This is a genomic window from Streptomyces sp. NPDC008150 (assembly GCF_042956945.1).
Classification (GTDB): domain Bacteria; phylum Actinomycetota; class Actinomycetes; order Streptomycetales; family Streptomycetaceae; genus Streptomyces.
Genome location: NZ_JBIBHJ010000017.1, coordinates 1 through 172316 on the forward strand (window position 1 = coordinate 1; position 172316 = coordinate 172316).

General features: G+C 71.8%; 144 protein-coding genes and 1 pseudogene. 67 read left to right on the forward strand and 78 right to left on the reverse strand.

All coding sequences use genetic code 11. From position 1 onward, the window contains the following. The 11 genes from ACFZA0_RS32155 to ACFZA0_RS32205 all read left to right on the forward strand — a co-directional run. On the forward strand, positions 1-335 hold a 335-nt coding region (locus ACFZA0_RS32155; protein ID WP_391023513.1), incomplete at its 5' end, for an amidohydrolase family protein. After that, positions 332-1987: a thiamine pyrophosphate-binding protein gene (locus ACFZA0_RS32160; RefSeq protein WP_391023514.1), complete on the forward strand. Its 1656-nt coding sequence runs from the start codon at positions 332-334 to the stop codon at positions 1985-1987. The genes ACFZA0_RS32155 and ACFZA0_RS32160, both read left to right, overlap by 4 nt. Positions 1988-2010: 23 nt before the next feature. Beyond that, on the forward strand, positions 2011-2904 hold the full coding sequence (locus ACFZA0_RS32165; RefSeq protein ID WP_391023515.1) for an ABC transporter substrate-binding protein: 894 nt from the start codon (positions 2011-2013) through the stop codon (positions 2902-2904). Positions 2905-2973: 69 nt separating this feature from the next. Then, entirely contained in the window at positions 2974-4134 is a 1161-nt protein-coding gene (locus ACFZA0_RS32170; RefSeq protein ID WP_391023516.1) for a DUF3500 domain-containing protein, read from the forward strand. 47 nt (positions 4135-4181) lie between these two features. Further along, positions 4182-5063, forward strand: coding sequence for a hypothetical protein (locus tag ACFZA0_RS32175; protein WP_391023518.1), 882 nt, complete (start codon positions 4182-4184; stop codon positions 5061-5063). A gap of 54 nt (positions 5064-5117) precedes the next feature. Next, complete coding sequence (locus tag ACFZA0_RS32180) at positions 5118-6101, forward strand: 4,5-dihydroxyphthalate decarboxylase (RefSeq protein ID WP_391023519.1); 984 nt, start codon at positions 5118-5120, stop codon at positions 6099-6101. 40 nt (positions 6102-6141) lie between these two features. Further along, positions 6142-6996, forward strand: coding sequence for an amidohydrolase family protein (locus tag ACFZA0_RS32185; RefSeq protein WP_391023520.1), 855 nt, complete (start codon positions 6142-6144; stop codon positions 6994-6996). 92 nt (positions 6997-7088) lie between these two features. Next, complete coding sequence (locus ACFZA0_RS32190; RefSeq protein ID WP_391023521.1) at positions 7089-7790, forward strand: FCD domain-containing protein; 702 nt, start codon at positions 7089-7091, stop codon at positions 7788-7790. Positions 7791-7851: 61 nt separating this feature from the next. After that, the gene (locus tag ACFZA0_RS32195; protein ID WP_391023522.1) at positions 7852-9444 is read left to right on the forward strand and encodes a carboxylesterase family protein; all 1593 of its coding nucleotides are present in this window, start codon (positions 7852-7854) and stop codon (positions 9442-9444) included. Between the two features lie 12 nt (positions 9445-9456). Further along, entirely contained in the window at positions 9457-10548 is a 1092-nt protein-coding gene (locus ACFZA0_RS32200) for an ABC transporter substrate-binding protein (protein WP_391023524.1), read from the forward strand. 41 nt (positions 10549-10589) lie between these two features. Then, on the forward strand, positions 10590-11453 hold the full coding sequence (locus tag ACFZA0_RS32205) for an ABC transporter permease subunit (RefSeq protein ID WP_391023526.1): 864 nt from the start codon (positions 10590-10592) through the stop codon (positions 11451-11453). Positions 11454-11657: 204 nt separating this feature from the next. Here the strand turns inward: ACFZA0_RS32205 and ACFZA0_RS32210 are convergent, their stop codons facing one another. The 6 genes from ACFZA0_RS32210 to ACFZA0_RS32235 all read right to left on the reverse strand — a co-directional run bounded on the left by ACFZA0_RS32210 (position 11658) and on the right by ACFZA0_RS32235 (position 18860). Further along, entirely contained in the window at positions 11658-12743 is a 1086-nt protein-coding gene (locus ACFZA0_RS32210; RefSeq protein ID WP_391023528.1) for a galactose-1-epimerase, read from the reverse strand. Between the two features lie 129 nt (positions 12744-12872). Further along, positions 12873-13898: a substrate-binding domain-containing protein gene (locus ACFZA0_RS32215; protein WP_391023530.1), complete on the reverse strand. Its 1026-nt coding sequence runs from the start codon at positions 13896-13898 to the stop codon at positions 12873-12875. Between the two features lie 72 nt (positions 13899-13970). Next, complete coding sequence (locus ACFZA0_RS32220) at positions 13971-14972, reverse strand: ABC transporter permease (protein ID WP_391023532.1); 1002 nt, start codon at positions 14970-14972, stop codon at positions 13971-13973. Continuing rightward, positions 14969-15934 (reverse strand): ABC transporter permease, encoded by a 966-nt coding sequence (locus ACFZA0_RS32225; RefSeq protein ID WP_391023534.1) that lies wholly within the window; start codon positions 15932-15934, stop codon positions 14969-14971. Before ACFZA0_RS32225 ends, ACFZA0_RS32220 begins: the two co-directional genes overlap by 4 nt. Beyond that, positions 15931-17619 carry an ATP-binding cassette domain-containing protein gene (locus tag ACFZA0_RS32230; RefSeq protein ID WP_391023536.1) on the reverse strand — a complete coding sequence of 563 codons (1689 nt, stop codon included), beginning with the start codon at positions 17617-17619 and terminating at the stop codon, positions 15931-15933. Before ACFZA0_RS32230 ends, ACFZA0_RS32225 begins: the two co-directional genes overlap by 4 nt. Before the next feature lie 128 nt (positions 17620-17747). Next, the gene (locus tag ACFZA0_RS32235) at positions 17748-18860 is read right to left on the reverse strand and encodes a substrate-binding domain-containing protein (protein ID WP_391023537.1); all 1113 of its coding nucleotides are present in this window, start codon (positions 18858-18860) and stop codon (positions 17748-17750) included. A 573-nt stretch (positions 18861-19433) separates the two neighbouring features. On the opposite strand from ACFZA0_RS32235, the gene ACFZA0_RS32240 reads away from it, so the two are divergent. Beyond that, positions 19434-21680, forward strand: a complete 2247-nt coding sequence (locus ACFZA0_RS32240) for a glutaminase domain-containing protein (RefSeq protein WP_391023539.1) — start codon at positions 19434-19436, stop codon at positions 21678-21680. Between the two features lie 89 nt (positions 21681-21769). Here the strand turns inward: ACFZA0_RS32240 and ACFZA0_RS32245 are convergent, their stop codons facing one another. From ACFZA0_RS32245 to ACFZA0_RS32265, 5 genes are all read right to left on the reverse strand, one after another. After that, positions 21770-22492, reverse strand: coding sequence for a hypothetical protein (locus ACFZA0_RS32245; protein WP_391023541.1), 723 nt, complete (start codon positions 22490-22492; stop codon positions 21770-21772). Positions 22493-22657: 165 nt separating this feature from the next. After that, complete coding sequence (locus tag ACFZA0_RS32250) at positions 22658-23503, reverse strand: PIG-L family deacetylase (protein WP_391023543.1); 846 nt, start codon at positions 23501-23503, stop codon at positions 22658-22660. A gap of 210 nt (positions 23504-23713) precedes the next feature. Next, complete coding sequence (locus tag ACFZA0_RS32255) at positions 23714-25528, reverse strand: adenylyl cyclase (RefSeq protein ID WP_391023545.1); 1815 nt, start codon at positions 25526-25528, stop codon at positions 23714-23716. Between the two features lie 219 nt (positions 25529-25747). Next, positions 25748-27406, reverse strand: a complete 1659-nt coding sequence (locus tag ACFZA0_RS32260) for a beta-1,3-glucanase family protein (RefSeq protein ID WP_391023547.1) — start codon at positions 27404-27406, stop codon at positions 25748-25750. A gap of 301 nt (positions 27407-27707) precedes the next feature. Beyond that, on the reverse strand, positions 27708-28616 hold the full coding sequence (locus ACFZA0_RS32265; RefSeq protein ID WP_391023549.1) for a hypothetical protein: 909 nt from the start codon (positions 28614-28616) through the stop codon (positions 27708-27710). A 438-nt stretch (positions 28617-29054) separates the two neighbouring features. Here ACFZA0_RS32265 and ACFZA0_RS32270 point away from each other — a divergent pair, with 438 nt between their 5' ends. Next, complete coding sequence (locus ACFZA0_RS32270; protein ID WP_391023550.1) at positions 29055-30752, forward strand: stealth conserved region 3 domain-containing protein; 1698 nt, start codon at positions 29055-29057, stop codon at positions 30750-30752. A 14-nt stretch (positions 30753-30766) separates the two neighbouring features. After that, complete coding sequence (locus tag ACFZA0_RS32275) at positions 30767-32548, forward strand: stealth conserved region 3 domain-containing protein (RefSeq protein WP_391023552.1); 1782 nt, start codon at positions 30767-30769, stop codon at positions 32546-32548. 99 nt (positions 32549-32647) lie between these two features. Here the strand turns inward: ACFZA0_RS32275 and ACFZA0_RS32280 are convergent, their stop codons facing one another. From ACFZA0_RS32280 to ACFZA0_RS32290, 3 genes are all read right to left on the reverse strand, one after another. Next, entirely contained in the window at positions 32648-33859 is a 1212-nt protein-coding gene (locus ACFZA0_RS32280; protein ID WP_391023554.1) for an FAD-dependent oxidoreductase, read from the reverse strand. A 134-nt stretch (positions 33860-33993) separates the two neighbouring features. Continuing rightward, positions 33994-34992, reverse strand: a complete 999-nt coding sequence (locus tag ACFZA0_RS32285; protein WP_391023556.1) for a sigma-70 family RNA polymerase sigma factor — start codon at positions 34990-34992, stop codon at positions 33994-33996. Positions 34993-35308: 316 nt separating this feature from the next. Further along, complete coding sequence (locus ACFZA0_RS32290; RefSeq protein WP_391023558.1) at positions 35309-37051, reverse strand: RICIN domain-containing protein; 1743 nt, start codon at positions 37049-37051, stop codon at positions 35309-35311. A 575-nt stretch (positions 37052-37626) separates the two neighbouring features. Here ACFZA0_RS32290 and ACFZA0_RS32295 point away from each other — a divergent pair. The 9 genes from ACFZA0_RS32295 to ACFZA0_RS32335 all read left to right on the forward strand — a co-directional run bounded on the left by ACFZA0_RS32295 (position 37627) and on the right by ACFZA0_RS32335 (position 46330). Beyond that, entirely contained in the window at positions 37627-38385 is a 759-nt protein-coding gene (locus tag ACFZA0_RS32295; RefSeq protein WP_391023560.1) for a UTRA domain-containing protein, read from the forward strand. A 162-nt stretch (positions 38386-38547) separates the two neighbouring features. Beyond that, complete coding sequence (locus ACFZA0_RS32300) at positions 38548-39672, forward strand: TIGR03364 family FAD-dependent oxidoreductase (protein WP_391023562.1); 1125 nt, start codon at positions 38548-38550, stop codon at positions 39670-39672. Continuing rightward, entirely contained in the window at positions 39666-40385 is a 720-nt protein-coding gene (locus ACFZA0_RS32305) for a phosphonatase-like hydrolase (RefSeq protein WP_391023564.1), read from the forward strand. Before ACFZA0_RS32300 ends, ACFZA0_RS32305 begins: the two co-directional genes overlap by 7 nt. After that, complete coding sequence (locus ACFZA0_RS32310) at positions 40382-41497, forward strand: ATP-binding cassette domain-containing protein (RefSeq protein WP_391023566.1); 1116 nt, start codon at positions 40382-40384, stop codon at positions 41495-41497. Before ACFZA0_RS32305 ends, ACFZA0_RS32310 begins: the two co-directional genes overlap by 4 nt. After that, a complete protein-coding gene (locus ACFZA0_RS32315) occupies positions 41490-42362 on the forward strand; it encodes a 2-aminoethylphosphonate ABC transporter permease subunit (protein WP_391023568.1) in 873 nt (290 codons plus the stop codon). Before ACFZA0_RS32310 ends, ACFZA0_RS32315 begins: the two co-directional genes overlap by 8 nt. Continuing rightward, positions 42349-43146 carry an ABC transporter permease subunit gene (locus ACFZA0_RS32320; RefSeq protein WP_391023570.1) on the forward strand — a complete coding sequence of 266 codons (798 nt, stop codon included), beginning with the start codon at positions 42349-42351 and terminating at the stop codon, positions 43144-43146. Before ACFZA0_RS32315 ends, ACFZA0_RS32320 begins: the two co-directional genes overlap by 14 nt. Before the next feature lie 57 nt (positions 43147-43203). Further along, a complete protein-coding gene (locus ACFZA0_RS32325) occupies positions 43204-44295 on the forward strand; it encodes a 2-aminoethylphosphonate ABC transporter substrate-binding protein (RefSeq protein WP_391023571.1) in 1092 nt (363 codons plus the stop codon). A gap of 174 nt (positions 44296-44469) precedes the next feature. Further along, on the forward strand, positions 44470-45951 hold the full coding sequence (locus ACFZA0_RS32330; RefSeq protein WP_391023763.1) for an alkaline phosphatase family protein: 1482 nt from the start codon (positions 44470-44472) through the stop codon (positions 45949-45951). 160 nt (positions 45952-46111) lie between these two features. Then, a complete protein-coding gene (locus ACFZA0_RS32335; RefSeq protein WP_391023573.1) occupies positions 46112-46330 on the forward strand; it encodes a hypothetical protein in 219 nt (72 codons plus the stop codon). 113 nt (positions 46331-46443) lie between these two features. Here the strand turns inward: ACFZA0_RS32335 and ACFZA0_RS32340 are convergent, their stop codons facing one another. Next, a complete protein-coding gene (locus ACFZA0_RS32340; RefSeq protein ID WP_391023575.1) occupies positions 46444-48339 on the reverse strand; it encodes a KUP/HAK/KT family potassium transporter in 1896 nt (631 codons plus the stop codon). A 522-nt stretch (positions 48340-48861) separates the two neighbouring features. Here ACFZA0_RS32340 and ACFZA0_RS32345 point away from each other — a divergent pair. Further along, entirely contained in the window at positions 48862-49536 is a 675-nt protein-coding gene (locus tag ACFZA0_RS32345) for a Type 1 glutamine amidotransferase-like domain-containing protein (protein WP_391023577.1), read from the forward strand. A 134-nt stretch (positions 49537-49670) separates the two neighbouring features. Further along, complete coding sequence (locus ACFZA0_RS32350) at positions 49671-50060, forward strand: hypothetical protein (RefSeq protein WP_391023578.1); 390 nt, start codon at positions 49671-49673, stop codon at positions 50058-50060. Between the two features lie 68 nt (positions 50061-50128). On the opposite strand, the gene ACFZA0_RS32355 is transcribed toward ACFZA0_RS32350, so the two are convergent. The 3 genes and pseudogenes from ACFZA0_RS32355 to ACFZA0_RS32365 form a co-directional block, all read right to left on the reverse strand. Further along, positions 50129-50395: a hypothetical protein gene (locus tag ACFZA0_RS32355; protein WP_391023580.1), complete on the reverse strand. Its 267-nt coding sequence runs from the start codon at positions 50393-50395 to the stop codon at positions 50129-50131. A 232-nt stretch (positions 50396-50627) separates the two neighbouring features. Further along, a pseudogene (locus tag ACFZA0_RS32360) lies at positions 50628-50834 on the reverse strand (FAD-dependent oxidoreductase); the annotation flags it as partial. Between the two features lie 71 nt (positions 50835-50905). Further along, positions 50906-51610, reverse strand: coding sequence for a Clp protease N-terminal domain-containing protein (locus ACFZA0_RS32365; RefSeq protein WP_391023582.1), 705 nt, complete (start codon positions 51608-51610; stop codon positions 50906-50908). A gap of 160 nt (positions 51611-51770) precedes the next feature. On the opposite strand from ACFZA0_RS32365, the gene ACFZA0_RS32370 reads away from it, so the two are divergent. Beyond that, positions 51771-52460 carry an ElyC/SanA/YdcF family protein gene (locus ACFZA0_RS32370; protein ID WP_391023584.1) on the forward strand — a complete coding sequence of 230 codons (690 nt, stop codon included), beginning with the start codon at positions 51771-51773 and terminating at the stop codon, positions 52458-52460. A 125-nt stretch (positions 52461-52585) separates the two neighbouring features. Here ACFZA0_RS32370 and ACFZA0_RS32375 read toward each other — a convergent pair whose 3' ends face one another. After that, the gene (locus ACFZA0_RS32375) at positions 52586-53230 is read right to left on the reverse strand and encodes a dihydrofolate reductase family protein (RefSeq protein WP_391023586.1); all 645 of its coding nucleotides are present in this window, start codon (positions 53228-53230) and stop codon (positions 52586-52588) included. Positions 53231-53439: 209 nt separating this feature from the next. Further along, a complete protein-coding gene (locus ACFZA0_RS32380; RefSeq protein ID WP_391023588.1) occupies positions 53440-54372 on the reverse strand; it encodes a LysR family transcriptional regulator in 933 nt (310 codons plus the stop codon). 134 nt (positions 54373-54506) lie between these two features. Between ACFZA0_RS32380 and ACFZA0_RS32385 the strand changes: the two genes are divergently transcribed. Continuing rightward, positions 54507-55826, forward strand: a complete 1320-nt coding sequence (locus ACFZA0_RS32385; RefSeq protein ID WP_391023590.1) for an MFS transporter — start codon at positions 54507-54509, stop codon at positions 55824-55826. 174 nt (positions 55827-56000) lie between these two features. Here ACFZA0_RS32385 and ACFZA0_RS32390 read toward each other — a convergent pair whose 3' ends face one another. Then, positions 56001-56678: a helix-turn-helix domain-containing protein gene (locus ACFZA0_RS32390; RefSeq protein WP_391023592.1), complete on the reverse strand. Its 678-nt coding sequence runs from the start codon at positions 56676-56678 to the stop codon at positions 56001-56003. A gap of 144 nt (positions 56679-56822) precedes the next feature. On the opposite strand from ACFZA0_RS32390, the gene ACFZA0_RS32395 reads away from it, so the two are divergent. After that, a complete protein-coding gene (locus ACFZA0_RS32395; RefSeq protein WP_391023594.1) occupies positions 56823-57815 on the forward strand; it encodes an alpha/beta fold hydrolase in 993 nt (330 codons plus the stop codon). Positions 57816-57963: 148 nt separating this feature from the next. Here the strand turns inward: ACFZA0_RS32395 and ACFZA0_RS32400 are convergent, their stop codons facing one another. Then, positions 57964-59013, reverse strand: coding sequence for a sodium:calcium antiporter (locus ACFZA0_RS32400; RefSeq protein WP_391023596.1), 1050 nt, complete (start codon positions 59011-59013; stop codon positions 57964-57966). A gap of 654 nt (positions 59014-59667) precedes the next feature. On the opposite strand from ACFZA0_RS32400, the gene ACFZA0_RS32405 reads away from it, so the two are divergent. Together ACFZA0_RS32405 and ACFZA0_RS32410 are read left to right on the forward strand one after the other, a co-directional pair. Next, a complete protein-coding gene (locus tag ACFZA0_RS32405) occupies positions 59668-60162 on the forward strand; it encodes a peptidylprolyl isomerase (RefSeq protein WP_391023598.1) in 495 nt (164 codons plus the stop codon). Positions 60163-61125: 963 nt separating this feature from the next. Further along, the gene (locus tag ACFZA0_RS32410) at positions 61126-62871 is read left to right on the forward strand and encodes an ATP-binding cassette domain-containing protein (protein WP_391023600.1); all 1746 of its coding nucleotides are present in this window, start codon (positions 61126-61128) and stop codon (positions 62869-62871) included. A gap of 81 nt (positions 62872-62952) precedes the next feature. Here ACFZA0_RS32410 and ACFZA0_RS32415 read toward each other — a convergent pair whose 3' ends face one another. Further along, positions 62953-64137 carry a macrolide family glycosyltransferase gene (locus ACFZA0_RS32415; RefSeq protein ID WP_391023601.1) on the reverse strand — a complete coding sequence of 395 codons (1185 nt, stop codon included), beginning with the start codon at positions 64135-64137 and terminating at the stop codon, positions 62953-62955. Between the two features lie 399 nt (positions 64138-64536). On the opposite strand from ACFZA0_RS32415, the gene ACFZA0_RS32420 reads away from it, so the two are divergent. Further along, the gene (locus ACFZA0_RS32420) at positions 64537-65478 is read left to right on the forward strand and encodes an alpha/beta fold hydrolase (protein WP_391023604.1); all 942 of its coding nucleotides are present in this window, start codon (positions 64537-64539) and stop codon (positions 65476-65478) included. A gap of 163 nt (positions 65479-65641) precedes the next feature. On the opposite strand, the gene ACFZA0_RS32425 is transcribed toward ACFZA0_RS32420, so the two are convergent. The 7 genes from ACFZA0_RS32425 to ACFZA0_RS32455 form a co-directional block, all read right to left on the reverse strand. Then, positions 65642-66211 carry an FHA domain-containing protein gene (locus ACFZA0_RS32425; protein WP_391023605.1) on the reverse strand — a complete coding sequence of 190 codons (570 nt, stop codon included), beginning with the start codon at positions 66209-66211 and terminating at the stop codon, positions 65642-65644. Between the two features lie 83 nt (positions 66212-66294). After that, positions 66295-66963 carry a 4Fe-4S cluster-binding domain-containing protein gene (locus ACFZA0_RS32430; RefSeq protein WP_391023607.1) on the reverse strand — a complete coding sequence of 223 codons (669 nt, stop codon included), beginning with the start codon at positions 66961-66963 and terminating at the stop codon, positions 66295-66297. Then, complete coding sequence (locus ACFZA0_RS32435) at positions 66960-68267, reverse strand: hypothetical protein (RefSeq protein ID WP_391023609.1); 1308 nt, start codon at positions 68265-68267, stop codon at positions 66960-66962. The genes ACFZA0_RS32430 and ACFZA0_RS32435 overlap by 4 nt, the downstream gene beginning before the upstream one ends. Then, positions 68264-70612: a protein kinase gene (locus ACFZA0_RS32440; protein WP_391023610.1), complete on the reverse strand. Its 2349-nt coding sequence runs from the start codon at positions 70610-70612 to the stop codon at positions 68264-68266. The genes ACFZA0_RS32435 and ACFZA0_RS32440 overlap by 4 nt, the downstream gene beginning before the upstream one ends. After that, positions 70609-72480 (reverse strand): AAA family ATPase, encoded by a 1872-nt coding sequence (locus ACFZA0_RS32445; protein WP_391023612.1) that lies wholly within the window; start codon positions 72478-72480, stop codon positions 70609-70611. Before ACFZA0_RS32445 ends, ACFZA0_RS32440 begins: the two co-directional genes overlap by 4 nt. Positions 72481-72719: 239 nt before the next feature. Beyond that, positions 72720-73376: a DUF6338 family protein gene (locus ACFZA0_RS32450; protein WP_391023614.1), complete on the reverse strand. Its 657-nt coding sequence runs from the start codon at positions 73374-73376 to the stop codon at positions 72720-72722. A gap of 10 nt (positions 73377-73386) precedes the next feature. After that, a complete protein-coding gene (locus ACFZA0_RS32455) occupies positions 73387-76614 on the reverse strand; it encodes a CHAT domain-containing protein (protein ID WP_391023616.1) in 3228 nt (1075 codons plus the stop codon). Between the two features lie 889 nt (positions 76615-77503). Between ACFZA0_RS32455 and ACFZA0_RS32460 the strand changes: the two genes are divergently transcribed. Beyond that, the gene (locus tag ACFZA0_RS32460) at positions 77504-78769 is read left to right on the forward strand and encodes an amidohydrolase (protein WP_391023618.1); all 1266 of its coding nucleotides are present in this window, start codon (positions 77504-77506) and stop codon (positions 78767-78769) included. Positions 78770-78930: 161 nt separating this feature from the next. Here the strand turns inward: ACFZA0_RS32460 and ACFZA0_RS32465 are convergent, their stop codons facing one another. After that, positions 78931-79557, reverse strand: coding sequence for a DUF1707 domain-containing protein (locus ACFZA0_RS32465; RefSeq protein WP_391023619.1), 627 nt, complete (start codon positions 79555-79557; stop codon positions 78931-78933). A 98-nt stretch (positions 79558-79655) separates the two neighbouring features. On the opposite strand from ACFZA0_RS32465, the gene ACFZA0_RS32470 reads away from it, so the two are divergent. After that, on the forward strand, positions 79656-80288 hold the full coding sequence (locus ACFZA0_RS32470) for a TetR family transcriptional regulator (RefSeq protein WP_391023621.1): 633 nt from the start codon (positions 79656-79658) through the stop codon (positions 80286-80288). A gap of 89 nt (positions 80289-80377) precedes the next feature. Further along, complete coding sequence (locus tag ACFZA0_RS32475; RefSeq protein WP_391023622.1) at positions 80378-81529, forward strand: alpha/beta fold hydrolase; 1152 nt, start codon at positions 80378-80380, stop codon at positions 81527-81529. Between the two features lie 111 nt (positions 81530-81640). Here the strand turns inward: ACFZA0_RS32475 and ACFZA0_RS32480 are convergent, their stop codons facing one another. Together ACFZA0_RS32480 and ACFZA0_RS32485 are read right to left on the reverse strand one after the other, a co-directional pair. Beyond that, positions 81641-82177, reverse strand: a complete 537-nt coding sequence (locus tag ACFZA0_RS32480; RefSeq protein ID WP_391023624.1) for a hypothetical protein — start codon at positions 82175-82177, stop codon at positions 81641-81643. 203 nt (positions 82178-82380) lie between these two features. After that, the gene (locus tag ACFZA0_RS32485) at positions 82381-83043 is read right to left on the reverse strand and encodes an HAD-IA family hydrolase (protein WP_391023626.1); all 663 of its coding nucleotides are present in this window, start codon (positions 83041-83043) and stop codon (positions 82381-82383) included. Positions 83044-83144: 101 nt separating this feature from the next. On the opposite strand from ACFZA0_RS32485, the gene ACFZA0_RS32490 reads away from it, so the two are divergent. After that, positions 83145-83924 carry a methyltransferase domain-containing protein gene (locus ACFZA0_RS32490; RefSeq protein ID WP_391023628.1) on the forward strand — a complete coding sequence of 260 codons (780 nt, stop codon included), beginning with the start codon at positions 83145-83147 and terminating at the stop codon, positions 83922-83924. Between the two features lie 67 nt (positions 83925-83991). Here ACFZA0_RS32490 and ACFZA0_RS32495 read toward each other — a convergent pair whose 3' ends face one another. From ACFZA0_RS32495 to ACFZA0_RS32505, 3 genes are all read right to left on the reverse strand, one after another. Then, complete coding sequence (locus ACFZA0_RS32495) at positions 83992-85641, reverse strand: bifunctional aspartate transaminase/aspartate 4-decarboxylase (protein ID WP_391023630.1); 1650 nt, start codon at positions 85639-85641, stop codon at positions 83992-83994. A 160-nt stretch (positions 85642-85801) separates the two neighbouring features. Then, positions 85802-87478: an aspartate-alanine antiporter gene (gene aspT / locus ACFZA0_RS32500; protein WP_391023631.1), complete on the reverse strand. Its 1677-nt coding sequence runs from the start codon at positions 87476-87478 to the stop codon at positions 85802-85804. Between the two features lie 213 nt (positions 87479-87691). Further along, complete coding sequence (locus ACFZA0_RS32505) at positions 87692-88912, reverse strand: cation:proton antiporter (RefSeq protein WP_391023632.1); 1221 nt, start codon at positions 88910-88912, stop codon at positions 87692-87694. Between the two features lie 399 nt (positions 88913-89311). Here ACFZA0_RS32505 and ACFZA0_RS32510 point away from each other — a divergent pair, with 399 nt between their 5' ends. Both ACFZA0_RS32510 and ACFZA0_RS32515 read left to right on the forward strand, forming a co-directional pair. Beyond that, positions 89312-90661, forward strand: a complete 1350-nt coding sequence (locus tag ACFZA0_RS32510; protein ID WP_391023634.1) for a DUF2254 family protein — start codon at positions 89312-89314, stop codon at positions 90659-90661. Between the two features lie 148 nt (positions 90662-90809). After that, positions 90810-91412 carry a hypothetical protein gene (locus ACFZA0_RS32515; protein ID WP_391023635.1) on the forward strand — a complete coding sequence of 201 codons (603 nt, stop codon included), beginning with the start codon at positions 90810-90812 and terminating at the stop codon, positions 91410-91412. Between the two features lie 73 nt (positions 91413-91485). Here the strand turns inward: ACFZA0_RS32515 and ACFZA0_RS32520 are convergent, their stop codons facing one another. Beyond that, positions 91486-95046, reverse strand: a complete 3561-nt coding sequence (locus tag ACFZA0_RS32520) for a hypothetical protein (protein WP_391023637.1) — start codon at positions 95044-95046, stop codon at positions 91486-91488. 350 nt (positions 95047-95396) lie between these two features. Here ACFZA0_RS32520 and ACFZA0_RS32525 point away from each other — a divergent pair, with 350 nt between their 5' ends. Next, positions 95397-95702 (forward strand): STAS domain-containing protein, encoded by a 306-nt coding sequence (locus ACFZA0_RS32525; protein WP_391023639.1) that lies wholly within the window; start codon positions 95397-95399, stop codon positions 95700-95702. Between the two features lie 74 nt (positions 95703-95776). On the opposite strand, the gene ACFZA0_RS32530 is transcribed toward ACFZA0_RS32525, so the two are convergent. Next, entirely contained in the window at positions 95777-97321 is a 1545-nt protein-coding gene (locus tag ACFZA0_RS32530) for a class I tRNA ligase family protein (RefSeq protein WP_391023641.1), read from the reverse strand. A gap of 363 nt (positions 97322-97684) precedes the next feature. Between ACFZA0_RS32530 and ACFZA0_RS32535 the strand changes: the two genes are divergently transcribed. After that, positions 97685-98425: a DUF4232 domain-containing protein gene (locus tag ACFZA0_RS32535; protein WP_391023643.1), complete on the forward strand. Its 741-nt coding sequence runs from the start codon at positions 97685-97687 to the stop codon at positions 98423-98425. 178 nt (positions 98426-98603) lie between these two features. Here ACFZA0_RS32535 and ACFZA0_RS32540 read toward each other — a convergent pair whose 3' ends face one another. Next, entirely contained in the window at positions 98604-99161 is a 558-nt protein-coding gene (locus ACFZA0_RS32540) for a DUF4232 domain-containing protein (RefSeq protein WP_391023645.1), read from the reverse strand. 243 nt (positions 99162-99404) lie between these two features. On the opposite strand from ACFZA0_RS32540, the gene ACFZA0_RS32545 reads away from it, so the two are divergent. From ACFZA0_RS32545 to ACFZA0_RS32565, 5 genes are all read left to right on the forward strand, one after another. Further along, positions 99405-100100, forward strand: a complete 696-nt coding sequence (locus tag ACFZA0_RS32545) for a HEAT repeat domain-containing protein (protein ID WP_391023646.1) — start codon at positions 99405-99407, stop codon at positions 100098-100100. Beyond that, entirely contained in the window at positions 100087-101097 is a 1011-nt protein-coding gene (locus ACFZA0_RS32550; RefSeq protein ID WP_391023648.1) for a MerR family transcriptional regulator, read from the forward strand. The genes ACFZA0_RS32545 and ACFZA0_RS32550 overlap by 14 nt, the downstream gene beginning before the upstream one ends. Positions 101098-101369: 272 nt before the next feature. Next, positions 101370-102617 carry an MFS transporter gene (locus ACFZA0_RS32555; RefSeq protein WP_391023650.1) on the forward strand — a complete coding sequence of 416 codons (1248 nt, stop codon included), beginning with the start codon at positions 101370-101372 and terminating at the stop codon, positions 102615-102617. Between the two features lie 162 nt (positions 102618-102779). After that, positions 102780-103697 (forward strand): phosphotransferase, encoded by a 918-nt coding sequence (locus ACFZA0_RS32560; protein WP_391023651.1) that lies wholly within the window; start codon positions 102780-102782, stop codon positions 103695-103697. A gap of 53 nt (positions 103698-103750) precedes the next feature. Continuing rightward, positions 103751-104476 (forward strand): methyltransferase domain-containing protein, encoded by a 726-nt coding sequence (locus tag ACFZA0_RS32565; RefSeq protein ID WP_391023652.1) that lies wholly within the window; start codon positions 103751-103753, stop codon positions 104474-104476. Positions 104477-104573: 97 nt separating this feature from the next. Here the strand turns inward: ACFZA0_RS32565 and ACFZA0_RS32570 are convergent, their stop codons facing one another. From ACFZA0_RS32570 to ACFZA0_RS32585, 4 genes are all read right to left on the reverse strand, one after another. Next, positions 104574-105590, reverse strand: a complete 1017-nt coding sequence (locus tag ACFZA0_RS32570) for a Ppx/GppA family phosphatase (protein ID WP_391023765.1) — start codon at positions 105588-105590, stop codon at positions 104574-104576. Between the two features lie 113 nt (positions 105591-105703). Then, entirely contained in the window at positions 105704-106147 is a 444-nt protein-coding gene (locus ACFZA0_RS32575; RefSeq protein ID WP_391023654.1) for a hypothetical protein, read from the reverse strand. A gap of 183 nt (positions 106148-106330) precedes the next feature. Next, on the reverse strand, positions 106331-107161 hold the full coding sequence (locus ACFZA0_RS32580; RefSeq protein ID WP_391023655.1) for a DUF899 family protein: 831 nt from the start codon (positions 107159-107161) through the stop codon (positions 106331-106333). Positions 107162-107376: 215 nt separating this feature from the next. Continuing rightward, on the reverse strand, positions 107377-109359 hold the full coding sequence (locus tag ACFZA0_RS32585) for a DUF4832 domain-containing protein (RefSeq protein WP_391023657.1): 1983 nt from the start codon (positions 109357-109359) through the stop codon (positions 107377-107379). A 307-nt stretch (positions 109360-109666) separates the two neighbouring features. Here ACFZA0_RS32585 and ACFZA0_RS32590 point away from each other — a divergent pair, with 307 nt between their 5' ends. The 5 genes from ACFZA0_RS32590 to ACFZA0_RS32610 all read left to right on the forward strand — a co-directional run bounded on the left by ACFZA0_RS32590 (position 109667) and on the right by ACFZA0_RS32610 (position 116026). After that, entirely contained in the window at positions 109667-110623 is a 957-nt protein-coding gene (locus tag ACFZA0_RS32590; RefSeq protein WP_391023658.1) for an ABC transporter permease subunit, read from the forward strand. A gap of 30 nt (positions 110624-110653) precedes the next feature. Continuing rightward, positions 110654-111625, forward strand: coding sequence for an ABC transporter permease subunit (locus ACFZA0_RS32595; protein WP_391023660.1), 972 nt, complete (start codon positions 110654-110656; stop codon positions 111623-111625). 90 nt (positions 111626-111715) lie between these two features. Next, positions 111716-113065 carry an extracellular solute-binding protein gene (locus ACFZA0_RS32600; protein WP_391023662.1) on the forward strand — a complete coding sequence of 450 codons (1350 nt, stop codon included), beginning with the start codon at positions 111716-111718 and terminating at the stop codon, positions 113063-113065. A 99-nt stretch (positions 113066-113164) separates the two neighbouring features. Beyond that, complete coding sequence (locus tag ACFZA0_RS32605) at positions 113165-114664, forward strand: alpha-galactosidase (RefSeq protein ID WP_391023664.1); 1500 nt, start codon at positions 113165-113167, stop codon at positions 114662-114664. A gap of 204 nt (positions 114665-114868) precedes the next feature. Further along, positions 114869-116026 (forward strand): ROK family protein, encoded by a 1158-nt coding sequence (locus ACFZA0_RS32610; protein WP_391023666.1) that lies wholly within the window; start codon positions 114869-114871, stop codon positions 116024-116026. Positions 116027-116054: 28 nt separating this feature from the next. On the opposite strand, the gene ACFZA0_RS32615 is transcribed toward ACFZA0_RS32610, so the two are convergent. From ACFZA0_RS32615 to ACFZA0_RS32625, 3 genes are all read right to left on the reverse strand, one after another. Beyond that, a complete protein-coding gene (locus ACFZA0_RS32615; RefSeq protein WP_391023668.1) occupies positions 116055-117320 on the reverse strand; it encodes a Gfo/Idh/MocA family oxidoreductase in 1266 nt (421 codons plus the stop codon). A 136-nt stretch (positions 117321-117456) separates the two neighbouring features. Continuing rightward, complete coding sequence (locus ACFZA0_RS32620) at positions 117457-118653, reverse strand: low temperature requirement protein A (protein WP_391023670.1); 1197 nt, start codon at positions 118651-118653, stop codon at positions 117457-117459. 190 nt (positions 118654-118843) lie between these two features. Then, entirely contained in the window at positions 118844-119290 is a 447-nt protein-coding gene (locus ACFZA0_RS32625) for an ATP-binding protein (RefSeq protein ID WP_391023672.1), read from the reverse strand. 203 nt (positions 119291-119493) lie between these two features. On the opposite strand from ACFZA0_RS32625, the gene ACFZA0_RS32630 reads away from it, so the two are divergent. Next, on the forward strand, positions 119494-119859 hold the full coding sequence (locus tag ACFZA0_RS32630) for an anti-sigma factor antagonist (protein ID WP_391023674.1): 366 nt from the start codon (positions 119494-119496) through the stop codon (positions 119857-119859). Between the two features lie 138 nt (positions 119860-119997). On the opposite strand, the gene ACFZA0_RS32635 is transcribed toward ACFZA0_RS32630, so the two are convergent. From ACFZA0_RS32635 to ACFZA0_RS32680, 10 genes are all read right to left on the reverse strand, one after another. After that, the gene (locus ACFZA0_RS32635) at positions 119998-123660 is read right to left on the reverse strand and encodes a phosphodiester glycosidase family protein (RefSeq protein WP_391023676.1); all 3663 of its coding nucleotides are present in this window, start codon (positions 123658-123660) and stop codon (positions 119998-120000) included. A gap of 327 nt (positions 123661-123987) precedes the next feature. Further along, positions 123988-125220, reverse strand: coding sequence for a cytochrome P450 (locus ACFZA0_RS32640; protein WP_391023678.1), 1233 nt, complete (start codon positions 125218-125220; stop codon positions 123988-123990). A gap of 78 nt (positions 125221-125298) precedes the next feature. After that, entirely contained in the window at positions 125299-125496 is a 198-nt protein-coding gene (locus ACFZA0_RS32645) for a 4Fe-4S domain-containing protein (protein ID WP_391023680.1), read from the reverse strand. Between the two features lie 455 nt (positions 125497-125951). Beyond that, positions 125952-126485: a hypothetical protein gene (locus ACFZA0_RS32650; protein ID WP_391023682.1), complete on the reverse strand. Its 534-nt coding sequence runs from the start codon at positions 126483-126485 to the stop codon at positions 125952-125954. A 41-nt stretch (positions 126486-126526) separates the two neighbouring features. Continuing rightward, entirely contained in the window at positions 126527-127483 is a 957-nt protein-coding gene (locus tag ACFZA0_RS32655) for a M48 family metalloprotease (protein WP_391023683.1), read from the reverse strand. Continuing rightward, entirely contained in the window at positions 127480-127941 is a 462-nt protein-coding gene (locus ACFZA0_RS32660; protein WP_391023685.1) for a BlaI/MecI/CopY family transcriptional regulator, read from the reverse strand. The genes ACFZA0_RS32655 and ACFZA0_RS32660 overlap by 4 nt, the downstream gene beginning before the upstream one ends. 147 nt (positions 127942-128088) lie before the next feature. Further along, on the reverse strand, positions 128089-129510 hold the full coding sequence (gene efeB / locus ACFZA0_RS32665) for an iron uptake transporter deferrochelatase/peroxidase subunit (protein ID WP_391023687.1): 1422 nt from the start codon (positions 129508-129510) through the stop codon (positions 128089-128091). A gap of 128 nt (positions 129511-129638) precedes the next feature. Next, positions 129639-130856 (reverse strand): iron uptake system protein EfeO, encoded by a 1218-nt coding sequence (gene efeO / locus ACFZA0_RS32670; RefSeq protein WP_391023689.1) that lies wholly within the window; start codon positions 130854-130856, stop codon positions 129639-129641. Between the two features lie 118 nt (positions 130857-130974). After that, positions 130975-132588 (reverse strand): iron uptake transporter permease EfeU, encoded by a 1614-nt coding sequence (gene efeU / locus ACFZA0_RS32675; protein ID WP_391023691.1) that lies wholly within the window; start codon positions 132586-132588, stop codon positions 130975-130977. Positions 132589-132913: 325 nt separating this feature from the next. Next, a complete protein-coding gene (locus tag ACFZA0_RS32680) occupies positions 132914-133369 on the reverse strand; it encodes a MarR family transcriptional regulator (RefSeq protein WP_391023693.1) in 456 nt (151 codons plus the stop codon). A 125-nt stretch (positions 133370-133494) separates the two neighbouring features. Between ACFZA0_RS32680 and ACFZA0_RS32685 the strand changes: the two genes are divergently transcribed. Genes ACFZA0_RS32685 through ACFZA0_RS32695 form a run of 3 tightly spaced genes read left to right on the forward strand, consistent with a single transcriptional unit; the run spans position 133495 to position 136337 of the window. Then, positions 133495-134370 (forward strand): NAD(P)H-binding protein, encoded by an 876-nt coding sequence (locus ACFZA0_RS32685; RefSeq protein WP_391023695.1) that lies wholly within the window; start codon positions 133495-133497, stop codon positions 134368-134370. 45 nt (positions 134371-134415) lie between these two features. Next, positions 134416-135024 carry a helix-turn-helix domain-containing protein gene (locus ACFZA0_RS32690; RefSeq protein ID WP_391023697.1) on the forward strand — a complete coding sequence of 203 codons (609 nt, stop codon included), beginning with the start codon at positions 134416-134418 and terminating at the stop codon, positions 135022-135024. Next, positions 135021-136337, forward strand: a complete 1317-nt coding sequence (locus ACFZA0_RS32695) for an MFS transporter (RefSeq protein WP_391023699.1) — start codon at positions 135021-135023, stop codon at positions 136335-136337. The genes ACFZA0_RS32690 and ACFZA0_RS32695 overlap by 4 nt, the downstream gene beginning before the upstream one ends. Positions 136338-136403: 66 nt before the next feature. Here the strand turns inward: ACFZA0_RS32695 and ACFZA0_RS32700 are convergent, their stop codons facing one another. From ACFZA0_RS32700 to ACFZA0_RS32710, 3 genes are all read right to left on the reverse strand, one after another. After that, on the reverse strand, positions 136404-136946 hold the full coding sequence (locus ACFZA0_RS32700; protein ID WP_391023701.1) for a GNAT family N-acetyltransferase: 543 nt from the start codon (positions 136944-136946) through the stop codon (positions 136404-136406). Between the two features lie 92 nt (positions 136947-137038). Beyond that, on the reverse strand, positions 137039-137755 hold the full coding sequence (locus ACFZA0_RS32705) for an NUDIX domain-containing protein (protein ID WP_391023703.1): 717 nt from the start codon (positions 137753-137755) through the stop codon (positions 137039-137041). After that, positions 137752-138147, reverse strand: a complete 396-nt coding sequence (locus ACFZA0_RS32710) for a DUF4406 domain-containing protein (RefSeq protein ID WP_391023705.1) — start codon at positions 138145-138147, stop codon at positions 137752-137754. The genes ACFZA0_RS32705 and ACFZA0_RS32710 overlap by 4 nt, the downstream gene beginning before the upstream one ends. A gap of 49 nt (positions 138148-138196) precedes the next feature. Here ACFZA0_RS32710 and ACFZA0_RS32715 point away from each other — a divergent pair, with 49 nt between their 5' ends. The 4 genes from ACFZA0_RS32715 to ACFZA0_RS32730 all read left to right on the forward strand — a co-directional run bounded on the left by ACFZA0_RS32715 (position 138197) and on the right by ACFZA0_RS32730 (position 141207). Beyond that, positions 138197-138955 (forward strand): DeoR family transcriptional regulator, encoded by a 759-nt coding sequence (locus ACFZA0_RS32715; RefSeq protein WP_391023707.1) that lies wholly within the window; start codon positions 138197-138199, stop codon positions 138953-138955. 209 nt (positions 138956-139164) lie between these two features. Then, positions 139165-139569, forward strand: a complete 405-nt coding sequence (locus tag ACFZA0_RS32720; RefSeq protein ID WP_391023709.1) for an ATP-binding protein — start codon at positions 139165-139167, stop codon at positions 139567-139569. A 160-nt stretch (positions 139570-139729) separates the two neighbouring features. After that, the gene (locus ACFZA0_RS32725; RefSeq protein WP_391023711.1) at positions 139730-140455 is read left to right on the forward strand and encodes an ANTAR domain-containing protein; all 726 of its coding nucleotides are present in this window, start codon (positions 139730-139732) and stop codon (positions 140453-140455) included. 5 nt (positions 140456-140460) lie between these two features. Next, a complete protein-coding gene (locus ACFZA0_RS32730) occupies positions 140461-141207 on the forward strand; it encodes an ANTAR domain-containing protein (RefSeq protein WP_391023713.1) in 747 nt (248 codons plus the stop codon). A 99-nt stretch (positions 141208-141306) separates the two neighbouring features. On the opposite strand, the gene ACFZA0_RS32735 is transcribed toward ACFZA0_RS32730, so the two are convergent. Beyond that, positions 141307-141927, reverse strand: a complete 621-nt coding sequence (locus ACFZA0_RS32735; RefSeq protein ID WP_391023715.1) for a class F sortase — start codon at positions 141925-141927, stop codon at positions 141307-141309. A 58-nt stretch (positions 141928-141985) separates the two neighbouring features. Continuing rightward, entirely contained in the window at positions 141986-142636 is a 651-nt protein-coding gene (locus ACFZA0_RS32740; protein ID WP_391023717.1) for a hypothetical protein, read from the reverse strand. Between the two features lie 686 nt (positions 142637-143322). Between ACFZA0_RS32740 and ACFZA0_RS32745 the strand changes: the two genes are divergently transcribed. Further along, positions 143323-144264, forward strand: a complete 942-nt coding sequence (locus tag ACFZA0_RS32745) for a Ku protein (protein ID WP_391023719.1) — start codon at positions 143323-143325, stop codon at positions 144262-144264. A 92-nt stretch (positions 144265-144356) separates the two neighbouring features. On the opposite strand, the gene ACFZA0_RS32750 is transcribed toward ACFZA0_RS32745, so the two are convergent. Continuing rightward, complete coding sequence (locus ACFZA0_RS32750) at positions 144357-145013, reverse strand: TetR family transcriptional regulator (protein WP_391023721.1); 657 nt, start codon at positions 145011-145013, stop codon at positions 144357-144359. 181 nt (positions 145014-145194) lie between these two features. On the opposite strand from ACFZA0_RS32750, the gene ACFZA0_RS32755 reads away from it, so the two are divergent. From ACFZA0_RS32755 to ACFZA0_RS32765, 3 genes are all read left to right on the forward strand, one after another. Next, a complete protein-coding gene (locus tag ACFZA0_RS32755; protein ID WP_391023722.1) occupies positions 145195-146349 on the forward strand; it encodes an FAD-dependent monooxygenase in 1155 nt (384 codons plus the stop codon). A gap of 163 nt (positions 146350-146512) precedes the next feature. Next, positions 146513-147010, forward strand: coding sequence for an N-acetyltransferase (locus ACFZA0_RS32760; protein WP_391023724.1), 498 nt, complete (start codon positions 146513-146515; stop codon positions 147008-147010). A 150-nt stretch (positions 147011-147160) separates the two neighbouring features. Then, a complete protein-coding gene (locus tag ACFZA0_RS32765) occupies positions 147161-147781 on the forward strand; it encodes a TetR/AcrR family transcriptional regulator C-terminal domain-containing protein (protein ID WP_391023767.1) in 621 nt (206 codons plus the stop codon). Between the two features lie 7 nt (positions 147782-147788). Here the strand turns inward: ACFZA0_RS32765 and ACFZA0_RS32770 are convergent, their stop codons facing one another. From ACFZA0_RS32770 to ACFZA0_RS32805, 8 genes are all read right to left on the reverse strand, one after another. Continuing rightward, positions 147789-148934: a chorismate-binding protein gene (locus tag ACFZA0_RS32770; RefSeq protein ID WP_391023728.1), complete on the reverse strand. Its 1146-nt coding sequence runs from the start codon at positions 148932-148934 to the stop codon at positions 147789-147791. A 37-nt stretch (positions 148935-148971) separates the two neighbouring features. Beyond that, positions 148972-149859: a tetrahydrofolate dehydrogenase/cyclohydrolase catalytic domain-containing protein gene (locus ACFZA0_RS32775; protein ID WP_391023730.1), complete on the reverse strand. Its 888-nt coding sequence runs from the start codon at positions 149857-149859 to the stop codon at positions 148972-148974. A gap of 301 nt (positions 149860-150160) precedes the next feature. After that, on the reverse strand, positions 150161-151087 hold the full coding sequence (gene purU / locus ACFZA0_RS32780; RefSeq protein WP_391023732.1) for a formyltetrahydrofolate deformylase: 927 nt from the start codon (positions 151085-151087) through the stop codon (positions 150161-150163). Beyond that, a complete protein-coding gene (locus ACFZA0_RS32785) occupies positions 151084-151956 on the reverse strand; it encodes a methylenetetrahydrofolate reductase (RefSeq protein WP_391023734.1) in 873 nt (290 codons plus the stop codon). The genes purU and ACFZA0_RS32785 overlap by 4 nt, the downstream gene beginning before the upstream one ends. A 143-nt stretch (positions 151957-152099) precedes the next feature. Further along, positions 152100-153443, reverse strand: coding sequence for an aminomethyl transferase family protein (locus ACFZA0_RS32790; protein WP_391023736.1), 1344 nt, complete (start codon positions 153441-153443; stop codon positions 152100-152102). Positions 153444-153573: 130 nt separating this feature from the next. Then, complete coding sequence (gene folP / locus ACFZA0_RS32795; RefSeq protein WP_391023769.1) at positions 153574-154464, reverse strand: dihydropteroate synthase; 891 nt, start codon at positions 154462-154464, stop codon at positions 153574-153576. Between the two features lie 493 nt (positions 154465-154957). Then, entirely contained in the window at positions 154958-155926 is a 969-nt protein-coding gene (locus ACFZA0_RS32800) for an AsnC family transcriptional regulator (RefSeq protein WP_391023738.1), read from the reverse strand. Positions 155927-156155: 229 nt separating this feature from the next. Then, positions 156156-157709 carry an MFS transporter gene (locus tag ACFZA0_RS32805; RefSeq protein ID WP_391023770.1) on the reverse strand — a complete coding sequence of 518 codons (1554 nt, stop codon included), beginning with the start codon at positions 157707-157709 and terminating at the stop codon, positions 156156-156158. A 453-nt stretch (positions 157710-158162) separates the two neighbouring features. Between ACFZA0_RS32805 and ACFZA0_RS32810 the strand changes: the two genes are divergently transcribed. Continuing rightward, the gene (locus ACFZA0_RS32810; protein ID WP_391023740.1) at positions 158163-159512 is read left to right on the forward strand and encodes an aminomethyl transferase family protein; all 1350 of its coding nucleotides are present in this window, start codon (positions 158163-158165) and stop codon (positions 159510-159512) included. 18 nt (positions 159513-159530) lie between these two features. On the opposite strand, the gene ACFZA0_RS32815 is transcribed toward ACFZA0_RS32810, so the two are convergent. Both ACFZA0_RS32815 and ACFZA0_RS32820 read right to left on the reverse strand, forming a co-directional pair. After that, positions 159531-160397, reverse strand: coding sequence for an oxygenase MpaB family protein (locus ACFZA0_RS32815; RefSeq protein ID WP_391023742.1), 867 nt, complete (start codon positions 160395-160397; stop codon positions 159531-159533). Between the two features lie 99 nt (positions 160398-160496). Continuing rightward, positions 160497-161453, reverse strand: coding sequence for an NAD-dependent epimerase/dehydratase family protein (locus tag ACFZA0_RS32820; RefSeq protein WP_391023744.1), 957 nt, complete (start codon positions 161451-161453; stop codon positions 160497-160499). A 206-nt stretch (positions 161454-161659) separates the two neighbouring features. Here ACFZA0_RS32820 and ACFZA0_RS32825 point away from each other — a divergent pair, with 206 nt between their 5' ends. After that, on the forward strand, positions 161660-162445 hold the full coding sequence (locus tag ACFZA0_RS32825) for a hypothetical protein (protein ID WP_391023745.1): 786 nt from the start codon (positions 161660-161662) through the stop codon (positions 162443-162445). A gap of 84 nt (positions 162446-162529) precedes the next feature. On the opposite strand, the gene ACFZA0_RS32830 is transcribed toward ACFZA0_RS32825, so the two are convergent. From ACFZA0_RS32830 to ACFZA0_RS32840, 3 genes are all read right to left on the reverse strand, one after another. After that, a complete protein-coding gene (locus ACFZA0_RS32830) occupies positions 162530-163885 on the reverse strand; it encodes a beta-1,3-glucanase family protein (protein ID WP_391023746.1) in 1356 nt (451 codons plus the stop codon). A gap of 281 nt (positions 163886-164166) precedes the next feature. Continuing rightward, complete coding sequence (locus ACFZA0_RS32835) at positions 164167-165483, reverse strand: MFS transporter (RefSeq protein ID WP_391023747.1); 1317 nt, start codon at positions 165481-165483, stop codon at positions 164167-164169. Positions 165484-165488: 5 nt separating this feature from the next. Then, on the reverse strand, positions 165489-165713 hold the full coding sequence (locus ACFZA0_RS32840) for a hypothetical protein (RefSeq protein ID WP_391023749.1): 225 nt from the start codon (positions 165711-165713) through the stop codon (positions 165489-165491). On the opposite strand from ACFZA0_RS32840, the gene ACFZA0_RS32845 reads away from it, so the two are divergent. From ACFZA0_RS32845 to ACFZA0_RS32855, 3 genes are all read left to right on the forward strand, one after another. Next, complete coding sequence (locus ACFZA0_RS32845; protein ID WP_391023751.1) at positions 165712-166767, forward strand: alcohol dehydrogenase catalytic domain-containing protein; 1056 nt, start codon at positions 165712-165714, stop codon at positions 166765-166767. The genes ACFZA0_RS32840 and ACFZA0_RS32845 overlap by 2 nt on opposite strands. A gap of 67 nt (positions 166768-166834) precedes the next feature. Beyond that, complete coding sequence (locus tag ACFZA0_RS32850) at positions 166835-167413, forward strand: TetR family transcriptional regulator (protein ID WP_391023753.1); 579 nt, start codon at positions 166835-166837, stop codon at positions 167411-167413. Positions 167414-167653: 240 nt separating this feature from the next. Beyond that, the gene (locus tag ACFZA0_RS32855; protein ID WP_391023755.1) at positions 167654-168571 is read left to right on the forward strand and encodes a calcium-binding protein; all 918 of its coding nucleotides are present in this window, start codon (positions 167654-167656) and stop codon (positions 168569-168571) included. Between the two features lie 68 nt (positions 168572-168639). Here the strand turns inward: ACFZA0_RS32855 and ACFZA0_RS32860 are convergent, their stop codons facing one another. The 3 genes from ACFZA0_RS32860 to ACFZA0_RS32870 all read right to left on the reverse strand — a co-directional run bounded on the left by ACFZA0_RS32860 (position 168640) and on the right by ACFZA0_RS32870 (position 170988). Beyond that, complete coding sequence (locus ACFZA0_RS32860; protein ID WP_391023757.1) at positions 168640-168864, reverse strand: hypothetical protein; 225 nt, start codon at positions 168862-168864, stop codon at positions 168640-168642. 142 nt (positions 168865-169006) lie between these two features. Continuing rightward, positions 169007-169960, reverse strand: a complete 954-nt coding sequence (locus ACFZA0_RS32865) for a 2Fe-2S iron-sulfur cluster-binding protein (protein ID WP_391023758.1) — start codon at positions 169958-169960, stop codon at positions 169007-169009. A gap of 185 nt (positions 169961-170145) precedes the next feature. Then, a complete protein-coding gene (locus ACFZA0_RS32870) occupies positions 170146-170988 on the reverse strand; it encodes a helix-turn-helix domain-containing protein (RefSeq protein WP_391023759.1) in 843 nt (280 codons plus the stop codon). 125 nt (positions 170989-171113) lie between these two features. Here ACFZA0_RS32870 and ACFZA0_RS32875 point away from each other — a divergent pair, with 125 nt between their 5' ends. Next, on the forward strand, positions 171114-172040 hold the full coding sequence (locus ACFZA0_RS32875; protein ID WP_391023761.1) for an SDR family NAD(P)-dependent oxidoreductase: 927 nt from the start codon (positions 171114-171116) through the stop codon (positions 172038-172040). Positions 172041-172316: the final 276 nt, after the last annotated feature.

Here is a 172316-nt window from a genome sequence, read left to right on the forward strand (position 1 = left end):
CGCCGCTGGAGGAGTCGATCCTGCCGAACGTGTCCTTCGACACCTGCGTCTACCACCGGCGCGGCATGGAACTCCTCCTGGACGTCCTGCCCGCCGCGAACGTGCTCTTCGCCTCCGAGATGATCGGCGCCGTCCGCAGCATCGACCCGGAGACCGGACGGCGCTTCGACGACACCAAATACACCCTCGACTCCATCGACACCATCAGCGACGAGGACCGCCGGGCGATCTACGGCGGCAACGCACTGCGGGTCTTCCCCCGCATCACCGATGTCCTGGAGGCGGGCGGGACGGCCGCAGCGGCGACCGTGACGGACAAGGAGTTGCAGAAGTGAAGGTTTATGAGGCTCTGGCCGAGGCGTTCGTGCGTGAGGGCACCACGGATGTGTTCGGCATGATGGGTGACGCGAACATGCACTGGATGGCGGCTCTCGCCGACCGGGGTGTGCGCTTGTACGAGGTGCGTCACGAGGGGTCCGGTCTGGGGATGGCGGACGGCTGGGCCCGCGGGTCGGGGCAGCCGGGTGTGGTGACCACGACGAGCGGGCCGGGGGTTTCGCAGCTGGCGACGTCGATGCTGTGCGCGAGCCGGGCCCGTACCCCGCTGGTCGCGTTCTGCGGCGAGACCCCGCTCGGTGACGAGGGCGCCACCCAGTACCTGGACCAGCGGCGCTTCGCCGCCGCGATCGAGTGCGAGTTCCTCCAGGTCACCCGCCCCGAGAACGCCAACGAGACGGTGCGCCAGGCGTTCTACCTCGCCCGCACCACCTCCCGCCCCGTCATGATCAGCGCCCCCTTCGACGTCCAGGTCGCGGAGCTGGACGACGACGAGGAGGAGTACGTTCCCTCCACCGCCCTGATCCGCACCCAGCGGCTGCTGCCCGACCCCGCCGCCGTCCAGGACGCCGCCGCCCTCGTCGCGGACGCCAAGCGTGTCGTGGTCATCGCGGGGCGCGGTGCCCGCAGGGCCGGCGCCGGCGAAGAGATCCTGGCGTTGCAGCAGCAGACGGGCGCGCTGCTGGCGACGACGTTGCAGGCGAAGAACTGGCTGTGCGACCGCACCGACTTCCACGTGGGCCTGTCGGGGCTGTTCGGGGACAAGGCGTCGATGGAGCTGCTCCAGGAGGCGGACTGCGTGATCGCGGTAGGCGCGAGCCTGAACCACTACACCATCGAGAGCGGCTACCTCTACCCCGAGGCCAAGTACATCCAGATCGACACCGCCCCGCACCTCGTGATGGGCAACGGCAGGATCGCCGACTGCTACCTCCAGGCCGACGCGGTGACCGGCCTGGGCGAACTCACCCGCACCCTCGCGGACCGGTCCGTGCGCCTGGAGGGCTACCACACCGACACCGTGCGCCGGCACCTGACCGCACGGCTCGCCGAACCCGAGGAATACGTCAACGAGCCCGGACGCCTGGACCCCCGCGAAGCCATCCGGATCCTCGACGACGAACTCCCCGGCGAGATGGGCCTGGTGCTCGGCAGCGGTCACCAGACCGACTTCGGGACCATGCTCTTCCAGCGCTCACGCGACGTGCTCTCCAACTACGGCATGTTCGGCGCGATCGGCCAGGCCCCCCTCATCGCCCTGGGCCAGCTCATCGCGCACGGCAGCAAACCCGGCTTCGTCGTCGAGGGCGACGCCAGCTTCCTCATGCACCTGCCCGAGTTCGAGACAGCCGTCCGCTACCAGGTCCCCCTCCTCGTCGTCGTCATGAACGACCAGGGCCTGGGCGCCGAATACCACAAGGCCCGCGCCAAGGGGCTGGACCCCGAACTCGCCACCATCCCCACACCCGAACTCGGCACCGTCGCACAAGCCCTGGGCGGCGCCGGAGCAACCGTCCGCACCCCGCAACAACTGCGCGACGCACTCGCCGAGTACGTCCACACCCCACGCCCCACCGTCATCGACGTCCGCATCACCCGCGAAGTCCTCAGCACCCCCTACCGACGCATCCAGTACGGCGAAGACGTATGAGCCGAACGAGCAAGGAGCACCCCATGTCACCGCTGACCATCATGCTGGGCAACCACGCGCACACCCGGCTCCTGAAGGACGGGACCGTCCCCGTGGACGGAGTGGACTGCCGCTACCTGGAGTCCTCCCCGATGCCCCCGGCGTTCGCCCGCATGGTTCGCGAACTGGCCTACGACATCTGCGAGATGCCGATGGCCACCTATCTCCAGGCCCGCGACGCGGGCATACCGCTGACGCTGCTGCCGGCGGTACTGGTGGGGAGCACCCACCACCGTTCCCTCACCCGGCTGCCGGAGGACCCGGCCATCGCGCCCGGGGACCTCGTCGGCAAACGTGTGGGGGTCCGCGCGTACGGCCAGACCACGGGGCTGTGGGTACGTGGCTGGCTGCGGGAGGAGTACGGGGTCGAGTCGTCCGACGTCACCTGGGTGACCACCGAGGACGTCCACGTCGCCCAGTACGTCAACCCTCCCTACGTGGAACGGTCGACGGCCGAGCGGGTCGCCGACCTGCTGCGCTCCCACGACGTGTCCGCGGCCGTGCTCGGTCCGAAGGCGATCGGCGGGCAGGGCGCGGGACTTGTCCCGCTGGTCGCGGACGCGGAGGCGGCCGGACTGGCGTGGACGGAGCGGCACGGGACGATCCCGGCGAACCACCTGCTGGTGGTGCGCGACGACGTCCTGCGGGAGCGGCCCGAGGCGGTTCTCGCCTTCCACCGGGCCCTGAAGCGGGCGATCGCGGAGACGGCGGACCAGCGCGACGACTCGCCGGCGGGGCGCGCGGTCACGGCCGGGTGGAGCGCGTCGCTGACCGCCTGCCTGGAGATCGCCGCCCAGTACGCCCTGGAACAGGACCTCATCACGAAGCCGGTGGACGTCGCGGCGATCGAGAAGAAGGTGGCCTTCCTCGACGCCTGAGAAGGCGGCCCACGAGGGGTGTGCCGACTGCGGCACGCATGTGAGGAAGCATCGCGAAAGGAGGAGCTGGTGCGAGAGCCTGTGGGGCTGCGCAAGCGGGGCAACCCGCCCACGCGCGAGCCGGAGACATGGACACGCGACCTGCTCGACAAGGTCGGCTGGCGAGTAAAGGCGGCTCACGAGCCTTTCCGGGGCGTGGCCACGTCGGACGGCGTCCGGCAGGACCTGTTCCCGTTGCGCGCCACGGGCGCGGACGTCCGTGGGGTGTACCGGGCGGCGGAGGAGTACCTGGCAGGTCTGACGGACAAGCAGCTCGCTGCCGGCCGGTTCCCGATGGACGACGAGAGCTGGCGCCACTGGAACAACGGGGCCCGGTACTTCCTGCGGCACGGCATGCTGCTGGAGGACTTCGACGACGCGCAGCGCGAACGGGCCCTGGCCGTGGTCCGCGAGAGCCTCAGCGCGGACGGGTACCGCCAGGTGGTCGACCTGATGCGTCTCAACCTGACCATCGGTGAGCTGAGCGGCAACACGTACGGCCTCAACGAGTGGCTCTACTGGTTCTCCCTCTACGGCGAGCCCGAGAACGGCGGCCCCTGGGGCTGGCAGCTCGACGGGCACCACGTCAACATCAACTGCGTGTTCGTCGGGGACCAGATGGTCCTCACCCCCAGCTTCCTCGGCGCCGAGCCGGTGATCGCCGGATCGGGGAAGTACGCCGGGACCGTGGCCTTCCGCGGCGAGGAGGCGCTGGGGCACGAGCTGTTCACCCGGCTCGACGGTGGGCAGCGCGAACGTGCCGTCCTGTCGGACACGATGCCGGAGGAACTGTTCGTCGGAGCCTTCCGGGACAACTTCGACTTGGACTACCAGGGGCTGCGGCTGAGCGACATGACGCCGGGCCAGCGCGACACCGCGCTGCGGCTGCTCGGGCTCTACGTGAACCGGGCCGGCGACGACCACGCCCGGGTGCGCATGGAGGAGGTGCGCGCCCACGAGGGCGACACGCACTTCGCCTGGATCGGCGACCCGGACGGCACGTTCTACTACCGCTTCCACAGCCCGGTGATCCTCGTCGAGTTCGAGCACATGCCCGGCGTGCTGTTCGACAACGACTACCCCTCGCGGCGGCACATCCACACGGTCGTCCGTACCCCGAACGGCAACGACTTCGGTGTCGACCTGCTGCGTCAGCACCACGAGCGGCATCACGGCGCTCCGCGCGGGTGACACCGGGGCCGCGACGACCGCCGCAACCTATGCAGGAGGAGACAGACATGAAGTTGGTGCTGGGCCGGGACGATCTCGCGGGGGCTGCTGCGGCGGCGGTCCGGGAAGCGGGCGGGCAGCCGGAGCGGGTCGGTATCTCGCCGGTCCACAAGGCCTCGCGGGGTTTCGTGAACGCGTCGGACGTGGATCTGTGCGAGCTGGCGATCGTGACCGTGTTGCAGGCGGTGGCGTACGGCAAGCCGTTGCTGCTGCTGCCGCTGACCACGTTGGGGCGTCATCAGCACCAGACGCTGGTGACCATGGGCGGTCTGTCGGTGGCCGACGTGGAGGGCCACCGCGTCGGGGTGCGGGCCTGGAGCCAGACCACCGGGGTGTGGGTGCGCGGGTTCCTCACCGAGCAGTACGGCGTCGACCTGCGCAAGGCCCACTGGACCACGTACGAGGGACATCACGTCGAGGGTGCGGTCGATCCGTCCTGGGTGCGACGGGCGCCGAAGGGCACGAAGCTGCCGGCGGACTTCCTCGCGGGCAGCGTCGACTTCGGGATCATGGGCAACGAACTCCCCGCCGACGACCGGATCCGTACCGCGATCGACGACGCGCACACGGTCGCCCAACAGTGGTCGAAGGACCAGGGGTTCGTCCCCGTCAACCACGTCGTCGGCGTGTCCGAGGCGGCCGCCGCACGGTACGCCCCCGCGATCCTCGCCGCGTACGACGCGATGCGCACCGTCTTGGCCGACCAGGAGGAGGGGAGCGGCCCGTTCCCGCTGCACCCGGTCGGCTTCGAAGCCCTGCGCGGCGCGTTCACCAAGGCCGCCGCCTACGCGCTGGAACAGGACGTGATCCCCCGGGCCGTCGACTACGACGAACTCGTCCAGCACACCTGCGCCGCCCTCGACGTATCCCCCTCCCGACTCGGCGGCTGACACCCCCCGGCACGGACGGCCGGACCTGACGACACACGAGCAAGGAAAGAGCACATGGACAAGCTCACGGTGGTTCTCGGAGACTATCCGCACGCGCAGCCGCTGTTGGACGGTGACGTCGAGATCAACGGCTACACGGTCGAGCCGGTGGAGGTCAGGCCGGTGATCGGCGCCTACCGGCGGATGATCCGCGACCTGGAGTTCGACGTCTGCGAACTCGCCCCGGTGTCCTACCTGATGGCCCGCCAGGAGGGCGTCGCGCTCACAGCCGTCCCCGTCTTCCTCAACCGGCGCTTCCACCACGGCGACGTCCAGTGCGCCGCCCACTCCGGGATACGTGTGCCACGCGACCTGGAAGGACGCCGGGTAGGTGTGCGGGCCTACTCGGTGAGCACGGGAGTGTGGGTACGGGGTGTGCTGCACGACGAGTACGGCGTCGACACCGACAGCATCACCTGGGTCGTCGACGACGACGACCACGTCGAGGGCCACGTCCCCCCCAACGTCGAACGCGTCACCGACGGACGCTCACTGGGCGACCTGCTGCGCGCCGGAGAGATCGACGCCGCGCTGACCGGCAACGCCGGCACCGGCCGCGCCGGCGCCCCCCGCGCCGGCTGGACGGCCACCACCGAACCCGAGCCCGGCACCGACGACAGCCCCTACCCGCTCTTCCCCGAGGCCGCCACCCTCGCCGCCGACCATTACCTGCGCACCGGCATCTACCCCCTGCACTCCCTGGTCGCGATCCGCTCCGAACTCCTCCAGCAGGACCCGGACCTGGGCACGAACCTCTACGCGGCGTTCGCCGAGGCCAAGCGCCGCCACCTCGCCGCGCACCCCGACTGGTCCGCGACACCCCGCCTGGCCCGCCAGGCCCGGCAGACCGGCAGCGACCCCGTCCCCTACGGCATCACCTCAAACGAGCGCAGCCTGACGGCGATGATCCGCTTCGCCAAGGACCAGCACCTCATCGACACGGCACACCCGGACGACCTCACCGCCCTGTTCGCCACGGGCGAGTACCCCGACGCCTGAACCGGACCGGACCGCACACCCAAGACAAGGGAGCAACCACGTGGACATCGTCGACGCGCACTGCCACATCATCTCCGCGGACCCGGCCCGCTACCCCCAGGCACCCATCGGCGGCAAGCAGTCGCAGTGGGCCGCCACCCGTCCCGTCACCGCCGAGAGCATGATCGCCCGCATGGACGAGACCGGCATCGACCAGGCCGTCCTCGTCCAGGCCACCACCAACTACGGCTACGACAACTCCTACGTCCTGGACACCGCCCGCGACCACCCCCACCGCTTCGTCGCCGTCGGCACCGTCGACCCCCTGCGCCCCGACGCCGCCGCCTCCCTCAAAGCCGCCGCCGGCGACGGCGGACTCGCCGGGGTCCGCCTCTTCACCAGCGGCAGCACCGTCCCCACCCAGGGCGAATGGTTCGTCGCACCCGAGACCTTCCCCTTCTGGGAACAGGCAGCCGCACTCGACCTCCCCGTCTGCCTCCAGATGCGCCTGGGACCCGCCACCGGACAACTCGTCGAACTCCTCGAACGCTTCCCCCACGTCAAGATCCTCCTCGACCACATCGGCTACCCCGACATCGCCAACTCCCCCGCGAAAGCGGGCCAGGACGTCGCCGCGCTCGGCGTCCACCCCGGCCTCCACCTCAAACTCACCCACCGCAACCTCGAACGACTCCACGACGCCGGCCAGAACGCAACCGACTTCCTCACCCCCGTCCTCGACGCCTTCGGCGCCGGACGCATCGCCTGGGGATCCAACCTCCCCGCAGCCGAACAGTCTCTCCCCGAACTCCGCACCCTCGCCGAGGAAATCCTCACCGACCTGCCCGAAACAGACCAACAGGAAATCTTCGCCGGTACCGCACGACGCCTCTACCCCCGACTCACCCAAGCCTGAACTACCGCCTGCGGCACGTTACTTGGCGTCGGGTCCGGCTCTTCTTCCCGGCGGCACATGTCCTCTCCGAGCAGAACTACAGGGTGGTCACGGTGGATTCCAACGGTTTCGACGACGACGCGGGCCGTGCTCTGCTGACCCGGCAGAGCCAGGCCTACGAGGGGCTGCGTTCGCTGCTGCTCTCGGGCAGCGTCGAGCCGGGCACCCGGCTCACCGAGGCCGATCTGACCCGCATGTTCAGTGTCTCGCGCAGCACCATGCGGGCGGTCCTGGTCCGGCTGACCCAGGAGGGCTACGTCACCAGCGAGGTCAACCGGGGTGTGCGCACCCGCAGTTTCTCCGTCGAGGAGGCGGCGGACATCCTGGAGGCGCGCGAGACCCTGGAGTCCGCCCTGGCGGGCAAGGCCGCGGAGCGGGCCACCGAGGAGGAGATCCGCGGGCTGCGCAGGACGCTGGAGGTCATGGAGGACTGCAAGTCCCGTGGTGACGCGACGGGTTACTCCCGCGGCAACCGGAGCTTCCACCAGCAGATGAAGGAGGCCGCGCACCAGCAGACCCTGTCGCGGGCCTACGACACCCTGCTGTACCCCCTGGTGATGCGCCAGTACCGCAACCTCTCCGCACCCCACCCGCGCACCGGGTCGCTGGAGGAGCACCAGGCGATTCTGCTGGCCGTGGTCACACACAATCCCCCGGCGGCAGTCGCCGCGATGCTCCACCACGTGGCTTCGGCGCGCCGGGCGCTGCTGCTCCAGGCGCACCAGGAACGGGCGGCAGCGGCGGTGGACGGCTGAGGCGGCGCGGCGCCCGCCGGCGCGGATCCCAACGGCCGTCCCCCACCGAACAGGAGAGACCATGCAGCAGCCAGTGCAGACGGAAGCGGGACTGGTCCGCGGCCTGCCGGGGCGGGACCGGTCGGTCACCGTCTTCCGCGGCATCCCTTACGCGGCGCCTCCCGTCGGAGAGCTTCGCTGGCGGCCGCCCCGGCCGCCGGTGCCGTGGGCCGGGGTGTACGAGGCCGTCAGGTTCGGCCCCATGTGCCCGCAGGTCCCGGGGTCCGGGCGCGACGGCAACGATCTGCCGATGAGCGAGGACTGCCTGCGCCTCAACGTCTGGACGGCCGCGTCCACTTCGGACGAGCCGCCGCGTCCGGTGCTCGTCTGGATCCACGGCGGCGGCTTCCGCGTCGGCACGGGGGGCAACGCACGGTACGACGGTGAGGCTCTGGCGCGCAGGCAGGTGGTGGTCGTCACCTTCAACTACCGGCTGGGGGCCTTCGGTTTCCTCGCGACGCCGGGGCTCAGCGCGGAGTCCCCCCACCACGCGTCCGGCAACTACGGCATGCTCGACCAGATCGCCGTGCTGACGTGGGTGCGCCGCAACATCGCGCGATTCGGTGGCGATCCCGAACGGGTCACCCTCGCCGGACAGGCGGCGGGCGCCGGATCGGTGAAGTTCCTGAGCATGTCGCCGCTGGCCAAGGGCCTTTTCCACCGGGCGGTCGCGCAGAGCCACGCCCGTCACTCCCGTGACCCCGACCTGCGGTACCTGTGCACCTCGTACCGGACCCTGGCCGAGGCCGAACAGTCCGGCGCCCGCTACGCCACCGGACGCGGGGCACGGACGCTGGGCAGGCTGAGGTCGCTGCCCTGGCCGAGGCTGGTGGAGGGGGACGCCTCCGCGGTGGACGGGGCGGTCGAGACGGGTGGCCCGGCCAAGCCGCCGCTGTTCCGGCCGGTCGTGGACGGCTGGGTGCTTCCCGCCGGCTACGACGAGACGTATGCGAAGGGGACGCAGAACGACGTCGGGTTCCTGGCCGGGAGCAATCTCGACGAGGGCGGCGCGGTGCCGGCGGATGCCTTCGCGGAGTACCGGGCGCTGGGCCGGAGGTCGTGGCGGCCCGGTGCGCCGCCGGTCCATCTGACGCACCAGGACTTCACGGCCGCGTCCCGGCTCAAGTTCGGGGCGCTGGCGGACGAGTTCCTGCGGCTCTATCCGGCGGCGACGGACGACGAGGCGGCGCACGCCCACTGCGCCGCGGTGCGGGACAACGCCAGGATCTCGACCTGGCTGTGGGCGAGGGACTGGACCGCTCACGCGGACCGCCCGGTCTACACGTACTTCTGGACCTACGCCGCCCCGGCGGGCGCGGGCATCCGTCGTGCCTCGCACGGCTCCGAGATCGACTTCGTGTGGGGCAACCTCCCCGACAGCACGGGCGAGTTGGTCCCCGAGGACCACCGGGTCGCGGACATCATGACCGGCTACTGGGCGAACTTCGCGGCCACCGGCGACCCCAACGGGCCGGGGCTGCCGCACTGGCCGGCGTGGTCGTCCGGCGCCGAGACCGTCATGGAACTCGGCGCGGGTTTCGGCCCCGTGCCGCTGGCGGAACCGCCACGGCTCGACTTCTGGAAACGCTTCTTCCTTACTCAGCAGCCTTGGTGACAGGAGACGTTCATGGATCATCACCGGACGGCACCCGCGTCCCGCAGGGGGTCCCGGCCGCGGCCCGGCAGCGGACGCCGGCTGCTCGCGCTCGGATCGGCCGCGGCACTCGCCCCGGCGCTGCTCACCGCCTGCGGCGGCGGCTCCGGCACGACCACGACCTCGGACGGGCTGGTCCAGGTCACGGTCGGCGGTGGCGGCAGCATCTTCGACACACCGCTTCAAGTGGCCGATGCGAACGGCTACTTCAAGAAGCAGGGGCTGAAGATGAAGTTCGTGACGCTGACCGCGGCCACCGGTCCCTCCGCGCTCCAATCGGGCTCGGTGCAGTTCTTCGACAGCAGCCCCACCGGGTTCGTTTCCGCCCTCGCCAAGGGGCTTCCGCAGATCGCGGTCTCCTGCGACGGTCTGGGCAATCCGCTGGGCCTGGTCGTCAGCAAGAAGTTCGCGGCCTCCCACCAGTTGACCGCGAAGTCCTCCGCGGCGACGGTGGCCGAAGCGCTGTCGGGTTCGACCGGCGGTTCCAGCTCCGCGAACACCAAGGCCGAGGCGGGCATCTTCCTCGACAAGTACGGCGTCGACCCCGACAAGAGGGTCAAGTGGGTGTCGCTGCCGAGCCCGGCCGCGGACAAGGCGGCCATCAACAGCGGGCAGATCGACTGGTTCGTCACCTCGGAGCCGATCCCGTTGCAGATCCAGGACGCCGGTGACGGTGTCGTGGTCGCCGACCCGTTCAAGGTCCCGGAGTGGGCCGCCGGGCAGGCCGGCTACGGGCAGCTCGTCGTCGCCCAGCGGAGTTACGCCACCGCGCATCCCGACGTCGTGAAGAAGTTCGCCACGGCGGTCCAGCAGGCGACGGCGTACATGGACACCCATCTCAAGGACAGCGACGACCGGACGGTGCTGAAGGCGGCGCGGAAGTCGCTGGCGGGCGTCCCGGACGGCGTCGTGCAGGCCGGCCTCCAGCAGGTCGACTGGCCCACGAGCGGCTCGATGGACGCCGCCGGCTGGAAGAAGACCATGGCGTTCCTCGACAGCCTGGGAACCGTTCCCACGGGCGCCGAGGTCACCGCCGACAACTGGACGAACAAGTACCTCCCTTAAGACGACCGGGCGCCACAGCGACGACCCGAAAGGAGCAGACAATGGCGACTGCCACCAGCAGCGCGGAGAGCAAGACCGGGGTGAGGGCGGCCCGGAAGAAGGGCGCCACGAGCAGCGCCTGGCGAGGGACCGCGCTGGTGGCGGGCCTGCGCCTCGCGGTGATCGCGGTGACCCTCGTCCTGTGGCAGGTGATGAGCGGGCCGGTGCTGCCGGAGTACGCGGTCAGCAAGCCGACGGACGTGTCGCACGCCCTGTGGAAGTTGCTGGGCTCGTCGACCGGCTGGACCGACATCAAGACGACGGCCTTCGAAATCGTCGCCGGATTCGGGATCGGCGTGGCCATAGGCACCGTGCTGGGCCTGGTGCTGGGGTCGGTGCCGCTCGCGGGCCGGGTGTTCGAGCCGTTGATCGCGGCCGTCAACGGCATCCCCAAGATCGCTCTCGCGCCGCTCTTCCTGTTGTTCTTCGGCATCGGCCCGATGTCGAAGATAACCATCGCGGCGGCGGGCGTGGCCTTCGTGGTCTTCTACAACGTCTATCTGGGACTGCGGCTGCGGGAGCGTGAACTCGTCGAGATCGTCCAGGTGATGGGCGGGCGCCGGCACCACGTGCTGAGCTACGTGACGCTTCCGACGCTGGCCGCGCCGTTCTTCGCGGCGCTCAAGACGGGCGGCCCGCTGGCGATCCTCGGTGTCATCGGCGGTGAGTTCATCGCCTCCACCGACGGCATCGGCCACGAACTGTTCACGGCGGCCACGAACCTCGACGCGCCGACCGAGTTCGCGGGGCTGATCATCCTGGTGGCGATGACGCTCATCCTGAACGGGGTCCTCACCGGCCTGGACACCCTGGCGCTCAAGCGCCTCGGCCTGGGCGACCGCCGGTCGCGGGGCGGGAAGGGCTGAGCGGGCGGCAGACCTGTACGGCCGACGACGGGCCGGGCGGCCTCCTGGTTCCTCCGCCCGGCCCGTCATCGGCCGTCGCCCCGGGCCAATACGCCCACCCTGTCCGGCAGATGCTCGCGCGCACACCACCTGCGGCCCGTGGGCGCGCGCGACCGTCGCACGACGCACCTGCACGGGCCGGAGTTCTCCGCCCGGTCGGCCGTGTCACACGTGCGGGAAGCGGAACTCGGTACGGCTGCGGTACTCCTCCCCCGGGCGCAGCACCGTGCTCGGGTACTCCGGCCGGTTCGGCGAGTCGGGGAAGTGCTGGGTCTCCAGGCAGACGGCGCCGTGGCGTTCGTAGGGCTTGCCGTCGGGGCCCGCGAGCGAGCCGTCGAGGGTGTTGCCGGTGTAGACCTGGATGCCCGGTTCGGTGGTCCACACCTCCATCCGCCGGCCGCTGCCCGGGTCGGCGAGCCGGGCGGCCCGGCGCAACTCGCCCCGGTGCGCGGGCGGGTGGAGGACCCAGCAGTGGTCGTAGCCGCCCGCGTCCGTCAACTGGGGATGCCCGGCGGCGATGCGGTCGCCGATCGGGTGGGCGGACCGGAAGTCGAAGGGGGTGCCCGCGACGGGTTCCTGCGGGCCGAGGGGGATCGCCTCCGGCGTCACCGGCAGATACGTGTCGGCGGCCAACTCCAGTGTGTGCGCGAGGACATCGCCGCTGCCGGCTCCCGCGAGGTTGAAGTAGGAGTGGTTGGTGAGGTTGACGACGGTGGCACGGTCGGTGCGCGCCCGGTAGTCGACGGCGAGGGTGCCGGCGGGGTCGAGGGTGTAGGTGACTACCACGTCGAGACCGCCGGGAAAGCCCATCTCCTCGTCCTCGCTGTGCAGTTGGAGAGTCAGTGCGGCAAGTCCCGTGCCGTTGGCGGCGGCGGGGGCGGCCGTCCAGAGCTGTCGGTGGAACCCGTCCGGGCCGCCGTGCAGGGCGTGGCCCCGGTCGGTCACGGGCACGTGGTGGGTGCGGCCGTCGAGGGTGAACTCGCCCTGGGCGATGCGGTTTCCGTAGCGGCCGACGAGCGCACCGAGGTAGGGGTTGGGGGCGGCGTACTGGGCCGCCCCGGACAGGCGGAGGACGACGTCGTCGGCGTTCCCCGCGCGGTCGGGCACCCGCAGGCCGGACACGATGCCCCCGAGGGTGAGCACGTCGGCACCGACTCCCCTGCCCGAGTCCAGCCGCCAGCGGTGCACGGGTCTGCCGTCGGGCAAGGTGCCGAAGGGTGAGCCGGTCAGGGTGCAGTGGGGTGTCGACATCCTCGTCCTCGGTTGTCGGGTGCCCGCGGGGGGCGTCAGGGTTGCGACCAGGAGCAGGGCCGGGAGTCCGGCCGGCGGGAGGGGCGGCCGGCGGCGGGTGCGCGGAGGCGGTGGGAGCGTGGCGTCCCGTCAGACCCTGCGGATCGCGGTGGACTCGCGCACGATCAGCCGGTGGCCCGGCTGGATGCGGCGGGGTTCGGGCGGCGTGTCCAGGCCGCGGGCGGCGATCCGCTCCACCAGGCAGTCCACGGCGAGTTGGGCGAGACCGGACTTGTCGGGGGCCACCGTACTCAGCGAGACCGCTCCGTAGCGGCCCTCCTCGATGTCGTCGAAGCCCACGACCGCGATGTCCTGCGGCACCCGCAGGCCGCGTTCGGCCAGCGTGCGCATGGCGCCCAGCGCGATCAGGTCGTTGTAGGCGAAGACCGCGTCGGGTCGCCTGTCCCGGTCGAGCAGGGCGGACATCGCGGCGGCGCCGTCGGCCCGGTCGTAGCCCTCGGTGGCCACGACCAGGGACTCGTCGGGGACCAGGCCGGCTCCGGTGATCGCCTCGCGCCAGCCGCGCAGCCGCAGGTGGGCGGGTTGCCGGACGCTCTCGCGGCGGGCTCCGAGGAAGGCGACCCGGCGGCGGCCCAGGTCGAGGAGATGGCGTACCGCGACCCGGGCCGCACCGACGTTGTCGATCATGATGTGGTCGTACGGACCTTCATACTCGCGTTCGCCGAGGAGCACCATGGGCGGTCCGTCGGGCCGGTCCAGCAGGTCCTGTCCCTCCAGTCCGATCGGGCTGAGGATCAAACCGTCGATGACGTGCGAGCGGAAGCCCTGCGAGACCAGCAGTTCCTTCTCGCGCAGGCCCGCGGTGTGGTCGAGAAGCACCGTCAGGTCGTGTCCGGCGGCGGCGTCGATCACGGCTCCGGCGACCTCCGCGAAGTAGGGGTTGCCCAGTTCGGGGATGGCGAGGGTGATCAGGCCGGTGCGGCCCTTGCGCAGGTGACGTGCCGTCAGGTTGGGCCGGTAGCCCAGTTCGTCGATGACCCGCTGGACGCGCTCCCTGGTCTGCGGGGTGACGTGCGGGTAGTCGTTGACGACGTTCGAGACGGTCTTCACCGACACACCGGCGCGCAGCGCGACATCCTTCAGGCTGACGCCCACGGCGATCCTTTCTCGGGGCGGGGAGGTGGTCCTGCGGCCGGCCGGGCGGACGGGCCGCCCCGGACCGCGCTGTCATTCGAGCCGCTGGGTACGGCTCAACAGCGCCTGCATCAGCACCACCAGGGCCAGGAAGGCGCCGTTCACCGTGTCGGTGAAGGCGGAGCCGTACTGGGAGAAGTAGTGGTCGATGAGGTTGTGGATGACCGCGAGCAGCAGTACGCCGCTGACGGTACCGCCGATGGAGCCGCTGCCGCCGGTCAGCAGGGTGCCGCCGATGACGACCGAGGCGATGGCGGTGAGTTCGTAGCCCACGCCGATGGTGGTGACGCCGGAGCCGAGGCGGGCGCTGCCGAGGGCGCCGGCCGCGGCGGCGAGGGTGCCCGAGAGCAGGTAGACGAGAACCTTGGTGCGGGCGACCGGCAGGCCGAGCAGCAGTGCCGCGTTCTCGTTGCCGCCGATGGCGGTGAGGGTGGCGCCGAAGCGGGTGCGGGTCAGCAGCAGCGCGCCCAGGGCGAACAGCACGGCGACGACGAGGACCGGGGTCCAGGTACCGGCGCCGAGGGAGCGGAACGCGGAGTGCCGCGGCACGAGGTAGGTGGTGGCGCCCTCGTCGGTGATGGCCTGCATCAGTCCGCGCAGCCCGAGCAGTCCGACGAGGCTGACGATGAACGGCGCCATGCGGGCCCGCGCGACGAGCAGTCCCTGCACGGTGCCCCAGAGGGCGCCCGCGGCCAGCGGGAGCAGGATGGCGAGCCAGGTGCCGTGAGTGGAACCGTACGCGGCGAGCACTCCCCCGAGGGCGTACATCGAGCCGACGGACAGGTCGATGCCGCCGGTCATGATGACGAAGCTCATGCCGAGCGCCAGCAGCCAGACGAACGCGTTGTTGCCGAGGATGCTGCTGATGTTGGACCAGGTCGGGAAGGTGGACGAGGTCACCGACGCGATGGCCGCCACCAGCACCACCACGACCAGCGCGCCGCGCCGCTGGATCTGCGGGGCGATCCGCTCGCCGAGGGTCGCACGCGGGGTCTCCGCCCCGGTCCGCGCGGTCGTCAGGACGCTGGAGGTCATCGGGTACCACGCTCCTGGGAGGCGTACACGGCGAAGCAGATGATGGCCGCCTCGACGATCTGGGTGTACGAGGTGTGCACGTTGTGCTGGGTGAGCACGGCGGTGATCAGCTGCATGAACAGCGCTCCGGCGGCGGTGCCGAGCACCCGCACCCGGCCTCCGGACAGCGGGGTGCCGCCGACGACGACCGCGGTGATGGCGTCGAGTTCCATGTTGAGGCCCTGGTTGGCGGGGTCGGCCTCCGCGCCGTGCCCGACGATGAGGAGACCGGCCAGTGCGGCGAGCACCCCCGAGATCACGTACACGGTGATCAGCACGCGCCGTACGGGCAGTCCGGCGAGCCAGCTCGCCTGCCGGTTGTCGCCCACGGCCACCAGTTGCCGGCCGAAGGTCGTGCGGCGCACGAGCAGGCCGGTGAGCACGGCGCAGACCGCGGCGATCCACGCCATCTCGGGCAGCCCCGCGATGTTGCGCGAGCCGAGGTCGAGGACGCTGCTCTGGGTGACGGCCTTGGCGGAGTTGCCGTTGACGATCTCGGCGAGACCCCGGACGCCGATCATCAGCGACAGGGTGGCGACGATGGGCTGGATGCGGGCGAACGCGACCATCGCGCCGCCGATCGCGCCCGACACCGCGCCAATGAGGAGGGCGGCGACCAGGACCCCGCCGAGTCCGTACCCGGCGTAGAGCGGTACGACGGAGGCGGCCAGCGCGATGACGGCGCCGACCGACAGGTCGATGCCCTCGGTGCCGATGACGAGGGCCATGCCGAGCGCGACGAGCAGGGTGGGCGCCAACTGGAAGAGCTGGACGCGGATGTTGCTCATCTCGACGAACGAGGGGTCCAGGCCGACGGCCACGACGAACAGCACGGCCAGGGCGGCGTAGACGCCGTACTCCTGGAGCAGGCGCAGCATGCGTGCCCGGTCGGCCACGGGGCCGTTCCAGGTGAGCGAGGTCATCGCTGGTTCTCCTTGACCGTTGCCGGTGCGGACGGCGGGGGCGGCGTGGCCGGGTCCGTCTCGGCCGTCTCCCCGGGGGCGGGTGGTTCGGTGGGCGGGCCCGCGGGGTCCCCGGCGTGACCGGCGACGGGCTCCTGGGCCGCCGCCTCGGGTGCGGCGGCGAGGGTGTCGAGCAGCGCGTCCTCGGTGACCTCGTCGCCGTCGAGGTGTCCCACGACGTGGCCGTCCTTGAGGACGACGACGCGGTCCGAGCCCTCGATCAGTTCCTCCAGGTCGGAGGAGATCAGGAGCACGCCGAGGCCGTCGCCGGCGAGTTCGTCGATGAGTGCCTGCACCTCGGTCTTGGCGCCGACGTCGATGCCCCGGGTCGGCTCGTCGAGCAGCAGCACCTTGGGGTTGAGGCACAGCCAGCGGGCGAGCAGCACCTTCTGCTGGTTGCCGCCGGAGAGGTCGCTGACCTTCTGGTCGGGGCTGGACGCCTTGATGCGCAGCCGCTTCATGAAGAGGGAGACGATCTCGTCCTGCTTGGCCTGCGAGACGATTCCCGCGCGCGAGAGGCGGGGCAGTGCGGCGAGCGAGATGTTCTCCCGCACCGACAGGTTGGGGATGATGCCCTCGGCCTTGCGGTCCTCGGGCAGCATCACGATGCCGTTGCGGATCGCGGCGGCGGGGCTGCGGTGCGGGAGCCGGCGTCCTTCGATCTCGACGGAGCCGTCCTCGGTGGCCAGGGCACCGACGATCGCCTTGGCGGTCTCGCTGCGGCCGGCCCCCAACAGGCCGCCCAGGCCGACGACTTCACCGGGGTGGATGTCGAGCGAGACACCGTGCAGACGGTGACGAGACGTCAGTTGCTCTGCGCGCAAAGCGGGTTGGCCGTCCTGCCGGTCGTGCCGGTCGGTGTCGAAGGCCGTGCTGCCCTTCTCGCGGACGGCGGCCATCTCCCTGCCGAGCATCAGGGAGACCAGCCTGAGCCTTTCGAGTTCGGCCATGGCGCCGGTGTGCACGACCGCGCCGTCGCGCATCACCGTGACCCGGTCGCAGATCTCGTAGAGCTCGTCGAGGCGGTGACTGACGTAGACGACCGCGATGCCGTCCCGCTGGAGACCCCGGATCACGGAGAAGAGGGTCTCCACCTCGCGCGGTTCCAGCGACGAGGTGGGCTCGTCCATGATGACCACGCGCGCGTCGACCTGCACGGCGCGGGCCAGCGCCACCATCTGCTGGGCACCCAGGCCCAGGCTGCGCAGCGGGCGCGTGACGTCGACGTGCACGCCGTACCGGCCGAGCACCTCGACGGCCTCGCGGTTCATCCGGGAGACGTCCACCAGACCGAAGCGGCGGGGCTCGCGGCCGAGGAACAGGTTGCGGGCGACCGACATCAGGGGGACGAGGTTGACCTCCTGGTAGATGGTGGAGATCCCGGCGGCCTGGGCCTCCAGCGGGTTGCGGAAGGCGCGCTCGTCGCCGTCCAGCCGCACCGCGCCCGAGTCGGGCCGGTACACGCCGGTCATCACCTTGATCAGCGTGGACTTGCCCGCGCCGTTCTCGCCGATGAGGGCGTGCACCTCGGCCGGGCGCAGGCCGAAGTCCACGTCGCGCAGCGCGTGCACGCCGGCGAAGCTCTTGTTCAGTCCGGCGACCTCCAGGACGAGGTCGCCGCGGGGCTCGGGTTCCTGGGGGACCACGTCTGCCTCCTCGTACGGGACTGCCGAGTGCGGGGCACGGGCGGCAGCGGGTGCGGAGGGCCCGGTGGCCGCGGAGCCCGTGCTCCCGCGGCCACCGGACCCGGGTCCGGTCGGGGCCTGCGGCCGGATCAGTACACGAGGCCCTGCTCGAGGGCCTGCTTGGCGTTGTCGGACGTGAAGTGGCCGTCCTTGATGATCACCTTGTCCTGCACGCCGGCGGTGCCGTAGAAGTCCTGGAGTGCCTGGAAGGCGAGCGGGCCGAACCGCGGGTTGGTCTCGATGTCGGCGGCGGCCGTGCCGGAGGCGACGTTCTGGACCATCTGCTCGATGCCGTCGATCGAGACGATCTTGATGTCCTTGCCCGGGGTCTTGCCGGCGGACTTGATCGCCTGGATGGCGCCGAGGGCCATCTCGTCGTTCTCCGCGTAGACGGCGTTGATGTCGGAGTGCGCCTGGAGGAGCTGCTCCATCACCTTCTGGCCGTCCGTCTGGGCGAAGTTGCCCGTCTGCGAGGCCACGATCTTCATCTTGGGGTACTTGGCCTTGACCTGGTCCTGGAAGCCCTTGGTGCGGTCGGTGGTGACGTTGTTGCCGGGGCTGCCGGTGAGGATCGCCACGTGCCCGCTGCTGCCGGTCGCCGCGGCGAGGTCGTCGGCGGCCACCTGGGCCTGGCCGTAGAAGTTCGAGCCGATGAAGGCGACGTAGTCCGTGCAGGCGGTGCCGGTGACGGTGCGGTCGATGGTGAGCACCGGGATCTTCTTCGCCTTCGCCTTGGCCAGCGCGGGGCCGAGGCCGTCGGAGTTCTCGGGTGCCACGATCAGCACCTTCGCACCCTGCGCGATCATGTCCTCGATCTGCGAGTTCTGGGTGTTGACGTCCGCGTTGGCGTTCCGCTCGATCAGCTTGACGCCCAGCTTCTTGGCCTCGGCCTCGATGCTCTTGGTCTCGGTGGCCCGGAAGGGGTTGCTGGTCGACTCCGACTGGGAGAAGCCGACGACGGTCTTGCCGTCGGTGATGTCGAGCTTCGGCGCACCGCCTCCATAGCTCTGGTAGGTGCAACCGGGGCCACTGGCGGAGGCGCTGGGCGAGGCGACCTGCTGGGCGGCCGCGGAGTTGTCGCCGGACGCGGCGCCGGATCCGGACGAGTCGTCGCCGGAGTTCGTGCAGGCGGTCGCGGTCAGGCACAGGCTGACGGTCAGCACCGCGGCGGAGCCGGCCTTGGCCCAGAGGTGGGTGTACATGCGCCGATCACATCCTCGTCGAAACGGTCGGGGCGTGCGGGATTCGGGCGGAACACTGCAGGGGGAACCGTCCGGGACGGGACGCGTGGAGCTTGCGGAGCGACCCGGCGCGGTGGCGGTACAACGTTGTAGAGGCACAGTGGAGGACGACTCCGAACAGTGTCAAGAAGTCAGTTTCCGTTTATTGCACGGGAGTTGGGAAACGGGCCCGCGAGAGGGCGCGGAACCTGCCGGTCCGATCACAACCGAACCGTTACCGGGTTCGAAGCAGGCACAACTCCCCTGTTCAGCAAGGTTTCTGACGTCGCGTCGGTGAGCCGGTTAACCTCCGGGAAATACGTCGACTCCCGAGGGTGGACATGACATCAGCCCTGTGCTGTCATCGTCCTGCTCGCTTTTCCATCGTTGTAGGACCGGCTCCCAGCGACCCGCGCCGACGCCACGGCGCCGCGTGGTCGATGCCGGCGTCTCCGCGTGTCCCCCTGGCTCCGTCCGGCAGCCCGGCGCGCCCACCGTCCGCGCGCCCTGCCCGCCCTTCACCGTTTTCCCGAGCGGCACCCCCAGGAGAACCGAATGACCGCAAGGAACGACAACTCCGGCCTGCCCGCGCACACTTCGAGCTCCCCCGCCTCCCCTGCCCCGTCGTCCGAAGGACTCAGCCGTCGCGGACTGATCCGCTGGACCGGGGCCGCCGGACTCGGCGCGGCGGGCGCCGGCCTGCTGCCCGGCCTCGTCCCGGCCGCCGCCGCACAGCCGCTGACGGACTCCGCCGCGGTCGCCGCGTCCTCCCACGACTCCTCCGGCGTGGTCTCCCCCGCGTTCGACCCGATCCGGCCCCCGTCCGTCCCGCTCGCCGTGCGCTCCCCCTACCTGAGCACCTGGCTGAACGCGGACCTGCCGGCCGGGCACTGGCCCAGCTTCTGGACCGGCCACACGACCGCCATGACCGGCGTCATCCGGGTGGACGGCACCAACTACCTCTTCCTGGGCGCCCCGAACGTCGCCGACCACCCGCTCACCCGGGCCGTGGTGCAGCGCTCCCTGACCGTCACGGCGACCCGCTCCGAGTTCGTCCTGGAGGCCGGCGGCGCCCGGCTCACCCTGACCTTCCTGTCCCCCGTCGAACCGGGCGACCTGCGGCGCCAGTCGATGCCCCTGTCGTACGTCGTCGCGGACGTGCGCAGCGTCGACGGTGACAAGCACGACGTCTCGCTCTACTTCGACATCTCCGGCGAGTGGGCCTCGAACGACTCCGGGACGAAGATCGGCTGGGCCCAGCAGCAGCTCTCCGGCTCCGGCGGCACCACGGCGACCTCCCTGTCCTTCGCCGCGGACAGCCCCGGGGTGCTGAAGGAGAACGGCGACATGGCGGCGTGGGGCACCGTCGTGTGGAGTGCCACCAACCGCTCCGGGCTGAGCTGGCAGATCGGCTCGGACACCACCGTCCGGGCCGCCGCGCTGTCCGGCGAGGCGCTGGCCAACTCCGTCGACGGCCGGCAGCCGCGCGCCATCAGCGACGGGTGGCCCGTGTTCGCCTTCCGGTTCGACCTCGGCACCGTGCGCGACTCGACCGGCGCCGTGCTCTCGGTCGGCCACGTGCGCGAGCCCGCCGTCAGCTACCTCGGCGAGCAGCTGCCGCCGCTGTGGAAGTCGTACTGGCCGGGGTGGCAGGAGATGGTGGCCTCCTTCCACTCCGACGCGAACGCGGCCCAGCGGCGCACCGCCGCGCTGGACCTCAGGATCCGCACCGAGGCGATCGCCGAGGGCGGCGCGAAGTACGCGGCGCTCTGCGCGCTGGCCCTGCGACAGGCCTACGCGGGAACGGAGTTGGTCAGCCGCGACGGCAAACCGTGGGCGTTCCTGAAGGAGATCTCCTCGGACGGCAACGTCTCGACGATCGACGTCACGTACCCCGCGATCCCGGTCTTCCTCTACCTGGACCCGGCCTATCTGGGCCTGATCCTCGAACCGCTCTTCGACTACGCGGAGAAGGGCGGCTGGCCGAAGGCGTTCGCGGAGCACGACCTCGGCTCCAGCTACCCGAACGCGACGGGGCACAACGACGGCAACGAGGAGGACATGCCCGTCGAGGAGTCCGCCAACATCGTGCTGATGAGCGCCGCGTACCTGGCCCGCAGCAGTTCCGCCACGGCCACCGCGTTCGCCTCGGCGCACTACACGATCCTCAAGCAGTGGGCCGACTACCTGGTGGACAACGCCCTCGACCCGGACAACCAGAACCAGACCGACGACTTCACCGGTTTCATCGCCCACAGCGCCAACCTCGCGCTGAAGGGCATCCTCGCCATCGGCGCCATGGCCCGGATAGCGAAGGTGGCCGGCCGGACCGCCGACCGCACCCACTACGACGGCGTCGCCCGTGACTACATCGCGCAGTGGGTCGACAAGGCCGAGGACACCGGCAAGGACCACCTCAAACTCGCCTACGACCAGCCGGGCACCTGGAGCCTGAAGTACAACGGCTACCCGGACGCCCTGCTGGGCCTGAACCTCGTGCCGAAGTCGGTGGCCGAGAAGGAGGGCGACTGGTACCTGTCGCAGGCCAACCAGTTCGGCGTCCCGCTGGACCTGCGGCACAGCTACACCAAGGGCGACTGGGAGATGTGGACCGCGGCGTGGCTGCGGGACCACCCGGTCAGCCAGGTGCTGGTGGACTCCCTCTACCTGTTCGCCAACACCTCGCCCACACGAGTGCCGTTCACCGACTGGTACGACACGACGACCAAGACGCAGAGCGGCGGCTTCCAGGCCCGCCCCGTGGTCGGCGGCGTGTTCGCACTGCTGAGCCTGCGGAAGTAGGCGGAACGGACCGGCGCCCCGTCACGGAGACGGGGCGCCGGTCGGCAGGCCGGGCGGCTGCGCACAACTCGGCGCCGCCTGGCGGGTGTTCAGCGGGTCGGCGCGGCCGGCACGGTCTCCGCCGCGGTGCGCGGGGCGGGGTGGAAGTCGGGGTTCGTGACGCACCCGAGGTTCTTGTAGATGTTCACGTTGGTGTCCGGGTCCTGTCCGGCCCAGTGGTACTGGCAGGCGCCCTCGATGTACCGGCCCTTCACCCCGCCGAGGAAGTCGATCTCCTTGTTCCAGAGGTACTGCGACTGGATGCCCGTCATCCGCGCGGTGGCGTTGACGTCGATCCCGCCCGGCGCCTGGATCGCGTACACCCAGCCGTCCTTGCCGCCGCCGGTGGCGAAGCCCTGGGCCACCCAGCGGTCGCAGGTCGTGCTCACGTGGGCGGAGTTCTGACCGCCGCCTCCGACGATCCACTTCGCCAGCGGCGTGACGTCCGTCCCCAGCGGCGTGAAGCCGCTGCGGAAGATCGCCCGCGGGTCGGGCCGGGTGTCGCCGCGCCACAGCGTGTTGACGTCGTGGCGCCAGTACCAGCCCTCGCGCACCGCGGTCAGGTCGACCTGCGACTCCAGGGAGCGGTTCGTGGTCGTCTGCGCCCACTCCTCCGACCGGTAGCCGCCCGTGGGGCCGCAGGGGCCGGTGTCCCGGATCTGCTCCGGGGTGCCGGGGAACGGGTCCGTCGTGGCGCTCGCCGACGGGGCTACGGACAGGGACGCGACGGCGAAGGCGGCAGCGGAGGCGATCCGCAGCGCGGTCTTGAACATGATCGGGTCAGCCCTCTTTCAGTCGGCTATCAGGCCTCCGTTCCCTAACCCCGACTCGTCCCGGCCGCACACGGCGGCCGCCCCGGTCACCCCTCGGCCGCACCCGGTCCACCCGACCGGCTCAGCCCCGCGCCCGCCGCGGCGGCCCTCGGCGCGGGCCGGCCCTCAGCGCAGGCCGGCGAAGAGGTCGTTCTCGGGCAGCGCGGCGCCCGTGGTGTCCCGGACACGCAGGAAGGTCTCCACGCCCATCAGCTCGGTGAACTTCTCCAGGCCCATCCTGAGGAAGAAGATGTTCTCCCCCTGGCTGGCGTGCGCGGCCAGCGCGTCGAACTTCCGCCGGCCGAACGCGGTCGTGTCCACCCAGGTGGTGACCTGGTCGTCGGGCACGCCGATCTCGGGCAGGGCGGCGTCCTCGGCCGGCTCCTGCTCCGACTCCGGTCCGGCCGCGCCGAACTCCTGCATGGCCTCCCCGAACCGCCGCATCATCGAGTGGGGCGCCGTCGTCCAGTAGACCTTGGGTGTCCGCGTCCCCGACTCCGCCTCCAGCGCGGCCATCGTGACGCGGTGGGCCTGGATGTGGTCGGGGTGCCCGTAGAAGCCGTTCTCGTCGTAGGTGACCACGACGTCGGGCTCGTAGCGCCGCAGGAGTTCCGCGATGCGGGCGGCCCCCTGCTCCACGGGGGTCTGCCAGAAGGAGCCGGGAGCGTCGTTGGTGGGCCAGCCCATCATCCCGGAGTCGGCGTAGTCCAGCGTCTCCAGGTGGCTGATCCCCAGCACCTCGCAGCTCGCCTTGAGCTCCTGGCGCCGCATCGCCGCGACGGCCGCGGGGTCGTGTCCGGGATCGCCCGGCTTGACGCCTCCCGGTCCGTCGCCGCAACCACCGTCCGTACAGGTGACGAGGACCGTGCGGATGCCCTCCGCGGCGTACTTGGCGAGGACCCCTCCCGTTCCGGTGGCCTCGTCGTCGGGGTGGGCGTGTACCGCCATGAGCGTCAACGGCCGCTCGTTCATAGGGACATTCCTCCTGGTGCGCGACTGCCTCGGAAGGGCTCGCGCGCCCACCGGGCGCGCGAGCCGCAGCCCCCAGTATCCGACGCGGACCACGGGCCGCTCCGCCGACCCGCTCGGGCCCGGCGACCCCGCGGCGCCTTCCGTGACAACGCGCCGGGGCGGCACGGCCGTTGACTGCCCGGCCGCACCGCCCCGGTCCCTCGTGGTTCGTCAGACCACGGCCGTTCCGTTGGAGTACGACTTCATGAAGTACGTGGCGAAGCCGTTCTGCACCGGGTCGCCGCTGTTGTCGACGCAGTGCAGGATGCCGCCGCCGCCCGCGCCGTTGAGGCAGACCGTCATCACGTCGGTGAGGACGACCCCGGGGGTGTCCGGGACCTCGTAGGCGCGGTCGGTGTAGATGTCCGCGTTCAGGTTGAAGAAGCAGTAGCTGCCCAGGCCCCACGCACGGTGGCTGCGCACGCCGTCGGCGACCTTGTAGGCCGCGTAGCCGAGGGTGGAGCCGTGCCGCCAGGCCGACTGGGTCGGCACGTCGTAGGGGTGCTCGTTCTGGAAGAAGTACGTGCTGCCGTGCTCGCCCTTCCACAGCACCTCGTACTCCTGGTAGTGCTCGACGGCGAGCGCGTACGCGGTGACGTGGTCGCCGTTGACGAGGACGCCGGTGCCCGCCGGGTTGACCGACCAGCCGACGGTGCCGTCGAGGCCGTGGTCGGCGCGCCAGAGCCAGATGTTGTCGAGGATCACGTCGTCGCTGTCGATCCGGACACTGACCTCGGCACCGCCGGCCAGCGCGCCGCCGATGCGGGCGTAGACGTCGAACAGCGCGGTCGGGTCGGTGCTGTGCCGCCGTCCGCCATGGCTGTCGCCGACGCGCAGCAGGACGGGGGTGTTCTTCGAGGCGGCCTCGAAGAGCACGCCGGCGACGGTGACGCCGGCGACGTCCGCCACGTCCAGCACGGTGTTGCCGCGCGTGGAGCGCAGGGTGGCCAGGCCGAGCCCCAGGACGACCGTGCCGGCGCGGTTCACGCGCAGCGGCGCCGCGATGTCGTAGATGCCCGGGGTGAACAGGAGGTGCTTGCCCTGGGCGAGCGCCCGGTTGAGGACGGTGGCGGAGTCGCCGGGCCGGGCCACGTGGAATCGGGACAGCGGGACGTTGCGGCCGCGGGCGGGGCCGTGGGCCCACGTCGTGCCGGTGCTGTTGGTGCGCAGCGCGGGCACGAACACCTGGTAGGAGCCGTGCCGGTCCACGGTGAGGAACGGCTTCTCCCGGATCACGGGGGTGCGTTCCACGGTGGTGTACGGCGGGGTCGGGAAGGACTGCGCGGGCGCGCCCTCGACGCCGACGAAGACCATGTTCCAGTTGGAGCCCGTCCAGCTGCCGAAGGTGTCGTTGCGGGACAGCCACTGCTGCTGGGAGCCCGACTCGACCTGGCCGTCGACCACGCTGTCGGCGAGGAAGCCGCCGCTGGACCACTGGTTGCCGGGCGGGCTCGGCCACAGGGTCATGTCGCCCTTGATGTGCACGCGGCGCATCGGTCCTGCCTGGGCGACCGCCCAGCGCTGCAGGCCGTCGGGCGGGACGATGGTCAGGTTCTCGGCGGAGCGCCAGAAGTTCTGCGTGCCGTTGCCGTCGAGCCACTGCGCGTCGACGGTGACGTGTCCGTTGATCACCACGTCCGACGGGCTCGCGCCGAGGCCGAGGACGTGCGTGTAGAAGCCGACGTTGATGTCGACGTGGTAGGTGCCCGGCAGGAAGGCCAGGGCGTAGCGCTCGTCGCCGAACTGGTTGGACTGCTGGGTGGCGAAGACGGCGTCGACCTTGGCCTGGATCGCGGCGTCGCCCATGGACGGGTCGAAGACCAGGACGTTCGGGCCGAGACCGGCGGTGGTGCCGCCGCCCTTGCCGTGTGTGCCGGGGGCGGGGGCCGACGCGAACGCCGGGCCTGCGCCGAGGCCGCCGATCAGCGGCACCGCGGCGACGGCCGCCCCGCGCAGCACACCGCGACGAGAGGGAATGGTGGACACGGCTCTCCCTGCAAAGTGATGGATGGAACGGAACCGCTGGCCGGCCCCTGTCGCTGAGAGCGCTCTCAGCCACGAAGTGAATCACCGCCGATGTGCAGCGTCAATGAGCCTGCACGAAGCGGAAGTTGGGCCTGCCGGCGGAACCGGTGTACCGGTGCGGAGCCCGTACGGAAGCACGTTCCTCGCGGAAATCCGCGCCGAAGTGCCGCCCGCCGGGCGCTACTTGGTGAAGGTGAACCAGTTGATGTTGGCGAAGTCGGAGGTGCTGCCGGAGAAGACCAGGTACACGTCGTGGACCCCGGTGGCGGAGGCGGTGATGTTGGCGGGCACGCTCTGCCAGTTCTGCCAGCCGCCGTTGTTGCCGAAGTCGATCTCCGCGATCTTCGTCCCCGAGGTGCTGTCGAGCCGCACCTGGATCGCACCGCTGACGCCGGCGGCCGCACCCGAGGCGAGGCGGGCGACGAACTGCGCCGGGGAGGCCGAACCGAAGTCCAGCGACGCGTACTTGAGCCAGTCGCCGTTCGCGATGTACCCGACGTCGCTGCCGCCGCCGGTGTCGGAGCAGCTCTCGGTGGTGGTGCCGCTCTGCGCCGCGTAGGACTCGGCCTGGACGGTGGCGTAGGCGCTGGTGGACCCCGTGCCCGTGCCCGTCCCCGTGCCGGAACCCGCCCCCGCGCCCAGGGAGATGGTCCACGAGGTGGGGGCGCCGTCCTGGATGTGGCCGTCGACGGGCGCGGACCCGGTGGGGCCGACGTCGTCGTACGGGAAGGCGTACCCGATGCTGGCGTACTTGTGGACCAGCCGGGCGTAGTGGTTGGTGATCGCGTCCTGGTAGTAGCCGGACGGCGCGACGCCGTCGGGCTGGTTGTTGCCGCCCGCGACCAGCAAGGAGCTGCGGTTGAGGGCGGCGGCGAGACGTGCCGCGATCGCGCCGCGGGCGTCGCCGCCCGAGTTGTAGAGCGGGCCGGAGGCGCAGCCGAAGATGTCGACGGCGCTGGGCTTGGTGAACGCCACCCCGTTGGTGTTGAGGCCGGAGAAGACGATGGCGTTTCCGGAGACGGTCCCGGTGTAGGAGCCGATGCTGCCCTGGCCGTTGATCGTCAGCGGGGTGGAGGCGTAGTGGCTCCAGACCCGGTTCAGGTAGTCGTTCCAGTACCCGCCGAAGTCGACGGGCGCGTGCGAGGGCGACAGGACGCGCAGGATCCCGCCGGAGGAGTCGGAGATCACCAGCTTGTCCCAGGGCGCGCCGTCCGCGGCGTGCTGGGTCTGCAGTCCGGAGGCGATCGAGGCGAGGGCACCGGAGGGCAGGGGGCTGACCGTCTGGTTGCCCGAACTGCCGGTGCTGGACATGGAGACCGGCAGGCCCACCATGTCGACGTAGGAGATGTTGGCGTACAGATTGGCGCTGTTGAACGTGAACTCGCAGAACGTCCAGTTGGTGGCCCAGTTGGGGTCGGAGCTGACGAGCGCCGGCTGGACCACGCCGGGCACGGTGCCCGGGTTGACGAAGAACTGGAGCTTCTTGCCGATCGAGAACCAGACGCGGCCGCCGATGACGTAACCGGCCATGTTGACCTTGGTGGGCGCCGAGCCGGAGGCGCCCAGCGGGATGGCGTAGTCGGCGATCGGCGTGACGGCCGAGGACGGGTTCGGCAGCCGGTTCAGCGCGCCGTTCGCTGAGACGAAGACGGGCCAACCGGTGCTGTCCGTACCGGAGATGTACGCGTAGACGGTGTTGGAACCGGAGTTGTTGGCGAGTGACACCGGCAGCGTGGCGCTCGCGGCGCTCGCGGTTCCGGCGAACGGGGACAGGGGGGAAAGGGCAGCGGCGGCGGTGGTGACGCCGGCCGCGGCGAGGAAGGAGCGTCGGGAAACCACAGGCCCTCCCAGAGGGGGTGATGTTCCGTCAACGAGTCGACGGCATGGGGGTGTTGTGCGCTGTGGGGATCTGAGCGGTCGTGACGCTATTGGACTGGACCAATCCGGTCAAGGGCTGCGGAACGACTACTTCCCGTGCGCGCGCGGGGCGGATCCGCACACGGTGACACTGCCTGTGAGCTGCCCATGAGCGGGGCGCCCGCGTCGGCGCCGGGTCGCGCGCGGTGTGCGGCCCACGGCGGACCGGCACGCACGGGTCGGCCGGGAGGGCGGCACGGACCGCCGGAGGTGCCTCAGCCGTTCACTGGCCGTCGGACCGGCGGGGCAGCCGGGTGAAGCGCTTGAGTCCCCGCCGCGTCGGCTTGAGGGGCTTGTCCTCGGGGGCGACGGGCTGTTCGGGTCCGGCGGTCACGGCGGGAACCTCCGGCGGGGCCACGGGCCGGCTGCCCCGGTCGAGCCGGGTGCGCACCGACTGGGCGAGGACCTGGTGGTACGGCTCCGCGACCAGGCCCTCGGCCGCCAGCCGCTCCCACATGTGCAGCAACTCCCCGCCTCGGATGGCCACTTGCGGTCCCTCCGGAAGCCGCTGCCACGCAGCGGTGGCGCGGGCCACCTCGGGCGCCGCCCGGTTCAGGTCGTTGCGGCAGCGAATGCGCGCGACGGTCAGCGCCAGGACGGTGGCGATCATGTAGTCGCCGCGCAGGTACGCGAGGTACGCCTCGATCGCCCGCGCCTCCAGGGAGAGTTCGTCCTCGGTGCCGCGGCGCAGGGTGAGGTGTTCGCGCAGGGCGCTGGCGAGGACGAACGCGGCGTGCAGTTCCTCGCGTTGTGCGTGCTCCATGATGCGCTCGACGCGGGCGAGCGGCGGGAACGCCTGCTCCTCCTCGGCGATGCGCCGGCGCCCGGGAGGCAGGTCCTCGTCGTCGGCGATGGTCCGGCTGGAGCCGTCGGGGTAGACGCGGACGCGCGCGATCTGCTGCGCGGTGCGGTCGATGACGGTCGCCGCCACCGGGGCCCCCAGCGTGCGGGCGAACATGGCGACCGCGTCCAGGACCGCCTCGTTCGGCGGCCGCGTGCCTCCCATTTGCAGCAGATGACCGTTGAGCACCGTCGACCCGTCCTCGGCCACGTAGGCGTCCAGACGTACGAGCGGCGCGACGCTGAGCGCGGGCAGGTGCCCCTCGTTGCGGGGGGTCAGCGAGTGGGTCATCTGCTCAGACTCCAGGCCGGACGACGCCGAGAACGGGCGTGGAGGCGACGGGCGTGGTCACGGTCACGTCTCCGGATGGCGGGGTGTGATGCATCTGTCCTGTTCCAGTCCGTCCATGTCGGTCTGTCCGTTCCGGACGCGCGTCCCCGCGTGCGTGACATCAGGATAGTGGATCTCCCGACCGCCGTTACGGGCAGGGGCCGAGCGGGGCGACACATCGTCACAAAACGCGGGGACAGCGGGACTTGGAGCCCTACCTCGCGGTAGCCGCGCGGCCACCCTGCGGCGCGAAGGTCACGCGCGGCCCCTCCCCTCATTAAAAACGGGTTAATTCTCGTACAACCTTTGCCCACGGCCGTCGGTCTACTCGGCGTCGGGTTGGTTGGGGATCCTCACGAAGGAGTACAGCGCGTGACCGTGCGTTCTTTTGCCCGCCGGATGGGACCGAGGGTAGAGCGAAAGGCCGTCGAGCGGGTCTGGCAGTTGCGCACCATGCGCCGCCGACGCCGGGCAGCGGTCACGGATCCGGTGCTCCGCCCGGTCAAGGTGCGCGGCCAGGGACTCTACGGGCGGGTCGTGGACAGGTTCACCGCCGCCGAGGCGGCAGCCGCCAACCTCGACCTGGTCGTCGCGGCGCTGGAACGGGAGAGCATCCCGTACTTCCTCGTCGGCTCCCGCACGCGTCACGTCCTCGGGGTGAACGTCGTCGACCGGGAGCGCTTCCTCGACGCCCTGGAGGAACAGAACGCGGGGAAGGCGGTGTTCATCGGCAGGCCACTGCCCGGCGGGAAACTCAAGCACCCCGCGATGTTCCTCGACGGTGCGCTGCCGGCCCCCCTGCGGACCGCCCCCGTACTGCGCGTGGGCGAGAACCACCTCGGCCCCGCGGGCCAGCTCCTGGCCGGTCCGGAACTCGCCTGTGACGTGGAGTTCTGGCAGGACGGGGCGCAGCTCCTGCAGTCCCCCGACGGCCCCCGGCGCCTGGCCGAGATACAGCCGCAGGCCTCGGCCGACGTCTTCGCCGAGTCCCTGATCGCGCCGCGCAACAACGGCGTCACCGACGTGCTGCCCGCGGCCGAGCAGCAGCCCGTGACCGTGCGGATCGGCGAGCGGGAGCTGCCGGGCTTCGCCGCCCTGGTCCTGCCGACGGTGAACGAGGTGACGTTCCCCGTCGACGTCGTCTACACCTGGGTGGACGGCGAGGAGCCCGCGATGCGCGCGAAGCGCGCCCGCCACCAGGAACGCGGCACGGCCGAGATCCTGGACAAGGAGACCAACGCCTCCCGCTACACCAGCCACGACGAACTGAAGTACTCCCTGCGGTCGTTGGCCATGTACGCCGACTTCGTCCGGCACATCTACATCGTGACGGACGGTCAGAAACCGCACTGGCTCGACGAGTCGGCCCCCGGCATCACGGTCGTCGACCACCGTGACATCTTCCCGGCGGACGTGCTGCCGGTGTTCAACTCGCACGCGATCGAGACCCGGCTGCACCACATTCCCGGCCTCTCCGACCAGTACCTCTACTTCAACGACGACGTCTTCGTCGGGCGCCGGATCACCCCGGAGCTCTTCTTCCACGGCAGCGGCCTGATGAAGATCCCGGTGTCCCCGCTGAAGATCGGCGTCGGCAAGCCGCACGCCGAGGAGACGGCCACCAACTCCGCCAGCAAGAACGTGCGGCAGCTGCTCCTGGAAAAGTTCGGGCGGATGACGACGAACAACTTCATGCACACCCCGCTCCCCCAGCAGCGCGAAACGCTGCGGACGCTGGAGGAGTTGTTCGCCGACGACGTCCGGCGCACCACCGCCTCGCGGTTCCGCTCCCCGTCGGACATCGCCATGACGGCCCCGCTGCTGTACCAGTACGCGCTGATGACCGGCAGCGGCGTGCCGGGCAGGTTCAGCTTCCGGTACGTGAACATCAGCCGCCCGGACGCCGAGCGGCGTCTGGCGGACCTGCGCAACAACCGGCGTTTCGACTTCTTCTGCCTCAACGACGTCGACGTACCCGCCGAGGAGCGGGAGCAGGTCCACCTGCGCATGAACGAGTTCCTGGAGAACTACTTCCCGTTCCCCAGCCCCTACGAGAACACCGCGCCGTTCACGCGCCCCGGCGAGGACAGGGGCTGACGGGGGTGCCCGCCATGGATATCCGCCACCGCCTCGCGCGGAACCCGGGCGCGCGGGCCCTGCGCCGCCCGACCGCGCGCCTGCGCCTGTGGCTGTCGGCCCTGCTCTGGGCCCTGTGCGCCGCCCCCGCCCGGCGGCGTCTGCGCAGCGACGTCCCCGGGCTGCGCAGGATCACCGCCGGACACCTGCGGCTGTACGGCCGCACGGTCGCCGGTTTCACCGCGGCCGACGCCCTCGCGGCGGACCTCGGCTCGGTGTGCGCCCTGCTGGAGACGGCCGGGGTGCCGTACTTCCTGGTGCCGACCGAGCCGGGCGCCGGGACGGCACGGAAGGTGGTCGGTGTCGAGGAGACGTACCGCGAGGTGGTGCTCGTCCGGGCCGCTCAGCGGTTCGCCCGCACCGCGGGGTACGTCGGCGCGGTGGGCCCGGACGGCACCGTGACCCGCGCCGCGCTGTGGGCCGACGGCCGGCTGCCGCGCGCGCTGCGGCGGGCGGCGGTGCTGCGTACCGGGGTGGTGCGCCTCGGCCCCTCCACACAGGTGCTCAACGGGCTGGAGTCGGGCTGCGACATCGAGTTCTGGCGGCAGGGCCGCGACCTCGGCGCCTCCGCCGCCGATCCGTCCTGGCTCACCGTGCCGGGTGCCCGGTTGCCGGACGTCTTCGGCACCGCACTCGTCGCCCCGCGCCGCAACGGGGTGTCGGAGGTACTGCCGGTGTCGGCGCGCCGACCGGTGACGACGGCCTGCGCCGGGCGGAAGGTGCCGACCTTCGAGCCGTTCGCCGAACCCGGCATCGACGACGTGCTGTTCCCCGTGGACGCCGTGTACACGTGGGTCGACGGCGACGACCCGGAACTGGCCGCGAAGCGCCGTGCCCACCAGGCGCTCTCGAACAGCACCATCGCGCCTCGCGAGACGGGCGCCTCCCGCTACACGAGCCATGACGAACTGCGTTACGCGCTAAGGTCGTTGGAGACGTACGCCGGGTTCGTGCGCAACGTCTACCTGGTGACCGACTCGCAGATCCCCTCCTGGCTGGACCCGGAGGCGGAGGGCCTGACCGTGGTGGACCACCGGGACATCCTTCCGGCCGACGCGCTGCCCGTGTTCAACTCGCACGCCATAGAGAGCCGGTTGCACCACATCCCCGGGCTGTCCGAGCACTACCTCTACTTCAACGACGACGTGTTCATCAACCGGCCGGTGCGGGCGGAGCACTTCTTCCACGGCAACGGCATCGCGCGGATACCGCTGTCGCCGCTGAAGCTCGGCGCGGGTGACCCGCACCCGCTGGAACCGGCACCGAACTCCGCGGGCAAGAACAGCCGCGAGGTGATCCGGCGGTACCACGGCCGTCAGACCAGCCACAAGTCGCTCCACACCCCGCACCCCCAACTCCTGTCGGTGATGCGGGAGATGGAGACACTGAGCATCGAGGAGCTGGAACGGACGTCGTACTCGCGCTTCCGCTCCACCTCCGACGTCGCCCCCGCCTCCACGCTCCACCACCACTGGGCGATCGCGACGGGCCGGGCCGTGCCCGCCGACTACCTCTTCCGGTACGTGCAGTTGGGCACCCCCGACATGGCACGGCGGCTGGCACGCCTCGCGGCCGGTGAGGACGTCGACTTCTTCTGCCTGAACGACGTCGACACCGACCCGGCGGACCGGGCCGCGGCGCAGTCCGCCATCAGGGCGTTCCTGGAGCGCAAGTACCCCTTCCCCAGCCGCTTCGAGCGGGTACCCGGGGGCATGTCGTCCCGGGTGTCCGCCCACGCGGTCCAGCACGCCGACTGACACCGGCCCGCCCCGGGGCGCGGAGCCGCGGCGCCCTCCGGGCAGTCCGGCGACCGCCCGGCCCGCACGGCCTGCGTGAGCCGGGCGCTCCCGGCTTTCTCAAGCCGTGGCGCGGGCGGGCGTCTCCGTCGCGTTCCGGTCGGGTGTCGCCCGGCGCCGGCGGACCGGAACGGCCAGGGTGGGGTTGGCGACGCCCCAGGCCGCACCCTTGCAGACCAGCTCCTTGTAGCGGGCCGCGAGGCGGCCGGTGAGGGCGTGGTCCACCGACCGGTCGTCGGCGGTGACGAACTGGATCAGGCCGTCCTTGCGGCCGAGCGAGACGCACTGGTTGTAGTAGCGGAGGGAAGGGTCCGGCAGCTCGCCCCCGGTCAGGCGGGCCGCGATGGCGTCGGCGGCCTGCCAGGCCATGGGAACCCCCGAGGCGCAGGACATGCGCAGCGGCTTGTCACCCGCGCCCAGGGCGTGGCCCGCGTCGCCGATGGCGTACACGTCCGGGTGGGAGACCGAGCGCATCGTCGCGTCGACCGCGATCCGGCCCGTGTCCGCGAGTTCGAGGCCGGTGGACTCCGCCAGCGGGTGCACCGCGAAGCCCGTGGTCCAGACGGTGACGGCGGCCGCGACGCTCCGGCCGTCCGCGGTCGTGATGCGGTCCTCCTCGACCGCCGTCACGGCCGCGTTCTCGTGCACCGTGATGCCGAGCCTGCCGACGACCTTGCGCAGGTGCGCACGGCCCTTGGCGGACAGCCAGTCGCCCAGTTCGCCGCGCGTGACGATCGCGACGCCGAGCTCCGGGCGGGCCTCGGCCACCTCCGTGGCGAACTCCACGCCGGTCAGGCCGCCGCCCACCACGGTCACCGTCGCACCCGCGGCGAGCTGCGCCAGGCGCTCCCGCAGCCGGAGCGCGCCGGGGCGGCTCGCGATCTGGTGGGCGTGCTCGGCGAAACCGGTGACCCCGTTGTCGCTCTGGCTGCTGCCGAGGGCGTAGACGAGGGTGTCGTACTCCAGTTCCGCCGAGCCGTCCCCGCTCTCGACGGCGACCGTCCTGCGGTCCACGTCGAGCGCCGTCACGCGGGCGAGCCTCAGCTCGACCCCCGTCCCCGCGAACATCTCGCGCAGGGGGCGCGGCTTCAGCTCCTGGCCCACGGCCAGTTGGTGCATCCGGACCCGCTCGACGAAATCGGGTTCGGCGTTGACCAGGGTGATGGCGACGTCGTCGCGGTGCAGTCGCCTGGCGAGCCGGCCCGCGGCGATCGCTCCGGAGTAGCCGGCGCCGAGGACGACGATGCGGTGCTGCGTGTTCCGGTGCTGCATGATCCTGCTCCTGTCTGCGCGGTCCGGCGCCCCGTGGCCCGGTCACGTCCCTTGAACCGGACGGCCCGCTGATTCCTGACAGACAGGAGTGTGACCTGCGTCACATGATGGACGGCGTCGCCCGCACCCGGCGTTCAGAGCGCCTGGGCCACCACCGGAGAGCCGAAGTCGCCCGCCGTCCAGTGCCTCGTCGCGCGCTCCAGCTTGTCCGGGTTGACCTGGCTGCGCACCGCCGCGACCCCGTCGCCCGTCCACTCCAGGCAGATGACGCCGATGACGCGCCCGTCGACCACCGCGACGACCGCGGGACCGCCGTTCGCGGTGGTGGCGTAGAGGTCGGGCGAGCCGCCGAGCAGGTCGCGCTTGGCCGGCGCCGGCTTGAACAGGCCGCGAATGAACTTCGCGACCGCGACGGCGCCCTCGAACGCGCTGCTGCGGGCCGGAACCTTGCCGCCGCCGTCGCCGACCGCGATCGCGTCCGAGGTGAGCAGCCTGATCAACGGCTGGGTCTCACCGCTGGTCGCCGCCGCGAGGAACTCCTCGACGATCCGGCGCGCGGCCGCCCTGCCGGTCTCCTGCGTGTCGCCGGAAAGGACCTCGCCGCCACCGGCACCTTCGCCGAACGCCGCCTCCGCCCTGCCCAGGGCGACGTGCTTCTTCGCGCGGTGGAAGATCTGCTGGCTGGACGCCTCGCTGATGTTAAGGATCTCGGCGATCTCGCGATGCGAGTGGGCGAACGCCTCGCGCAGCACGTACACCGCGCGCTCGTTGGGCGAGAGCCGCTCCAGGAGGATCAGCACCGCGTACGACACGGACTCGCGCTGCTCGGCCGTTTCGGCCGGGCCCAGCATGGGGTCCCCTTCGAGCAGCGGCTCGGGCAGCCACTGGCCGACGTAGGTCTCGCGGCGGGCACGGGCGGAGGTGAGCTGGTTGAGGCAGAGGTTGGTGAGCACCTTGGTCAGCCACGCCTCGGGCACCTCGATGTGCCCGGTGTCGGCGGCCTGCCAGCGGAGGTACGTCTCCTGCACGGCGTCCTCGGCCTCGCTCGCCGAGCCCAGCATGCGGTAGGCGACGGCCTGGAGACGGGGCCTGGCAGTCTCGAACCGGTCCACGTCGCTCAGGGTCGGAGGCATGCCGGGATCCTAATACGGACCGGGAACCGGCTCCCCGTCCGCCCCGGCCGCGTGTCGCCGACGACGAGACGCACCCCGGCAGCCGATCCGGGCCTCACAACTCTCGGCCCGGACAGCACAGTTGTCGGGTCCGGCATCGGTCGACACGCTCGGGACGCGGGGTCGGGCCATGGGGCACGGCGGAGACCGTCGCGAACGTCCGCGGCGGACGGGGGCGGTGCGGCCCGTCCCCGTCCGCCGCGGACATCGAGGCGGTGCGGAGGAGTTCCTTCGTGCCACGGGCCGCCGGATGCGGCCCCGGAACTCCCCTGCCGCGTCAGGGAGTGACGCGGATGCCGCCGAAGGTCACCGCGAGGGTGCCGTCCGAGGCGAAGGACCAGCCGAGGGCGCCCGAGTAGGACGAGCACCGGGAGCCGTTGGTGCCGGTCCAGAACTGGTTCGAGCTGTCGACGTCACCGACGGTCTTGTCGTTGGAGCCGTCGACCGCGAAGCGGCAGGAGGTGTTGGTGCGGAACACCGAAGTCCCCTCGTCGAACGAGAAGTTGCGCTCGGCGTTGTCGATGCTCGCGTTGTTGGAGATCGTCATCGACCCGGGATTGCTGTTGTAGGTGAAGCCGTGGTGGCCGTTCTTGTAGGCGATGTCGTGCCGGACCACGTGGTTGACCGCGATGTCCTCGCCGCCGAGCTTGTAGCCGTTGCGGTCGCCCGAGTCGTTCACGGTGCCGTCGCTGAGGGTGCCGTTGTTGTAGGACAGGGAGTACTCGACGGTCACCGGGCCGATGGCACCCGTGTCGGTCTTGGTGTACAGGTCCCAGCCGTCGTCGATGTTGTTGTGGGAGACGTCGTAGCGGAAGACGTTCCCGGTGCCGGTGGTCAGCTTCGCGGCGAAGCCGTCGGCGTCCTCACCGTCGGAGTCGGCGTTGTCGTGCGACTCGGAGCTGACGATCAGGTTGTTGGCCGGCCACTGGGACGACGCGGTGGTGGAGGCGATCCGGCCGAGCTGGAGTCCGGTGTCGTGGTTGTAGGCGGTGACGACCCGCTCGACGACGTTGTTGCTGCCGCCGACGTAGATGCCGTTGTCACCGGCGTGCTGGACGGTCAGGCCGTACAGGCGCCAGTAGTTGGCGAAGAGTTGGATGCCGCGGTTCGCCGGGTCCTCGCTCTGGCCGGTGAAGTTCAGCACCGGCGTCTCGCCCGGGTAGGCGGAGAGCGTGGTGCGCGCGGCGGAGGTGCCGTCCCGGCCCGCCGGGATGGTGACCGTCGAGGAGTAGGTGTACGCGCCGCCGCGCATGTAGATGGTGCCACCGGCGGCGACCCGGCCGAGCGCCGAGGCGAGCGTCGTCGGGGCGGCCTGGGTGCCCGCGGCACTGTCCGTACCGGTCGGCGCCACGTAGATGGCCCCGGAGGCGGGCGGGGTGGTCGTCGTGGGCGTCGGGGTCGGCGTGGGTGTCGGAGTCGGGGTCGGGGTGGTGCCCGTCCCGCTCGCGGCGGTGAGCTTCCACAGCTTGGTGGTGACGCTGTCGCAGGAGTTGGTCTGGACGAGGGCGCCCGCCGCCGTCGAATTGTCCTTGGTGTTGGCGCACTTGCCCCCGTTGGCGTTGACCAACTGGTAGGCGCTGCCCGAGGCGGTCACCGCCCAGGTCTGGCTGGACGCGCCGGTGCAGGCCTGTTGCTGGATGGGCGCGCCCGCGTTGGTGCGGGCGTCGGCGACGCCCACGCACAGCCCGCTGGACAGCGACGTGATCGTGTAGCCGCCGCTGACCGCGGTCAGGGTCCACTTCTGGTTGTCGCCGCCCGCGCAGCCGCTCTGGTCGAGCTGCGTGCCGGTGCTCTTGCTGGAGCCGGGCACGTCCAGGCAGAGCGAACTGCCCGCGTTGGCGAGGGTGTACGTCCCGTTGCTGACGGCGGCCGCGGCGCTGGCCGGCCCGGCGGGCGCGAAGGCCAGCCAGGCGGCGGCCGCGGTTGCCACCGCGGTGCCGGCGGCCGCGACGGCCGTGCGATTGCGGGTTCTGGCGTACGTGGGCGCGTCGCCCGTCTGCCGAGGGTCTGCTGCGCTCATGGTGCGACTCCGTTTCGTCGGTGCGGCTCGGACCCCCTGTGGGGTGCGGACCCGTTGGCGCGCTGCTGCGGCGTTGCGGGCGTGCGTGCGGCGGGACCCGGAGGTGAGACCGCTCGGCTGCGGCGCGCAGAGCGGCTGTGCCACCGCGGGCACAGGGGTCGTTCGGCTCAACTGGCCTCCGGCGTCGGACAGTTGAAGTAAGCGCTTTCTGTCGAGGAGGGTAGAGGGGCACTTCGGGCGCGGCAAGAGTTTGGCGCCCCATGGAATGGCAACGTCCGTTCATGGACATGACTCGGTCGAGCGTCGACGCACCTCCCGGAGGGTGGCGCTTCGCGGACCTCGCCCCTACGGTCTAGGGCAGTAGAGCCCAGGAGGCCAGGGACGACATGGCAGGGTGACGCCCCATCGGGTCGACTGTCCGGCGTTCACAGCAGGACATGTTGTTCAGGTAAGAGAACGTCAGGGCGACGAAACGGGCCGGCGCGCCTCGACGCACGCGGGAACCGGACGCGAGCCGGGCCGCGCGCCCGAACCTGATTTCCGGCGCCGTCACCCCGTCTGGGACGATCGCTCCCGTGGACCACTCGAACGACCTGGACCCTGGCGCCCCCGTCCGCTCCGGCATCCCGGAGCACGGCCGCATCCCGAAGTACTACGCGGTGAAGGCGCACATCGCCCGGCTCGTCGACGAGTTGGGCGAGGGCGGGCTCCTGCCCACCGAACGGGATCTGTCGGAGAGGTACGAGGTCGCCCGCGAGACGGTGCGGCAGGCGCTCCGCGAGCTGCTGCTCGAAGGGAGGCTCCGGCGGCAGGGGCGCGGCACGGTCGTCGCGGGCCCCAAGCTGGAACAGCCGCTCTCGCTGGCGAGCTACACCGAGGGCGTCCGGCGCCAGGGGCGCACCCCCGGCCGGTCCCTCATCTCCCTGGAACGGTTCCCCTGCCCGGAGGCGCTGGCCGCCGAGGCGGGACTGGAACGGGGCGAGCCGGTCTGGCACCTGGAGCGGGTGCTCCTCGCGGACGACGAGCGGATGGGGCTGGAGAGTACCTACGTGGCGGTGGGCCGGGTCCCGGACCTCGACCGGGACTTCGATCCCGACTCCTCGTTCTACGCGTACCTCCGCGAGCGGCTCGGCATCCCGTTCGGCGACGCGGACGAGCGGATCGAGACCGTACTGGCCACCCCGCGCGAGGCCCTGCTGATCGGGACGCCGCCCGCGCTGCCGATGCTGCTGATCCACCGGATCTCCCGGGACACCTCGGGACGCCCGCTGGAACGGGTCCGGACGCTGTACCGGGGGGACCGGTTCTCGTTCACCGCCCACCTCGGCAGCTGAGCCGCCCGGCGGCCGGGCGGCCCCACGGGCCGGCGAACCGGTGGCAGAACCCCGCTTTGATCACGGAAAGATAACGAGTCTAGCCCAAACGTGATGGCTGGTTCACCATCTGGTTGTTGTTCGGACCCTTGCGATTTCCCCGCCCCGAGGAGTGTTGCCGTCGTGAGAGTGATAGTTGTCGGAGCCGGCGTGGTGGGAACCCTGCACGCCTGGCATGCGTTGGAGCGCGGCCACCAGGTCGTGCAGATCGAGCGTGAGGCGGAGGCGCGGGGCGCCTCCCTGCGCAACTTCGGCCAGATCTGGGTCAGTGGCCGAGCCGGTGGAGAGGAGCTCGAAACCGCCCTGCGGGCGCGGGAGTTGTGGGAGGTGATCGGTTCCCGTGTCCCCGGTGTCGGCTTCCGCGGCTGCGGGTCCCTGACCCCGGTGCGCACCGCGCGTGAACTCGCCGTCGCCGAGGCGGCGTTGAGCCGCGACGACGCGGCGGCCCGCGGGTACAAGCTGCTCGCCCCGGAGGAGACCCGTGCCCTGAACCCGGCCCTGCGCGGGGACTTCGAGGCCGCCCTGTTCTGCGAGCGGGACGCGGCCGTGGAACCGCGGGTCGCCCAGGTGGCGCTGCGCGCGGAGATGTCGAAGTCCCCCGACTACACCTTCCTGCCGGGCCGCGAGGTCCGCGACGTGGTCGGTGAGAACGCGGTACGGGACGACCACGGGGACGTCCACACCGGTGACGTCGTGGTGCTGTGCACGGGTGCCTGGCTCGGTGGCCTGGTCAGGGAGTTGGCGGGACCGGACATGCCCGTACGGCGCGTCCGGCTGCAGATGATGCAGACCGACCCGCTGGGTGAGCCGCTCACCACCTCCGTCGCCGACGCGGACAGCTTCCGCTACTACCCGGCCTACGGGGGCGAGGCACTCGACGTCCTCAACTCCGGGCAGCCGCAGGCGCCGACCGCCGCCGAGCATCGGATGCAACTGCTCATGGTGCAGCGCGCCGACGGCGGACTGACCATCGGCGACACCCACGAGTACGAACACCCCTTCGCCTTCGACACCCTCGAAGACCCCTACGACCACCTCGCCGAGGTCGTCGAATCCTTCCTGGGCCGCCCGCTGCCGAAGATCCGACGCCGCTGGGCCGGGGTGTACGCGCAGTGCACCGACCCGGGCCGGGTCGTGCACCGCCAGCGTGTACGGGACGGGGTGTGGCTGGTCACCGGGCCCGGCGGGCGCGGCATGACCTGCTCCCCCGCGATAGCGGAGACGACCGCCAACGAGCTGGGATGGTGAACGAGTTGAACGGCATACGACTGGTGGTGCTCGACATGGCCGGCACCACGGTGGCCGACGGCGGCCTGGTGGAGCAGGCCTTCGCGGTCGCCGCCGCGGAACTGGGCGTGGAGCCCGGGTCCTCGGACCACGTGCGGAAGACGGACTACGTTCGCGCCACGATGGGCGAGTCGAAGATCTCCGTCTTCCGGCACCTTTTCGGCGAGGAGTCCCTCGCCCGGCGCGCCAACTCCGCCTTCGAGAGGGCGTACGGGGAACTCGTCGACGACGGCCGGATCGCACCGGTCACCGGGGCCCGCGAGACGATCGAGGAACTCCGGGCCGACGGCCGTACCGTCGTCCTGACCACGGGTTTCGCCCGGGTCACCCAGGACGCCATTCTCGCCGCCCTCGGCTGGCAGGACCTCGTGCCGCTCACCCTGTGCCCCGGGGACGTCGGCGGACGGGGCCGCCCGTACCCCGACATGGTGCTGGAGGCGTTCCTGCGGACCAGGGCCGCCGACGACGTGCGGCAGACGGCCGTCGTGGGCGACACCTCGTACGACGTGCTGAGCGGCGTCCGCGCCGGGGCCGGCCTCGTCGCCGGGGTGCTCACCGGCGCGCACGACGAGGAGGCGCTGCGCACGGCCGGTGCCGGGCACGTGCTCGGCTCGGTGGTCCAACTTCCCTCGCTGCTGGCCGAGTTGCCCAGCCCGGCGGGAGCCGGGCGATGAGCGGCGGGATCCGTTTCGACGGGGTGTCCGTCGCCTACGGCACCACCACCGTCCTCGACTCCCTCGACCTGACCGTCGAGCCCGGCGAGGTGATGGCGCTGCTCGGGCCGTCCGGCTCGGGCAAGACCACGGCACTTCGGGCCGTCGCCGGATTCGTGCGGCCTGCCGCGGGGCGCGTGTTCATCGGCGACCGTGACGTGACCGGCCTGCCGCCCTACCGGCGCGGCGTCGGCATGGTCGTCCAGCAGTACGCGCTGTTCCCGCACATGCGGGTCGAGGACAACGTCGCCTTCGGACTCAGGGCGCGGAAGACGCCCCGGGGCGAGATCCGCGGGCGGGTGGCCGAGGCACTGGAGCTGACCGGGATGGCGGCGTACGCGCGGCGGTATCCGCGCGAACTCTCCGGCGGGCAGCAGCAGCGCGTCGCCATCGCGCGGGCGCTTGCCGTCCGGCCCGGCGTCCTGCTGCTCGACGAACCGCTGTCCGCACTGGACGCACAGCTCCGGTCGGGGATGCTCGCCGAACTCGCGCGACTGCACCGGGAGTTGCCGGACATGTCGATCCTCTACGTCACCCACGACCAGATCGAGGCACTGACCCTGGCCGACCGGATCGCCGTCATGGACAAGGCGCGGCTGCAAGACGTCGGCACACCGCAGGAGTTGTACCGGACACCGCGCACCGAGTTCACCGCCGCCTTCGTGGGCAACGCCAACCTCCTGCCGGTGACGGTGCGTTCGGGCGGAGTCGCCTTCGCCGGGGCCGAGCTGAAGGTGTCCGCGGGCGACGCGGCCGAGGGCGCCACGGCCACCCTGTGCGTACGGCCGCACCTGCTCGGACTCGGACCCGGGCCCAACACCCTGACCGGGGCCGTCACCGAGGTGCAGTGGCGGGGATCCACCCATCGGCTGTACATCGACCTCGGCGGCCACCGGGTCAAGGCGGATCTGCGGGAGCTGCGGCAGCCGCCGGGCGTCGGGGACCGGGTCACCGTGCACTTCGCCCCCGAGGACGCGGTGCTGCTCCCCGCCGAGGTCACCGGGGGCCGGCCGGCGCCCGCCGCCGCCGGGACACCCGCGGCAGTGGCCGAGGGGGTGACCCGGGGTGGCTAGCGCCGCTGTCGCCGTCACCGCGAAGGCGGCCTCCGGGAAGAGGGCGGGAGTACCGTCCTGGGTCTGGGCCCTGCCCCCGGTCGCCGTCCTGGGGCTCGTGTTCCTCTACCCTCTCGCCCTCGTCGTCCAGCAGTCGTTCCGGCCCGACACCGGGGGCATCTCGGCGCAGGCGTACGGGGACGTGTTCGCCTCCGCCGCGTTCCGGCAGGCTCTCGGCACCACCGTGTGGCTGGCGCTGGGGTCCACCGTCGGGTGCCTGGTGCTGGGCTTCTTCCTCGCCCTGGTCATCGCGTTCGTTCCGTTCCCCGGAGCGAAGGCCGTCGCCCGGTTCGTCGACGTCTTCCTGTCCTTCCCGTCGTTCCTGATCACGCTCGCGCTGCTGTTCGTCTACGGCACCGTGGGCATGGCGAACGGGCTGTGGACCGGCGCGACCGGAGCGGCCGAGGGGCCCTTCCAGTTCCTCACCACCCCCTGGGGGGTGCTCCTCGCCGAGATCACGTACTTCACGCCGTTCGTGATGCGCCCGGTGCTCGCCGCCTTCTCGGGCATCGACTCCGGCCAGTTGGAGGTGGCGTCCTCGCTGGGTGCGCGGCCCGCGCGGATCGTGCGGCAGATCGTCCTGCCCGAGGCACTGCCCGCGCTCGCCGCCGGCGGCAGCCTGGTCCTGGTGCTGTGCCTCAACGAGTTCGGCATCGTGCTCTTCACCGGCGCCAAGGGGGTCACCACCCTGCCGATGCTCGTGTACAGCAAGGCGATCCTGGAGTCGGACTATCCGGGAGCGTGCGTCGTCGCCGTCGTCAACGTCCTTCTCTCCGTGGGGCTTTACGGCCTCTACCGGGTGGTGAGCCGCCGTGCTGGTGCATAGCCGCAAGAGCAGGTGGGCCGTCTGGGCCGTGTTCTTCGCCCTCTTCCTGCCCCTGTTCGCCCTGCCGCTGCTCGTCGTCCTGGCGGCCTCGTTCGCCACGAACTGGTCGAGCGCGCTCCCGTCCGGCTTCACCACCGGGCACTACACCGCCGCCACCCGCGGCGAGTCCCTCCAGGCGCTCACCACCAGTCTGGTCACCGCCCTGACCGCGAGCGTGCTGGCCCTGGTCGTGGGCACCTGGGCGGCGCTCGCCGGGCACGCCCTGGGCAAACGCGGCAAGCGGCTGCTGGACGCGCTGTTCATGCTGCCGGTCGCGGTGCCCTCCGTGGTCACCGGGCTCGCGATCCTGGTCGCCTTCTCCCGGCCCCCGGTCCTGCTCAACGGCACCCGGTGGATCGTGATCCTCGCGCACGCCGTCCTGGTCACGGCGTTCGCCCATCAGTCGGTGTCGGCGGCGGTCGTGCGTCTCGACCCCGCCTACGAGCAGGCCGCCGCGTCCCTCGGCGCCCGCCCCCTGTACGTGCTGTGGCGGGTACGGCTGCCGCTGCTGCTGCCCTCGCTCACAGCCGCCGCGGGACTCTGCTTCGCCCTGTCCATGGGCGAGTTGAGCGCCACGGTGATGCTCTACCCGCCGGACTGGACTCCGTTGCCCGTCCAGATCTACGCGGCCACCGACCGCGGCGCCCTGTTCGCCGGCTCCGCGCTCGCCGTGGTCCTCATGACGGCGACGGTGCTGGTCCTGTTCGCCGTCTCCCGGATGCGCACCAGGGCCTCCTACCGCTGATCCGTCCCTCCTCACCTCCTCTCAACACCACTTCCCACGCAAGGAGTTCATCTCGCCATGTCCAGAAACTCCCGCTCGCTCCGCCTCGCCCCGATCGCCGCCGTGACCGGCGGCCTCGTCCTCGCCGGCTCCCTCACCGCCTGCGGCGGCGACTCGGCCGCCGCGGACGCCAAGGTCGTGACCGTGTACAGCGCGGACGGCCTCAAGGGCGAGAACGGCGACGGCTGGTACGACCAGGTCTTCAAGGACTTCGAGAAGCAGACCGGCATCAAGGTCAAGTACGTCGAGGGCGGTTCGGGCGAGATGGTCCAGCGCGCCGTCCGCGAGAAGACCAACCCGCAGGCCGACGTCCTCGTCACCCTCCCGCCCTTCATCCAGCAGGCCGACGGCAAGAGACTGCTCCAGAAGTACGCACCCGAGGGCTCCGACCAGGTCGCCGGCGCCGACAAGGCGGCCGACGGCACGTGGACCTCCGTCGTGAACAACTACTTCGGCTTCGTCTACAACAAGAAGGAGCTGAAGCAGGCGCCCACCACCTGGGACGAACTGCTCGACGGTACGTACAAGAACAAGCTCCAGTACTCCACCCCCGGTGTCGCCGGTGACGGAACCGCCGTGCTGGTCAAGGCAATGCACGACTTCGGCGGCAAGGACGCGGCCCTCGACTACCTGAAGAAGCTGCAAGCCAACAACGTCGGCCCGTCCTCCTCCACCGGCAAGCTCGCGCCCAAGGTCGACAAGGGCGAACTGCTGGTCGCCAACGGCGACGTGCAGATGAACTACGCGCAGTCCAAGGACATGCCGAACCTCGGCCTCTGGTTCCCCGAGGCCACCGCGAAGGCCACCGACGCCGCCGGAAGGCCGACCACCTTCGCGCTCCCGTACGCCGCGGGTCTCGTCACCAGGGCGCCGCACACCGCGAACGGCGAGAAGCTCCTCGACTTCATGCTGTCGGCCAAGGCACAGCGCCAGGTCAGCGAGATCGGCGGCGGTTTCTCCGCGCGCTCGGACGTCAAGGCCACCGACGCGAACGCCGTCGCGCTCGCCCGTCTCATGGACGGGGTCGAGGTCTTCCAGCCCGACTGGGCGGACATCGACAAGAACCTCACCACCTACGTGGACGACTGGAAGTCCGCCACCGGCAGCTGAGCCACACCCGCGCCCGCGCCCCGGGCGGTCGAACCCGCCCGGCCCTCGACGCCCCGCCCGCGACGCCCCGCCGCCACCGGGCGTCGCCCCTCGGGGATCACGCCACCTCTCGCAGTCGCGCTCCATCCGTGTCCCGCACCATCGTCCCTCCCGGAGGATCACGTGTCGTCACGCATGTCCCGCCGCTCCCTGCTCGCCTCCGCGGCCGGCCTCACCCTCGCCGCGGGCCCGCTCGCGTCCGTCGCCCGCGCCGCCGCCAAGACCCCCAAGGTCCTCGTCATCGGCCTCGACGGCACCCTGCTCAGCCGCGTCAAGGACGCCGACGCCCCCCACCTCGACGCCCTGATGGCAGCGGGTCTCACCGCGCCCAGCAGCATCTACGCCAACCCGTTCGCGCCCACCCTCTCCGGCCCCGGCTGGTCCACGATCATCACCGGTGTCTGGCCCGACAAGCACAACGTCATGGACAACAATTTCACCGGCCGGCGGTTCGCCCAGTACCCGGACTTCCTCACCCGGATCGAGACCGCGAAGCCGTCCCTGTCGACGTACGCCGTCTCCTCCTGGGCACCGCTCACGGACACCGTGTTCTCCTCCAAGGTGGACACCCGCGTCTCCACCCCGAGCGCCGAGTACGACACCGGTACCACCTCACGCGCCGTCGCCCGGCTCCGGGACGCCAACCCCGACGCCGTGTTCGTACAGCTCGACAACGTCGACCACGCGGGCCACAGCTACGGCGCCGCCAGCCAGCAGTACCTGGACGCGGTGCACGGCGCCGACGCCCAGGTCGGGCAGATGGTCGCCGCGGTCACAGCACGCGCCACGTACGCCGCCGAGAGCTGGCTCATCATGATCACCGCCGATCACGGGCACACCGACGCGGGCGGCCACGGCGGCTCCAGTTGGCCCGAGCGCCAGACCTTCATGATCGCGACAGGGCCGACGCTGGCAGCGGGCTCGGTGCGCCACGACGTCAAGATGCCCGACGTCGCCGCCTCCGCCCTCGCCCACCTCGGCGTCGCCATCGACCCGGCCTGGGGACTCGACGGCCGGCCCGTGCAGCAGCCCGCCCCCGACGACTTCGACACGCTGCGTCCGCAGCTCTCCACCCGCGTCGACGAGACCGGCATCGGCGCGACGGTGGTGGGCTTCACGCACACACCGCCGAGCGGCTGGTCGGTCGACAACTCCGCGATGGGCACGGGCGGCGTCACCGAGTGGCGCGGCTGGACCTTCACCACGGACGAGTTCTGGACCAAGGCCCAGGTCGACCAGAACCGCGAGAGCAACGTCCGCGCCCGTGACGTCTTCGCGGTCGCGGACGGCGACGAGTGGGAGGACAGGACCTTCTCCGGCACCTTCGACTCCACCCTGGTCAGCCCGGCCTACCCGGTCACCGGGGGCGCCGCGGCCACCCTGACGTACACGACGTACTACCGCCAGGAGTCCCCGCAGAAGGGCGAGGTGCTTGTCTCCTACGACGGTGCCGCCCCCGTCAGCGTGCGGACGTACACCGCCGACACCTCCTCCCGGGTGGAGACCGTGACCCTCCAGGTTCCGGCCGGCGCGAAGACGGCGCGCGTCCGGTTTCGCTACACCGGCGGGAACAACTGGTACTGGGTGATCGACGGCGTGTCGGTCAAGCCGGTCTGACGGTCGCCGTCCCCGGATCCTCGCGTCTGCCGTCCTGCCCCCGGTGCGGGGACCGGGACAGGGCGGCATGCGCCGGCCGCGAGCACGTCCCGGCCGGCGGCCGATGCGGTCCGGAGGGCCGCGCACGTATCCGATGGCCTGCCGTGGGAACTCGGACGCCATGACGAACTCAGACGACCAGACGCACACGTCCCACACCCCCGGATCGCAGCCGAGCGTCCACCCGGGCTCCGACGAGCCGCAGACGATCACCGCGCCGACGCCCCCGGTGGCGTGGAGCAGCGGCCCTCCGGACGAGGACGACATCGCCCACGAGGACGCCGGTCCGGAGCAGCCGCACGCCCACCGGGACGCGAACGCGGCGGATCAGGACGACTGAGCGCGCTCGAGCGGCCGTGCCCCCCGTCCCAGGGACTGGGGCGGGGGGCACGGCCGACGTATGACCGAGGCGGGTCGACGAGCGGCTTCGGGGCTTCGAGGTAGCCGCCCGCCCTACACCTCGATGTGCGAGCCCATGACGACCGTCCGGTCGCGAGGCAGGCCGAAGTGCTCGGCCGCGTCGGCGGTGATGTAGGACGTGGCGATGAACAGCCGCTTGCGCCACGGGGCCATGGTCGGTGCCGTCCCCCGCCGGAGTTCGATCTTCGACAGGAAATAGGACGCCTGGTCGAGCTGGAGGCGCCCCTCGGTGTCCGCAGGGTCGAGCGCCGCGAGCGTGGAGGGCACGTCCGGCACCTCCATGTACCCGAAGCGCGCGGTGACGTGGACGATCCCGTCGTCCGCGTAGCCGAGGGAGTCCACGGTCAGCCGTTGTTCCGCCGGGATCCTGGGCACGGTCTCGGTCTTGAGGGAGAGGATCACGACGTGCTCGTGCCGGACGTGGTTCCGTTCCACGTTGGCGCGCATGGCCAGCGGTGTCGTCTCCTTGCCGCGGTTGAGGAAGACGGCGGTGCCGGGCACCTGGAGGGTCGCCGCCTCGCCGGTACGCAACTGGTCGATGAACTCGGGCAGCGAGCCCTCGTGCCGCTCCCGTTCCGCGGTGACGATCCTCCGGCCGCGCTGCCAGGTGGTCATCACCGTGAAGACGGTGAGGCCGATCAGGAGCGGCAGCCAGGCGCCGTGGACGAGCTTGGTCAGGTTGGCCGCGACGAAGAGCAGGTCGATGAGCAGCAGCACGCCCGCGGCGGGCCCGAGCAGCCACAGCGGCGTGCCCCACCTCGAACGGGCGACGTAGAAGAACAGCAGGGTGGTGATCGTGATGGTCCCGGTCACGGCCATGCCGAAGGCGAAGGCCAGCGCGGCGGAGGAACGGAACGCGAAGACCAGGGTCAGGACCGAGACCATCAGCAGCCAGTTGACCCACGGCACGTACACCTGGCCCACGGAGGACTCCGACGTGTGCGCGATCCGCAGGCGCGGGAGGTAGCCGAGTTGCGCCGCCTGCGAGGCCACCGAGTACGCCCCGGTGATCACGGCCTGTGAGGCGATCACCGTCGCGGCCGTCGCCAGCAGGATCAGCGGCCACTGCCCCCAGTCGGGCACGAGCAGGAAGAAGGGACTGCGGATGTTGGCCGGGTCGTCGAGGATCAGCGCGCCCTGGCCCAGGTAGCTGAGCATCAGGGCGGGGAACACGAGCATCAGCCACCCGCGGGTGATCGGCCGGCGCCCGAAGTGCCCCATGTCGGCGTACAGGGCCTCGGCGCCGGTGACCGACAGCACGACGGCGGCCAGCGCGAAGAACGCGATGCCGAAGTGCCCGGTCAGGAACCCCAGCGCGTACGTGGGCGACAGCGCCCTGATGATGGCCGGGTGGCCGACGATGCCGTGCACACCGCAGGCTCCGATGACGACGAACCACGCGATCATCACCGGCCCGAACATCTTGCCGACGACTGCGGTCCCCCGCCGCTGCACCAGGAACAGCACCACGATGATCACCACCGTGATGGGGATGACGAGGTCGCTCATGGACGGCTCGACGACCTTGAGACCCTCGACCGCCGAGAGGACCGAGATCGCGGGGGTGATCATGCTGTCCCCGAAGAACAGCGAGGCGCCGAAGATGCCCAGCGCGGCGAGGACGACGGCGGCCCGCCCTCCCTTGCCGGCTCCGCCCCGCCGCAACAGGGTGATCAGGGCCATGATGCCGCCCTCGCCGTCGTTGTCGGCGCGCATCGCCAGCAGGACGTAGGTGACCATCACGATGATCACCACCGACCAGAACACGAGGGACACGACGCCGTACACGTTCCCCGTGCTGACCGGCACGGGATGGGGGTCGTCCGGATCGAACAGGGTCTGGAGGGTGTAGATCGGGCTGGTCCCGATGTCGCCGAACACCACCCCGAGGGCACCGATCACCGTCGCGAGCCGCACGGTGTCCCGCACGCCCTGCTTCCCGGGCGACGGACCCTGCGGCTTCCCTGACGGCGGGCCCTGCGGATTCCCGGGCGGCGGGCCCTGCGGTTTCCCTGGCGGCGGGCCCTGCGGCTTCCCGGGCGGCGGCTTCGCGGACCCGTCGCCCGGCGGGGGCGTGTCCTGACGATGGGGCACGGGAGCCTCCTCGGCGCGGGGACGGTGCGCCGAGGGGGAAGGGCTCGGCGCAACGCGTGGGACGTTCCGGTCGGTCCCGCCCGATCCCATCACGCGATGACCGGAAGATCCACTCTCACGGAACGCGTCGGGCCGCGACAGGACGGGCCGGGACCGCCGTCGGAGGGCGCGGCCTGGGGCGTCGCACACCGAAGCGGCCCGCAAGGCGGTCGCCCCGCGAACGGCCGGACGGTGGAACGGCGGGCCCCGACAGTGGGACGGTAGGACCCGCAGGCTGCCCCGGCCACCGGGTGGCCCGGCAGGCGCTGTCCTTCTCACCCCGCTCGATCACCGGCCCGCGATCAGCACGGAGGCTCGATGAAACTCCTCCTCACCGACTCAGGCGTCACGAACGCGAGTATCCGCACGGCGCTCGTCGAACTCCTGGGAAAGCCGATTTCCGAGGCCGACGCCCTCTGCATTCCCACTGCCGGGTACGGCGGGAAGCACGCTGACCCGGCAGGGCCTTGGCGATTCGTCAGCGGCCGGTCCCCCCACCCCATGACCGGGCTGGGCTGGAAATCGGTGGGCGTCCTGGAACTCACCGCACTGCCCAGCATCGACCGGGAACTCTGGCACTCCTGGGTCCACGGGGCGGACGCCCTCCTGGTGAACGGCGGCGACTCGCTGTACCTCTGCCACTGGCTGCGGGAATCCGGACTGGCCGACCTCTTCCCTTCCCTCCACGACACGGTCTACGTGGGTCTCAGCGCCGGAAGCATGGTGCTGACCCCGGACATCGGTGCGCACTTCGTCGGCTGGACGCCGCCTTCGGGCGATCTCAGCACACTGGGGGTGGTCGACTTCTCCCTCTTCCCCCACCTCGACCACCCGGCCTGTCCCGACAACACCCTGGCCGAGGCGGAACGGTGGGCCACCGGAATACCGGGGCCCGCCTACGCCATCGACGCCCAGACCGCCGTCAAGGTCGCCGACGGCAGGGTCGAGGTCGTTTCCGAAGGGCACTGGAAGCTGCTCAAGCCGGCATCGTGAGGTGGCGACCGGGAGGCTCTGGTCGTGCGGAGCGGCGAGCAGGAGGCCGGTCCGGCTGCGGGGCCGAGCACACCTCGAAGCTGTCGTCGTCATACGCTCCGTTGCACGCTCCGTCGTCGTCCCGGGAGGAACCCGTGTCCGTTCCGCGGCCGTTCACCGCGGAGGAGAGGCTCGCCGAAGCGAAGAAGTTGTTGAGCCTCCCTCGTATCGTCGTGATCTGTGGCTCCACCCGCTTCATGACCGAGATGAACGAGGCGGACCTGCGGGAGACCAGAGCCGGAAGGATCGTGGTCAAGCCGGGCTGCGACGAGAAGGCACCGCACCAACCCTGGTCCGACCCTGCCGAGGCCCAGGCGCTGAAGGCTCGACTCGACGACCTGCACCGGGCGAAGATCCGGCTCGCCGACGAGGTGCTCGTCGTCGGTGACTACATCGGAGACAGCACCCGCGCCGAAATCACCTACGCCCGGTCGCTGGGCAGGCCCGTGCGGTTCACGCACCCCGAAGTCGACCCCGACGCCTGACCGTCGCGTGGCCGGCTGCCCAACCGCCTTGAACCGTAAGGCCGCTCGGATCCCGCTCCGGCGGACCGCTATCCGAGCCAGACGATGTCGACCACGTAGAGCCGCCCGGCAGGCCGGTTGATCCAGTAGACGACGCCGAGTTGGCCGACCGAGGCGGAGCGGACGTCCTCGCCCTCCGGGTCGCGGGCGTCGAAGGGCGGGAAGGCCCACGGGTCGTGTCCGGCGAGGTGCAGGACGTCCCGCAGCATCTCGCGGGCGTGGCCGGGCAACTCCCCAGCGGTGTTTGCCGCTTGAGGTGACAGCCGTGCGGCCCAGGCCGGTCCTCGGTCACTCACGCACAGGCTCCGGAAGCCGGTGCGGGGTCGACGGCTGGGGAGCCGCCGCAGCGCTCGGAGGCGTGGGTACGGCCGGTCGACTCCGGTGAGGTGGGGACGTTCTCGAACCGCATGCCCGGCAACTCCTCGAAACAGCGCCTGGTCCCACCGTAGCGCGGCGCCGGTCAGCGGGGACGGACATGGGGCGATCCGCCGGGACAACGACCCGCGCCGGTCCGGACGGAACGGGCGCTCAACCGGGGATGAGCGCGTCCCACTGGTCCCGGGTCGGGCCGTCGTGCGTCGGCACGAACTGGGGGTGGGCCGTCAGCCAGGCCGTGACGTGCCGCTCGACCTCCTCGGTGCCGTACGCCTCGTCGGCCAGTCGCAGGGTGTGGCGCACCTGCGCGCGGGCCCGCATGACGACGGGGTCCTCGAACGCGCACACCGCCAGGGCGGCGGGTCCGGCTCGCCCACTCCCGCCCACGCACTCCGAGTTGGCCGCGAGCCCTTCTCTCGCGGTGGTCCTCCTTACTGCTCGTGGCGCGTGGCACCCCGTTCGGCAGTCTCGCTCCTGACCTTCTCCCGCAGTTCGGCCTCCGTGAAGCCGAGGTTGCGCAGGACACGTGCGGCCGGGCTCTCCTCGCCCCGGAGCAGGCCGAGCAGCGAGTGTTCCGTGCCGACCCAGTCGTGGCCGAGGTCGGCCGACGCGCGCAGCGCCTGCTCGATGGCGTCCTTGCCGTCCTGCCGGAACGCGATGTGCCCCCGCTGCGCCTTCTTCCCGGCCGGCGGCATCGCCTCCTCGATCGCGTCACGGACGCGTGCTTCCGACTCGGTCTTCGCCAACAGCAGTTCGTACGCCAGGCCTCGCGTCTCGTCGAGCAGGCCGAGCAGGATGTGCTCGCTGCCGATGAAGTCGTGCTTGTAGGTACGGGCAGCTTCCTGCGCCCGCACGATGCTGTGGCGGTTGAGGTTGGTGAACCGTTCGAACGGGGCGGGGGTGTGGCGTTGCTGGGCGGCCTGCTTGGAGACGCCGATGGCGTCGCCGATCTCGGTCCACGAGGCGCCGTTCTGCTTGGCCTTGCCGACGTAGTGGTCCATGAGCTGATCACCGAGGTCGGACAGGGTCTGGGCGCGCAGGTGCGCCTCGCTGATGCGGGCGAGTGGGTCGGCTTCGGGAAGTTCCTCGTCGAGACGGGCGATCAGGTCGGCGAGGCTGATGTTGAGTGGGCTCATGCGTCAACGGTAGATTGACGATGACTGTTCGTCAATCTCTGATTGACGCTTCCTTTCGGCTCGCGTCAGGCCGCCTGCAGAGCGGGATCATCGGCCCGCGGCGATCCCCGACAGGACGTGGCCCGGCGGGAGTTGGCCGGAGGTGCCCTACAGTCGCCGCATGCGACGTAGGACAAAAGCGGCGGTCGTCGGGACGTTGGGCGCCCTCGCCTGGGGCGAGTGGGTGAACTGGCGCTGGTCCCGGGCCCTTTCGGGCACGGGAGACGGTGCCGTCGAGGCCGTCGTCGTCCTGGGATTCCGAAACCCCCAGGCAACGGCGAACATCGTCAACCGCTGGCGGGTTCGCGCCGGAATCCGCTCCGTCTCCACCGGCGGCGGCACGGACCGCACTCGGGTCGTCTTCAGCGGTGGGGCGACCAGCGGTGGTGCCACCGAGGCGCAACTGATGCTCGACTACGCGAAGTTGGTGCTCGGGTTCGACGGTGAGGTGATCCTGGAGGAAGAGAGCGGTACGACGTGGGAGAACATCACCAACGTGATCCCGATCGTCGAGGACGCCGACCGCATCAAGATCGTCTCTCAACCCGCCCACGCGCTCAAGGCCCGCGCGTATCTGTGGCGGAGGCGCCCGGATCTCGCCGGGCGGCTCGTGCGGGCGGAGGACTACCGTCTCGGCGAGTGGCTGCTCGCCAAACCGCTGCTCGCCCTGTACGGGTGGTGGAAACTTCGGGGTCTCACGGGCGACGAGCGGAGGATCTCGCCGTGGCCGTGGCCGTGGCCGAGCGCCGTCGCGCCGACGGCCGTTCCGCCGGCGTCCGGGACGGCCCCAGGTCCGCGCCCGGTGTCATAGGCGGCACCGACGCAGGCAACGTGCGGGCCAACAGCACCTGATACGCGAGGAGTTGACCCCGCCGGATCGCCGACCCGGCGGGGTCGAAGCGGGCCGACGGTACCCGGTGGCGTTCCCCTCGGAGGTCAGTCCTCGCTCTCCAGCCCGCGGTTGGGTGCGCTCATGTCTCCTGTCGCGGGGGTGCCCTCGGCGAGGCCGTAGCGCAGGAACACGGTTCCGCGCGGGCCGGCGGCCGGCGGTTCGAGGAGCGTGACGTTGGTGGGCACCGCGCCCCCGTCGAACACCTTCTTCCCGACGCCGAGGACGATCGGGTGCACCCAGAGGTCGAGCCGGTCGAACAGCTTCTCGCGCAGCAGCGTCTGCACCAGGTTGAGGCTCCCGACGACCTTCACGCGCTCGTGCCGTTCACGGATCTCGCGGACGGCGCTCGCCAGGTCCGGGCCGAGCTGGGTGGAACCCTCCCACGAGAGGTCGGGCCTGCCGCGCGAGGCCACGTATTTCGGGACGGCGTTGAAGAGGCTCGCGATGTCACCGTCCTCACCGCCCTTCTGGTGCGGCCAGTACGCGGCGAAGATCTCGTAGGTGCGCCGTCCCAGCAGAAGCGCGTCCGTGCCCTCGTACACGCCCCCCACCTGCGCCCCGAAGACCTCGTCCACCAAGGGCGCCTGCCAACCGCCGAACGGGAACCCCACGGGGTCCTCGTCGGGACCGCCGGGCGACTGCCCGACCATGTCGAGGGTCGCGAACATCTCGATCTCAATGAGGCCCATGCCGTGCTCCCGGTGCTCCGATGCTGGGGTTTTCCCGTGCGAGAGGTAGACCACCCGGCGCCGCGAAAATCATCGCCGCGCCCCGGCCCGCTCCGCACTCCCCCACCATCTGCCCGGCCCCCGCACCGCGCGGCGCACCGGCCGTCGGAGTGCCCCCGTTCGGCGGCGCCCCGTTGGCCCCGCCCCAGGTGCGCCTGCCCCAGGTGCGCCTACTTCGGGTTCGCCCAGTCCGGTGTCCAGGTCCCCGGCGCCCCGTGGGACGCCACCGTGGCGAGGTAGGTCCGGAGGGTGGCCAGGGCGGGGTGGGGGTTGTCCCGGTGCCAGAGGAGGGAGTGGGGGTAGACCGGGGTCGGGCCGGTGATCGGGATGCGGCGCAGGCCGTGGCCCGCGGGCCAGACCAGCCGGGTCTGGCCTCCCATGAAGGTGGCCAGGGCGGGGGTGTCGGCGATGGTGTCGAGGAGCGCGTCGGAGCCGAAATTGGGACCCGTGGCCTCGATGGTGAGGCCGAACTCGGCGACCAGGTCGTCGTAGTAGGCGGCCCATTCGGTGCCGGGGACGATGCCCGGCATCCAGATCCGGTGCCCGGTGAGCTGCGCGAGGGTCACCGAGCGGGCGCCCGCCAGGGCGTGGGCCGGGCCGGTGAGGAGTTCGAGCGGTTCGTCGTTGACCCGTACGGAGGCGATGTCCTCGGGCAGAGGCCGGCCGGGGACCGTGACCGCGCGGAAGGACGCGTCGATCGAACCGGACCGGATGGCGGTGATGGTCGACTCGATGTCGAACAGCATCAGCACGTCGAGTTCGACCTCGGGATGCGCGCCGTGGAAGTCCCGCATCAGGCCGGACGCGGCACCGCGCGAGGCGATGATGTCGACGCGCAGGGCCCGGCGGCCGGTGCGCACGGACGCGACGGCGCGTTCGGCGACACGCAGCAGTTCGCGTGCGTGGGGCAGGAAGGCCTGGCCGTCGATGGTGAGTGCCGCACCGCGCGGGGTGCGGGTGAACAGCCTTACGCCGAGGGTGCGTTCCAGCGCGGCGATGCGTTTGGAGACGGCCTGCTGGGTGATCGCCAGCTCCGCGGCAGCCTCCTGGAACTGGCCCGCATCGGCGGCGGCGACGAAGGTGCGGACGGTGTCGAGGTCCATGGCGACGCATCCTAGGACCACAACCGTCGGTTGTGCGCGACTGCCCTCCGGTTGTTTGCCACCAGGGCTCGGCGCTCGCTTTGATGCTTCCGATCGCGGATCGGTTGTGCGGGTGAACAGAAGAGGAGGCCGACGTGAGGAGCGGGAACCGGTTGTCCGGACGGCGGCTCGGGCGGCCGTTCGGGTGGCTGTGGGGAGCCTACGGGACCAGTGCGCTCGGCACGTGGCTCGCCTTCGGGGCGTTCCCGCTGATCGCCGTCAGGGTGCTGCACGCCGGGCCCGCCGAGGTGGCCGCGCTGTCGTCGGCCGGGGCCGCGGTGGGTGCGGCCGTCGCGGTGCCGCTGGGGCCGTGGGTGGAGTTCCGCCGCAAGCGGCCCGTGCTGATCGCCACGGACCTGGCGCGGTGCGTGGCGCTGCTGACGATCCCCGTCGCGTTCGCCCTCGGCGCGCTCACCTTCGTCCAGCTCCTCCTGGTCTCGGTGGTCGTCGCGGCGGGAGACATCACCTTCCGCGCCGCGTCCGGCGCCTACCTGAAGACACTGCTGCCGGCCGAGGACCTGCTGGTCGCCAACTCCCGCTTCGAATCGACCTCCTGGACGACGACGATCGTCGGGCCGCCCCTGGGCGGCGCCGCGATCGGGCTTCTCGGCCCGGTGGCCACGGTGGTCGCCGACGCCGTGAGTTACCTGCTCTCCGCCCTGGGCATCCGCGCGACGGGCGGACAGGAACCGCGCCCCGAGCGGAAGCCCGCTGCCCGCATGCGGCTCCGGGACCTGCTGGACGGCTGGCGGTACATCCTGACCGACACGGCGCTGCGCCCGCTGTTCTTCAACACCGCCCTGTTCAACGGGCTGGTGATGGCGGTCGACCCGCTGCTGGCCGTCCTGATGCTCGGGCGGCTCGGGTTCGCGCCGTGGCAGTACGGTCTCGCCTTCGCCGCGCCCTCGATCGGCGGACTGCTCGGTTCGCGGCTCGCCCGGCCGCTCGCCGCCCGGTTCGGGCAGCGCCGTGTCCTGGTCGCCTCGGGCACACTGCGCGCGTTCTGGCTCGTCGGCCTGGCGTTCGTGGGACCGGGCACCCCGGGGCTGGTGCTGGTCATGGCCGTGGAACTCGGCATCATCTTCTGCTGCGGCGTCTTCAACCCGGTCTACGCGACCTACCGGCTCGAACGCACGGCCACCGGCCGCGTCACTCGCACGCTGTCCGCCTGGACGGTGACGACCAAGGCGTCGGCCGCGATCCTCACGGCCGTCTGGGGCGTACTGGGCACCCTCCTCGGCCCGCGCACCGCCATCGCCCTGGCGGGCCTGCTCCTGCTCACCACTCCGCTGCTCCTCCCCCGCCGCGCGGCGGCACCGATCGACGAGGGCGAAGGAGAACCGGCCCCGGCCCAGACGCAGGCCCCGACACAGGCACAGGCACAGACACAGGCACAGACACCGAGCGGTGCCTGAAAGGACATGCGGCCGGCGGCGCCGTCCGAGCCGCCGCGCCCAACTTCCTTTGCCCGGCTGCCACTCGGCGCTCGACGGGTGAGGGCCGGGCAGCCACTGCCGCCTCCCCTCCCCCCGTCCGGCGAGCGCCCCGGTGGTCGCAGCTTCGCTCCCCCGTCGCGCCCGTTCCGGTGCCTACGGCCGCGCGGCAGCACCGTGGTCCGGGGAGTGGTCCGGCTCGCGGTGCCCGCGCCCTGCGGCCGACGGCGTGCGCAGCCGTGGGCGCTCGCCCTGGGGCCCGAACATGACCAGGTATTCGACCGGTCCGCCGGAGCCGGCGTTCGACACCCCGTGCGGGGTGCGGGTGTCGAACTCGGCGACGTCACCCGCGGTCAGGACCAGGATCCGGTCGCCGAGGGCGAGCCGCAGCCGCCCGTACAGGACGCACAGCCACTCGTACCCCTCGTGGGAGACCTGCCGGGGCCGCGCGGGCGGTTCCCCGGCGGCGGGCAGGACGTGCTTGTGGGCGTGCAGGCCGCCCACGTAGCGGGTGAGCGGCAGGACCGCCTTGTCGTCGCCGGAGCCCAGCGACCTCGGGACGCGGGGCTCGGCGGCGGGCTCGGCGGCGGGCTCGGCGACGGCCGGCCCGACCGTGCCGGCCAGCTCGTCCAGGGAGACGCCGTACTCCTTCGCCAGTCGCAGCACCACTTCCAAGGTGGGACCGCGCCGCCCGGTCTCGATCCGTGACAGTGTGCTCGGCGAGATGCCGGTCGCGCCGCTGACGCCGGTGAGGGTGGCGCCGCGCCGCTCACGGGCGGCCCGCAGCCGGGGCCCCATGGCCGCCAGCGTGACGTGCACATCATCGACCGCCACCGTTCCCGCTCCTCCCGGTCGTACCGCTCCACAGGCCGTACTGCGAGTTTGCCAGCCTGGCAACGCCTGTCGCGCCGTGCGGGTGCCGCGCCGCATGATCGACGGGCAGCCGCGTCACCACGACCCCGAACCGAGGAGAAGCCCGTGCAGCCCGAGCCGACCGCCGCACCGCGCCACCGCACCGTCGCCGCCCCGGCCGGGCGCCTGCACCTGGTCGAGCAGGGCAGCGGCCCACTCGTCCTGCTCGTGCACGGCTTCCCCGAGTCCTGGTACTCCTGGCGCCACCAGCTCCGGGCCCTCGCCGCGGCCGGCTACCGGGCGGTCGCGATCGACGTACGCGGCTACGGCCGCTCCTCCAGGCCCGCCCGGACCGACGCCTACCGGATGGTCGAACTGGTGGAGGACAACGTCGCCGTCGTTCGTGCCCTGGGCGAGGACAACGCGGTGGTCGTCGGCCACGACTGGGGCTCCGGCATCGCGGCGACCTCGGCCCTGCTCCACCCCGAGGTCTTCCGCGCGGTCGGCCTGCTGAGCGTTCCCTACGCGCCGCCCGGCGGTCCCCGCCCCACCGAGCTCTTCGGCCGGATCGGCGGCCCCGAGCAGGAGTTCTACATCTCGTACTTCCAGGAGCCCGGCCGCGCCGAGGCGGAGATCGAGCCCGACGTACGGGGCTGGCTCGCCGGCGTCTACGCCGCCCTGTCCGCCGACACCATGCCCGGCGAGGGCGAACCGGACCCGCACTTCGTGACGCGCGGCGACGGCGGCCGGATGCGGGACCGCTTCCCCACGGGCACGCTCCCCGCGTGGCTGACCGGGGACGATCTCGACGTCTACGCCGGGGAGTTCGAGCGCACCGGGATGACCGGCGCCCTCAACCGCTACCGCAACGTGGACCGTGACTGGGAAGACCTCGCCGCGTACCGCGGAGCCCCGATCAAGCAGCCGTCCCTGTTCATCGGAGGCGCCCTGGACGCCTCCACCACCTGGATGTCCGGCGCCATCGACGCCTACCCGACGACTCTCCCGGGCCTGCACGCCTCCCACCTCCTGGAGGACTCCGGCCACTGGATCCAGCAGGAACGGCCCGAGGAGGTCAGCCGTCTGCTGACCGACTGGCTCGCCACCCTCGACGGCTGAACGGGGCGGAGGGTCCGGGCGGCTCAGCGGCTCAGCGGCCCGGCGGTCCGGCGGTGCGGCGGTGCGGCGGTCCGGCGGTCTTCAGGGCGTCCGCGGCGACGGGGCGTGCGCGGCGGCGAGGCGCGGCCGGACCGCTCCGCTCGGCGGCTCAGTCCAGGATCGGGACGAGGCCGAGGCCGAAGACGACGTAGAAGCCGGCGGCGACCGTCAGGCGGGCCGGGGTCAGCTTGTGGGCCCGCATGGTCAGCAGGAGGTAGACGATCGCCGCCACGGTGACCAGGCCGGACCACAGCAGGGCGCCGTCGAAGTGCCACTTGGTGAACAGCAGGCCGATGCCGCTGGGCACCGTGGCCTGGATCATCATGGCGCCGGAGATGTTCGCCAGCGCGAGCTTGGTCTTGCCTTGACGTACCCAGATCACCGCGTTCATGACCTCGGGAAGCTCGGTGGCGATCGGGGACAGCAGCAGAGCGGTGACGGTCGCGGACAGACCGAGCATGGGACCGATGGCGTCGAGCTGCTTCACGAAGTAGTGGGCCGCGAAGAAGATCACGACGAGGGTCGCCAGCGTCTGGACGGCCACGGCCCAGGTGTCGGGCACCCCCTTCTTCGGCTGGAGCTTCAACGGCTCCAGTTCCTCCTCGTCGTCTTCCTCGGCACGGCTGCTGCGGATCTCGCGCCAGAAGTACACGGCGTACGCGGCGAAGAAGAAGACGCCGAGGACCGGCTTGAACGCGAAGGCGACGAGGCCGAGCGCGACCTTCACGACGAAGATGGGCAGGAACCACGACTGGTCCTTCGCCAGGCGCCTCATGTCCCGCTCGCTGCCCAGGGCCTCGTCGTCGTCGCGGGCGCCGGACGTCATGCCGGTCGTGGCGAGGGCGACCCGGTCCTGCTTGCGGCGCCTGAGCAGGAGCATGGCCCCGGTGACGCCGTACGCGACGGTCGACAGGGCGAGGGGGCCGCCCATCGCGGCGCCGACCCCGATGTTCTTCGCCTCCTCGGTGGCGCCGGTCGTCACCGCGACGAGAGTGACCACGGACTCCGGGAGGGCGGTGCCGAAGGCGGCGAGGATCGTACCGACGGCCGTCCGGCCGATGTTGAGGCGTTCGCCCAGCCACTCCACCGCGTTGACGAACCACTCGCACGAGAGGTAGATCGCCACCGCGCAGACGATGAGCAGCACGAAATGGATCACGGGTTCGTCCAGCCTTTCCGCACCGGCGGAGGCTCACGGGACGACCACGCGCGAGGAACGGCGGCTGCCCCGGCCCCGCCGACGCGCACAGAATGTCGTCGTCGGCCAAGGGCCAGAGATCTCGCCCGGCCTCAATATCAGCAGACGAGGGGGCGGTCGGCGGGACCTCGACGGGCTCAGAGTGTCGGCCGCGGGCGCCGCGGGCACGGACCGGCCGGGGCTACGGCGCCTGGGGTCCCGTCGGTCGCGGACGCCGGGGGTCGCGCGAGGTTCCGGGAGCCTGTCCAGTGGCCCCCTCGGGGCGCGGCTGAACGGACGCCGCAGCCGTGTTACGCCTCACACGCCAGCTCTTGAGTATCGACATGTCCTGCTGGCACGCGGGACACCGGTCTTCGAGCCGCGCGTCGAGAAACGCGGGCCGGGGGATCAGCCGGAGACAGTTGGCTCCCCGGTGCTTCGGGCCGTGCCGCTCGTCCGTCGTCATGGCCGCGGTGTGCCCGCGACAGCCTCTGATCACTCCCCCGCACTCCGCGCGGACAGTGAACGGACCACGACCGCCGCGGAACCTTCTCAAATCGCCTGAATCCTTCCGAAACAGCTGTTCAGCAGCGGCCGATTCATCCACCCGAGACCTGAAGTGACAGGATGGCCGCCATGAGCAACGTCTACTTCGACATCACCATCGACGGCCAGGCGGCCGGTCGCATCGTCTTCAACCTGTTCGACGAGGTCGTCCCGAACACGGCCAAGAACTTCCGCGAGCTCGCCACCGGCCAGCACGGCTTCGGTTACGCGGGTTCGCCGTTCCACCGCGTCATTCCGCAGTTCATGCTGCAGGGCGGCGACTTCACCAACCAGAACGGCACCGGCGGCAAGAGCATCTACGGTGAGAAGTTCGCCGACGAGAACTTCAAGCTGAAGCACGACCGCCCGTTCCTGCTGTCGATGGCGAACGCCGGCCGCAACACCAACGGCTCGCAGTTCTTCATCACCACCGTCGTCACCCCGTGGCTCGACGGCAAGCACGTCGTGTTCGGCGAGGTCGTCGAGGGCCAGGAGCTCGTCCAGAAGATCGAGTCCCTGGGCAGCCAGTCGGGCGCCACCCGTTCCAAGATCGAGATCGCCGCCTCCGGCGTCGTCGAGAACTAGCACCCGCGCGTCACCCACCACCGCGGCGCCACGTCCCACCCGGCGCCGCGGAGCAGCACGGAGCAGGTTGCAGGGTGGCCCCGGCCGGACGACGTCCGAGCCCGGGGCCACCCTTCGCGTTTCCCCGCGAGCCCTGCCGAACCGCACCCACCCGGCACCCGGCGGGTACGGTTCGGCGGCGCGGGCCGTGCGTCCGCCGACGGTCGCGGATACCGGGTGCGCTGTCCCGGCGCGGTCGGCGGCTGCCCGACGGGGCCGCCCCGAGCGGCACCGGGATACGACCGGGAGCACCGCCGCGCAGGGCTCGGGCTGCCCCGCCTGCGGGTGCGCGGACATTCACCGGCGGGCGCGGGCGCCGCGACTCCCCTCGTGAGGCCCGAGGCACCCCTCGTGCGCGGACCCGGGCCGGGCGACAGCCACGGAACCAGGCGCGCTCCCGGGCGCCGCGCGCCCTGCGACCCCGCCGTGGGGGCCCCGCCGTGGGGCCCACCCCTGGCGCACTTCTCCGCCTCAGCGGCCCCGCCCGCCCCACCTGTCGGGAAACCCCACCACTCCCACCAGCCTCCGCCTCGGCGATTCGGCCACCCCGGGCCCGCCGTGCGCCCAGGTCGGGCAGGGCACCTGGTCGTGCCCGCCGCCCGGACGCGCGGAACTCCCTTCGTCTCAAAGACGCGCGTTCGACGCGGTGCCGCTCGTCGTTGTTCCGGCGTCGCACTCGACAGACCGACCGGCGGAACACCCGGCGAAGTACCCCGACTACCGTTCCAGGGAGTGCAGTTGACATCCACGGCAGACGGCAGGACCCCGCAGTCCGAGACCGAGCGAACCCGGACGCGGCCACCTGCTCCGCCATCACCGGCGGAGATCAGGTACACAGGCGAACACTCCGTCAATCCGCTCGGCGACGTCTCCTTCCGGCATCTCTGTACCCGGCTCCCCTCCGTACTGCGCCGCATCTGGACCATGGCCTGGACGCTCGACCGCTCCTCGGTCCTCCTGCTGGCCGCCTGCCAGGCGGTCACCGGGGCCGCGGCCGCCCTCAGCCTGGCGTTCGTCGCCCACGCGATGCGGCCGCTCCTCGGCTCCGGGGACGTAACAGACCGACTGCGGGCGGCACTTCCGGCGCTGATCGTCGTCACCGCCGCGGCGGCCGTCGGCCGGGCCGCCGCGGCACTGGCCCAGTACGCCGACCGCAGGCTCACTCCGCTGCTCACGACCCAGGCCGACTCCGCGCTCGTCGAGGCCGTGTGCCTGGTCGAGTCCTCGGCGTACGCGGAGGACGGCTTCGCCGACCGCCAGAAGGCCGCCGAGGTCGGCGTGATCCGCACCATCGTGATGGTCAGCGACGCGCAGCGCTTCATGTCCGCCCTGATCCGCATGATCGCCGCGTGCGGCGTCCTGTCGGTCCTGCACTGGGCGATGCTCCCGCTGCTCCTGCTCGCGGTGCTCCCGGCCGGTGTCGGCGCAGTCCTGTCCGCCCGGGTCGACTACGAGATGCACTACGCGAATGTCTCCGACCGCAACGTGCGCCACATGATGCGCTGGTGGGCGACCACGCCCAAGCACGGCGACGAGGTACGGGCCAACGGCATGACCGGCTACCTGCTGTTCTGGTACCGGTCGCTGTCGGAGCGCATCGACCGGCGGCTGCTCGCGGTCGCGCCGAAGACGCTCCGCATCGCGGTCCTGTCGTCCCTCGCCGGCGGCTTCTTCCTCGTCCTGACATGGGCGGCGCTCGCCTGGCTGGCCTCCACCGGACGGATCGCCCTCGCGGTCGCGGCGACCGCCGTCGTCGCCGTCCAGACCACCCTCGGCGCGCTCGGACAGGTGGTCATCAACGGAGCGGCCCTCTTCCACACGAGCCTCTACCTCGCCGACATGCAGACCTTCCTCGACGACGCAGCCCAACGCGCGCCGCAGCGGGGCCGGTTGCCCGTGCCGTCGCCCGTGGAGGAGATCCGCCTGGCCAACGTCGGCTACCAGTACCCGGGCAAGGAACGACCCGCCGTGGACGACGTCTCGCTCACGCTGCGCCGGGGCGAGATCGTGGCCGTCGTCGGAGAGAACGGCAGCGGCAAGTCCACCCTGCTGCGGCTGATCACCGGCATCTACCTCGCCGACAAGGGCCGCGTCCTGTGGAACGGCGCCGACCTCTGCCGCGTCGACCAGGACACCGTGTGGGCGTGCACCGGGCTCGTCCCGCAGCTCTTCGCGCAGTGGCCGCTGCGGGTGCGCGAGAACGTGACGCTCGGGCAGCCCCGCACCCACGACGACGCCCCCGTCTGGGAGGCCGTCGACGCCGTCGGGATGCGCACGGCCATCGACGAACTCCCGCACGGCATCGACACGTTGCTGGCCCGGGAGGTCTTCGGCGGTGCCGAGCTGTCCGGCGGCCAGTGGCAGCGCCTCGCCTGCTCCCGGGCGCTCTACCGCCGGCCCCAGCTCCTGATCCTGGACGAGCCCACCTCGCAGATGGACGCCCGGGGCGAGCATCAGATCTTCGAGCAGATCAAGCGGGTGGCCCGGGACCGCATCACCATCTTCGTCACTCATCAACTGGAGAACACCAAGATCGCCGACCGGGTCGTCGTGATGGAAGAGGGCCGCCTCACCGAAGAGGGTACGTACGACGAACTCGCCGACGGAGGCGGCCTGTTCACGGAGCTGTTGTCGCTCGCCAGGGACCGACGGCCCAACGGGGACGGGTAGTTCGACCGACCCGGTCGCGACCGTACCTGCCGTTCTCCCGGTGCCTGCCCGGCACCGGGAGAACGGCATGGCCGAATCGGCTCAGCTCACTGTCGTCAGCATCTCCTCGACAAGGTCCGCGGCGCGGGAGGTACCTCCCTCGGCCCGTGCCCCGGCGCGCAGTTGGGCCGAGCGTCGGGACACCTCCGCGTCGGCGACCAGGTCGTTCAGGGCGCCGCGCAGAGCGGCGGCGGTGGCGTCGGCGGTGTCGATGCGCCGGGCGACGCCCAGTTCCACGAGCCGGTCGGCGTTCATGAACTGGTCGGCGGCCTGCGGCACGGCGATCATGGGCACGCCCGCCTGAAGTCCCTCACCGCAGCCGCCCATTCCGGCGTGGGTGACGAAGGCGTCCGCCTGCTCCAGGACCGCCCGTTGGGGGACCCAGGAATGCACTTCGACGTTGGGCGGGACGGGTCCGAGTTCGCGCGGGTCGGTGTGCTTGCCGATCTGGAGGACGACGTGCCAGCCGGGCAGATCGCCGTAGGCGGCCAAGCACTCGCGGTAGAAGCCCGGTTGACGTGTGAACGCCGAGCCCAGGGAGATCAGCAGGACGCGGCGCGCGTGGGCGGGCCGGGTCCAGCCGCCGGAGCCCGGCGTCGCGTCGTAGCAGGGGCCGACGAAGGTCACCGCGCCGGCGTCGACCTTGTCGGCGTGCGGCTGCATGGCCCTGGGGATGAGCGCCAGGGCCCGGTCGGGGTGGCCGGAGAAGGCGTCCACGTCGGTGGTGGACGCCCCGCAATCGGCGAGCCATCGCGCGAACTTCTCCCGGTAGGCGTCGGCCCCCGGCAGTTGACGCAGATGCACCGCCACGTCCTGCTCGTAGCCGTCCCATCCGACGAATGCCGGGGAAAGCTGCATGAGGGGCCGCCCCTGCGACTCGGCCAGGGCACGCGCCGCGAAGGCGCCGATGTCGTACAGGTACAGGTCGGCCGGGTCGTGGTCGTACGCGGCGCGCAGCACGGGGAGGGCGCGGATCCCGTCGTCGAGGAAGAGGGTCATCGCCTCGACGGGGTCCTCCGGCCAGTTGTTGTCGGCGACCGGCAGCCCGGATGGGCACCGGACGAACTCGGCGCCCGTCTCGGCGATCAGGTCCGCCACCGGCAGGTCGTTGGCGTAGGTGACCCTGTGGCCGCGGGCGACCAGCTCACGGATGACGGCGAGGCTGGGCAGTACGTGGCTGACGACGGGGATGCCGACCATGGCGATGTGGGCACGGCGACGTGACATGGATACTCACTCATTCAGATCGAGGCGGTGGAGCGGAGCAGGGCGAGCGGGCGCGCCCGACCGTCCGGGACGACCCGGGCGTGGGCAGCGCGCACGAACTCGCGACGAGGAGAACGAGGACCGGTCCGGGGAGTCGCCCCCACGGATCGTCCCGGTTCGCTTGCGTCCCGCTCGGTCAGCCGTACATCTGAAGGAAGTGCATGCCGGCGACCCTAGCCGCGTTCGCCGATCCGGGCATCGCCTTTTCGCGGGGCAGGGGGGACAACCCCACCTCGCCCACTGACACCAGCCGCACTCCGGAGACACATGCCAGCCGGATCCCGTATTCGCGCAGGTCACCGAAGGATGGGACGCGCACAGAAGCACAGAACAGCACCATCGGCCGCCGAAGGATCATTCATGCCCCGCTCTTCCCGCCCGCGCAAGTCCACGTACCGCGTCCTGGCGGCGCTCGCCCTGCTGACCCTGACCGCCGGCGCCGTCACGGCCTGCGGCGGCAACGACAACGGCGACGCCTCCGACCACGCCTCCTCGGCCTCGTCCGCGTCGTCCGCGTCGACGGGAGCGGGGCGGTCGGACGCGGCGAAACTGCACATGATCACCAACGACGGTCACCGTCTGGCGTTCTACGTGATCAAGGGCAGCGAGCGGACGATCGTTCTGGACTCGGGCGGCGGCGAGGACGCCTCACAGTGGAAGCACATCGCTCCCGAACTCCACGCCGACACCGGCGCCACCGTCATCACCTACGACCGGGCGGGACTCGGCAAGAGCGACGTGGTGCCCGGCCCGTGGAAGGTGAAGAGCGCGGTCAGCGACCTCAGGTCGGGGCTCGAACAGCTTGGCGTGACCAGGAACGTGACCCTGGTGGCCCACTCCCAGGCCGGGGAGATCGCGAACAACCTCGCCCAGGACAACCCGAAGATGCTCTCCGGCGCCGTCCTGGTCGACGCGAACCTTCCCGGGTTCTTCACGGACCAGGAAATCCCCCGCCTCGTGGCCGGAACGCAGCCGGAGGTCGACGCGGCGAAGAAGAACCCCGACGAGCCGGCGAACCGCCAGCTCATCTCCACCGCCGAGGGCTTCGCCTCGGCGCACAAGGTCTTCCACACGGTGGTCTGGCCCGACTCGGTTCCGGCGAGGGTCCTGGTCTCGGAGAAGACCCCGTTCGAAGGATCGCCCGTGGACGCCCAACGCTGGCGCGACGCCGCAGCCGCGTTCGCCAAGGCCGCGCCCAACCGGACCCTCGTCACCGTCAAGGGCAGCTCGCACGAGATACCGACGGACCGCCCGGCCCTGGTGGTCAAGGAGGTCGAGGGGATGGTCTCCGCAGAGCAATGACCGCTGCCACGGGGGGCGTTGGACGGTCGACCGACACCGGGACCGGGACCGAAGTCGATGCGACCGTCCAGCTATTCCTCGGTGCCACACCGTTGACCTCGGCCGCGTCGACGTCCGTCCTCTGCGCGACGCGTTGCGACGTACAGGCGGGTATCTGTCGCGGTCAGCCGCCCTGGGTCCGCCGCAGGCGCACCTGCGCGGTGACGTTGGACGCGAGGCGGACCTTGCTGCCGTCGCGGAGGGGGCGGGTCTGTCCGGCCGGTACCGGAACCTCGTCGGCCCAGGTTCCGTTGGCCGAATTCTCGTCACGCAGCCAGGCAGCGCCGTCCGCCGTCAGACCCACCGTCGCGTGCGTACGCGAGACGTTGTCGAAGCAGGCCAGCCGCGGGGCCGTCGCCGTGTGGCTCGGGTCGCGGCCCAGGACGACCTGCTGTCCCGGCTCGACCACGATCTCCCCACTGGTGAAGCTCAGCCGGAGCGTGGTCGCCTCACGTTCGAGTGTGGTGCGCAGGGCCTCCGGGGGATGCCCTCGGCGGCCGTCAGCGGGCAACTCGTGCAGACAGGCGACGCACACCAGGTCGGCGAGCGCGACGGGAGCCCGACAGAACGGGCACTCGGCATCCGCCCGCCCCACTTGTGCGGGCTGAGGAGCGCCCGGCGGTACGGGCGGGTCGGAGACCGTCGAGAGGCCGACCACGGGCGCGGTGGTCACGGCGATCGGTGCGACGCGCACTGCGTCCTCCGTAGTGAGCACGGCCCGGCACCCGGGGCAGACCACCTCGTCAACGCCCACCTCCGTGTCGCACACAGCGCAGATCAGGCGCTCCATGTCGTCCCCTCCCATGTCACTCCTCCGGCCTCGGCCGCATCCCGCAACCGGGCGAGGTCCGCCCGGTGCGGGATGCCGATGAGACGCAGGTCCGTACCGTCCGACGTCAGTTGCAGACGGCGTTCCCCGTACCCGGCCAGGGCCAGGGGTCCGTAGCGCTCGCGGCCCAGCGGCGTCAGCGGGACGATCCGCTGATTGTCGGAGCCTCGCAGGGGGCTGCCAGTGTTCCGGCGGGCCACGTAGGGGCCGGCGACGATCGCGTCGCAGCTGGCGAGTGCCGCGCTGTGTCCGGCGCCGTCGCGCAGCCGGGGCCAGGCGAGTCCCGAGAAGACCAGGATGTCCGCGTCGTTGTCCTGTCCGGAGGTTCCATCGTCCAGCAACTCCCTGATTCCGTGCAGGAGTTCTGCCAGGGCCTCCGGCTGCTCGAAGGGCTCTCCGCCAGAGACCGTCACCCCGTCGAGTGGACCGGGCAGCCCGCGTATCCAGTCCAGGACGGCCGAGACGTCCGCCTCCGTCTCCGGCCGTGCCTCCCAGGTGTCTCGCGACATGCACCCCGGGCAGGCCAGGGAGCAGCCCTGGACCCAGACACCGGCCCGCACTCCGTGTCCGAGCACGGTGACGGGGTGATGCAGCCTGCTGACCGCGAGTCGCGTCACGACGCTGCCCCCGTCCCCCGCTGTTCCGCCCCGCCCGCGGCGCGCCGCTCCTCGCGGCCGTCGTTCCCGAGGGCACCGGTCATCGGCGTCGGACGCGAGCCCGGGGCGGTCAAGGAGCGGACGTCGACCTGCACGCCCTCGTCGGCGAGTTGGGCCCGCAGATCGTCCAGGGCACCGCACCACTGTTCCTCGCGTTCCAGGTCGGCCCGGCTCCCGCTCATTCCCCGGGCCCCGCCGGTACGCACGACCACAGCCCTCAGTTCCTGCCGGTCCGCGTCGAGGATCATGCGCACCTCGTGTTCGCGCCACGAGGTGTGGGAGACGGCGAATGCACCCTGGTCGACGGTTGCGGTGGAGAAGTCCCCGCAGATCTCGTAACCCATCTGCTCCAGTGAGGCCAGGAGCACCTGGCGAACGTGGTGCCGTTCGGCCGCGTCGCGCACCGACTCCGCCCAGAGCAGGGCCTCTTGGCGGGTGCCGGGTTCGAGGGGGCGTTGCGCACGGACGATGGCGAGCAAGGTCTCTCGCAGCGGCACGGCCGCCTCGTCCTCGACATGGCCCAGTACCTGGAGGAATGCGGCGGCGGCGCGGGCGTCCACCATGCGCCGGTCGGCGTCGGTGCGGGCGGTGTCGACGCGGGTGCGCAGGTCGTCGAGCCGATTGCGTGCCTCGGTCGCGGTGGACGCCGCGCCGACCCGAGCAGCCGCAGCCGTGATGCGCAGGCGCTCGTCGTACGGCACAGCCGCCGGCAGCCGCCCCAACGCCCTTGTGGCGGCGGCACGTTCAGGACCGACGGCGTCCTGCGCGGAGGTCCGGGCTTTCGCGCCTTGTCCGCGAGCGGGTCCCGCCGCCGGGCCCGGGGTGGCGCGGGTCGGGCGATCGCCGATCGGCAGGCCCGTCGTCAGCCAGGCTGCCGCCCGTGCGGCGTCCTCTTCCACCAGCAGGCTCTCCGCGGTGGCCAGAGCCCGGTCAGCGGCTTCGCACCAGGTGCGGAGTTCGACGGTCTGCTGCCGGAACAGGGCAAGCGGGTCCGGCAGTCGGGCATCGCGGCGGCCGTACGCCGCGAGCGCGGTCCTCGTCACCTCGATACGGGCGTTGCGGGCGAGCACCTCGGCCACCGCGTCCTCCCACACGGCTTCGGCACACCGTTCTCGTTCCCAGTGCGCCTGCCGGCGTTCGAGGGCCGAGCCGACGGCGGTCAAGCCGGAGCTGAGGGCCACGGACACGGCCGCACCAGCGGCGTAGCCGAGAACGGCACCGACCGCGAGCGGCGCCACCAGCCCCATCGCGGAGCCTCCGCTCATCGCGGGTTCACCGTCCTCTCGTAGGCCGCGGCCCACTGGTTGTTCCACAGGGTGCGTCTGCGGGACACCGACCGCAGATGAACGACCAGGAGGATCACGTAGAGGAGTGCGGGGAAGACCAGGGTCAGCCCGCACAGGATGACGGCAAGGCAGCCGAATCCAGCGCCCCTTGGGCGCCCGGCCCCGAGGAAGGCGCCACCCGCGTGACTGAAGAGGGTGTAGCCGCGTCTGTACTGGGCGCCGACGCGGTGGGCCAGGACGATTTCCGCCGGGACGTGGACGAGCAGCAGTGTCAGGCCGATCACCAGGCTGGCGGTGGCCGCGTCCTTGCCGAACAGCATCTCGCCGATCTGGTCGACCAGAACCATTGCCGCCGCGTAGCCGGCGAACGGCGCGACGGCCCGCGCGGTGGCGCCCGGCAACGCGGCGGGCGACGTCCGTTCCGCCTCCATGTGCTGCCAGCGGGCCACTTGTTGGCGGTGGGCGGCCTGGGCCTCCGCAGTCCTTCTGGCGGTCTGCTCGGCCTCCGCGAGGGCGGCGGGAACCAGTCTGCGCAGCGCGGTGAGCGCCGCCGGGCCGTCCCCGACCTGTTGGCGTGCCTGCCAGAACCAGGGAACGGCGGCGGCGCGTGCGGACACCTGCTCGATCTGCTGCCACAGGCGGGGCCCGTCCTCCCGGCTGCCGAGAACGGCGCAGAGCAGCGGCGCGACGACCGTACGGACGTCCGGCGGCGCGGAGAGGGCGCGTTGCGCGGTCGGCGGAAGCAGGGGCCAGAGTCGGGCGAACGCGGCGTCACTGTCGGCCTGCGCCGAACGCCAGGCGCTGTCGATCCTGCGCAACCCTGACGATGTCGGGTACTCGGCCAGTTCGGGCAGCAGGTTCTGACTCCACAGTGCCTCGACGAGACGTACGTGCTCCTCGTCGGCAGAGTGCGCGGCCAGGGCGTGCCGGGCGATCGCGAGCAGGTTGTCACGGTCGACGAGCAGGCCGCGGCACATGGGCCGGCTCTCCGGGGCGAGGGTGAGAACCAATCGGACGAGTCGGGCGTCGGGCCCCAGCGCGGGGTCCGTGAGGCGGTGGTCGATCAGGTCCTGGAGCGCCTCCACGTCGTACTCGTCGGGCTCGTCGAACTGCCTCAGCCACTTGCGCAGTGCCCGCCACCCCTCGGACGGTTGATGGGCGGGCCCCATGTCGGTGAAGTAGCTGCGGGCAGCGGCCTCCCACACCTCGGACTCGGCGAGCGCGGCGACGAGGTCCCCCGGTGCCGTGTAGCGGACCGACCGCAGGACCAGGGGTGTCGCCGCCCGGATGCGCCGCGGTGCGGCCACGGGCACGGTGTACCGCACTTCCGGGCTTCCCCCGTCGAGCCAGCCGGCCACCTCCTTCGCACCCCAGCGGTCGTCGGGGTCCCGGGTGAGCAGACCCGCGCACAGCATCCGCAGCCGCGGGTCGGTGACACCGTCGAGGTCGATGCCGCGCAGCATCACCGCGGCATCGATGGCGGGCTTCACCATGGACTCGAAAGGCCGCTCTCCCAGGACGAGTTCGCGTGCCATCATGCCCAGCGCCCACCAGTCACGGGCACGTGAGGTCTGGCCGCCGCTGCTCAGCAGCAGTTCGGGGGCAAGGTAAGCGAGGGTGCCCGCGGCGTTGGCGGCCGCGCGGGTCTGGTCGAGCACGCGGCTGACGCCGAAGTCGGTCAGCGCCAGGTCGAGCGGATGGCGTGAACGGACCAGGACGTTCTCGGGTTTGAGGTCCTGATGGATGATGCCGACCTCGTGCAGCGCGACGAGGGCGTCGGCAATCTGCCGCACCGTTTCGGTGACCATGGCGAAGGGGCCGTCGGTGGGCCGGCTCTCGACGAATTCGGCGAGGTTGCCACCGCGCACGAACTCCATGATCTCGTAGTCGCGCTGTCCCGCCTCACCCGTCTCCACGAATCTCACGACGCGCGAGGTGCGCAACTGCGGGATCTTGGCCCACACCTCGCGGGACGCCTGGGGCCCGGAGCGACGGTAGATCTTCACGACGAGCTGCTCACCCTGTTCACTCTCGACGAGCAGCAGGTTGGCCTCCGCGCCCATCGTGGGAAGCTCGTTCAACACCCGGAAGCGTGTGGCGAGTTGTCTGGGCAGAACGGTCAGCAATTCGTCCGGGTCCGCGAGCGCGGGATCGTGGGCGGCCGGCTCGGGGCTCACCGGTTCCGCGGCGGCGTGGTCCCGGCCGACGGGCGCGGTGACCGGTTCGATCCGGGTCCTGAGCGCTTCTCCGGGCTGTCCCGGGACGGTGTGCGCGTCCCGCTCCAACCGGGTTCGCAGGGGGTCGACGGGCTCGTGTGACGTCATCGCAGGGTCACCCGCCAGCCTGTCGCACCGTGGCTGACGTCGGTGATGCGCTGGTCGGGCGCCAGGTTCCCGCCCTGCGCGAACAGCGCGCGGGCCAACGGGTTGATCAGTGCCGTTTCGAGGACGGAACCGATTCCCCGGCCGCCGAACGTGATGTCGTGCGTCGCGGCCGTCAGTAGGGTCTCGCGCGCCTCGGGCGCGACGGTGAGACGCACGTGGCGTTCCTTCTCCACGAGCCCGAGGATGCGGCGCAGCAACAGGTCGAAGATCTCCCGCGCGGCCTCCTTGGCGATGAAGTTGAACACGACGATGTTGTCGCCGAGCCGGTTCAGCAGCTCGGGCCGGTCCAACTCCTCGGCGATGTGCTGCCGGACGGCTGCGGTGATGAGCCCGACCAGTTCGTCACGGCTGTTGTCGGGACTGACGTTGGAGACCTGCACACCGCGCTCGTCGAGGACCGACATGCCCAGGTTGGACGTGAAGACGAGCACAGCCTCGGAGAAGTAGACGGTGGAACCGGTGCTGTCGGTGAGGCGGCCGTCGTCGAGGATCTGGAGGAACTTGTCGAGGATGCGTGGGTGCGCCTTCTCGATCTCGTCGAAGAGGATGAGGCTGAAAGGCCGTTCACGCACGGAGTTGGTCAGCTCGCCACCCGCGTCGTGCCCGATGTACCCGGGAGGCGCCCCGATCAGGCGGGCCGCGGAGTGTTCGGCCGAGAATTCGGTCATGTCGAAGCGGATGTAGGCCCGTTCGTCTCCGAAGATGAGCTCGGTCAGCGACTTCGCCAGCTCGGTCTTGCCCACCCCGGTGGGTCCGGCGAAGAAGAGCACCCCCCTCGGCCGCGACGCGTTCGAGGCGGCCTGGGCGCCCGACAGGCCCATGACGGAACGGACGATGATGTCGACGGACTGCTCGATGGCCTCGTCCTGACCCCGCACGCGCTCACGGATCCGCTCGGCCGCGGTCGTCAGCCGCTCCCGCAGGAACGGCTTGCTCCAGGGATTGTCGGAAATGCCGACGCGATAGCAGCGGGCTGCGTCCTCGATGGAACCGGCCGCGTCCTCGCCGGTGCGTGCCAGCCGGATGATCTCCATCATGCTGCGTACGGTGAGGGACTCGGTCTGCTCGGCAAACCGGTAGGCGACGTCCTCACCCTCGTTCGCGGGCAGTTGAGCAGCGATCCCCCTCGTCAGCAGTTCAGCCGCCGCCTTGCGGTCGCCGAGGTCCGGCAGCGGAATGGCGATGCGGCGCACGGCCATGGAGTCGGCGGTGAACCAGGCGGGGATGTCACGGTCGTTGTTGGCCACCCACAGAACGGGGTTGTAGCGCGGGGCCGACCCAGCGCCGCGCACCGGATTCGATGTGTGGGACAGCTTCTCGCAGGCGGAGAAGAAGTAGTGCTCCTCGGGAGACAGTTGGCGCACGTCGCGCACCAGGCGGGACGCGTAGTCGACCATCACGCCGGCCGGGGTGTCACGGCTGCCGGCCACCGCGCGGACCACCCCGAGAAGTGCGTCGAGACTGAGCGGCCGGCCGTTCCCGACGGGTACCTGGGTGAGCTCGGCGACCGCCTTGCGGGTCTCCTCCTCGTTGCCGGACAGGACGTGCAGCCCGTCGACGGGGTCGACGACGAGCAGGAACCGATAGCCCAGCGGTTCCATCAGCCACCACATGGCCTGCCGGACATCGAGCAATTGCCATGAACTCTGGTGCGGAACCAGATAGTTGTCGCGGATATTGCCGTACAGCACCAACTGTGGGTTGGTCAGGAAGCAGGTGCGGGCCTCTCGCAGCCACGCGGGGACGTGCCGGCCGGCGAACGCGTCTGCGGTGACCGACTCCGGCGCCACGGACAACCCTTTGGCCATGCCTGGAAGTTCAGCACCGACGGTCATTCGGCGGCCTCCTCGTCGGTGGCAGCCTCTCGGGGCTCCGGCTCCGGTGGGTCGGGCTGCTCGGAAATGGTCATCGAGGGCGGCAGCGGCCCCAGCGCGGTGGCCACCTGCCCCCTTGGGCTGTAGCCGCCCCGCCGCCGCACCGTCCGCCGTCGCCGGACAGGCGGCTCCTCAGGACGTGATGTCGATTCGTTTCCGTCGTCGCTCATCCTCTACTCCCCCTCTACGCACATGACTTCGGCGTACGCGACTTCCTCCCAGCGCATCAGCACGCCGACCCCGCGGAACTTCGGGCGCCCCTCCAACAGCCGGATGAGACCCGACTCCGGATCGACCTCGACGGTCTCCGCCAGGAACAGGTCCTGGTCGTGCGGGAACCCGGACGCGTACGAGTCCGGCCCCCGAGTGGCCGGTGCGAAGGCTCCGGCGAGCCAGCCGTTGGCCCCACCACCGGGGTCCTTCAACCGGATACGGAGCCAGACGCTGCTCTCGTACGAGAACACCTGGTCCCAGGCGCGCGGGGCGGGCGCGGGACCGGTCAGCCAGCGGGCCCAGGGGCGCCTGCGCCGGGTCGCCACTCCGACGGCGTGCCCGAGGGCAGCCGGCAGCAGCGCGTAGACGGCGAGGACCGGCCACAGCAGCCAGGGGGATGCCTCGGTGCGGAAGGGGCCGTGCCGGTCCTGCTGCACGAGCCACCATGTCAGCGGAGCGAGCAGTAGGTGGAACAACACCGAGACACCCAGGAAGCGCAGGACACGGTCCGACATCGTGACGCCCCAGGCACCGGCCTGCTTCTCCGACTCCCAGGTATAGAGAGCTCCGGGCACCACACCCAGCAGCGTGGCGAGCAATGCCTCGAACGATCCCATTGGACGCTCCTCAGATCCCCATGCAGCTGAAAGCGGCCCAGACGAGCGGACTGCTGTGGTCCCTGCCGCCCCGCCACCGGGGGTCGTCCACTGCGGCGAGGTCCTCGGCGGCGAACAGGTCGAGCTCGGGAAAGGCCGCGAGCTTCTGCTCGTTGGTGCTGTCGCGAAGCCACTTCATGGCGTCGGCAACCGCCTCCGGCAGAGGCTTCCCCTCACCCAGCCAGTACCGGTACGTCAGCGCCATCTGCGCGGCTGCCGGAGCGTCCTCGACGGGCCACAGGGAAGCGATCACGGCGCCGAAACCAGCCTGGAAGAAGCCGGTTGCCAGCCCCACCGCCTCTTCGGGAAGACCCTCGTCGGAGCGTGCGCTGTCGCAGGCGGACAGGACTGCCAGCCGTGCGGTGATCGCCGGCATGGCGAACATGTCGCGCACGGAGAGCCGTTCACCGTGAGCAAGTCCGAGCCCGCCGTCAAGGGGGCTCTGGACGCTGAAGTGGGCGTGGCAGGCGAAGTGGCAGATGTCCGCTTCAGCCAGGGCCTGTTGGACCTCTCGCCGGTTGGCTCGTCTGCCGTGGAGTTCCTCGACGCGCACGTGCGGAGGCAGAGCGAGGCGGATCCGCTCGATCTCGACTGCCGCACCGGGCAGGGGCGGTTCGGTGCTCGGTGCCGGATCGCGCACCGCGAGCACCCGCCGCACAGACGCCGCAGAGGTGCGGCCGACCGCTACATCGAGGGTCCTGGCGCTCGGCGCGGTGGTGATCGGCAGGTCGTCGACGGCGAAGCGGCGTCCGGTGGGTGCGTGGGGGTCGGGGCGGGACGCCGCGTGCAGCGGGAGCGCGCCGAGAGGCCCGTCGGGAACGAGGACAGCCGGTGTGCCGGTGCCCAGTTCGGCGACCACCGGCGCCATGACGGCCTCCCAGAGCAGCCCGCTCAGTTCGTCGACCGCAAGCTCGGCCTCGTCCAGGTCGGCAGGGTCGTCCGAACCACTTCCGACCACGGCGTCGCCGAGGATCGCCAGAGCCCGCCTCTCGAATTTGACCGTGAGCCGAGGCAGAGGGACGATCCGGACGCGTCCGTCACCTGATGCGGCGCCGGACGGGCCCGGCGGTACGAGGAGCGCGACGCCGCCCTTGTCCGTGGCCGCCAGATAGACCAGGGCGCTTCGGCAGGCGTCCGCCGTGCGGACCACGTCCGCGGCTGCGGGCGGGTTCAGGAAGGTACCGAATCCTGGCAGCGCGCGGATGTCGTGTACGACGTCGCGGAGTTCACGCAGCCGCGCACGGTACGCCTCACGAGTACCGTCGACGACGGGCAGGTTCTGGGCGTCGGTGAGCAACAGCCGCTCCTGCGCCGACAGTTGCTCTGCCGCTCGACGGAATCGTGACGACAGGTTCCGGTACTCGCCCGACAGCAGCCGCAAAAGGTCCGGGTGCTCACGCTGCATGGTTTCGGCGAGCATGACCGCCCGGCCTGCCTCCAGGACCACGGCGGCCTCGCCCGCACGCCCCGCGGACGCGAGCGCGAACGCGGTGCGGGCGGCGAGCCCGTCGGCCTGACGCAGTGCAACAGCCTTGCCCTCCCGTCCCAGTTGCAGGGATGCGATGTCATGCAGCAACGGCACGGCGACCTGGCCCGCCTCCGCCACCTCAGCCATCGCGCCTCGCCTCCAGGCCGACTCGGACCATCCCCTCGCTGCGAGGTAGACGGCCGCCCGGTCGGAGTCCGCGTAGTCGTGGCACAGGCTGCGGAGCAGTTCTCCGGCTTCCTGCTGGTGTGTGGGCAGCCGGGTCGTCTCGGCGCGCGCCAGCAGCATGTCCGCGAGACAGCCAAGCGCTCCTGCCCGCAGCGGCGACCCCTCCGCGATCCCTTCCGCGGCGCGGCGCGCGAGCCCGACCGCGCTTTCCAAGGACTCGGCGTCGCCGGTGGTTCGGGCGACGGCAAGGCGGCAGTAGGCAAGTCGCGACATCACCCCGATCCTCGAACGGTGGTCGAGGCCGGGCATCTCGAGGGCACGGCTCAGATACTCGCCGGCCGCGGCCAGATCGGCAGCGTGCCGCACCGGGTCGGTCATATGACGGTCCAGCAGCAGCATGCCGCTGAGCGCCGTCGCGCCGGCGCGGTGCTGCACAGGTACGTCCTCGGCCAGGTTGCCCTGCAGGAGTTCCACGGCGCGCGTCAGGTCCGCGAGGGCTTCGACGGGCGGGGCACCCCCGTCCGTCCGGTGGAGGCCACGGCGGGCATGGTGACGGACGGCGAGGCTGACCGCGAGATTGACCACCAGCGGACTGCGCCGGACGACGTCCTCGCCGCAGCGGTCGAGTGCTTTCTGCTGATCGAGAATTGCCTGATCGAGGTCCGCCTGTCGCGCGTCGGTCATGTATTCAAATAGCGCGACCGTTGCCTGGATGTCAGAACCGATTGCCTGTCCCGCCCCCATTCGGGAGCCGGGCGCGACGAAATCCCCGGTAAAGGTGTCAGCGGTTTTTCTGAGGCTGGAGGCGCGGGTGATGTCCTCCGGGTCCCCGCGGTCCGTGTAGCGCAGCATCAGCGCCTGGGCGAGATGGGTGGCGGCCCATTCCTGCCGCTCGGCGTCCGTGCCGCCCGTGGACCTCTGCCGCCCGAGGAATTCCTCCAGGGCGGTGATCGCCTCGTCGAGTCCGTCCGGGTCGGGTGCGATCACCTGGTGGCGCGTGAGGAGCATGACCGCGCGGTTGGCCCGCAGGTGGTCGCCGACGCCGCCGACCGGGAGCACGCGCACCGCGCTACCCATGAGGGCCAGCGCCTCCTCCAGGAGATTCGCCTCGGCATTCAGCGTGAACAACTCGAAGAGTCCCTGGGCGAGTTGCCCCGCCGAGGTCGCCCAATCGGGGCTTCCGTGACGCTTGGGGGCCAGACCGGCCCGCCACAGGGCGATCGCGTCGTCAAGGTCTTCGGGCGTGTGACGGGCCGCGAGCATCATCGCCAGGTTTCCCTGTGCGGTGTTCCGCTCGGGGTGCCCCGCGGGCAGCAGTCGCAGCACACTGCGCATGTGCCCGATCGCCGCGTCGAGGTCCGGCTGCCCTCCTTGGCATCGATGACGTGAGTACAGGGAGATGGCGAGGTTGCCAAGTGCGATGCAGCGGGACTGCAGGTCGCTGCCCGCAACACGCAGTGCGCGAACATCGGCGGCCACCGCGCGCTCCACTTCACGACAAGGCACGAAGTCCTCGCGTGGAGGGATTCCGCCGTAAGCGCTCATGCGATCCCCGCCCCCGTGTTTCGCACGACCGGGATTCGCCGTGCGACATTTAATCTACTTCGAATCCAAGATCACGGAACCGTACGATCATTTTCGACCAATTTTGTCGCTGCTTTTTCGATGCGAGGGGTGCGGAATTGACCGGACTCGACAAACGGGAGGGGTCTTGCGGCGTGAGTGGCATCGGGTGACACCCAGTGACGTCGCGTCCCGGACGCCCTCCGTCCGGGACGAGGGAACGCCAGCACGCACCAAGCGCGAGGGGCCCGTCCGCCCGGAAACCGCGCGGCTTCGACACGCCGCGCGGTGCGCCATTCGGGCGGACACGGTCGACGGTCGAACGGGACGACGGTACGTCCCGCGGAACGCGGAGCAGGGTGGAGCCCGTTCGCGTCCGCACGCACCCCCGTCCTGCTTCCGCCCCGCCCAGCGGTCACCGGCCACGGTAGGGAGCGAGCACGGACCGGGCCGGACCAAACAGAGCGACCGTTCCGATGACGACGAGGCAGGTGTGGCGTGGCATCGTGGCCCTCCCCCACCGATCCCGGCGTCGTCACCCGCCGCCTCGGTCTCGCGGACATGGCGAGCCGCGCCCGCCCGGACGGTGCGGTGGCCCGCGCCGAAGGGCTCGCCCCGTTCGGAGACCCGGGCGTCGGCACCGGCTCCGGACTCGCCGGCGGTGGCCTCATCCGCGCCACCCCGCGTCGGCGCCCCCCCCGTTGCCCGGACCGACGGCACCCCCGTCCACATCGCCACCGCGCCCAGGACGTGGCCCTGCTTGAACTCGCCTTGCCGGGGACCGAGTTGTGCACCCCGGCAGCACAGGTCCGCCGAAAGAACGCGCCCTCCCGTACGTCTTCCCCCGGAGGGCCGGACAAGGAGTCATCGCATGACCAACGCAGTTGACGCCGTGCTGAGCGGTCTGGCGGACATCCGCGACCAGGTCGAGGAGTTCTACCGGGACCTGCACGCGCATCCGGAGCTGGGCCTCGCCGAGACGAGGACGTCCGCGCGGGTCGCCGGGCGGCTGCGCGACTGGGGCTACGACATCACCGACGGCCTCGGCGGAACCGGCGTCGTGGGCGTCCTCTCGCGCGGCACCGGCCCCACCGTGCTGCTGCGCGCGGACATGGACGCCCTGCCCGTCAGGGAGGCCACCGGGCTGCCGTACGCCTCGACCGTGACCACCACCGACCGCCACGGGGACGAGGTCCCGGTGATGCACGCCTGCGGTCACGACGTCCACGTCTCGTGCATGCTCGGCTTCGCGCGTCTGATGGCGGTCGCCGAGGATGCCTGGCGCGGAACCGTGGTGGTCCTCTTCCAGCCCTCGGAGGAGAACGGCGACGGCGCGAACGCCATGCTCGACGACGGCCTGACCGACCGGGTCCCGCGCCCCGACGTGGCGTTCGCCCAGCATGTGCTGCCGTATCCCGCCGGGTACGTCGGGGTGCGACCGGGTGCCTTCCTCAGTGCCGCCGACAGCCTGCGGATCACGCTGTACGGGCGCGGTGCGCACGGATCCATGCCACAGTCGTCGGTCGACCCGATCGTGCTCGCCGCCATGTGCGTGCTGCGTCTGCAAACGGTCGTCTCCCGCGAACTGGCCCCAACGAGTTCCGCCGTGCTGACCATTGGCAGCATCCGGGCCGGGTCCAGCCCGAACGTCATCCCCGACACCGCGACCCTCGAACTCAACGTCCGCAGCTACGACGACACCACCCGGGCGCAGATCCTCGACGCGATCCGTCGCTGCGTGCGCGCCGAGGCGCAGGCGTCCGCCGCTCCCAGGGAACCGGAGTTCGAGACCCTGACGACCTTCCCGCCCACCAGCAACGACGCCGACACCGCCGCCCGCCTCGACCGTGTCTTTCGCGCCCACTTCGGCGACGCGGCCACGACCATCGACCTGCAGACCGCGAGCGAGGACTTCAGCGAGATCCCGGACGCGTTCGGAACACCCTTCTGCTACTGGGGAATCGGCGGCACCGACCCGGACCGGTACGCGGAGGCCCAGCGCAAGGGCACCGTCAACCAGGACCTCCCCGTCAACCACTCGGCCGCCTTCGCACCGGTCGTTCAGCCGACGCTGGACACGGGAATCACCGCACTGGTCGTCGCGTCCATGGACTGGCTTGCGAGTGAGGGGAGTTGAGAGACAGGCCCGACGCGTGGCAGCCAGCCGCGTCCACGGCCTTCGCGACCGTCCCGCCCCGGCACCGGCACCCGCTACCGATGGCCGACCGTCCGCACCGGATTCCGCCGCCCGGTCGGCCGGTCGGGGCGGTCAAGGGCGGCCGGGCCTGGTGACACCGCCTACTTCGTGTTGGACACGTCCACCCGCACACTCCCGCCGTGCGTCTCCCCCGTCACCGTGAGCACGTGCGTGGCCGTCCCGGGTACCGCGTGCCGTGAGGCGTTGTCGCGGATCCGTCCGCCGTACGTGTCGACTCCCGTCAGGTCGGCGGCGATCCACGGCGGCAGCGTCAGCCGCACGCTTCCGCCCATCGTCGAGAGCCGGAGTTCGCTGCGCCCGCCCGGGGGCAGTTGCGCGACGGTGTAGTCCAGCCGGACCGAGGCGCCGTACGACTCCAGTTCCGCGATGAGGGGGACTCTCCAGGCGCCTTCGCGGCGGAAGCGCTGGCCCATCCCGCGCCACCGCTCCGCCTCCCCCTCCGCACGGGCCGCCGGCGCGGACGCGCGCACGGCCGGCGGGGCAGGGGCGGGTACGGGCAGATCCTCCGCGAGTGGCTCCAGATCCGCGAACGTCCGCGCGGTGAGGGCGAGTTCGACCCGTTCCTCAAGCTCGTCGATGTCCAGCCGGCCCTCCGCCGCCGCGTCCCGAAGGATCTCCACCATCCGGTCGCGGTCGTCGTGCGAAACCCGCATCAGGCGCGGATCCCGCTCGGCAGCGCCGCGGTCGCTCGGCTCGTCAGAGGTCATGACCACGCAGCCTACGGCCCCTGCCGCGCTCCGGGCGAGCCTCCTCCCTCACCCCTCCCCTAAGAACAACTGTTCTCAGCCAGTGTACGTTTGTTCTTATGGAGAGGACGAACGGAGCAGGGCACAGCGAGCACGCCCCCGCCCCCGAGGACGAGGGTCGCCGGGCGCGACGGCACGACCCAGGGCGCAGGACCCGCATTTTGGACGCCGCGCTCGACGTGCTCGTCGCGGACGGCGTCGCCGGCCTCACCCACCGGAAGGTGGCCTCTCGTGCGGACGTGCCGCTCGGCTCGGTCACCTACCACTTCGCGAGTCTCGCCGTGCTCCAGGCTCAGGCGTTCAGCCGGTACGTCGAGCAGCGCACCGAGGAGTACGAGGCCCTGTTCGCCGCGGCGCGAAGTCACGAGGAGCTGGTCCGGGTCCTCGTGGGACTCGTGCAGCAGGGGCCGTCCCGGCGTCGCAGCGCGGTCCTCGGATTCGAGCTGCACCTGGCGGCCCTGCGCGACCCCGAGCTGCGCGTGCTGACCCAACACTGGACCGAGGCCGCCAGGGCTGTCCTGGCCCGCTTCACGGGAGCGGAGATCGCCGCTCGCCTGGACGCCCTCCTGGAGGGGATGATCATGCACGCCCTTCTGACGACGGACGGGCAGTCCCCGGCGGAGACCCGGGCGGCCGTGGAGCACGCCCTCACACCCGCCGCACCGGGCCCTGAAGACGGTTCCCGGACATGAATCCCCGCGACGCCCGGCCGACCAGGGCACCCGACCCGGCCGCCCGGCACGCACGTCGGAGAAGCCGCACGGACCGCAAGGAGAGCCCCATGCCGATCAGCACGCCCACGATCTCGGTCAGTGATGCCGACCTGTGCGATCTGCGCGCCCGGCTGCGAGCCACCCGGTGGGCCGAGCCGTGGCCGGTCGGCGGATGGGCCGCCGGAACCGACGGCGCGGAGCTTCGCCGCCTCGTCGCCCACTGGGCCGACGGCTACGACTGGCGGGTCCACGAGGCCGCGATCAACGCCCTGCCCTCGCACCTCGCCGATCTCGACGGCACCCCTGTGCACTACCTGCGGTTCGACGGCGAACGTCCCGGCGCGCTGCCGATCGTCCTCACGCACGGGTGGCCCAGTTCCGTTCTCGAACTCACCACCCTGGCCGAGCGACTGGCCGTACCGTCACGCCATGGCGGCAGTCCGGACGACGCCTTCACCGTCATCGTTCCCTCACTGCCAGGGTTCGCCTTCTCGCCCCAACGGCCCACACTGACGGGCGCCGAGCAGACCCACGAGCTCTGGCACCGCCTCATGCACGACGAACTGGGCTTCGCCGACTACGCGGCGCACGGCGGCGATCTGGGCGCGGGCGTCACCTCCAGGCTCGCGGAGGCGCACCCCGAGGCGGTGGTCGGCATCCATCTGCTGGCGGTCGCGGCTCCGGCGGCCTTCGAGCCGGCCAGCCTCACCAAGGAGGAGCAGGCCCACCTCAGCGCGGCCGCGGCCTGGCAGCAGAGCGAGGGCGGCTACATGCACCAGCAGAACACCCGTCCGCTCACGCTGGGTTCGGCACTGAGCGACTCGCCCGCCGGACTGCTCTCGTGGATCGTCGAGAAGTACCGGGCGTGGAGCGACTGCGACGGCGACCTGGCCTCGCGGTTCAGTGACGACTTCCTGCTCACCCAGGCAAGCGTCTACTGGTTCACCAACTCGATCTCGACCTCCTTCCGGCCCTACTACGAGTACGCCAACGGACTGACCACGCGGGTGAGGCGGGTGGACGTCCCCACGGCGGTCGCCCTGTTTCCCGCCGACCTGAGCCTGCCGCCGCGGAGTTGGGCGGAGCGCACCTACAACATCGCGCGCTACACCCACATGGCGCGGGGCGGTCACTTCGCCGCCCACGAGGAGCCCGGCCTGCTCGCCGACGACATCACCGCCTTCTTCCGCGACCTCCGGCCGGCTCCGCGCGACGCGTAGGAGGGCTTGGCGCTCCGCGCACGGCACCGCGCCGTCCGCCGTCCGTCCTGCCGCCTGCCGGCCGCACTCGGGGACCCGCCGTCGCGGGCGGCGGCAACTCCCCTGTGCGCGTCAGGCGTTGTCCGCCTTGGAGAGGGCCTCGGTGACCATGCGCGTCGCGAAGTCCGGGTCCTCCGTGATGCGGTTGATGTGGTCGGCGAGCAGGAAGGCGGTGGCCTCCAGGGGAGTCATCTCCTTCTCGGTCCACTCCCCGTACTGCTCCCGCCAGAGGTTGGGGCTCAGTCCGATGCCCGCCGCGACGACCAGTCCCGCCATGGTGGGGATGGCCTCCGGACTGATGCTCCTGGGCATCCTGCGCATCGTGGCCACGAGGGTCGGCACGACGTACTCGATGGTGTCCTTGCCGTGGTCGTCGTGCGCCTTCTTCAGCCAGGTCATGAACATGTAGATGAGGGTGCAGGCCCCGTCCAGTACGTCACGGGCGCCCTCGGGATCGAGCGACGCCGCGAACTGCTCGGTGAGCGCCCGGTGTTCGGGATCCGCCGCGGTGGACCCGCCGCGGATGCTCCTGAGCCGGGAGTCGATGAGCATGAGCGCTGTGCCCACGTCGCCGACGTGGGCATGCTCGGGGCCGTAGGACGATGACACCGTAGGTCCTCCTCGGTTCGCCGCGGTGGGCAGCTCGGTGCCGAACGGTAGACGGGCCGGAGCGCGGGAGCGGAGGATTGGCGCTCTTTCCAGTCCTCCGGGCGAAGTACGGGCAAAGTGGTCGGCCTGCGGCTGTGGACGTGCTCTTCCGGCGCGGGGCCGGCAGGCGCGAGGAGGGCGCCGTCCCGACCGTGTGCCGGCGTCTACCGCGATCCCGCGAGGACGACGTGGTGGATCGCGGCGGCGACGTCGTCCGTGACGTGCGTGGGGCGGCACGAACTCCCCTGCCAGACACGTCCGTTCGCCACCCACACGCTTCGCAGTCCGAGCGCGTGGGCGCCCGCGATGTCCGCGGCCGGCGAATCGCCGACGACCCACGCCCCCGACAGGGTGGTGCCCACGGCACGCGCCGCCGCACGGAAGATCTCCGGCTCCGGCTTCTTGTGACCGACGCTCTCGGAGACCACCCAGCCGTCCAGGAGGAGGTCGAGCCCCGTGCGCCGGATCTTGGTCTCCTGCTGGACCGTGCGGCCGTTGGTGACGACGACGCAGGTCCAGCCGCACGCCCGCGCGTCGGCCAGGGCCGCACGGGAGGACGGCGCCAGGACGACCCGGTCGGCGGCCCCGGTGTCGAGCAGGGTCCGGACGGCGCCGGGCGGCACCGCGTCGCCGTACCGCCCGGCCAGGGCGGCCGCGACGTCCTGGCGCGCCGCGTAGCCGCCGGCGTCGACGGCCGTCGCCCAGGCGAGGTCGGCGGCGGGCAGGTCGTGCCGGGCGAGGAAGTCGGCCACGGCAGCGCGGAAGGCGGCGTCGCGGTCGACGAGGGTGTTGTCGAGGTCGATCAGCAGCAGCGGCACATCGGACACTGGACCACGAAGGGGCGAGGTCCGCCACGTCTCGCCGCCGCACGCCCCCGAAACGACGCGAGGGGGTGGCCGCCCCTCGGCCCCGCCGGTACGGTGACCGCGTGAATCAGGACGAACGACCGCTGCACGCCTCGTCGTTCGGCTCGGCGGCCGCCGGGTACGCCGAGCACCGACCGGACTACGCGCCGGCCGCCGTGGACTGGGCACTTGAGCCCGCGGCCGGTGTGCGGGTGCTCGATCTCGGCGCCGGAACGGGGAAGTTGACCGCGTCGCTGGTCGCGCTGGGCGCCGACGTCGTCGCGGTGGAGCCCGACCCGGCGATGCTGGCCGAGCTGCATCGCGCGCTGCCGGGGGTCCGGGCGGTACGGGGAAGCGCCGAGGCGATCCCGCTGCCGGACTCGTCGGTCGACGCCGTGCTGGCGGGCAACGCGCTGCACTGGTTCGACATGGCTGTCGCGGGCCCCGAGATCGCCCGGGTGCTAGCACCCGGCGGAGTGCTGGCCGGACTGTGGAATCTCCTGGACGACCGGGTCGAGTGGGTCGCCGGCCTCGCGGGGGCCGCGGGCGGCGCGGTGGTCGGTCCGCGGGACACTCCGGCGAGCTGGCGCGCCGAGACGGCCGCGGCGCATCTGCCGAGGAGCGGCGGTGCGGGGCGCTTCGGCTGGCCGGAGCAGGCCGAGTTCCCCCACGGACAGCTCCGCACCGCCGACTCCCTGGTGGCGACCCTCGCCACACGCGCGGGCATGCTGGTCATGCCGGAGCAGCGACGAGCGGCGGCGCTGAACCGGATCCGCGCCTACCTCACGAGCAACCCGGCTACAGCGCAAGGTGAGTTCACCCTCCCGATGCTGACGGGCGTACTGCGTGTCCGACGCCGGTGAGGCGACCCCACCGGGCCCCGTCGTGCCTCGCCGGGCCTTGCAGGGCCGGGCCGCCCGACCCTTCCCCTCAGCCCTGTGAGTCCTTCCACTCCTGCGCGTAGTCGTTGAAGATCACGCGCAGGTGGTGGCCGATCTTCAGGTAGTCCAGGTCGTCGAGGTTGGCCAGGGAGACGCGGACCGACCACTGGGGGCCCTCGAAGCCGCCGCCGTTGAGGAGGACGACTCCCGTCTGCTGCGCCAGGCGGAACAGGGCGTCCACGGGTTCGTAGTTCGCTTGCAGGAAGTCCGCGAACGGCTTTCCGTGCACGCGTTCCGCCTCGGCGATCAGGTCGAGTTCGACGTAGTAGCCGGCCCGGTACGGATCCTCGTTGATCTTCATCTGGGCGCCTTCGAGGAGGAGTTCGAGACGCTGCCGGACGATCGCCCGGATCCGGTGCTTGTACTCCTGGCCCTCCTCCAGCATGTTGAAGAGCGAGAAGACCGTCATCATCACCTGCTGCGGCAGGGAGAGTCCCGCCGTGTGGTTCAGCGCGACCTGGCGGGAGTCGGCCACCAGCCGGTCGATGAAGCGGATCTTCGCCGGTTCCAGGCTCAGGGAGCCGTAGCGCTCGGCGAGGCGGTCCTTCTGCTCCTGCGGCAGTGCGGCGATCCGCTCGTCGATGACGTTGTCGTCGTGCAGGCCGATCACGCCGAGCCGCCAGCCCGTGCACCCGTAGTGCTTGGAGTACGAGTAGACGAGCAGGGTGTTGCGCGGCAGGTCGGCGGCGATGGAGCGGAAGCCCTCGACGAACGTGCCGTACACGTCGTCCGTGACGATCAGCAGGTTCGGGTTCTTCGACGCGACGATCTCGCGGATCTGGCCGGCGACCCGTGAACTGAGGGCCAGCGAGGGCGGGTTGGAGGGATTGACCAGGCAGACCAGCTTGATCTCCGGGTCCTCCAGCTTGGCCACCTCCTCCTCCGGGTAGCGCCATTCCCGTACCCCGGTCTCGGCGAACTTGTCGGCCGAGATGTACGTGACGTCGAAGCCGTAGGTGTCGAGTTCGGCGATCTCGATGTAGGGCGTGAAGACGGGGACCATCAGCGCGATCCTGTCGCCCCTGTTCAACAGGCCGTTCTTCATGAGGGAGTCGAAGATGTAGCACATCGCGGCCGTACCGCCCTCGGTGGCGAACAGCGACAGATTGCCCGGCGGGGGCTTCTTGTCGAACATCTCGTCGGCGAGGTAGCCGCGCACGACCTGCTCGCCGTGCGTCAGCATGCGGTCGGGCACGGGGTAGTTGTCACCGACGATGCCGTCCGCCAGTTCGTGGACCCAGTCGTCCTTGTCGAACTTGAACCGCTGGATTCCGAGTTGGATGCACTGCGTGAGCAACTCGATGCCCGGCATGTCCGGGTGGCGCCGGACGAACGTGTCGAAGCGCTCGTAGGCGCCCCGCTTCTCCGGCATGCCGCCGAGGTTGTCGGCGGTCCACACGCGGCGCGACTCCTCCAGCGCGAAGTGGCCGAGCGCGAAGAACGCCTCGCGCGGTCCGGTGGCGATCCAGTTCGGGTTGCCCCGGCCCGCGTTGAGCATCTGAACGGACGACTTCTCCTTCTGCCCCGGCTCGTCCGCCTGTGCCTGCTGGGCCAGTTCGATGAAGATGTTCTTCAGCTCGAACGGGGAGAGCTGTGCGTAGCGCCGGATCTGCTCGCGGGTCAGGGTGGTCTTGGTCATCGCGCTGCCGTTTCTCTTCGGGTCGTCGTCGGACCGGTGGTTCTCTCGTGCCGGTTCTCTCGTGCCGGCGCCGCGGGATCGGTGCGGTGCCGTCGGCTGGGTGGTGCCGGTCAGCGCTGGACAGGACGATCACGGCGCCTCGGCGGACCGGATCACGCGCTCAGTGGCCGAGGATGCCGACGAGCACGGGGCCGGTCAGCGGGAGCAGGAAGTTGGAGAGTGCGTAGGTGATCGTGTAGCCCAGCATCGGCACCGACGACTGCGCCACCTGGGTGACGGCGGTGATCGCGGGCGTCGAGCACTGCTGGCCCGCGATGGCGCCGACGAGCAGCGGCTTCTCGATCCTGAGCAGTCTGCGGCCGACGACGAGGGAGAGCGTCGCGGGGACGAGCACCATGGCGATCCCGGCGAACGGCAGCAGCGCCCCGTACTGCTTCAGCAGCGGCCACGCCTGGGGGCCCGAGACCAGCCCGGTGCAGGCGATGAAGACCGCAAGGCCCATGTCCTTGATGGTCGAGGCGGCCTGCGGCGGGAACGCGCCGAAGGTCTGGCTGCGGGAGCGGAACCAGCCGAAGAGCAGCCCCGAGATCAGACACCCGCCGCCCGTGCCGAGCGACAGCGGGACGTCGCCGAACTTGACGACGACCTGCCCGAGGAGCGAACCCGCCGCGATGCCGAGTCCGAGGTAGATGAAGTCGGTGGCGTCGTTCTTGACGACGGAGCCGATCCGCGCGACGAGCTTGTTCAGGCCCGAGCGTGCGCCCACCAGGGTGAGGACGTCGCCACGGTGCAGAACGGTGTCGCCGTTGGCGGGCAGGTCCTGGTCGCCCCGCGTGACGTCGCTGACGTAGACGCCGTCGCGGTAGAACTCCGGGTTGGCCTGCTGGAGCTGGTCCACGGTCCGGCCCTCGGTGGCCTTCTCGGTGACCGACACCTGCCGGGCGGCCAGCGGCGAGTCGAGGCCGGGCACGCCCGGTGTCTCCGGGCCGATGCGCCGGCCCGCCTCGATGACCTTGGCGCGGCGGCCGACGAGGAGGACGAGGTCGGAGAGCGTCAGTTCCAGCTCGGGCGTGACGTCGAGGATCCTGCTGCCGCGCTTGACCGACTCGACGGTGATCCGGTCGTCGCGGTCGTCCTGGAGTTCGCCGACGGTGAGGCCGTCCGCCAGGGTGACCAGGTACGTCCGGCCCACCAGGCCGGGCAGCGCGGGACGCTCGTCGGCCTCCAGGCTGCCGCTGCTGCGCGTGCGCTCCCACAGTTCCCGGGCCGCGTCCCGCAGGTTGATCCGCATCATCATCGGCATGATCTGGCTCGTGTAGAGCACGACGGTGATCAGGCCGAACAGGTAGCAGACCGTGTAGGCGGTGGCCACGTTGCCCTGGTATTCGGAGATCTGCGAGGGGGTCAGGTCGGACAGCTTGCCGATGGACTCGGTGGCCGTACCGACGACCGCCGACTCGGTGGCCGCGCCGGCCAGGATGCCGGAGGCGGTGCCGACGTCGAGGTCGAACCATTTGGCGAGCCCGAAGGCGATGCCGAGGACGCAGACCAGTTCGATGCCGCACAGCGCGAAGAACCGCAGGCTCTTCCTGTTGAGGTTGCGGAAGAACTGCGGTCCGGCCATGTAGCCGAGGGCGAAGATGAACAGCGCGAAGAACACGGTCTTCACGTCGTCGGAGACGTGGGCCTTGGTCCAGGCGCCGAGCAGCAGCGAGACGATCAGCGTCCCGCAGATGCCGCCCAGGGTCAGGGGCCCGACGCGCAGCTTCCCCACGAGGTAGCCGAGCGCCAGGCTCAGGAACAGGACGAGTTCGGGGTGGTCCGTGAGTACGCCCACGGCGACTCAGCGGATCTCGACGGCTGACACGTGTTTCACAGGACGCATATCCGCAAAATATGGGCATTCCCGCGCGTCTGCCACGCGAGTTCGGGGTCACCCCGGCCGTCGAATCCGCCTCTCGCACATCGCGCGGTCACGAGCGTCCCGGGCACCGCACGACACCGGTCGACACCGGACGACACCGGTCTGCGCCGACGGGCCCGGAAGCCTTCACCACGCCTCGGACTCCGTCGAGGACAGTGTCGTCGGCCCGTCCCCTCCCTCGCCCCTCCCCCCGCGCACTCTCATCGCGAGCAGCGGCAGGACGAGCACCGAGACCATGGCGGCGCCGATCAGGGCGGCGGCCTCGTCCGTGCCCAGCACCTTCTGGTCCACCCCGATGGTCGTGATGGCGACGACCAGCGGCAGGCACGTCGACGCGAAGAGGGTGAGCGCCCGCCGGTCCGCGCGGGCGAGTTCACGGGGTGCCAGGGCGTGCACGGGACCGCCGCGCACGACGAGGAACAGGAGCAGGAACACCGGGACGAGGACGAGCGCGTGCCAGTCGGTCAGCAGCGCGTGCAGGTCGAACTCGATTCCCGTGACCACGTAGAACAGCGGTACGAGGAAGCCGAATCCCATGGCCTCCACCTTTCCGAACACCTCGGCGCTGTGTTCGGGTGACGCGCTGTGCAGCACGATCCTGGTGAGGACACCGGCGGCGAAGGCGCCCAGCAGGATGTCGAGGCCGAACACCTCGGCGAGGGCGAGCATGCCGGTCAGCAGCAGCATCACGAAGCGGACGGCGAACTGCCCGCTGCTGTGGAGGGTCGTGTCGACCAGCCGGGAGAACCAGCGCGGGCGAGGCCGCACGGCCCAGAAGACGGCCGCCGCGGTGATGACCGCGAAGGCGATCAGCAGGACGGTCGACTCGCCGGCCTTGCGCCCGCTGAGCAGGAGCGCCATCGCCACGATCGGCCCGAACTCCCCCACGGCGCCGAACGCCGACGTGACCGCACCGAAACGCCCGCGGAGGTCGCCGTTGTCCCGCAGGATCGGCAGCACCGTGCCGAGGGCCGTGCTGGTCAGCGCAGTGCCGACGACCAGCGCCTTGTACGTGTCGCCGCCGCCGATCCAGAAGGCGAGACCGATGCCGAGCGCGAGCGAGATCACCCAGGCCCCGGCCGCGCGCCGCAGGATCGCGCCGCGCACCGCCGCGAAGTCGATCTCGTACCCGGCGAGGAAGATCAGCATGGCCAGGCCCAGGTCGGAGAGCGTGTCGACGACCTGGCCGGTGTGCGCCCACCCCAGGACGTCGGGCCCGACGATCACCCCGAGCGCGATCTCGAAGATCACCAGCGGCACGCGGACCCGCCGTGCCGTCACCTCTGCCAGCAGGGGGGCGAGGACGGCGGCCGCCATGATGAGGACGAGCGTGCCGGGATGGGACATGGCCCTCTTCTCCAGCTCTCGACAGCTCTCGGCAGTCCTCGACGTGACAAGGCCGGGCCGCCGTGCGCGCGGACGGTACCGGTGCGACCGGAACGCACCGATCCCACCCTGGTCCGCGTCCGGCGGGTTCACGAGCGGATGGGGGCCGTACGGGGTCAGGCGGCGGCCGGCAGAGTGCGCGGCGGGACCGTGCGGCGGGAAGAACGGCTGCGTCCGCACCGACGGCCCTTCTTGATTCGCACACTCCCGCACGACGGCCGAGACTCGAAGTCCCCCTGCGGCTCAGCGGAAACCGAGGAGAGACATGAGGGCGCACGACCTCGCGCACCGGGCGGAGAGTCCGGCACTCCCCTCCGGTGCCGCCAGCACGCGACGTCCGGGGCAGCTTCCGGTACGCCGGTGACCCGGCCACCACCGGCGGCGCAGTCGCCGTCACCGCCGTCGCCCGACCGTACCCGCCTCCCGCACGGCAACGGCCGCAGTCAGCGGGCCAGGCGGGCTCGCGGCAACGGCATCGCGCTGCTCCTGGTCGTCGCGGGCGCGCTGCTGGGCTGGGCCCTGCCCGCCGCGGAGCGCCATCTGCCCGCGCCGGCCCTGGACTTCGACGCGGCGACGGCGCAGGCGACCCTGGCCGCCATCGCGGGCGGCATGATCACCCTCGCGGGCTTCGTCGTCACGGCGATCACCCTGGTCGTACAGACCGTGCAGACCATGTCGCCCCGGCTGGTCGCCGCCCTCGGCCACTTCAGCCGGCATCTGGTGCTGTTCGGGCTGCTGATCGGCACGGCCCTGTACGCGCTGGTGACGCTGAGCCAGGTGCGGGGTGAGCATGTTCCCCGGTTCACCGTGACGATCGCGGTCGGCCTCGTCCTGGTCGACGCCGTGACCGTCCTGTACCTGCTCGCCTCCCTCCGGCACGCCGTGACGGGCGGCGGGCTGGCGCGGGCCGTCGGGATCCGGCTGCGACAGGTCGTCGACGGGACCTGCCCCGCCGAGGCCGAGCACCCGCCCGCACCGGGCCCCGCCGTCCGGACCGGCACGAGTGTGCCGGTCGTGCGTCGCGGACCGCCCGCCGTCGTCCTCGCCGTCGACGAGCCACGCCTCACGAAGCTCGCAGCACGCCACGACCTGCACGTCCAACTTCTCTATGCCGTAGGGGAGTTCACGGGCGACGGGGCACCCGTGGCCCGTGTGGACGTCAAGGGGGAGCTCGACCCGCGGACCGTCCGGCAGGTCGCGGCGTGCGTGCGGTACGGACCGGGCCGGACCATGGAACAGGACAGCTCGTACGGCCTGCGGCTCCTCGCCGACATCGCGATCCGGGCGCTCTCCCCGGCGGTCAACGACCCGGCCACCGCGGTCCAGGCCCTCGACCACGTGGAGGAAGGACTCGTACAGCTCGCCGGCCGCCCCCTCGGACCGGTTCGGCTGCTCGACGACCGCGGTGTCCCCCGCGTCTCCTGCCCGGCACCGGAGTGGGCGGACTTCGTGTCGCTCGCCCTCGACGAGACACTTCTGTACGGCTCGTCGAATCCGCAGGTCGTCCGTCGGCTGCGCGCTCTGCTCGACCGGGTGGCCGCCGCCGCTCCGGAGCACCGCAGGCAGCCGCTCACCGAGCGCCGCGACGCCCTCGACCGCCTGTCGGACGGCGCCCTGCCCGACCCGCTGCTGCGCCGGGTGGCCGCCCGGCCGGATCCGCAGGGCCTCGGCGGCCGGTCGCCGTCTCCCTCCCCGGCGGCCGACGGCTGACACCGCGCGCCCGGGCGTCGACCCGGCGGGGCCCCGATGAACGCGCTCTCGCTCGACGCCCGGTCGCCGTGCGGGGCGGTCGCGCGGTCGCGGTCACACCGGACAACCGGGGTGACGGCCGCACCGCACGCATGCCACAGTGCTCGTCATGGACGCCCTCGATCCCGATGCCCCGGGGCCCTCCCGCCACCTCGACCAGGGGTATCCGCTCGCCCGCTTCGCGGCCCGGATGCTCGTGGTCTGCCCCCGCTGCGGCGGCCGCGCCGAGACCGTCCCCCTGCCGGGACTGCCGGCCGTCAAGTACCACATGGAGCACGTGTTCCGGCCCCGGCGTCTGGCGTGCGGGGCGTGCGGCCACACGGCCGACTGGACACCCCGGGTACGGGACGGCGGGCTGGTGGGCGTGGCACTGGGCGGAACCGAGGATCCCTTCTTCCGGCGCCCGTTGTGGTTGCAGACGCGTTGTGCCGGCCGGATCCTCTGGGCCTTCGACGCGGAGCACGTGGACGAACTGTCGGCCTACGTCGGCGCACGGCTGCGCGAGAGCGGACCGCTGAGCCCGACAAGGGCGATGATCCCGCGGTTGCCGGCCTGGCTGAAGCGGGCGGACAACCGCCAGGAGGTGCTCGCCGGCCTGCGCAGGCTGCGGGAACTGGCCCGGCGGTCGGCACCCGCCGACCGTTCGGACGCGGCGTACGAACGCGGTGACCGCCCCCGCCCGCACAGGAGCACGTACTTCACATCCCGCTGACGCGTGCCGGGGCCGAGGGCCGTGACGACCCCGCCCAGGGCTTCTCGGCCGCCCCCCTCGCCGTTCTCTCGGTTCAACTCTCGCTCAGCACACAGCCGTACGCCGCCTCCCGCACCTCTCGTTCCGGGTGGCGGCGCAGGGTGACGACGGCCGTGCGGCACTCCTCGGGCCAGTCCCGCCGCTTTCCGACCGCCGTGGCGAGACCGACCGCGAGGAGTCCCTCCACGAGGCCGCCGTCCCCGCCCAGGGCGTCGACGGCAGCGAGGACCGTGTCGAGGTCGACCGGCTCACCGCCGTACCGGTGCGTCTCCTCCAGCCTCTCCGCGACCCGGGTCGCGAGAACGGGACGGCCGTCCACCGCGGCGGTCAACTCGCGCAGGGCGCCGAGCAGTTCGGGAAGACCGGCGGTCAGGTCGACGGCCCGTACGAGCAGGGTGGTACGGAGGCCGTCGAGCGACGGTTCCGTGGCCAGCCGACGGGCCAGGGCCGCGCACATCCGGTGGTCCTGGACCGCGTACGAGCCGATCAGGGACTCCAGGCGCCTGCGGGCCGGCAGGTCCTCACCGGCACCGCCCCCTTGCGATTCACCGGCCGCGACGAGCAGCAGCAGCCGGTCCACGGCGTCGCGCAGCAGACTGCCCGGCCGCACCCCACCGACGGGATGGGGCTGTGCGGACCCGGCGAGCGCCGTCAGCCCGGAGTCCGCGCGCCAGACAAGGGTGCGCGGCAGACTCGGGTCGGAGCACACGCGCACCAGGGCGGTACCGGCCGCCGGGGTGTACCGCGCCCAGTCGCCCAGGGCGGACAGGGCGTCCTGCGCCGTCTGTTCGTCGGCCACGAAGGGCAGGCCGGCGACGAGTTGCCCGTAGCGCGGCCGGTGCTCCGGGGCCAGGTCGGCCGGGCTCGGGCCCAGGAGCGCGCGGCGCGCCGCGTCGGGGCCGGCCGCGACGGCGGACTCCAGCAGGGCCCACATGTCCTCGTGCGGCAGCAGCGTCGCCGCGAGGCCGACGACGGTGGCGTGCACGTCGGGATGGACGTCCGGGGCACGGCCGACGCGGGCCAGCAGCGCGGTCGCGGTGGCCGGGGGCAGACGGCGTGCGGCGAGCCGGGCAGCAGCCTTCCGGACGGTGACCTTCACCCCGCTCTCACGGGTCAGTACGTCACTGAGCAACTCCGCCAGCCGGCTCGGCCGGGCGTGGTCGGCCGCGCGGCCGGCGGCGGACCACGCGGCGGCCGCCCGGTCGTCGCCGGCGTGGTCGAGCAGGGTGGCGAGGGCTGCGGCCGGGTCGTCCGTGCGGGCGAGCGCGTCCAGGGCCGCAGCCGTCAGGGCGGCCTCGGCGGGAGCGGTCGCGGGCTCGGCCGTGTCGGCGGGCCCGGCGGCCGGACGTGCGGAGAGGGCGGAGGGCGTGCCGGCGGCGGGGGCGTATCTCCGGAGCAGCGCCTTGCCGTACACGGGTACCGGTGCCGCCGCGCGCAGCAGGGCGGCCCGTTCGTCCAGGCCGCGGCCGGGATCGGCGACGACGGCCGCGGCCAGTCGGACCGCGGCCTCCTGCTGGCGCGGAAGCCACCGGTCGGCGTACCGGAAGGGGGGCAACGGCCTGGGTGTGCCCGGTACGGGGAACCTGCCGGCCGGGCGGGGGTTCTCGGACAGGGCGGCGTCCAGCAGGTCGGTGCGCTCGCCGGCGAGTACGGCGAGTACCTGGGGCAGGTGGGCGGCGCTCGGCTCGCGCTCCAGCAGCACGGCGGCCCGGACACCGCGGCTCGCTGGATCCGCCAGCCAGGCTTCGGCGATCTCGCCGAAGACCGCGTCCGGGCAGGCGTGCAGGGCCTGTTCGAGCCGGCTCTGGAGTTCCGGCATCCGGCGCGCGCGGGGTCCGCAGGACCTGACGAAGGAGAGGAGCGGCGTGAAGTCGCCCTGACTGGCCGCCCGTTCGAACCACGGGCCGAGCGCGTCGAGGACGACGCGCAGGCCGCTTTCACGCAACGCCGTGCCGAGGCAGCCGAGTTCGACGGTTCCGGTGCGGATGGTCAGCGCTTCCGTGAGGCGTGCGGCCGTTCGCAGTGCGACGGCGGGTCCCTCGGTGCCCTTCGCGTCCGCCGCACCTGTCGTGGCTGCCGCGGCTTCCGGTGCCCGCCTCGTCTCCCGCGCTTCCCCGGTCGCGAGCAGGAGTGCGGTCAGGCGCCGGATCGTGTCCGTGGTCGTGGCGGAGCGGTCCCGCGCGTCCAGGGCGGCCAGGCAGAGCCGCTCCAGGTGCGTGGCGCCGGTACCGCCGGCCGTGGCGGGCTCGGCCGCGAGGGCTGCGGCGAGCAGGGGGCCGGGCAGGGCGGCGAGGGCGGACAGGGCGTCGTCGCGTACGGGGTCGCGGTCGTTGGCCAGTCGGTCGGCGGCCAGTGCGAGCACGTCGGCGACACGCTGCGGCTCACCGCTGTGGCCGGCGTTGGCCACCAGGCTGTCCCAGGCCGAGCCGCGCTCCTCGGCGTCGCCGGTTCTGAGCGCCGCCATCAGCCGCGGCCGGGCCTCGGTGGGCGGCAGCAGCGCGAGCAGGCCCCGGACGGTCCAGTCCGAACCGTGTTCGCCGCGGAGCGCCTCGATCTCGGCGCGGGCCCGTGAGTGCCGCTCGGGTGCCGGCAGGAGTGCGAGCGCGCTCGTGCGGGCGTGGACGTTCCCGCGCGGGCCGGCCTCGGCGACGACGGCGTCCAGGAAGGCGGACCGCCGCGCGGGTGGCATCACCCGCAGCAGACGGCCGAATGCCTCCCGGTGGAGCCACCGGGCTCCGAGCCGGGGCAGGGACGGCGGATCCGCCGCGACCAGGCGCCGCACGGCCGCGCGGCCGGGGGTGCGTTCCCAGCGGCCGGCTCTCCGGCCGGGATCGGCGAGCCAGCCGGCGACACGTTCCGCGTCTGCCGCGACCAGGTCACCGAGCATGTCGTGCACCGGGCCGGGCAGTTCGCCGGGGCCGTACCGTTCCAGGAGGTCGAGCACACGGGCCGGGCATGCGGGCAGGGCCGCCGCGACGCCGACGGCGTGCCGCGTCCACCATTCGGTGACCAACTGCTCGGGCAGATCGTCGAGTTCACGCTCCGCCTGGTCGAGGACCGCGAGCGGATGGCGCACCGCCACGGTGCTCCAGTCCTCGTAGGCGAGGGCCCCGGCGAGTTCGGGCAGGAGCCGTGCGGTGAACTCGGCCGAGCAGCCCGCCAGCAGACGGGCCGCGTCGTGGTCGCCGTACTCGTCCCGCACGCGGAGGACCAGCCGTTCGGCGAGCGCGGACCGCCTCCCGTCCCGCAGCAGCCGCGCGAGGTCGGCGCGGACGACGGGCGGCGCGTCGGCGTGGGCCGCTTCGACGGCGGAGTCCGGTACGGGCAGCCGCCGGGCACCGCGCAGGGCGTACCGCCGGACCACCGGGTCCGGGTCCCCGAGCCGGCTCCCGATGTACTCCACGTCCCCCGCCGTCAGGGCGGCCAGTGCGGCGAGACGGCGTTCGTACGGGCCGCGTGTGTCCAACTCGGCGAGCAGTGGCCGCAGTTCATCGCGGGCGGCGAGCCGGCGGGCGGTGACGGCGGTGTACCGGAGCCTGGCGGAGTGGGGCAGGGGTTCGAGGGCGGTGAGCAGTTCACCGGCGGAGAAGGTCATCGCGGGCAGTGTGCCTGATGAGCGGCCCGCACCTCCATCCATATAAGTGCCCGGAGTCAACCACCGCCCGCTGCCCGCACTTTCACCGCGCGCCCTCACGCGGATTCCGCCGGGCGCGGACGACGCACGGCACGGGGCATTGTGACCGGGCGCGCTGTGCGGCAGCCGCGCACACGGTTGCCGCGTACCGGTGTTCACCACCGGTACGCGCCCCGCCCGCCGGCTCACCGACCGCGCGTGCGGGCGCAGCATGGGCCAAGGGTTCACCGGGCATGCTGCACGGCATGAGCCACACTGAGGGTTGGCGAGCTCGCGCGACTCCCTTGGCCGAAGCGGCTACCGGGGGTGCGGTGGCGCTGTACGACATCGAGGGCGCCCGGGTCGTCGTGGTCCACGGCGATCAGGACGCGAGCACCGTCACCCCCCTGGCCACCGCGCTGTCCGGCGCGGTCGAGGACGGCGTGCGGGTGATCGTGGAGGCGTCCAAGCTCGGCTTCGTCGACTCCTCGTTCCTCAACGTGCTGCTGTGGTGCAACCGGCACGCGGACCTGCGCGTGGTGGCTCCGACACCCGGTCTGCGCAGGCTGTTCGAGATCACCGGCGCCACCGACATGGTGACGGTCGTCGCGAGCGTCGAGGCCGCTCTCGCACCGTAGGGCGCGAGAGCGGCGCCGACGTCCGACGGCCAGCCGGGAGGTCGTCGTCGCGCGTCGTGTGTCGCGTCGGACCGTCACACGGGACGCCGCGCGGTCCCCTCCCCCTCGCGAAGCCGGGGGAACAGCGGCTTCGCGGCCGGAAGGGTGCCCTCGACCGGCGTCAGCGCCGCGGCGATCCGCTGTGCCGCGTCGGGGACGAACGGGCTCAGTTCGTCGGCGAGCACGCGGCAGGCGCCGACCAGCGCGGCGAGGATCTCGTCGAGCCGGGCGCGTGCTGCGACGTCGCCCTGCCGCTCCCGGCCGGCGGGTTCCCACGGCCGCGTGGCGTCGATGTACCGGTTGGCCTCTTCCACGATGCGCCACACGGTCCGCGTCGCGCGACGGAAGTCGAAGTCCGCGAGGGCGGCGTCGACGAGTCCGGGCACGTTGCGGCACACGTCCGCCAGTTCGGACCCGCCGGGGAGCGCGGCGGCGGAGGGGGTGGGAGCCGCCCCGTCCCGGAAGCGGTGGACCATCGTCACGACACGGTGAACGAGGTTTCCCAGTCCACCGGCGAAGTCCGCGTCGGCGCGGGCGGCCAAGCGGTCGGAGGTGAAGTCGGCGTCGCCGGTGCGGGGTACGTCGCGCAGCAGCCACCAGCGCACCGCGTCGGCGCCGTGCGTCTCGGCGAGTGCGGCCGGGTCGACGGTGGTTGCGGCGGACTTGCTGATCTTGCGGCCGTCGACGGTGAGGTAGTCGTGGACCAGGATGTCGGTGGGCAGCGGCAGTCCCGCGGACAGCAGGATGGCCGGCCAGTACACGGCGTGGAAGCGCACAACTCCCTTGCCCACGAGGTGAACCCGGCGCCCCTCCGATGCCCACCACCGGTCGTAGGCACTGTCACCCGTGCCGTATCCGAGGCTCGTGACGTAGTTGCCGAGGGCGTCCCACCAGACGTAGACGACCTGGCTCGGGTCGTCCGGCACCGGGATGCCCCATCCCCGGGCGCGGTGGTGGGAGCGGGAGACGGACAGGTCGCGCAGACCGCCTTCGAGAAGGGCGAGCACCTCGTTGCGCCGGCCCGCGGGTTGGATGCGCAGAGCACCGCTCGTGATCAGCTCGCGGATGCGGTCGCCGTAGCGGGACAGCCGGAAGAACCAGTTCTCCTCCGCGACGAGTTGAGGCTCCGTGCCGTGCTCGGCGCACCGCCCGTCGACCAGTTCGCCGGGCGTGTAGAACTGCTCGCAGCCCACGCAGTACAGCCCCTCGTACTCCTTGCGGTAGAGGTCGCCCGCCTCGGCGCACCGGCGCCAGAGCCGCTCGACGCCGACGCGGTGGCGGGGGTCGCTGCTCGTGCGGATGAAGTCGTCGTAGGAGAGCCCCAGTTGGCCTCGCAGAGCGGCGAAGGCGTCGGCATTGCGGTCGACGAACGACCGCACGTCGGCTCCGGCCGCCTCGGCGGCGAGCACGTTCTTCAGGGAGTTCTCGTCCGTGCCGCTCAACAGGCGTACGCGGTCGCCCCGGTGGCGGTGGTGCCGGGCGAGCGCGTCCGCCTGGACGAGTTCCAGGGCGAAGCCCAGATGGGGACGGGCGTTGACGTACGGAATGGTCGTGGTGATGTAGTGGCGCGGTGTGCTCATCGGCCCTCCTGCCGGGTGGCGGGGCCCGGTCGCACAACCGACGAAGCCCCGGTCCCGGGGCTCGGTGTCGGTACGCGTCCGTCCTCAGCAGCCCCGTAGGCGGGGCATCGTCCGGTGCTGGGGCGAAGGCGTGATCATGCGCTCCAGGTTAACGACGGCTCCCGTCCGGGCACCTCCCTTTTTTCGCCGCCCACCCGCAACGCACTTGCCCGTTTCCGCTCCCTTTGACGGAATCACCCCTTCCACGTACTTGGTCGGTAACAGACACTCCCGGCGGGGGTGCGGCAGACATTACCGACGCAGACTCTCCTTGCGGTCGGAAGTCGACGGCAGCCAAGCAGGCACCTGTCACGGGGGAACACCATGAACATCTTCACCGGCAACGACCGTAGAGAAGCGGCGCGTTGGAGGTCCTACGCGGCCGGGGCAGCCGTCATCACCGCGCTGCTCGCGGCCACGGCGTGCGACTCGGACCCGGCCGACGCCGCGGACGACGCGACCTCGGCGGCGCCCGGCGCGACGAGTTCGGCGTCTCCGGGCGGTGCCGGTTCGACCGCCCCCGGCGCCACGGGGTCCCCGAGCGGGACGGCCGCGACGACGCCCGACGACAGCGCAGGCGGCGGTGCGGGAAGCGCGGACAACGCCGCCGGCAAGGGTATCCCCACCTGCACGCAGGAGGACCTCGGGGTCTCCGCCGTGAAGGAGCCGGCGGACAGCAAGGAGTCCAGGCACCTCGTCATCACCGTCCAGAACGCCGGTGACAGGAAGTGCAACCTCTACCGCTACCCGTTCGTGCAGCTCGGCGCCGACGCCCAGACGACGGTCCCCGTGATCAAGGACAGCGACCCGGACCGCGGCAGGCCCGTCACCGTCGAACCGGGCAGGGAGGCCTACGCCGCGCTGCTCGTGGCGGGCGGCCAGCGGGACGAGTACAAGGCGACCAGCATCACCATCAGCCTCCAGGGCCCCCGGTCCGGCAGCACCCCGAGCGACCCGATCGACGTGCCCCTGCCCGTCAAGGCGCTGTACGCGGACGACGGCCAGCTCGTCACGTACTGGACGACGGCGTCGGGGTACGCGCTGGACTTCATCATGTCGAAGTAAGGACGCGACGGGGCGGCGGAGCCGGGGCGGACACCCGGCTCCCCCGCGCGCTCGCACCGCCCGTCGGCCACCGGCCGCAGGGCACGCGGCTCTACCTCTCGTTGTCTTCGGGGCGGGTGGCCTGACGGGTCGGGGCCGGCGCGCGCCGCCGGGCTCGTGCGCCGGCCCCGGCCGAACGTCAGCCCACCCCGACGGCGTTGACGAAGGTGCCCGGGTGGGTGGCGCCGGACTGGTCCAGGAGGGCGCCTCCGTAGGGCCAGGTGAGGGTGACGTGCGTCCTCTCGCCGGGGAGGGCGAGCAGGACCTTGCGCGGCACGAAGGCGCCCGCCGCCTTCTTGGCGACCGGCAGGACGTTCATGGTGATCACCGCCGTGTCGTCGCCGGGTCGCAGGGTGATGGTGCTCGGCCTGTCGTTGGAGTGGCGCAGGTCCCAGGCCTCGCCCGACCTGCTGACCAGGCGGACGTCCGGGAAGCCGCGCAGAGCGCAGGTGTGCCTGCCGGTGTTCTCGAGCCGGACCACCGCGATCTGCTGGTAGCGGACGTTCATGTCCGGGTGGCCGCCGTGCCTGGTGTCCCAGCCGACGCGCAGATCGGCGGCGCGGCAACGGCCGACCGCCGCCGCGGCGGGTGCGGACGCCCGCACCTCCGTCCGCGCGTCGGTCGCGGAGGCCGACGCGTGCGCCGCGCCCGCTCCCGCCTCGGCGACAACCGCCAGTGCTGCCACGGCAGTTGCCACAGCCGCCTTCCGGATCGTGCGCTTGACGAACATTCCGCTCCTCTCAGAGAGGCACAGCCTTCCGCTGTCCACCAGGAACCCTTTAACCGATTTGTCCGTCGCCGAATCGATCGGATCGCCGCGAACGAATGTTCCCGGCCCCCCGGCCGACCCTCATCACGCCTCACACCTCGCCGCGCCCGCACCGCCGTTTGACCTTGACACGGTGGCAGCCCCTTCACTGAGGCCGAGGAGGTGATCCCGATGAGCGGGCCACACGAGGACACCGGCACCACCCGAACCGTCCAGACCCTTCGGGCACTGGAGCACGACAGCGCGTCGGTGCGCCTGCGGGCCGCACTCGCGGCCGGCACGATCCCCGACCCACGGTTCGTCGGCGCGCTCGTCGAGCGCAGTGCCGTCGAACCGGAGTTCTACGTCCGCGACATGCTGACCTGGGCGCTGACCCGTCACGCACCCTCGGCGACCGTGCCGAGGCTCGTGGCCGAACTGCGGTCCGACCGCGCGCAGGCACGCGGCCAGGCGCTGCACACGCTGTCCAAGATCGGGGACCGCGCGGCATGGCCGGCGATCACCCGGGCCCTGCTGACCGACGCCGACGACGAGGTGGCGCGCACCGCCTGGCGCACCGCGGTCGTGCTCGTCCCCTGCGGCGAGGAGCCCACGCTGGCCGGCGTGCTCGCGACCCAGATCGGACGCGGTCGGCACGAGACCCTGCTGAGTCTGAGCCGGGCCCTGGTCGCCCTCGGTGACGCCGCCGTACCCGCTCTGCGGACGGCGACGGGGCACGCCGACCCCTCCGTGCGCCGGCACGCGATCGCCACGGAAGCATTGTCGCGCGACCCGGACGCCGGGTTCGACTTCGCGATCGAGGAGGCGAAGCGCATCGTGGCACTTCAGGACAGACCCGGAGGGTGGACGGACAGTGTTGATCGGTGAAGTGTCGCGGCGGTCCGGAGTCAGTGCCCGCATGCTCAGGCACTACGAGTCGTTGGGTCTGGTGCGGCCGACGGGCCGTACCGGGTCCGGCTATCGCGAGTACTCCGGTGAGGACATCCGCCGCGTCTTCCACATCGAGAGCCTGCGGTCGCTCGGGCTGTCGCTGCGAGAGGTCGGGCACGCGCTGGACGACCCCGGTTTCGAGCCCTCGGGACTCGTCGACGACCTCGTCCGCCGGACCCGCGAACGTATCGCTGACGAGACCGCGCTGCTCACGCGGCTGCACCGGATCGGCGCCGCGGAACCCGGCGACTGGGAGGACGTCCTTCGGACCGTCGCGCTCCTCCAGGGACTCGGGGCGGAGAGCACGGGCAGGCGCCAGAGCGCGGCGCTGTCCGCCGCCGAAGCCGCTTCGGTGCCGGTGGAGGCTCTGGTCGAGGCGGTGCTGAGCGAGGCGGACCCGAACGTCGCCGGCGCCCTGCGCTGGACGCTGGCACGCTCGGGGGACGACGGGGCGGCCCTGCTGGCCGAGGGCCTCGACTCGCCCGTGCCCGAGGTCCGCGTGCGCGCCGTCCGGGCGATCGCGGAACTTCCGGACGACGGGCCGGCCGCCGCGCTGCTGCGGGAGGCGCTCACGAGTGCCGACAGCGCCGTCCGCAGACAGACGGCACCGGTTCTCGCGGCACGCGGAGTGGCCGACGCGGTACCGACCCTCGTCGAGATGGTCGTCGAGGGCGTGAACGACGTCGACGCCGCGGACGCACTCGCCGGGCTGGCAACCGATCCCGCGCTCGCGGACCCCATCGCCGACCGCCTCCTCGACGCCCTCGCCGGGGCGGGTGCCGAGCCCTCCGCGCGACTGCGGCTGACACAGTCGCTCGCGAACATCCCGGGAACCAGGACGGCACGCGCGCTCGCGGAACTGTCGCGCGACGAGGACCGCGCCGTCGCGCTCACCGCGGTGTACGTCCTCGGGCTGCGCGACGACGAGCCGTGACGGGCGATCGCCGGTGGCCCCCCGTCCGCCCTCGCCGGCGCGCGGTCCGTCGTCCCGTTGGACACGTGACGACCCGAGGGGTGAGAATCAGCGTGCTTCACAACCACCCACAGCACAACGAGAGTTCTGCCCGGTGATGGAGTCGGCGCGGGGGCGTGCCCCCTCCCCGTGCCACCACTGGACGGTTCCAGGCGGCGCGACCGCGGGTCAGTACGTCCGGGCACCGGCGACCCCCCGTACGCCGTCCCGCCGGGCAGCGAAATGGACTCGCCGTGCCTTCGGCGAACTACCGTTCCCTGCTGCGCACCCCGGGTGCCGCGGCCTTCTTCCTCCCGGCCTCGCTCGGCCGGGCCGGCATCGCGATGACCGGCCTCAGCCTCGTCTGGCTCGTGCACGGCCACACCGGCGGCTTCTCCGCGGCCGGCCTGGTGGGCGGCGCCTTCGCGGCGACCGACGCACTCGTTGCGCCCCAACTGGCCCGGCTTGCCGACCGGTTCGGGCAGACCCGGGTCCTTCCGCCCACGCTGCTCGCCCACGCGGTGGCGGTGACCGCCCTCGTGTCGCTCGTCACCGCCGACGCACTCGGCGCGCTGCTGGCCGTGGGAGGCGCACTCGTCGGCGCCACCGTCCCCCAGCTCGGTGCGATGTCCGCCGCCCGCTGGGCGGTGCTGCTCCGCACCGACGGCAGGGGGGCCGAACTGCCCACGGCCTTCGCGCTGGAGTCCGTCAGCAACGCCGTGGCCTATCTCGCGGGCCCGATGGTGGTGAGCGCGCTCGCCGCGTCCGGCCGCCCGTCGGCCGGGACACTGCTGGCCGCCTCCCTGACAGTGGCCGGCGGACTCGCTCTGGCCGCCCGGCGCGACAGTGCACCCCCGGCCACCGTCGGGAGGGACGAACGCACGCACACGGAAAGGGCGTTGCCGCGCGCCCCGTTCCTTCTCCTGATGGGCCTCAACCTCGCCATCGGCGTCTACTTCGGTGCCATGCAGGTGTCGGTGACCGCCTTCACGGTGGAACACGGCGCCGCCGGCACCGCGGCGCCGGTGTTCGCCGTCTCCGGCGTGAGCGGCCTGCTCGCGGGCTGGCTGTACGGGCTGCGCCGGTGGCGCACCGCTCCGGCCTCTCAACTGCTGCCCGTCACTGCGTTGTTGACCCTGGGCACCCTGCTGCTGCTCGCGGTCCGCTCGCCGTTGCAGCTCGGCCTGGTCGTGGTGCTGACCGGCGCGGCCATTCCCCCGCTCCTCGTGCTCTTTCCCGTGCTCACGGAGTCGACCGTCCACCGGACGGTTCTGACGCAGGCGTTCTCCTGGCTCGGCTCCGCAAGCGCGGCGGGTTCGGCCGCGGCGGCCGCGGCCTCCGGCTCGGCGGTCGACTCCCTCGGATCGCGCGGCGGCTTCGCGATCACCGCCGCCGCGGCCGGCGCGATGACACTCCAAAGCCTGTTCGGCGTACGGGCGTTGCGCACCACCGGGCAGCCGTCGCCGCGCAGGGCGTCGGCATCGGTGTCACCGCGGGACTGAGACAGCACCCGGGGCGGGAGCAGCGGGGGCGCAGTGCGACACCGGACACTTCCGGCGCACCCGAACCGGGGCCGTCGGCCAGGTGCGATCGCCCTGCCCCGCGCCGAAGCACCTCGCGGTCAGCCGGTGCCGCTCCCGCCCGGCACAGTACCGTCTGTCCGCATGACTCTTGCCGAGAGCGGGATCACCGCGGAAGTCGTCCGGGACCTGCTGCGCGAGGAGTACCCCGAGCTGGCGGAACGGCACGTGCGGCTCGGCGCGCGCGGCTGGGACAACCAGGTGTGGCGGCTCGGTGACGACCTCGCCGTGAGGCTCCCCTGGGCGACGTCGTCCGCGGACGACCTGTTGCGCAAGGAGTACACCTGGTTGCCCGGCCTCGCCCCGCTGCTGCCCCTCCCGGTCCCCGTGCCGCAGCGACTCGCCGAACCCTCCGCGCGGTTCCCGCGTCCGTGGATCGTCACCACGTGGGTGCCGGGCACACCCGCGGACCGGGTCCCCGTCACGCGCGGCGCGGCGGCGTCCGACGCCCTTGCCGCGTTCCTCGGCGCCCTGCACCGGCCGGCCCCCGACGGGGCGCCCGCCGGACGCGGTCGTGGCGGGCCGTTGGCCGACCACGCCGAGGAGTTCGAGCGGCAGCTCGCCTCCGCCGCCGAACTGGGGCTCGTCCCCGACCCGGACGCCGTCCGCGCGGCCTGGGAGGACGCCGTCTCCGCGCCCGGGTGGACGGGCCCGGCCATGTGGATCCACGGCGATCTGCACCCGGCCAACGTGCTCACGGCGGACGGCACGATCTGCGGCGTGATCGACTTCGGCGACCTGTGCGCGGGCGACCCCGCCTACGATCTGGCCGCCGCCTGGATCCTGCTGCCGGACGACGCCGTCGGCCGTTTCCACGACACCTACGAGCCGGCCGCGGACGCCGCGACCCTGCGCCGGGCGCGCGGCTGCGCGGTGCTGCGGGCCCTCGCCGGCATCCACATCGGGGAGGCCGGTGTCCGGGGCCGTCCCGGCGGCAAACGGAGCTGGGGCCCGCCCGCGCAGGCGTCGCTCCGCCGGCTCGTCGCGACGCGCGGGCTCTGAACAGGCGCAAAACCGAGTGCCGCGCGCGACGGGTTCTGGTTGGGTTCCGACACATGGCTGACGAATGCTTCGGGCACCCGCGCCTGGCCGCGATCCACGACGTCCTCGACCCCGACCGGAGCGATCTCGACGCCTACCTGCGGCTCGCGGAGGAGTTCGGCGCGCGCCGAGTGCTCGACATCGGGTCGGGCACCGGCGTGTTCGCACTGCTCCTGGCCGCGCGCGGCATCGAGGTCGTCGGCGTCGAGCCCGCCCTGGCGTCCGTCGACGTCGCCCGCGCCAAACCCGGTGGCCACCGGGTCCGTTGGATCCACGGGGACGCCACGGGCCTCCCGCCGCTGCGAAGCGACCTGGCGACCATGACGGCGAACGTCGCGCAGGAGATCTCCGGTCCGCGAGCGTGGCGGGAGACGCTGCGAGGTGCGTACGAGGCGCTGCGGCCCGGCGGCCGTCTGGTCTTCGAGACGCGCGACCCGGCCGCGCGCGCCTGGGAGGAATGGAACCGCGACGCCTCCGTCCGCGTCACGGGACTTCCCGGCGGCGGTTCCGTCGAGAGCTGGGTCCACGTGACCGAGGTGGACGGCCCCTTGGTGACGTTCCGCTGGACCTATGTCTTCGCGGCGGCCGGGGAGACGCTGACCTCGGACTCCACACTGCGTTTCCGGGAACGGGAAGAGGTCGAACGAGATCTCGCCGCGACCGGCTACGTGGTGGAGTCCGTCCGCGACGCGCCCGACCGGCCGGGCAGGGAGTTCGTGTTCGTCGCGCGACGTCCCTGAACTCCCGGGCTCATCACCGGCGTTCGGCTCTCACACCCCCTGGCCGCCCGCCCGCGCGGGTCCGAGCCGCCCCCAACTGCCGTGTGTGTCAGGGGTGTCAGCCAACGGTCGCGGCAACCCGCAGCGGTCGTGAGGTCGCCGGGTTCGGGGTGACGGCGTCGGGTTCGTCGTGGACGACGTCGGCCCACCATTCGGGGCCGTCCTCGACGTGCCGCAGCAGCACGCCCTCGCGGATGCCCCAGGGGCAGATCGAGGCCGTCTCGCAACCGGTCAGCTTCATCACGGTGTGGCCGACGACGGCACCCGCCAGGCTCTGCGCGGCGCGCGGCGCCGAGATGCCCGGCAGGTCCGCCCTGTCGGCCGCGGACAGGGCCGCCAGTCGGTCCCGTGCGGTGCGCAGGTCCGACAGGTGCAGGGCACGTTCGACGAAGGGGCCGCCCCGTCCGGGCGCGGCCCCGCACAGGCGGCCCAGTTGCTGGAACGTACGCGAGGTGACGACGGCGGTGTGCGGTCCCTCCCAGCGCACCCGGGCCGCCGCGTCCCGCAGTTGGTGCCGTACCTCGCGTCTCAGCGCCTTGAGTTCCGCGGCCGCGGGTGCCGCGTCCCCGGGCAGGAACTGCTGGGTGAGCCGGTTGGCGCCGAGGGGCAGGGAGGCCACGAAGTCGGGCAGCCGCCCGCGGCCGAAGGCGACCTCCAGCGAACCGCCCCCGATGTCGAACACGGCGAGCGATCCGCTGCGCCAGCCCATCCACCGCCGTGCCGCGAGGAACGTCAGCTCCCCCTCGACCTCGCCGGGGAGGGTGCACAGCGCCACGCCGGTGCGGGCACGCACCGCCCGCAGGACCTCGGCACGGTTCGGAGCGGCGCGCACGATGGCCGTGGCGAAGGCCAGCGGCTCCGCGGCACCGTACTGGCGCGCCAGCGCGGCGGCGGCCCGTACGGCCTCCACCAACTGCGACACGCACTGCTTGGGCACCGGGCCGCCCGGGTCCAGGTGGTCCGCCAGTCGCAGCTTCCACTTGGCCGTGTGCACCGGCAACGGCACTCCCCCGACCACGTCAGCGATCACCAGCCGGACCGTACGCGACCCCACGTCCATCACACTCATCCGCATATCGGCCACATACCCCGCGACAGCTCTCATGAGCAGGCACGTTATCAATCTGGCAGCCGTGTGGATCTGTACGCGGGGCTGGCAGGGCGCCTCGCGGCGGCCGACCCGCATGGTCAACCGGCTTTTTTCTTCGCCCGGTTGAAAGAGCCGGCGGTCCGCCACCGGTCGAGGAGCACGGGCAGGACGAAGATCAGCAACCCGGCCAGCAGGAGGGCGACGCCGCCGACCACGAAGGGAATCGGGCTGTACTCGTCGACACAGTCCCCGCCGCCGGAACGGACGTGGCAGACGGTTCCCGGTCCGCCCCGGTTGAGGTAGCCGATGTACAGGACCAGGACGGCGAGGCCGACCGGCAGTCCGGCGACCGCCCTGCCCGGCCCCTTGCGGACGAGGAGTCCGGCCGCCGCGGCTGCCAGCAGCACCAGGACGAGCCCCGCGGTCACGACGAGGGCGAGCCCGAACGCCGCGCACGCGCCCACCGCCACCCACCCGGCGAACCAGGCCCATTCGAGCCGACGACCGTCCCGGACACCCGCCACCGTCCCGCTGTTCGCCATGCCGTGCTCCCCCGTGAAGCCGTGAGAACCGCGTCGGAGACGGTGCTCCGGTGCGGCGGCTTCGCCGCGAACGCCGGTCCCGTTCCCACCGTTCAGGATCGCAGTTCACGGCTCGCTACGGGCGGGAATGCCTCGCAGATCACAGTGGGCGGATGTCTCCCTCCTTCGGAACGGTCCCGCACGTCAGTGGTGCTCGCCCTGCCGACCGAGGGTCTGCACCGGCCCCGCGCCGGGCCGTGTCCACTGCGGCACCGGGCGGCCGGTCGGGCCCCAGGTGGCGACGCCGTCGGCGTCCGTGCGCCAGTACCAGCAGACCGGCGTGCCGTGGCCGCCCACCGGCGCGTCGGCCTCGGCCGGGGCGGGCCAGCCCTCGGGGTCGTCCTGCCAACCCTCGCGGCGGCCGTAGGGCGTCATGTCGAGCAGTGCGAGGGAGGGGTTGACGGGTTCGTTCCCGCGGCCCGTCGTGGAGTAGGTGAGGAACACGCGGTCGCCGTCGCGCAGGAAACAGGTCAGGTACCCCATGCTGCCGCCGACCGGACCGTCCACGCCGCGCACCGAGTACCAGGGCTGGGTGTAGCCCATGAAGTCGACGAACGCGGCCACCTCCTCCCAGCGGCCCGGGGTCAGCACGGCGAAGGAGACACCGCGGGCGTTGAGGTAGACGGCGTCCTTCAGGTGCCAGGCCGCGGTGGTGCAGCCCTCGCACTGTCCCTGGTGGGGGGCGCCGTCGTGCCACATGTGCTTGTAGACGACGAGTTCGTCGCGGCCCTGGAACAGGTCCAGGAACGGGACAGGGCCGTCGGGTCCGACGACCTCGACCGTCCCGTCGAACTCCACCATCGGCAGCCGTCGCCGGGCCGCCGCGATCGCGTCGCCCTCGCGGGTGTGGGCCTTCTCGCGGACCAGCAACTCGTCGCGGGCGGCCTGCCAGGTGGCCTGGTCGACGACGGGAGGCCGGCCGGACGGGGCGGTGGCCGGGTCGCCGTGTGCGGGGTCGCTCGGTGTGATCGGCATGGATCCTCCGTGGTGTTCTCGTGCGCTGCGGTGGGGGCCGCGCGGACGGCACGGCACCCCACCGCACCGCGGCGTCACGGGAACAGACTCGCGCCCCGCCCGGAACTCATCGCGGACGGGGCGACCCGTCCGCGCGTCGTACGGCTCCCGCCCGGCCCGCGGGGAAGCACGGGCCGGGCGGGAGGACGCACTTCAGGCGATCGGGACCGGGACGGTCAGGGAGTGGTCAGCCTGTCGATGTCAGGTGCCCAGTCGGACGGATTGGCGATCGTGATGGTGTTGTTGGACCCTGAACCGAGGTTGACGGTCAGGGACTTGGTGCCCGGTGTGGTCCAGTCGGTGGTCGCCGGGAAGCTGACCGTCTGGGCCGTTCCGCCGTTGACCTGGACGGTCGCCGACCGTGCCACCGCCGAGGCGTAGGCGATGGTGATCTGCTGGGAGCCACCGCTGCCGCCGTTGACACCGTTGAAGGTGAGTTTGCCGCCGTTGCCGACGTAACCGACCTTGGACCCGCCGGAGCAACCCGCGCAGGACGCGACGACGGCGCCACCGGAGAGCGTGTTGCCGGAGGCCTCCGCCTCGTAGCTCGCGTTGGTGCCGCCGCCGGTGCCGGTGCTGGAGCCGACGGCCATGGCGCCGAGTCCGAGCCAGCCGTCCGCGTTCTGTGTGGCGTTGGCGAAGCGGAGCTGCTTGGCGTTGGAACTGATCGCCGAGAGCGGGTTCTTGACCTTCATGACGAGCTGGTAGTTGCCCGTGGCGACCCCGGCGAGGTTGACGCTGGTGTCGAAGTACTGGGCGTAGCCGTAGTCGAGGTAGGTGGGATCACTGCCGACTCCCCAGTCGGGGAAGGCGCGGATCTTCGTCGGCATGACCTTGCGCAGGTCCCAGGAGGTGTCCCAGGTCTTCACGACGTTGCCCGAGGAGTCCTTGAGGCCCAGGCTGACGGTCCAGTTGTAGTAGAACGGCGCCACACCGTCGTTGTTGATGCGCACGCCGACCTTGGTCGTCCCCGAGGCGGTGTTCTGGAAGTAGGCGTGGTCGACGTTGAGGTCGTAGCCCATCTCCCGTACCGCGGCACCCACGTTGGCGTCCGTGGCCGAGTAGTTGGCGCTGCCCTCGTCGATCTTCCAGGTGGTGTGCTCCAGTTCGAGGCATGCCTTCATGTTGTCGACCGAACCGGAGCCCGCCGGCCAGTAGTTGAAGGCCGTCGACTGGATCTCGGGTCTCACCTCGCCGCCCATGGAGGCGGTGGTCCACTTGTTCTCGACACCCTGGTCGAGGGCGAGTTGGAGCTGTGAGTACGAGGCGCCCCCGAGGGACTCCGGCAGGGTCACGCCGGCCAGCGGGCTTCCTTCCCGGTAGCAGAACGAGTCGTCGTGGTAGCCGACGGCGGGCAGGGTGTCGGCCGCGCCGCCCGCCGCGTTCGGGTAGCGCACTTCGAGCTTGGTGTGTGTGAAGGCGCTGTTGAACGCCTGGATGATCTCCGCGCCGTGTGCGTCCGTCGGCATGTAGTTCGGGTACGAGTCGCCGGAGGTGTCGGTGTCGTAGGGCCAGGTGTGCCACTCGCCCCACAGACCGACGAGGCCCATGTGGATGAAGCCGATGCGCGGGTCGTTGTCGTAGCGGGCACCGAACGCGGCGATGAAGTTCTTGACCGCGCTGAGCAGGTAGGCGCTGTCGTAGTCGGGGCTGGTGGTGCCCCAGTAGGCGTCGTCGCGGTAGGTGACGTGTCCGTCGAAGCAGTGCGGGATGGCGTTGGCGGGGTGGGTGCCGGTGCCTCCCGGGTACTCCATGTAGAAGCGGACCGCGGCCTGGTTGCCGTAGGTCGCGATCTCGTTGAGCGCGTTGTCCAGGACGGTCCAGTCGTAGTGACCGCAGTCCGTCGCGCTGTTCATGACTTCGGAGAGGCCCACGTAGGTCCACGTGAGCGAGTGCGGGTAGCCGGTGTTCTCGTTCACGCCCGGCTGGTAGAAGCGGGCGAAGCCCTTCAGCGGGTTGTCCAGCGGGGCGTCGGCCCGGGTGAGCGTGTGAGCCGTGAGCGTGGGGTCCGGCGTGGCGCTCGCCGGCGGGCGGGCGGGGGCACCCGCCGCGGTGGCGGCGGCCACCGTGCCGGCGGTGTTGTCGGGCGCCGCCTGCGAGGTCGCGGGCAGCAGCCCGAGCGTCAGGGCGACGGCTCCTGAGCAGAGTGCTCTCAGCACGTTTCTGCCACGTCGTCGTGCGAAAGTGTGCATGTCGTCAATCTCCGTAAGCCAGTTGTGGGCTGTCGTGGAGTCAGGTGCCGGGCTGGGGAGCCGGCTCAGCCACCGATGGTCTGACGTGCGCAAACGCGTTCTGTGCGAGCACAGTTGCGGCTGCCTCCCCTCGTTCGCGGGTCCTCTTCCACGAGGACGGATAGCCCCTTCTTTACGCGAAAGCGTTGACAAACTTTCGCTGTTGCTCATCAATATGAGCGACCAGTGCACCGCTGACAAGAGGCGCGGCGCAGATCCAGTTCGGAGGGGAAGCATGGGCGCGAAGACCGCCGACGTGCAGTTGCGCGTACCCGTCGGCGAGGCCGGCCGGCCCGTCACACCCGCGCCGGGCCCGCGGCCACGGCGCCGCGACGACCGACGTGCCGCCTGGCTCTTTCTGAGCCCGGCACTGATCGGATTCGCGGTCTTCTACGCGTACCCGACCATCCGCGGCATCTACTACTCGCTCACCGACTACAACCTGCTCTCCCCGCCCAACTTCGTCGGCGGGGACAACTACTCCCAGCTCATCGGTGACGACGAGTTCTGGAACGCCCTGAAGGTCACCGGCTACTACGTCGTCACCAACATCGTGTCGCAGACGGTGCTGGCGCTGCTGCTCGCGACGCTCATGCACCGCCTGACCCGGTCGGTCGCGCTGCGGGCGCTGCTGCTGGTGCCGTGGCTGGTCCCGAACGTCACCGTCGGCCTGCTGTGGATGTGGATGCTCGACGCGAACCTCGGCTTCGTCAACCACATCACCGACGCGCTGGGCCTCGGCACCACCGGCTTCCTGACCTCACCGAGCTGGGCCATGCCGTCCGTCGCGCTGATCAACACCTGGGCGTACACGGGCTACACGGCGCTGCTGCTCTACGCCGGCATGCTTCAGGTCCCGCAGTACCTCTACGAGAGCGCCGCTCTCGACGGCGCGGGCGAACTGCGCATGTTCACCAGGATCACGCTGCCGCTGCTGCGCCCGATCCTCGCCCTGGTGCTGGTCGTCTCGCTGATCGGCTCGTTCCAGATCTTCGACACCATCGCGGTGACCACCAAGGGCGGGCCGGTCAGTTCGACCCGGGTCATCTACTACTACATCTACGAACAGGCCTTCACCTCCTTCCACATGGGCTACGCCTCCGCGGTGGCCGTGGTCCTGGCGTTGATCCTCGGCCTGCTGACGGCGGTTCAGATGCGCCTGCTGCGCGCCTCCCGCTCGGACCTGGCCTAGAGAGCGCTGAGCGCAGAGAAGGAGCCCAACATGAGCCTGATCGAAGAGAGTTCGGCAGTGCAGGAACCCCTCGTCCGTGCGCGCGGCAGGCGCGGCGCGGCGAAGGCCACGGCCGCCGGGACACGCCGGCGGATCACCCCGGGCCGGTTGCTGGCCTGGGCGGTGCTGGCCGTCGCCCTGGTGCTGACCGTCTTCCCGTTCTACTGGATGGTCCGCACCGCCCTGACACCCGCGAGCGACATCTACACCGACGCCACCGGGCTCGTCCCCCACCACCCCACCCTGATCAACTTCAAGCGGGTGCTCGGGCTGACGAGCCAGGCGGAGGCACAGGCCGCGGGCGGTTCGGGCGCCCAGGTGAACTTCGTGCGGTACCTGCTCAACTCCGTTGTCTACAGCGGGCTGATCGCCGTTCTGCAGACCCTGTTCTGCGCAATGGCCGGGTACGCCTTCGCGCGGCTGCGCTTTCCCGGCCGTGACGTCGTCTTCGGTGTGCTGGTCGCCGCCCTGATGGTGCCGCCGATCTTCACGGTGCTGCCCAACTTCGTCCTGGTGAAGAACCTCGGCTGGCTCAACACCTTCGCGGGCATGGTCGCCCCCAGTGTGCTGATGACCCCGTTCGCCGTGTTCTTCCTGCGGCAGTTCTTCCTGTCCATCCCCAAGGACGTGGAGGAGGCCGCGGTGCTGGACGGCGTCGGCGCCTGGGGCATCTTCTGGAAGATCGTCATGCCGATGAGCCGCGGCCCGCTGATCACCATCGCGCTCACCACCACCGTGTGGGCGTGGAAGGACTACCTGTGGCCCCTGCTCACCGGACGTGAGGAGCAGACGCGGCTGCTGACCGTGGCGCTCGGCATCTTCCAGCAGCAGTCCCCCAACACCCAGCCCGACTGGACCGGGTTGATGGCGGGCTCCGCCCTGTCCGTCCTGCCCGTCCTGGTGCTGCTCGCCGTCCTCGGGCGGCGCCTGGTCGACTCCCTGAACTTCACCGGCATCAAGTAGCTCCCGCCGGACTCCGCACACCCCCCGCACCTCTCGTCACCCGCTCCGTACGTACCGCCCGCACCGCATCCATCAGGAAGGTCTCTGTCCATGAGAACCAATCGTCTGCGCGTCGGCGCCGCCCTGCTGTGCCTGGCCGCGACCACGACCCTCGTCTCCTGCGGCACCTCCGACGACTCCGCCGGCGGCAAGACGACGCTCAACTACTGGCTCTGGGACGACAAGCAGCTCCCCGCCTACCAGGCCTGCGCGACCGCCTTCCACAAGGCCAACCCCGACATCACCGTCAAGATCACGCAGACGGCGTGGGCCCAGTACTGGCAGAACCTCACCACGCAGATCACCGCGGGCGACGCCCCCGACGTGTGGGTCGACCACGCCTCGTACTATCCGCAGTTCGTGTCGAGCAACCAGATAGTCGACCTCCAGCCGTACGTCGACAAGGACAAGGTCGACCTCTCCGGCTACCAGGCCGGTCTCGCGGACACCTGGGTCAAGGACGGCAAGCGCTACGGGCTGCCCAAGGACTGGGACACCGTGGCGGTGGTCTACAACACCACCATGCTGAAGGCCCAGGGCATCGACGCGGCCGACCTGAACGACCTGACCTGGAACCCCACCGACGGCGGCACCCTGGAGAAGGTCATCGCCGAGTCCACCATCGACGCCAAGGGCCGCAACGGGCTCGACCCGAAGTTCGACAAGAACAACATCAAGGTCTACGGCTTCCTGCCCGAGTGGGCCGACGGCTCGCAGGGCCAGAACGGCTGGGGCGACCTGGCGGTCTCCAACGGCTTCAGCTTCCTCGACAAGAACCCGTGGGGCACCCACTACAACTACGACGACCCGGCGCTCTCCGACACGATCACCTGGATGAAGCACCTCATCGACAAGGGGTACTCGCCCCGCCTGGACAAGAAGTCGACGGCGGCCAACTCCGAGCTGCTGAACGCCGGGAAGGGCGCCATCACGTTCGCCGGCTCGTACGCGATCTCCAGCTACACCGGTGACGCCGCCCAGCAGAAGTTCGCCTTCGCGCCGCTGCCCACCGGCCCCGAGGGGCGCAAGTCGTCCATCAACGGCCTCTCCGACGCCATCTGGACGGGATCCCCGCACAAGGACCAGGCCTGGCAGTGGGTCAAGTTCATGGCCTCGGCCGGCTGCCAGGACATCGTCGCGAAGAGCGCCGTGGTCTTCCCCGCGCTGAAGACGTCGACCCAGAAGGCGCTCGCGGCCCACGAGGCCAAGGGCGACGACGTGAAGGTCTTCACCGAGGAGGCCGCCGATGCCAACGGGACGTTCCTGCTGCCCGTCACGGACCACGGCAGCGAGATCTCGACGATCGTGCAGGACGCCATCCAGTCCGCGGTCCTCGGCCAGGACAGCCCGAAGAACGCCCTGAAGAAGGCCAACGACAAGGTCAACGGGCTGTTCAAGTAGCCCTCCGCACAACCGACTTCGCCCGTGGGAGCCGCGGAGCAGTCTTCGGCACTGCTCCCGGCTCCCCGCAACGCCTCACTCACCGACCAGAGGAGACCCATGGCCCGGCTCGTAACTCTCGACGACCACACGTTCGCCGTCGAGTTCGGCAGTGACGAAGCCCCCGTACCGACCGACGGCGGACTGCTGCTGCCACCGGGACGGGTGGCCGTTCTGCACGGTCTGGGCAACGCCGAGTTCTACCGCCACGGGTACAACTCGTGGAGCCCCTGCGGCTGGCGCCGCCTCTCGGACCGGCCGCTGCGCATCGAGAACCCCGAGCGGCGGCTCACCGCCGACGACACCGTGTGGGACGACCCCGCCCGCCACCACTCCTCCGCCGTCGCCGCCCTCAAGGGCCCCGACGGGCGTGTCCTGCTGCTCGGCGCCCTCGGCCTGGACGTCCCGCGGCTCACCGCCGACGCGGACACCCTGGCCGGCTGGTACGAGAGCGACGGCGCCCCGTGGTTCGTGGCCTACGGCGACGAGCAGGAGGTGTTCGCCGCGTACGCGAGGCAGTTGGGCGCCCGCCTCGGCAGCAGCGGCAAGCGCGCGGGCAACGTGTGGTGCAGCTGGTACGCCTACTACGAGAACATCACCGAGGAGCAGCTCACCAAGGACATCACCGCCCTGCGCGGACTGCCCTTCGACGTCGTCCAGATCGACGACGGCTGGGAGGTGGCCGTCGGCGACTGGGAGCCCAACGACAAGTTCCCCTCAGGCATGCGGGCGTTGGCCGACCGCATCAGTGACGCCGGACTGGTCCCCGGGCTGTGGCTCGCCCCGTTCATCGTCCTGCCCACGTCGCGGATCGCGCGCGAGAGGCCGGAGCTGCTGCTGCGCGACAGTTCCGGCGAGCCGGTCGTGGCGGGCCACAACTGGGGTTCCGGCTACTGGGCGTTGGACCTGACGCTGCCCGCGGTCCACGATCATCTGCGGGAGTTGATCCACCGGGTCACGCACGAGTGGGGCTTCACCTATCTCAAGCTCGACTTCGTGGGCAGCGGCGCCGCCCCCGGCGTGCGCGCCTCGGGAGCGGGCCGCGAACAGGCCTACCGCGACGCCCTGCGGACCGTCCGCGAGGCGGCCGGGGAGGACGCCTACCTGCTGGGCAGCGGCGCCATGCTGCTGCCGTCCCTCGGCCTGGTCGACGGCATCCGTACCGGTCCCGACGTCGCACCGCTGTGGGAGCACTACGCCACCACCGATCCCTCCGACGCGCTCGCACGCAACGCCCTGGTGAACACCCTGCACCGGCTCTGGCAGGCACCGCTGGTCGAGATCGACCCGGACGTGGTGTACTTCCGCAGCCGGCTCAATCTGCTGACGGTCGATCAGATGAGACTCCTGCGGGATCTGGCCAACATCTGCGGGTTCCGTGCCGTTTCCGACCCGCCCGGGTGGCTGCACCCCGACGAGCTGGAGGAGATGACCGGCTACCTCGCAGGCCGCCCGGAGATACGTCAACTGGGGCGCTACCGCTTCGCGTTGGACGGCCGGGAGGTCGACTTCACGAGCGCGGTGCAGCCGGAGAGCGAGCAGCGCTACCCGATCGCGTAGGCGCTACCCGCCGTTTCGCGCCTCGTCCGTCCCGCCGCTCCGGCGTCACGCGGCCCCGATGCCGTGGCGGCGGTGTCCGGAAGATGCCCTTACGTGCACATGCCACGTGCGAAGCTCGGTCATCTCCGCCGCACACCGCCAGGAATTAGTAAACTCCTCAGCATTATGTCGAGCGGCGGGCACAACCTCCCAGGGAGCACCAGCATGGTCACCACCGGAACAGACCTGTCCCGGCTGCGTGAGATGAACCGGTTGTCGATCGTCGGGGCGCTGCGGGGCAACCCTCCCTCGACCGTCACCGAACTCGCGGGGCGCTCGGGGCTGTCCCGGCCCACGGTCGACGTCCTGGTGCAGTCGCTGGTCGCGGACGGCTGGGCGGACGTCGAGGAACCCGGCGCGAACAGCGTCGTGGGCAGGCCCGCCCGGCGCTACTGCTTCCGCGCCGAGGCCGGGCACGCGCTGGGCATCGACATAGGCGTCCACAAGATCCTCGTGGTCCTCGGCGACCTGGAGGGCAACCTCCTGCACACCCTGCGCCGGCCCGTCGACCCGGAGGCGGCGCCCGACGAACGGCTCGCCGCCGTGGACCGGGTCATCGACGACGTCCTGGCCACGGCCGGCATGACCCCCGACGACATCTGGGCGCTGACCATCGGCGTCACCGGGCCGGTCGACGACACGGGCCGCACCACCCTGTTCACCCCGCTGCCCGGCTGGTCCTCCACCGACCCGGCCGCCCACCTCGCACGGCGCTTCCGGTGCCCGGTCCAGGTGGAGAACGACTGCAAGCTCGCCGCCGTCGCCGAGCGCTGGAAGGGCGTCGCCCAGGACGCCGACGACATCGTCTTCCTGCTCGCCGGTCTGCGCACGGGCGCCGGACTCATCCTCGACGGCACCCTGCGCCGCGGCTTCGGCGGCGCGGCGGGCGAGATCGGCGCGCTCAAGGCGGTGCGCTGGCTCTCCGCGCCCGAACACCTGGAAGGCTGCCCCGGCATCCCGCCGGAGACCGCGGCCGGCGAGGCGGCTGCGCTGGTCTTCCAGGCCGCCCGCGACGGCGACCGCGTGGCCAAGGCCGCCGTCCGCCGGTACACCCGCGACCTGGCCGTGGGCGTCGCCGCCCTGGTCCTCACCCTGGACCCGCAGGTCGTGGTCTACGGCGGCGGCTTCTCCCGCTCCGCCGACGTCGTCCTGGAGCCCCTGCGCCGCGAACTGGCCAAGCACTGCCTGCGCCTGCCGGAACTGCGCACCTCCACCCTGGGCGACGAGGGCGTGGCCCTGGGGGCGCTCCGGCTGGCCCTGGACGAGATCGACACCAACCTCCAGGTCAACGGCCTCAGCGCCCAGGTGCTGCCGCAGGGGTGACCGAGCGGCGGGGGCCGGTGCGGGACGCTCAGCCGGCGGCCCGCGCCGGCCCCCTCGACCCGCTCTGGTGACGCGCGAAGTAGTCCGCGACGCGGGTGTCGAGGGCCGGGACCTCCACCGGTCCGCCGCCCGAGCGCAGCGACCTGGTGGCCGCGAGGCCCGCCGCCACGGCCTCCCGCGCGGCGACCGGCGAGGTGTCGGTGGCGCCGCCGTGGGCGACGAAGCGCAGGAACTCGGTGACGATCGCCTCGTCGGCGCCGCCATGCTGCCCGGCTCCGTCGGTCACGGTCACGCTCAGATCGCCCTCCGGGCGGTAGCCGGAGCGCCCGCTGTTCCAGACCTTGACCACCGGCTCGGCGCCGCCGATGCCGTCGCCGAGGTTCTCCATCCGCCCCTCGTCGCCGATGACGGTGTAGTTGCGCCAGTAGTCGGGGGTGAAGTGGCACTGCTGGTAGCTGGCGAGGACGCCGTTGTCGAGGCGGGTGAGCATCATGCTGATGTCCTCCACGTCGATGACGGGGTTGAGGTCGCGCAGCGCCGAGGGCGGCCACACGCCGGTGTCGAACCAGTCCTGGACCCGTTCGGAGCCCTGCGGCGCGGTGCGGCGGTGGGGGTTGTCCCCGTAGACGCTGAGGTCGCCCAGCGCGGTGACGGTACGGGAGCAGCCGCCCGCCAGCCAGTGGATCGCGTCGAGGTCGTGGGCGCCCTTCTGGAGCAACAGCCCCCCGGTGCGGGCGCGTTCGGCGTGCCAGTCCTTGAAGTAGTAGTCGCCGCCGTGTCCGACGAAGTGCCGGCACCACACCGCGCGCACCGTGCCGATCGCACCGTCGTCGATCAGGCGCCGCATCCGTCGCAGGACGGGGAGGTGGCGCAGGTTGTGGCCGACGTAGAGGCGGGTGCGGGTGTCCGCCGCCGTCGTCAACATGCGGTCGCAGTCGGCGAGTTCGATCGCGAGGGGCTTCTCCACGAAGACCGCGACACCGGCCCCGAGGAAGAACAGCACGGGCGCGGTGTGCGTGTCGTCGGGAGTGAGCACGAACACCGCGTCGACGCCGTCCGCGAGCATGTCCTCGTACCGCTCGTGCACGTGGACACCGTCACCGAAGAGCTTGCGCGCGTCCTCGCGACCGCGTTCGGCGGGGTCGGCGCAGGAGACGACCCGTGCGGTGCCGGGCCGTCCGGCGAGCAGGGCGAGCGTGGCCCGCTGGCCCACTCCGACGACGCCGATGCGCAACTCACGTGTGAGGGACAGAAGTTGCGCAGCCTCCGGTGACTGCTCGGACTGGTCAGGCACGGCTCACACCCTCGGTCTCTTCGCCATGACGGTCGGCGGCCGGCGGTCCGGCCCGGTCCTGCCGCCGCCGCCTTCCGGAACGACCTTAGATACGCGGAACTGCCCGATCAATGGGTCTGGTGAGCAGTTGCGTGCATCAGTGTGTCGATCGGATAACGCGGTCACGGTCGGTGAACCCCGGCATCCACTGCGCCGCCGCGATCTGCCAGCAGAGGGCCGCCGCCAGCAGCCACAGGATCCAGGCACCGTCCAGGCCGTCCCCTGCGACACCCAGGGCGAGGGTGCCCGCCAGGCACGGGACACCCCACACGAGTGTCGCCCGCGGGTCCGCCCCCGTGGCCCCGGCGGCGACGAGACCCACGACGAAGTAGAGCGCCACGGCCCCGCACAGCAGCCACCGCGTCTCCGGGCCGGCCGCACCGTGCGGGTGTTCGTTGGCCAGGCCCATGCCGGCGGCGGCCACCGCGAGGGCTCCCGTCGTCAGGCAGTGCAGGGCCAGCGTGGCGCGGACGGTCGGCTCCCCGGGGCCCAGCTTGGGCACACCGCCGTAGCCGTGGAGGAGCGACATGGTCCACAGGGCGAAGAGGAGGACGAACGAGCCGAGCCAGGTGGCGACGAGGGGCCCGTCCCAGGCTTCGGCCGAGGCCGCCCTCGTGATCTGGATGACGCCCTCGCCGAGCACGATGATGACGTACAGGCCGAGCCGTTCGGTCAGGTGCGGCAGGTCGGGCCGGGCGGGTTCCAGGGCCGGCAGGGTGTGCCGGGGCGTCCCGTGCCGTCGCACCAGGCGCTCGACGCGTGCCTGCGCGCGCTGCATGAGGCGGTGTCCGGAGGCGGTCAGGATCACGAGCAGGTCGAAGGCGATTCCAGCGGCCCACAGCGCGTAGCGGGCGTAGCCCTCGAACCAGAAGGAGATCAGCCAGGGCAGGATGCCGACGCCGATCTGCGCGAGGGGCCAGTCCACGACGACCCGGCCGCGCGGCCACACCCAGCCCCCGAGCCAGCGCAGGAACACGTAGGCGACGATGAAGGCGTCGGCATGGCGGGTGAGGATGCCCGGCACCGCCGCGGCCATCACGCCCAGCCCGAGCATGGCCACCACCAGGCTGGGCGTCCAGTCGCTGCGGCTCTCGACGTTGCCGTACACGGTGAAGCAGACCCACGTGGTCCAGAAGGCCAGGTAGAGCAGCCCGAACAGGACCAGGCCCTCCCACGCCGACGTCCCGTCGAGCAGGTGGGAGAGCTGGATGATGCCCGCGACCACGACGAGGTCGAAGAAGAGTTCGCTCCACGACGCGTGACGCTCCCCCGCCGGACCTTCACCCGTACTCATGCTGGCCTCTCCCGGGGCTCGGCGCGATGCCGTCCAGTCGCGCACGAAATGCGGCTTTCACTGGATATCACGGCATTCCACCGCGCACCCGACCCGTCGGCGGGGCGGCGCGGTGGCGGCAGGAGAGGAGACCCGGCGGCGGGCACGCCGGGAGCCGCGGCCGGCGGCCGGGTGCCCGGGGCCCTCCGCCCTACAGGGGCCGACGGCCGGAGGGCGCCCCGTCCGGGTCGTCGGTGAGGGCGATGCCGACGGTGACGCGCTTGCCGACCGGCTCGCGGCGCACCTCGAAGCGCTGGGCGAGCTTCATGACGATCTCCAGGCCGTGCTGGCCCACCCGGCCGGTGTCCGCCGCGCGTGCCAGCGGCAGGTTCGGGTCGGTGTCCCAGACGGCGACCTCGATCAGCCCGCCGTCGACCCGCAGGTCCAGCAGCGCCGGGCCGGGGGCGTACTTGTAGGCGTTGGTCACCAGCTCGCTGACCACCAACTGGGTCACGTCCAGGGCGCGTTGCGACACCGGGAAGCCGTGCACGGACTGGAGTTCCGCAAGGAAGCCGGCCGCCCGGCGGCGGGCCCGGACGATGCGTCCGGTGTCGCCGTCGAGGGCCATCGTGGTCTGTATGTCGCGTGTGTCCGCCATGAGGCCGCCTTTGCCGGAGGCAACCGTGTCTGTCCGGACCGCCCGCTTTCCCCCGCTCATGAGCCCGCCTGTACCCGGCATTTCCCCGTGCACACACGACGCGGAAGGTGGACTGGCTCACACAACGAACCGGCATCGGCGGGGGCCATCGGTCCACGCGCTGGTCGCGGTGTGGAAGCATCGTCGGCATGACCGTGAAAAGCGTGGCAGACACCGGTGGCGCCGACGGGCGGGACCGGTTGACGATCACGGCCGGGGACTCGGACGGGATCGTCGTGCTCGCCCTCGTCGGCGAGATCGACTACGACAGCGGGGACCTCCTCCGTCATGCCCTGCGGGGTGCCGAGGTCCGGACGCCGCCGCGTGTCGTGATCGATCTGCGCGGGGTCACGTTCATGGACTCCAGCGGCATCAACATCCTCATCGCCGCCTATCGCGAACTCACTTACCTCGGCGGCTGGTTGCGCATGGCCGCGCTCGCCCCGGCCATCGAGCGCACGGTCCAGCTCGTCGGCGTCGACAGCGTCATCGACTGCTACCCGACCCTGGCAGAGGCACTCGCGGCCTGACGGCCCCGGGCCCGGACGGCACGGGAGGCCCCCGGGCGGACGGCGAGCCGACGCCCGACGCCCGACGCCCGACGCCCGACGCCCGACGCCCGACGCCCGACGCCCGACGGGAGTGTCCCGGCCGTCCCGGCACCGGTGTCAGGAACCCAGGGTGATCTCCCGTTCCGCGGTCAGGCCGCCCGACGTCACGGCAAGCCGGAGTGTGCCCGCCCGCACGGCGGTGAGAGTGCCCGTTCCGGTGTCCAGGACGGCCAGGGTGCGGCCGTCGCCCCGCGCCGCGCGGACCGCCGCGTTCACCGCCGGGCTCATCGCTCCCGACGCCGCTGTCCGGGCGTCCGTCCCGCCCGCGGACGCCGACCCGGCGGTGTCGCCGGACGAGGACGCGGCGACCACCTTCAGGCCGCCGCCGTGCCAGGTGACGGTCGCGGGAAAGCGCAGGGGGAACACGAGTCCGAACTCGCTGGTCGCACCGGTGGCCGAGACAGCGCCGCGCGCGCCGACGGCGATCCGGTCGGGGGCGGACAGTTCCACGGCGTCGATGAGGGGCCGGGACTCCGCACGCAGCCACTCGCGGGTCGCCGGACTCGGCAGGCCGGCGCGGATCCGGGCGGGACGCCGGTCGACGGCGACATGCATCCAGCCGAAGAACCCGCCCTGGTCGGGCGAGCTGTACGGGGTCTTCCCGACGGCCGGGGTGGTGACCTCCAGGACGCCGTCGACCCGGTTCACCGAGGCGGTGTGGGCGTGGCCGGTGAACAGGGCGACCGGCTTGCCGGACCGTTCGCGGAAGTCGGCCAGCCAGCTCTTGACGAGGTCGGCCTCCAGCCGGTCCGAGAGCTGGGAGGCGGCCGCGCCCGACGGGTCGACCAGCGGGTGGTGGAAGGACACGACCACCCCGGTGACGGACAAGTCCCGTGCCGCACGGTCGAGTTCGGCTCGCAGCAGCGGGACCTGGTCCCAGTCCGAGGTCCGCATGTCTCCGGTGTGCGAGTCGAGCAGGACGAACCGGGTGCCCTTGTGGTCGAAGATCTGCCGGTTGGGTCTGCCGGTGGCGGTGGTGAAGGCGTCGAGTCCGCCGGTGGCGGAGAGCCCGGCCTCGTGGTTGCCCGGCGTCCAGTACACCGGCAGGCCGGCCGGGACGTGGTCGCGCAGCAGCCCGTTGGCGAGTGCGAAGTCGGCGGGGTCGTCGTCGTCGACGAAGTCCCCGTTGATCAGCAGGAAGTCGGGGCGGGCGGCCACCGCCTGGTCGAGCGCCTTCGCCGCCTGCCGCCCGGAGAACGAGTCGAGCCCTGCCGCCGCGCTGACGTGCAGGTCGGAGAGGACGGCGAAGGTCCAGCGTCCCTCGGGCACGGTGCCCTGCTCGATGACGTAGGGGTCCGGCCGGGGCGGCGCGGCGGTGTCGGTCCCCTGGCCGACGAGGGCGTCGAGCAGGTCGAACTCCAGGGCGCCCGCGTTCTTGTTGGTCTGCGAGGTCTCGGCGAGGTAGACGCGGCGCAGGGTCAGCGGGGCCGAGTAGCCATTGGGGACGTCCGCGGTGACGCGTCGCCAGCCGGTCCAGTCGACGACGGTGGCGAAGGTGAACGGGACGTTGGTCGTGCCCTGGGAGTAGATCATGGCGCGCAGCCAGTGGCCCTGCCCGTCGCCGTTGACCCAGAGGGCCAGCTTGCGTGTCCCGGCGGGCAGGGGGATCTCCGGGCCGGCGACCGCGTACGCGGCGGAGGTGCCGGTCTGCCCGGTGAAGTCGTAGGTGAGGCGCAGTGCCCGGTTGTCGGTCGTGGCACCGGGCCGGCCGGGCGCGTCGACGAAGGCCACCGAGGCGGTGCCCTTCGCGGCGAGCGCGGTCCACGTCTCGCCGGCCTCGCCCGCCTCGAACCCCGCCAGTGCCTTGTCGACGAGGCCGACGGTGACGGGCAGGCTCGCGGTCACCCCCTGGACGGTGGCGACGACCGTGGTCGCCTTCCCGTCGGCCCCCGTGTCGCCGGTGACGGTGAGGCTGCCGTCCCGCTCCTTCACGACGGTGAGCACCGCGGAGTCGCTGTCGAGCGTGACGTCGCGGGCGGCGACGGGGGCGCCGAAGCCGTCGGCGTCGTACCCGACCAGGGACACCGAGGCGGAGGCGCCCGGCTCGATGGTGACGGCGCGTTCGACGAAGGCGAGCCGGTGCAGTGTGCCGACCACCCGCAGCGGACGGCTGCCGCCTGCTCTCCCGGACGCGGCGCGCAGCGTGCCGGTGCCCGGCCGCCCCGCGCGGAGCACCCCGTCGGCGACCTTGCCGAGCGAGGACGGTTCGGTGCTCCAGCGCACCGGGTGGCGGCCGATGGCCACCGGTGACCAGGTCTCGTCGAAGCCGGCCGCCGTCACGTCCAGGGTCAGCCCGGGGACGACCCGGTCGGCGCCGGGACGCACGTCGAGGCCGCGCAGCGCACCGGAGCCCGTCGCTCCGAACAGCCCGACGCCGTTGGGCACCGGGCGTTCCGCGCCGTCGGACGGAGTGTTGACGACGTCGACACCGGTGTCGCCCGCGTGCCGGGCGACGATCTCGGTGGAGCCGCCGCCGTCCAGCATCAGGGCGTCCCGTGCGCCGAGGCGGGACATCAGGGCGGCCATGTCGTCGTAGCCGAGGCCGCCGGAGAAGTTCGCCGAGCCGTCGACGGCGACGAGGAGCACGCGCCTGCCGTCGTCGAGCATGCCGATCGCCGTGCGCGGCTTCAGTTCGTCGTGAGAGGTGCTCGCGTCGAACTCGGTGAGCACACCGCCGCGGATGAGTACGGCGCCGCTGCCGAGCGCGGTGGCCAGGGGCACCGGCGCGTCGGTGCGCGGGCGGAAGGCGACCGACACGGCGTCCCCGACGACCGCCCGGCCGAGCGGTCCGGCGGAGGTGCCCTCGGCGACGACGATCACGCCGTCGTCGGGTACGGGGGTGGTGGTGACCGCGTCGCGGACGGCGGTGATCCGCCCGCCGGACACGACGAGTTCGGTCCACGGCCCCTTCCCGGCGACGAGTGTCCGGTTGCCCGGGCCCCACAACGGCGTGAAGACGGCGACGCCGTTGGCGTCCTGCACCGGGGAGTTGAGAGCGGCCAGCGGGTACGCGGTGCCCGCAACGGTGACCGTGCCGGCCAGGGCGAGGTCCGCGAGGCGGGCGATCCGGTCGACGCCGACGGCGGCGACCGTGCCGGTGGTGCCGGTGCCCTTGCGCAGCGCGGACCCACTGATCTCGGGGCCTTCGGCCGCGTACGTCTCGGTGATGTCGAAGTAGTCCCCGTTCACGGCCGCCACCGCGCCCTGCGCGTCGGACGCGGTGGTCAGCGCCCGCGCCTGGCTCACCTCTCCGGCGACGAGGCCGACGCCGACCCCGGCCCGGCCGAGATCGGCGTTGAGCACGTGCACCCGCAGCCACCCGGCCCGCCCGAACGTGTCGAACGAGGTCAGCACGATGCCGGGTGCGACCGGGCGGTCCACCCGGCCCACTTGAAGGGACTCTCCGTCGACGGTGGTGCGGTACCGGGGCACGTCGAAGGCGGGGAAGACGGCGCCGGCGCCGGCCGCTCCGCCGCGTACGGCCGTCTGCGTGCCGTTGCCCGTGGCGTGGGCGGGACCGGCGAGCGCTCCGGTCCCGGTCGCCCCCGCGAGCGCGGCGGCGAGCGCCCCGGCCAGCACCCCGCGCCGGGCGGGTCCGGGGGACGCGGCGCTGTCGGCCGCTCCGGTGCCGGGCTGTCGGGACACGATGCCCCCGGGCCCGTGCAGGCGCTGGGGATCCTCGGACGGGCGGGGCTCCTGGTCTACCTGAGGTTCCGTCATGTCCCGCACGCTAGGCGCTCGTCGGGACTCAGGGATGAACCCCGGGAGACGCGTGGGAGAGCCCCGGCCGGTCGGCGACGGAATCCGGCCGCCCTCCCACGGAGGCATCAACTCCCGCGCAAACCACAGTGGTTGGGGCGGACCGCGGGCGAGCGTCCTTGTTGATCCGGCGACATGTCGACGGTTTCGGTGTCACCCGCCCGGATCAAGCCCGCGGCGTACGGCGAACTGCGGTCCGGGGGCGCCTCCGCCCCCGGACGGCGGAACGGGACACGGACTGCCCCGGTCCGGCCTCGCCGTTCGGTCCGCCGCCGTCCGGCCCAACCGCTACCAGGTGACCGGGAGTTCCTGGAGACCGTAGATCACCGTGTCGAGCTTGAAGGGGACGCTGTCCAGGTCCGTCGCGAGACGCAGCCCGGGGATGCGGCGGAACAACGTCGGGTAGACGACCTGGAGTTCCATGCGGGCCAGCGGCTGGCCGAGGCAGTGGTGCGTGCCCATGCCGAACGCCTGGTGCCGGCGGGCGTCGCGGGTGAGGTCCAGACGGTCCGGCTCGTCGAAGACGGACGGGTCGCGGTTGGCCAGTTCGCTCAGCAGGATGACGCCGTCGCCCTCGCGGATGGTACGGCCCGCGATCTCGATGTCCGCCAGGGCGGTGCGCCGCCGTCCCAGGTGGACGATGCTCAGGTAGCGCAGCAACTCCTCCACCGCGGTGGCGACCACCCGGGGGTCGTCCGCGTCCCGGACGAGGGCGAGGTCGTCCGGGTTCTGGAGCAGCAGGAGCGTGCCCAGGCTGATCATGTTCGCGGTGGTCTCGTGGCCGCCGAGCAGCAGGAGGATGCCCATGGTGGCCGCGTCGCGCCTGCTGAGCCGCTCGTCCTGGATCTGCTTTCCGAGGCCCGAGAGCAGGTCGTCCCCGGGGTCGGCGATCTTGGCGTCGACGAGCCCTTCCAGGTAGCCGTGCAGATTCGCGTGAGCCTTCATCCGTTCCGGGCCGGTGGCGACGGAGGAGACGATGGTCCGGCTGTTGGTCTGGAAGAACTCGTGGTCCGCGTAGGGCACACCGAGCAGTTCGGAGATGACCAGGGAGGGGACGGGCAGGGCGAGGGACCGCACGAGGTCGGCAGGCTTGGGGCCGGCCAGGATGCCGGTGACGAAGTCGTCGACCATCCGCTGCACGGCGGGCCGGAGTGCCTCCACCCGCTTGACGGTGAAGGCACCGCTGACCATCCGGCGCAGCCGCGCGTGCTCGGGGTCGTCCATGCCGACGAATCCGAGGTCCAGCGCCTGGTGGGCACCCTTCGGCATCGGAACGGGGCTGGGAAAGCCGGGGTTGAAGAAGTCGGCGCTGAGGCGCGGGTCGTGGAGGAGCGTCTTCTGCTCGGCGTGCCCGGTGACCGCCCAGGGGGTGCGGCCGTCCCAGGCCCTGACCTGGGTGACCGGCCCCCGCTCGGCGAGGTCGAGCATGCGGGGAGAGAGCCCGAAGGGGCAGCCGGCGGCACGGGGGTGGGGGAACTCCGGTATGTCGGAGGGGAGTTCGGCTGCTGGGGTGGTGGTCATCGCGATCTCCTGGTCGGGTGGATCACAGTCGGTCGGGTCACGGCCGGTGGGGCGGGGGTCCCGCTCAAGGGGTCTCCGTCAGCTCTCCGTCAGCTCTATCGCGGCGGTCGGGCAGACGTCCGCGGCCTCGCGGACCGCGTCGTGCCGCTCGGCGACGGGTTCCGGATCGAGCAGTACGACGATGCCGTCCTCGTCGCGCTGGTCGAACACCTCGGGTGCGATCAGCACGCACTGACCGGATCCGCAGCACCTGACCTCGTCCACGATCACCTTCATCGGGTCTCACTCCTCGTCGTCCACGTCGTCCACGTCGTCCACGTCGTTCGGTCTGTTCCAGCGCGTCGGCGAGCGGGGCTCATGCCCGGCGCGGGTGTGCGTGATCAACAGGCTTGCCGCTTCGCAGCGTTGGGCGCGCACGGCGGACGGCCCGCCGGGGAGGGGCGGCCTGGGTCCGGGGCGCGCCGCGCGGGCCGGTCGTTCCGGGCCGTCGGCGTGCCGTCGCGGAGGGAGTGAGGCACAGGGGCGGCTCGCGTTCTCGCACGGTCGTCACGCAGGTCTCCCGGGAGGGCGGTCGAAGCGCACTGCCGCGGTCCACTCAAGTGAGAACAGGCGCCTCAATCAACCCCGCAGACACAGAATTCCCGCGGTGCCCACCGCGCCCAGGCCACCCAACGGGACATCAACACCCTTATCGACAGGGCGACTTGAGAGGCCGCCCCGGACGCACGGTGTCAGGGACGGATCCGCACGCGCCACGTCCGCGGCGTCTCCGCGCCGGGTGCCGACGGGTCGCGGTCCGCGGCGGGTTCCTCCGTGCCGCCGAACTCCCAGCGGGTGACGACCTTTCCGTCCGGCTCCTGCCGTTCGACGCGGAAGACGGGACGGCTCAGCACGTCCTCGAACCAGTCGGCACACCGCTGCGCGAGGGCGTCGATCGTGCCCGCGAGCCGGAACCAGTCGCGCCCGGGAGCCTCGCACACGTTGAGGAGATCGTCCACGGTGCGCCCTGCCACCACGTGGGTTCCGTAGAAGTGGACGGCCCAGTGTCCGAGGACCAGCCCGAGACCCCTGGTGTCCAGGAGCGCGACGTGGACGAGGAGCGACGACTCGTCCTCCGGCCGTGTGACCTCGCTGGGCGCCCAGGGCACTCGCCAGGCCGCGGCCCGGTCGCGCAGCGCCGAGAGAAAGGCCAGCTCGGCCGTCGTGAACTCCCAGACGTCCTCGTCGTCGCCGGTCGCGGCCTCCGGCTCGAACCAGTCGCTCACGCCCGCCGCCACCGGGTCGTCCCGGACCGCTCTCGCACGTCTCAGCGCAGCCCGTGGACGTACTGGGCGATGCGGATGGTCGCGTCGAGGTCGATCACCGCGTGCTCCGCGGAGTACGCGGTGACCGCCAGGGCGGCGGCCAGCATCAGCCACGCCGGCACGGACGAACGGGTCGGGCGGCCCTCGTGGTCCTCTCCCGGTCCGGCCAGCAGGGCCGCCACGCGGCGCGGGACCGGGCCGCTCGTGACGCCGAGTGCCGTCCCCGGGCGCGGCGCGGGTCCCTCGAACGCCTTGGCGACGAGGGCTGCCCGTCCCACCGCACGGGCGGCCAGCCGCCGGTCGCCCACCGCGTCGGCCGCGCTCTCGTCCGCCCACCGCTCCAGTGCGTACACCAGGGGCTCGTGGAGACCGCGCAGGCCCGGATGCAGGATCTGCATCAGCCGCGACAGGCGCAGGAAGAGATGGTGACGGCCGGTGAGGTGGGCGCGCTCGTGGGCGAACAGGGCCTCCCGCTCGGCCGGTTGGAGCGCCCGGAGCATTCCCGAACTGACCACGATGCGGTGCCGCTCGCGCCGTCCGCCCGGGAGTGCGTACGCGTAGGGGTGTTCGTCCGGCCGCACGGCCAGTTCCCCGGTGACCGGGCCGGCCTCCGCGCGCGCTGTCCGCACCTCCCTGGTCTGCCGCGCCGCGACCCACACCAGGCGTGCCGTGCCCGCCACCAGCAGCGGGGTCGCGACCCAGCCGACGGGGACGGTGAGCCACGCGTAGCCGTTCAGCCACGATGCCGGCAGGCCGGCCAGCGAGGCCATGGGGCCGAACTGGAGCACCCCGCTGGCGACGACGACCAGCAGGGTCACCGTGCTGCACAGCGCGAGCGTCACCCCGCCGGCGAGCAGCAGGCACGCCGCCGTGCGGGGTGCCAGTCGCGGCGCGACGCGCCGGGCGACCGGGACCGCGAGCAGCGGGACGAGGAAGGGCAGCCAGACGGCGAGGATCATGAGCGGCTCTCCGGGTGCGGCTCGCGGCGCGGGCCCTGGCCCGGGTCCGGGGCGTCGTGCGGGCCGGGCCGGTCGGCGCCCTCCCCCTGCTCGTCGGCTCGGTCGAGCAGTTCGCGCAGCAGCCGCTCGTCCTCGGCGCCCAGGGCGGAGATGAAGTGGGCGAGGACACTGCCGCGGTCCTGCTCGCTGTCGAGTTCCGCGTGCATCCGGCGCGCGGTCAGGCCGGCGGGACCGGCAGTGGGAGCGTAGGCGAATCCGCGGCCCGAGCGGCGCCGGGAGACGGCACCCTTCTGCTGAAGCCGGGTGAGGATCGTGGTGACCGTGGTGCGGGCGAGCCCGGAGTCGAGGGCGGCGCGGACCTCGTGCGCCGACAGCGCGCGGTCGGCCGCCCACAGCACGGCCAGCACACTGGCCTCCAGATCGCCGGCGGGTCGCCGCCCGCCGTTCTCCTCAGTCACTGGTCACCGCTCCACCGTCGCGATCGCATGTCCACCGTAGATTCAGGCGCAGACTACAAGGCCGGAACTCCCAGGTCACTGCCGCCCGGCGCCGGGAGGGGCCGCACCGTCCGGCAGGCCCGGCGAGGGCCGCGGACCGGGCGGCGCTCAGACCAGCCCCGCCTCGGTGAAGAGCTGCTTGCCCCACCAGTCTCCGGGGCCCGACAGACCCGGCGGAACCGCGAAGAGAGCGCTGCCCGTGTGCCGGATGTACTCGTTCAGGGCGTCGTGGGTGCCCAGCCGCCGCTGGATGGGGACGAACTGGCGGCGCGGGTCCTTCTGGTACGCCAGGAAGAACAGGCCCGCGTCGAGCAGCCCCGTGGTGGCGTCGATGCCGTCGGTGTAGGAGTAGCCGCGCCGGAGGATCTTCTGGCCGTGGTTGCTCTCGGGAGCCGCGAGGCGGATGTGCGCGTTCGCGGGGACGACGGGCTCGCCGCCGGACGTGGCCGTCAGGTCCGGGGTGTCGAACTCGTGCTTGCCCGTGAGCGGCGCCCCGGAGGTCTTGTAGCGGCCGAAGGTGCTCTCCTGGTCGGAGAGGGCGGAGGTGTCCCAGGACTCGATCAGCATCCGGATCCGGCGGGCGACCAGGTAACTGCCGTCCCGCATCCACTTCTTGTCGGTCTCGGCGCCGACCCAGACGTAGTCGTCCATCGTGGCGGTCTCCTGCGCCTTGACGTTCCGGGTGCCGTCCTTGAAGCCGAACAGGTTCCGTTCCGTGGTCTGGGCGGTGGAGGTGGACGAGGTCCGCCCGAATCCGAGCTGGGACCACTTCATGACCGCCGTGCCGCGCGCCAGGCGGGCGAAGTTGCGGATCACGTGGAAGGCCACGGTCGGGTCGTCGGCGCAGGCCTGCACGCAGATGTCCCCGCCGCTGCGCTCCGGCTGGAGGGACCCGTCACCGGGCAGGTCGGGCAGCTCCGCCAGTGCGGCGGGCCGGTACTTCGCGAGGCCGAACCGGCCGTCGAAGAGGGAGGGTCCGAACCCCACGGTCACCGTGAGTCCGGCGGCTCCCAGCCCCGTCGCCTCGCCGGTGTCGACCGGCGGCGCGGACGGCGTGCGTTCCACCGCCCCGATCGCCAGCCCCTTGGTCATCTGGGCGGCGGCCGCCGCCCAGGTCCCCAGCATCACCGCGAGAGCCTGCGGGTCGGTGACGCTCACGTCGAAGGCCGCGAAGGCGAGACGGTCCTGGCTGGGTGTGGCGATGCCGGCCTGCCGCGCGCCGTAGAACGCCACCCGGTCGTCCGCCGCGGCGGCCGGTTTCGCCGCGGACGGGGCGCTGTCGCGGCCCACCGCGTACCCGCCCGCCGCGACGGCCGCGGCACCGGCCGCGGCGAGGCCGCCGCCGAGCAGTCGCCGCCGTGACGCGTGCCGCGCCGGGTCGGGGTGGCTCCTGCCGTCGGACGCGTCGAGCACCTCGGGTGCCGTCCCGGTGGGTTCCGCCCCCGCGCCGGTCTCGGCGTCCGGAGCGGGAACGAGGCCGTCGGCCGGTTCGCGGTCCGCGCCGTGGGAAGCGCCGCCGGTCTCGCTCATGGTCCTACTCCTGGGTGCGGTACGGGTGTTGCCGGTTCGGATCGGGCGCCTGCGGTGCGGCGCCTCCGTGTTCCCGGACCGTCGGCGGGTCCGGGAACACGGGGTGGGTCGGTCAGTTGTCGGGTCGGTCAGTTGTCGGCGACCTTGCTGGCCACCTGGGACAGCGGCTCCTGGACGGCCTTGACCGCGGCGGCCAGCTTCTGCTTGTCCGCCGACGAGAGCGACGAGTAGAAGACGAACCCGGAGGCGTTGTCCTCGGTCCGGTAGGTGGCCACCAGCTTGTCCAGCGCGGTGAACGCGGTGGAGATCTTGGAGGTCAGCGTCGGGTCGATCTTCGTCAGCGCCGGCTGGAGGTCGGCGAAGGCCTGCTCCGCGCCCTCGTCGTTGTTCTGGAAGTCCAGCATGTCGATGTGGGAGTAGCGCTCCTCCTCACCCGTGATCTTCGAGCCGGCGACCTCGTCCAGCAGGCCCTGGGCACCGTTGGCCAGCTCGAAGGGCTTGTAGGTCAGGCCGGTGGTCAGCGACTGGAGCTTCTTGACGTTGGTCACGAGTCCGTCGCCCAGCTTCGACAGGCCCTTGAGGGACTTGTCCTTGAACAGGCCCTTCTCGATGGGGTGGAAACCGGTCCACTGGGCCGCCGGGACGTCGCCGGCGCGGGCGTCGATGTTGGCGTCGAGGTTGTTCTTGCCCACGGTGAAGGACTCCGCGACGGGCTCGATCTTCTCGTAGTACGGACGGGCCTTCATGTACGCCTTCTGCGCGGCGGCGAGGTCCGTGCCCTTCAGCGCGGTGTCCAGCGCGGTGGCGGTGGTGACCAGGTAGCCGACCTGGGTGCTGACGTAGGAGGCGTACTCCTTGGTGCCCTCGGCGAGCAGCGCGCTCTGCGAGGAGCCGGCGGTGGAGTCGGAGGTGCCGGTCACCTTGATCGGCGTGTTCTCCTTCGCGGCACCCGGGCAGTACAGGCTGTAGTCGCCGGAGTCGACGTTCACGGAGAAGGTGCCGGAGAAGCCCGGGGGCAGGTTCTCCTTCTCGCCCACGATGCGCTGGCCGCTGACGAGTTCGACCTCGCTGATGCCCGTGGCGTCCTTGTTCGTGATCTTGAACGTGACCGCGCCGGCCTTGAAGCTGTCGTGGTCGACGGTGCACCCGTCGGCCGCGGTGACCGTCACCGCGGCGGTGCGGCTGTCCGTCGCGGCGGCGGACGCCGACGCGGTGGTCTTGGCGTCGGAACCGGAGGAGGAATCGTCGGAGGACCCGCACGCGGTGAGCCCGCCGAGGGCGAGCACCGTCACCGAGGCACTCGCGGTGACGAAGAGGCGGCGGGAGCCGACCGGTCGAGCGTTCAAGACGAACTCCTTCTGTAGGTGCGATCGCACGCTGGGTTGTTCGGGTGGCACGAAGCCTGTTCGGGCGAAGACGGACGGGAGCGGGGCGGGGCGGACCGGGTGCGGCGGGGCCCGCCGGTCAGACCCGCCGGCCGGGGGTGAGGGGGCCGCGCGCGTCGGCCGGGGCGGGGACCGGGGCCTCGGGACGGTCGCGGTCGAGCCGCCGGGCGCGCAGTGCGGTGACGCAGGTGGCGGCGAGGAGGGCCAGGGCGCCGACTCCGCAGAACCAGGCCCATCCGGTGAGCCGGGAGTTGTCGCGCGCCGCGCGCGCGTCGTGGCGGGCGGCCTCGGTGGCGGCGCGTGCGGTCGGCGCCGGCATCGTCCATGTGCCGCGTGCGGCAGGCGAGTCGAGGACGACCGAGCCGACCCGGGTTCCGGTGAGGGTGGCCCTGACGGTCTCCGTCCAGCGCAGGTCGACCACCCGTCCGGTCGCGGGGTCGGTCCAGACCTGGAGCAGGTCGGCGTCGGTCCAGGTGACGGCGGTCGTGTCGCTGGTGGACACCGAGGCGGGCACGACACCCAGGGGCAGCCGTCCGCCGTTGAGGGCGGCGGCCTGCGCCCATGTCATCCGCGCCGGCCTGTCCTTGGCACCCTCGCCGGGACGGGTCGCCGTCCAGCGCACGGCGTTCAGTCCGCCGTGCCGTTCCTCCCCGCCGCGCCGCAGCGCGATCCGCGTGGTGGCCCCGGCGGTGCCGGACCCGTCGGCGGGGCTGCGGAGTTGGGTGAGTACGGCGTTCCCGTCCGTCAGCCGGGCGCTGAAACCGTCGGCGCGGGTGAGCGGCGCGGAGGCCGGGGCGGCGGGGGCGACGGCCGCCAGGCAGACGGCGGTGACGGCCGCGGCGGCGGCGCACGCCCCCAGCAGCCGGGCGAGGTTGCGCCGGGACAGGCCGCGCTTCGGCGGCCAGGCCACGTAGAGGCCGACGGGCAGCAGGTAGACGAGCCAGCCGACGACTTCGGCGACCACGGGGTAGGGCTGGATGCCGAGCATGCCGGTGAGCAGCGCGGACCGGACCGAGCCGGGCTTGACCAGCCAGGACAGGTCGACGGTGCGCGCCTGCGCCACTTCCAGCCAGCCCGCCTCGTGCGCGGTGTGCAGGGCGTTGACGACGAGGCCGGCCGCGACGAGGACCAGGACGAGCCCGGTCACCCGGAAGAACTTGGAGAGGTTGAGCCGGACCCCACCGCGGTAGATCGCGTAGCCCAGGACCAGTGCGACCGCGATGCCGGAGACCGCTCCCCCGGCGGCCGCGGCGCGGTTGGCGGTCTCGTTGAAGGCGGCCAGCAGGAAGACCACGGTCTCGAAGCCCTCGCGGACCACGGCCAGGAAGGCCATGACGACCATCGCCCTGCCGGTGCCGCCGTCACCGATCGCGTCGGCGGCCATGCCCTCCAACTGCCCCTTGAGGTCCCGGGAGTGGCGCCGCATCCAGACGACCATGTAGGTGACCATGCCGACGGCGAGGACACCGATGACCGTCTCCAGCCCCTCCTGCTGCCGCTGCGGCAGGTTGGAGGACAGGACCTCCAGGGCGACGCCGACCCCGACGCACAGCAGGACGGCGACGCCGACGCCGGCCCACATCCACCGCAGCAGGTCACGACGGCCCTGGCGGCCGAGGAACGCGGCGATGATGCCGACGATCAGCGCGGCCTCCAGGGCCTCGCGCAGGCCGATCACGAACGTGGGCAGCATCAGGACTCCGAAGGGACATGGTGAACTCCGGTCGCGGGAGGGCACGTCGAACGCACCGCTCCGTCACCGGCGACGAGCAGGGGCAACCAATGGGGACACGGACAGGACGGCACGGCGCGGCCCACGGGACGAGGACCTGACCGAGCCGGGCACCGGATCCGACGGCGCCCACGTAGTGTCTACATGGTTGTAGCCCATAAAGGCAAGGCTTGCCTAATCTGAGGCGGCCTCAAGGTGCCGCCGCGCAGGGGGCGCCGGGCGGAGCGGACACGCCGGCCCGCCCCGGACCCGCGGGCGCGGGCGACGCGGACGGGGCCGCGAGAGCTCAGCCGGCCTCCGGCCCGGCAGGGTCGGCGGGCCCGTTCAGCAGCTCGCCGGCCGCGCGGTACACCTTCGCCAGGGACTCCAGGAGCGCCTGGCGCTCCCCGTCGGTGAGCCCGGCGGTGACCGCCTCCTCGATCAACCGCCGCTCCGCCTCGACCGGTTGCCGCAGCGCGCGTCCGGCATCGGTGAGCCAGAGCCGGACGAGCCGGTTGTCCCGGTCGTCGCGGCGGCGGACGAGCAGTCCCGCCGCGGTCATGCGGTCGGCCATCTTGACGACGGTGGGCGTCGTGACGTTCAGCGCGGCGGCGATCTCGCCGGGCGTGCCACCGTCCCGCTCCCACAGCTCGGCGAGCAGATGGTTCTGCCCGACATGCAGTCCGTGCCGCCGCATCGCCGCGTCGGAGAGGGCGCGGAGCACCTTGGACGTCTTGCCGTGCAGGTCCAGGAACTCTGACATCTCGGCCTTCCGGTGGCACACGGCGATGGCCGGCGACAGCCACGTCCGCATCGATTGACGGCTAATCGTTCACCGGCTAACGTTCCCCCGATTTCGTTAGCCGGCAAACGACTTGAGGAGCCCAGATGATACTGGTCACCGGAGCCACCGGAAACATCGGCCGTGAACTCACCCGCGAACTCGCCGCGACGGACGCGGAGTTACGCCTGCTCGTCCGCGACCCCGCCCGCGCCGCCGCACTGCCCGAGCGGGCCGAGCGCGTCGTCGGCGACCTGGACGAACCCGCGACGCTGACCGCCGCCTTCACGGGCGTGGACGCCCTCTTCCTCCTCACCCAGGGCATCGGCACGGACCGGACCAGCGCCGCCGTCACGGCGGCCGAGGCCGCGGGCGTGCGGCACATCGTGCACCTGTCCTCCCTCCACGTCACTCTCGACCCGATCCCGGCGATGGGCCGCTGGCACCACGAGCGCGAGAGGATCGTGCGCGCGTCCGGCATCCCCGCCACGTTCCTGCGCCCCGGCGGCTTCATGACCAACGCCCTCGACTGGCTGCCCACCCTCCGCGAGGGGAACTACGTGCTCGACCCCGTCGGCCCCGGCCGGTACGCGCCCGTCGACCCCGCCGACATCGCCGCGGTCGCCGCCCTCGCCCTGACCCGGGACGGCCACCGGGGCAAGGCGTACAGCCTCACCGGCGGCGAACTGTTCACGGTCGCCGAACAGGTCCGGGTCATCTCGGAGACGGTGGGCCGGGACATCGAGGTCCGGGAGGTGACCACCGCGGCCGAGGCCGTGCGCTTCCGCTTCCCCGGCGGGGCACCGCGGGCCCTCGCGGACGCCGTGACGGAGGGCTTCCACCTCATGCGCGCCGACACCGCCGGAATCCGCACGGACACCGTCGAGTTGCTGCTCGGCCGCGGGCCGCGGACGTTCGCCGACTGGTGCGAGCGTCACGCCGACGCCTTCCGGCCCTCCGGAGATCCCAACGAGCTTTCCTGATATGAGAGTTGACTCTCACGGTTCATGAGAGAACACTCTCACGCCATGGAGCGAGACAGGCATGGGAACCGACTGGGCGACATCGAGATAACCGACCCGAAGGCCATGCGGGCGCTGGCCCATCCCGTACGGCTCGCGATCCTCGAACGTCTGCAACGGCACGGGCCGGCGACGGCCACCCAGCTCTCGCCGGACGTCGGGGCCACCCCGTCCGTGACGAGCTGGCACCTGCGCCACCTGGCGGGCTTCGGGCTGGTCCGCGACGCCGAACGCGGCGAGGACCGCAGGGAACGCCGGTGGGAGGCGGTGGCACGCGGGTTCCGGCTCGACATGCCGCAGGACGGGGAGGGCATGTCGGCGGCGCGCGCGCTGTCCCGGCAGATGTTCGCCCGCACGGCCGGCGTTCCGCAGCGGTGGGAGACCGAGACGGAACCCGAACTGAGCCCCGAATGGCGCAGGTTGGCAGGTGTGGCCAACACGGGAGTGGTGGTGACGGCGGACGAACTCGCCGCCATCGAGGACGCCTTCGAGCGTGTCATCGCCCCCTTTGTGACACGCGATCCGAGCGACCGGCCGAGCGACGCCCGCACGGTGCGGCTCCTGCGCTACTACCTCCCGGAGGGCGAGGGCCGACAGCCGGGCGGGACCGCATGAGGACGAAACGGGCGGCCCTGCACAGGGACAGGCCGTTCGCGCTCTTCTGGGCGGGGCAGACGGTGTCGCAGTTCGGCGACCGGATCTCCGAACTGGCACTCCCCCTGATCGCCGTCACGGCGCTGCACGCCTCGGCCAACGAGGTCGCCTGGCTGACCGCGCTCGTCTGGGCCCCGAACCTTCTCGCCGTCCTGCTGGGCGCGTGGGTCGACCAACACGCCCGCAAGCGACGCCTGATGATCGCCGCCGACCTGGTCCGCGCCTGCGTCCTGCTCACGCTGCCCGTCGCCTTCCTCGTGGGCAGGGTCACCCTCGGGCACCTCTACGCGGCGGCGCTGCTCACCGGCGTCGCGGGAGTGGTCTTCAACACCGCCTACCCGTCCTTCTTCGCCCACGTGGTGCCCCGCTCGTCGTACGTCGACGCGAACAGCAGGCTCAGCGCCAGCCGTTCCGTCTCCTTCGTCGCCGGACCCGCACTCGGCGGTGCCCTGGTCCAGGCGTTCACGGCGCCGGTCGCCGTGGCCGCGGACGCCCTGTCCTTTCTGGTCTCCGCCCTTCTGCTGGGGCCAATTCGCGTGCAGGAGACCCCGGTTGGCACCGGTACGACGGAACGGACCTCCCTGCCGCGCCGCGCCCGGGAAGGGTTGACGTTCGTGATCCGTCATCCCGTACTCCGTGCGAGTCTCGGCTGCGCGACAACCGTCAACTTCTTCACGTTCGTCGCGGGCACGGGTCTTGTCGTCCTGTTCGCCGACCGGGAGTTGGGCCTTTCGGTCGGCACGATCGGGCTGGCGCTGGGGATCGGATCGGCCGGTGCGCTGCTGGGTGCCGTTCTCGCCCCGGTCGTCTCGCGCCGGATCGGCATGGGGCCGAGCATCGTGATCGGCGCGGTGCTGTTCCCGGCGCCCCTCGCCCTCCTCGCGGCGGCGAGCGGCCCGGCGTGGGCCCGCGCCGGGACCCTGGGCGCCGCGGAGTTCTTCACAGGGGTCGGCGTCATGCTCTTCGACGTCAACCTCAACTCCCTTCAGACCGCGGTGATCCCGGACGGCATGCGCAGCAGGGTGGCCGGCGCCTACAGCACGGTGAACTACGGGGTACGCCCCCTGGGCGCCGTCGCCGGAGGGGCACTTGCCACGGCTCTGGGCCTGCGGGCGACCCTGGTCACGGCCGCCGTCGGCGGGATCCTGTCCGCGCTGTGGCTCCTCCCCTCCCCCATACCGCGCATCCGCACCCTGGCTTCGGACGACCCGAGCGGGACCGGCAGCGGCAGCGGCAGCGGCAGCGAGTCGAACGACCGTCCGGTACCTGGTTGATGCGGGCGGGCGGGAACGGCAGCCTGTTCGCCCTCGACGCCCGCCCGCGCCCGGCCCCGGCACGGATCAGGGACGGTCCAGGCCCCACGTCTGCAGGGCGAAGGGCCGCCCCTTCTCCACCCCCTCGATCAGCGGGACGTCGAGCAGGCGGAAGCCCGACTTCGTGGCCACGGCGACACTGGCCGCGTTCTCGGCCTCCAGCTCCAGGATCACCCTGTCGACGCCCAGTTCCTCGAAGGCGTACGCGGCCATCACCCGCACCGCCCGCACGGCGAGGCCCTGGCCCCGGTGCGCCGGGCCGACCGCGTAGCCGAGTTCCGTGCCCTCGGGCGCACGCCGCAGCATCACCTCGCCGAGCGGCGCGCGGCCGTCGACGGTGATGGCGAGCAGGATCCCCGTTCCCTCGGCGCGCAACTGCCGGGCCTTCTCCAGCCGGGCCCGGGCGGCGGCCTCGTCGAAGGGCGAGACGATCGGCGTCCAGTGGGCGATGTCGGGGTTGTCGAACAGGGCCGGCATCGCGACCCGGTCGTCCTCGGTCCAGTCCCGGAGGACGAGCCCCTCTCCCCGGAGTTCGATCCGTTCGGGAAAGGGCAACGCGGTGCTGCTCATGACGGGGTGCCTCCCTGGCCTGTTCAGGACGAGGAAGGATATCCGGGAGGGCCGCCCCTCCGTCCGCCCGGAGGTCCGGGCGGACGCCCCGGTCACGGTGCCGAGGGACCGAACGGGCCGTCCAGCGCCGCCCATTGGAGGAGCATGATGGTCTTGCCGTCGGTGATGCGTCCGTCGCGGGTCATGGCGAGGGCCTCCGCGAAGGGGAGTTCGAGGACCTCGATGTCCTCGCCCTCCTCCTCCAGCCCTCCGCCGGCCCCGGTCCGGTCGGCCGGGGTGTAGGGGGCCGCGAAGAAGTGGAGGCGTTCGGTGACCGACCCGGGGCTCATGTAGGCGTCGAGGATGTGGGTGAGGGGACCCAGGGCGACCCCGAGTTCCTCCGCGCTCTCCCGCCGGACGGCCTCGACCGGGTCGTCCGCGTCGAGCAGTCCCGCCGCCGCTTCGACGAGCATGCCGTCGGGGTGGTCGTTGACGTAGGCCGGGTAGCGGAACTGGCGGGTGAGCAGGACACGGCCGCGGTCCGTGTCGTAGGGCAGGACAACCGCGCCGTTGCCGCGGTCGTAGGTCTCGCGTTGCAGCGTCTCCCAACGCCCGTCCCGACGGCGGTGGTCGAAGGTGGTGCGGCGCAGCACGTGCCAGCCCCGGGAGGTGAGTTCGACGTCGCGGACCACGACGTCGGGGTTACGGTCCAGATCGAGCCCGGTGCGGTCGAGGCCCGTTCGGCCACGGTGGTCGGGGACGTCGACGCCGGGGACGCCCGTGTGGGCGGTGTTCCCGTCGGGAGCCTCGGCGGCGAGGTGGCTGGTCACGCGGTCTCCTGCGGGATGCGGCGGGGCAGCTCGGCCACGTCGTGGAAGACGGGCAGGCCGCGGCGGCGGGCGGTGGCGACGTCCTGGTCCGCCCCGACGGACTCGCCGGGCAGACGCAGCACCGCGTCGCAGTGGGCGAGCAGGCGGTCGGCGGCCGGGTAGAGCACCTGTTCGGCAAGGGGGTCGGTGGGGCCGGCCCCGGCGGAGCGCAGGACGGGCAGGGCGATCCACTCGCCGATCACCGGGAGGTGACCGGCGGAGAAGACGGGCCAGGCGGCGGCTTCGAGGCGGGCGAGGTTGGCGGCCATCGCGTCCGGGTCGCCGTCCGTACCGGATCGGAAGGGGCCGGCGATGAGGACGAGCAGGGGCTTGTGCGGGGATTGATCGGTCATGAGGCGCTACGATACATGCAGAACCGTGCAAGAACAGGAGAGAGTGTGAATGCTGGCTGCTGAACGACGTGACCATCTGATCGGCCTGCTCGCCCGCGAGGGCAAGATCGTCGCCAAGGACGTCGCCGCCGAACTCGGGATTTCCGAGGACAGCGTGCGGCGTGACCTGCGCGATCTCGCCGCCGAGGGCCTGTGCCAGCGCGTGTACGGCGGAGCGCTGCCCGTCTCCCCGGCCGTCGTGGACTACGCCGCGCGGCGGGACGTGGCACCCGACGGCAAGCGGAAGGTCGCGGCGACGGCCGCCCGGCTGGTGCGACCGGGGGGCGCGGTGATCCTCGACGGCGGAACGACCGCCCTCGCCGTCGCCCGCGCCCTGCCGCACGACCTCGCCTGCACCGTGATCACCCACAGCCCCACGATCGCCGCGGCACTCCTGGACCATCCGCGCGCGGAACTCTTCCTGCTCGGCGGCCGCGTCTTCAAGCACTCGGCGGTCACGTGCGGCGCGGCGGCCGTCGAGGCGGCGCAGAACGTCTCCGCGGACCTGTGTCTGCTGGGCGTCACCGGTGTGCACCCGGAGGCCGGGCTGACCACAGGCGACGCGGAGGAGGCCGCGATGAAGCGCGCCCTCGCGGCGCGGGCGGCGGACACCTACGTCCTCGCGTCGTCCGAGAAGCTCGGCACGGCCTCGCGGTTCCGCGTCCTGCCCTGGGAGAAGGTCAGCGGCCTCGTCACGGACGCCGATCCGCTCCATCCGCTCGTGGAGCAGATCGCGGCGCTCGGAGTGGAGGTCCTGGCCGCCGGCTGAGCACCGCGGGGCGCCCCCTCCGCCCCGCCGACGAGGGCGGGACCGGCCGTCTCGGAACCGAATCCGAACAGTCGGTCGGTCCACCCCCGTTAAAGCGAAGTCCATGGGTACTCGTGCTGTCCTTGCGGATACCGTTCGTGCAGCACGCACGGAACGGACGAGGGGCGGCCGACAGAGCCGTGGCCGGGACGTGCCAGGGCGGAGAAACGATGGAACTGCAACTGAGCGAGGTCTACGACGGAAGCCCTTCCTGCATCAGAGCCGCCCGTCGCACGGTGAAGGCGTTCCTCGCACGGGTCGGCACCGAGCATCTCGCCCTGATCCCCGGTGACACCGTCGGGTGCGCGCAGCTCGTCGTCAGTGAACTGGTCACCAACGCCGTGCGTCACGCCGGAGGCGAATGCGGCCTCGAACTCGCCTTCGCCGAGGGCGTGGTGGAGATCGTGGTGTGGGACGCGTCCCCCGAGCGGGGCACCGTACGGCCGCCGCGCCCGGACCGCGTCGGCGGGCACGGCCTGGAGATCGTGCACGCCATCTGCGGCACGTCGGAGGTGACCCCGCGCCGGCACGGCAAGCAGGTCCGCGTCCGGCTGCCCGAGCTTCTCGCGGCATAGGGCGGAGGGCCGGTCCGCCGGCGCCCGGGCCCCAGGACGCCGCCGCCCCGAAGGCGCGCCGCCCCGGGGGCGGTGCCCGAACCCCCTGTGTAGGCTGGCGGAAGCCGAGCTCATTCTGGGCGGCGGCTGTTCGCGGGGCTGGAAGCGGTGACTGGTGGGCATGAGCGCGATCTTGGCCCGCATCCTGCGCGACCTGCCGTCCGGCGGTGGGACCGGGCTCCTGGGCGGTGATCCCGCGCGCTGCGCCGAGGTGCTCGGCGTCGACGGAGTCGCCGTCGCCCTCGGTGCCGACGACTCGCTGACCGAGCTGGTGTGGTCCACCCCGGGCCGCAGCGCCGCTCTGGAGGACGCGCAGTTCACGCTCGGCGAGGGCCCCGGGCTCGACGCCTACCGCCACCGTTCCCTCGTGGCGCTCCCCGACCTGGCGAGGACCGGCTCCCAGCGCTGGCCCGCCTTCCTGCCCGAGGCGGAGAGACTCGGCGCGGGGGCCCTGTTCTGCTTCCCCCTGCACCTCGGCGCCGTCGCACTGGGCGTCCTCACCGGCCAGCGCACCGTGCCGGGCCCCATGAGCGCGGCGCAGATGAACGACGCGCTCGTCCTGGCGGCCGCCGTCACCGCGACGCTGATCCTCCACAGCGGACGGCGCGAGTCGTTCGCCCAGGCGGCGCCGCACACCGAACTCCACCGGGCCGCCGTGCACCAGGCCGCCGGCATCGTCAGCGTGCAGGCAGGTGTGCCGCTCACCGAGGCCATGGCACTCCTGCGCGCACATGCCTACCGATCCGACGTACCTCTGCTCGCCACCGCCGAGAAGGTGGTGGCCCGACGACTCCACTTCCGGGACAATCGAGACGGGACGGCCGACCCGTCCGGAAACAAGGATTGATGACAATGACGAGTCAGCAACGGGTGTTGGACATCCTGGTGGAGGCCGTGGACACACTCATCGACGACTTCGACCTCATCGAGTTCCTGCACCGTCTCTCCACCCGATGCGTCGAGCTCCTCGACATCGACGCGGTGGGCGTGATGATCGTCGACCAGGACGGTGAACTCCAGCTCATCGCGGCCTCCGACGAGAACACCCGCGTGCTGGAGCTCTTCGCGCTCCAGCACTTCGAGGGCCCCTGCGTCCGCTGCTACCGCTCCGGCCAGGCGCAGTTGAACATCGACCTCACCTCGGCGCCCGCCACTCTCGGTTTCGGCACCTTCGCCGCTCGGGCCCGGGAGGCCGGCTTCACCGTCACCCACGCGCTGCCCATGCGGCTGCGCCAGCAGGTCGTCGGCGCCGTCAACCTCTTCCAGGTGGGGGCGGGCCGCCTCAGCGCGTCGGACATCCAGATCGGTCAGGCACTCGCCGACGTCGCGACCATCTCCATCCTCCAGCAGCGCAGCCTCGAACAGAGCCACATCGAAAAGGCACAGCTCCAGGCCGCGCTGACCAGCCGCGTCACCATCGAGCAGGCCAAGGGCATCCTTTCGGAACGCCACGGCCTCAGCCTCGACGACACCTTCGAGGCGATGCGCTCGTACGCCAGGCCCCGGCACCTGCGGCTGACCGAACTCGCCCGGCAGGTCATCGACAACACCTTCGACGGCGACCTGGGACACGGCAGCGGCCAGACCGACGCTCCGTGAACCACCGGACACACGCCGGCAGCACACACACCGGCCGGACAGCCGGACGGCCGGTACCTCGCCCCCGAAGTACCGGCCCCTTCCGTACCACCGGTCCTCTCAGACCGCCTTCTTCAACGACGTGAGGTGGGCGAACACCACGACGTTGGCCGAGTAGCCGCTCTTCTTGTCGAAGCGGCCACCGCACGTCAGGAGCCGGAGTTCCGGACGCTTCGTGGTCCCGTACACCTTCTCGTTCGGGAACTTGTCCTTCGTGTACTTCTTCACCTCGTCGACGGTGAAGACCGCGATCCTCCGGTCGGCCCGGGTGACCTTCACCGTGTCCCCGTGGTGCAGGGCGTTGAGGTTGAGGAAGATCGCGGGCCCCGTCGTCGTGTCGCGGTGGCCCACGATGACGGAGGTGCCCGCCTCCCCGGGTGAGGGACCGTCCTGGTTCCAGCCGACCAGCTTGGGCCTGCTCATCGGGGGAGCCCCGAGCCGCCCCTTCTTGTCGAGGCCCAGGCCGATGACCGGGGCCTCGATGAAGATGGCGGGAACGGCGACCTTCAGCGGCCGCGATCGCGCCAGCGGTGCGTGCGAGGTCTGCACCTGACGGGGCGGCGGGTCACCGCCGCCCGCGGCATCGGCGCTGCGGGCGGCGGTCACCGACGGATCGTCGGACGAGTCGGAACTCGCCCAGACGATGCCGGCCACCAGGGAGAAGGTCACGCCGAGCGTCATGGACAGACGGCACGCGCGACTCGGTCCTCGACGACGCCGTCGGCGTCGGCCAGCGGGACTAGGCCTCGTTGCGGGCACGACGGCGAGCCGATCGACGGACCATGACCAGCGCCGCCGTTCCGGCCGCGCCGGCGGCCAGCGCGGCGGTGATCCCGACGTTCGAGTCGCTCTCGGAGCTGAGGTTCTCCATTTCCGGGACGCCGCCGCCACCGGCGGGGACCGTGCCGGACGGGCTGTGGTAGCCCGCGCCGGGGTTGATCTCGGCGGGACCGCGGGCGGCCTGGTGGGCGCGACGGTGGCAGTCGACCTTGAAGGCGCGCTGCTTCGGGCCGGACGGGACGACCCAGACCAGCTTGTACGTGCCCTCCGGGAGGAGGTACTTCTGGCTGTGCGCCGAGCCGTTGATGAGCGGCAGCGTGCTGGCGAGGGTGTCGCCCGGGGGGACGGTCGGCGGCTGCGCGGTGATCGTCCACGGCACCGACTCCAGCGACTGGAAGTTGCTGGCCCTCAGGATGAACTCGCAGACCTCGACGCCGTCGCTGCCACGGGAGTGCCAGCCGACCGAACGGACTTCGAGGTTGCCGCTGTCGCCGGGTGCGGCGAAGGCGGCGGGTGCCCCGGCCAGGGTGGCCCCTGCGACGGCGACGGCAGCCGCGACCGTGGTGCCCGCGCGGGCGCTGCGGGAACGGGCGGAAGCAGAAATGCTCATGCTGAGGCTCCTTCAAGCCGAGATGATTGTCGTACTGATCAGCCGATCGCCTAAGTGATGCCATGGATCGCCCAAAAAATGCCTCACGACACCTTAAAAAGTGTCAGAAGTACCCTGACTAGCCGATAAAGGACATCTGAACGGGGTTCACGACACGCCGTCCGCCCCGGAAATGGAGAGCGTCCGGGCACCCGGCCCCCGGTCGGGCCGTGGCCCGGGGCCGACTTCAGCACCTGCCGCACTTCCTGACGGCCGATCCGCTCGGGCCGGGGGACGCCGGCTCCCGGCGGCGGCGACGGGCGACGGGCGGTACCGGGTGATGCCGGACATGGACGTCAGCGTGCGCGGGCGCTCAGGCACTGGGACGCCCAGCTGCTCGGCGAGGCAGCCGCCGGGTGCCTTGCCTCCTTCAACGGGGCTGACGAGAGCGGATGTTGCACGGTGCGGAGGCTCAACAAGTCTTCAGCGCACGGCTGTTGACGGGCGAGGTTGGCTCGACCCGGCCGACGGGCGGTGGCGCCGGACGCCCGGCCGACGACAACACCGGCCGGGCGTCCGGCGTCCGCCGGCGGTCGAACCGCGCCGGGGAGGCGACCACGCCGGGGCTCCGGGGTCGCGCCCGGCGGTGCGGGACCGGCCGGGGGCTCGTAGCCTGGACATGCTCGGGGCCCTGATGGAGGTCACGCATGCCCAGGTCCATCTGGTCCGGAGCCATCTCGTTCGGTCTGGTCACCGTCCCCGTCAACGTGGTCAGCGCGTCCGAGGACCACAGCATCCGCTTCCACCGGATCCACGTGGAGGACGGCGGGCGGGTGCGGACGCGGAAGATCTGCGAGATCGAGGACCGCGAGGTCTCCAACGAGGAGATCGGCAAGGGCTACGAGGTCGCCCCCGACCAGGTCGTCCCGGTCACGGACCAGGAACTGCAGAACCTCCCGCTGCCCACCGCGCACTCGATCGAGATCCAGGCCTTCGTTCCGCTGGCCGGCATCGACCCCATCCGGATCGGCGACGGCTACTACCTCCAGCCGCACGGAGACGTCGCCACCAAGCCGTACGCACTGCTGCGCCAGGCCCTCGGCCGGTCCGCGCGGGTGGCCGTCGCGAAGTACGCGTGGTCCGGACGGGAGCGGCTCGGCCTGCTGCGGGTGCGGGACGACGTGCTCGTCCTGCACGCCATGCGCTGGGACGACGAGATCCGCTCGCCCGCCGAGCTGGCGCCCGGCGCCGTGGACGTCTCCGACGCGGAGGTCGACGAGGCCGTCCACCTCATCGACCGGCTGAGCCGCGACGGCCTGGAGGGCGACGATCTGCGGGACACCTACACCGAGGCCCTGCACGAACTCATCGAGGCGAAACGCGAGGGCGCGGCACTGCCCGAGACGCCGGAACCCGCCGAGCAGTCCGGCCGGGTCCTCGACCTGATGGCCGCCCTCCAGCAGTCCGTCGACGCCGCGAAGAAGAGCCGCGGGGAGGACACCGGCGACGCCGACGTCCACCCGATGCCGAAGAAGAAGACGGCGGCCAAGCGGCAGCCCGCGAAGCGGGCCGCCGCGAAGAAGGCCACCACGAAGAAGGCCGCCGCCAAGAAGAGCGGCACGGCCAAGAGGACGAAGCGCAGCGCGTAGTCGCCTCGCCGCCCGCGACCACCCCGACCACCCCGGCCGCCCGATCGGCGGCGCGGCCGGGCTTTCGGGACCGGCCGACTGAGTCGGCAACGTCAGGGGCGGGGGCCGCCCCCGCCCCCGTGTTCCGCCCGGACGGGCCCGCCGGTGCCGGGGAGCGCCTCCGTGGCGCCCTGCTGCGACTGCCAGCCGTGGATCAGCAGCTCGAAGACCGTCTCCACGGTCGTCCGCGGATCGTCCCGGCCCCGCGCGAGGGTCGGGATCTCCAGCACGAACCGGGCGAGCGCGGCACACGCGAGGTCGTCGGGCTCCCGGCCGAGTTCCTCGGCGATGACGGCACTGAGGGTGCTCGCGTGCCGCATCCACATGCGTTCCGCGTACTCACGGAGCGCCGGCGTCTCCTCCACCAGCGCACCCATCCGCGCAAGTCGGGGGTCGGCGGCGAGCGGTACCCAGGATCGCAACGCGTGGTCGCGCAGCGCCTCGACCACTCCCTGCCCGGCGGGCCGCTCGCGCACGGCGGCGGCGAGCCGCGCCTCGTTGTCCTGTTCGCGGTCGAAGACCAGCGCTTCCTTGCTCGGGAAGTGAGCGAACAGGGTCGTCGTGGACACGTCGGCCTTCTCGGCGACGCCACGCACGCTCACGTGCTCGAACCCGTTCTCCAGGAACAGTTCCAGCGCGGCGTCGGCGATGGCCTGCCGTGTCGCGGCCTTCTTGCGCTCGCGGCGGCCAACCGCGGGTGAGTCGGACATGCGCCCACCCTACCCCACAACTGGAACAACTAAGAAACTGGAACGGTTGCACTTTCGTACTCGGTTCTGCTTTGATTGACCATGTCGGGGGACGCCGCCGAACGCGTCGCGGCACCGGAGGCCGTCATGCCATGCAGACGCCGCCGAAGAACCCCCGCACCCACCTGAAAGGCAGACCCTCATGACATTCCGGTCCCCAGCACCCACGAACGCGCGGATCAGCATCATCGGCGCCGGCCCCGGCGGCCTCACCTGCGCACGTGTCCTCCAGCGCCACGGCATCGACGTGACCGTTCACGACCGCGATCCCGGCGCGGACTCGCGCAACCAGGGCGGTTCACTCGACCTGCATGCGGAGGACGGCCAGCTCGCCCTCCGCGAAGCCGGTCTCCTGGAGGAGTTCTTCGCACTCGCCCGGTTCGAGAGCCAGGAGATGCGCCGCATTGACCCGTCCGGAGCAGTCCTGGCACACCACCTGCCGGAGGAGGGGGAGACGGTCAACCCCGAGATCGATCGCGGGCAGCTCCGCGACCTCCTCCTGCGCTCCCTCCCGCCGGGGACGGTCCGGTGGGGACAGACCCTCCGTTCGGTGAGCGGACCGCCGGAGGGCCCTCGAACCCTGACGTTCGGCGACGGCACGACAGTCGAGACGGACCTCGTGATCGGCGCGGACGGCGCATCCTCCCGGGTCCGGGCCGCCGTCTCGTCCGCGACGCCGCAGTACACCGGGGTCGGCTTCCTCGAAGCGTGGTTCGACGACATGGAAGGAGCCCATCCCGAACTGTCCGAACTGGTCGGCAGGGGCAGTGCCCACATCGCCGACGGAGAGCGCGGGCTGTTCGCCCAGCGCAACAGCGGCGGCCACATGCGGGTCTACATCATGCGGCGCGTCCCGGTGGACTGGCTCGCGGCGAACGGGCTCGGCACAGAGGACACCGACGGCATCCGCGCCCACCTGCTGCGCGAATACGCCGACTGGGCACCGCAGTTGCGACGGCTGATCTCCGACAACGACGGCCCCTACGTCGACCGTCCCCTCTTCGCGCTGCCCGTGCCGCACACCTGGGACAACTCCCCCAGCGTTGCCCTGCTCGGCGACGCGGCCCACCTGATGCCGCCGCTCGGCGTGGGAGTGAACCTCGCCATGCTCGACGGCAGCGAACTGGCGCTGGCCCTGGCCCGCTCGACGACCGTCGACGAGGCCGTGCGGGCCTACGAGCAGACGATGCTCCCCCGGTCGATCGAGACGGCCCAACTGCTCGAAGGCGGCGCGGAGTTCCTGCTGGCGATACCGGACGACGACGACCTGGCGGAACTCGCCGGCTCCCGTTCCTGACGCGGCCGGAATCGCGTGCCCGTCGCCCCGAACGCCTCCGCGAGCCACCCGCCGGGCGCCGGGTGCCACGACGGCGCCCCCTTCGGCCACGCGCCGACCGGCCGCCCCACCGCGCGATAAAGCCCGCGCGTCGACGCGGCGCGGGGCTGTAGCCTCGGCGCCCATGAGCTGGCTGCCCGACGACTTCGTCCATCCCGTCCGCGTGCCCGTGCCCGGCACCTCGTTGCACCTGCGGCCGATCCGTGAGGCCGACGCACCGATCGACTATCCCGCCGTGATGGGTTCCCGAGAGCGTCTGTGGGAGATCTTCGGTCCGGCCTGGGGCTGGCCCGCGGAGACGATGACCTACGAGGCGGACCGCGTCGACCTGCTGCGGCACGAGAGGGAGATAGCGGCGCACCAGTCCTTCAACTACGCGCTGCTGGACGAGGAGGAGACCGCCGTCCTCGGCTGCGTGTACATCGATCCGCCCGAGCGCACCGGTTCCGACGCCGACGTCTCCTGGTGGGTGGTGAACGACCTCGCCGGCGGTGACACGGAGCGGGCGCTCGACGCGCTGGTACCCGAGTGGATGGCCGCCGACTGGCCGTTCCGGGAGCCGCGTTACCTCGGCCGTGACATCTCCTGGCAGGAGTGGCTCAAGCTGCCGCCGGTGGCGTGACCGGGCGAACCGGCCGATGAACGCTCCTGCCACGCGGCACCGCCGTCGCGGCAAACCGCTGCGCATCGTCCCCGGGCGGACCGGGCGGATCGGGCGGACCGGGTGACCTGATCGCCGGGCGAGCATGTCACCTACCATGCAGACGTGAGGATGACAGCGACGGACCGGCGGAAACTCATCACGCAGGCTGCGGGTGAGCTGTTCATCGAACACGGCTACAGCGGCGTCTCCATGGAGGACGTCCTGACGGCGGTGGGCGGGTCCAAGGCCACCCTCTACCGCTACTTCGCGGACAAGAGCACGCTGTTCCGCGCGTCGGTCGAGGCACTGTGCGACGAGTGGTCGGAACCGCTGCACGCGTTCACCCCCGGCGACGCCGGCCTCGCGGACTCCCTGGTCGCGCTGGGCGAGCACTTCGCCGGCCTCGTCCTGACCCCCCAGGCGATCGCGCTGCACCGGCTGGTCACCGCCGAGGCTGTACGGATTCCCGGCCTGGGCGAGGTGTTCTCGACACACGGCCCGAGCGCCGGGCACGCGATCCTCGGCCGCTGCCTCCAACAGGCCCGTGTGGACGGGCTGATCGACGTCGAGGACCCGGTGCGGGCCGCTCAGCAGCTGTACCAGGCCATGCTCGGGGACGCCCAGATGCGGTTGCTGACCGACGCCCCGGTCAAGCTGACCGACGCCGAGGTCAGCAGGTCCATCACCGACGCCGTACGCGTCTTCCTGCACGGTGTCGCCGTCGACAGGGTTGCGGCACCGGCGAGTTGACCGTGTCCTAGGGTCCGGTGCCGGTCGTCCGGTCCGCCGCGGAGGTCCGGCCGACGGGGACCGCCGCGGTGCGCGGCGGCGGGGCAGTGCCCGGCCGAGGGCGGGGCCTCCTCGCCCCGGGCGTCGGTGCGCGGCCGTTGGACGCGACGGCCAGGAGCCGTGCTGCCTTGAGTTCGGTCTCCCGCCACTCGCGTGCCGGGTCCGAGTCCCACGTGATCCCGGCGCCGGTACCGAAGTTGAGGGTGCTCGATGCCCGGTCGATCCAGAACGTCCGTATGCCGACGGCGAGTTCGCCCGTCCCCCGGTCGGCGTCCACCCAGCCGACGCCTCCGCAGTACGGTCCGCGCGGCGCCGTCTCCAGGGCGCTGATGATGCCGAGGGCCCTCTCCTTGGGGGCGCCCGTGACCGAGCCGGGCGGGAAGGCCGCGGCCAGCAGCTCCGGCCAGCCGGCCCGCTCCGGCAGCGCCCCGCGCACGGTGGAGACCAGGTGCACGAGTCCGGGGTGGTGTTCCACCACGCACAGGGCGGGGACGGTGACACTGCCCGTGGCGCAGACCCGCCCGAGGTCGTTGCGGACCATGTCGACGATCATCACGTTCTCGGCGTGGTCCTTCGCGAGGAGATCCGCCTCGGTCCGTCCGGTGCCCTTGATGGGGCCCGACTCGACCGACGTACCCGCTCTGCGCAGGAAGAGTTCGGGCGACGCGGTCGCCACCTCGATCCCCTGTTCGGGCAGTCTGATCACGCCGGCGTACGGGGCAGGGTGCCGGGCGGCGAGCCGGTCGGCCAGTGCCACGACGTCGGCGTCGGCGCCGACCTGCGCCGACAGGACCCGGCAGAGATTGGCCTGGTAGACGTCGCCGCGCGCGATGTGCTCCCGCACCAGCCGCACACCCCGCTCGTAGGCGTCGCGGTCGAGCGAGGTGGTCCAGCCGTCGGGGGCGGGACCGTGCCACCGGGCACCCCGTCCGCTGGGGCGCGCGGCAGGCCGGACGTCGCGGAAGCGGGCGCAGGTCAGGCCGCCCTCGAAGTCGGCCACGACGGCCCAGAATCCCTTGGAGTCGAGGGCCGCCGGATCGCTCGTGACGTCCACGAGACCGGTCGCCAGTCGGCCGCCGAGCCGTGCCAGCGCGGCGACTTCGGCTCCCCTCATGTCGGCCGTCCCTCCCCCGGACACGGACACGGGCCCACTAGGCGGGCACGGCGTCGCGCGCCGTGTCGGCCGTGACGTCGCGCTCCGTGCCCCACTCCGCCGCCCGCAGGGTGTTGACCATCAGCATCGCGATGGTCATCGGGCCGACTCCGCCGGGCACGGGCGTGATGCGCCCCGCGATGCCGTCGAGTTCGGCGGTGCGCACGTCACCGGTGAGGCCGCCCGGGGTGCGGTGGATGCCGACGTCGATGACGGTGGCGCCGGGCTTCACATGCTCCGGGCCGACGAGACCGCGCACCCCGGTGGCGACCACGACGATGTCCGCGGGGCGGGTGACCGCGGCGAGGTCCGCGGTGAACTCGTGGGCGACCGTGACCGTGGCCCCGCGCCTCAGCAGGAGCTGCGCCAGGGGCCGGCCGACGAGTTCGCCCCAGCCGACGACGGCGACACACGCGCCCTTCAGCTCCACGCCCTCCGCGTCGAGCAGTTCGATCACGCCGCTCGGGGTGCAGGGCCGCAGCCCGCGCTCGCCGCGCGCCAGCCGGCCGACGCTGGCGGTGGTCAGGCCGTCGACGTCCTTGGCGACCGGTATCCGGTCGACGAGCGAGGCGCCGTCCAGGTGCGCGGGCAGGGGAAGTTGGAGCAGGATGCCGGAGACCTCCGGATCCGCCGCCAACTCGGCGATCACGGCGGCGACTTGTTCCTGTGTCACCTGCCGCGGGAGATGCCGGTGGATGTCGCGCATGCCGGCCTCACGAACGGCGCGCCGTTTGGCCGCCACGTACACGGCGCTGGCGGGATCGTCGCCGACCAGCACCGTGGCCAGGCCGGGCACCTTTCCGGTGACGGCGGCCTCGGCGACACGTGCGGCGACCCGCGCCCGGATGCCGCGGGCGATCCCGGTGCCGTCGATGGTGGTTGTCATGGTGGTGAACCCCTTTCCGCTGGTGAACGACCCGTCCGGGAACGAGCGGCTCCGGGCGCTCCCGCCCGGAGCCGCGGCCGACGCTGCCTGCCGCGCGGTACGGCGGCGGACGGCGGACGGCGGAACTCAGCAGGCAACGGACCCGGACAGGGCACGGGCCCGGCACTTCCCATACCGGCGCGAGTCCCTGACGCCCGCCGCGTGTCCGCGCCGACGCGTGTCCGCACCGCACGCCCCGTGCCGCACCTCCCCGTACCGCCCGTCCCCGTACCGTCCGCCGCGTCCCCGTAGCCGCCCCGTCTCAGGCGAAGACGATGGTGTGGTTGCCGTTCCGGATCACACGGTCCTCCGCGTGCCACAGCACCGCGCGGGACAGGACGGCGCGTTCCACGTCGGCGCCCCTGCGCGTGAGGTCGGCCGCGGTGTCGGCGTGGCTGACCCGTACGACGTCCTGCTCGATGATCGGTCCCTCGTCCAGGTCCTGGGTGACGTAGTGGGCCGTGGCACCCACCAGCTTCACGCCGCGTTCCTTCGCCTTGGCGTACGGCCCGGCGCCGATGAAGGCGGGCAGGAAGGAATGGTGGATGTTGATGATCGGCACGCCCACCTGCTCGATGAACTCGCCGGACAGGATCTGCATGTAGCGGGCGAGTACCACGAAGTCGACGTTGTCCTTGAGCAGCCTCAAGTGCTCCGCCTCTGCGGCCGACTTGTCCGGTCCCATGGAGGGGACGTGGAAGAAGGGGATGCCGAAGCCGCGTACCTCCTCCGCCGTGTCGGGGTGGTTGGAGATCACCATGGCGATACTGACCGGGAGTTGGCCCTGCCGGTGCCGCCAGAGCAGGTCGAGCAGGCAGTGGTCGGACTTGGAGGCGAAGACGGCGACGCGCTTCGGTACGGACAAGTCCCGCAGCGTGTAAGCGAGTCCGTACTTTCCGACCAGCTCCTCGTCGAACTCGGCGCGCAGGGACGGCAGTACGGCGGCCAGGCCGTCCAGGCCGAAGACGGTTCGCTGGAAGAAGGCGCCGCCCTGCGGGTTGTCCGAGTACTGGTCCAGGGACACGATGTTCGCGTCGTGCCGGCCGAGCACCGAGGTCACGGCGGCGACGATGCCCGTGGCGTCGGCGCCCTGCACGATCAGCGACGCCTGGTGGCCCGCTCCCCCGTTCCGGCGGACGGCGGAGGCGGGGGCAGGTACGGGTGCGGGTGTTGCCTTGACGGCGGTCATACGAGGTTGTCCTTCCTGAACTGCGCTATCCACTCGGACGTCGCCCGCAGGCCGCCGAAGGTGTAGAAGTGGATCTTCACGTCGCCGTGCCGCTCCCGGTCGTAGCCCTCGGCCAGCGCGCGCAGGAACTTGTCCGGTCCGGCGGTGCCCATCAGGTTGGTGATCGACAGCCCGTACTTCTTGGCGATGGAGGCGCTGGTGCCCACGCCGAAACGGGTGGCGTAGGACAGGAGGCGCCGCACGCCGGCCGGGCCGGGCACGCCGATGCGGACGGGGAGGGTGATGCCGTGGCCGCGCACCTGCTCGATCCACGCGAGGACGGGATCGACGTCGAAGCCGAACTGGGTGATCACGGTCCCGTCGAGGCCCTGCTCGGCGAGCGCGGCGGTCTTGGACAGCAGTGCCGTCCAGAGCACGTCCTCGGCGATCGCCGGATGCCCCTCCGGATAGCCGCTGATGCCGACCTGGCGGACGCCGTACTCCCGCGGCAGTCCCGATGCGATCAGGGCGAGGGAGTCCTCGTACGGCCCCTCCGCGGTGGTCGGGTCGCCGCCCACGGCGAAGACGTTGTCACCCGTGCCGTCGGCGCGCAGCGCGGTGAGGAACTCCTCGAACTCCGCGCGCGAGCCCAGGCGGCGGGCGGAGATGTGCGGCACCGGCACGAACCCGAGCCGCTTCACCGCGCGGGCCGCGTCGAGGCGCATGCGCAGGTCCTCGTTGCCGAGGAAGGTGACGTTGACGCGGGTGCCCCGCGGGATCGAGTCGCGGGCATCCTCCAGTTTCGCGACGTCCTTGCCGGTCATCTCCAGCGAGAAGTCCTCCAGCAGTGACGTACTCACCGCCGCGCGGGCTGTGCCGAGGGGGTTCATCTTGCTCCTTGTCGAGACAGAAGGGCGGGCGCAGGCGCGTGCTCGACCGCTGTCGCGGCGGGCTCTTGACCCATGAAGGAAGGGGGGCGGGGCGGCCGGCCGGGCTTCGGTGCGTTCTCCGACCGGCCGCACGGGGGCGGGGGCTACGCGTTGCGGCGGTACTCCGTGCGCGCGTGGCGGTCGAAGGGGCTGGGCTGCACGGTGGCCCGGATCCGCGGGAACCCGAGGTCGGCGTCGGGGTCGGTACCGGGACCGGGGTGCTCGCCCCAGACGACGGTGACCTCGGTGCCGGGTTCGGCGTGCGCGGAGTCGACGAGGGACTGGGCGAGCACGGTGCCGACGGGGTCGATCGACGCGGTCTGCATGGTGGTGCCGACGAGACCGGCGGAGGTCTCCACCCGGTGCCGTGCGTAGGTGAGGACGAAACCGGGGTCCTCGCCGCCGCCCACGACACGGCGTACGTCGTCGGCGTCGAAGACCAGGGTGACCTTGGTGCGGCGGGGTTCCTCCTTCGCCTTGAGCAGGGCGTCGCGACCGTGGAAGTCGTGGGCGAAGTGGATCAGCTTGCCGTAGCCCAGTTCGTACGGGGAGACGTAGTAGTCCTCGATGTTCTCCGAGAAGAAGCTGCCGTTGAGGGGGCGCTTGCCCTCGATGCCGAACAGCGGGAGCCACGCACGGTATTCCGCGAGTTCGGGGTCGGTGTAGATGCCCGGGACCGGCGAGGGAATCCAGCCGCTCTCCACGCTCGGCGTGGTGTAGGCGAGCGCGCCGACCTGGACGAGGCCCAGCGGCTCACCGGCCTTGAGGAACGCATCGTGGACATGACCGGCGTGCTCCCAGGGGCCGATGAACTCGTAGCCGGCCTGGCCCGCCATGCCGTGCCGGAGCGCCTCGAAGGACCGGCCGTCGAGGGTGACCGGGGTGGCGTGGAAGAACTTGGTCTCCGGCAGCGGTCCACCGAACACCTTCTCGATCAGTTCCAGCGCGAGGGGACCCTGGATCTGGTAGCGGAACAGCTTCGGGTCGCCGCCGCCCGGACGGAACGCCGAGGAAGCGTCCGTCTCGAACTCGACGTCGTAGCCCGCCTTTTCGGCGTGGTACTGCACCCAGTGCTGGGACGCCGGGACACCGCTGAGCAGGTACTTGTTCTCGGCGTGCCGGGCGAGGATGCCGTCGGTGACGATCTTGCCGTCGCGGGTGACCGGCACGTACTGCTTGGCCTGGCCGATCGCGAACTTCTCGAAGTTGTTGACGCCGTACTCCGCCAGCACCCGGGTGGCGTCAGGGCCGTCGATCCACATGTCGTACATGTGGTGGGAGAGGTTCAGCAGCGCGACGCCCTCGTGCCAGGCGGCCTGCTCCTGACGCCAGCCCGTGTACTCCCGCTCGACCACCTCCGGGGTCCACGGCTCGGCGTTCGGCTGCCACAGCAGACCGATCGGCGAGCCGGCCTTGTCTATGCCGTGCTGAAGGCTGGGCATTGCCATTGCGGCTCCTCTCACAGGTCCCGGACCCGGCGCCTGCCGTACCCGTCGATTCACTTAATCGATTTAGTGACGCGGCTCGTCACACATCGGCACGCACAAGGGGGCGGGAGAATCGGGTTACTAAAACGATCTAGCGCAAGCTAGCAGAGACGATCGGACGTCCGCGAGACTCCTGCGCCCGATTTTTGAACGTGGTTGCCCCGGCCGTCCGCGCCCCGGCATCCCGCCCGGCCGCGGCCCACTCCGCGGCCACGCACACGGCCTGGACACCCGCGGCGACGTCGTGCACCCGCACGCAGAACGCGCCCGCCGCGGCGGCGAGCGCGGACGCCGCCACCGTGGCGGCGTCCCGGGCCCTCGGCTCGGTATCGAGGCCCGCCCGGCCGCTCAGGGCCGCACCGAGGAAGCGCTTCCTGGAGGCACCCACCAGCACCGGAAAGCCGGCGGCGAGGAGGGCGGGCAGTCCCGCGAGGAGTTCCCAGTCGTGGTCGGCGCGCTTGGCGAAGCCGAGGCCGGGGTCGAGGACGATCCGCCCGGGATCGATCCCCGCGGCCACGAGTACGTCCACCCGGCGCAGGAGTTCGGAGGTGACGTCGCGGACGACGTCGCCATAGACCGCGTGCCGGTCCATCTCCCCGCCGGGCGCGCGCCAGTGCGACGCGACGTACGGGACGCCCGCGTCCGCGACACAGGCCGCCATGGCGGGGTCCACGAGACCGCCGCTGACGTCGTTGACCAGCCGGGCGCCCGCCTCGATCGCCGCCGCGGCGACCGCCGCGTGCATGGTGTCGACGCTGACCGCCACGCCCGCGCGCGCCAGTTCCCGGACGACGGGAACCACGCGCGCCAACTCCTCCTCCAACGGCACGGGCGACGCCCCCGGCCGGGTGGACTCGCCGCCCACGTCGACCAGGTCGGCCCCCTGCGCCGCGAGCCGCAGTCCGTGCTCCACGGCGCGGCGGGTACCGGCGTGGAGACCGCCGTCGGAGAACGAATCGGGGGTGACGTTCAGGATGCCCATCACCCGGCACCGGTCGGCCGGCGGGAGCCCCGCGGTGCCGACCGGGGGCGGGTGCGCGAGGGCGGTTCGTTCGCCGGTTCGCTTGTCGGTTCGCTTGTCGGTCATGGTCACGGCAACCTCCTCCGGGTGCGGACCGTGCGGTCCGCGGGCCGACGGCCCGCTCCACACGGCAGGCACGTTACAGCGGATTACTAAATCGTTCTAGTGATGCGTGTTGAGACCGCGCATTGGAGACCTGACCCAGGCAACCAGGCAGTCCACGCGGTCAAGCCGGTCAAGGCGGTCCCGAACAGTCGCCGGACGAGAGGGACGGGAAGCGCGGAGCACCCGACACGCGCCGTGATCGAGCGCTCCGCACCCCCACGAAGACGTACCGTACGGTTCAGTACCGTTGAGGGCAAGGCATCTGCCGACACATCCGCGCGACCGAACCGGCCCCCGGGGGCCGCACTCCCCGCACGCCCGGGTTCCGGCCAGCCGCCCGCTCCCCCCGTCACCGGCGCGGCCGGAACGTGAGGGCCTTGACCTGGCGAAGGGTCGGCACCGCTTCGAGCGACTGCACGCCAGGGAGCGATCCGACCCTGTCGGCCAGGTACGCGAACAGTTCCTCCGTGTCGCGGCACAGCACGGCCGCGATGATGTTGGCCTGGCCGCTGACCGCCGCGGCGAACCGGACCTCCCGGTGGCCGGCGAGCGCCTGCCCCACCGTGCGCAGCAGGGTCGGCTCCACGCGCAGCCAGAGGATGGCCTCCGTGCCGACACCGAAGGCCTCCTGGTCGTACTCGACGTCGAAGTAGAGGACGCCGCTTCTGCGCAGCTTCGCCACCCGGCGGTGGATCACGGAGTCGCTCTGCCCCGTCGCCTCCCGCAGTTCGACCGTGGTCGCACGGCCGTCGACGCGCAGCAGTTCCATCAGGGACTCGTCGAGGGCGTCCAGGACCACCGGGTGCGCGGCGGGCTCGGACGGCTCGGGGCGCAAGGCGGCCTCCTGCTCCGGACCCAGCGCGTCGACCTTGTTCAGCCAGCCGAGCGGGCCGCCGAAGAAGTGGTGCAGGACGCAGTACGCGTCGACCGAGGTGACGCGGCGGGTGCGCGGGATGCGGTCCAGAAGGAGTTCGTCGCGGTCCTGGCGGCTGCGCGGCTTCACCGCGCACATCACCTCGGTGCCACCGGACATCAGCCCGATGTACGAGGTGTCCGTCCGCTGGGCGAGTGCCTCCGCCAGCGGTTCGGCGGCGTCCGGGGTGCAGCGCAGGCGGACGATCCAGTTGGTGCGGCCGAGCCTGCCGTGGTCGGCCATGCCCAGCACCTTGAGGCGGGCCTCGTTCCGCAGTCGCCGGTAACGCCGGGCCACCGTCTGGTCGGAGACGCCGAGGACCTCGGCGATCCGGCTGAAGGGGGCCCGGCCGTCGAGTTGCAGTGCCTGGAGCAGACTGAAGTCCAGGGCGTCGGGCTGGTACACGTTGGCCGCCTTTCCTTCGGACCGCGTTCCGCCGGCAGAGGGTCACACGAAGAGCGTGCGGTCGCGCGCCCGACACGCGCGGGATGCCCCCGGTCCTGGCCCACTGGGCCGGGGGCACCCGCGGCCGGCCGCCTCCCCGTCCCCACGGGAAGGACCGGCGTCGTCCCGCTCCTCTGCCGGGCGGGACGACGTCAACTGCCGTCCACGGAAGTGCTGTTGGGCGCTCGCCCTAGCGCTGACCCGCCACCGGCGTCCGCGCGCCGTCATCGGGCACGGCCGTCGCGCCGCCGGTGGTGGCCCTCCCGGAGGGGCGGCCGGCGCGCGGCCGGAGCAGCCAGGCGGCCAGCACCGCGCCGAGCAGCATCACAACTCCCGAGACCAGCAGGCACAGTTGGAGGCCGTCCAGGAAGGACCGGGACAGCGCTCCCAGGGCCGCGCCGCCGTCCCGGCCGAGCGGCAGGCGGGCGACGGCGCCGAGTCCGTCCGCGTCGACGGCCGCGGTCACCCGGTCGCGCGTCGCACCGGTGATCCCGGCGTCGGTGAGACGGCCCGGCAGGGTGTCGACGGCCTTGCCGGTCAGCAGCGCGCCGAGGACCGCCGGGCCGAGGGCGCCGCCGACCTGGCGGAAGGCGTTGTTGCCCGCGGCCGCCATGCCCGCCTGGTGGTGCGGCACCGAGGACACCGCGGTCGCGGTGATGCACGGGAAGGCGAGGCCGAGTCCCAGGCCCAGCAGGGCCAGCCGCCATGCCAGCGAGGCGAACGAGGTGTCCGTACCGATGTCCATCAGCAGGAACAGCGCCGCGGCGGTGAACGCCAGGCCGCCCGTTATCAGCACGCGCGGCGACAGGTACCGCATCAGCCGGCCCACGACGGCGCCGAGCAGCATGGGCGGCACCGTGACGAACAGCAGCCGCAGCCCCGCGTCCAGGGTGCCGAGTTGCTGGACCATGCCCAGGTAGAGGCTGAGGATGAAGAAGAAGCCGATCAGCCCGAGGAAGCTGATCATCACGACCACGGTCGATCCGGTGAACGCGGGGCTGCGGAACAGCGAGAGGTCCAGCATCGGGCTCTCGCTGCGGAGTTCGACCCGGACGAAGGCGACCCCGGAGCACACGGCCACCACCAGGGCGACGATCACCCGTGCCTCGGTGAAGGAGGCGGCGCCGCCCTCGATGACCGCGTACACGAGGGCGACCACCGCGAGCGCGGCCGTGATCTGGCCCGGCCAGTCGAGCCTGCGCCCCACGGGGCCGCGCGACTCGTCGAGCACGAACCCCGCGACCACCATGGCGAGCAGGGACAGCGGGAGCGGCAGCAGGTAGATCCACCGCCATGCCGCGTGGTCGACGACGACACCGGCGACCAGCGGGCCCACGGCGAGCGACGCCATCATCGACGTCGTCCACAGCCCGATGTACTTGCCGCGCTCGCGCGGGTCCGGCACGACGTGGCTGATCAGCGCGAGCGTCATCGGCAGCAGCGCGGCGGCGCCCACGCCGAGCAGCGCCTGCCCGATCCACACCTGGGCGACGGACCCGGCGGTGAGCGCCACGAGTGACCCCAGGGCGCAGAAGCCGAGCCCCGCCTGGAAGACCTTCTTGCGTCCGTGGACGTCGCCGAAGACGCCCGCGGTCAGGATCAGCGCGGCGACCGGCAATACGAAGGCGTCGGAGACCCAGGAGAGGTCGGACGTCGACGCCCCCAACGCCTTCTGGACGACCGGGAGACTGATCGAGACGGTGGTCACCGGAAGGTAGCCGACGAAGACACCCACGCAGGCCATGACCAGTGCCGCCGTGCGCCGGTCCGCCCCTTCCGCCGCTTTCACTGCCCCTGCCGCTTCTGCACTCACTGCTGACTCCTTCGACCCGTCGGGTCGCCACTCACCGGATGACCCCGGAACTATGCGGTGCGCGGGAGGAGCGGGGCGAGCCGGCGGCGGGTCGGTGCGGATATCCGACACGGCCGGGGCTTTCGACGTCGGGAAGTTCCACGTTCGGAGGGCGTTCGACGGCGGTCCGTCATCCGTCGCGGCCGGACGCGTGTGGCGGACGCGCGTGCCGGACGCGTGTGGCGGGCGGTCCTGGAATCCGTTGCCGTGCCTTGCGACCCTTCCATGTGTACCGTACCGTACAGTTTCGCTTCCGGTGAGGACCGGGCCGGGTGCCGCATCCCCGGCGCGCACACCGGCTTCGCGTCCCTTCCTCCGCGATCACGCGACCACATGGAGAGATCGATGGCTACGGCACATCTCGAAGGACAGATCCAGGCGGCCGGCGGCCCGCTGGCCCTGCTGCGCGGCGGGCGTTCGGGCGCCTATCCGTTCCCCATCAAGGCGGAGTTCACCAACTGGCGCGACGAGCAGGAGTCCTGGCGCAACTCGGCCGCGCTGATGGACCTTTCGCACCACATGACCGACCTGACGGTGCAAGGCCCGGACTGCTACCGCCTGTTGTCCGACGTCGGCGCCAACACCTTCGCCGGTTTCGGCCCGATGAAGGCCAAGCAGTTCGTCGCGGTCAACCACGACGGCTTCATGATCGGCGACTGCATCCTCTTCTGCCTCGACGACGACCTCGTGCGCCTGGTGGGACGCCCGCCGGCGCTCAACTGGGTGCAGTTCCACGCGGAGACCGGCGGCTACGACGTGACCCTGCGCCGCGACGAGCGCACCGCGCAGAACCCGGGCGGGCGCGAGTTCTTCCGGCTCCAGCTCCAAGGCCCCCACGCCTCGGCCGTGTTCGAGAAGGTCAACGGCGGGCCCGTGCCCGACATCCCGTTCTTCGGCATGGGCAGGTTCAGCATCGGCAAGCACGAGGTCACGGCCCTCAACCACCGGATGTCCGGCTTCCCCGGCCTTGAGTTCTTCGGCCCCTACGAACACATCGACGATGTCCGCGACACGATCCTGGAGGCCGGTGAGGCCTTCGGCGTCCGGCAGATCGGCGCCCGCGCGTACGCCTCGGTGGCCACCGAGTCCGGGTGGATCGCCAACACGGTGCCCGCCGTCTACTCGGGCGAGAGCATGCGCCCCTACCGTGAATGGCTCGGCGTCCGGACCTTCGAGGCCAACCTCTCCCTCGGCGGCAGCTTCGCCTCGGACCGTGTCGAGGACTACTACGTCACGCCGTGGGACCTCGGTTACGGGCACATCCTCAAGTTCGACCACGACTTCGTCGGGCGGGCGGCACTGGAGCGCCGCAAGAACGACAGGCACCGCCGCAAGGCGTGGCTCGCCTGGCACCGCGACGACGTCGCCCGCGTCTTCGCCTCGCAGTACGAGCAGGGCGACCGCCGCTTCAAGCACATCGAGATGCCCGCGGCCTTCTACGCCGCCTCGCAGTTCGACCGCGTCGAGAGCAACGGCGGCCTCGTCGGGCTCTCCACGCTGTGCAGCTACACGGCGAACGTGCGCGGCTGGATATCCGTGGCCATGCTCGACGAGGACGTGCGGTACGGCCAGGAGGTGGAGCTGATCTGGGGCGAACCCGACGGCGGTTCGGCCAACCCGACCGTGGAGCGGCACGCGCAGACCGCCGTCCGCGCGACGGTGATTCGCCGGCCCTTCGAGGCCCGCAAGCGCTGAGCGGAACGGCCGAAGGGCCTACTCCATCGCGCCGGACACCCTCGCCGGCGGGGACATGGCCCAGCGGATGCCGCGGGTCAGGACCCGGCCCGCCGGCCGGACCGCGACGTTCTCGACGACGGGCAGGGACGGCAGCCGCAGCGTCTGGCGCGCCCACGGGGGCAGCAGTACGGCCGCGTTCGCGGCGAGCCCGGCGTAGAACGGCCGGGCCGGCAGCGGCAGGGGCGGCTGGAGCAGTACGAAGCGCGCGGCGGCGCGTGCCTCGGGGGTGGCCCTCAACTCCGGCCGGTAGGCGGCCAGTCGGGCGGCGAGGGCGCGCCGGTCGCGCGGCGGGTCGAGCACGCCGAGGGCCTCGGCGACCCGGGCGGTGTCGGCGACGTAGGCGTCGCGGTCGTCGGAGTCGAGCGGGTGCGCGCCGTAGAGCTGGTGGGCGCGCAGGAAGCAGTACGTCTCGGCCACGTGCACCCAGCCCAGCAGGTGCGGGTCCGCGGCGTGGTACGGCGAGCCGTCGGCCGTGACGCCGCGGATCCGCTCGTGGATGGCCCGCACCTGGTCGACCGCCTGCTGGGCGTCGTCGGACGTCCCGTAGGTCGTGACGGCGAGGAACGTGCTCGTGCGGTGCAGCCGGCCCCACGGGTCGCCGCGGTAGCCGGAGTGCGCGGCGACGGCCGCCATGGCCAGCGGGTGCAGGGACTGGAGCAGCAGGGCGGCGATCCCGCCGATGAACATCGAGGCGTCGCCGTGGACGGTGCGGATCGGTCGCTCGGGGCCGAACCAGCGCGGTCCGGGGGTGTCGTGAATACGAGAGCGCCTGGCAGGCCCGTCGGGACCCGCGACCCGCTGGAACAGGGCCCTGCCCAGTTGTTCACGCACGTCGGTCAGCATCGTCGCCTCACCTTCGCCGTCCAGTGTCCCGCGTCGGCCGCGGTCCGGGCGAATCGGCGAGGTGGCCGCGCTCGTCCCGGGCCGGTGCGGCCCGGGCCGTCAGGTTCCGGCGAGCAGTCTCGCCTCCTCCTCCGCAGCCGGTCCGTGCCCCAGCGGGGGCTCGCCCCGCTCGCGGTCCCACGCCAGCACGTCGGCGACGGTCGTCGCCAGCGGGGTCGCGGGCATACCGGCGGCTCGGGCGCGAGCCGCGCTGCGCCGCTGCGTCGACCACGTCGGTTCGGCGCGGACCAGTGGGAAGAAGGCCGGCACCGCTCCGGTCGGCACCGGCACGATCTCGACCTCGCTGCCCGCGACCCGCGCGCAGGTGGTGATCAGACCGGCCATCGTGGTCGGCTCGGCAGGACCGACGGCGTGGAAGACACCGGGCCTGTCGTCCGCGAGCAACCGCAGCACCAGGCGCGCCAGATCACGCGAGTCGACCACCTGAACGGGCTGCGCCGGACTGCCCGGCAGGGCCACCCGGCCGCCGCGCGCCGCCCGGCGCACCCAGTAGGTGAGGCCTTCCTGCGCGTCGTACGGCCCCGCCACCTTCCCCGGCCGAACGATCGTCGCCCGTGTTCCGAACCGGGCCGACACGTCGTCCTCGCAGGCCGCTTTGAGCGGGCCGTAGGTCTCCTCGGTCAACTCCTCGGTGTCGCGCACGGGTTGCCGGCGCGGCGTGTCCTCGTCCGCGTCCGGCCCCGCCCCCGTCTGCCGGTACACCGCCTGGCTGGAGATGAACAGGTATCGGCCAACCCGGTCGCCCAGAACGTCCATTGCCTGTCCGACATGGCGCGGCACGTAGCCGCTGACATCGACCACCGCGTCCCAGGTTCCGTCACGCAGGGCGGCGTAGTCCCCGGTGTCCCGGTCGCCGATGCGCCTGGGCACGTCCGGGAACAGCTCGGTCCCCGTCCGTCCCCGGCCGAACAGGGTCACCTCGGCGCCGAACCGCAGAGCGTCGTCCACGACGGCCCGCCCCACGAACGAGGTGCCGCCGAGCACAAGGATCCGCATGACACCCGACAGTACGCGGTCGCCGCCGGGAGGACGCGGTCAACGACCGCTGCACCACGGGGCGTTCAGGGCAGCAGGCCCGCCGGAGCAGTGCCGGTTGGGACAGGGCTGAGTACCGGCACCGGCCCGGTCCACGCCCGCCATGAGTACGCGCACTCATGTGCCCGCCCGCCCCCGCCCCGCAAGGTGGAACCGGAGGTGCGCGGATGTCGGAGACCGTGGCGGCCCGGGGGCGGCGTCGTGTCCGGGTGCGGTGCGCGCGAGTGGGCGTACCGCTGTTGGCGTTGGCACTGCTGGGGGCGGCCACCGCCTGCTCCCGCGAGCCGTCGGAGAAGGACCTGCGGGCGGAGGCCACGTCACCGACGGCGCGGGCCCGCAGGGCGGCGGCGGAGCGGACGGCGGACGACCTGGTCCGGCGCCTCGGCGCGGTCGGCGGACTGGAGCACGTCCTGACGCGCACGGTCGACACCTGCGCCATGCCCTACGACGGCTCGGTGTTCGAGAGGACCCGCTCCCCGGACAGCCTGGAGTGCGGCATGCTGACCGAGGCCTACTTCGGTGTCCGGACGGACATGCCCCACGTGCTCGCGCGTGTCCGGGCGGCGCGCATCGCCGACTGGGGGGCTCCGCAGGACCCGGACGGCAACGCCGTGGACTCGCCGACCGCCGCGGGTTCCGTGGCGTACGCGCTCGTCTACCACCGCGATCACGGCAGGTACGGGGACGGCTCCCTGATGCCGGCCCCGGCCCTGGAAGCACCGGGCCTGCGGATCGACTGGGACCGGCCGCACATGCCGCTCCCGAACCTGCTCGCGGAGCCCGCCCCGTGCCCTGCCGCCGGGTCCGCCGTCTACCGGCGGTGCCTGACCTCTCCGGCGGCCCCGGCGGGGGTGGCCGCGGCCCGGTCCCGGTTCGGCACCGTCCTGGTGCTCCGCGTGGGCGGCCGGGACTCCGCGGCGAACGAGTACTTCACGGTGCGCCGGGCCTCGTGACGTCCGCGGCGCCCGGCGGCCGTGTCGGCGGCCGGGCGCGGCGGATTCACGGCGCGGACGGAAGCCGCGCCGCTGAGTTGGCGCCTACCAGCCCACGGCGACCAGCAGCCACTGCGGTGCGGCGTGGGAGATGAAGGAGGACTGGCCCGCCACGTCGTCGTAGGGGAAGCCGTAGGCAAGGCCGTTGATGGCGTTGTCGTGCCAGAACTTGGCGTAGTAGTTCGCGGGTGCCGCCTTGTAGTACTGGGCGGGGTCCGCCTGTTGGGCGGCCGGAAGGGTGGCCACGTGCCGGTTGAGGGCGGCGCACATCGTGGGGTTGCCCGCGAGGGCGGCGGCGCAGCCGAAGATGTCGGAGGTGGCGGCGGTGACTCCCACCGACTGCGCGTACGAGGTGAAGTAGTTGGCGTTGACGCCACCCGCGCGGAAGCTCGGGTCACTGCCGGGCGCGATGATCCGGTACGGGGCCTGGCTCTGGGCCAGCACCTTGAACTGGTCCGGCACGGCGTTGGTGAACCGCTGGAACGTCGTCGTGCGGTCCTCGGCGAACGTCGCCCGGTTCTCGCCGACTTCGGTGTCGTAGCCGTCCTTCGCGTGCAGACGCATGGCCAGTTTGAGGCCGAAGGCGTCGACCCGGGTGGTGTTGCCGTTGAACACGTTGTTGCCGACGGTGAATTCGATGAAGTCGTAGTAGGCGCTGGTGGGTGAGCCGAGGTAGAAGTACATGCGCCCGGCCGAGTTGGCCGGCATGTCGAGGTAGGGCTGCTCGGCTATGGAGTGGACCTGGCCGTTGAAGCTCCAGTACACCTGGCTGTCGGGGTACTTGCCGTTGGTGCGGTTGAGGATCTTCACCTCGACGGCGTTGTTCGCGGCGGGGATGTCGCTCGTGCTGCCCCAGAAGGCGTCCGGCGGGGTGGTGCTCCCGGGGCCGTACACCTGGAACTCCCAGAGGGAGTAGCCGTAGGGGGTGGCCCGGGTCGTTCCGGTCAGGCGGACGTACCTGCCGCTGCCGGAGACGGTGAGGTTCTGCGTGCCCCCGGTCGCGGTCGTCGTCGAGTACACGGTGGTCCAGGTGTTCGCGTCGGCGGAGGTCTGGATCTGGAAGGCCTTGGCGTAGGCGGCCTCCCAGTTCAGGCTGACGCGGGTGAGCTGCTGGACGGAGCCGAGGTCGACCTGGATCCACTGCGGGTCGGCGAACGCGGACGACCAGCGGGTGCCGGTGTTGCCGTCCACGGCCGCCGTCGCCGGGAAGCCGGCGTTCTCGACGGACGAGGCGGTGGCGGGCCGGCCCTGCGAGAGGAGCTGGTCGGCGGCGTGTGCCGGTGCGGGCGACAGGGCGGCGAAGAAGGCGGCGATCAGGACGACGGCGAGCCCAAGTGCAAGGCGGGCACGGGATGTTGAGTGTTTCGGTCTGCGGGTGAGAACGCCGGTGGATTGCTGCATGCGGGTCTCCTCAGGCCGGGACGGCGTGCGTGGGGGTGGAGCAACAGCAGGCTGAGAGCGCTCTCTCGGGTTGTATCCCCGGCGGTTCCCGACGTCAACAACTGAAGCCGAAGTAGGCGGAGTTGGGCTTTACGAAGCCCTCGTGCGCCGACTGCTCCCGGGTGCGACGGGCTCACCCGCCGGTGACTTCGATCCGTGACGGCCGTCAACGACCTTCCGTCCGCCGACCGTTCACTTCGTGTCGGGCCCGCGGTGTCCGTGCCGGACCACCCGCGCGAGCCTCACTGGGCGCTGTCGGACCCCTGGCGCTTCAGGTGCGCCCCGTCCGCCGCCCCGTCCGCCGGCAGGTGCGTCACGCGCACCTCGGCGGTCGCCGCGACCCGGCGCAGGCGCCGGATCGGCGGGCTGGCGAGGAGCGCGACGGCGCAGCCCAGCGCGGCCGCGGTGGCGACGAGCAGGAACCGGTGGAGTCCGAAGAGGCTGCTCGCCGGTCCCGCGATCACCTGACCGAGCGGGACGGCGAGAATGGAGCCCGCCACCTGGTAGGCGGCCACCCTGTTGAGCCGGTCCTCGGGGATCTGGGTCTGCACGGTGGTGGCCCACTGGACGCCCCAGAAGGCCCAGCCCGCGCCGCTCACGGCGTAGCCGAGGAGCAGCAGCGGCAGCGCCGGGGCGAGGGCGGCGGCGAGCGGCATGAGGGGGAACAGCAGCATGGCGATGCCGCCGCCGAGGAGCGGGCGGGCCGGGCGGACCCGTATGGCCACGATGCCGCCGACGATGCACCCGGCACCGAACGCGGCCTCCGCGTAGCCGAAGGCGGCCCTGCCGTGCGCGTGGATGATCGAGACCGCGCCGAGCGGGGTGATCGGCCCCCAGACCAGTACGCCCAGCACCCACCAGATGAGGATCACTCCCCACATCCAGGACCGGGAGCGGAACTCCTCCCAGCCGGTGCGGAGGTTCGCGAGGGTGGAGGCGGAGCGGTCCGGGAGGAACGGCGGGAGCCGCAGCGCGAGCATGCACGCTCCGCTGATCGCGAAGGTGAGGGCGTCGATCCCGAACGCCCATCCCGGCGACACCGCGGCGACCAGCGATCCGGCCACCGCCGGGCCCGCCATCGAGGCGAAGCCCTCGCTCACCCTCAGCACGCCGTTGGCCTGCTGCGCGTCGGCGGCGACCTGCGGCACCAGGCTGGAGGTGCCGGGCTGGAACGCCGCCGTGGCGATGCCGCCCACCACCGCTCCAGTGATCATGAACCACAGGGGCGGGTGCCCCAGCCAGAGGTACACGGCGAGCGAGCCCTGGACGAGAAACCTGGCGGCGTCGGCGCCGACCATCATCGGGCGGGCGTGGAACCGGTCGGCGAGCACCCCGCCGAACACCACGAAGAGCGCGTACGCCCCCATCCAGGCACCGAGCGTGAAGCCGATACCGCTCACGCCGTAACCGAGCGAGAGCATCGCGACGGCCGTCGCGACGGGGATCATCGTGTCCCCGACCTGCGACACGACGCGTGCCGTGAAGTAGAGGCCGAAGTTCGGCGTCCACAGCCGGGAGGGCAGGGCGCGCCCCTCGACGGGGCCGGAGGCGCCGGGCATCCCGTTCAGCCCTCATCCCGGCCGTCGTCCTGGATCAGCTCCTTCACGACGCGCAGGATGTCACGCGCGGGTTCCAACGACCAACGAATATCGGCCGGTTGACCTGGGTTCACCGCCCCACACCACCAGACAGAACAGTTGGTTTGTTTTTCGACGGGCGGCGTGCCAGTCTGAGAAAGACCAAACAGTCTGTCTGTTCGGCTTTCCCGTTCCGATCCAGGAGGATCCATGCGTCCCACCACCGGCTGGCAGAGCACCGGCGACGGCTCCACGGCTCTGGAGCGGACCTCGATAGCACGCAGGGACCTGCGCGACGACGACATGGCGGTCCGGGTCGACTTCTGCGGCGTCTGCCACAGCGACCTGCACAGGATCCGCGGCGTGCTCGGCGAGGGCCGGGTCGTCCCCGGTCACGAGTTCACCGGCACGGTCACGGGGACCGGAAGCGCGGTGAGCGCCTTCGCCCCGGGCGACCGGGTCGCGGTCGGGACCGTCGTCGACTCCTGCGGCACCTGTCCGATGTGCCTGGCCGGGCAGGAGAACTTCTGCCACGAGGGCCCTGTCACCACGTACGGCGGCACCGACCGGGTCGACGGCAGGCGGACGGACGGCGGCTACAGCCGTGAGTACGTGCTGCGGCACACGTTCGCCCACGCGCTGCCCGGCGCCCTCGACCCCGCGGCCGCCGCTCCGCTGATGTGCGCCGGCATCACCATGTGGGAACCGCTGCGCGCGTCGGGAGTCGGGCCGGGGAGCAGGGTCGCCGTCGTCGGCCTGGGCGGTCTCGGGCATCTGGGGGTCAAGCTGGCCGCCGCCCTCGGGGCCGAGGTCACCGTCCTCAGCCGCACCCCCGGCAAGGCCGACGACGCCCGCGCGCTCGGGGCCGCGGACGTGATCGTGACGGACGACGAGCGGCGGACGCGTGCCGCGCGCGACCGCTTCGACCTCGTCCTGGACACCGTCCCCGCCGCCCACGACCTCTCGCCGCTGCTGCGCATGACCGCGCTGGACGGCGTCCTGGCCGTGCTCGGCCATCCGCTGCCCACCACCGTGCGGCTCATGGACCTGGTGCAGGGCCGCAAGAGGCTCACCTCGTCGGGCACCGGCGGCCGGCGGTACACGGCGGAGATGCTGGAGTTCTGCGCCGGGCACGGAATCACCGCGGACGTCGAGGTGCTCCCCTCGGCCCGCGTCGAGGAGGCTCTCACCCGGCTGTCCGAGGGCGACGTCCGCTACCGCTTCGTACTGGATCTCTCCGATCTCGACGCTCCCGTGCCGCGCTGAACGCGGACCCTGGCGGACCCGGACGCACGCAAAAGTGACCAACCGGTCTGTCTGTTAACGTGGCGCCATGCCTGAACTGCCGACCACGCCGCGCGGCGCCGCGACCAGTCGGCGCATCCTCGACGCGGCAGCCGAGGAGTTCGCCGAGCGCGGCATCGCCGGAGCCCGGATCGAACGCATCGTCTCCGCCGCCCGCACCAACAAGGCCCAGCTCTACGGGTACTTCGGCAACAAGGACGGGCTGTTCGACGCCGTCGTCGAGGACCGTGTCAACGACAGCACCCAGGCCATCCCGTTCGACGTCGACGACCTGCCGGGCTGGGCGGTGCGGGTGTACGACCAGAACCTGCGCCGCCCCGACCTGGTCCGGCTCATCGCGTGGATCCGGCTGGAACGGAACTCCACCGGGCTCTGGTTCGCCGGCGCGCAGCACGACCACAAGTTGGCCGCCATCGCCCAGGCCCAGGCGGACGGCCGCATGTGTCCGGGTGACCCCTTCGAGATCCTCACCCTGGTGATCTCCATGGCGAGTGCCTGGTCGCCGGCCAGCGGTGTCTACACCGCCACCCCCGACGAACCCGAGGCGGACCACGAACGCCGGAGGGAACTGCTGCGCGCGAGCGTGGCGCGCGCCGTGGCGCCCTGAGCGGATCACGGCCGAGCCGGCCGTCATTCTGCCGTTCACCACCCGTTCTCCCTCGCGCAGCGCACAAGTGCCGCTTCGCAAAAGCGCGTTCAAGGACGGGGCGCACGATGCAACCGGGGCGCCCGGGGCGCTGTCTGGCACACGGAGTCATCAGGCTCCGGTTCGTCAGCCGTTCCGGCAGGCACCCGCGCAGTCGTCGCACCTCATCGCCTGCCGGACGCGTCAACCGAGGAAGTATCCATGCGCACAAGAGCAGTACCGGCTCTCGCCGTCCTGGCCGGCGCCGCGTCCCTCGCGGCCCTCGCCGTCCCGGCGGCGTCCGCCGCCTCCGGTCACGGTTCGGACGCCGCCCGCGCGGCCGTCGCCGCCGCGACCCGGCACGCCGGCCACCAGACCGCCACCCCGCACGTCACCGCCCGCACGGTGGCCCCCGCCGACGAGGGCGTGGGCGACACCGCGATCTCGTCCGTGGTCATCAACGGCGGCAAGGACCTGGCCGTCGGCACCACCACCACGTCCACCGTCAAGGTGACCTTCACGGTCAGCGACCCGGCGGGGGTGGACCTGGAGAACAACCTGGCCATCCTGTGGCACGGCCCGGACAACGTCTTCGACAACTCGGACTACGGCTTCGTGCCGAACGAGGACGCGGCGGTCTGCACGTCGACCGGCGCCACCACGGCGTCGTGCTACAACACGTTCACCATCACCGCCAAGCCCACCACCGACGGCAGCGAGATATTCAGCGAGTTCGCCGGTACGTGGAAGGCGCTGGTGATCGGCGCGGGCGCCGACGGCGACTACGTCGAGAAGGACGTGGCGAAGACGTTCCGCATCAAGCGGATCACCAAGGCGACCACGGCCGTCTCGGCGACCTCCGTGAAGAAGGGCGCGGCCCTGACCGTCACCGGGTCCCTGACCCGCGCGGACTGGACGAACGACAAGTACGTCAGCTACCCGACGATGACGCTTCAGCTCCAGTACGAGAAGACCGGCTCGACGACCTGGACAGTTCTCAAGAACGTCAAGGCCGACAGCGCCGGCAAGCTGAAGGCCGGTGTCACCGCTTCGGCCACCGGCTCGTACCGGTACGTCTGGGCGGGCAACTCGGCCACCACGGCCGCCACTTCGGCCGCCAAGAAGGTCACCGTCAAGTAGACGCACGGCGTGCGTCGGGCTGCCCCGTCACCGTCGAGGTGGCGGGGCGGCCGCGTTCACGGCACGGGTCAGGCGGCCTGCCACTCGTGGGCGTGGCCGCCGCGCCACTCCACCCACCGCGGGTCGTCGATGACGGTGTCGGGGTCGACGATGCCCGCGCCTTCGAGGAACACGACGAGATCGTGATCGCTGTAGGCGGTGCCGAGGATCCCGTCCCGGCCCTGGTTGTGCACGGTGACTCGCCGGCCGCCGGATCGGGTCGGCCGGTGCACGACGATGGGTGCACTGCTCACGGTTCCAGCGTCCACCCGCCCGGAGCATCCGGCGAGTCGGCGACCCGCCCCGGTGGGATTTCCGCCCCGCGGAGAGCCTGTCGGCGCGGTCGGACCGCCGCGGCCGTCCGCCCTCCTCCGCGGGCGTCCCGGGCTCCCGCTCTCAGAGGTCGAGGACGAGGCGCGGCGTCACCGACCGGGAGACGCAGACCATCATGATGTCGTTCGCCTCCTGCTCCGCCGACGTGAGGACGGAGTCGCGGTGGTCGGGGGTGCCGCCGAGGACGGCCGACTCGCACGAACCGCACGTGCCCTCCAGGCAGGACACGTTGACGGGTATCCCCGCCTCCTCCAGGACCTCGACGATCGACCTGTCGGGCGAGACGGTCAACACCTGCTCGGAGAGCGCGAGTTCGACCTCGAAGGAACCCGACAGAACAGGTTCGGCCTGTTCCTTGGGGCTGAACCGCTCGATGTGCAGCGCCCCCTCGGGCCACGCGGCGCACGCCGACTCGACGGCCAGCAGCAGCGGTTCGGGACCGCAGCAGTACACCGCGGTGCCGGGCCGGGCGGTGCCCAGCAGACCGGGGATGTCGAGCAGCCCGAACTCGTCCTGCGGGCGGACCGTGACGCGGTCCCCGTACCTGGCCACCAGGTCGTCCACCAGCGCCATGCTCGCCCGGGAACGGCCGCCGTACACCAGCTCCCACCGCGCGCCCCGCGCGTCCGCCGCCCCGATCATCGGGATCAGCGGGGTCACTCCGATCCCGCCGGCGACGAAGACGTAGCCGTCGGCCTCTTCGAGGGGGAAGTTGTTGCGGGGGCCGCGGACGTCGACCTCCGTGCCCACGGGCAGCTTGTCGTGGACGAATATGGACCCGCCCCGCCCCTCGGCCTCGCGCAGGACGCCCACCTGCCAGCGGGACCGGTCCGCCGGGTCGCCGCACAGCGAGTACTGGCGCACCATGTCGCCCGGCAGCATCAGGTCCACGTGCGCTCCGGGCGCCCACGCGGGCAGTTCGGCTCCCCCGGGGTCGGCCAGGTCCAGCAGGACCACGTCGGCGGTCAGGTCGACCCTGCCGGACACGACGAGCGTGCTGACCGGTTCCACGTCCATGCCCACAACGGCCTCCTTCGCCGGACTCCGGACGGACGTCCCGACCGGATGCGCGAACACGACTGGATCAGTGACGACTTGAGTTTCGAGCTACCCGGGATTGGGCGGACCGGCGCCCAGGGACCGAGTGGGCCGTCAACCTCCCGATACGGCAAGGACATTGACGTCTCCGGGGCCTTCCCGAGTCACCGGTCGGTGAACTCGTCGCCGGGGCGGGCCGCGAGGTGGGCCAGCAGTTGGAGCCGCTCGTAGGAGGCCGTACCGGGGTCGGCATGGTAGGTGACGAGCACCTGGCCCGGGGCGGCGGGCAGGGCGAACTTCTCGTAACGCAGGTCCAGTTCACCGACCGCGGGGTGGCGCAGGAGGGTCGTTCCACTGCTCTTGCGGGCCACGTCCACGCGCGCCCACAGCGTGCGGAAGCGCTCACTGCCCAGGCTCAGTTCACCGATCAGTTCGACGAGACGGGGGTCGTCGGCGGCGTCGCCCCCGACGAGGGACCGCAGATAGGCGACGGCTTTCGCGGTCATGGACTCCCAGTCCCGGTAGAGCTCGCGCATCCCGGGTTCGAGGAACGCGGCCCGCAGGGTGTTCACGCCCGGAGCGAAGTACGGGCTCAGCGCGACCGCCATCGGGTTGGCGGCGAGCGTGGTCATGTAGGGGCCCTGCACCAGGGCGGGCGTGCTCCACTGCTGGATCAGGGCGGTCACGCCGGGGGCCGCCGTCTCCGGACGGGTCCGGCGGCGCGCCCGAGGTGCCGGACGGGCGAGCCCGCGCAGGTAGTCCTCCTCGTCCCGCTCAAGGCGCAGGGCGCGGGACAGCGCGTCGAGGACCTGGTCGGAGGGGTGCCTGTCGCGGCCCTGCTCCAGCCGCAGGTAGTACTCGGTGCTGATGCCTGCCAGGAGGGCCACCTCCTCGCGCCGCAGCCCCGGGACGCGTCTGCGGCCGGTGTCCGGCAGCCCGGCGTCCCCGGGGCGGACGCGTTCGCGGCGGACGCGCAGATAGCTGCCCAGCTCGCTTCCGGTTTCCATGTTCTTCACCGTAACCGCAGGTCGCCGCCGGTCGCCCGGTCGACCCTGTCCCCCTCACTACCAGGGTGCACGGGGGACATGCCGGGCACTGGCGTCCCGCAGGGCGGAGCGGCAGCATCGACTGCATGAACGACACACAGCCCTTCCGCGGTCCCTTCGGCTTCTCCTCCACCGCCGACGAGGTGCTGGACGGGGTCGACCTGACCGGGCGCCGCGCCGTGGTCACCGGCGCCTCCTCCGGGATCGGCGTCGAGACCGCCCGCGCCCTGGCCGCCGCCGGCGCCTCGGTGACCCTGGCGGTGCGCAATCCCGGGGCGGGCAGGGCGGCTGCCGCCGGCATCGTCGAGTCCACCGGCAACAAGGACGTCCGGGTCGGCGAGCTGGACCTGACCGACCTCGGCTCGGTCCGTGCCTTCGCCGACGGCTGGCGCGGGCCGCTGCACGTCCTGGTCAACAACGCGGGAATCATGGCCGTGCCCGAACGGGAGCTGTCCCCGGAGGGGCACGAGATCCAGTTCGCCACCAACTTCCTCGGTCACTTCGCCCTGGCCACGGGCCTGCACGGCGCCCTCGCGGCCGCCTCGGGGGCCCGGATCGTCTCGGTCAGCTCCAACGCGCACATGTTCTCGCCTGTGATCTTCGACGACCTGGACTTCCGGATCCGCCCCTACGACCCGTGGTCGGCGTACGGGCAGTCCAAGACCGCCGACGTCCTGCTCGCCGTGGAGGCGACCCGGCGCTGGGCCGAGGACGGTGTCCTGGCCAACGCCCTCAACCCCGGCGCGATCGCGACCGGCCTGCAGAAGCACACCGGCGGCCTCCGTACCCCCGTCGAACGGCGCAAGACCCCCGCCCAGGGCGCCGCGACCTCCGTGCTCCTCGCGGCGTCACCGCTGCTGGAGGGTATCGGCGGCCGCTACTTCGAGGACTGCGCCGAGGCCGCGGTGGTGCGGACGAGGCCGGAGCGGTTCGGCGGCGGCGTCGCTCCGTGGGCGCTGGACGCGGAGAACGCCACGCGCCTGTGGGACACCGCCACCGCGCTCGTCGGCTAGTTCACCGCACCCTTCCGGTCAACTCCGCTGCCTCCGGGGCAGCTTGGGCTCGTCGACGGAGTCGCCGCCTTACGTTCAGGCCCGACGCGACGAGGTTGATGCCGCCCCGCCGCGCCGGGAGCGCCGCGGGGCGGAGCCGCGTCGTGGGAGTGCGCCCGTCCCGCCCCGCGGTGCTCGGGTCGTCAGCCGTTCCAGGTCCAGTCGGCGACTTCGGGGAGGTCGGTGCCGTGTTCGCGGATCCAGGCGTGGTGGCGGGTGCGGGTGTCGGCCATGTGC

Coding starts and splice junctions, on each gene's coding strand:
- ACFZA0_RS32165 (WP_391023515.1), top strand. CDS start 2,011: ATGTCACCGCTGACCATCATGCTGGGCAACCACGCGCACACCCGGCTC.
- ACFZA0_RS32175 (WP_391023518.1), top strand. CDS start 4,182: ATGAAGTTGGTGCTGGGCCGGGACGATCTCGCGGGGGCTGCTGCGGCG.
- ACFZA0_RS32180 (WP_391023519.1), top strand. CDS start 5,118: ATGGACAAGCTCACGGTGGTTCTCGGAGACTATCCGCACGCGCAGCCG.
- ACFZA0_RS32195 (WP_391023522.1), top strand. CDS start 7,852: ATGCAGCAGCCAGTGCAGACGGAAGCGGGACTGGTCCGCGGCCTGCCG.
- ACFZA0_RS32200 (WP_391023524.1), top strand. CDS start 9,457: ATGGATCATCACCGGACGGCACCCGCGTCCCGCAGGGGGTCCCGGCCG.
- ACFZA0_RS32205 (WP_391023526.1), top strand. CDS start 10,590: ATGGCGACTGCCACCAGCAGCGCGGAGAGCAAGACCGGGGTGAGGGCG.
- ACFZA0_RS32210 (WP_391023528.1), bottom strand. CDS start 12,743: ATGTCGACACCCCACTGCACCCTGACCGGCTCACCCTTCGGCACCTTG.
- ACFZA0_RS32220 (WP_391023532.1), bottom strand. CDS start 14,972: ATGACCTCCAGCGTCCTGACGACCGCGCGGACCGGGGCGGAGACCCCG.
- ACFZA0_RS32225 (WP_391023534.1), bottom strand. CDS start 15,934: ATGACCTCGCTCACCTGGAACGGCCCCGTGGCCGACCGGGCACGCATG.
- ACFZA0_RS32235 (WP_391023537.1), bottom strand. CDS start 18,860: ATGTACACCCACCTCTGGGCCAAGGCCGGCTCCGCCGCGGTGCTGACC.
- ACFZA0_RS32240 (WP_391023539.1), top strand. CDS start 19,434: ATGACCGCAAGGAACGACAACTCCGGCCTGCCCGCGCACACTTCGAGC.
- ACFZA0_RS32245 (WP_391023541.1), bottom strand. CDS start 22,492: ATGTTCAAGACCGCGCTGCGGATCGCCTCCGCTGCCGCCTTCGCCGTC.
- ACFZA0_RS32250 (WP_391023543.1), bottom strand. CDS start 23,503: ATGAACGAGCGGCCGTTGACGCTCATGGCGGTACACGCCCACCCCGAC.
- ACFZA0_RS32265 (WP_391023549.1), bottom strand. CDS start 28,616: ATGACCCACTCGCTGACCCCCCGCAACGAGGGGCACCTGCCCGCGCTC.
- ACFZA0_RS32270 (WP_391023550.1), top strand. CDS start 29,055: ATGGGACCGAGGGTAGAGCGAAAGGCCGTCGAGCGGGTCTGGCAGTTG.
- ACFZA0_RS32275 (WP_391023552.1), top strand. CDS start 30,767: ATGGATATCCGCCACCGCCTCGCGCGGAACCCGGGCGCGCGGGCCCTG.
- ACFZA0_RS32280 (WP_391023554.1), bottom strand. CDS start 33,859: ATGCAGCACCGGAACACGCAGCACCGCATCGTCGTCCTCGGCGCCGGC.
- ACFZA0_RS32285 (WP_391023556.1), bottom strand. CDS start 34,992: ATGCCTCCGACCCTGAGCGACGTGGACCGGTTCGAGACTGCCAGGCCC.
- ACFZA0_RS32290 (WP_391023558.1), bottom strand. CDS start 37,051: ATGAGCGCAGCAGACCCTCGGCAGACGGGCGACGCGCCCACGTACGCC.
- ACFZA0_RS32305 (WP_391023564.1), top strand. CDS start 39,666: ATGGTGAACGAGTTGAACGGCATACGACTGGTGGTGCTCGACATGGCC.
- ACFZA0_RS32310 (WP_391023566.1), top strand. CDS start 40,382: ATGAGCGGCGGGATCCGTTTCGACGGGGTGTCCGTCGCCTACGGCACC.
- ACFZA0_RS32325 (WP_391023571.1), top strand. CDS start 43,204: ATGTCCAGAAACTCCCGCTCGCTCCGCCTCGCCCCGATCGCCGCCGTG.
- ACFZA0_RS32330 (WP_391023763.1), top strand. CDS start 44,470: ATGTCCCGCCGCTCCCTGCTCGCCTCCGCGGCCGGCCTCACCCTCGCC.
- ACFZA0_RS32335 (WP_391023573.1), top strand. CDS start 46,112: ATGACGAACTCAGACGACCAGACGCACACGTCCCACACCCCCGGATCG.
- ACFZA0_RS32345 (WP_391023577.1), top strand. CDS start 48,862: ATGAAACTCCTCCTCACCGACTCAGGCGTCACGAACGCGAGTATCCGC.
- ACFZA0_RS32365 (WP_391023582.1), bottom strand. CDS start 51,610: ATGAGCCCACTCAACATCAGCCTCGCCGACCTGATCGCCCGTCTCGAC.
- ACFZA0_RS32370 (WP_391023584.1), top strand. CDS start 51,771: ATGCGACGTAGGACAAAAGCGGCGGTCGTCGGGACGTTGGGCGCCCTC.
- ACFZA0_RS32375 (WP_391023586.1), bottom strand. CDS start 53,230: ATGGGCCTCATTGAGATCGAGATGTTCGCGACCCTCGACATGGTCGGG.
- ACFZA0_RS32380 (WP_391023588.1), bottom strand. CDS start 54,372: ATGGACCTCGACACCGTCCGCACCTTCGTCGCCGCCGCCGATGCGGGC.
- ACFZA0_RS32405 (WP_391023598.1), top strand. CDS start 59,668: ATGAGCAACGTCTACTTCGACATCACCATCGACGGCCAGGCGGCCGGT.
- ACFZA0_RS32410 (WP_391023600.1), top strand. CDS start 61,126: ATGGCCTGGACGCTCGACCGCTCCTCGGTCCTCCTGCTGGCCGCCTGC.
- ACFZA0_RS32415 (WP_391023601.1), bottom strand. CDS start 64,137: ATGTCACGTCGCCGTGCCCACATCGCCATGGTCGGCATCCCCGTCGTC.
- ACFZA0_RS32420 (WP_391023604.1), top strand. CDS start 64,537: ATGCCCCGCTCTTCCCGCCCGCGCAAGTCCACGTACCGCGTCCTGGCG.
- ACFZA0_RS32435 (WP_391023609.1), bottom strand. CDS start 68,267: ATGAGCGGAGGCTCCGCGATGGGGCTGGTGGCGCCGCTCGCGGTCGGT.
- ACFZA0_RS32440 (WP_391023610.1), bottom strand. CDS start 70,612: ATGACGTCACACGAGCCCGTCGACCCCCTGCGAACCCGGTTGGAGCGG.
- ACFZA0_RS32445 (WP_391023612.1), bottom strand. CDS start 72,480: ATGGCCAAAGGGTTGTCCGTGGCGCCGGAGTCGGTCACCGCAGACGCG.
- ACFZA0_RS32450 (WP_391023614.1), bottom strand. CDS start 73,376: ATGGGATCGTTCGAGGCATTGCTCGCCACGCTGCTGGGTGTGGTGCCC.
- ACFZA0_RS32455 (WP_391023616.1), bottom strand. CDS start 76,614: ATGAGCGCTTACGGCGGAATCCCTCCACGCGAGGACTTCGTGCCTTGT.
- ACFZA0_RS32460 (WP_391023618.1), top strand. CDS start 77,504: ATGACCAACGCAGTTGACGCCGTGCTGAGCGGTCTGGCGGACATCCGC.
- ACFZA0_RS32465 (WP_391023619.1), bottom strand. CDS start 79,557: ATGACCTCTGACGAGCCGAGCGACCGCGGCGCTGCCGAGCGGGATCCG.
- ACFZA0_RS32470 (WP_391023621.1), top strand. CDS start 79,656: ATGGAGAGGACGAACGGAGCAGGGCACAGCGAGCACGCCCCCGCCCCC.
- ACFZA0_RS32475 (WP_391023622.1), top strand. CDS start 80,378: ATGCCGATCAGCACGCCCACGATCTCGGTCAGTGATGCCGACCTGTGC.
- ACFZA0_RS32495 (WP_391023630.1), bottom strand. CDS start 85,641: ATGACCAAGACCACCCTGACCCGCGAGCAGATCCGGCGCTACGCACAG.
- ACFZA0_RS32505 (WP_391023632.1), bottom strand. CDS start 88,912: ATGTCCCATCCCGGCACGCTCGTCCTCATCATGGCGGCCGCCGTCCTC.
- ACFZA0_RS32515 (WP_391023635.1), top strand. CDS start 90,810: ATGGACGCCCTCGATCCCGATGCCCCGGGGCCCTCCCGCCACCTCGAC.
- ACFZA0_RS32520 (WP_391023637.1), bottom strand. CDS start 95,046: ATGACCTTCTCCGCCGGTGAACTGCTCACCGCCCTCGAACCCCTGCCC.
- ACFZA0_RS32530 (WP_391023641.1), bottom strand. CDS start 97,321: ATGAGCACACCGCGCCACTACATCACCACGACCATTCCGTACGTCAAC.
- ACFZA0_RS32535 (WP_391023643.1), top strand. CDS start 97,685: ATGAACATCTTCACCGGCAACGACCGTAGAGAAGCGGCGCGTTGGAGG.
- ACFZA0_RS32545 (WP_391023646.1), top strand. CDS start 99,405: ATGAGCGGGCCACACGAGGACACCGGCACCACCCGAACCGTCCAGACC.
- ACFZA0_RS32560 (WP_391023651.1), top strand. CDS start 102,780: ATGACTCTTGCCGAGAGCGGGATCACCGCGGAAGTCGTCCGGGACCTG.
- ACFZA0_RS32565 (WP_391023652.1), top strand. CDS start 103,751: ATGGCTGACGAATGCTTCGGGCACCCGCGCCTGGCCGCGATCCACGAC.
- ACFZA0_RS32570 (WP_391023765.1), bottom strand. CDS start 105,590: ATGCGGATGAGTGTGATGGACGTGGGGTCGCGTACGGTCCGGCTGGTG.
- ACFZA0_RS32575 (WP_391023654.1), bottom strand. CDS start 106,147: ATGGCGAACAGCGGGACGGTGGCGGGTGTCCGGGACGGTCGTCGGCTC.
- ACFZA0_RS32580 (WP_391023655.1), bottom strand. CDS start 107,161: ATGCCGATCACACCGAGCGACCCCGCACACGGCGACCCGGCCACCGCC.
- ACFZA0_RS32590 (WP_391023658.1), top strand. CDS start 109,667: ATGGGCGCGAAGACCGCCGACGTGCAGTTGCGCGTACCCGTCGGCGAG.
- ACFZA0_RS32595 (WP_391023660.1), top strand. CDS start 110,654: ATGAGCCTGATCGAAGAGAGTTCGGCAGTGCAGGAACCCCTCGTCCGT.
- ACFZA0_RS32600 (WP_391023662.1), top strand. CDS start 111,716: ATGAGAACCAATCGTCTGCGCGTCGGCGCCGCCCTGCTGTGCCTGGCC.
- ACFZA0_RS32605 (WP_391023664.1), top strand. CDS start 113,165: ATGGCCCGGCTCGTAACTCTCGACGACCACACGTTCGCCGTCGAGTTC.
- ACFZA0_RS32610 (WP_391023666.1), top strand. CDS start 114,869: ATGGTCACCACCGGAACAGACCTGTCCCGGCTGCGTGAGATGAACCGG.
- ACFZA0_RS32620 (WP_391023670.1), bottom strand. CDS start 118,653: ATGAGTACGGGTGAAGGTCCGGCGGGGGAGCGTCACGCGTCGTGGAGC.
- ACFZA0_RS32625 (WP_391023672.1), bottom strand. CDS start 119,290: ATGGCGGACACACGCGACATACAGACCACGATGGCCCTCGACGGCGAC.
- ACFZA0_RS32635 (WP_391023676.1), bottom strand. CDS start 123,660: ATGACGGAACCTCAGGTAGACCAGGAGCCCCGCCCGTCCGAGGATCCC.
- ACFZA0_RS32640 (WP_391023678.1), bottom strand. CDS start 125,220: ATGACCACCACCCCAGCAGCCGAACTCCCCTCCGACATACCGGAGTTC.
- ACFZA0_RS32645 (WP_391023680.1), bottom strand. CDS start 125,496: ATGAAGGTGATCGTGGACGAGGTCAGGTGCTGCGGATCCGGTCAGTGC.
- ACFZA0_RS32655 (WP_391023683.1), bottom strand. CDS start 127,483: ATGATCCTCGCCGTCTGGCTGCCCTTCCTCGTCCCGCTGCTCGCGGTC.
- efeB (WP_391023687.1), bottom strand. CDS start 129,510: ATGAGCGAGACCGGCGGCGCTTCCCACGGCGCGGACCGCGAACCGGCC.
- efeU (WP_391023691.1), bottom strand. CDS start 132,588: ATGCTGCCCACGTTCGTGATCGGCCTGCGCGAGGCCCTGGAGGCCGCG.
- ACFZA0_RS32680 (WP_391023693.1), bottom strand. CDS start 133,369: ATGTCAGAGTTCCTGGACCTGCACGGCAAGACGTCCAAGGTGCTCCGC.
- ACFZA0_RS32685 (WP_391023695.1), top strand. CDS start 133,495: ATGATACTGGTCACCGGAGCCACCGGAAACATCGGCCGTGAACTCACC.
- ACFZA0_RS32690 (WP_391023697.1), top strand. CDS start 134,416: ATGGAGCGAGACAGGCATGGGAACCGACTGGGCGACATCGAGATAACC.
- ACFZA0_RS32695 (WP_391023699.1), top strand. CDS start 135,021: ATGAGGACGAAACGGGCGGCCCTGCACAGGGACAGGCCGTTCGCGCTC.
- ACFZA0_RS32700 (WP_391023701.1), bottom strand. CDS start 136,946: ATGAGCAGCACCGCGTTGCCCTTTCCCGAACGGATCGAACTCCGGGGA.
- ACFZA0_RS32710 (WP_391023705.1), bottom strand. CDS start 138,147: ATGACCGATCAATCCCCGCACAAGCCCCTGCTCGTCCTCATCGCCGGC.
- ACFZA0_RS32715 (WP_391023707.1), top strand. CDS start 138,197: ATGCTGGCTGCTGAACGACGTGACCATCTGATCGGCCTGCTCGCCCGC.
- ACFZA0_RS32720 (WP_391023709.1), top strand. CDS start 139,165: ATGGAACTGCAACTGAGCGAGGTCTACGACGGAAGCCCTTCCTGCATC.
- ACFZA0_RS32725 (WP_391023711.1), top strand. CDS start 139,730: ATGAGCGCGATCTTGGCCCGCATCCTGCGCGACCTGCCGTCCGGCGGT.
- ACFZA0_RS32730 (WP_391023713.1), top strand. CDS start 140,461: ATGACGAGTCAGCAACGGGTGTTGGACATCCTGGTGGAGGCCGTGGAC.
- ACFZA0_RS32735 (WP_391023715.1), bottom strand. CDS start 141,927: ATGACGCTCGGCGTGACCTTCTCCCTGGTGGCCGGCATCGTCTGGGCG.
- ACFZA0_RS32740 (WP_391023717.1), bottom strand. CDS start 142,636: ATGAGCATTTCTGCTTCCGCCCGTTCCCGCAGCGCCCGCGCGGGCACC.
- ACFZA0_RS32745 (WP_391023719.1), top strand. CDS start 143,323: ATGCCCAGGTCCATCTGGTCCGGAGCCATCTCGTTCGGTCTGGTCACC.
- ACFZA0_RS32750 (WP_391023721.1), bottom strand. CDS start 145,013: ATGTCCGACTCACCCGCGGTTGGCCGCCGCGAGCGCAAGAAGGCCGCG.
- ACFZA0_RS32755 (WP_391023722.1), top strand. CDS start 145,195: ATGACATTCCGGTCCCCAGCACCCACGAACGCGCGGATCAGCATCATC.
- ACFZA0_RS32760 (WP_391023724.1), top strand. CDS start 146,513: ATGAGCTGGCTGCCCGACGACTTCGTCCATCCCGTCCGCGTGCCCGTG.
- ACFZA0_RS32765 (WP_391023767.1), top strand. CDS start 147,161: ATGACAGCGACGGACCGGCGGAAACTCATCACGCAGGCTGCGGGTGAG.
- ACFZA0_RS32770 (WP_391023728.1), bottom strand. CDS start 148,934: ATGAGGGGAGCCGAAGTCGCCGCGCTGGCACGGCTCGGCGGCCGACTG.
- ACFZA0_RS32775 (WP_391023730.1), bottom strand. CDS start 149,859: ATGACAACCACCATCGACGGCACCGGGATCGCCCGCGGCATCCGGGCG.
- purU (WP_391023732.1), bottom strand. CDS start 151,087: ATGACCGCCGTCAAGGCAACACCCGCACCCGTACCTGCCCCCGCCTCC.
- ACFZA0_RS32785 (WP_391023734.1), bottom strand. CDS start 151,956: ATGAACCCCCTCGGCACAGCCCGCGCGGCGGTGAGTACGTCACTGCTG.
- ACFZA0_RS32790 (WP_391023736.1), bottom strand. CDS start 153,443: ATGGCAATGCCCAGCCTTCAGCACGGCATAGACAAGGCCGGCTCGCCG.
- folP (WP_391023769.1), bottom strand. CDS start 154,464: ATGGGCATCCTGAACGTCACCCCCGATTCGTTCTCCGACGGCGGTCTC.
- ACFZA0_RS32805 (WP_391023770.1), bottom strand. CDS start 157,709: ATGGCCTGCGTGGGTGTCTTCGTCGGCTACCTTCCGGTGACCACCGTC.
- ACFZA0_RS32810 (WP_391023740.1), top strand. CDS start 158,163: ATGGCTACGGCACATCTCGAAGGACAGATCCAGGCGGCCGGCGGCCCG.
- ACFZA0_RS32815 (WP_391023742.1), bottom strand. CDS start 160,397: ATGCTGACCGACGTGCGTGAACAACTGGGCAGGGCCCTGTTCCAGCGG.
- ACFZA0_RS32820 (WP_391023744.1), bottom strand. CDS start 161,453: ATGCGGATCCTTGTGCTCGGCGGCACCTCGTTCGTGGGGCGGGCCGTC.
- ACFZA0_RS32825 (WP_391023745.1), top strand. CDS start 161,660: ATGTCGGAGACCGTGGCGGCCCGGGGGCGGCGTCGTGTCCGGGTGCGG.
- ACFZA0_RS32830 (WP_391023746.1), bottom strand. CDS start 163,885: ATGCAGCAATCCACCGGCGTTCTCACCCGCAGACCGAAACACTCAACA.
- ACFZA0_RS32835 (WP_391023747.1), bottom strand. CDS start 165,483: ATGCCCGGCGCCTCCGGCCCCGTCGAGGGGCGCGCCCTGCCCTCCCGG.
- ACFZA0_RS32845 (WP_391023751.1), top strand. CDS start 165,712: ATGCGTCCCACCACCGGCTGGCAGAGCACCGGCGACGGCTCCACGGCT.
- ACFZA0_RS32840 (WP_391023749.1), bottom strand. CDS start 165,713: ATGGATCCTCCTGGATCGGAACGGGAAAGCCGAACAGACAGACTGTTT.
- ACFZA0_RS32850 (WP_391023753.1), top strand. CDS start 166,835: ATGCCTGAACTGCCGACCACGCCGCGCGGCGCCGCGACCAGTCGGCGC.
- ACFZA0_RS32855 (WP_391023755.1), top strand. CDS start 167,654: ATGCGCACAAGAGCAGTACCGGCTCTCGCCGTCCTGGCCGGCGCCGCG.
- ACFZA0_RS32865 (WP_391023758.1), bottom strand. CDS start 169,960: ATGGACGTGGAACCGGTCAGCACGCTCGTCGTGTCCGGCAGGGTCGAC.
- ACFZA0_RS32870 (WP_391023759.1), bottom strand. CDS start 170,988: ATGGAAACCGGAAGCGAGCTGGGCAGCTATCTGCGCGTCCGCCGCGAA.
- ACFZA0_RS32875 (WP_391023761.1), top strand. CDS start 171,114: ATGAACGACACACAGCCCTTCCGCGGTCCCTTCGGCTTCTCCTCCACC.